The 229894-nt window shown below is 70.5% G+C and carries 202 protein-coding genes, 1 tRNA gene, 2 rRNA genes and 2 pseudogenes (2 of these 207 cut by a window edge); 91 read left to right on the top strand and 116 right to left on the bottom strand.

Annotated features, from left to right (window positions below; translation table 11 throughout):
* The 3 genes from OG504_RS41610 to OG504_RS41600 all read right to left on the bottom strand — a co-directional run.
* A protein-coding gene (locus OG504_RS41610) for a hypothetical protein (RefSeq protein ID WP_366495634.1) crosses the window boundary here: on the bottom strand, positions 1 to 128 show its beginning. It extends 454 nt beyond the left edge of the window; the window shows 128 of its 582 coding nt (coding positions 1–128); its start codon is at positions 126 to 128; its stop codon lies off the left edge, out of view.
* Between the two features lie 295 nt (positions 129 to 423).
* The gene (locus OG504_RS41605) at positions 424 to 1329 is read right to left on the bottom strand and encodes a tRNA (adenine-N1)-methyltransferase (protein ID WP_366436185.1); all 906 of its coding nucleotides are present in this window, start codon (positions 1327 to 1329) and stop codon (positions 424 to 426) included.
* Between the two features lie 50 nt (positions 1330 to 1379).
* A complete protein-coding gene (locus OG504_RS41600) occupies positions 1380 to 2879 on the bottom strand; it encodes a site-2 protease family protein (RefSeq protein ID WP_405996570.1) in 1500 nt (499 codons plus the stop codon).
* Between the two features lie 739 nt (positions 2880 to 3618).
* Here OG504_RS41600 and OG504_RS41595 point away from each other — a divergent pair.
* Positions 3619 to 4644 carry a RecB family exonuclease gene (locus OG504_RS41595; protein ID WP_405994408.1) on the top strand — a complete coding sequence of 342 codons (1026 nt, stop codon included), beginning with the start codon at positions 3619 to 3621 and terminating at the stop codon, positions 4642 to 4644.
* Between the two features lie 178 nt (positions 4645 to 4822).
* Positions 4823 to 5494 (top strand): response regulator transcription factor, encoded by a 672-nt coding sequence (locus tag OG504_RS41590; RefSeq protein WP_019066105.1) that lies wholly within the window; start codon positions 4823 to 4825, stop codon positions 5492 to 5494.
* Positions 5495 to 5653: 159 nt separating this feature from the next.
* Here the strand turns inward: OG504_RS41590 and OG504_RS41585 are convergent, their stop codons facing one another.
* The 3 genes from OG504_RS41585 to metH form a co-directional block, all read right to left on the bottom strand.
* The gene (locus OG504_RS41585) at positions 5654 to 7258 is read right to left on the bottom strand and encodes an ABC transporter substrate-binding protein (protein WP_405994407.1); all 1605 of its coding nucleotides are present in this window, start codon (positions 7256 to 7258) and stop codon (positions 5654 to 5656) included.
* Between the two features lie 427 nt (positions 7259 to 7685).
* Positions 7686 to 8381: an HAD family hydrolase gene (locus tag OG504_RS41580; protein ID WP_405994406.1), complete on the bottom strand. Its 696-nt coding sequence runs from the start codon at positions 8379 to 8381 to the stop codon at positions 7686 to 7688.
* 150 nt (positions 8382 to 8531) lie between these two features.
* Entirely contained in the window at positions 8532 to 12050 is a 3519-nt protein-coding gene (metH, locus tag OG504_RS41575; protein ID WP_405994405.1) for a methionine synthase, read from the bottom strand.
* A gap of 359 nt (positions 12051 to 12409) precedes the next feature.
* Between metH and OG504_RS41570 the strand changes: the two genes are divergently transcribed.
* From OG504_RS41570 to OG504_RS41550, 5 genes are all read left to right on the top strand, one after another.
* Positions 12410 to 13183 (top strand): IclR family transcriptional regulator, encoded by a 774-nt coding sequence (locus OG504_RS41570; protein ID WP_033283721.1) that lies wholly within the window; start codon positions 12410 to 12412, stop codon positions 13181 to 13183.
* 379 nt (positions 13184 to 13562) lie between these two features.
* Entirely contained in the window at positions 13563 to 14342 is a 780-nt protein-coding gene (locus OG504_RS41565; protein ID WP_405994404.1) for an MIP/aquaporin family protein, read from the top strand.
* A gap of 83 nt (positions 14343 to 14425) precedes the next feature.
* Positions 14426 to 15964, top strand: coding sequence for a glycerol kinase GlpK (gene glpK, locus OG504_RS41560; protein ID WP_405994403.1), 1539 nt, complete (start codon positions 14426 to 14428; stop codon positions 15962 to 15964).
* A gap of 9 nt (positions 15965 to 15973) precedes the next feature.
* The gene (locus OG504_RS41555; protein ID WP_405994402.1) at positions 15974 to 17590 is read left to right on the top strand and encodes an FAD-dependent oxidoreductase; all 1617 of its coding nucleotides are present in this window, start codon (positions 15974 to 15976) and stop codon (positions 17588 to 17590) included.
* Positions 17591 to 17677: 87 nt separating this feature from the next.
* Entirely contained in the window at positions 17678 to 18238 is a 561-nt protein-coding gene (locus tag OG504_RS41550) for an SMI1/KNR4 family protein (protein WP_405994401.1), read from the top strand.
* A gap of 24 nt (positions 18239 to 18262) precedes the next feature.
* Here OG504_RS41550 and mtnK read toward each other — a convergent pair whose 3' ends face one another.
* Genes mtnK through OG504_RS41530 form a run of 4 tightly spaced genes read right to left on the bottom strand, consistent with a single transcriptional unit; the run spans position 18263 to position 23131 of the window.
* A complete protein-coding gene (gene mtnK, locus OG504_RS41545; RefSeq protein ID WP_405994400.1) occupies positions 18263 to 19423 on the bottom strand; it encodes an S-methyl-5-thioribose kinase in 1161 nt (386 codons plus the stop codon).
* Between the two features lie 22 nt (positions 19424 to 19445).
* On the bottom strand, positions 19446 to 20492 hold the full coding sequence (locus OG504_RS41540; RefSeq protein ID WP_405994399.1) for an ABC transporter permease: 1047 nt from the start codon (positions 20490 to 20492) through the stop codon (positions 19446 to 19448).
* 25 nt (positions 20493 to 20517) lie between these two features.
* Complete coding sequence (locus tag OG504_RS41535) at positions 20518 to 22047, bottom strand: sugar ABC transporter ATP-binding protein (RefSeq protein ID WP_405994398.1); 1530 nt, start codon at positions 22045 to 22047, stop codon at positions 20518 to 20520.
* Positions 22034 to 23131, bottom strand: a complete 1098-nt coding sequence (locus tag OG504_RS41530) for a substrate-binding domain-containing protein (RefSeq protein WP_405994397.1) — start codon at positions 23129 to 23131, stop codon at positions 22034 to 22036. Before OG504_RS41530 ends, OG504_RS41535 begins: the two co-directional genes overlap by 14 nt.
* 562 nt (positions 23132 to 23693) lie before the next feature.
* On the opposite strand from OG504_RS41530, the gene OG504_RS41525 reads away from it, so the two are divergent.
* Genes OG504_RS41525 through mtnB form a run of 3 tightly spaced genes read left to right on the top strand, consistent with a single transcriptional unit; the run spans position 23694 to position 25632 of the window.
* Positions 23694 to 24293, top strand: a complete 600-nt coding sequence (locus OG504_RS41525; RefSeq protein ID WP_405994396.1) for a 1,2-dihydroxy-3-keto-5-methylthiopentene dioxygenase — start codon at positions 23694 to 23696, stop codon at positions 24291 to 24293.
* A complete protein-coding gene (gene mtnC / locus OG504_RS41520; protein ID WP_405994395.1) occupies positions 24290 to 25015 on the top strand; it encodes an acireductone synthase in 726 nt (241 codons plus the stop codon). Before OG504_RS41525 ends, mtnC begins: the two co-directional genes overlap by 4 nt.
* On the top strand, positions 25012 to 25632 hold the full coding sequence (gene mtnB, locus OG504_RS41515; protein ID WP_405994394.1) for a methylthioribulose 1-phosphate dehydratase: 621 nt from the start codon (positions 25012 to 25014) through the stop codon (positions 25630 to 25632). The genes mtnC and mtnB overlap by 4 nt, the downstream gene beginning before the upstream one ends.
* 98 nt (positions 25633 to 25730) lie before the next feature.
* Here mtnB and mtnA read toward each other — a convergent pair whose 3' ends face one another.
* The gene (gene mtnA, locus OG504_RS41510) at positions 25731 to 26762 is read right to left on the bottom strand and encodes an S-methyl-5-thioribose-1-phosphate isomerase (RefSeq protein ID WP_405994393.1); all 1032 of its coding nucleotides are present in this window, start codon (positions 26760 to 26762) and stop codon (positions 25731 to 25733) included.
* A 309-nt stretch (positions 26763 to 27071) separates the two neighbouring features.
* Here mtnA and OG504_RS41505 point away from each other — a divergent pair, with 309 nt between their 5' ends.
* From OG504_RS41505 to OG504_RS41470, 8 genes are all read left to right on the top strand, one after another.
* Positions 27072 to 28124 (top strand): BMP family ABC transporter substrate-binding protein, encoded by a 1053-nt coding sequence (locus OG504_RS41505; RefSeq protein WP_405994392.1) that lies wholly within the window; start codon positions 27072 to 27074, stop codon positions 28122 to 28124.
* Positions 28105 to 29628: an ABC transporter ATP-binding protein gene (locus tag OG504_RS41500; protein ID WP_405994391.1), complete on the top strand. Its 1524-nt coding sequence runs from the start codon at positions 28105 to 28107 to the stop codon at positions 29626 to 29628. The genes OG504_RS41505 and OG504_RS41500 overlap by 20 nt, the downstream gene beginning before the upstream one ends.
* A gap of 1 nt (position 29629) precedes the next feature.
* Complete coding sequence (locus OG504_RS41495) at positions 29630 to 30727, top strand: ABC transporter permease (protein WP_405994390.1); 1098 nt, start codon at positions 29630 to 29632, stop codon at positions 30725 to 30727.
* Positions 30727 to 31599 carry an ABC transporter permease gene (locus OG504_RS41490; RefSeq protein WP_399193025.1) on the top strand — a complete coding sequence of 291 codons (873 nt, stop codon included), beginning with the start codon at positions 30727 to 30729 and terminating at the stop codon, positions 31597 to 31599. The genes OG504_RS41495 and OG504_RS41490 overlap by 1 nt, the downstream gene beginning before the upstream one ends.
* Positions 31596 to 32354, top strand: coding sequence for a nucleoside phosphorylase (locus tag OG504_RS41485; RefSeq protein WP_405994389.1), 759 nt, complete (start codon positions 31596 to 31598; stop codon positions 32352 to 32354). The genes OG504_RS41490 and OG504_RS41485 overlap by 4 nt, the downstream gene beginning before the upstream one ends.
* A 5-nt stretch (positions 32355 to 32359) precedes the next feature.
* A complete protein-coding gene (locus OG504_RS41480) occupies positions 32360 to 33655 on the top strand; it encodes an amidohydrolase (protein ID WP_405996569.1) in 1296 nt (431 codons plus the stop codon).
* A gap of 85 nt (positions 33656 to 33740) precedes the next feature.
* Positions 33741 to 34412: a FadR/GntR family transcriptional regulator gene (locus OG504_RS41475; protein WP_366436166.1), complete on the top strand. Its 672-nt coding sequence runs from the start codon at positions 33741 to 33743 to the stop codon at positions 34410 to 34412.
* A gap of 198 nt (positions 34413 to 34610) precedes the next feature.
* Entirely contained in the window at positions 34611 to 35612 is a 1002-nt protein-coding gene (locus OG504_RS41470; protein ID WP_405994388.1) for a PAC2 family protein, read from the top strand.
* A 78-nt stretch (positions 35613 to 35690) separates the two neighbouring features.
* Here OG504_RS41470 and mshC read toward each other — a convergent pair whose 3' ends face one another.
* The 4 genes from mshC to OG504_RS41450 form a co-directional block, all read right to left on the bottom strand.
* Positions 35691 to 36920, bottom strand: a complete 1230-nt coding sequence (mshC, locus tag OG504_RS41465) for a cysteine--1-D-myo-inosityl 2-amino-2-deoxy-alpha-D-glucopyranoside ligase (protein WP_405994387.1) — start codon at positions 36918 to 36920, stop codon at positions 35691 to 35693.
* A gap of 95 nt (positions 36921 to 37015) precedes the next feature.
* The gene (locus OG504_RS41460; protein WP_405994386.1) at positions 37016 to 37834 is read right to left on the bottom strand and encodes an SCO1664 family protein; all 819 of its coding nucleotides are present in this window, start codon (positions 37832 to 37834) and stop codon (positions 37016 to 37018) included.
* Entirely contained in the window at positions 37798 to 38388 is a 591-nt protein-coding gene (locus OG504_RS41455) for a DUF3090 domain-containing protein (RefSeq protein WP_033283700.1), read from the bottom strand. Before OG504_RS41455 ends, OG504_RS41460 begins: the two co-directional genes overlap by 37 nt.
* A 75-nt stretch (positions 38389 to 38463) precedes the next feature.
* Entirely contained in the window at positions 38464 to 39150 is a 687-nt protein-coding gene (locus OG504_RS41450; protein WP_405994385.1) for a histidine phosphatase family protein, read from the bottom strand.
* 173 nt (positions 39151 to 39323) lie between these two features.
* On the opposite strand from OG504_RS41450, the gene corA reads away from it, so the two are divergent.
* Entirely contained in the window at positions 39324 to 40322 is a 999-nt protein-coding gene (gene corA / locus OG504_RS41445) for a magnesium/cobalt transporter CorA (protein WP_405994384.1), read from the top strand.
* Positions 40323 to 40336: 14 nt separating this feature from the next.
* On the opposite strand, the gene OG504_RS41440 is transcribed toward corA, so the two are convergent.
* The gene (locus OG504_RS41440) at positions 40337 to 41125 is read right to left on the bottom strand and encodes a ferritin-like domain-containing protein (RefSeq protein WP_405994383.1); all 789 of its coding nucleotides are present in this window, start codon (positions 41123 to 41125) and stop codon (positions 40337 to 40339) included.
* 236 nt (positions 41126 to 41361) lie between these two features.
* On the bottom strand, positions 41362 to 42417 hold the full coding sequence (locus OG504_RS41435) for an LLM class F420-dependent oxidoreductase (protein WP_327405246.1): 1056 nt from the start codon (positions 42415 to 42417) through the stop codon (positions 41362 to 41364).
* A gap of 186 nt (positions 42418 to 42603) precedes the next feature.
* Between OG504_RS41435 and OG504_RS41430 the strand changes: the two genes are divergently transcribed.
* Together OG504_RS41430 and OG504_RS41425 are read left to right on the top strand one after the other, a co-directional pair.
* Positions 42604 to 43587, top strand: coding sequence for an aldo/keto reductase (locus tag OG504_RS41430; protein ID WP_405994382.1), 984 nt, complete (start codon positions 42604 to 42606; stop codon positions 43585 to 43587).
* Entirely contained in the window at positions 43584 to 45950 is a 2367-nt protein-coding gene (locus OG504_RS41425) for a helix-hairpin-helix domain-containing protein (RefSeq protein WP_405994381.1), read from the top strand. Before OG504_RS41430 ends, OG504_RS41425 begins: the two co-directional genes overlap by 4 nt.
* Positions 45951 to 46045: 95 nt before the next feature.
* Here the strand turns inward: OG504_RS41425 and OG504_RS41420 are convergent, their stop codons facing one another.
* Positions 46046 to 46768 carry a hypothetical protein gene (locus tag OG504_RS41420; protein ID WP_405994380.1) on the bottom strand — a complete coding sequence of 241 codons (723 nt, stop codon included), beginning with the start codon at positions 46766 to 46768 and terminating at the stop codon, positions 46046 to 46048.
* Between the two features lie 47 nt (positions 46769 to 46815).
* On the opposite strand from OG504_RS41420, the gene OG504_RS41415 reads away from it, so the two are divergent.
* Positions 46816 to 47004, top strand: coding sequence for a DUF5703 family protein (locus OG504_RS41415; protein WP_005485166.1), 189 nt, complete (start codon positions 46816 to 46818; stop codon positions 47002 to 47004).
* 89 nt (positions 47005 to 47093) lie between these two features.
* Here OG504_RS41415 and OG504_RS41410 read toward each other — a convergent pair whose 3' ends face one another.
* The 3 genes from OG504_RS41410 to OG504_RS41400 form a co-directional block, all read right to left on the bottom strand.
* Entirely contained in the window at positions 47094 to 48200 is a 1107-nt protein-coding gene (locus OG504_RS41410) for a chaplin (protein WP_405994379.1), read from the bottom strand.
* A gap of 132 nt (positions 48201 to 48332) precedes the next feature.
* Positions 48333 to 48566 carry a chaplin ChpH gene (chpH, locus tag OG504_RS41405; protein WP_019059153.1) on the bottom strand — a complete coding sequence of 78 codons (234 nt, stop codon included), beginning with the start codon at positions 48564 to 48566 and terminating at the stop codon, positions 48333 to 48335.
* 185 nt (positions 48567 to 48751) lie between these two features.
* The gene (locus OG504_RS41400) at positions 48752 to 50077 is read right to left on the bottom strand and encodes a M20/M25/M40 family metallo-hydrolase (RefSeq protein WP_405994378.1); all 1326 of its coding nucleotides are present in this window, start codon (positions 50075 to 50077) and stop codon (positions 48752 to 48754) included.
* Positions 50078 to 50285: 208 nt separating this feature from the next.
* On the opposite strand from OG504_RS41400, the gene OG504_RS41395 reads away from it, so the two are divergent.
* The 5 genes from OG504_RS41395 to OG504_RS41375 all read left to right on the top strand — a co-directional run bounded on the left by OG504_RS41395 (position 50286) and on the right by OG504_RS41375 (position 57133).
* Positions 50286 to 50370 (top strand) — tRNA-Leu (locus OG504_RS41395).
* Positions 50371 to 50647: 277 nt separating this feature from the next.
* Positions 50648 to 54511: a Pls/PosA family non-ribosomal peptide synthetase gene (locus tag OG504_RS41390; RefSeq protein WP_405994377.1), complete on the top strand. Its 3864-nt coding sequence runs from the start codon at positions 50648 to 50650 to the stop codon at positions 54509 to 54511.
* Positions 54512 to 54591: 80 nt separating this feature from the next.
* Complete coding sequence (locus OG504_RS41385) at positions 54592 to 55935, top strand: M1 family metallopeptidase (RefSeq protein WP_366499310.1); 1344 nt, start codon at positions 54592 to 54594, stop codon at positions 55933 to 55935.
* A gap of 64 nt (positions 55936 to 55999) precedes the next feature.
* Positions 56000 to 56734 carry a hypothetical protein gene (locus OG504_RS41380; protein ID WP_405994376.1) on the top strand — a complete coding sequence of 245 codons (735 nt, stop codon included), beginning with the start codon at positions 56000 to 56002 and terminating at the stop codon, positions 56732 to 56734.
* A gap of 18 nt (positions 56735 to 56752) precedes the next feature.
* Complete coding sequence (locus OG504_RS41375) at positions 56753 to 57133, top strand: YchJ family protein (protein ID WP_405994375.1); 381 nt, start codon at positions 56753 to 56755, stop codon at positions 57131 to 57133.
* A 24-nt stretch (positions 57134 to 57157) separates the two neighbouring features.
* Here OG504_RS41375 and OG504_RS41370 read toward each other — a convergent pair whose 3' ends face one another.
* Positions 57158 to 57859, bottom strand: coding sequence for a FadR/GntR family transcriptional regulator (locus tag OG504_RS41370; RefSeq protein ID WP_405994374.1), 702 nt, complete (start codon positions 57857 to 57859; stop codon positions 57158 to 57160).
* Positions 57860 to 57989: 130 nt separating this feature from the next.
* On the opposite strand from OG504_RS41370, the gene OG504_RS41365 reads away from it, so the two are divergent.
* From OG504_RS41365 to OG504_RS41350, 4 genes are read left to right on the top strand one after another with little or no spacing between them, the layout of a single operon-like run.
* The gene (locus OG504_RS41365; protein WP_405994373.1) at positions 57990 to 58508 is read left to right on the top strand and encodes a gluconokinase; all 519 of its coding nucleotides are present in this window, start codon (positions 57990 to 57992) and stop codon (positions 58506 to 58508) included.
* A 45-nt stretch (positions 58509 to 58553) separates the two neighbouring features.
* On the top strand, positions 58554 to 59951 hold the full coding sequence (locus tag OG504_RS41360) for a gluconate:H+ symporter (RefSeq protein WP_405994372.1): 1398 nt from the start codon (positions 58554 to 58556) through the stop codon (positions 59949 to 59951).
* Between the two features lie 10 nt (positions 59952 to 59961).
* Positions 59962 to 60720, top strand: a complete 759-nt coding sequence (locus OG504_RS41355) for an SDR family oxidoreductase (RefSeq protein ID WP_033283683.1) — start codon at positions 59962 to 59964, stop codon at positions 60718 to 60720.
* 17 nt (positions 60721 to 60737) lie between these two features.
* Positions 60738 to 61763, top strand: a complete 1026-nt coding sequence (locus OG504_RS41350) for an L-idonate 5-dehydrogenase (RefSeq protein ID WP_405994371.1) — start codon at positions 60738 to 60740, stop codon at positions 61761 to 61763.
* 34 nt (positions 61764 to 61797) lie between these two features.
* Here OG504_RS41350 and OG504_RS41345 read toward each other — a convergent pair whose 3' ends face one another.
* The 4 genes from OG504_RS41345 to OG504_RS41330 form a co-directional block, all read right to left on the bottom strand.
* Positions 61798 to 62433, bottom strand: coding sequence for a cytochrome b/b6 domain-containing protein (locus OG504_RS41345; RefSeq protein ID WP_405994370.1), 636 nt, complete (start codon positions 62431 to 62433; stop codon positions 61798 to 61800).
* Entirely contained in the window at positions 62417 to 63163 is a 747-nt protein-coding gene (locus OG504_RS41340; RefSeq protein ID WP_405994369.1) for a molybdopterin-dependent oxidoreductase, read from the bottom strand. The genes OG504_RS41345 and OG504_RS41340 overlap by 17 nt, the downstream gene beginning before the upstream one ends.
* 115 nt (positions 63164 to 63278) lie before the next feature.
* Entirely contained in the window at positions 63279 to 64838 is a 1560-nt protein-coding gene (locus tag OG504_RS41335; RefSeq protein WP_405994368.1) for an APC family permease, read from the bottom strand.
* Between the two features lie 114 nt (positions 64839 to 64952).
* Positions 64953 to 65903: a hypothetical protein gene (locus tag OG504_RS41330; protein WP_405994367.1), complete on the bottom strand. Its 951-nt coding sequence runs from the start codon at positions 65901 to 65903 to the stop codon at positions 64953 to 64955.
* 411 nt (positions 65904 to 66314) lie between these two features.
* Here OG504_RS41330 and OG504_RS41325 point away from each other — a divergent pair, with 411 nt between their 5' ends.
* The 7 genes from OG504_RS41325 (at position 66315) to OG504_RS41295 (ending at position 71977) form a co-directional block, all read left to right on the top strand.
* Positions 66315 to 67208, top strand: coding sequence for a DMT family transporter (locus OG504_RS41325; protein ID WP_405994366.1), 894 nt, complete (start codon positions 66315 to 66317; stop codon positions 67206 to 67208).
* Between the two features lie 32 nt (positions 67209 to 67240).
* The gene (locus OG504_RS41320) at positions 67241 to 67762 is read left to right on the top strand and encodes an NUDIX hydrolase (RefSeq protein ID WP_405994365.1); all 522 of its coding nucleotides are present in this window, start codon (positions 67241 to 67243) and stop codon (positions 67760 to 67762) included.
* A 10-nt stretch (positions 67763 to 67772) separates the two neighbouring features.
* Complete coding sequence (locus OG504_RS41315) at positions 67773 to 68165, top strand: YidH family protein (RefSeq protein ID WP_033283675.1); 393 nt, start codon at positions 67773 to 67775, stop codon at positions 68163 to 68165.
* Complete coding sequence (locus OG504_RS41310; RefSeq protein WP_405994364.1) at positions 68162 to 68485, top strand: DUF202 domain-containing protein; 324 nt, start codon at positions 68162 to 68164, stop codon at positions 68483 to 68485. Before OG504_RS41315 ends, OG504_RS41310 begins: the two co-directional genes overlap by 4 nt.
* Before the next feature lie 737 nt (positions 68486 to 69222).
* The gene (locus OG504_RS41305) at positions 69223 to 69519 is read left to right on the top strand and encodes a hypothetical protein (protein ID WP_405994363.1); all 297 of its coding nucleotides are present in this window, start codon (positions 69223 to 69225) and stop codon (positions 69517 to 69519) included.
* Positions 69520 to 69733: 214 nt separating this feature from the next.
* Positions 69734 to 70756 (top strand): phosphotransferase family protein, encoded by a 1023-nt coding sequence (locus tag OG504_RS41300; RefSeq protein WP_405994362.1) that lies wholly within the window; start codon positions 69734 to 69736, stop codon positions 70754 to 70756.
* A gap of 6 nt (positions 70757 to 70762) precedes the next feature.
* Positions 70763 to 71977: an acyl-CoA dehydrogenase gene (locus OG504_RS41295; protein ID WP_405994361.1), complete on the top strand. Its 1215-nt coding sequence runs from the start codon at positions 70763 to 70765 to the stop codon at positions 71975 to 71977.
* A gap of 84 nt (positions 71978 to 72061) precedes the next feature.
* On the opposite strand, the gene OG504_RS41290 is transcribed toward OG504_RS41295, so the two are convergent.
* Complete coding sequence (locus OG504_RS41290) at positions 72062 to 72628, bottom strand: LGFP repeat-containing protein (RefSeq protein WP_405994360.1); 567 nt, start codon at positions 72626 to 72628, stop codon at positions 72062 to 72064.
* A 186-nt stretch (positions 72629 to 72814) separates the two neighbouring features.
* Between OG504_RS41290 and OG504_RS41285 the strand changes: the two genes are divergently transcribed.
* Entirely contained in the window at positions 72815 to 74809 is a 1995-nt protein-coding gene (locus OG504_RS41285) for a sensor histidine kinase (protein WP_405994359.1), read from the top strand.
* Complete coding sequence (locus tag OG504_RS41280) at positions 74809 to 75504, top strand: response regulator (RefSeq protein ID WP_405994358.1); 696 nt, start codon at positions 74809 to 74811, stop codon at positions 75502 to 75504. Before OG504_RS41285 ends, OG504_RS41280 begins: the two co-directional genes overlap by 1 nt.
* A 7-nt stretch (positions 75505 to 75511) precedes the next feature.
* On the opposite strand, the gene OG504_RS41275 is transcribed toward OG504_RS41280, so the two are convergent.
* Genes OG504_RS41275 through OG504_RS41265 form a run of 3 tightly spaced genes read right to left on the bottom strand, consistent with a single transcriptional unit; the run spans position 75512 to position 78575 of the window.
* Positions 75512 to 76105: a TetR/AcrR family transcriptional regulator gene (locus OG504_RS41275; protein ID WP_033283667.1), complete on the bottom strand. Its 594-nt coding sequence runs from the start codon at positions 76103 to 76105 to the stop codon at positions 75512 to 75514.
* A 26-nt stretch (positions 76106 to 76131) separates the two neighbouring features.
* Positions 76132 to 77814 (bottom strand): class I adenylate-forming enzyme family protein, encoded by a 1683-nt coding sequence (locus tag OG504_RS41270; protein WP_405994357.1) that lies wholly within the window; start codon positions 77812 to 77814, stop codon positions 76132 to 76134.
* Positions 77811 to 78575, bottom strand: coding sequence for an SDR family oxidoreductase (locus tag OG504_RS41265; RefSeq protein WP_405994356.1), 765 nt, complete (start codon positions 78573 to 78575; stop codon positions 77811 to 77813). The genes OG504_RS41270 and OG504_RS41265 overlap by 4 nt, the downstream gene beginning before the upstream one ends.
* 159 nt (positions 78576 to 78734) lie before the next feature.
* On the opposite strand from OG504_RS41265, the gene OG504_RS41260 reads away from it, so the two are divergent.
* A complete protein-coding gene (locus OG504_RS41260) occupies positions 78735 to 79955 on the top strand; it encodes an exo-beta-N-acetylmuramidase NamZ domain-containing protein (RefSeq protein WP_405994355.1) in 1221 nt (406 codons plus the stop codon).
* Between the two features lie 81 nt (positions 79956 to 80036).
* Positions 80037 to 81398 (top strand): serine-threonine protein kinase, encoded by a 1362-nt coding sequence (locus OG504_RS41255; protein WP_405994354.1) that lies wholly within the window; start codon positions 80037 to 80039, stop codon positions 81396 to 81398.
* Here OG504_RS41255 and OG504_RS41250 read toward each other — a convergent pair.
* Complete coding sequence (locus tag OG504_RS41250) at positions 81387 to 84170, bottom strand: penicillin acylase family protein (RefSeq protein ID WP_405994353.1); 2784 nt, start codon at positions 84168 to 84170, stop codon at positions 81387 to 81389. The two genes, OG504_RS41255 and OG504_RS41250, sit on opposite strands and share 12 nt — an antisense overlap.
* Before the next feature lie 222 nt (positions 84171 to 84392).
* Here OG504_RS41250 and OG504_RS41245 point away from each other — a divergent pair, with 222 nt between their 5' ends.
* Positions 84393 to 84995: a hypothetical protein gene (locus OG504_RS41245; RefSeq protein WP_405994352.1), complete on the top strand. Its 603-nt coding sequence runs from the start codon at positions 84393 to 84395 to the stop codon at positions 84993 to 84995.
* 144 nt (positions 84996 to 85139) lie between these two features.
* On the opposite strand, the gene OG504_RS41240 is transcribed toward OG504_RS41245, so the two are convergent.
* Positions 85140 to 85946 carry a G1 family glutamic endopeptidase gene (locus OG504_RS41240; protein ID WP_405994351.1) on the bottom strand — a complete coding sequence of 269 codons (807 nt, stop codon included), beginning with the start codon at positions 85944 to 85946 and terminating at the stop codon, positions 85140 to 85142.
* Between the two features lie 493 nt (positions 85947 to 86439).
* Here OG504_RS41240 and OG504_RS41235 point away from each other — a divergent pair, with 493 nt between their 5' ends.
* Positions 86440 to 87426, top strand: coding sequence for a hypothetical protein (locus OG504_RS41235; RefSeq protein ID WP_405994350.1), 987 nt, complete (start codon positions 86440 to 86442; stop codon positions 87424 to 87426).
* A 54-nt stretch (positions 87427 to 87480) separates the two neighbouring features.
* Entirely contained in the window at positions 87481 to 88209 is a 729-nt protein-coding gene (locus tag OG504_RS41230) for a 3-keto-5-aminohexanoate cleavage protein (RefSeq protein ID WP_405994349.1), read from the top strand.
* On the opposite strand, the gene OG504_RS41225 is transcribed toward OG504_RS41230, so the two are convergent.
* Positions 88155 to 88892 (bottom strand): hypothetical protein, encoded by a 738-nt coding sequence (locus OG504_RS41225; RefSeq protein ID WP_405994348.1) that lies wholly within the window; start codon positions 88890 to 88892, stop codon positions 88155 to 88157. The two genes, OG504_RS41230 and OG504_RS41225, sit on opposite strands and share 55 nt — an antisense overlap.
* 100 nt (positions 88893 to 88992) lie before the next feature.
* Here OG504_RS41225 and OG504_RS41220 point away from each other — a divergent pair, with 100 nt between their 5' ends.
* On the top strand, positions 88993 to 90087 hold the full coding sequence (locus tag OG504_RS41220) for an RNA ligase (ATP) (protein WP_405994347.1): 1095 nt from the start codon (positions 88993 to 88995) through the stop codon (positions 90085 to 90087).
* Between the two features lie 33 nt (positions 90088 to 90120).
* Here the strand turns inward: OG504_RS41220 and soxR are convergent, their stop codons facing one another.
* Entirely contained in the window at positions 90121 to 90612 is a 492-nt protein-coding gene (gene soxR, locus OG504_RS41215) for a redox-sensitive transcriptional activator SoxR (RefSeq protein ID WP_390165087.1), read from the bottom strand.
* A 125-nt stretch (positions 90613 to 90737) separates the two neighbouring features.
* On the opposite strand from soxR, the gene OG504_RS41210 reads away from it, so the two are divergent.
* Positions 90738 to 91199 carry a MaoC family dehydratase gene (locus tag OG504_RS41210; RefSeq protein WP_405994346.1) on the top strand — a complete coding sequence of 154 codons (462 nt, stop codon included), beginning with the start codon at positions 90738 to 90740 and terminating at the stop codon, positions 91197 to 91199.
* Positions 91200 to 91241: 42 nt separating this feature from the next.
* On the opposite strand, the gene OG504_RS41205 is transcribed toward OG504_RS41210, so the two are convergent.
* The 3 genes from OG504_RS41205 to OG504_RS41195 form a co-directional block, all read right to left on the bottom strand.
* A complete protein-coding gene (locus OG504_RS41205) occupies positions 91242 to 91865 on the bottom strand; it encodes a TetR/AcrR family transcriptional regulator (RefSeq protein WP_405994345.1) in 624 nt (207 codons plus the stop codon).
* A gap of 73 nt (positions 91866 to 91938) precedes the next feature.
* A complete protein-coding gene (locus tag OG504_RS41200) occupies positions 91939 to 92184 on the bottom strand; it encodes a YiaA/YiaB family inner membrane protein (RefSeq protein WP_019059193.1) in 246 nt (81 codons plus the stop codon).
* Between the two features lie 60 nt (positions 92185 to 92244).
* On the bottom strand, positions 92245 to 93396 hold the full coding sequence (locus OG504_RS41195) for an acyl-CoA dehydrogenase family protein (protein ID WP_405994344.1): 1152 nt from the start codon (positions 93394 to 93396) through the stop codon (positions 92245 to 92247).
* 93 nt (positions 93397 to 93489) lie between these two features.
* Here OG504_RS41195 and OG504_RS41190 point away from each other — a divergent pair, with 93 nt between their 5' ends.
* A complete protein-coding gene (locus tag OG504_RS41190) occupies positions 93490 to 94131 on the top strand; it encodes a TetR/AcrR family transcriptional regulator (RefSeq protein WP_405994343.1) in 642 nt (213 codons plus the stop codon).
* An 84-nt stretch (positions 94132 to 94215) separates the two neighbouring features.
* On the opposite strand, the gene OG504_RS41185 is transcribed toward OG504_RS41190, so the two are convergent.
* On the bottom strand, positions 94216 to 95148 hold the full coding sequence (locus tag OG504_RS41185; RefSeq protein ID WP_405994342.1) for an acetamidase/formamidase family protein: 933 nt from the start codon (positions 95146 to 95148) through the stop codon (positions 94216 to 94218).
* A 191-nt stretch (positions 95149 to 95339) separates the two neighbouring features.
* Here OG504_RS41185 and OG504_RS41180 point away from each other — a divergent pair, with 191 nt between their 5' ends.
* Positions 95340 to 96284 carry a DMT family transporter gene (locus OG504_RS41180; protein WP_405994341.1) on the top strand — a complete coding sequence of 315 codons (945 nt, stop codon included), beginning with the start codon at positions 95340 to 95342 and terminating at the stop codon, positions 96282 to 96284.
* Between the two features lie 47 nt (positions 96285 to 96331).
* On the opposite strand, the gene OG504_RS41175 is transcribed toward OG504_RS41180, so the two are convergent.
* From OG504_RS41175 to OG504_RS41125, 11 genes are all read right to left on the bottom strand, one after another.
* Positions 96332 to 97414: a Zn-dependent alcohol dehydrogenase gene (locus tag OG504_RS41175; RefSeq protein WP_405994340.1), complete on the bottom strand. Its 1083-nt coding sequence runs from the start codon at positions 97412 to 97414 to the stop codon at positions 96332 to 96334.
* Positions 97415 to 97433: 19 nt separating this feature from the next.
* Positions 97434 to 98822: an aldehyde dehydrogenase family protein gene (locus OG504_RS41170; protein ID WP_405994339.1), complete on the bottom strand. Its 1389-nt coding sequence runs from the start codon at positions 98820 to 98822 to the stop codon at positions 97434 to 97436.
* A gap of 121 nt (positions 98823 to 98943) precedes the next feature.
* Complete coding sequence (locus tag OG504_RS41165) at positions 98944 to 99408, bottom strand: DUF3574 domain-containing protein (RefSeq protein ID WP_405994338.1); 465 nt, start codon at positions 99406 to 99408, stop codon at positions 98944 to 98946.
* Between the two features lie 20 nt (positions 99409 to 99428).
* On the bottom strand, positions 99429 to 100763 hold the full coding sequence (locus tag OG504_RS41160; RefSeq protein ID WP_405994337.1) for an ABC transporter ATP-binding protein: 1335 nt from the start codon (positions 100761 to 100763) through the stop codon (positions 99429 to 99431).
* A gap of 174 nt (positions 100764 to 100937) precedes the next feature.
* A complete protein-coding gene (locus tag OG504_RS41155; protein ID WP_405994336.1) occupies positions 100938 to 101687 on the bottom strand; it encodes a class F sortase in 750 nt (249 codons plus the stop codon).
* 156 nt (positions 101688 to 101843) lie between these two features.
* On the bottom strand, positions 101844 to 102458 hold the full coding sequence (locus tag OG504_RS41150) for a hypothetical protein (protein WP_405994335.1): 615 nt from the start codon (positions 102456 to 102458) through the stop codon (positions 101844 to 101846).
* 112 nt (positions 102459 to 102570) lie between these two features.
* The gene (locus tag OG504_RS41145) at positions 102571 to 103809 is read right to left on the bottom strand and encodes an MFS transporter (RefSeq protein ID WP_405994334.1); all 1239 of its coding nucleotides are present in this window, start codon (positions 103807 to 103809) and stop codon (positions 102571 to 102573) included.
* A gap of 53 nt (positions 103810 to 103862) precedes the next feature.
* Positions 103863 to 105296, bottom strand: coding sequence for a CitMHS family transporter (locus OG504_RS41140; RefSeq protein WP_405994333.1), 1434 nt, complete (start codon positions 105294 to 105296; stop codon positions 103863 to 103865).
* A 122-nt stretch (positions 105297 to 105418) separates the two neighbouring features.
* The gene (locus OG504_RS41135) at positions 105419 to 107659 is read right to left on the bottom strand and encodes a molybdopterin oxidoreductase family protein (protein ID WP_405994332.1); all 2241 of its coding nucleotides are present in this window, start codon (positions 107657 to 107659) and stop codon (positions 105419 to 105421) included.
* A 1182-nt stretch (positions 107660 to 108841) separates the two neighbouring features.
* Complete coding sequence (locus OG504_RS41130) at positions 108842 to 109459, bottom strand: TetR family transcriptional regulator (RefSeq protein ID WP_405994331.1); 618 nt, start codon at positions 109457 to 109459, stop codon at positions 108842 to 108844.
* A gap of 64 nt (positions 109460 to 109523) precedes the next feature.
* Positions 109524 to 110087 (bottom strand): hypothetical protein, encoded by a 564-nt coding sequence (locus OG504_RS41125; RefSeq protein WP_405994330.1) that lies wholly within the window; start codon positions 110085 to 110087, stop codon positions 109524 to 109526.
* Positions 110088 to 110268: 181 nt separating this feature from the next.
* Here OG504_RS41125 and hmgA point away from each other — a divergent pair, with 181 nt between their 5' ends.
* The 3 genes from hmgA to OG504_RS41110 all read left to right on the top strand — a co-directional run bounded on the left by hmgA (position 110269) and on the right by OG504_RS41110 (position 113610).
* Complete coding sequence (hmgA, locus tag OG504_RS41120; protein WP_405994329.1) at positions 110269 to 111585, top strand: homogentisate 1,2-dioxygenase; 1317 nt, start codon at positions 110269 to 110271, stop codon at positions 111583 to 111585.
* A 93-nt stretch (positions 111586 to 111678) separates the two neighbouring features.
* A complete protein-coding gene (locus OG504_RS41115) occupies positions 111679 to 112431 on the top strand; it encodes a GntR family transcriptional regulator (protein ID WP_405994328.1) in 753 nt (250 codons plus the stop codon).
* A gap of 12 nt (positions 112432 to 112443) precedes the next feature.
* Positions 112444 to 113610 carry a type ISP restriction/modification enzyme gene (locus OG504_RS41110; RefSeq protein WP_405994327.1) on the top strand — a complete coding sequence of 389 codons (1167 nt, stop codon included), beginning with the start codon at positions 112444 to 112446 and terminating at the stop codon, positions 113608 to 113610.
* Between the two features lie 64 nt (positions 113611 to 113674).
* On the opposite strand, the gene OG504_RS41105 is transcribed toward OG504_RS41110, so the two are convergent.
* Positions 113675 to 114397: a TetR/AcrR family transcriptional regulator gene (locus OG504_RS41105; protein WP_405994326.1), complete on the bottom strand. Its 723-nt coding sequence runs from the start codon at positions 114395 to 114397 to the stop codon at positions 113675 to 113677.
* Between the two features lie 63 nt (positions 114398 to 114460).
* On the opposite strand from OG504_RS41105, the gene OG504_RS41100 reads away from it, so the two are divergent.
* Positions 114461 to 115417, top strand: a complete 957-nt coding sequence (locus OG504_RS41100; RefSeq protein ID WP_405994325.1) for an ATP-binding cassette domain-containing protein — start codon at positions 114461 to 114463, stop codon at positions 115415 to 115417.
* Entirely contained in the window at positions 115414 to 116196 is a 783-nt protein-coding gene (locus OG504_RS41095; protein ID WP_405994324.1) for an ABC transporter permease, read from the top strand. The genes OG504_RS41100 and OG504_RS41095 overlap by 4 nt, the downstream gene beginning before the upstream one ends.
* Positions 116197 to 116200: 4 nt before the next feature.
* On the opposite strand, the gene OG504_RS41090 is transcribed toward OG504_RS41095, so the two are convergent.
* Positions 116201 to 117847, bottom strand: a complete 1647-nt coding sequence (locus tag OG504_RS41090) for an amidohydrolase (protein ID WP_405994323.1) — start codon at positions 117845 to 117847, stop codon at positions 116201 to 116203.
* A gap of 83 nt (positions 117848 to 117930) precedes the next feature.
* Here OG504_RS41090 and OG504_RS41085 point away from each other — a divergent pair, with 83 nt between their 5' ends.
* A complete protein-coding gene (locus tag OG504_RS41085) occupies positions 117931 to 119139 on the top strand; it encodes a CaiB/BaiF CoA transferase family protein (RefSeq protein ID WP_405994322.1) in 1209 nt (402 codons plus the stop codon).
* 42 nt (positions 119140 to 119181) lie between these two features.
* On the opposite strand, the gene OG504_RS41080 is transcribed toward OG504_RS41085, so the two are convergent.
* The 3 genes from OG504_RS41080 to OG504_RS41070 form a co-directional block, all read right to left on the bottom strand.
* Positions 119182 to 119448 carry a hypothetical protein gene (locus OG504_RS41080; protein ID WP_266873831.1) on the bottom strand — a complete coding sequence of 89 codons (267 nt, stop codon included), beginning with the start codon at positions 119446 to 119448 and terminating at the stop codon, positions 119182 to 119184.
* Between the two features lie 128 nt (positions 119449 to 119576).
* Positions 119577 to 120416, bottom strand: a complete 840-nt coding sequence (locus OG504_RS41075; RefSeq protein ID WP_405994321.1) for an anti-sigma factor domain-containing protein — start codon at positions 120414 to 120416, stop codon at positions 119577 to 119579.
* Positions 120413 to 120955, bottom strand: coding sequence for a sigma-70 family RNA polymerase sigma factor (locus tag OG504_RS41070; RefSeq protein WP_019059221.1), 543 nt, complete (start codon positions 120953 to 120955; stop codon positions 120413 to 120415). Before OG504_RS41070 ends, OG504_RS41075 begins: the two co-directional genes overlap by 4 nt.
* Before the next feature lie 229 nt (positions 120956 to 121184).
* On the opposite strand from OG504_RS41070, the gene OG504_RS41065 reads away from it, so the two are divergent.
* From OG504_RS41065 to OG504_RS41050, 4 genes are all read left to right on the top strand, one after another.
* Positions 121185 to 122726, top strand: a complete 1542-nt coding sequence (locus OG504_RS41065) for a DUF4331 domain-containing protein (RefSeq protein ID WP_405994320.1) — start codon at positions 121185 to 121187, stop codon at positions 122724 to 122726.
* Positions 122727 to 122848: 122 nt separating this feature from the next.
* Entirely contained in the window at positions 122849 to 124573 is a 1725-nt protein-coding gene (locus OG504_RS41060; protein WP_405994319.1) for a tetratricopeptide repeat protein, read from the top strand.
* Positions 124570 to 126267 (top strand): sulfite exporter TauE/SafE family protein, encoded by a 1698-nt coding sequence (locus OG504_RS41055; RefSeq protein WP_405994318.1) that lies wholly within the window; start codon positions 124570 to 124572, stop codon positions 126265 to 126267. Before OG504_RS41060 ends, OG504_RS41055 begins: the two co-directional genes overlap by 4 nt.
* Positions 126268 to 126312: 45 nt before the next feature.
* Positions 126313 to 127938 (top strand): serine/threonine-protein kinase, encoded by a 1626-nt coding sequence (locus OG504_RS41050; protein ID WP_405994317.1) that lies wholly within the window; start codon positions 126313 to 126315, stop codon positions 127936 to 127938.
* A gap of 4 nt (positions 127939 to 127942) precedes the next feature.
* On the opposite strand, the gene OG504_RS41045 is transcribed toward OG504_RS41050, so the two are convergent.
* Positions 127943 to 128749: an SGNH/GDSL hydrolase family protein gene (locus OG504_RS41045; RefSeq protein WP_405994316.1), complete on the bottom strand. Its 807-nt coding sequence runs from the start codon at positions 128747 to 128749 to the stop codon at positions 127943 to 127945.
* Between the two features lie 139 nt (positions 128750 to 128888).
* Between OG504_RS41045 and OG504_RS41040 the strand changes: the two genes are divergently transcribed.
* The 5 genes from OG504_RS41040 to OG504_RS41020 all read left to right on the top strand — a co-directional run bounded on the left by OG504_RS41040 (position 128889) and on the right by OG504_RS41020 (position 136626).
* Positions 128889 to 129368, top strand: coding sequence for a hypothetical protein (locus OG504_RS41040; protein WP_405994315.1), 480 nt, complete (start codon positions 128889 to 128891; stop codon positions 129366 to 129368).
* Positions 129369 to 129750: 382 nt separating this feature from the next.
* Entirely contained in the window at positions 129751 to 130638 is an 888-nt protein-coding gene (locus OG504_RS41035; protein WP_405994314.1) for a glycosyltransferase family 2 protein, read from the top strand.
* Positions 130635 to 131708 (top strand): glycosyltransferase family 2 protein, encoded by a 1074-nt coding sequence (locus tag OG504_RS41030; RefSeq protein ID WP_405994313.1) that lies wholly within the window; start codon positions 130635 to 130637, stop codon positions 131706 to 131708. Before OG504_RS41035 ends, OG504_RS41030 begins: the two co-directional genes overlap by 4 nt.
* Positions 131709 to 131978: 270 nt before the next feature.
* Positions 131979 to 132779 (top strand): polysaccharide deacetylase family protein, encoded by an 801-nt coding sequence (locus OG504_RS41025; RefSeq protein ID WP_405994312.1) that lies wholly within the window; start codon positions 131979 to 131981, stop codon positions 132777 to 132779.
* A complete protein-coding gene (locus OG504_RS41020; protein ID WP_405994311.1) occupies positions 132772 to 136626 on the top strand; it encodes a lipopolysaccharide biosynthesis protein in 3855 nt (1284 codons plus the stop codon). The genes OG504_RS41025 and OG504_RS41020 overlap by 8 nt, the downstream gene beginning before the upstream one ends.
* Positions 136627 to 136646: 20 nt before the next feature.
* On the opposite strand, the gene OG504_RS41015 is transcribed toward OG504_RS41020, so the two are convergent.
* Positions 136647 to 138062 carry a GH39 family glycosyl hydrolase gene (locus OG504_RS41015; RefSeq protein ID WP_405994310.1) on the bottom strand — a complete coding sequence of 472 codons (1416 nt, stop codon included), beginning with the start codon at positions 138060 to 138062 and terminating at the stop codon, positions 136647 to 136649.
* Positions 138063 to 138279: 217 nt separating this feature from the next.
* Here OG504_RS41015 and OG504_RS41010 point away from each other — a divergent pair, with 217 nt between their 5' ends.
* Positions 138280 to 139374, top strand: a complete 1095-nt coding sequence (locus OG504_RS41010) for a DUF5925 domain-containing protein (protein ID WP_405994309.1) — start codon at positions 138280 to 138282, stop codon at positions 139372 to 139374.
* Positions 139375 to 139490: 116 nt separating this feature from the next.
* Here OG504_RS41010 and OG504_RS41005 read toward each other — a convergent pair whose 3' ends face one another.
* Positions 139491 to 139862: a GntR family transcriptional regulator gene (locus OG504_RS41005; RefSeq protein ID WP_405994308.1), complete on the bottom strand. Its 372-nt coding sequence runs from the start codon at positions 139860 to 139862 to the stop codon at positions 139491 to 139493.
* A gap of 71 nt (positions 139863 to 139933) precedes the next feature.
* Here OG504_RS41005 and OG504_RS41000 point away from each other — a divergent pair, with 71 nt between their 5' ends.
* Positions 139934 to 140863, top strand: coding sequence for a GNAT family N-acetyltransferase (locus tag OG504_RS41000; protein WP_405994307.1), 930 nt, complete (start codon positions 139934 to 139936; stop codon positions 140861 to 140863).
* Positions 140844 to 141344 (top strand): DUF402 domain-containing protein, encoded by a 501-nt coding sequence (locus OG504_RS40995; RefSeq protein WP_405994306.1) that lies wholly within the window; start codon positions 140844 to 140846, stop codon positions 141342 to 141344. Before OG504_RS41000 ends, OG504_RS40995 begins: the two co-directional genes overlap by 20 nt.
* A gap of 16 nt (positions 141345 to 141360) precedes the next feature.
* On the opposite strand, the gene OG504_RS40990 is transcribed toward OG504_RS40995, so the two are convergent.
* Positions 141361 to 141969: a class I SAM-dependent methyltransferase gene (locus tag OG504_RS40990; protein WP_405994305.1), complete on the bottom strand. Its 609-nt coding sequence runs from the start codon at positions 141967 to 141969 to the stop codon at positions 141361 to 141363.
* A 135-nt stretch (positions 141970 to 142104) separates the two neighbouring features.
* Here OG504_RS40990 and OG504_RS40985 point away from each other — a divergent pair, with 135 nt between their 5' ends.
* Positions 142105 to 142239 carry a hypothetical protein gene (locus OG504_RS40985; RefSeq protein ID WP_398853883.1) on the top strand — a complete coding sequence of 45 codons (135 nt, stop codon included), beginning with the start codon at positions 142105 to 142107 and terminating at the stop codon, positions 142237 to 142239.
* Between the two features lie 17 nt (positions 142240 to 142256).
* Here the strand turns inward: OG504_RS40985 and OG504_RS40980 are convergent, their stop codons facing one another.
* Positions 142257 to 142709 (bottom strand): GNAT family N-acetyltransferase, encoded by a 453-nt coding sequence (locus tag OG504_RS40980; RefSeq protein WP_405994304.1) that lies wholly within the window; start codon positions 142707 to 142709, stop codon positions 142257 to 142259.
* Positions 142710 to 142899: 190 nt separating this feature from the next.
* Here OG504_RS40980 and OG504_RS40975 point away from each other — a divergent pair, with 190 nt between their 5' ends.
* On the top strand, positions 142900 to 143934 hold the full coding sequence (locus tag OG504_RS40975; RefSeq protein ID WP_405994303.1) for a lytic polysaccharide monooxygenase: 1035 nt from the start codon (positions 142900 to 142902) through the stop codon (positions 143932 to 143934).
* A 68-nt stretch (positions 143935 to 144002) separates the two neighbouring features.
* Here OG504_RS40975 and OG504_RS40970 read toward each other — a convergent pair whose 3' ends face one another.
* Together OG504_RS40970 and OG504_RS40965 are read right to left on the bottom strand one after the other, a co-directional pair.
* Entirely contained in the window at positions 144003 to 144863 is an 861-nt protein-coding gene (locus tag OG504_RS40970; protein WP_405994302.1) for an esterase/lipase family protein, read from the bottom strand.
* 146 nt (positions 144864 to 145009) lie between these two features.
* A complete protein-coding gene (locus OG504_RS40965; RefSeq protein WP_405994301.1) occupies positions 145010 to 145453 on the bottom strand; it encodes a MarR family winged helix-turn-helix transcriptional regulator in 444 nt (147 codons plus the stop codon).
* 95 nt (positions 145454 to 145548) lie between these two features.
* Between OG504_RS40965 and OG504_RS40960 the strand changes: the two are divergent.
* Positions 145549 to 145924: pseudogene (locus tag OG504_RS40960) on the top strand (cupin domain-containing protein).
* Positions 145925 to 145945: 21 nt separating this feature from the next.
* Here OG504_RS40960 and OG504_RS40955 read toward each other — a convergent pair.
* Positions 145946 to 147469 (bottom strand): MFS transporter, encoded by a 1524-nt coding sequence (locus OG504_RS40955; protein WP_405994300.1) that lies wholly within the window; start codon positions 147467 to 147469, stop codon positions 145946 to 145948.
* A 157-nt stretch (positions 147470 to 147626) separates the two neighbouring features.
* Positions 147627 to 148223 (bottom strand): TetR/AcrR family transcriptional regulator, encoded by a 597-nt coding sequence (locus OG504_RS40950; protein WP_405994299.1) that lies wholly within the window; start codon positions 148221 to 148223, stop codon positions 147627 to 147629.
* 185 nt (positions 148224 to 148408) lie between these two features.
* Between OG504_RS40950 and OG504_RS40945 the strand changes: the two genes are divergently transcribed.
* Together OG504_RS40945 and OG504_RS40940 are read left to right on the top strand one after the other, a co-directional pair.
* Entirely contained in the window at positions 148409 to 149185 is a 777-nt protein-coding gene (locus OG504_RS40945; RefSeq protein WP_405994298.1) for an alpha/beta fold hydrolase, read from the top strand.
* 158 nt (positions 149186 to 149343) lie between these two features.
* Complete coding sequence (locus OG504_RS40940; RefSeq protein WP_403590432.1) at positions 149344 to 149547, top strand: hypothetical protein; 204 nt, start codon at positions 149344 to 149346, stop codon at positions 149545 to 149547.
* A 28-nt stretch (positions 149548 to 149575) separates the two neighbouring features.
* Here OG504_RS40940 and OG504_RS40935 read toward each other — a convergent pair whose 3' ends face one another.
* Both OG504_RS40935 and OG504_RS40930 read right to left on the bottom strand, forming a co-directional pair.
* Positions 149576 to 150556 (bottom strand): DNA polymerase thumb domain-containing protein, encoded by a 981-nt coding sequence (locus OG504_RS40935; RefSeq protein WP_405994297.1) that lies wholly within the window; start codon positions 150554 to 150556, stop codon positions 149576 to 149578.
* Complete coding sequence (locus OG504_RS40930) at positions 150553 to 154038, bottom strand: DNA polymerase III subunit alpha (protein ID WP_405994296.1); 3486 nt, start codon at positions 154036 to 154038, stop codon at positions 150553 to 150555. Before OG504_RS40930 ends, OG504_RS40935 begins: the two co-directional genes overlap by 4 nt.
* Before the next feature lie 279 nt (positions 154039 to 154317).
* On the opposite strand from OG504_RS40930, the gene OG504_RS40925 reads away from it, so the two are divergent.
* Both OG504_RS40925 and OG504_RS40920 read left to right on the top strand, forming a co-directional pair.
* Positions 154318 to 155400: a DUF3533 domain-containing protein gene (locus OG504_RS40925; RefSeq protein WP_405994295.1), complete on the top strand. Its 1083-nt coding sequence runs from the start codon at positions 154318 to 154320 to the stop codon at positions 155398 to 155400.
* Positions 155397 to 156596 (top strand): AAA family ATPase, encoded by a 1200-nt coding sequence (locus OG504_RS40920; protein WP_405994294.1) that lies wholly within the window; start codon positions 155397 to 155399, stop codon positions 156594 to 156596. Before OG504_RS40925 ends, OG504_RS40920 begins: the two co-directional genes overlap by 4 nt.
* A gap of 78 nt (positions 156597 to 156674) precedes the next feature.
* On the opposite strand, the gene OG504_RS40915 is transcribed toward OG504_RS40920, so the two are convergent.
* The 12 genes from OG504_RS40915 to OG504_RS40860 all read right to left on the bottom strand — a co-directional run bounded on the left by OG504_RS40915 (position 156675) and on the right by OG504_RS40860 (position 170785).
* Positions 156675 to 157757, bottom strand: a complete 1083-nt coding sequence (locus tag OG504_RS40915) for a S1 family peptidase (protein ID WP_405994293.1) — start codon at positions 157755 to 157757, stop codon at positions 156675 to 156677.
* A gap of 229 nt (positions 157758 to 157986) precedes the next feature.
* A complete protein-coding gene (locus OG504_RS40910) occupies positions 157987 to 158904 on the bottom strand; it encodes a slipin family protein (RefSeq protein WP_405996568.1) in 918 nt (305 codons plus the stop codon).
* A gap of 162 nt (positions 158905 to 159066) precedes the next feature.
* Positions 159067 to 159966: a S1 family peptidase gene (locus tag OG504_RS40905; RefSeq protein ID WP_405994292.1), complete on the bottom strand. Its 900-nt coding sequence runs from the start codon at positions 159964 to 159966 to the stop codon at positions 159067 to 159069.
* Between the two features lie 241 nt (positions 159967 to 160207).
* Positions 160208 to 161002, bottom strand: coding sequence for a DUF1684 domain-containing protein (locus OG504_RS40900; RefSeq protein ID WP_405994291.1), 795 nt, complete (start codon positions 161000 to 161002; stop codon positions 160208 to 160210).
* 24 nt (positions 161003 to 161026) lie between these two features.
* Positions 161027 to 162361 (bottom strand): NtaA/DmoA family FMN-dependent monooxygenase, encoded by a 1335-nt coding sequence (locus tag OG504_RS40895; RefSeq protein WP_405994290.1) that lies wholly within the window; start codon positions 162359 to 162361, stop codon positions 161027 to 161029.
* Positions 162358 to 163434 (bottom strand): LLM class flavin-dependent oxidoreductase, encoded by a 1077-nt coding sequence (locus OG504_RS40890; protein WP_405994289.1) that lies wholly within the window; start codon positions 163432 to 163434, stop codon positions 162358 to 162360. The genes OG504_RS40895 and OG504_RS40890 overlap by 4 nt, the downstream gene beginning before the upstream one ends.
* 88 nt (positions 163435 to 163522) lie before the next feature.
* The gene (locus tag OG504_RS40885) at positions 163523 to 165322 is read right to left on the bottom strand and encodes an FAD/NAD(P)-binding protein (protein ID WP_405994288.1); all 1800 of its coding nucleotides are present in this window, start codon (positions 165320 to 165322) and stop codon (positions 163523 to 163525) included.
* A 401-nt stretch (positions 165323 to 165723) separates the two neighbouring features.
* Positions 165724 to 166323 carry a GTP-binding protein gene (locus OG504_RS40880; RefSeq protein WP_405994287.1) on the bottom strand — a complete coding sequence of 200 codons (600 nt, stop codon included), beginning with the start codon at positions 166321 to 166323 and terminating at the stop codon, positions 165724 to 165726.
* Entirely contained in the window at positions 166307 to 166663 is a 357-nt protein-coding gene (locus OG504_RS40875) for a DUF742 domain-containing protein (protein ID WP_405994286.1), read from the bottom strand. The genes OG504_RS40880 and OG504_RS40875 overlap by 17 nt, the downstream gene beginning before the upstream one ends.
* Complete coding sequence (locus tag OG504_RS40870; protein WP_033286269.1) at positions 166660 to 167088, bottom strand: roadblock/LC7 domain-containing protein; 429 nt, start codon at positions 167086 to 167088, stop codon at positions 166660 to 166662. The genes OG504_RS40875 and OG504_RS40870 overlap by 4 nt, the downstream gene beginning before the upstream one ends.
* The gene (locus tag OG504_RS40865) at positions 167085 to 169346 is read right to left on the bottom strand and encodes a nitrate- and nitrite sensing domain-containing protein (protein ID WP_405994285.1); all 2262 of its coding nucleotides are present in this window, start codon (positions 169344 to 169346) and stop codon (positions 167085 to 167087) included. Before OG504_RS40865 ends, OG504_RS40870 begins: the two co-directional genes overlap by 4 nt.
* Before the next feature lie 251 nt (positions 169347 to 169597).
* Positions 169598 to 170785, bottom strand: coding sequence for a DUF5685 family protein (locus OG504_RS40860; protein ID WP_405994284.1), 1188 nt, complete (start codon positions 170783 to 170785; stop codon positions 169598 to 169600).
* Between the two features lie 333 nt (positions 170786 to 171118).
* On the opposite strand from OG504_RS40860, the gene OG504_RS40855 reads away from it, so the two are divergent.
* Entirely contained in the window at positions 171119 to 171559 is a 441-nt protein-coding gene (locus tag OG504_RS40855) for a cell division protein SepF (RefSeq protein WP_019059292.1), read from the top strand.
* 57 nt (positions 171560 to 171616) lie between these two features.
* On the opposite strand, the gene OG504_RS40850 is transcribed toward OG504_RS40855, so the two are convergent.
* Both OG504_RS40850 and OG504_RS40845 read right to left on the bottom strand, forming a co-directional pair.
* On the bottom strand, positions 171617 to 172807 hold the full coding sequence (locus OG504_RS40850) for an acyl-CoA dehydrogenase family protein (RefSeq protein WP_405994283.1): 1191 nt from the start codon (positions 172805 to 172807) through the stop codon (positions 171617 to 171619).
* A 452-nt stretch (positions 172808 to 173259) separates the two neighbouring features.
* The gene (locus OG504_RS40845; protein ID WP_405994282.1) at positions 173260 to 174861 is read right to left on the bottom strand and encodes an MFS transporter; all 1602 of its coding nucleotides are present in this window, start codon (positions 174859 to 174861) and stop codon (positions 173260 to 173262) included.
* A gap of 260 nt (positions 174862 to 175121) precedes the next feature.
* On the opposite strand from OG504_RS40845, the gene OG504_RS40840 reads away from it, so the two are divergent.
* A complete protein-coding gene (locus OG504_RS40840; protein WP_405994281.1) occupies positions 175122 to 176318 on the top strand; it encodes a hypothetical protein in 1197 nt (398 codons plus the stop codon).
* 259 nt (positions 176319 to 176577) lie between these two features.
* Positions 176578 to 177621 carry a phosphatase PAP2 family protein gene (locus OG504_RS40835; RefSeq protein WP_405994280.1) on the top strand — a complete coding sequence of 348 codons (1044 nt, stop codon included), beginning with the start codon at positions 176578 to 176580 and terminating at the stop codon, positions 177619 to 177621.
* A gap of 100 nt (positions 177622 to 177721) precedes the next feature.
* Here the strand turns inward: OG504_RS40835 and OG504_RS40830 are convergent, their stop codons facing one another.
* From OG504_RS40830 to OG504_RS40815, 4 genes are all read right to left on the bottom strand, one after another.
* Positions 177722 to 177937: an I78 family peptidase inhibitor gene (locus OG504_RS40830; RefSeq protein WP_266767229.1), complete on the bottom strand. Its 216-nt coding sequence runs from the start codon at positions 177935 to 177937 to the stop codon at positions 177722 to 177724.
* A gap of 261 nt (positions 177938 to 178198) precedes the next feature.
* Entirely contained in the window at positions 178199 to 179200 is a 1002-nt protein-coding gene (locus OG504_RS40825; RefSeq protein WP_405994279.1) for a helix-turn-helix transcriptional regulator, read from the bottom strand.
* Positions 179201 to 179214: 14 nt separating this feature from the next.
* Positions 179215 to 180510, bottom strand: coding sequence for an ABC transporter substrate-binding protein (locus OG504_RS40820; RefSeq protein WP_405994278.1), 1296 nt, complete (start codon positions 180508 to 180510; stop codon positions 179215 to 179217).
* Positions 180479 to 181036 (bottom strand): hypothetical protein, encoded by a 558-nt coding sequence (locus tag OG504_RS40815; RefSeq protein ID WP_405994277.1) that lies wholly within the window; start codon positions 181034 to 181036, stop codon positions 180479 to 180481. The genes OG504_RS40820 and OG504_RS40815 overlap by 32 nt, the downstream gene beginning before the upstream one ends.
* A 122-nt stretch (positions 181037 to 181158) precedes the next feature.
* Here OG504_RS40815 and OG504_RS40810 point away from each other — a divergent pair, with 122 nt between their 5' ends.
* Genes OG504_RS40810 through OG504_RS40800 form a run of 3 tightly spaced genes read left to right on the top strand, consistent with a single transcriptional unit; the run spans position 181159 to position 185221 of the window.
* Entirely contained in the window at positions 181159 to 181635 is a 477-nt protein-coding gene (locus OG504_RS40810; RefSeq protein WP_405994276.1) for a hypothetical protein, read from the top strand.
* An 8-nt stretch (positions 181636 to 181643) separates the two neighbouring features.
* A complete protein-coding gene (locus OG504_RS40805) occupies positions 181644 to 184589 on the top strand; it encodes an ABC transporter permease subunit (protein WP_405996567.1) in 2946 nt (981 codons plus the stop codon).
* Entirely contained in the window at positions 184586 to 185221 is a 636-nt protein-coding gene (locus OG504_RS40800) for an ATP-binding cassette domain-containing protein (RefSeq protein WP_405994275.1), read from the top strand. The genes OG504_RS40805 and OG504_RS40800 overlap by 4 nt, the downstream gene beginning before the upstream one ends.
* A 105-nt stretch (positions 185222 to 185326) precedes the next feature.
* Here OG504_RS40800 and OG504_RS40795 read toward each other — a convergent pair whose 3' ends face one another.
* Positions 185327 to 186034 (bottom strand): transglycosylase family protein, encoded by a 708-nt coding sequence (locus tag OG504_RS40795; protein ID WP_405994274.1) that lies wholly within the window; start codon positions 186032 to 186034, stop codon positions 185327 to 185329.
* Between the two features lie 504 nt (positions 186035 to 186538).
* Between OG504_RS40795 and OG504_RS40790 the strand changes: the two genes are divergently transcribed.
* Together OG504_RS40790 and OG504_RS40785 are read left to right on the top strand one after the other, a co-directional pair.
* On the top strand, positions 186539 to 187327 hold the full coding sequence (locus OG504_RS40790; RefSeq protein WP_405994273.1) for a hypothetical protein: 789 nt from the start codon (positions 186539 to 186541) through the stop codon (positions 187325 to 187327).
* A 37-nt stretch (positions 187328 to 187364) separates the two neighbouring features.
* The gene (locus tag OG504_RS40785) at positions 187365 to 187784 is read left to right on the top strand and encodes a hypothetical protein (RefSeq protein WP_405994272.1); all 420 of its coding nucleotides are present in this window, start codon (positions 187365 to 187367) and stop codon (positions 187782 to 187784) included.
* A gap of 101 nt (positions 187785 to 187885) precedes the next feature.
* Here OG504_RS40785 and der read toward each other — a convergent pair whose 3' ends face one another.
* The 6 genes from der to OG504_RS40755 all read right to left on the bottom strand — a co-directional run bounded on the left by der (position 187886) and on the right by OG504_RS40755 (position 193129).
* On the bottom strand, positions 187886 to 189361 hold the full coding sequence (der, locus tag OG504_RS40780) for a ribosome biogenesis GTPase Der (RefSeq protein ID WP_033286322.1): 1476 nt from the start codon (positions 189359 to 189361) through the stop codon (positions 187886 to 187888).
* 75 nt (positions 189362 to 189436) lie between these two features.
* Complete coding sequence (locus OG504_RS40775; RefSeq protein WP_405996566.1) at positions 189437 to 190024, bottom strand: lysophospholipid acyltransferase family protein; 588 nt, start codon at positions 190022 to 190024, stop codon at positions 189437 to 189439.
* Positions 190025 to 190077: 53 nt separating this feature from the next.
* Positions 190078 to 190773 carry a (d)CMP kinase gene (cmk, locus tag OG504_RS40770; protein WP_390165021.1) on the bottom strand — a complete coding sequence of 232 codons (696 nt, stop codon included), beginning with the start codon at positions 190771 to 190773 and terminating at the stop codon, positions 190078 to 190080.
* Positions 190774 to 191137: 364 nt separating this feature from the next.
* Positions 191138 to 192232: a prephenate dehydrogenase gene (locus OG504_RS40765; protein ID WP_318015439.1), complete on the bottom strand. Its 1095-nt coding sequence runs from the start codon at positions 192230 to 192232 to the stop codon at positions 191138 to 191140.
* A complete protein-coding gene (gene aroH, locus OG504_RS40760; protein WP_405994271.1) occupies positions 192229 to 192597 on the bottom strand; it encodes a chorismate mutase in 369 nt (122 codons plus the stop codon). The genes OG504_RS40765 and aroH overlap by 4 nt, the downstream gene beginning before the upstream one ends.
* Before the next feature lie 97 nt (positions 192598 to 192694).
* Positions 192695 to 193129 carry a YidB family protein gene (locus tag OG504_RS40755; RefSeq protein ID WP_405994270.1) on the bottom strand — a complete coding sequence of 145 codons (435 nt, stop codon included), beginning with the start codon at positions 193127 to 193129 and terminating at the stop codon, positions 192695 to 192697.
* 177 nt (positions 193130 to 193306) lie between these two features.
* On the opposite strand from OG504_RS40755, the gene OG504_RS40750 reads away from it, so the two are divergent.
* Genes OG504_RS40750 through OG504_RS40735 form a run of 4 tightly spaced genes read left to right on the top strand, consistent with a single transcriptional unit; the run spans position 193307 to position 195773 of the window.
* On the top strand, positions 193307 to 193984 hold the full coding sequence (locus OG504_RS40750; RefSeq protein ID WP_405994269.1) for a hypothetical protein: 678 nt from the start codon (positions 193307 to 193309) through the stop codon (positions 193982 to 193984).
* A 27-nt stretch (positions 193985 to 194011) separates the two neighbouring features.
* Positions 194012 to 194596, top strand: coding sequence for a DUF6529 family protein (locus OG504_RS40745; protein WP_405994268.1), 585 nt, complete (start codon positions 194012 to 194014; stop codon positions 194594 to 194596).
* Between the two features lie 49 nt (positions 194597 to 194645).
* Entirely contained in the window at positions 194646 to 195059 is a 414-nt protein-coding gene (locus OG504_RS40740) for a Rieske (2Fe-2S) protein (RefSeq protein ID WP_327405121.1), read from the top strand.
* 21 nt (positions 195060 to 195080) lie between these two features.
* Entirely contained in the window at positions 195081 to 195773 is a 693-nt protein-coding gene (locus tag OG504_RS40735) for a DNA polymerase beta superfamily protein (RefSeq protein ID WP_405994267.1), read from the top strand.
* Here the strand turns inward: OG504_RS40735 and OG504_RS40730 are convergent.
* The 13 genes from OG504_RS40730 to OG504_RS40670 all read right to left on the bottom strand — a co-directional run bounded on the left by OG504_RS40730 (position 195762) and on the right by OG504_RS40670 (position 209388).
* On the bottom strand, positions 195762 to 196172 hold the full coding sequence (locus OG504_RS40730) for a type II toxin-antitoxin system VapC family toxin (RefSeq protein WP_405994266.1): 411 nt from the start codon (positions 196170 to 196172) through the stop codon (positions 195762 to 195764). The two genes, OG504_RS40735 and OG504_RS40730, sit on opposite strands and share 12 nt — an antisense overlap.
* Positions 196169 to 196492, bottom strand: coding sequence for a type II toxin-antitoxin system Phd/YefM family antitoxin (locus OG504_RS40725; RefSeq protein ID WP_405994265.1), 324 nt, complete (start codon positions 196490 to 196492; stop codon positions 196169 to 196171). Before OG504_RS40725 ends, OG504_RS40730 begins: the two co-directional genes overlap by 4 nt.
* A 62-nt stretch (positions 196493 to 196554) precedes the next feature.
* On the bottom strand, positions 196555 to 197577 hold the full coding sequence (locus OG504_RS40720; protein ID WP_405994264.1) for an ADP-ribosylglycohydrolase family protein: 1023 nt from the start codon (positions 197575 to 197577) through the stop codon (positions 196555 to 196557).
* A complete protein-coding gene (locus tag OG504_RS40715) occupies positions 197574 to 198302 on the bottom strand; it encodes an NUDIX hydrolase (RefSeq protein WP_405994263.1) in 729 nt (242 codons plus the stop codon). Before OG504_RS40715 ends, OG504_RS40720 begins: the two co-directional genes overlap by 4 nt.
* 155 nt (positions 198303 to 198457) lie before the next feature.
* A complete protein-coding gene (locus OG504_RS40710) occupies positions 198458 to 199642 on the bottom strand; it encodes a pseudouridine synthase (protein ID WP_405994262.1) in 1185 nt (394 codons plus the stop codon).
* Positions 199642 to 200298: an SMC-Scp complex subunit ScpB gene (gene scpB, locus OG504_RS40705; RefSeq protein WP_033286240.1), complete on the bottom strand. Its 657-nt coding sequence runs from the start codon at positions 200296 to 200298 to the stop codon at positions 199642 to 199644. Before scpB ends, OG504_RS40710 begins: the two co-directional genes overlap by 1 nt.
* On the bottom strand, positions 200295 to 201320 hold the full coding sequence (locus OG504_RS40700) for a segregation and condensation protein A (RefSeq protein ID WP_405994261.1): 1026 nt from the start codon (positions 201318 to 201320) through the stop codon (positions 200295 to 200297). The genes scpB and OG504_RS40700 overlap by 4 nt, the downstream gene beginning before the upstream one ends.
* Before the next feature lie 18 nt (positions 201321 to 201338).
* Positions 201339 to 201887 carry a hypothetical protein gene (locus OG504_RS40695; protein ID WP_078652812.1) on the bottom strand — a complete coding sequence of 183 codons (549 nt, stop codon included), beginning with the start codon at positions 201885 to 201887 and terminating at the stop codon, positions 201339 to 201341.
* On the bottom strand, positions 201872 to 203008 hold the full coding sequence (locus tag OG504_RS40690) for a ParA family protein (RefSeq protein WP_405994260.1): 1137 nt from the start codon (positions 203006 to 203008) through the stop codon (positions 201872 to 201874). Before OG504_RS40690 ends, OG504_RS40695 begins: the two co-directional genes overlap by 16 nt.
* A gap of 402 nt (positions 203009 to 203410) precedes the next feature.
* Entirely contained in the window at positions 203411 to 204526 is a 1116-nt protein-coding gene (gene ald / locus OG504_RS40685) for an alanine dehydrogenase (RefSeq protein WP_033286319.1), read from the bottom strand.
* Positions 204527 to 204668: 142 nt separating this feature from the next.
* Entirely contained in the window at positions 204669 to 206756 is a 2088-nt protein-coding gene (locus OG504_RS40680) for a tetratricopeptide repeat protein (RefSeq protein WP_405994259.1), read from the bottom strand.
* A 215-nt stretch (positions 206757 to 206971) separates the two neighbouring features.
* Positions 206972 to 207598 carry an NUDIX domain-containing protein gene (locus tag OG504_RS40675; protein WP_405994258.1) on the bottom strand — a complete coding sequence of 209 codons (627 nt, stop codon included), beginning with the start codon at positions 207596 to 207598 and terminating at the stop codon, positions 206972 to 206974.
* Positions 207599 to 207720: 122 nt separating this feature from the next.
* Positions 207721 to 209388: a CTP synthase gene (locus OG504_RS40670; RefSeq protein ID WP_366436263.1), complete on the bottom strand. Its 1668-nt coding sequence runs from the start codon at positions 209386 to 209388 to the stop codon at positions 207721 to 207723.
* A gap of 533 nt (positions 209389 to 209921) precedes the next feature.
* On the opposite strand from OG504_RS40670, the gene OG504_RS40665 reads away from it, so the two are divergent.
* From OG504_RS40665 to OG504_RS40655, 3 genes are all read left to right on the top strand, one after another.
* Positions 209922 to 211724 carry a glycoside hydrolase family 15 protein gene (locus tag OG504_RS40665; protein WP_405996565.1) on the top strand — a complete coding sequence of 601 codons (1803 nt, stop codon included), beginning with the start codon at positions 209922 to 209924 and terminating at the stop codon, positions 211722 to 211724.
* 146 nt (positions 211725 to 211870) lie between these two features.
* Entirely contained in the window at positions 211871 to 212086 is a 216-nt protein-coding gene (locus tag OG504_RS40660) for a DUF6243 family protein (protein ID WP_363096175.1), read from the top strand.
* Positions 212087 to 212181: 95 nt separating this feature from the next.
* Positions 212182 to 213828 (top strand): PucR family transcriptional regulator, encoded by a 1647-nt coding sequence (locus OG504_RS40655; protein WP_405994257.1) that lies wholly within the window; start codon positions 212182 to 212184, stop codon positions 213826 to 213828.
* A 118-nt stretch (positions 213829 to 213946) separates the two neighbouring features.
* Here the strand turns inward: OG504_RS40655 and OG504_RS40650 are convergent, their stop codons facing one another.
* From OG504_RS40650 to OG504_RS40630, 5 genes are all read right to left on the bottom strand, one after another.
* On the bottom strand, positions 213947 to 215086 hold the full coding sequence (locus tag OG504_RS40650; protein WP_405994256.1) for a glycosyltransferase family 4 protein: 1140 nt from the start codon (positions 215084 to 215086) through the stop codon (positions 213947 to 213949).
* A gap of 387 nt (positions 215087 to 215473) precedes the next feature.
* Positions 215474 to 217192 (bottom strand): DNA repair protein RecN, encoded by a 1719-nt coding sequence (gene recN / locus OG504_RS40645; protein ID WP_405996564.1) that lies wholly within the window; start codon positions 217190 to 217192, stop codon positions 215474 to 215476.
* Between the two features lie 130 nt (positions 217193 to 217322).
* Positions 217323 to 218228: an NAD kinase gene (locus OG504_RS40640; protein ID WP_026179466.1), complete on the bottom strand. Its 906-nt coding sequence runs from the start codon at positions 218226 to 218228 to the stop codon at positions 217323 to 217325.
* Complete coding sequence (locus OG504_RS40635; protein ID WP_405994255.1) at positions 218225 to 219040, bottom strand: TlyA family RNA methyltransferase; 816 nt, start codon at positions 219038 to 219040, stop codon at positions 218225 to 218227. Before OG504_RS40635 ends, OG504_RS40640 begins: the two co-directional genes overlap by 4 nt.
* Before the next feature lie 7 nt (positions 219041 to 219047).
* Positions 219048 to 219365 (bottom strand): hypothetical protein, encoded by a 318-nt coding sequence (locus OG504_RS40630; RefSeq protein WP_405994254.1) that lies wholly within the window; start codon positions 219363 to 219365, stop codon positions 219048 to 219050.
* Positions 219366 to 219407: 42 nt separating this feature from the next.
* Between OG504_RS40630 and OG504_RS40625 the strand changes: the two genes are divergently transcribed.
* Positions 219408 to 219755, top strand: coding sequence for an SCP2 sterol-binding domain-containing protein (locus tag OG504_RS40625; protein WP_405994253.1), 348 nt, complete (start codon positions 219408 to 219410; stop codon positions 219753 to 219755).
* Between the two features lie 18 nt (positions 219756 to 219773).
* Here the strand turns inward: OG504_RS40625 and OG504_RS40620 are convergent, their stop codons facing one another.
* From OG504_RS40620 to OG504_RS40605, 4 genes are all read right to left on the bottom strand, one after another.
* The gene (locus OG504_RS40620; protein WP_405994252.1) at positions 219774 to 220691 is read right to left on the bottom strand and encodes an ABC transporter ATP-binding protein; all 918 of its coding nucleotides are present in this window, start codon (positions 220689 to 220691) and stop codon (positions 219774 to 219776) included.
* A complete protein-coding gene (locus OG504_RS40615) occupies positions 220688 to 221761 on the bottom strand; it encodes a FecCD family ABC transporter permease (protein WP_405996563.1) in 1074 nt (357 codons plus the stop codon). The genes OG504_RS40620 and OG504_RS40615 overlap by 4 nt, the downstream gene beginning before the upstream one ends.
* Positions 221762 to 221778: 17 nt before the next feature.
* Positions 221779 to 222822, bottom strand: coding sequence for a FecCD family ABC transporter permease (locus OG504_RS40610; protein WP_405994251.1), 1044 nt, complete (start codon positions 222820 to 222822; stop codon positions 221779 to 221781).
* A gap of 97 nt (positions 222823 to 222919) precedes the next feature.
* On the bottom strand, positions 222920 to 223948 hold the full coding sequence (locus OG504_RS40605; RefSeq protein ID WP_405994250.1) for an HAD hydrolase-like protein: 1029 nt from the start codon (positions 223946 to 223948) through the stop codon (positions 222920 to 222922).
* 72 nt (positions 223949 to 224020) lie between these two features.
* Here OG504_RS40605 and OG504_RS40600 point away from each other — a divergent pair, with 72 nt between their 5' ends.
* On the top strand, positions 224021 to 225313 hold the full coding sequence (locus OG504_RS40600; protein ID WP_405994249.1) for a DUF1015 domain-containing protein: 1293 nt from the start codon (positions 224021 to 224023) through the stop codon (positions 225311 to 225313).
* Positions 225314 to 225394: 81 nt separating this feature from the next.
* Here OG504_RS40600 and OG504_RS40595 read toward each other — a convergent pair whose 3' ends face one another.
* The 4 genes and pseudogenes from OG504_RS40595 to OG504_RS40580 form a co-directional block, all read right to left on the bottom strand.
* Positions 225395 to 226318 carry a hypothetical protein gene (locus OG504_RS40595; protein ID WP_405996562.1) on the bottom strand — a complete coding sequence of 308 codons (924 nt, stop codon included), beginning with the start codon at positions 226316 to 226318 and terminating at the stop codon, positions 225395 to 225397.
* Positions 226319 to 226339: 21 nt separating this feature from the next.
* Positions 226340 to 227779: pseudogene (locus tag OG504_RS40590) on the bottom strand (hypothetical protein); the annotation flags it as partial.
* A gap of 147 nt (positions 227780 to 227926) precedes the next feature.
* A 5S ribosomal RNA gene (rrf, locus tag OG504_RS40585) occupies positions 227927 to 228043 on the bottom strand.
* A 106-nt stretch (positions 228044 to 228149) separates the two neighbouring features.
* Positions 228150 to 229894 (bottom strand): 23S ribosomal RNA (locus OG504_RS40580) (it continues 1378 nt past the right edge of the window).

Below are 229894 nucleotides of genomic sequence, written 5' to 3'. Positions count from 1 at the left end.
GCGGAGTCGGGCTGCAGGCCCGAGGAGAGAGCCACGACGCCGGCGAGAGCCGTGGCGGTGGCGACCCAGTGGATGGGACGGGTGGTGGTGTGTGCCAGTTCCAGTTCCGGGACGGCGGAGTGCTGCACTAGGAGTGTCTCCTGTGAGGGCTGTGCCGGTGGGGGTGGCCTGCATGCTGCCACACGGCACGGTGCGGGGGAACGGCGGGGTCGACAGTTCGTTCGCCCGGTCACACGGGAGGGTCCGACGGGGTCGGTACGGCGGAAGTCGGCACGTCGGTCGGTGCGTCGGTCGGTGCGTCGGTCGGTGCGTCGGTCGGTGCGTCAGAAGAAAGACGCCGTGGCCGAGTTCCGGAGGATTTCCGGGAACTCGGCCACGGCGTTCGTGCGTTGAGTGCGGCACAGGGCCGCCCTTGTGTGCGGCTCAGCGGCCGGCGGCGCCACCGGCGGCATTGGGGCCGTCGTAGTCCTCGCCGTAGGCACCCTTGGCGGGGCGGCGGCGGCGCATGGGGGGCTCGACGCCGTCCGCGAGGCGGCGGGCGGTGAGGAGGAAGCCGGTGTGGCCGATCATCCGGTGGTCGGGGCGGACGGCCAGGCCCTCGACGTGCCAGTTGCGGAGCATCGTCTCCCAGGCGGTCGGCTCGTTGAAGGAGCCGATCTCGCGGATGGACTCGACGGTCCGCGCGAGCTGGGTGGTGGTCGCGACGTAGCAGCACAGGATGCCGCCGGGCACGAGCGCCTTGGAGACGGCCTCCAGGCACTCCCAGGGGGCGAGCATGTCGAGGATGACGCGGTCGACGTCCAGGTCGGACAGGTTGTCCTGGAGGTCGCCGACGGTGAGCTGCCAGGCGGGGTGCGGGCCGCCGAAGTAGCGCTCCACGTTCTGCTGGGCGATCTCGGCGAAGTCCTCGCGGCGCTCGTAGGAGTGCAGCATGCCCTGGTCGCCGATGGCGCGCAGCAGGAAGCTGCTGAGCGAGCCGGAGCCGACGCCGGCTTCCACGACGCGTGCGCCGGGGAAGATGTCGGCGAAGGCCAGGATCTGCCCCGCGTCCTTGGGGTAGACCACGGCGGCGCCGCGGGGCATGGACAGGACGTAGTCGGGGAGCAGGGGGCGCAGCGCGAGGTAGGCGACGTTGCCGGTGGTGCGGACAACGCTGCCCTCGGGAGCACCGATCAGTTCGTCGTGCGGGAAGGAACCCTTGTGGGTGTGGAAATTCTTCCCGGCTTCGAGCGTGAACGTGTAGTGGCGGCCCTTGGGGTCGGTCAGCTGAACCTGGTCCCCGACCTTGAAGGGCCCGCGCCTGCGGGCGGCACCGGTCGGTTCGGACATGTGACCAGCCTACCGGCGTTTACGGGGGCCGCCGACCACGCGCGCGTGCGTCAGTTGGGGCGGGCCATGGCCTTCACGAAGGCGCGCTCGACGTCGGCGGCGGACAGGACGCCGTAGATCTCGCCGGTCTCCTCGATGACGAGGTACTCGGTGGCGGGGGTCGCGCGCAGGGCGTCCAGGAGGTCCTCTCCGGCCAGTTCCGCGGAGACGCGCATGCCGTCCGTGAGGTCCTGGGCGAGGCCGCTGACGGAGACCCAGGGGCGGCGGTGTTCGGGGACGCCGACGATGGCGGCCTCGCGGACGAGGGAGAGGGGCTGGCCGTCGGCGTCGACGACGACCAGGGCGCGGGCGCCGGCGGCGTTGGCGCGGCGCAGGGCTTCGGAGAGCGGGGTGTTGGTCTCGACGGGGACCGCGCGGCGGGTGAGGTTGCGGGCACGGAGTTCCGGGAGGTGTTCACGGAGTCGGGCCATACGGAGGCTGTTGCCTGCGCCGGTCCAGATGATCGCGGCGAGGATCGCGGCGAGCAGCGCGTCCGTGACGGTGTCCATGCCGCTGATGTCCTCGGTGTTGGTGCCGAGGGCGCCGGTCTGGGTGAGCAGCGGCAGACCGATCAGGACGGAGACGGCGAGGGCGCGGCCGACCCAGGCGGCGGCGATCGTGCCGCTCATGGGCCTGCCGGTGATCTTCCAGACGACGGCGCGGAGCATGCGGCCGCCGTCGAGGGGCAGGCCGGGCAGCAGGTTGAAGGCGGCCACGATGAGGTTGGAGACCATCAGTCCGGCCAGCAGGACGCCGGGGACGGTGCCGGGTTCGGTGGGCAGCATGGCCAGGTAGAAGATGCCCGAGAGGATCAGCGAGAGCAGCGGGCCGACGAAGGCCAGCACGAACTCCCTGCCGGGGGTCTCGGCCTCCTTCTCGATCTCGGAGACTCCCCCGAAGAACTGCAACTGGATGCGGCGGACCGGGAGTTTGAAGCGGAGCGCGGCGACGGTGTGGGCGAGCTCGTGCACCAGGACCGAGCCGTAGAAGGCGACGGCGAAGAAGAGGGCCACGAGGTAGCGGGCGGCGCCCAGCTCGGGCAGCACGCGGTCGAGCTGCCCGCCGAACACCCAGGTGATGAGCGCGGCCACGAGGAACCAGCTGGGCGCGACGTAGACGGGCACACCGAAGGGCCGCCCCATCAGCAGCCCGCCACCGGGCTCCTTGGGGCGCTGTGGGGGGCGTCCCTTGGCGATCCGGGGGTCTGCGTGGGGTTGGGCGTTGGGGTCGGTGTGGGCGTAGGGGAGGTTCGGGTGGCTGGGGGTGCCGTCGTGGTCGCTGCCCGTGGACGCGCTGTCGCGCTTCGGCTCACCGTTCAGATGGGCGGGCGACGTGCGGTGGTTCGTGGTGGTCGCGGACGTAGCGTCCGTCTCCGTACGGCGGTGTGTGGCGGGGTCGGAGGAACCTGCGGGCGTCTCCGTCTCCGGGGCGCCGTTCGCGGCGGAGACGGACGGTGATCCCTGCTCCGTACGATCCTCTGCGGCAGGCCCGGACGATGCGCCCTGCTCCAAGTCGTCGTCACGCGTGCTGTGTTCGAGCGACGTGGTCGCCTCGTCGCGGCCCTGGGACGGCGCGTCTGTTGCCTCACGCTCCCCGGACGACGTGCTCGCGTCCCCGTGGTCCTGGGACGACGCGACCGTGGTTCCACGCTCTCCGGGTGAGGTGTTCCCGTCGCCGTGGACCTGGGAAGGCGTACTCGCGTCCTCGCGGTCCGCAGATGACGTACCCGTGTACCCGTGTTCTACGGACGACGTGCTCGCGTCCCGGCGGTCCTCGGGCGACGTACCCGTGGCCCCGCGCTCGCCGGACGGCCTGTTCACATCCCCGCGGTCCTCGGACGACGTACCCGTGGCCCCGTGCTCTCCGGACGACGTGCTCCCGTCCCTGCCCTCTCCGGACGGCGCGCTCGCGTCCCCGCGCGCCTGCGGGGAGGTCTCGGGCTTCTGGTCGGTGGAGTCGTCGGGTTTCGGTTCGGGGGTGCCGGGGGCGGTGGCCGGGGTCGTGGCACCCGGGGCGTGTTCGGTCGGCTCGTTGGTGCCGGACCGCGGCTGCCCGCTCCCGCCGCTCTCGTCCACGGTGTCCCCTCGTTCGAAGCATCCTCCGCACCAACCGGGCGGAGGGGTCTCGGGTCGATGGTATGCGGCGGTCGGGACGCGTTCCGCCCCGGCACCCCCCGCGTTTCCCCGGCCGTCGCGGGCTCGTCGGCCGGGATCGGGTCACTGTCAGTGGCGGGCCGTAAGGTCTGTGGGCATGGAGACCAGTGCGGAGGGCGTCGCGGGGACAGTCGGCGACGAGGGCGCGGCGGCGGAGCCGACCGCGGCGGTGACGGTGGAGACGGGGACGGCGGACGTGGTCGAGCGCGTCGCCATAGCGCCTGCCTCGTTGTCGCCCTCGCGTGCCAGTGACTTCATGCAGTGCCCGTTGCTGTACCGGTTCCGGGTGATCGACCGGCTCCCTCAGAAGCCCAGCGAGGCGGCGACCAAGGGGACCCTGGTGCACTCGGTGCTGGAGCGACTCTTCGACGCGCCGGCGGCCGAGCGTACGGCGCCGCGGGCCAAGTCGCTGATCCCCGGGCAGTGGGACCGGCTGCGGGAGTCCCGGCCGGAGGTCGTGGAGCTGTTCGCCGACGATCCGGAGGGCGAGCGGCTGGCGCGCTGGCTCGGGGAGGCGGAGCGGCTGGTCGAGCGGTGGTTCTCCCTTGAGGATCCGACGCGGCTGGAGCCCGCCGAGCGGGAGATGTTCGTCGAGGCCGAGCTGGATTCGGGGCTGAGGCTGCGCGGGATCATCGACCGGGTAGATGTGGCGCCCACAGGCGATGTGCGGATCGTCGACTACAAGACGGGCAAGGCGCCTCGGCCCGAGTATGCCGAGGGTGCGCTGTTCCAGATGAAGTTCTACGCCCTGGTGGTCTGGCGGCTGAAGCAGGTCGTCCCGCGGCGGCTTCAGCTGGTGTATCTGGGCAGTGGGGACGTGGTGACGTACGACCCCGTCATCGCCGACCTGGAGCGGGTGGAGCGCAAGCTGCTGGCCCTGTGGGAGGCGATCCGGCTGGCCACGGAGACGGGCGACTGGCGCCCGCGCCCGACCAAGCTGTGCGGCTGGTGCGACCACCAGGAGGTGTGCCCGGAGTTCGGCGGCACTCCCCCGCCGTATCCCTTGCCGGTACGGCGGGCCGACGGCGGTTCTGACGGGGATGTCGAGGCGGCTGGCGGGGTTTCCGCTGAAGGCGCCTCGGGTCCGGAGGCCGCGGACGGACTCTCCACCAAGGGGTCATAGGCGACGAACCGACCTTCCGCCAAAGGGGTCCCTGCGCCCCCCTCGCCACAAGCCCGGACACAGCGAACCGTGTCCCGACACCCGCTTCCACCAAGACCCGACAGCCGCCCCCAAGGCCGGTCGAGTCGCCCGGCGTCGCGCAGGGCAGAATGGGCCCGGGCTAGCGAAGGAGATTCACGTGGCCATCCGCGTCCTACTGGTTGATGACCAGCCGCTGCTGCGAACCGGGTTCCGGATGATTCTGGAGGCGGAGCAGGATCTCGCGGTCGTCGGGGAGGCCGGTGACGGTCTGCAGGCGCTCGACCAGGTGCGGGCTCTGCAGCCCGATGTGGTGCTGATGGACATCCGTATGCCGCGGATGGACGGGGTGGAGGCGACCCGGCAGATCACCGGTCCCGGTCGGGACGGTCCGGCGAAGGTGCTGGTGCTGACCACCTTCGATCTCGACGAGTACGTCGTGGAGGCGTTGCGGGCCGGTGCCAGTGGCTTCCTGCTCAAGGACGCTCCGGCGAACGAACTGGTGCAGGCGATCCGTGTGGTGGCCGCCGGTGAGGCCATGCTGGCGCCCAGCATCACGCGGCGGCTGCTCGACAAGTACGCCGGGCATCTGCCGTCCGGTGACGAGCCCGTCCCGGATGCTCTGCACACCTTGACCGAGCGTGAGGTCGAGGTGCTGAAGCTGGTGGCGCGCGGGCTGTCGAACGCGGAGATCGCCGCCGACCTGTTCGTCAGCGAGACCACCGTCAAGACGCATGTGGGGCACGTCCTCACCAAGTTGGGCCTGCGCGACCGGGTCCAGGCCGCGGTGTACGCGTACGAGAGCGGGCTGGTGCGCCCCGGCGCGCAGTAGGCACTAGGCACCGGGTACGTACGAAAGAGGGCGCCCCTTCCTGACGGGGGCGCCCTCTTCGTGTCTGCGGGTCCGGGCCGAAAGGCCAGTGGCCGGTCCCGCCGCGTTCGGCGGGACCGGCCACTTAGTCGAGCTTGTTCGGCGTGCGCGAGTGCGCGGTCAGTTGCCCACGCCTCGGCCCAGCTCCCAGAGCTGGAGGGTCGAGGAGGAGTTGAGCGCGTACGCGGTGCCCGTGACGTCGTCGCGGGCGGCGACGTACTGCTTGCCCTGCCACAGCGGGATCAGCGGGACGTCGGTGGCGACGATGTCCTGGATGGCCGTGAGGCTCTTGGAGGCGGCGAGCCGGTCGGCCTCGCGGCGGGACTCCGGGATCAGGGTGCTCCTGATCTTGGTGCTGACGTACGGCGAGCCGAGGGTGTTGTCCTTGTCGAGGAACGGCGCAAGGTAGTTGTCGGCGTCGGGGAAGTCCGGGAACCAGCCCATCCCGTAGACGTCGTACTTGCCCTTCTGCTCGGCCGGGCGGAACGTCGACCAGGGGGTGCCCTTGATGCTGACGTCGAACAGGCCGCTGTCGTTGAGCTGCTTCTGGAGCTGCTCGAACTCTTCCTTGGTGGCCGAACCGTAGTGGTCGGTCGTGTAGTTCAGGGTCAGCTTCACCGGAGTGGTGATGTTGGCCTGCTCCATCATCGTCTTGGCCTTGGAGACGCTCGGGTCGCCGTACTTGTTGAAGAACGAGTTCGAGTGACCCGTGATGGTCGCCGGGACCATGGAGTAGAGCGGCTCGGCCTCGGTGCCGTAGACCTTGGAGACGAGTTCGCCGCGGTCGATGATCTGGGCCATCGCCTCGCGTACGGCCTTCGTCTTCACGGTCGGGGCATTGGTGTTGAAGCCCAGGTAGCGGATTTCGAGGCCGGGCATCTCGACGAGGTCGACGTCGCCGTCCGTGTCGTCGCTGAGTTTCTGGATCTGCTCCGGCGACATGGTGCGCGTCATGACGTCGATGTCGCCCTTGCTGATCGCGGCGCCCATGGCGTCGGCGTCAGCGAAGGAACGCATCTCGACCTTGCTGTTGTTCACCTTCAAAGCACCCTTGTAATTGGGGTTCTTGGTGAACGTGGCCGTGGTGATCGCGTCGTCCTTCGTGGACGCCGAGAGGGTGTACGGGCCGGAGCCGTCGATGTCGAAGCCGTCGCGCAGCTTGTCCTTCTGGTAGTCGTCCGGATTCACGATTCCGGCGACGGGAGTGGACAGCTTGTACGGGAACGTGGCGTCGGCCGTCTTCAGGTGGAAGATGACGTCGCGGTCGCCCTGGGTCTCGATGGTGTCGACGGTCGACAGCAAGGCGAACACGCCGCTGTCGGCCTTGATGCGCATCGCGCGGTCGATGGAATACTTCACATCTTCCGCGGTGATCTTGTCGCCGTTGGCGAACTTCAGACCCTCGCGCAGGGTGCAGGCGTAGCGCTCGTTGCCGGTGTCGGTGAAGCCGCACTTCTCGGCGGCCTCGGGGACCGGGTCGCCCTCGCCCTTGGGCTGGATCATCAGCGTCTGAATGGTCTGGCGCAGGATGTTCCAGGTACCGACGTCGTAGGCGTAGGCGGGGTCGAGCGGCGCCGGAGCGTCCTTCGTCGCCTCGAACCGGTCCGTGGTGCCGACGATGATCGCATCGTCGCTGGAACTCCCGCTGCCGGAGCCGCCACACGCGGCGAGCACCGGCGCGAGCAGGCCGACGACGGCCGGCAGCACCAAAGTCTTGCGGTTCATGCGGGAGTTTCTCCAGAGCTGTTCGAGTCCGTGTACCCGACATACATGGGGTGGTGATGTCGATCACGGGGGTAAGGGCGATGTTCTCGCGTTGAGATTAGTCCGGACCCGCACGGGGGTTCACGGTCACCGTAGTTGAGTTCCCATCACGCAGCGGAACCGGCCGTGGACAGACCGAAAACCCGTCGAGGGAAGGATTAGTGCAGGGTTTCACCAATCGGGACACAAGGGTGCGCGATCGGCCTCAGAAATGGGGTGAACAGCACAGGGCGACGATATTGTCGACCCTCACGCACGTGGGGAACCTCACACGCTTCAACTCAGTTGGAGCGCAACGGAATTCGGCCGATCGACCGCGGCCGAATTCCTTTCCCGTTGATCCCATTGGACTTTGCACGCTCGGTGAACAGCTGACGCATTTCCGTCATCAGCCGGCCATCAGTCCGCGCAGAAATGCCAGGTCGACGACTTCCAGGGAGGTCACGACGGTGCGCCGGGCGGCCGGGGCGATGGGCGCCACGGACGGCACGGCCACCACCAGACAGCCCGCAGCCTCCGCCGCCGCGACACCGGTCGCGGTGTCCTCCACGACGGCACAGCGGGCCGGGTCCACACCGAGTCCGGCGGCGGCCAGCAGATACGGGTCGGGGTACGGCTTGGTGCGCGCGACCTCGTCACCGGCGACCGTCAGCGCGAAGTGCTGGGGGCCGAGCGCGGTCAGGACGCGGTCGATGATGCGCCGGTGCGAGGCGGAGACCAGGGCTGTGGGGATCTCGTACTCCGCCAGCTCGGCCAGGAGTCTGGCAGCGCCCGGCATCAGCGGCAGGGTGCGCCCGATGCGGTCCTCGAAGCCCGCGTTGAGCAGGACGGACAGCTCGGCGAGTGTGATGTCGGCGCCGGTGGCCTCGATCAGGAAGCCGGCGCTACGGGTCATGGGGCCGCCGACCACGACATGGCGCCAGGAGTCGTCGAGGGTGTGTCCGAGGGCGGCGAAGACCTCGACCTCGACCTCCCACCAGAAGCCCTCGGTGTCCACCAGGGTTCCGTCCATGTCGAGGAGTACGGCCTGGAGTGCTGAGCCTTCGGCCGTACGGGTTCCGAGCGCGGGGACCGTGCTGGTCATCCTGGCGCACCTCCTTGAGGGACGATCAGGCCGGCCGCCCCTGATACCAACAAGGGCGACCGGCCTGCGGTGGACCGACCAGTGTACGACTTATCCGATCAGTGTGCTCGTCCGTTCAGCGCGCCTGTGTATTCAGCGCTCCGAGGTCGCTCAGCGCGCGTTGAAGTACTTCGCCTCCGGGTGGTGGATGACGATCGCGTCCGTGGACTGCTCCGGGTGCAGCTGGAACTCCTCGGAGAGGTGGACGCCGATGCGCTCCGGCTCCAGCATGTCGGCGATCTTCGCGCGGTCCTCCAGGTCGGGGCAGGCGCCGTAGCCGAGGGAGAAGCGGGCGCCGCGGTACTTGAGGGCGAACATGTCCTCGACGTCCGTGGGGTCCTCGCCGGCGAAGCCGAGTTCGGAGCGCACGCGCGCGTGCCAGTACTCGGCGAGCGCCTCGGCCAACTGGACGGACAGGCCGTGCAGTTCGAGGTAGTCGCGGTAGGAGTTCGCCTCGAAGAGCTTGGCGGTCTCCTCGCCGATGCGGTTGCCCATGGTGACGATCTGGAAGCCGACCACATCGGTCTCACCGGACTCCTCCGGGCGGAAGAAGTCGGCCAGGCACAGGCGGCGGCCGCGGCGCTGGCGCGGGAAGGTGAAGCGGGTGCGCTCGTTGCCCTGCTCGTCCAGGATGATCAGGTCGTCGTCCTTGGACACACAGGGGAAGTAGCCGTAGACCACGGCCGCTTCGAGGAGGTTGTCGGTCTGGAGCCTGTCCAGGAGGCCGCGCAGACGCGGGCGGCCCTCGGTCTCGACGAGTTCCTCGTAGGTCGGGCCGTCGCCGGTGCGGGCCTGCTTGAGGCCCCACTGGCCCTTGAAGAGGGCGCCCTCGTCCAGCCAGGACGCGTACTCCTTGAGCTGGATGCCCTTGACGACCCGGGTGCCGCGGAACGGCGGAGTGGGGACCGGGTTGTCGACGGCGACGTCGGAGCGGACGTGGCCCTCCTCGGGACGCTCCTCGGCCTCTGTGACGGCCGCCGTCGCCCGCACCCGGCGCTGCTTCAGCTCGGGCAGCTTCGCGCCGGGCACGCCCCGCTTGACGCCGATCAGGGCGTCCATCAGGCGCAGCCCCTCGAACGCGTCGCGGGCGTAACGGACTTCGCCCTCGTAGATCTCGTGCAGGTCCTGCTCGACGTAGGCCCTCGTCAGCGCGGCGCCGCCCAGGATGACCGGGTAATCGGCGGCCATCCTGCGCTGGTTGAGCTCCTGGAGGTTCTCCTTCATGATCACCGTGGACTTGACCAGGAGGCCCGACATGCCGATGACATCGGCGCGGTGCTCCTCGGCGGCCTCCAGGATCGCGGAGACCGGCTGCTTGATGCCGAGGTTGACGACGGTGTAGCCGTTGTTGGACAGGATGATGTCGACGAGGTTCTTGCCGATGTCGTGGACGTCGCCGCGCACCGTGGCCAGCACGATGGTGCCCTTGCCCTCCGCGTCCGACTTCTCCATGTGCGGCTCCAGATAGGCGACCGCGGTCTTCATCACCTCGGCGGACTGGAGCACGAACGGCAGCTGCATCTGCCCGGAGCCGAACAGCTCGCCGACGACCTTCATGCCGTCCAGGAGCGTCGCGTTGACGATGTCCAGGGCCGGGCGGGTCTCCAGCGCGGCGGCGAGGTCGGCCTCCAGGCCGTTCTTCTCGCCGTCGATGATCCGCCGCTTGAGCCGCTCCTCCAGCGGGAGCGCGGCCAGCTCCTCGGCCCGGCCCGCCGTCCGGGACTTCGTGGTGGCGCCCTCGAAGAGGGCCATCAGCTTCTGCAGCGGGTCGTAGCCCTCCGCGCGGCGGTCGTAGACCAGGTCGAGGGCCGTCTTCACCTCCTCCTCGGTGAAGCGGGCGATCGGCAGGATCTTCGAGGCGTGCACGATCGCCGAGTCCAGGCCCGCCTTGACGCACTCGTCGAGGAAGACGGAGTTGAGCAGGACGCGGGCGGCCGGGTTGAGGCCGAAGGAGATGTTCGAGAGGCCCAGCGTGGTCTGGACGTCGGGGTGGGCGGCCTTGAGGCGGCGGATCGCCTCGATGGTGGCGATGCCGTCGCCGCGGGACTCCTCCTGGCCGGTGCAGATGGTGAAGGTCAGGGTGTCGATGAGGATGTCCGACTCGTGGATGCCCCAGTTCGCCGTCAGGTCCCCGATCAGCCGCTCGGCGATGGCGACCTTGTGCTCCGGGGTGCGCGCCTGGCCCTCCTCGTCGATGGTCAGCGCGATGAGCGCGGCGCCGTGCTCCTGGGCGAGCTTGGTGACCTTCGCGAAACGGGACTCGGGGCCGTCGCCGTCCTCGTAGTTGACGGAGTTGATGACCGCGCGGCCGCCGAGCTTCTCCAACCCGGCCCGGATGACCGGGACTTCGGTGGAGTCCAGGACGATGGGGAGGGTGGAGGCGGTGGCGAAGCGGCCGGCGAGTTCCTCCATGTCGGCGACGCCGTCGCGGCCGACGTAGTCCACGCAGAGGTCCAGCATGTGGGCGCCCTCGCGGATCTGGTCACGGGCCATCTCCACGCAGTCGTCCCAGCGGCCCTCCAGCATGGCCTCACGGAACTTCTTCGAACCGTTCGCGTTCGTACGCTCACCGATCGCCATATAGGCGGTGTCCTGCCGGAACGGCACCGTCTGGTAGAGCGAGGCGGCGCCGGGCTCGGGCTGGGGGTGACGCTCGGTCGGGGTGGCCTCACGGACCCGCTCAACGAGCCGGCGCAGGTGCTCGGGGGTCGTACCGCAGCAGCCGCCGACCAGGCTCAGGCCGTAGTCGCGGACGAAGTGGTCCTGCGCGTCGGCCAGGCCCTCGGGGTCGAGCGGGAAGTGGGCGCCGTCCTTGGTGAGGATGGGCAGGCCCGCGTTCGGCATGCAGAGCAGCGGGGTGCGGGAGTGTCGGGCCAGGTAGCGCAGGTGCTCGCTCATCTCGGCGGGCCCGGTCGAGCAGTTCAGGCCGATCATGTCGATGCCGAGGGGCTCCAGCGCGGTGAGCGCGGCGCCGATCTCGGAACCCAGGAGCATCGTGCCGGTGGTCTCGAAGGCCATCGAGACGAGCAGGGGTACGTCGACGCCGGTCGCCTCCATGGCGCGGCGGGCGCCCAGGATCGACGACTTGGTCTGGAGGAGGTCCTGGGTGGTCTCCACGATCAGGGCGTCGGCGCCGCCGGCGAGGAGACCCTCGGCGTTGGCCCGGAAGCCGTCGCGGAGGGTGGCGTAGCCGATGTGGCCGAGGGTCGGCAACTTGGTGCCGGGGCCGATGGAGCCGAGGACCCAGCGCTGGCGGCCGTCGCGGGCGGTGAAGTCGTCGGCGGTCTCGCGGGCGATGCGGGCGCCGGCCTCGGAGAGTTCGTGGACGCGCTCGGGGATGTCGTACTCGGCCATCGCGGAGTGGTTCGCGCCGAAGGTGTTCGTCTCGACGCAGTCCACGCCGACGCCGAAGTACTCCTCGTGGACCGAGCGGACGATGTCCGGGCGGGTGATGTTCAGGATCTCGTTGCAGCCCTCGAGGTTCTCGAAGTCCTCGAGTGTGGGGTCCTGCGCCTGGAGCATGGTGCCCATGGCTCCGTCGGCGACCACCACGCGGGTGGCGAGTGCCTCTCGGAGCGCGGACACACGGGTCCGGCTGTCGGCAGAAGGGGTCAGTGGCGACGAGGCCATGAAGGGGCTCCCTGGAGTGCGACGGCTGTCGGCTTTGCGGCTTCCCAGGGAACCTCTCACGGAACTCCCCGGGGAGCGTGCACGTCGCCAGGGTAACGGGGTCGGGCCGAGGGATGCTCGATGCGTCCATGGGGCGGACCGGGTGGCGTGGAGGCGGACCGGGGTGAAAGGGACGCGGACCGGGGTGACGGGCGGGTCAACGCCGTCTAGGTTCTCGCGACGAGTGACCTAACAGAGACGTGACCGGAATCGGCCGACCATTAGCGGGAGGTCGGCATGGACCGGTAGTGTTCGACATTGCCGAACGGCGGCAGCGACGTCGCGCGTCGACGGTCGAACGGGACGGAGGCAGTACGGCGATGGCACGGAACATCCAGTCGCTCGAACGGGCGGCCGCGATGCTGCGCCTGCTCGCGGGCGGCGAGCGACGGCTCGGCCTCTCGGACATCGCCTCGTCGCTCGGTCTCGCCAAGGGCACCGCCCACGGCATCCTGCGCACCCTCCAGCAGGAGGGCTTCGTCGAGCAGGACGACGTCTCCGGGCGCTATCAGCTCGGCGCCGAACTGCTGCGCCTGGGCACCACCTACCTCGACGTCCACGAACTACGGGCACGCGCCCTGGTCTGGACGGACGACCTGGCCCGCTCCAGCGGCGAAAGCGTGCACCTGGGAGTGCTGCATCAGCACGGTGTCCTGATCGTGCACCACGTCTTCCGCCCCGACGACAGCCGCCAGGTCCTGGAGATCGGGGCCATGCAGCCGCTGCACTCCACGGCCCTGGGCAAGGTCCTGTCGGCCTACGACCCGGTCGCGCACAGCGAGGCCCTGGAGGCCGACCGCAAGCCCTTCACCGACCGCACGGTGTCCGAGCTCGCCGACTTCGAGCACATCCTCGACGTGACACGCGCGCGTGGATACGCGGCCGACGTCGAGGAGACCTGGGAGGGCGTCGCGTCCATCGCCGCCCCCATCCACGACCGGCGGCGCATGCCCGTCGGCGCGGTCGGCATCACGGGCGCGGTGGAACGGCTGTGCCGGCCCGACGAGGACGGCGCGCTGCGCCCCGAGCTGATCGCCGCGGTACGGGACTGCGCCCGCGCGGTGTCGCGGGATCTCGGCGCCGGGCGGTTCTGAGCTCAGCGGATTCACAGCGGGAACTCACCGGAACGTCATGCCGACGTTCCGGTATCAGTCGTACTGTGGATGACAAAGTCGGCCAAAACGCCAAATCACCACACACGGTGTCCATCTGATAGCCGTCCGCATCGACCGTGAGATCGATAGCCCACAGCAATCAATAACGATCGTGTTTTCGATAACAGCACTCTTGACGCGCCTGTAACCCCGGAGCAAGACTCCCGTCCATCGGTCGGCATTGTCGAACACCTACCGGCAATACGCGCTAGAGTGTGGCAACGCCAAAGGCCGGCATCGCTCTCATCCCCGAGGGCGCACGAACCCCCGGCGGGACCCGGGGTTCGGCTTCCCTGGACGAAGGACAAAGGAGTCGCGGGTGTCCAGCTCCGACATCTTCATCGGCGAGACCATAGGTACCGCCGTGCTCATCCTGCTGGGCGGTGGCGTCTGCGCCGCCGTCACGCTGAAGGCCTCCAAGGCCCGTAACGCCGGCTGGCTCGCCATCGCCTTCGGGTGGGGTTTCGCCGTCATGACGGCCGTGTACATCTCGGCACCGCTCTCCGGCGCCCACCTCAACCCGGCCGTGACGCTCGCACTCGCGATCAAGGACGGTGGCTGGGACAACGTCCCGATCTACTGGGCCGGGCAGCTGCTCGGCGCCATGATCGGCGCGACCCTCGTCTGGGTGGCCTACTACGGCCAGTTCCAGGCCCACCTCACGGACAAGGAGATCGTCGGCGAACCGGCGGCCAAGGCCGTCGAGGCCGAGGAGAAGGGCGCCGGACCTGTCCTGGGCATCTTCTCCACCGGTCCTGAGGTCCGCAACGTGGTGCAGAACCTCGCCACGGAGATCATCGGCACCGTCGTCCTGATCCTCGCCATCCTGACGCAGGGTCTGAACGACAAGGGCAACGGTCTCGGCACCCTGGGCGCCCTGATCACCGCGTTCGTGGTCGTCTCCATCGGTCTGTCGCTCGGCGGCCCGACCGGTTACGCCATCAACCCGGCCCGTGACCTGGGCCCGCGCATCGTGCACGCGCTCCTGCCGCTGCCCAACAAGGGCGGCTCCGACTGGAGCTACGCCTGGATCCCGGTCGTCGGACCGCTGATCGGCGGCGCGATCGCTGCGGGTATCTACAACCTCGCCTTTGCTTAGAACCGGACGAGAACCGGAACTCCGAGCACTGAAGCAGCAGTAGAACCAGTCCTCATGACCACGGAACCCCTCAGGAGCACACAGTGACCGACGCGCACACCGCCGGACCGTTCATCGCGGCCATCGACCAGGGCACGACCTCCAGCCGTTGCATCGTCTTCGACCGGGACGGCCGTATCGTCTCCGTCGACCAGAAGGAGCACGAGCAGATCTTCCCGAAGCCGGGCTGGGTCGAGCACAACGCCACCGAGATCTGGACCAACGTCCAGGAGGTCGTCGCCTCCGCCATCGAGAAGGCCGGCATCACCCGCGACGACATCAAGGCCATCGGCATCACCAACCAGCGCGAGACGACCCTCCTCTGGGACAAGAACACCGGTGAGCCCGTCCACAACGCCATCGTCTGGCAGGACACCCGCACCGACGCGCTCTGCAAGGAGCTGGGGCGCAACGTCGGTCAGGACCGCTTCCGCCGCGAGACGGGTCTCCCCCTCGCGTCGTACTTCGCAGGACCCAAGGCCCGCTGGCTGCTCGACAACGTCGAGGGCCTGCGCGAGCGCGCCGAGGCGGGCGACATCCTCTTCGGCACCATGGACAGCTGGGTCATCTGGAACCTGACGGGCGGTGTCAACGGCGGCAAGCACTACACCGACGTCACCAACGCCTCCCGCACCATGCTGATGAACCTGCACACCCTGGAGTGGGACGAGAAGATCGCCGAGTCCATCGGCGTCCCGATGAACATGCTCCCGGAGATCCGCTCCTCCGCCGAGGTCTACGGCGAGGTCACCGGCGGCCGTCTCGGCGAGCTGCTCGGCGGCATCCCGGTCGCCTCCGCGCTCGGTGACCAGCAGGCGGCCCTGTTCGGCCAGACCTGTTTCGCCGAGGGCGAGGCCAAGTCCACGTACGGCACCGGCACGTTCATGCTGATGAACACCGGCGAGAAGATCATCAACTCCTACTCGGGGCTGCTGACCACGGTCGGCTACCGGATCGGCAATGACGCGCCGGTCTACGCCCTGGAGGGTTCGATCGCCGTCACCGGTTCGCTGGTGCAGTGGATGCGCGACCAGATGGGCCTCATCTCCACCGCCGCCGAGATCGAGACGCTCGCGCTCTCGGTCGAGGACAACGGCGGCGCCTACTTCGTGCCGGCCTTCTCCGGTCTGTTCGCCCCGTACTGGCGCTCCGACGCCCGCGGCGTGATCGCCGGTCTCACCCGGTACGTCACGAAGGCGCACCTCGCGCGTGCCGTCCTGGAGGCCACCGCCTGGCAGACCCGTGAGATCACGGACGCCATGACGAAGGACTCCGGTGTCGAGCTGACCGCGCTCAAGGTCGACGGCGGCATGACCTCCAACAACCTGCTGATGCAGACGCTCTCGGACTTCGTGGACGCCCCCGTGGTGCGCCCGATGGTCGCCGAGACCACCTGCCTCGGTGCCGCCTACGCCGCCGGCCTCGCCGTCGGCTTCTGGACCAGCACCGACGACCTGCGTGCCAACTGGCGCCGGGCCGCCGAGTGGACCCCCAACATGGCCGCGGAGAAGCGCGACCGTGAGTACAAGAGCTGGCTCAAGGCCGTCGAGCGGACCATGGGCTGGCTCGAGGACGAGGAGTAAGAACCCCACATGACCAGTCAGTCCACCCTGCAGTCCGTGCCTGCCCTCGGTACGCACCCGGCCTCCGGCTCGAACCCGAGCCGGGCCGAGACCCGGGAGCAGCTCTCCAAGGCGACGTACGACCTCCTCGTCATCGGCGGCGGCATCCTGGGCATCTCCACCGCCTGGCACGCCGCGCAGTCCGGGCTGCGGGTGGCCCTGGTCGACGCCGGCGACTTCGCCGGTGCCACCTCTTCCGCCTCCTCCAAGCTCCTCCACGGCGGTCTGCGCTACCTGCAGACCGGCGCGGTGAAGCTGGTGGCGGAGAACCACTTCGAACGCCGTGCGGTGTCCCGCCAGGTGGCCCCTCACCTGGCGAACCCGCTCACGTTCTACCTCCCCGTGTACAAGGGCGGTCCGCACGGTGCGGCGAAGCTCGGGGCGGGCGTCTTCGCCTACTCCGCGCTCTCCGCGTTCGGTGACGGCGTCGGCCACCTCCTGTCCCCCGCCAAGGCGGCGCAGGACGTGCCCGAGCTGCGCACCCAGAACCTCAAGGCCGTGGCCGTGTACGGCGACGACCAGATGAACGACGCCCGCATGGCGCTGATGACGGTCCGCGCGGCCGTCGAGGCGGGCGCGGTCGTCCTCAACCACGCCGAGGTCACCGGCCTGCGCTTCACCCAGGGCCGGGTGACCGGCGCGGAGCTGCGCGACACCACCTCCGGCGACGAGTTCGGCGTGAGCGCCCGCCTGGTGCTCAACGCGACCGGCCCGTGGGTCGACCACCTGCGCAAGATGGAGGACCCGAACGCGGCACCGTCCATCCGCCTGTCCAAGGGCGCGCACCTCGTCCTGAAGCGCACCTCCCCCTGGAAGGCCGCGCTCGCGACCCCCATCGACAAGTACCGCATCACCTTCGCCCTCCCCTGGGAGGACATGCTCCTGCTCGGCACGACCGACGAGGAGTACGAGGGCGACCCGGCGGATGTCTCGGTCACCGAGAAGGACATATCCCAGATCCTGGACGAGGCCGCGTTCTCGGTCCGCGACCAGCAGCTCTCCCGTGACCTGATCACGTACTCCTTCGCGGGCCTCCGCGTGCTGCCCGGCGGCCCCGGGAGCACGGCCAAGGCCAAGCGCGAGACGGTGGTGACCGAGGGCAAGGGCGGCATGCTGTCCGTCGCGGGCGGCAAGTGGACGACCTTCCGGCACATCGGCCGTACGGTCATGCAGAAGCTGGAGGCCCTCCCGGGCCGCCCGCTCGGCGAGGACTTCGAGCCGATCTCCTCCCTCCCCAAGAAGCTCCCGCTCCCGGGTGTGGCCAACCCGCGCGCGGTCGCCCACCGCCTCCTGGTCGACAACCCGGCCCCGGGCCCGCGCATGGCCGCCGACACGGCGAAGCACCTGGCCACGCACTACGGCTCGTTGGCCTTCGACATCGCCCGACTCGCCAACGAGAACCCGGAGTTGGGCCGGCGCGTCCACCCCGACGCCCCCGAGATCTGGGCCCAGGTCGTCTACGCCCGCGACCACGAGTGGGCCGAGACCCAGGACGACGTCCTCCGCCGCCGCACGACCCTGACGATCCGGGGTCTGGCCACGGACGAGGTGCGGAGCAAGGTCCAGGACCTGCTCGACAAGAAGTAGGCGCTACGGCATGACAGGGGCGGTTCCCGGACGGGAGCCGCCCCTTTGGCGTGCCCGGTTGTCAGTGCCGGGTGTTTTCATGGGCGTATGAACAACGATCAAGCCTCCGCCGATGAACTCGCCGCGCTGCGGGCGGCGTTCGGCGTGGACGACGACGGCGAGTCGGCGCTCGGCTGGGACGCGGTGCGTGCGTTCGAGGCGGAGCACGGGGTGGTGCTGCCGGAGCCGTACCGGACGTACGTGGCGGAGATGTCCGACGGGTCGTTCCAAGGTCCGCCGGAGTACGGGCTGGTGGGGCTGGCCGAGTTGCCGGACGACTGGGGCGACGGCGAGGAGGACCGGGACCTGGGCAAGCCGTTCCCGCTCACCGCGGGGTGGTTGTGGGAGGAGGACGACGGGCCCTACGAGGACCCCGACGCGGTCGTCGAGCAGGTCCTCAACCACGGTTCCATCGTGCTCGGGACCGACGGCTGCGCGATGAACTGGCACCTTGTCGTCACCGGCCCTCAGCGGGGTCACATCTGGCACGTCACCGATGTGGGCGCCATGCCGTTCGGCGCGGAGTTCGGGTTCACGACCTCCGCGCCGGGGTTCGCCGGCTGGGTGGCGCACTGGGCGGCCGGCAAGGAGTGGTTCGACGCGGAGTGACGCCCCTCAACGGAGTGAGGCCTCTCAGGCCAGCGCCCTGATGTGGTCCGGCGACGTCAACTCCTCGCGCCGCACGATCAGTTCACGCCCCAGCAGCAACGTCCGCCGGGACGCCGGAACCGGATCCGGCAACGTCGTCAGGTCGGTCAGGTGGGCGAAGCCGATGATGCGGCGGACGATCTCCGTCCCGGCGTAGCCGACCGAGTCGGTCCAGACGCGGGAGAGGAAGCGGTCGAGGAAGGCGTCGTCGAAGAAGGTGTCGACACGGGTCGGCCAGAGGCGGCGGAACTCGGTCTCGAACGCCGCCCAGGAGAGCCGGAGTTGGTCGCCGTGGTCGGTCAACGTGCCCAGCTCACGCGCCCGTTCCTCCGACACCAGCACGTTGGCCCAGTACAGGCCGAGGTCGTAGCCGATCGGGCCGACGAAGGAGAACTCGGGGTCGAAGACCCGTACCACCGGGGCGCCTTCGCGCTCGCCGACCATGACGCTGCCGGTGTGCAGGTCGCCGTGGAGGAGGGCCTGGGCGCTGGTCATGAAGGTGTACCGGAGGTCGGCGACCTCCGTACGCAGGCGAGTGTCGGCCCGGAAGGCGGCGGCCAGGTCCGTCAACTCCGGGAGCCAGTGGTTGTGTTCGTGCTCGATGTACGGCTCGGAGAGGACCACGTCCTCGGTGATCTTGCACAGCTCGGGGCTCACCGAGGTGGCGATCAGCGCCTTGCGCTCGGCGGAGGACATCCCGAAGTCGCTGGTCGCGAAGGCGAGTTGGGCGACGAACTCGCCGATCCGCGCCGAGGTGTCAGGGCCGTACGACGCACCCTCGTTGAGGACCGTGCGCAGGACCTCCAGGTCGGACATGTCCTCCATGACAAGGGCGTAGTTGTCGGCGTCGTAGCCGTGGATCGCCGGGATCTTGTCCGGGGCGACCCGCGCGACCTGCTCGTACGCCCGCGCCTCGGCGTCGGCGCGCTCGGGGCTCATCGGCCAGGAGGGGCCGGCGACCCGCACCCAGGGCAGCGCCTGCTTGACGGCGAGGCTGTGGCTGCCGTCGGCGTTCGACGCGAGGAACACCCGGTTCATGTTGCCGTCCGAGACCTCACGGACGTGGATGTCGGTCACGTCGTCCCAGTGGCCGCGCTCGTGCAGGTAGCCGGGGATGTCGTCGGTCTCCAGGATGCGGTAGCCCATCGTACGAACTCCTCGAACTTCCTTATGCGGTGCGGCGCTTGGACAGGGTGAAGCTGAAGACCAGGGCGAGGATGAGGACCGCGCCCTCGACGACGTCCTGGGTGTAGTACGGCAGGCCCTTGATGGTCAGACCGGTGGTGATGATGCCGATCAGTACCGCGCCGAGGGCTGTGCCCCAGACGTTCGGGCGCCCCCGGCCGAGGACCGACGTGCCGACCAGCGCGACGGCGACCGCTTCCAGCAACTGCGACGTACCGGCGGACACGTCACCCTGCCCGATGCGGGATGCCAGGATCAGGCCGCCGATGGAGGCGAGGACGCCGGAGAGGACGTAGGCGAGGGCCCGGTACGCGCCGACGCGGATGCCCGCCAGGCGGGAGGCCTCGGGGTTGGCGCCGATCGCGTACAGGATGCGGCCCCAGCGGGTGCGGGCCAGGAAGACCCACGCCACGACGGTCAGCGCGCCGAAGATCAGCACGGAGATGGGGATGCCGAGGAGCGTGCCCCGGTCGATGCGCAGGAAGCCGTCGGTGAACTTGCCGGGGGCGGTGCTGCCGTCCGACTCGGTCATGCCGGCGGAGATGGACTGACCGTCGACCAGGATGAGTTTGGTGCCCTGGATGACGAACATGGTGCCGAGCGTGGCGAGCATGTCCGGGATCTTCATCACGACGATGAGCAGGGCGTTCAGCAGTCCGGCGAGCGCGCCCGCCGCGATCACGGCGAGGATCGCGACCGTGCCGACCTGGTTGTACGTCACCATCGTCTTCGCGGCGACGGTGACCCCGAGCCCGGCGACCGCGCCGACGGACATGTCCATCCCGCCGACGGCCATGGTGAGGGTGACGCCGAGGCCGAGGATCGCGGCGACGGAGACGTACCGGAGGGTGTCGAGCATGGTCGCCGACTCCCGGAAGGAGCCCTCGCTCAGCGCGAAGTACAGGAAGAGCGCGACCGTGACGAAGATGAAGCCGTACTTGATGACGGCGTTCTGGACGAGCACGGCGGTGGAGACGGCGGGCGGGGCCAGTGCCTTCGGTGTGGCCTCGGAGCTCTGGGTGGTGGTCATCGGGTGCTTCCTGAAGGGGCCGGCATCACACGGACGCCGAGATGGTCTGGATCACGCGGTCGCGTTCCGCGTCTTCGCCGTACGCGTCGAGGTGGACCTCGCCGGCCGCCAGCACGACGACCCGGTCGGCGATCTCCAGGACCTCGTCCACGTCGGCGGAGAGGACGAGGACGGCGGCGCCCTCGGCGGCCAGCCCGCGCGCCCGGCGGCCGATGTCGCGTCGTGCGCCGATGTCCACACCTCGGAACGGTTCGTCCAGGATGAGGACACGGGGTGTCTCCGCGAGCCAGCGGCCGACGACGACCTTCTGCTGGTTGCCGCCGGAGAGCTCCTCGACCGTGCTGTGTTCGTCGCGGGCCACGACACCGAGGGCGTCGATCGTCTCGCGGCCGAGGGCGTCTTCCTTCGTCGTGTTCACCAGCCCCGCCCGGGACAGGGACTTGAGGAACGGCAGCGAGATGTTCTGGGCCACCGACCAGCCGGCGACGAGCGCGTCGGCATGACGGTCCTCGGGGACGAGGTGGACGCCGGCACGGATGGCGTCGGACGGGCGGCGGGGCGCGTACGGCTTGCCGTCGAGTTCGACCTTGCCGGTGGGGAAGGGCTCGGCGCCGAACAGGCCGCGGGCCAGTTCCGTCTTGCCGGCGCCCAACAGGCCTACGACGCCGGTGACTTCACCGGCGCGGAGGTCCAGGTCGAGGGGTGCGCGGCCCTCGAAGAGGTGGACGCCGTGCAGGGCGAGGACGACGTCGCCGTGGTCGCCGCTGCGCTGCGGGCGGGCGCTGGTCGCCTCGTGGGCCTGGGCGAGCATCGCGCGCAGGGCGCTGTCCCAGTCGAAGGGCTTGACCTGGTCGTCGGTGAGACCGCCGTCCCGAAGGACGACCAGGCGGTCGGCGAGGGCGTCGATCTCGCCGAGACGGTGGGAGACGTAGAGGACCGCGATGCCGTCGTCGCGCATCTTCTCGACGAGGGCGAAGAGCCGCTCGGCCTCGGCGGCGGAGAGCGCGGAGGTCGGTTCGTCGAGGATGAGCAGCCGGGGGCGGGTGGCGAGGGCGCGGGCCAGGATGAGCAACTGGCGGTCGGAAATGCCCAGTTCGGTGACGTCGCGGCGCAACACGGCGTCGCTCCAGTCGAGTCCGAGCGCATCCTGGATCTCGCGGGCGCGGGCCAGGATGCGGCGGCCGTTGAGGAACGGGTTGCCGCGGCGCTGGGCCAGCTCCTCGAAGACCAGGTTCTCGGCGACCGTGAGACCGGGCACGATGCCCTCGCCGATCCGCTGATGGACCGTCTGGATGCCCAACTGCCGGGCGGCCGACGGGGATTGGAGAGCTGCGGGTTCCCCTGCGACCCGCACCTCCCCGCCGTGGTCCGTGTGCACGCCCGACAGGATCTTGATCAGCGTGGACTTGCCCGCGCCGTTGGCGCCGAGCAGCGCGACCACGCTGCCCGGTGCGATGTCGAGGGAGACGGAGGCCAGTACCGTCTTGCCGGCGAAGGCCATGCTGACGTCGCGGAGCGAGACCGCCGCGTCAACTCCCGTATCAGTGGGCGACATTGGGGATCCAGTCCGCGGTGCTCACCTTGGAGAGGTTCAGGGCGGGCAGGGCCGCGCGCAGCTGGTCCATGTTCGCGATCTTGTTCTTGCGCAGGAAGTCCTGGGTGATGGCGACGGCCGGGAAGTCGACGGTGGTCTTGTTCAACTGGCCCGCGAGTTCAAGGGCCGCCGTACGGACGACGGCCGCGCCGACCGCCGACGGGTCGGTGCCGGCCGTGGCGACCCACGGGCTGTTCGCGGCGGTCATGTTCTGGATGTCGGCGTTGGAGACGTCCGCGCCGAAGACCTTCACCTTGCTCTGCAGCTTCTTGTTCTGCACGGCGAGGACGGTGCCCTTGGCGAGCTCGTCGTAGGGGGCGAACACGCCCGCCACGTCGGAGTGTTGGGTCAGCGCGGCGGAGACCAGGGGAACGTTGTCCGTGGCCGTGGAGTCGGTGACCTTGCCGACCTTGAACTGCTGCTTCCAGCCGTTGGCGTCGACCGCGGTCTTCCAGACGGAGTTGCGCTTGTCGAGAGCCGCGTAACCGGCGACGTTGACGTAACCGACCTTGGCGTTCTTGCCGACCGTCTTGGCCATCACGTCGAGGACGGCCTTCGCCATGCTCGCGTCGTCCTGCTCGGTGCTGACCACGGACTTGTTGGTCTGGTCGACGTCGTAGACGACGACCTTGATGCCCTTCTTCACGGCCTGGTCGATCTCGGGCTGGATCGTCGAGGGGAAGCCGTGGTCGACGATGATCGCCTGCGCGCCGGAGTTGATCGCCGAGGACAGGTCGGTGGCCTGCTTGGCGTTGTCGGCCTGCGCGTCGTACACGGTCAGGTCGATGCCGAGGGCCTTGGCCTGCGCCTTCGCGCCGTTGCCCCACTGCTCGAAGTAGTCGCCGGCGCCGCTCTGCCGCACCAGCGCCACCTTGACCGTGCCCTTGCTGAAGGGGGCCGGCTTCTTGCCCGTGGCGGCCGAGGCCGAGGCCGCGGTGTCGTCGCTGCTCTTCGAGGCGTCCGTGGACTGCGAGCAGCCCGCCAGGAGGAGGGCGGAGACGGAGGCCAGCGAGAGCGCGGCGAGGGGGACGCGGGTACGGGACATCAGGGGGCTCCAGGTGCGGGGAGGTGCAGGGTGGTGCAGAGGGAGTGAAGGAAGGGAGTGCTTGACCCGGAGCCGGGGATGGGAACGCGCCACCGTACGCATAGTGGACAGGCGGCGAGCACTCCGAGAGAGCGGGGCGCGTCGGGCTCCGGGTGTGGTCAGCGACAGCTGGCTGTGGTCGACCGGAGCAAGTCCACGTACAGCCGCCGCACGAGCAGCAGCGTCTTCATAGGGAGATCATGAGAATGTTTTCGGCCATTGGTCAAAGGCATGGAAGCGGTTTCTCAGCAGGTGAGACAACGACTACGTCACATCCGGCCCGTTCACCGACGGCGGTTACCATCACGGGACCGGCTCCCGACCCGGCACAGTGAGGCCCCGATGACGACACCCCGCGCGACGACACCGCCCATGAGCTGCACACGGTGCTGTCCCGACGCACGGTGTCCGGGCTGACCAGCTGTCCGCCGCCGTCGCTCGCCGCCCCCGACTTCTCCTCCCCCACCCGTCCGGTGCTCGTCCCAGCATCCGGACATCCCTCCCACTTTTCGGAGTTGTTCCCATGACGCTGCTCACCACCTGGTCCGAGTCCGGCCCGGAGACCCTCGTGCGCCGCACCGCCGACCCCGTCGAGATCGCCGCCGCGCTCGCCCCCATCGGCGTCCGCTACGAGCAGTGGCCGATCCGCGAGGACGTCCCGGCCGACGCCGACAGCGACACCGTCTTCGCCGCCTACGGCCCGGAGATCGACAAGCTGAACGCCGAGGAGGGCTTCACCACCGTCGACGTCCTGGGCCTGCACCCCAGCGACGACCCCGAGTACCCGGCGAAGGCGGCCGGCGCCCGCGCGAAGTTCCTCCAGGAGCACACGCACGACGACGATGACGAGGTCCGCTTCTTCGTCTCCGGCTCCGGCATCTTCTACCTGCACGTCAACGGCGAAGTGCACGCCGTCTACTGCGAGAAGGGCGACCTGCTGGGCGTGCCGCGCGGCACCACCCACTGGTTCGACATGGGCACGAAGCCCGCCTTCACCGCGATCCGCTTCTTCCACGAGGAGGACGGCTGGGTCGGCAACTTCACCGGCTCGACCATCGCCTCGCGCTTCCCCGACTACGACACGATCGACGCGGGCTTCCAGCAGGACAAGGCCGCCGCGTGACCTTGCAGTTCACCGTGGACGCCGTGGTGCTCGACATCGAGGGCACCACGAGCGCCACGGGTTTCGTCGTCGACGTCCTGTACCCGTACTCGCGCTCGCGCTTCGCCGCGCTGCTCGCCGAGCGGGCCGACGATCCCGCCGTGGCCCGGGCGATCGCCCAGGTCCGCGAGCTGACGGGCGACCCGGACGCCGACGCCGTACAGATCGAGAAAACGCTCAACACCTGGTTGGACGAGGACCGCAAGGCCACGCCGCTCAAGACCCTCCAGGGCATCATCTGGTCCGAGGGCTTCGCCCGCGGCGACCTCGTCTCGCACTTCTACGACGACGTCGTACCGGCCCTGCGCACCTGGCACACGACGGGCCTGCGGCTGTACGTCTACTCGTCCGGCTCGGTGGCCGCGCAGCGCGCGTGGTTCACGTCCAGCCCGGAGGGCGACCTCCTGCCGCTGGTCTCCGGTCTCTACGACACGGAGAACGCCGGCCCCAAGCAGGAGCCGGAGTCGTACCGCCGTATCGCGGAGGCGACCGGCGTCGAGCCGTCCCGGCTGCTCTTCCTCTCCGACCGGCCCGGCGAGTTGGACGCGGCCGTGGCCGCGGGGTGGCACGCGGTGGGTGTACGGCGGCCGGGCGAACCGTATTTCGAGCAAGGCGTCGGCGACCACGCGCAGGCGGGGGCGTTCGACGAGATCGGCATCACCAGTTCAAGGAGCACCACGTGACCACCGAGATCAGTGACCTCGACCTGAAGGAGGCGGGGGCTCAACTCGCCGCCGAGTCCGCGCGGTTCGCCTCGTTCGGCTGGATGAGGGGGACCTCCGGCAACCTGTCCGTCGTCGTGGGCCGGGATCCCCTGCGGCTGGCGGTGACGGCCAGCGGGCACGACAAGGGTGAACTAACCGCGGACGACGTGGTGTTGGTGGACGCCGAGGGTGCGGCCGTGCGGGGTGGGAAGCCGTCTGCCGAGGCCGAACTGCACGCCCGTGTTGCCGCGTTGACCGGAGCGGGTGCCGTCGTCCATGTGCATACCGTTGCGTCTGTTGCCATGGGGCGGCGGGAGCCGGGCGGGATCGTGTTCAAGGATGTCGAGATGCTCAAGGGTGTTGGGCAGCCTGCGCATGATGTCGAGGTGACGTTGCCTGTCATCGCCAACAGCCAGGACATGAAGGTGCTCGGGGATCGGCTGGAGGCGGCTCGGGATCCTCGGATGCCTGCCGTTGTTGTCGCCGGGCATGGGTTGTATGTGTGGGGTGCCGATGCGAGGCAGGCGCGGCATCACACCGAAGTGGTCGAGTGGTTGCTGGAGTTGGAGTTGAGCACTCCGCGGGAAGCTCGGTAGTCAAAGCGCGCGCCGGTGGGGGCTGGTCGCGCAGTTCCCCGCGCCCCTAAAAGACAAAAAACAGGGCGCGGGGGCTTGGCCGTGCTTCACACTCGCCGCTACTTCAGGCGATCGCCTGGGAGTTCGCCTGCCGAGACCTCCAACACGCCCCGTTCCGTGACCAGTCCGGTCACCAGGCGGCCCGGGGTCACGTCGAAGGCGGGGTTGTGGCCCCGTGATTCGGCGGGAGCCGTACGCACTCCCGACCACTCCAACACCTCGGCCTCGCCCCGGAGTTCGATGTGGATGTCGTCGCCGGTCTCCGTCGAGAGGTCGACCGTGGTCGTCGGGGCCGCCACCAGGAACGGGATGCCCGCGTCGGCGCAGGCCAGGGCGACGCCGACCGTGCCGACCTTGTTCGCCGTGTCGCCGTTCGCTGCGATGCGGTCCGCTCCGACGATGGCCGCGTCGACCTCTCCGCGCAGGATGGTGCCGGCGGCGGCGCCGTCGGCCTGGACGTAGTGCGGGATGCCTTCCTGGACCAACTCCCAGGCGGTCAGGCGTGATCCCTGGAGCAGGGGGCGCGTCTCGTCGGCGTAGACGACCTCCACCAGTCCGCGCGCGTGCAGTTCGCGGATGACGCCGAGTGCGGTGCCCCAGCCGGCCGTGGCCAGCGCGCCCGTGTTGCAGTGCGTCAGAAGCCTCAACGGCCGGTCCACGCCCACCTTTTGGACCAGCCAGTCGGCGCCGAACGCGCCCATCGCGCGGTTGGCGGCGACGTCCTCGCGCTGGACTGCGGCGGCTTCTTCCAACACCGCGTCCAGGCCCTCGTCGAAGCGGGTCATGACCCGGTCCACGCACACCATGAGGTTGACCGCGGTGGGGCGGGCCTCGCGGACGCGGGCGACGGCTGCGCGCGTCTCAGCCTCGGTCCAGCCCTTCCGCTCGCCCTCGATGAGCGCGATCGCCACGCCGTACGCGCCCGCCGCGCCGATCGCGGGTGCTCCGCGCACCACGAGGCGCTGGATCGCGTCGACCAGCGTGTCCACATCGTGGACAGCCACCGTCTCGTTGCGATGCGGGAGCAGGGTCTGGTCGATGAGTGCGAGACCGGTTCCGGTCCAGTCGACCGCGCGCAATTCCTGGGACATAACGGGACACTCCTGCTGTTCCGATGGTGTCGGTCACCGTACATGACCTGGAAGAACCACAGTTCGAGACAGTCGAGCGGGTGTCTCAAAACGAATGTTAAAGTCCAGCACCCGCAGCCCGAAGGCCGAGACGAAGGAGGACGTGTGCTGCTCACCGTGCGCCGTTTCCTCGATCACGGCCGCTGCGCGAGCGACTGCTGTCGACGCTGACCTGTCCCTCTCGCGTCCACCCCTCGTCTTGTCCCGTCTCACCATCTGGTCGCACGCGCTCCCGCCGGAGCGCGCCTTGCCGTACCCCGGAAGGTCCCCATGCTCCGCAGATCACGTCGCACCCTGCAGCTCGTCGCCGCCACCACGCTCATGGTCACCGCCGCCACCGCCTGCAACGCCGCCGCGAAGAGCGACGCCTCGGACAGCGCGAGCGGCGGCAGCGGGAAGTCGTTCACGCTGGTCACGCCGGACGCGGTCGGGCAGAACGAATTCCTGAAGCTCGCCGTCACGGGCGTCAAGGCCGCCGCGAAGACGCACGACGGGACCGAGAAGGTCTACGAGTCGACGGACACCGCGTCCCAGCAGCAGAACGTGCAGGCCGCCGTGGACGCGAGCCCGAGCGTGATCGTGCTGGTCGGCTTCGAGTTCGCGGACCTCGTGGCGCAGCAGGCGAAGGCGCACCCGAAGCAGCAGTTCCTGATGATCGACGCGTGCACGACGAAGACGTTCAAGAACGTGACGTGCGCGGTGTTCCGTGAGCACGAGGGTGTCTATCTCGCGGGCGCCGAGGCCGGGTTGCTCAGCAAGAGCGGCAAGGTCGGCGCGGTGGACGTGCTCGACACGCCCCAATTCCGGCGCTACAGCGACCCGTTCGCGGCCGGTGCCAAGAAGGTCGCCGCCAAGACGTCCGCGTCGACGCGCTTCGTCGGCGGCCAGTCCCCGTTCGACGACTCGGCGCGCGCCAAGGAGCAGGCCAACTCCCTTCTCTCCAAGGGCACCGACCAGATCATGGCGGCCGCGGCGGCCGGTAACTACGGCGTCTTCGAGGCCGCGAAGGCCAAGGGCGCGTTCGCGTACGGCGTCGACGTCAACCAGTGCGTCTCCTCCCCCGGCACGGTCGTCGACAACGTGATCAAGAAGACGGACGTCGCCGTGGAGAAGGGCGTCGAGCAGGTCCTCGCGGGCAAGACCGGCACCTCGGTGTCGTACGGCCTGAAGGAGGGCGGCATCAGCCTGACCGGCCTTGAGGCGGGCGTCGACTCGTCGAAGTGCGTGATCGCCGAGCACAAGGACGTCCTCACGAAGGTCAAGGCGCTGCGCGACCAGATCGTCTCCGGAAAGCTCAAGGTCGATGACCCGGCCGCCAGTTGAGCCGGCGGTCGAGCTCCGGGGCATCACCAAGCGGTTTCCCGGCACGCTCGCCAACGACTCCGTCGACCTGACCGTCCAGCGCGGCGAGATCCACGCCCTCATGGGCGAGAACGGCGCCGGCAAGTCCACCCTCATGTCGATCGTCTACGGCATGGAGCGCGCCGACGCCGGGTCCATCCGGATCGACGGACGCGAGGTCGCGTTCGGCGACCCGAGCGCGGCGATGGCCGCGGGGCTCGGCATGGTCCACCAGAGCTTCAAGCTGTTCGACTCGCTGACGGTCGCCGAGAACGTCGTCTACGCCGCCGAGCCGCGCCGCTTCGGCCTGGTGGACCGGGCCGCGGCCCGCCGCCGGGTGCGGGAGCTGGCGGAGGAGCACGGGCTCGCCGTCGACCCGGACGCCCGGGTCGGCGACCTGCCGGTCGGGCTGCGCCAGCGCGTGGAGATCCTGAAGCTGCTGCACCGAGGTGCCCGCACCCTCATCCTCGACGAGCCGACCGCCGTGCTCACCCCGGCCGAGGCGGACGCCCTGTTCGCCGTCCTCAAGTCGCTCGCCGCGCAAGGCCGTACGGTGATCCTTGTCACCCATAAGCTGCGCGAGGTCCTCGAAGGCAGCGACAACGTCACCGTCCTGCGGGACGGCCGGGTGGTCGCCCGCCTCGTCACCGCGGACACCTCCGCCGACGAGATCGCCGCCGCGATGACCGGCCGCGCGGTCGAGCTGGACCGCGTCCACGCGCCCGGGACACCCGGTGACGTGGTCCTGGACGTGAGAGACCTCACCACGGACGCCGTCCACGATGTGGGACTCACTGTCCACGCCGGAGAGATCGTCGGCATCGCGGGCGTCGCCGGCAACGGTCAGAGCGAGCTGATCGAGGCCCTGGCCGGGCTACGGCCGGTCATCTCCGGTCGGGTCGGTCTCAAGGGGCAGGACATCACGCACGCCTCGGCCACCGAGCGTCGTGCGCGGGGCCTCGCCTACGTCCCCGAGGACCGGCACGCGGTCGGTACGGCACCGGCGGCCTCCGTCGCTGACAACCTCGCGATGGGCCACCATCGAACGTCCCTGTCCACCAAGGGACTTCTGCCGCCCGCGGCCGTACGCGCCCACGCCGGGCGGCTGATCGAGCGCTTCGGCATCAAGGCGGCCACCCCCGAGGTGCCCGCCTCCGCGCTGTCCGGCGGCAATCTGCAGAAACTGCTGATCGGCCGCGAACTCGCCCACGAGGCACCGCTGTTGCTCGTCGAGCAGCCCACGCGCGGGGTCGACATCGGCGCCATCCAGAACATCCACGACCAGATCGTCGCCTACCGCGACGCCGGTCACGCCGTCCTCCTCGTCTCCGCCGAACTGAGCGAGATCCGGGGCCTCGCGGACCGGGTCCTGGTCATGTACGAGGGCCGGGTCACAGCGACGTACACGAAGGACGAGGCGGACGAACGGGCACTGGGACTCGCCATGGCGGGCGGGGCCGTAGCGCCGACGGAGGCCGTCGACTGACATGACGCACACTCAGATACCGCGCATATCAGGGGTGTTGCGCTCCCCCATCACCTTCTCCGTGCTCGCGGGCCTGGTCATCGGCGCCCTGTTCCTCGTCGGCACCGGCGCGGACCCGTTCACGGCGTACGGCGCCGTCCTCACCGGCTCGCTCGGCGCGGACGGCATCGGCTCCACGCTGAGCACCGGCACCAGCGTGCTCGGCATGGCGCTCGCGCTGGCGATCCCGTTGCGGGCCGGGCTGATCAACCTCGGCGGCGACGGACAGATGGTCCTCGGCGGCATCACGGCGGCCGTGACCGGTCTGTACTCCCCGCTACCCGCCCCGATCACCGTCGTACTCGCGCTGCTCGCGGGGATGGCGGCAGGCGCCGCATACGCCGCTCTGGCCGCCCTGTGCGAGAACCGCCTCGGCGTCCCGCTGCTGGTCAGCAGCCTGCTGCTGAGCTACCCGGCGGTGTCCCTGGCTTCCTACCTCGCGCGTTATCCACTCAAGGAACCCGGCTCCAGCCTCCCCCAGACCCGGGCGATGCCGGACGGCGTGGCACTGCCCGCGTTCGGCGACTCGACGGTCACCATCGGGCTCGTCCTCGTCGTCCTCGCGGCAGCCGCCTACTGGTTCACCGACAAGCGCACGGCGTTCGGCTACGAGATCCGCATGACCGGCCTCAACTCCCGCTTCGCCGCCTACGCGGGCGTCGAACGCCGGGGCCTCACCCTCAAGTTGATGTCCGTCTCGGGTGCGCTCGCCGGACTCGTGGGCGCCATAGGGGTGTTGAGCTTCCCGTACCGCTTCGTCGACGGCTCGCTCACCGCACCCGGCTACACCTGGACGGGACTTACGGCCGCCCTGCTCGCCGCCGCAGCACCCCTCGGCACAGTCATCGCTTCCTTCTTCTTCGCCGTCCTCGCGGTCGGCGGTCTGGCGATGGAGCGGACGACCGAGGTGCCGCGCGAGCTGACGCAGGTGCTGCAGGCCATCGTGATCGTGTTCCTGGCGGCCCGACTGCGCTTCCCCAGTGGGTGGTTCAGGAGACGTTCCCAGGAAAACCCGCACGAGGGCTCTCCGGAAACCTCTCAGAAGATCGGGGCCACGTGATGTTCTTCGACTCCGATCTGCTGATGTCGGCGCTGCGCGCGCTGACCCCGATCCTGCTGGCCGCACTCGGCGGTGCCCTGTGCGAGCGGGCGGGCGTCTTCAACATCGGCCTCGAAGGCATGATGCTGATGGGCTGCTTCACGTCGGTGGCCACGAGTTGGTTCACGGGCAGCGCCTGGCTCGGCGTACTCGCCGCCGCCCTCGCGGCAGCCGCGTACTCGCTCATCCTGGCCGTCGGCGCGGTAACTCTGCGCGGGGACGCGGTCGTTCTCGGAATCGCCATGAATCTCCTGGCAGTTGGCCTGACCAGCTTCCTGCTGCGTACGGTCTTCGGTGTGCAGGGCACTTTCGACGATCCGTCACTTGCCGGGCTCCCGTTGGTCGGTGGCTTCACCCCGCTCGCGTATCTGGCGTTCGTCGCGGTCGCGGTGGCCGCGCTGATGCTGTCCCGGCATGCGTGGGGGCTGCGGCTGCGCGGGGTCGGCGAGGCACCGGACGCGGCAGCCACGCTCGGGGTGAGCCCGGCGAAGTACAAGTACGCGGCCGTGCTGATCTCCGGTGTCCTGTGCGGGCTCGCGGGGGCCCAACTCGCGCTCGGCAACGTCACGTTGTTCTCCGAGAACATGACGGCCGGCCGGGGCTGGATCGCGGTCGTCGCGGTCATGCTCGGCCGCGCGGCACCCGTCGGTGTGCTGCTCGCCGCGCTGCTCTTCGGTCTCGCCGAGGCCGCCGGCTTCCGCCTCCAGGGCGTCGGCCTGCCCCAACAGGCCACCGACGCCGCGCCGTACGTCGTGACGCTCGTCGCCCTCTTCCTCTCGACGGCCCGCCGCCGTCGCCGTACCGCCAACTCCCCTTCCGGAGCCACCACATGACGCAGGACCTGCTGCCCATCTCCCGCATACCACGCACCGGACTTCCGGCGCGCGCGGTCGTCGTCGGCGACCCGGCGCGCGCCGCCGCCGTCGCCGCGCTGCTCGACGGTGCCGAGGAGGTGTCGTACCACCGCGAATACCGTGTGTTCAGCGGGAGTTGGAAGGGCCTGCCGGTCACCGTCGCCTCGCACGGAGTGGGCGGACCCGGCGCGATCCTGCTGTTCCAGGAACTGGCGGACGCGGGGGTCCGCACCTTCCTGCGCTTCGGCACGGCGGGCGCGATGAAGCCCGGCATCGGCGACGGCGACCTCGTGATCGCCGAAGCGGCCGTACGGGACGACGGCGTCACCCAGCAACTCCTCCCCCCGGAGTACCCGGCCGTCTCCTCCCCCGAGGCCGTCTTCGCCCTCCAGCGCGCGGCCCGCGAGGCCGACGCCCCGCACCACCGCGGCATCGTCTGGACCCGCGCGGCCTTCCAGCCCGGCCTCCTCCCCCTCTTCTCCTACGACGGCGCCGGGCTCTCGGCGATCGAGATGGAGCTGTCGGCGCTGCTGGTGACGGCCTCGCTGCGCGGTCTTGTCGCGGGCGGGGTGCTCGTCATCGACGGCGCCAACGCCGATGAACTCGTCGACGCGGAGACCACCGGCGGGTACGACCCGCACCGGGAGGTCGTCGCGGCGGGCGTCGAGCGGGGCGCGGTCGTCTCGCTGGAGGCGCTCCGGCTGCTCGCGGAGGCCGAGGAGTTGACGGCGTGAGCACCTTGAGCATCGACCTGTTGGTGTACGGCGGTGACGTCCTCACCGTCGACGAGGCCGGAACGGTCGTACGAGACGGGGCAGTTGCCGTCCACGAGGGCGAGATCGTCGCCGTAGGACCGGCCGAGGAGCTGACAACTCGGTTCACAGCGGCGGAGTCCATTGACGCGTCGGGCTGTCTCGTGCTGCCCGGGCTGATCAACACGCACACGCATCTCGCGATGACGCTGCTGCGCGGCCGGGCCGACGACGTGACTCTCCAGGGCTTCCTGGAGCGGGTGTTGAAGTGGGAGGCCGAGCTCCTGACGCCGAAGAACGTGGCGGCGGCGGTGCGGCTCGCGGTGGCCGAGAGCGTGCGGGCCGGGGTGACCTCGGCGCTCGACATGTACTGGTTCCACGAGGCGGCCGAGCAGGCGGCCCGCGAGACGGGCTGGCGGCTGCACACCGGGCCCACCTTCATGGACGTACCGGAACCGCCGGACCGTATCGCCTACGAGGACCGACTCGACTGGGCGCGGCGGGACTTGGCGGCGCGCGGCGAGGCACGCCCCGGTCTGCGGCCGGTCCTGTTCGCGCACTCGACCTACACCCTCGCGCCCGACCAGCTGGTCGAAATCGCCGCCCTGGCACGGGAGTTCGGGGCGCTGCTGCACATCCACGCGGCGGAGAACCCGACCGAGGTCGCCACCGTCGAGGTCAAGTACGGCAAGCGGCCGGTGGAGTTGCTCGACTCGCTCGGGCTGCTCGGTCCTGATCTGCTGCTCGCGCACGCCGTGGACCTGACCGGCCCGGAGATCGCGGCGCTGGCCCGCACCGGCACGTCGGTCGCCCACTGCCCGGTGTCCAACCTGAAGTTGGGCTGCGGGATCGCGCCGGTGCCAAGGCTGTTGAGCGCGGGCGTCACCGTCGGACTGGGCACGGACGGTGCCGTCAGCTCCAACACGCTGGACGTGCTGGGCGCCGTACGGCAGGCGGCTCTCGTGCACAAGGCGGGCGGCGACCCCACGGCGGTCGGCGCCGAACAGGCCGTACGGATGGCGACGATCGAGGGCGCGCGGGCGCTGGGTCTGGGTGATCGCCTGGGTTCATTGGAGGCCGGGAAGCGGGCCGATCTCGTCGTGCTCGATCTGGACGCGCCGCATCTGCGGCCGCTGCACGACCCGTGGTCGACGCTCGCGTACGCGGCGCACTCGGCGGACGTACGGGACACGGTGGTGGACGGGCGGGTGCTGATGCGGAACCGGACACTCGGCACGCTGGACGAGGAAGCCGTGCTCGCGGAGCTCGAAGCACTTGCCTGAGCTGTGGATTTCCCTCCCGTTCAGCCTGCTGAACCCGCATAATGCACCTGATACATCGGACGTCTGAGCAAGAGAGAGGCCGGCCATGGCAGTCACCGATGAGGCGATCGAGAAAATCAAGGGAATGATCGTCTCCGGCGCGCTGCGTCCCGGGGACCGGCTGCCCAAGGAGAGCGAACTCGCCGCCGAACTGGGCCTGTCCCGCAACTCCCTGCGGGAGGCCGTGCGCGCCCTGTCACTGATCCGCATCCTGGACGTGCGGCAGGGCGACGGCACGTACGTCACGAGCCTCGATCCCCAACTCCTGCTGGAGGCACTGAGTTTCGTCGTCGACTTCCACCGCGACGACACGGTCCTCGAATTCCTGTCCGTACGACGGATCCTGGAGCCGGCGGCCACGGGGATGGCGGCGCTGCGGATCAGCGAGCAGCAACTGGACGCGCTGAGCGCCCAGTTGGACGCGCTGGGCGGTGCCCCTTCGGTGGAGGAACTGGTCGCGTGCGACCTGGAGTTCCACCGGGGCATCGTGCAGAGTTCCGGCAACTCGGTGCTGTGCTCGCTCCTGGACGGTCTGTCCGGGCCGACCACACGGGCCCGGATCTGGCGCGGTCTGACGCAGGAAGATGCGGTCAGCCGGACGCTGCACGAGCACCGGGCGATCCTGGGCGCGCTGCGCGACCGGGACGCGGAGGCGGCGCGGTCGTGGGCGACGGTGCACATCGCGAGTGTGGAGCAGTGGCTGCGTTCGACCCTGTGATCGAGTGATGCGCCCCGCTGATCCATCGGAGGAGTGACCGGCCGGGACGGGTCTGCACAGGATGGCGATCTTGTGTGTTCGACCGTCCCGGACGGGGCAGGCATGGGTTCACTCCCCCGTGCAAGGGGGCTGCGGGCGCCCCCGTCGGACGCCGTAAGGTTGGGACGTACGCGAGGGCAGATCGGAAGGAGGCGCTGGGTGATCGAGCTGGAGGGGGTTCCCGAGCTGATCGACCCAGTGATGGTGGCCGCGTTCGAGGGCTGGAACGACGCCGGCGACGCCGCCTCCACCGCGGTCGCGCACTTGGACAGGGAGTGGAAGGGCGAGGTGTTCGCGGCGCTGGACGCCGAGGACTACTACGACTTCCAGGTCAACCGACCCACGGTGTGGATGGACGCCGGCGTGCGAAAGATCACATGGCCGACAACGCGCCTCTCGGTGGTCCGGGTCGGCGGCGAGAAGCCGCGTGACCTCGTACTCGTCCGAGGTATCGAACCGTCCATGCGCTGGCGCTCGTTCTGCAACGAACTGCTGGGCTTCGCCCATGAGTTGGGCGTGGAGCTGGTGGTGATCCTGGGCGCGCTGCTCGGTGACACCCCGCACACGCGTCCGGTGCCGATCAGCGGCACCACCTCGGACTCGGACCTGGCGCAGCGGATGGACCTGGAGGAGACCAAGTACGAGGGTCCCACCGGGATCGTCGGCATCCTCCAGGAGGCGTGCACGCACGCGGGCGTACCGGCCGTGTCGCTGTGGGCCGCGGTGCCGCACTATGTGTCGCAGCCGCCCAACCCGAAGGCCACCCTGGCGCTGCTCAACCGCTTGGAGGACCTGATCGACGTGCGCATCCCGCTGGGCGAGCTGCCCGAGGACGCGCGCGCCTGGCAGGTGGGCGTGGACCAGCTGGCCGCCGAGGACAGCGAGGTCGCCGAGTACGTGCAGACGCTGGAGGAGGCCCGCGACACCGCGGAGCTGCCGGAGGCGTCGGGCGAGGCGATCGCGCGCGAGTTCGAGCGCTATCTGCGGAGGCGTGACGGCGGTGGCAGCCCGCCGCCCGGTGGTCACGCGACGGCGGACGGCAGCGACAGCGCGTCGTATCTGCGGGACAACCCCGGCGGCCGTGCGAAGCCGACGAGACCCGCGAAGCCGGACACGGAGCCGGAGGCCGACGCGGACGACGAGGACTCCTCCGAGGAGTGAGTCCGCAGGCCAACAGGATGTGAGACAGGGGCGGTTCCTCCCGGGTGGGAGGAACCGCCCCTGTTCTGTGGGCTGTTGCTAGAGGGCCACGCCCAACAGGGCGTCCACGGCGCGGGACACGACGCCGGGGGCGCCCTCGTCGCTGCCGCCCCGGTCCCGCTGGAGCGCCGCCCACCGGTCGACCGCGGCGAGCGCGGCCGGGGCGTCCAGGTCGTTCGCGAGGGCTTCGCGCATCTCCTCGACGACCGTGACGGCGGAGGGGCCGTCGGGCCGCGAGACGGCGGCACGCCAGCGCCCGAGCCGGGCGACCGCGTCCGCGAGCACCTGGTCGGTCCACTCCCAGTCGGAGCGGTAGTGGTGGGCGAGCAGGGCGAGCCGGATGGCGGCCGGGTCGACGCCCTCGCGGCGCAGCGCGGAGACGAAGACGAGGTTGCCCCGGGACTTCGACATCTTCTCGCCGTCGAGGCCGACCATGCCGGCGTGGACGTACGCCTTGGCCATGGGGAACTCGCCGGTCAGCACCTGGGCGTGCGAGGCGCCCATCTCGTGGTGCGGGAAGGCGAGGTCGGAGCCGCCGCCCTGCACGTCGAAGCCCATGCCGAGGTGGTCCAGGGCGATGGCCACGCACTCGATGTGCCAGCCGGGGCGCCCGCGGCCCAACGAGCCGCCGTCCCAGCTCGGTTCGCCCTCGCGGGCGGCCATCCAGAGCATCGGGTCGAGCGGGTTCTTCTTGCCCGGGCGGTCCGGGTCGCCGCCGCGCTCGGCGGACAGCAGGCGCATGGCGGTCGCGTCGAGGTTGGAGACCTTGCCGAAGTTCGGGTCGGACCCGACGGAGAAGTAGGTGTCGCCCTCCAGTTCGTAGGCGGCACCTGCGTCCCTGAGGCGCTCGACGAGCGGCACGATGCCGGGTATGGCCTCGACCGCGCCGATGTAGTGCTTCGGGGGCAGCATGCGCAGGGCGGTCATGTCCTCGCGGAAGAGCGCGGTCTCCTGCTCGGCGAGGGCGACCCAGTCGACGCCGTCGCGCACGGCGCGCTCCAGGAGCGGGTCGTCGACGTCGGTCACGTTCTGGACGTAGTGGACCTGGCGCTTGGTGTCGAGCCACACGCGCTGCACGAGGTCGAACGCGTTGTAGGTCGCCGCGTGCCCCATGTGGGTGGCGTCGTACGGCGTGATGCCGCAGACATAGATACGGGCGACGGGACCGGTGTCAGGGGTGACCAGACCGCCGGTCGCGGTGTCGTGGATCCGGAGGTCGCGGCCCTTGCCGGGAAGGGCGGGGACCTCAGAAGCGGGCCAGGCATACATGTCATGAGCGTAACCGGACGGATAATCCGTTTACGAACCGGACCAGGCCGTATGGCCGGTGAGGCGGTCTTGCGCGCCCTCCCGTTCCCGTGCTGCTAGACCGGCGGCCACGGAATGGCCGGCCACTCCCCGCTCGGCTCGGGATGCTTCCCGTCCGCCAGCATCGCGTCGACCCGCGCGCGCGTGGCATCGAGTTCTGCGTCGGTGATCAGCTCGGCGAGCTTCGCGGCGAGCCCGCCGCCGTCCCTCAGCGCCTCCCTGAGCGCCTGGAGGACGTCGACAGCCTCCGGAGTGAGCGGCTCGCCCGCCCAGCCCCACAGGAGGGTGCGCAGCTTGTTCTCGGCGTTGAAGGTGACACCGTGGTCGATGCCGTAGAGGCGTCCCTCGTCGGCGGGCAGCAGATGGCCGCCCTTGCGGTCCGCGTTGTTGATGACGGCGTCCAGGACGGCGAGGCGGCGCAGCCGCTCGTCGTCTGCGTGTACCAGGAGGGCCGTTTCCCCCTCGCCGACCTCGGCGAAGCCGATGGCCTTCCAGCCCGGCTCGGGCTCCTCGGCGTCGACCAGGGCGAGCAGTTCGGACTCGGCCGCCGTCTCGATCCACAGCTGGCACATGCCCTCGCCGTGCGGCCCGTCGCGCAGCACGGTGGTCGGCACGAGGCCCCAGCCGGTGGCCTCGGAGACCTCGTAGGCGGCGACCTCGCGCCGGGCGAGGTTGCCGTCCGGGAAGTCCCACAGGGGGCGCTCCCCGGCCACGGGTTTGTATACGCAGGACGCCTCGCGGCCCTCGTAGGTCACGGAGCAGAACAGCACCGCGTTCGAGGCCTCGCGGATGCGTCCGCGTACCTTCAGCTCACCCTTGGACAACAGCTCGGCCGTGGTCACGCTCCGCGGCGGTATCCGTTCTGGCGCGGACATACGTGTCCTTCCGGGTCGAGCGGGAGGCTGCACAGCGGGCAGGGCGGACGGCCGGCGTTGACGACGTCCAGGGCCCTCTTGGCGAAGGCGCGGGCCTGGGCTCCGGTGAGGCGGACCCGCAGCATCGGGGGTCCGTTCTCCTCGTCCTGGAGGAGGCGTTCCTCGGCCTCGGCGAGGTCCTCGTCGGTGTCGGCGTCGAGTTCGACGAGGGCCTGCGCCTCGACGATCATGCGCTGCTCCTCACCGTCCCAGGCGAGCGCCATGGTGCCGACGCGGAACTCCTCCTCGACGGGGGTCTCCAGCGGGCGGGTGTCGGAGATCTCGGTGGGGGTGACGGCCGGGACGGCCGCGCTGCCGCCACTGCGCCGTACGACCTCGTCCAGAAGCTCGTCCATGCGCTCGGCGAGCGCGGCGACCTGCGTCTTCTCCAGGGCCACGCTGGTCACCCGAGGACCGGAGGCGGCCTGGAGGAAGAACGTACGGCGCCCGGGCAGTCCGACCGTGCCGGCTACGAAGCGGTCCGGCGGGTCATAGAGGAACACCTGACGGGACACGTCCTGTCTCCATTGGAATCGACTGCTGACAAGTGCGGCGCTACTGCGACCGCTTCACCCTACTGCGGCCGACGATCACGGTGCGCCCGCGCCGCCCCCGACCGTGGCGTCGTCGCCCGGGGGCTCCTCGCGCGGCGCCAGGGACGCGAGATCACCCGTGTCCCCGAGCCGTACGAGATAGGGCCTGAGACGGGTGTAACGGATCGCGGTGATGGAACACGGTTCTACGGAGATCCGCTGAAAGAGGTCCAGATGAAGTCCGAGTGCGTCCGCGACAAGGGACTTGATGATGTCGCCGTGCGAGCACATGAGGTAGACGGCGTCGGAGCCGTGATCGCGCTCCACGCGCGCGTTCCACTCGCGTACGGCCTCGGCCGCGCGGGTCTGCATCGCGCGCATCGACTCGCCGCCCGGGAACGCGGCCGACGAGGGATGCGACTGGACGACCTCCATCAGGGGCTCGTCCTTGAGCTCGGCGAGCTTGCGGCCGGACCAGTCGCCGTAGTGGCACTCCCCGATCCGCTCCTCGGTGTGCATCCGCAGGTCGGGGCGGGCGTCGAGGAGGGGCTGGAGGGTCTCCTGGCAGCGCTGCAGCGGGCTGGCGACGACCTCGGCGATCGGCAGCGCGGCGAGCCGTCCGGGGAGCGCGGCGGCCTGGGCGTTGCCGCGCTCGTCGAGGGCGACACCGGGTGTCCAGCCGGCGAGCACTCCGCCGGTGTTGGCGGTCGAACGTCCGTGCCGGACAAGGATCAACGTGGGCATGCCGCCAAGGGTAGGCGTACGCCACCCGCCGAAGGGCCGCGCCGGTGTCGAGGGGCCGAGCGCGCGGAGGCCCGAAGGGCCGATCACGGTCGGCCCCTCGACACCGGCATGGGCGGCCCGGAGGCGAAAATGTCAACGTGCGGCTTCGGGCGGACGGCGGGAGAATACGCACCGTGATCGTCGACTACGCCATCTACCGTGACGGACGCCGGACGGAAGGGCCCGGCGACTTCTCCGACGGCCTGGACCACTGCCGTCGCGTGGGCGACGCCTTCGTCTGGATCGGCCTCTACGAGCCCACGGAGAAGGAGTTCGACCGCGTCACCCAGGAGTTCGCCCTGCACCCCCTGGCCGTCGAGGACGCCCTCACCGCGCATCAACGCCCCAAGCTGGAGGTCTACGACGACTCGCTGTTCGTGGTCCTCAAACCCGTGGGCTACGAGGCCGACAGCGACGTGGTCACCTCCGGTGAGGTCATGGTCTTCGTGGGCGACTCCTTCGTAGTCACCGTCCGGCACGGCGAGGAGGCTCCCCTGGCGGCCGTACGGCACCGTCTTGAGGAGGAGCCGGAGATGCTGCGGCACGGGCCCACGGCGGTGCTGTACTCGATCGCGGACGCGGTGGTCGACCACTACGTGGACGTGGCGGGCGAGTTGCAGACCGACCTGGAGGAGCTGGAGGCGGCGGTGTTCTCGCCGACCGGCGGCGGCTCGCGGACCACGGCGTCGCGCATCTACACCTTCAAGCGGCAGATCCTGGAGTTCCGCCGGGCCACCGGGCCGCTGGCGATGCCACTGGCCCGGCTCGCGGGCGTCGGTCTCGCCGGGGACCGGGTGCCGTTCGTGAACGACAGGTCACGGCCGTTCTTCCGTGACGTCAACGACCACCTGATGAAGGTCAACGAGTCCGTCGAGGGCCTCGACAGGCTGGTCTCGGACGTCCTGTCGGCGCATCTCGCGCAGACCAGCGTCCGGCAGAACGACGACATGCGGAAGATCTCCGGCTGGGCCGCCATGGCCGCCGTCCCCACCATGATCGCGGGGATCTACGGCATGAACTTCGACCACATGCCGGAGCTGCACTGGCTGTGGGGATACCCGGGAGTGATCCTGCTGATGGCCGCCCTGGAGGTGCTGCTGTACCGGACGTTCAAGCGGCGAGGCTGGCTGTAGCGCGCTTCTTGGGCTTACGCGAACTCGGGGGCCGCGGTGGCCGGTCCGCCGAGGGCGTCGCGGCGTTCCGGCATCCTCAGGGACACCATCCGCCGCCAGCCGCCGAGCCGTTCGTACGCGTACACCGCGTGGATGCCGGCGGCGAGCGCGGCCGACTTGGCGCGCGGCCAGCCGAGGACGCGTCCCATGTGGGCCATCACCGCGAGGCTGACGTCCCGGTAGATGCGGATCTCCGCCAACGCGCACTCCCGGAGCGCCCGTTGGATGGCGCGGCCGTGTCCGGCGGCCGCGAAGCGCAGCAACTCCTCGTGGCAGTAGGCGAGATGGTTGTCCTCGTCGTTCGAGATCATCCGTACCGCGCGGCCGAGGTCGGGGTGGTCGGCGAAGTGTTTGCGCAGCAGGTCCATCTGCTCGGAGGCGCGCTGTTCGGTGACCCGGCTGTGCGCGAGGTAGGTGACGACGTCCTGGACGGTCAGCGCCGCCTCGCCCTTGAGCTTCTCGTGCGCGAGGCCGATGCCGTGCCGCTCCAGGAGCATCGTGTAGTCGGTGTCGGCGGGCACCCGGACGGGGTCGAGGCCGCGCTTCTTGAGAAGGGCGTTGAAAATGCGCCCGTGCTTGTCCTCGTCGGCGCCGTGCCGGCTGATCTTGGGGGCGAGGTCGCGTTCACTCGGCGGGACGAGGACGGCGATGCGCCCGTTCTCCCAGCCGCCCTGGGACTCGCCGCTGGCCGCGATGGAGCAGAACAGCCGGAACGACTCGTCGTTGTCGAGGATCTCCTGGAACAGACTCTTGGCCGACAGCATCTGAACGCACCTCCATGCAGGATTCCGCCGCATTCCGCAAAGAACGAGTCAAATGCGACGTCAGAGGTGCTGCAACAGCAGTGTCGGACAACTCCGCCAAAAGGAGGACTACGGATGTCCCGTCGGGGGCGTAACCGCACGGGCTGCCGCGCGTTGTTCCCCGTGACGGCCGTGGCGGGGAAGACCCCCCGAGCCCCCACCACGGCCGTAGAAAACTTCCGTACGACAGAGCCGCGTCACGCGAGACCCGCGCGCTCCAGTGCTTCCGTTCCGGCGCGGAGGGCGGCGATCCGCTCCTCCAGGGTCCAGCCCGCCGGGGAGAGCGTCAGGGTGGTGACACCGGCCGCCGCGTACTCCTTCATCCGGTCCGCGATGCGGTCCACGGAACCCAGCAGGGCCGTCTTGTCGATCAGGTCGTGCGGGATGGCGGCAGCGGCGCCCTCCTTGTCGCCAGCCAGGTACTTGTCCTGGATCTCGGCGGCGGCAGCCTCGAAGCCCATGCGCTGGGCCAGCTTGTTGTAGAAGTTCTGCTGCCGGCTGCCCATGCCGCCGACGTAGAGCGCGGTGTACGGGCGGAAGGTGTCGGCGAGCTTCTCGACGTCCTTGTCCTCGCCGAAGGCGAGCGGGACCGTCGGGACGATGTCGAAGCCCTCGAGGGTCTTGCCGGCCTTCTCGCGCCCGGCCCGGAGGTGCCTGATGGCGGTGTCCTCCAGGTGCTCGGCGGAGGGGAAGATGAGCAGCGCGCCGTCGGCGATCTCGCCGGTCTGCTCCAGGTTCTTCGGGCCGATCGCCGCGATGTAGAGCGGGATGTGCTCGCGCTCCGGGTGCACGGTCAGCTTGAGGGGCTTGCCCGGGCCGCCGGGCAGCGGCAGCGTCCAGTGCTCGCCGTCGTAGGACAGGCGCTCGCGGGTCATCGCCTTGCGGACGATCTCGACGTACTCACGCGTGCGTGCCAGCGGCTTGTCGAACTTGACGCCGTACCAGCCCTCGGAGACCTGCGGGCCCGAGACGCCGAGGCCGAGGCGGAAGCGGCCGCCGGAGAGCGAGTCGAGGGTCGCGGCGGTCATCGCGGTCATCGCGGGCTGGCGGGCCGGGATCTGGAAGATGGCCGAGCCGACGTCGATGCGCTCGGTCTGCGCGGCGACCCAGGTGAGCACCGTGGCCGCGTCGGAGCCGTAGGCCTCGGCGGCCCAGCACACCGAGTAGCCGAGGCGGTCGGCCTCCTGCGCCACGGCGAGGTTGTCGCCGTCCATTCCGGCACCCCAGTAGCCGAGGTTGATCCCGAGCTGCATGGCAGACCCCTTACCGATCAGTAACGTCGCTGTTGTGCCGACCCTAGCGCGCGGTGGTCCGGGCGGACAGGACGGGTGCCGGTGAGTGATCACGGAGCGTGCCGCGGGAGGGACTGTGGATCATCGTGGAAATCGGTTATCCACAGGCCACCACACCGCAGGTTCAGGCCAGTAATCTCGGCGTTCATGGAGCAGAGGCATCTCGGCCGTACCGGCCTTCGTGTGTCCCGGATCGGACTCGGCACCCTCACGTGGGGGCGCGACACCGACGAGCATGACGCCGCGGACCTCTTGAAGGCGTTCTGGGAGGCCGGCGGCACCCTCGTCGACACGGCGGACGTGTACGGCGACGGGGAGGCCGAGTACCTGCTCGGACAGCTCATAGAGGGGCTCGTGCCGCGCCGGGACCTGGTCATCTCGACGAAGGCGGGGAGCGTACCCGACCCCGACCGCCGCTTCGACGGCTCGCGCGGCCATCTCCTCGCCGCGCTGGACGCCTCGCTGGCCCGCCTCGGCACGGACTACGTCGACGTGTGGCACATCCACGGCTTCGACCCGTTCACGCCCCTGGAGGAGACCCTCCAGGCCCTCGACCTGGCGGTCAGCAGCGGCCGGGCGCGCTATGCGGGCGTCTCGAACTACTGCGGCTGGCAGCTGGCCAAGGCCGCGACCTGGCAGCTGGCGGCGCCGGGCACGCGCACACGGCTGGCGAGCACGCAGCTGGAGTACTCGCTTCTCCAGCGGGGCGTGGAGCGCGAGGTGCTGCCGGCCGCGCTCGACCTGGGCATCGGGCTGCTGCCCTCCTCACCGCTCGGGCGCGGGGTCCTCACCGGCAAGTACCGGCAGGCGACCCCGGCCGACTCGCGCGGCGCCTCGGAGCACATGGCGCCCTTCGTCGCGCCGTACCTCGACGACACGGCGACCCGCATCGTGGACGCGGTGACCATCGCCGCGGACGGGCTCGCCGTGACGCCCCTCCAGGTCGCCCTCGCCTGGGTCCGCGACCGGCCCGGGGTGGCCGCCCCGATCGTCGGCGCGCGCAACGCGCACCAGCTCACGGCCGCATTGTCAGTGGAGGCGCTTAGTCTTCCTGACGAGATCTGCCGAGCGCTCGACGACGTGTCGGCGCCTCTGCACCGCTATCCCGATCACGACTGGAGCACGCTGTGAGCACGGACCCGGAGACCACGGAGACCTCGCCGTCCGAGGACACGGGCACGGACGCCGCGGGGGGTGCCGAGGGCGCGGGGGCGGACGTGGCCCCGGGCGCCGAGGGCACGGCTCCTGAGGGCACCGACAGCACCGGGGAGGCCCCGGCCGCAGAAGGCACCGACGGCACCGGTGAGGCCAAGGCCGAGGCCGCCGCTCCCGAACTGTCCGAGGCCGCCGCCGAGTTGCTGGCGCAGCAGGTGGAGCGGGAGCGCATCGAGCGGCGGAAGGCGGAGAAGGCGGGGCCCATCGCGGCCGGGACCAAGCTCACCGGCACGGCCGCCGATCTGCTCGCGGCGGTACGGGCCGTGGAGAGCGGCGAGAAGCCCGTGACCACCCCCCTCGCCAAGCCGAAACCCGCCTCGCGCCGGTCCCCCGCCCCCGAAGCGGTGCGACCGCCACAGCCCGTGCCGACCGAGCCCGGCGCCCCCGCGACCGAGACCGTCGAGTCCGTACGGCGTGTGCTGGCGGAGGGCGGCGCGCCCGAGACGCTCGCGGCCCAGGTCGCGGCGGCGCTCGGCGAGGGCGGGGACGATCAACTCCGCGAGGATCCCTGGCAGTTGCTGCGTGTCCCGGGAGTACGGCCCGAGCAGGCCGACGGGTTCGCGCGGGCGCTGCTCGGCGCCGAGTGCGCGCCGGACGACGAGCGGCGGGGCCGCGCGGTCATCGGCTGGCTCCTGGAGCAGGCGGCCCTGGCCGGTCATACGGCCCTGGAGGCCTCGGCGTTGACGGCCGCGCTGGCCAAGCAAGGGGTGCCCGACCCGGACGCGGCGACGCAGAGCGCCATCGCCGAGGGTGAAGTGCTGGTCTTCCAGGACGCGTTGGACGAGCCCGCGGTCCCGGTGCAGCGCACGGACGACACGTCCGACGAGGACACGGAGGCCGAGGAGCGCCCGGTCCGCGTGCTGATCGGCCTGGAGCGGTACGCGCTCGCCGAGGAGAGCCTCGCCGACGGACTCGCCAAGCTGATCAACTCGGTGCCGAAGGAGGACGGTTCGGCGGCGGACTGGGAGCAGGCGGGTGCCGTAAAGGGCTCCACCGGCGAGCTGATCCGCGCGGTCGCGGGCCACGGCCTGGTGCTCCACACCGGCGGGGAGGCGTCCCTGGAGGAACCGGCGGCACTGCTCCGCGCGGCGGCGGGGTTCGGGCTGCGCGCCTGGGCCGCCGCCCACAGTCCGGTCGGGCGGGACCGGTTCGCCGCGTTGCTGGCAGGGTCGGCCGCGGTGGCCGGTGGCACGTCCGGCGGGCCGGGAGATCCCACGTCCGCCGCACCCGGTGGTGCCGGGTCCGGCGCGCCGGAGCACTCGGCGCCGGGCGACTCCACGCGGGAGGGCCTCGCGCCGGACAGCGCGGCCCCGGATGACGGCCCCCGTGCCGCCACCGTCGCCGGACTCCTGTCCGGTGCCGAGGGCCCCGGGCGGGACGCGGACGGTGCCCTCGACCTGGACCTGCTTGTCGTGCTCGACGCGCCTCAACTGGACGTCGAGACGGCGGCGTTGGTCAGTGAGTCGTTGCCGGACGGGGCCCGGCTGGTGCTGGCCGGGGACCCGGGGGTGTTGTGGTCTGCGGGTGCCGGGCGGGTCTTCGCGGATCTGCTCGCGTCGAAGGCCTGCCCCCAGGTCGTCTCGCGGCGACCGGATCTCGGTCCCGTGGGTGAACTCGTCTCGGGCATCGGCATCGGTGAGCTGAACCAGGTGGAGGCTCCCGGCAAGGAGGTCGTGATCGTGCCGGTGCGCGACGCCGGTGAGGCCGTGCACCGGACCGTGCAGCTCGTCGCCGACTCCGTGCCGCGCGTGATCGGCGTCCCGGCCGAGCAGACGGTGGTGATCACGCCGGGCCACGGCGGTGCGGCCGGCACCCGTGCCCTCAACGTGGCGCTGAAGGAGCGGCTCAACCCCGGCCCCGGCCGCTTCGGCGGCTTCGACCCCGGCGACCGGATCGCGTACTCCCCCACCCCGGGCCGCACGGTCCCGGGCCGGGTGGTGAACGCCGACGCCGAGGGGCTGCACCTGGCGTGCGCCGGCGGCCCCGTCGTCGTACCGAAGGAGCGGGTCGAGCAGTCCGTGCGGCACGGGTGGGCGCTGACCGCGCACCAGGCCGTGGGGGTGCGGTGGCCCGCGGTGGTCGTGGTGCTGCCCGGGGACGCGGCGCAGGCGCTCAGCCGGCCCTGGGTGTACACGGCGTTCAGCCGGGCCGACCGGCATCTGTCCGTGGTGCACGGTGTGGACCAGGCGCTGCCCCGGGCCGTCGCCGAGGTCCCGGCCAAGCCGCGTACGACCCGGCTGCCGGTGCTGCTGCGGCCACAGGTCCCGGCGCAGGTCTGAGCCCGGACGGCAGCGGACGACAGACGGCGGCGGCGGTCACCGAGGGAGCCCTCGGTGACCGCCGCCGCCGTCGTAACAGCTGGGCGCGGTGCGGATCAGCGGTCCGCTTCCAGCGCCTCCAGGTCCTCGTCCTCGTCGAGATCGGCGTCGAGGTCGGGATCGAGTTCGTCCTCGGCCTCGTCCACCTCGTCGATGTCGTCGATCTCGTCGTTGATCTCGTCGTCGAAGACCGCGCTGACGTCGAAGCGGCACACCACCCGCTGCGGGTCGACGCCCTCGAAGGGAGCCTCCAGCCAGGCGCCGGGTTCGGCCGTCTCGTCGGCGGCGGTCACCCAGAGCGTGGAGTCGCCTTCCTCGAGGCCGAACTCCTTGGGCCGGGAGGCGATCTCGTCCGCCTCGAACTCGTCGAAGAGGATGCCGAGCGCACCGTGGATCGTGCCGGAGGCCTCCGTGCCCATGCCGTCGCCGACCGCCGCCTCGACCCGCTGCGCCTGGGCCAGCAGCCGCTGCGGCTCCGCCACGGCGTAGTCACGGCGGATCAGCACGCTCACCGCGTTCGGCTCCTCCGGGCCGGTGTACGGCGGCAGGGAGTCCTCCGTACCGGGGATCTCGAACGGCGTGACCTCGTCATAACGGTCGTAGAGCAGCTCGTCGTAGACCTCGGCGGCCGCGGCGAGCTGGTTGAACGCCTCGTAGACGGCCGGGTCGTCCTCCCCCGACCGGCCTTCGACCGCGGCCAGGTGGCGGTCGAGCGCGGTCTTGACCGCCTCGGCGGCGGCGCGTACCTCGGCAGCGGTGGGCTGCGCAGCATCAGACATAGTGCAGACGCTATCCGTACCGGGGCTCTGCCCGCACAATAGATGCGATGCCGGAATACGAATTTGTCGACGTGTACGTACCGCGCGGGGTCTCCCGCAAGGACGCCACACGTCTCCTGACGGACCATGCCGAGTACGGACACTGGGAATTGGACCGACTGAGCCTGCTGCGCGACGGCAGTCGCAGGGTGCGGCTGCGCCGGCGGATCATCCGCCAGGTGCGCGCCACGTGGTGAGCTGAGCCGGGCGAAACGGAGCGGGCCCCGACAGTGCGGGGCCCCTCCGTTGCGCAGATCACATGTTCCGAGTCACATGTGCCCGGGGGTCACACCGAGGCCCGCGCCTTGCGGTACAGCACCGCGCCCGCGAGCAGTGCGCCCGCGCCGACCGGCAGGGCGAGGCCGAGCGGCAGTTCGCTGCCGGTGTGCGCGAGCTGCGCGCCTCCCGGGGACCGCACGCCGGACTGCGCGCCGGGCTGGTTCACGTGCACGGAACCGATCGGCGTCTGACCGCCCTTGATCGGCGAGGTGCCCGGTGAGGTGGGGTGGGTGGGCGTACCGGGAGTGCCCGGGTGGCTGGGCGTACCCGGCGGGGTGGTCCCGTGACCGCCGCCCGGGTGGGTGCCGTGGTGGCCGCCGTGGCCGGGAGGCGTGCCGTGGTGATGACCGCCGCCGGGGTGGTGACCCCCGGGGTTATGGCCCTCGCCCGGAGGCGTCCCGTGGTGACCGCCACCGTGGTGACCGCCGCCGCCCGGAGGGGTCCCGTGGTCATGGCCACCCCCGTGGTGACCGCCACCGTGATGTCCGCCCCCTCCCGGAGGCGTCCCGTGATGACCGCCACCGTGGTGACCGCCACCGCCGGGAGGCGTCCCGTGGTCATGGCCGCCGCCGTTCCAACTCCCGTTGTTGGCACAGTCGTTGCCGGTGACGCCGTTGCCGATACCGATGACGTCGACGCTGTTGCCGCAGACGTTCACCGGCACGTCGATCGGTACCTGGACGTGGTTGCCGGAGCCGACACCGGGCGAGTTCGAGGCGTGTCCGCCGGCGTGCGAGCCCCCTGAGCCGCCGTGCGCGCCGTGTCCGCCGGAGCCGCTGTGTCCGCCCGACGAGCCGTAGCCGCCGGAGTCGCCGTACCCGCCGGTCGAGCCGTGACCGCCACCACTGCCGTGGCCGCTTCCGCCGCCCCCGCCCGGATTGCCGCACTTGTTGCCGACCGCCGGGTTGAGGATCCCCACCACGTTCACGGTGTTGCCGCAGACGTTGACCGGCACATGCACCGGTGCCTGCACGGTGTTGCCGGACAGTACGCCGGCCGAGTCCGAACTGGAGCCCGTGGCGCCCGAGTCGGCGTGGGCGACACCGCCCGCGGCGGCGATCACCCCGGTCGCGGCCGCCACGGTCATCAAGCTTTTTCGAGTGACCTGTCGCATTGCTGAATTCCCCCCTGCCTTCAATCCTGACTGAATTCCTCGCGCGATTTCCCGCACGAAATCCCGTCGGCCCCGGAGCGCATGGCGCGCGCTCCGGGGCCGAGGACGTGATCACCCCCTAGAGGGGCGACGTCACTTGTTGACGCAGGTGTTGCCGAAGGCGGGGTTCAGCAGACCGATCACCGAGATCGTGTTGCCGCACACGTTCACCGGGACGTGCACGGGAACCTGGATGACGTTGCCGGAAACGACGCCCGGGGAGTGCACAGCGGCACCCTGAGCGCCCGAGTCGGCGACGGCCAGACCCGCACCCGCGAGAACCAGGCCACCGGTGGCAGCCGCAGCGGCGACGACCTTCTTGATCATTATTCCTCCTTGTTGGCAAAAGCGATCTCGTGTTGCCGATCGCATCACCTGTAACGAGGAGGGAGTAATGGAGCTACGAGCTTATGAGCACATTCACTCTTCCCGGTCGCCTCCGTACGCGCGGTCGAATTCCGGCGTCAACCGACGTCGACCGGTGTTTCAGGACACGACTTCAGGACACGGCCTCAGGACGCGTCGATGAACCGGTCCAGCACCCGCACCCCGAACTTCAGCCCCTCCACCGGCACCCGCTCGTCGACCCCGTGGAACATGCCCGCGAAGTCCAGCTCCGGCGGCAGCTTGAGCGGGGCGAAGCCGAAGCCGCGGATGCCCAGGTCGTCGAAGGACTTGGCGTCCGTACCGCCCGAGAGCATGTACGGGATCGCCTTCGCGGTCGGGTCCTCGGCGAGCAGCGAGGACTGCATGGCCTCGACCAGTGGCCCGTCGAAGGAGGTCTCCAGGGCCTTGTCGGAGTGCGTGCCCTCACGCTTCACGTTCGGCCCGAGGATCCGGTCGAGGTCGGCGAAGAACTCCTCCTTGTACCCGGGCAGGAACCGCCCGTCGACGTGCGCGGTGGCCTCGCCGGGGATGACGTTGACCTTGTAACCGGCGTTCAGCTGCGTCGGGTTGGCGGTGTTGCTCAGGGTCGCGCCGATGAGCTTGGCGATGCCGCCGAGCCGCTTGAGGGTGGACTCCATGTCCTCGGGGTCGAGCTGGGTGCCGAGCGCGTCACCCAGTTCGTCGAGGAAGGCGCGCGTCGTCTTCGTGACCCGTACCGGGAACTTGTGCCGGCCGATACGGGCGACCGCCTCCGACAACTCGGTGATCGCGTTGTCCCGGTGGATCATCGACCCGTGCCCGGCGGTGCCGGCCACGGTCAGCTTCATCCAGTGCATGCCCTTCTCGGCCGTCTGGATCAGATAGAGCCGCCGCTCCTCGCTCACCGTGAACGAGAACCCGCCGACCTCGCTGATGCCCTCGGTGACGCCGTCGAACAGCTCGCGATGGTTGTCCACGAGGTGCCGCGCACCGTACGTACCGCCCGCCTCCTCGTCCGCGAGGAAGGCGACCACGATGTCGCGCGGAGGCCTGCGTCCGCTGCGCAGCCGGTCGCGGACGACCGCCAGGGTCATCGCGTCCATGTCCTTCATGTCGACCGCGCCACGCCCCCACACGCACCCGTCCGCGACCTCGCCGGAGAAGGGGTGGTGGGTCCAGTCCGCCGCGTTCGCCGGTACGACGTCCAGGTGGCCGTGGATGAGGAGCGCGGGCCGGGAGGGGTCCGTGCCCTCGATCCGGGCCACCGTGGACGCGCGTCCCGGGTGCGACTCGAAGATCTTCGGTTCGAGGCCCACCTCGGCGAGCTGCTCGGCGACGTACTCGGCCGCCTTGCGCTCACCGGGGCCCGAGTGGTCGCCGTAGTTGCTGGTGTCGATCCGGATCAGCTCGCGGCAGAGGTCCACGACCTCGTCCTCGCCGGTGACGCCCTTGGCCGTGTCCGTGTCGCTCACGCTGCTTCCTCCCACTGTCACTGCTGGCGGTCCTCCCCCATCCTCTCTCTCCGTCGCACCTCACCCCAAGGGCGGTCCCGGCCCGTCACACGCCGTTCACGCGGGACGCGGGCGGGCAGGGCGGCAACAGGGGGTGATCGGCCACCCCTGGAAGCCTGGTAATGTTTCCTTCGTCGCCGCGGGGGAAACCACGCGCGACAGACACCTTGTCCGGGTGGCGGAATGGCAGACGCGCTAGCTTGAGGTGCTAGTGCCCTTTATCGGGCGTGGGGGTTCAAGTCCCCCCTCGGACACATCGCAGGCGAGGGCCGCGACCACCAAGGTCGCGGCCCTCGCCGCATTTGTGGGGGATGTCTCCTTCGCTTCGAAGATCACCAGGTCAGAGCGTTGCCGGACGCTCACGGAGCGCCTCCGTTCGGCTCCCCCGAGTGGCCGTCGGCAGGCCAGGAGCCTAGCGTCGTACTAAAATTTCCGGCTTGTTACGGAACGGAGCTGGAGCTGGACAACCCCAGGCATACCTGCGGGCCCGCCAGCACCCCGGAGATGTCCGGGTTCGAGACGCGAGGACCGATGGCAGCCATACACGAGAGCAGTGCTCTCGGGCTTGACGAAGAGATCCGCACACAGTTCGGCGATACGGCACGCTTCTCCGCGGCGCCGGCCGCCTCGGCCCGCACCCTTGTCGACGTTTTCGACGCGTCGGTGCGTTCGTATCCCGACGAGCTCGCCCTGGACGACGGCACCGTCCGTCTCACCTACCGTGCTCTGGCCGTCGAGGTCGAGACCCTGCGCCGCACCCTGGCCGCGGCCGGTGTCGGCCTCGGTGACCGGGTCGGCGTGCGGGTCCCGTCCGGGACCAACGACCTCTACATCGCGATCCTCGCCGTACTCGCCGCCGGTGCCGCCTACGTCCCCGTCGACGCCGAGGACCCGGACGAGCGGGCCGAGCTGGTGTTCGGTGAGGCCGACGTCCGCGCCGTCATCGGCGCCGAGCACGCGCTGACCGTCCTCGGGCACAGCGAGGTGCCGGCCGCCCGGCCCGGTGTCGAGCAGGACGCGTGGATCATCTTCACCTCCGGCTCCACCGGCAAGCCCAAGGGCGTCGCCGTCACCCACCGCAGCGCTGCGGCCTTCGTCGACGCCGAGGCGGCTCTGTTCCTCACCGAGGACCCCATCGGTCCGGGTGACAGGGTCATGGCGGGGCTGTCCGTCGCCTTCGACGCGTCCTGCGAGGAGATGTGGCTGGCCTGGCGCTACGGCGCCTGCCTGGTGCCCGTGCCGCGTTCCCAGGTCCGCAGCGGGGCCGACCTCGGCCCCTGGCTGGTCGACCAGGACATCAGCGTCGTCTCGACCGTGCCGACCCTGGCCTCCCTCTGGGAGCCGGAGGCGCTGAACGACGTACGCCTGCTGATCTTCGGCGGTGAGGCCTGCCCGCCCGAGCTGGTGCAGCGCCTGGTCACCGAGGGCCGCGAGGTCTGGAACACGTACGGGCCCACCGAGGCGACCGTCGTGGCCTGCGCCTCCCTGATGACCGGCGACGAGCCGATCCGCATCGGACTGCCGCTGAACGGCTGGGAGTTGGCCGTCGTCGACGAGGCCGGCGTGCCCGTACCGATGGGCGGCAGCGGCCAGTTGGTGATCGGCGGGGTCGGTCTCGCCCGCTACCTGGACCCCGAGAAGGACGCGGAGAAGTACGCGCCCCTCGAATCGCTCGGCTGGGAACGGGCGTACCGCAGCGGTGACTTGGTCAAGGCCGAGCCCGAGGGACTGATCTTCCTCGGCCGCGCCGACGAGCAGATCAAGCTCGGCGGACGCCGGATCGAACTCGGCGAGGTCGACGCGGCCCTCCAGGCACTCCCCGGAGTCGCCGGAGCAGCCGCCGCCGTACGCACCGCGCGCAGCGGCAACCAGCTCCTCGTCGGCTATGTCGTCACCCAGGAGGGCTGGGACCAGGCCGCCGCGGTCGAGAAGCTGCGGGCCGAACTCCCCGCCGCCCTCGTGCCGTTGATCGCCCCGGTCGAGGACCTCCCGACCCGCACCTCCGGCAAGGTCGACCGCAACGCGCTCCCCTGGCCGCTCGAGGGCCTGGAGACCGCCGGCGCCAAGGAGCAGCTCTACGGCACGGAGGCCTGGCTCGCGGAGCAGTGGGCCGAGGTGCTCGGCATCCCCGTGGGCAGCGCGGCCGACGACTTCTTCGCGATCGGCGGAAGCAGCCTGGGCGCCGCCCAGTTGACCACGCGGCTGCGCACCCGGTACCCGAGCGCGGCCGTCCTCGACATCTACCAGCAGCCGACGCTGCGCAAGTTGGCCCGGCACCTCGAAGACTCGGCGCAGGGCGACGGCACCGCGCGCGTGATCGCGCCGGTCCCGACCCGCGCCAAGGTGATCCAACTCCTCGCGCTGGTCCCCCTGTTCACCGTGGTCGGCCTGCGCTGGACGGTGGCACTGGCCGCGCTCGGCAACGTCCTGTCCGGCTACGGATGGCTGCCGACCGCCTCCTGGTGGCTGGTCGGCGCGGGTGCGCTCCTGCTCTTCAGCCCGCCCGGCCGGCTCGCGATCGCCGCGGGCGGTGCGCGCCTGCTGCTGCGTGGCGTGAAGCCCGGTCGCTACGACCGCGGTGGCAGCGTCCATCTGCGGCTGTGGGCGGCGGAACGGCTGGCCGAGTTCAGCGGAGCGACCGGGCTGACCGGGTCCTGGCTGGAGCGGTACGCGCGTGCCCTCGGCGCCAAGATCGGCCCGGACGTCGACCTGCACTCGCTCCCGCCGGTCACCGGCATGCTCAAGCTGGGCCGCGGTGCCGCGGTCGAGTCCGAGGTGGACCTGTCCGGGTACTGGCTGGACGGCGACCGCCTGGAGATCGGCCCGGTCAAGGTCGGCGCGCACGCCGTGGTCGGCACGCGCAGCATGCTCTTCCCCGGCGCCCGGGTGGGCAAGCGGGCCGAGGTGGCGCCGGGTTCGGCCGTCACCGGCACGGTCCCGACCGGCCAGCGCTGGGCGGGCGCGCCCGCGGTCAAGCTCGGCAAGGCCAAGCGCAACTGGCCCAAGGAGCGCCCGCAGCGTGGCACGTACTGGCGTGTGATGTACGGCGTGACGGGCTTCGCGCTCACCATGCTCCCGGTGGTCTCCGGCGCCGTGGCACTGCTGGTGGCGAGCGCGTTCATCGCGCCCGGTGACGGTCTCGGCGAGGCCCTGCGGGGCGCGGCGGTCGCGCTGGTCCCGGCGACGCTGGCCTTCGGTATGACGTACGCGCTGCTGATCCTGATCGGTGTACGACTGCTCAGCCTGGGGCTGCGCGAGGGTACGCACCCGACGCACAGCCGGATCGGCTGGCAGGCGTGGACCGTGACACAGCTGATGGACCTCTCCCGCGAGACCCTGTTCCCGCTGTACGCCGGGCTGGTCACGCCGGTGTGGCTGCGGCTGCTCGGGATGCGGATCGGGCGCGGCGCCGAGGTGTCGACCGTGCTCGCGCTGCCGAGCCTGACCACGGTCGGCGAGGGCGCGTTCCTGGCCGACGACACGTTGACCGCGCCGTACGAACTCGGTGGCGGCTGGGTGCACATCGGGCGGGCCGAGATCGGGCGGCGGGCGTTCCTCGGGAACTCCGGGATGACCGCGCCCGGGCGGAGCGTGCCGGACGGCGGGCTCGTCGGGGTGCTGTCGGCGACGCCGAAGAAGGCGAAGAAGGGCACGTCGTACCTGGGGCTGCCGCCGGTGAAGCTGCCGCGCAGCACGAGCGGCGGCGACCAGAGCCGGACGTACGACCCGCCGGCCAAGCTGCTGTGGGCGCGCGGGCTGGTGGAGCTGTGCCGGATCGTGCCGGTGTTCTGCTCGGCGGGTCTTGCCGTGCTGACGGTGGCCGCGCTGTGTGCGCTGGGGGCGTGGGCGCCGCTGCTGTCGGGGCTCGTGCTGCTGGCCGTCGGTGCGCTGGCCGGGCTGATCTCGATCGTGGCCAAGTGGACCCTCGTGGGGCGGCACCGCGGTGCCGAGCACCCCCTGTGGAGCGGTTACGTGTGGCGCAACGAGCTGGCGGACACCTTCGTCGAGGTCGTGGCGGTGCCGTGGCTGGCCGGTTCGGTGCCGGGTACTCCGGTGCTGACGGCCTTGCTGCGCGGGCTCGGGGCGCACATCGGCAAGGGTGTCTGGGTGGAGAGCTACTGGCTGCCGGAGACCGACCTGGTGACCCTGGAGGACGCGTCCACAGTGAACCGTGGTTGTGTGCTCCAGACCCACCTCTTCCACGACCGGATCTTGCGGACGGATACTGTGGTCCTCCGTGAGGGCGCGACGCTGGGTCCTGGCGGAATCGTCCTGCCCGGCAGCGAGGTCGGGGCCCGTACCACTCTGGGGCCCGCGTCGCTCGTGATGGCGGGGGAGTCCGTCCCGGACGACACCCGCTGGCTGGGCAATCCGATCGAGTCATGGCGATCCTGAACACAGGTCACGCGGCGTCGGCTTCGGAGGGCGGTGCACGGGTACGAGATACGAGCACAGCGCAGGGAGCAGACGCAGCAGTGACCGTTCAGCAGGCGGCGGGTCCGGACCCGTATTTCCCGGCAAACGGCGATGCCCGCTACCGGGTGCACCGCTATGAGCTCGCGCTGGACTACCGTCCCGGCCCCAACCGTCTCTCCGGCACGGCACGCATCAACGCCATAGCGGGCCGTGCGCCGCTGCCCGAATTCCAGCTGAACCTGGGCGACTTCAAGATCGGCCGGATCCGGGTGGACGGCCGCCAGCCGCACTACACACACCGCGGCGGCCGGCTCCGCGTCCGACCGGCGAAGCCGCTGCGGGCCGGTGCCGCGTTCACCGTGGAGGTCCACTGGTCGGGCAACCCCAAGCCGGTCGCCAGCCCCTGGGGCGGCCTCGGCTGGGAGGAGTTGACCGACGGCGCGCTGGTGGCGAGCCAGCCGATCGGGGCGCCGTCCTGGTACCCGTGCAACGACCGCCCCGCGGACAAGGCGTCGTACCAGATCTCGATCACGACGCCGTCGGCGTACGCGGTGGTGGCGGGCGGCCGACTCCTCACCCGAACGACCAAGGCTTCCACGACCACTTGGGTCTACGAGCAGTCGGCACCGACGTCGAGTTATCTGGTCGGTCTGTCGATCGGCAAGTACCAGACGGTGCTGCTGGGCGACCCGGGTCTGGGTGGTGTCCCGCAGCACGGGCACATCCCGTCGGATCTACTCCCGGAGTTCTCAAGGGACTTCGCGCGACAGCCCGCGATGATGGAGCTGTTCCAGGACCTGTTCGGGCCCTACCCCTTCGACGAGTACGCGGTCGTGGTCACGGAGGAAGAGCTCGATGTCCCCGTAGAGGCACAGGGGTTGTCGCTGTTCGGCGCCAACCACGTTGACGGGGCCCGTGGTTCGGAACGGCTCGTCGCGCACGAGCTGGCCCACCAGTGGTTCGGCAACAGCGTCTCCATCGCCGACTGGCGTCACATCTGGCTGAACGAGGGCTTCGCCAAGTACGCGGAGTGGCTGTGGTCCGAGCGCTCGGGCGGCCGCACGGCCCACCAACACGCCGCCGCCGCCCACCGGTTGCTCTCCACGCTCCCCCAGGACCTGCGGCTCGCCGACCCCGGCCGCAAGTCGATGTTCGACGACCGCCTCTACGAACGCGGCGGCGTCACCGTCCACGCGGTGCGCTGCGCGCTGGGCGACATCGCGTTCTTCCGCATGCTGCGGGGCTGGGCCAACCAGCACCGCAACGGCACGGTGACGACAGCGACGTTCACGTCTCACGCGTCCCGGTTCACCTCCGAGCCGTTGGACCAGCTCTTCGACGCGTGGGTGTATCGGGGGGCGTTGCCGCCGATGCCTTCGGCGGAGACGGGGATCGCGGTCTGAGGTGTCGGCTCCGTTGCGGATGGGGAACTGACGGAGTATCAAGTGGTTTCACGGGGGTGAGGTCATGGCAGCCGCATGGGGTCGAGGGCGCGCTGAGACGGGTGAGTGGCTGGAGGTCTACGGGGAGACTCAGCCGCGGTCCATCCCGCTGGAGCGGATCCTCGCCACGGACGCGGATGAGGCACACCCCTTCACGGCCTATCTGTACGTCTGGACGCTCGGATACTCGGGGGACGCCCGGCGCACGGAGGTCACCCTGCTGTTCCCGGCCGAGGACGACTGGCGGGTGAAGGATCTCCAGGCCGTCGTGTACCACCTGCCGCCGGTGCAGGAGGAGCGTGCGTGGCGGGACACGCTGGCCAAGGACTTACAGGTCGCCGGACCCTTGCTACAGGCCGTCGGCACCGTCACGGCCGGCCTGACCGGCTTTCCCGAACTCAACGCGGTGGCATCCGCGGTCGCCCACTTGAACGCGCGCAGCGCGCCCCAGATACAGAACGACGAGTGGTACGTCAGGAGGGTCCACGACACCGTCGACGAGACCCTGTACCAGGGAGTCGAGTGGATCCTCCCGCCGAGTTTCGTGAACCAGATCGGCACCCGGATCACCGGCGCCCTGCTCGTACAGTTCATCGGCGCCGCGCCCACGCACACAGCTCCTGCCGAACTCCCGACACCGCCCCTCCTGGCCCGCGCCATCCTCACGCACGGGAAGGAGAGCACCAAGCTGCCCGGCCCCGGGGCGGACGCCTACGTCGAGTTACCGCTCCGGGTCACCCCCGAGGAACCGCTCCCCTAGCCCCGGCACAATGTGCCCATGACCCCACGCACCAACTGCCCCTGCGGCCTCCCCCAGCCCTACGACAACTGCTGCGGCCGCTACCACTCAGGCCCCACCCCCGCCCCCACCGCCGAGGCCCTGATGCGCTCCCGCTACAGCGCCTTCGTACGGCTCGACGCGCCCTACCTGCTGCGCACCTGGCACCCTCGGACGCGTCCCGCCGCTCCCCTCGAACTCGATCCGGGGATGCGGTGGACGGGGTTGGAGATCATCGACACGGGTGGCGGGTCGGCGTTCCACTCCGCGGGGACCGTGACGTTCCGGGCCTCGTACCAGGGCGGTGCGATCCATGAACGGAGCCGGTTCGAGCGGGTCGACGGGGCGTGGGTGTACCTCGACGGGGAGTTCCTGGACTAGGGACAGCTACAGCCCCCAGAACAACTACGGCGCCAGGATGTCCAGTTCCTGAAGCGCGCCCACCGTGATCTCGCGGGTCAGGGTCTCCGCTCGGAGGGCGTCGCCCTCGCGGACCGCCTCCGCGACCTGTACGTGCAAGGTCACCGCCGCCGGGTCGGGGTCCTCGAACATGACCTCGTGGTGGGTGCGGCCGGCGAGGACCTCGGTGACGACGTCGCCGAGGCGGGCGAACATCTCGTTGCCCGAGGCGGTGAGGATCACGCGGTGGAAGGCCACGTCGTGGACGAGGTAGGCCTCCAGTTTGTGGCCACGTGAGTTCGCGACCATGCCGATCGCGCACTCGGTGAGTTCCGCGCACTGCTCCGCCGTGGCGAACTTGGCGGCGAGGCCCGCGGCGATCGGTTCCACGGCGGAGCGCAGGACCGTGAGTGAGCGCAGTTGCTGGGGGCGGTCGGCGCCGGCCAGGCGCCAGCGGATGACCTGTGGGTCGTAGACATTCCACTCGGCCTTGGGGCGGACCGTCACGCCCACGCGGCGGCGGGACTCGACCAGGTGCATGGATTCGAGGACGCGGACGGCCTCGCGCATCACGGAGCGGGAGACCTCGAAGTCCTTGGCGAGCTCGTCCGTGCGCAGGACACTGCCCGGCGGGTAGTCGCCCGCGGTGATGGCGGGGCCGAGGGAGTCGAGTACACGGCCGTGCAAGCCGCGGCCCGGAGTGGTCATGCACTCAGCGTACGGGTCGCATCACGGAACCAAAAAGTCAGACTTATATGTCACAGACTCTTGAATTCGTCGTACCTAATCGGTTTCAGTGGGATCGACATCAGGTGTCGACGGAGACAGTGAGGCAGCGATGCGTACCCCCCATGTCGTCGTCGTCATGGGCGTAGCGGGCACCGGGAAGACCACCATCGGTCCCCTGCTCGCGGCCCGGCTCGGCGTTCCGTACGCCGAGGGCGACGACTTCCACCCGCAGGCCAACATCGCCAAGATGTCGGCCGGGCACCCGCTGACCGACGAGGACAGGTGGCCGTGGCTGGACGCCATCGGCGACTGGGCACACGGGCGCGCGGGGCTCGGCGGGGTCGTCAGCAGCTCGGCCCTGAAGCGGTCGTACCGTGACCGGCTGCGCGCCGCCGCCCCCGGGGTCGTCTTCGTGCACCTCACCGGTGACCGCGCGCTCATCGAGGACCGGATGGCGCACCGGCACGGGCACTTCATGCCGACCGCGCTGCTCGACTCGCAGTTCGCCACGCTCCAGCCGCTGGAGGCGGACGAGGCGGGCGTCGCCGTGGACGTCACCGGCAGCCCGGAGCAGATCGCCGAGCGGGCCACGACCGCGCTCGAACAGGTCCCCGAGCCGACCTCCTAGTACCGCCTGTCACCCCCAACTCCCCGTATCCGCAAGGAATCCACCGTGACCAGACTCAGCGTCGAGATGCTGGCAGCGGACCCCGTCGAGCCCATCACCTCGGCCGGCCACGCTCAGCTGGGCATCGCCGTACTGGCGGGCATCGCCGTCATCGTCCTGCTCATCACCAAGTTCAAGATGCACGCCTTCCTGGCGCTGACCATCGGCTCGCTCGCGCTCGGCGCGTTCGCCGGGGCGCCGCTGGACAAGGTCATCACCAGCTTCAGCACCGGGCTCGGCTCCACCGTCGCCGGTGTGGGCGTGCTGATCGCGCTGGGCGCGATCCTCGGCAAGCTGCTCGCCGACTCGGGCGGCGCGGACCAGATCGTCGACACGATCCTCGCGAAGGCGAGTCCCCGGTCGATGCCGTGGGCGATGGTCCTGATCGCCTCCGTGATCGGGCTGCCGCTGTTCTTCGAGGTCGGCATCGTGCTGCTGATCCCGGTCGTGCTGATGGTCGCCAAGCGCGGCAACTACTCGCTCATGCGCATCGGCGTCCCGGCGCTGGCCGGCCTGTCGGTCATGCACGCGCTGATCCCGCCGCACCCCGGCCCGCTGGTCGCCGTCGACGCGGTCAAGGCCAACCTCGGTCTGACCCTCGCGCTGGGTGTCCTCGTCGCCATCCCGACCGTCATCATCGCGGGGCCGCTGTTCTCGAAGGTCGCCGCCCGCTGGGTGGACGTCCAGGCACCCGAGCGGATGCTCCCGGCCCGCCCGTCCGAGGACGTGAAGAACCGTCCCGGCTTCGGCGCGACCCTCGCCACGATCCTGCTGCCGGTCGTCCTGATGCTCTCCAAGGCGCTGGTCGACATCATCATCGACGACCCCGAGCACACCGTGCAGCGCGTCTTCGACGTGATCGGTTCGCCGCTGATCGCGCTGCTCGCGGCCGTCATCGTCGGCATGTTCACGCTGGGCCGGCCGGCCGGGTTCACCAAGGACCGCCTCTCCACGACCGTCGAGAAGGGCCTGATGCCGATCGCGGGCATCCTGCTCATCGTCGGCGCGGGTGGCGGCTTCAAGCAGACGCTGATCGACTCCGGTGTCGGCCAGATGATCCTGGACATCTCCAAGGACTGGTCGATCCCGGCGCTGCTGCTGGCCTGGCTGATCGCGGTGGCGATCCGGCTGGCGACCGGTTCGGCGACGGTGGCCACGATCTCGGCGGCCGGTCTGGTCGCCCCGCTGGCCGCCGACATGTCGACGGCCCACACCGCCCTGCTCGTGCTGGCGATCGGCGCGGGCTCGGTCTTCTTCAGCCATGTCAACGACGCCGGTTTCTGGCTGGTGAAGGAGTACTTCGGCCTGAGCGTCGGCCAGACCCTCAAGACCTGGTCCGTCATGGAGACGATCATCTCGGTCGTCGCCGGCGGACTGGTCCTCCTCCTCTCGCTGATCATCTAGGGGTACGGGAATGAGTCATCCTCTCTTCGACATCAGCGGCCGCACGGCCCTGGTCACCGGTTCCAGCCGGGGCATCGGACTCGCCCTCGCCCAGGGCCTGTTGGAGGCCGGCTGCACGGTCGTCCTGAACGGCCGGGACGGCGAACGCCTCACCAAGGCCGCCGCCGAACTCTCCGGCGACGTCCACACGGCGGCCTTCGACGTGACCGACGGTCCGTCAGTAGCCGCTGGAATCGCGGACGTTGAGGACCGGGTCGGCCCGCTCGACATCCTCGTCAACAACGCGGGCATGCAACTGCGCGCCCCGCTCCTGGAGTTCACCGACTCCGACTGGCACCGCATCATCGACACCAACCTCACCAGCGCGTTCCTGGTCGGCCGCGAGGCGGCCCGCCGGATGACGGAACGCGGCCACGGGAAGATCATCAACATCTGCTCGCTGCAGAGCGAGGTGGTCCGCCCCGGCATCGCGCCGTACGCGGCCACCAAGGGCGCCCTGAAGATGCTCACCAAGGGCATGTGCGCGGACTGGGGCCCGAGCGGCGTGCAGGTCAACGGCCTGGGCCCCGGCTACATCGAGACGGAACTCACCCAACCCCTCGTCCAGGACGAGGAGTTCAGCGCCTGGGTGCGCAAGCGGACCCCGGCCGGCCGCTGGGGTCGTACGGAGGACCTGGTGGGCGGGGTGCTGTTCCTGGCGTCGCCCGCCGCGGACTTCGTGAGCGGACAGATCCTTTACGTCGACGGCGGCATGACGAGCGTGCTGTAGAGAACGGGAGTCCAGACATGCTGGGTTGTGTGATTCATGGTCAGGACGACCTGCGGGTCGACGAGTTGACGGTCCCGGAGCCCGGCCCCGGCCAGGCCCTGGTCGCCGTCCGCTACGGCGGCGTCTGCGGCTCCGACCTCCACTACTGGCGCCACGGCGGAGTAGGCGACTTCCGCCTCAAGGAACCGATGCTCCTCGGCCACGAGGTCGTCGGCACGGTCGTCTCCTACGGCCCCGGAGCCACAGGTCCCGTCCCCGGTACGGCGGTTGCCGTGCACCCGGCCACTCCGTGCGGGGTGTGCCCCGAGTGCGTGGACGGTCGCCGCAACGTGTGCCGGGACACCGCGTACCTGGGCAGCGCGGCCCGCTTCCCGCACGTACAGGGCGGATTCGCGGCCCAAGTCACCGTCCCCGCCGAGCAGTTGAGGGCTGTCCCGGCGGGCCTGGAGCTGCGCCGGGCCGCCCTCGCCGAACCGCTCTCCGTCGCACTTCACGCCGTACGACGCGCCGGGGACGTACGGGGACGCCATGTGCTGGTCACCGGCGCGGGCCCGATCGGCTGCCTGGTCGTCGCGGCAGCGAAGGCGGCGGGCGCGGCCCACGTGACGGTAACGGACCTGCTCCCGGCGGCACTTCGATACGCCACGGCGGCCGGTGCCGACACCGTCGTACGGGCCGATGACCTGGACGATTCCGGGTGGCCCTCCGAGGTGGACGTCGCCGTCGAGGCGTCCGGGGTGGCGGCCGGGCTCGACACCTGTCTGCGGCTCGTGCGGCGGGGCGGGGTCGTCGTGCAGCTCGGGATGCTGCCGCCGGGGCAGAGTCCGTTCGCCGGGAACCTGGTCGTCAGCAGGGAGATCGAGCTGCGGGGTGCGTTCCGTTTCGACACGGAGTTCAACGACGCTCTTCAACTCCTGGCCGTGGAGCCCGCGTTCGACGCTCTGGTCAGTGCGGTGGTGCCGGTGCGGGAGGCGGAGTCGGCGTTCGCGCTGGCGGCCGACCGGAGCCGGTCGTGCAAGGTGCTGCTGGACTTCGGAGGCTGAGCAAGCCGACCGGCACGTCAGCCCAAGGCTTCGACTACGGCTTCCAGAGCGGGTGTTCGCGCTTGGCCCAGTCCCGGCTCACCGACCCGGTGCGCAGTCCCGCCCTGGCCTCCGGGTCGCCCAGCGCCATGCCGATGTGACCGCCGAGGACGATGCCCATCGTCAGGGCGAGCCAGTCGTGGACGAAGGTCGCGCTGGTGCGCCACATGATCGGGGTGAGGTGGGTGAACCACATCATCAGGCCGGTGCCGAGCATCACCAGGGTGGCGCCGGCGATCCAGTTGGCGTAGATCTTCTGGCCGGCGTTGAACTTGCCCGCCGGGCGCGCCGACCGGCGTTTGTCGCGCATCAGGGCGCCGCGCAGCCAGACCCGGTCGTGCGGGCCGAAGCGGTTGAGGAAGCCGAGGTTGACGCGGAAACCGCGGGAGACCAGGCCGATCAGGACGGGCACGGGGAGGGCGAGTCCGGCGCACTCGTGGATACGGACGACCAGGTCACGGCGGCCGACCAGCTCGGCGAACGTCGGAAGGTACAGGCAGGCCGCCGTGGCCACGCAGATGCCCATCAGCGCGGCCGTGGTCCGGTGCACCCAGCGTTCGGCGCGGCCGAAGCGGCGGACGCGGGCCGACGGCTCCGTCTGCGGGGCGTGGGCTTCAGCTCGTAGGGTCATCGTCGCGTCCGTTCGACTTGCCGACCCAGGCGTCGACGTCGTAGCCCCGATCCTCCCAGTAGCCGGGCTTCACATGCTCGGTGACCGTGATGCCGGAGAGCCACTTGGCGGACTTGTAGAAGTACATGGGGGCGACGTACAGCCGGACCGGGCCGCCGTGGTCGTGGCCCAGGGGCTTGTCCTGCATGCGCAGCGCAACCAGGATGTCCGAGCGCCGGGCCTGCTCGATGGTCAGGCTCTCCGTGTAGGCGCCGTCGAAGCAGGTGAAGCGCACCGCCCCGGCCTTTGCGCGCACTCCCGCCGCGTCCAGGAGCCGGGACAGGCGCACCCCCTCGAAGGGGGTCCCGGGGACCCGCCAGCCGGTGACGCACTGGACGTCCTTGACCAGCCTGGTCTGCGGCAGCGCGCGCAGGTCGGCCAGGGTGTAGGACGCCGGCTTGTCTACCAGGCCGTCGACGGTCAGCCGGTAGTTCTCGGCGTTCTTGTTCGGGACGGACGCGGTGACCGAGTAGTAGCGGAAGCCGCCGCCGTTCGGGAGCAGTCCGGTCAGCCCGGTGGGGTCCTTGCCGGAGACGGCACCGAGGAAGCCCTCCATGCCTTTCTGCAGCGCGGGCGCGGTGACGACGCCGAGGGCGCCCAGGCCGAGAGTGCCCAGGAGGACCCGGCGACCGAGCGGCCGGCCCGCCGCCTTCTCCTCGGGTGGATCAGGCTCGGTCGGTTCAGGTTTCACGCAGTCATTCGAACACCCGCGACCCCGGCGCGGCCAGGGATAGCGGGTGCCCGTCAGACTTCCGTAACCACTTCTTACGTGCTTCTCAGAGAGCCGCCCGAAGAACGTGGACGCGCTACGACGTCTCGCCCGCCGCCTTCTCCAGCTGGAACGCCTCGTTGCCGAGCCCGATGCGGGCGTGCGCCTCGGGGTTGCGGGCGCGCAGGAACAGACCCTGGGCCAGGCCGACGAGCATGGCCAGGACGACGATGCCGGGCAGGATCCAGCTCAGGGACGAGCCGGGGCCCGCGCCGACCAGGACGTCGAAGTCCTTGACCGTGTAGACGGCGATGACGACGAGGGCGATGCCCGCGAGCGCGGAGGTGACCAGCCGCCAGGCCTGGGCGCCGGCGGAGCCGCGGCGGGCGAAGAAGACGATCACCGAGAGGGAGGCGGCGGCCATCAGCAGGATCACGCCGAGGGCGCCGATGTTCCCGAACCAGGTGAACAGGTGCAGGACGGGTTCGGTGGGGTCGCCGGTGGGCTTGTCGTCGGCGATCGCGAAGGCGATCACGATCACCGCGGACACGGCGGTCTGGAGCAGCGAGCCGGTGCCGGGGGCGCCGCTCGAACCCGTCGTACGGCCGAACGCGGACGGCAGCAGACCCTCGCGGCCCATGGCGAAGGCGTAGCGGGCGACGACGTTGTGGAAGCTGAGCATCGCCGCGAACATGCCGGTGACGAACAGGACGTGGAGCACGTCGGTGAAGGTGCCGCCGAGCCGCGACTCGGTGAGATAGAAGAGCAGGCCGGCGCTCTGCTTCTGGGAGACGCCGACGATCTGCGAGGGCCCTGCGGCGACGGTGAGCGCCCAGCAGCTGAGCGCGAAGAACACGGCGACGCCGCCGACGGCGAGGAACATCACGCGCGGCACCAGGATGTGCGGGCGGCTGGTCTCCTCGGCGTAGACCGGGGCCTGTTCGAAGCCGAGGAACGCGGCGATGCAGAAGCACAGGGCGGTGCCGACGCCTGCGCCGCTGAGGGTGTCCGGGTTGAAGGCGTGCAGGGACAGGCCCTCCTTGGCGGGATCCGCTACGGCCGCGATGTCGAAGATGACGACGAGCGCGACCTCGATGATCAGCAGGACGCCGAGCACGCGCGCGTTGACGTCGATCTTCAGCCAGCCGAGCGCGCCCACGACGAGCACGGCCACCAACGCCGGTATCCACCAGGCCACTTGGAGATGGGCGTAGGTGGAGAACAGCCCGGAGACCTCGAAGCCGAAGATGCCGTAGATGCCGACCTGGAGGGCGTTGTACGCGACGAGGGCCACCAGGGCCGCGCTCGCGCCCGCGGTGCCGCCGAGGCCGCGGGAGATGTACGCGTAGAAGGCGCCCGCGTTGTGGACGTGCCGGCTCATCTCGGCGTAGCCGACGCTGAAGAGGACGAGGACGACACCGAGGAGCACGAAGAGCAGGGGCTGCCCTTCGATGCCCATCACTGCAAATGTGGTGGGCATGACACCCGCGACCACCATGAGGGGCGCGGTCGCGGCGAGCACCGAGAGCAGCAGCCCCCCGGTGCCGAGGCGGTCGGCGCGCAGGGCGCGCTCCTGCCCCCTGAAGGTGCTGATACCGCTGCTGCTACCTCCGCCGTCAGAGGTGGCGCTGCTCGTTCTGGAACTGCCCGTCGTCATGGCGGGAACGTCCTTTCGGGTCGCTACGGGGGCGTTGCTACGGTCGCGTTGCTTCGCTACGGCAGCGTTGCTACGGGTGCGTTTCATCGCTGCCGAATCGTTGGTACGGGGGCGTTACGACGTCCCGAGCGCGCTGTCGCGGGCGGCACGGAAGGCGGTGAGCGGGTCGCGGTCCGGGTAGGACCACGGGGCCGGGGTCGGGTGCTCCCCGATGCGGTGGAACAGGGCGGCGGCCTCGGCACTCCGGCCCTCGCAACACTTCGCGTGGGCAAGGAAGTTGAGGTCGACCAAGCGGCGCGGATGACCTTCGTGCTCCCACTCCAGCCACCAGTCGAAGGCGGCCTTCATGACCTGCCGGGCCCGGCGTCCGGTCCAGTGTCCGGAGGCGGCCGGGTCGGCGGGTTCCAGGCCGGCGGCGGCCAGTACGCGGTAGCGCTCGGCGTGCGCGACGACCGGCAGGATGGCGAGCGGGGAGTCGGCGGGGGCCTGTTCGGCGGCCCAGTAGGCGAAGTCGTAGACCTCGTGCAGCGGGTCGACACCCGCGTCGGCGCGGCGTTCCGCGAGCCGGGCCACCATCAGATGGTGCGCGTGGTGATGGTCGGGGTACCGGTGGCGGACCTCGTCGAAGAGCTCGACCACACCCTCGTCGGTGCCGAGGGTGTGCTCCAGAAGGAGCAGTCCGAGCCACGGTGTCGGATCGTCGGGCAGCCGGGCCGACGCCGTACGGCAGGCCTCGCGGGCACGGGCCGGCTTCTCCTTGCCCGCCAGCGTGCGCTGGACCAGGGCCAGGGCGAGCAGGACGGAGGCGTCACCGGACTCGGGTTCGGCCAGCAGCCAGTCGCGGGCCCAGGCGGCGGTGTAGGACTCCCGGGCGAGGACGGTGACCCGGTGGGCGCGGGCGTCCCAGTCGTCGCCCGTCTGGGCGAGCAGGCCGCGCGCCGCCTGCCAGCGCCCCTGGGCCAACGCGGCCCGCGCGGCGACGAGTTGAGCATCGTCGAGCGCGGCGTCGAAGGCCTGGGAGGCGCGCTTGTGACGGCGTCCGAGGGGTGGCGGGGGTGGGGACACCCGGGTATTCCTCACGATCCTCACGCGACGCTGCGGGACATCGGCCTGCCATCGGCCGATCACGCACAGCAAACCCTCCACCAATACTTCACGTCAAGTGCCGTACCGTTGTTACACCTGTCAACTTCCGTTACAGATGGGGCACTTGTGGCTCGATCCCCTACCCGGGACGGTACGCTGCCAACCGTTCGCGGGTCACCGGTGTGGCGTAGGCCATGGCGCTCGGGCGCGCGGCGGCGGACGATGGGAGCACGGTCCCGCCGCAGCCTCCGATCGTGCCCACGGTCGTCAGAGCATCGTGACCGGAGCAACCGCCCGCTTCCGGGTACTCCCAGGGGCAAGCCGGGCCCTGGGGCGCTACAGTCGCCCAAACGCATCCCGTAGCCCGGCCTGACGATCGAGGTACGCAGCGTGTCCCTTCTGGTTCTGATGCTCGCCGTGAGTGCGGCCTGTTGCCTCGGCTTCGGGTTCGTGCTCCAGCAGAACGTGGCCCAGCAGGCACCCCTGAGCGACTTCCTCTCCCCCAGACTGCTCCTCGACCTGATGCGGGTGCCGCGCTGGCTCGGCGGCATCGGCCTGATGATCGCGGGCATGGTCCTGGGCGCGATAGCGCTCAGCAAGGGCGAGGTCTCCCTCGTGGAACCCCTCCTCGCGACGAACCTCCTCTTCGCCCTGACCCTCTCCCGCAAGCAGACCCGACAACCCCTGGGCCGCCAGGGCTGGGCGGGCCTCGCGCTCCTCGCGGGCGGCGTCACGACGTTCATCGTCGCGGGCGAACCACGCAGCGGCACAGCCGTCACCGACCCGTTCCGCCACTGGCTGATCATCGGCGTCATGGTGGGCCTCGCCCTCCTCCTCACGACGTACGCCAAACGCTCCCGCCTCAGCTCGGGCCCGGTCCTCCTGGCCCTGGCCGCCGGCCTCCTCTACGGCGTCCAGGACGCGCTCACCCGCGTCAGCGGCCAGCGCTTCACCGAGGGCGGCCTCACCGAACTCCTCACGGGCTGGCAGCCGTACGGCGTGCTCGCGCTCGGCGTGACCGGCCTGGTCCTCGTACAGAGCGCCTTCGAGACGGCCCCCCTGCGCATGTCCCTGCCCGCCCTCACCGCGGCCCAGCCACTCGCCGGGATCATCTGCGGCGTGGGCTTCCTGGGCGACAGGCTCCGCGCCGACACCGGAGCACTGGCCTGGGAGGCGGTGGGCCTCGCCGGAATCGTCGTAGGCATCCTGCTCCTCGGCATGCACCCCGCGATGCCACGCGGCACGACAAAGCCGAAGCCGGCCCCGGCCCTACAGCCGCACTGACCACCACACCCGCCCCCTGTTTTGATGAGGGCATGAACCCAGCTGACGAAATCCTCGACATCGTCGACGAACACGACCGGGTCATCGGCCAGTCCCCCCGAGGCGAGGCATACGCACAGGGCCTACGCCACCGAGCGGTCTTCATCCAGACCCGCGACGCACACGACCGCATCTTCGTCCACCGCCGCACCCCCACCAAACTCGTCTTCCCCTCCCTCTACGACATGTTCGTCGGCGGAGTGGTCGGCGCGGGCGAGTCCTACGACGACGCGGCGCTGCGCGAGGCCGAGGAGGAACTAGGGGTATCGGGCTTGCCCCGCCCCACCTTCCTCTTCAAGTTCCTGTACGACGGCGGCGCCGGCCGGACCTGGTGGTCGGCGGTGTACGAGGTGCGCTGCGACGTGCCGGTCAGCCCACAAGTCGAGGAGGTCGCGTGGCACGACTTCCTGGCGGAGGCGGAGATCGAACGGCGGCTGAACGACTGGGAATGGGTGCCGGACGGCGTGGCGGCCTATGCCCGACTCAAGGGGCACCGGGAAGAAACGGCCGGATAGGGTCCTGCCCGTGATCGATTTTGCACGGAACGTCCGGCTGTGGTTCGCGCCTCAGGAGATCAGCGAGGAGGGCGCCACCCCCGACTACCGCTTCTCACTCGCCAACGAACGCACCTTCCTGGCCTGGCTGCGCACCGCGCTGGCGCTGATCGGCGGCGGCTTCGCGGTGGACCAGTTCCTGCCCCACCTGCGCTGGGCCTGGCGAGTCGGCCTGGCCCTCGCCCTCCTCGCGGCCGGCGTCCTGTGCTCCCTCCGCGCGGTCAACCACTGGGTGCGCTGCGAGCGGGCGATGCGCCGGGGCGAGGATCTGCCGGTCTCCCGCTTCCCTGCACTGCTGGGCATCGCCGTGGCGATCGTGGCCGTGGCGATGGTCGTCGTAGTCCTGGCGGGCTGGGCCGGATGACCCGCCCCCCGACCCCGGACCGCGACCCGGGCCTCCAGCCCGAACGCACCCGCCTGGCCTGGCGCCGCACGACCCTGTCGAGCACGGTGGCCGCCGTCCTGGCGGTGAAGGCCACCCTGCACGGCGGCGTCCGGACCGAGGGCGTCATCATCTGCGCCCTCTGCTGCACCCTGTGGCTCGGCTTCCTCACCGTGGCCCACCACCGCATCCGCACCCTCGCCTCCGGCGGCATCCCCCCGACCCTGGCCCCACGCCACGCCAGCGCGGCGGTGCTGTGCACGGTGGCCGTGGCGGTGTGCGCGGCGGTCCTTGTGTACTGAGGAGCGGAGCGGGAACTGTGCGAACGGGGCTCGTGTGCTGGGGCGTAGAGGCGAGTGGAACATGGGCGGCACCCGCCCAGGGCAACGCCTAGGCGGGTAACACCCGGACAGCACCCAGGCGAGAAGGCAGCACTCGCGCACTGAGACGCCTAGGGCCTGTCCGGCGGATCCTGTCGCAGACGCGGGGCGTGGCACGCACTCCCCCACTGCCTTAAAGACGTGGGGGACCCCCAGCGGCGTCGTCGTCGGTCGCCGACGCTCCGCGTCGCCTCCCTCCTCCCCCTTGCAGCTGCACGCACCACACCCCGCTCACCGGAACTGATCAGGCACCGCCGATTTCCTGCGACCTGATCCGCCGGACAGGCCCTGGCCAGAGGCCACGCGAGCCGCACCCGCGCCCGGAAGCCACCCGGCCGCATCACCCGAAACCGTCCGCATCGCCCCACCCGCCACCCCAGCAACCGCGCCTGGAATCGGCCGGATGGACCACGGCCGGCGGCCGCCGACGAGACGGGAGCGGGTCGTGGCGGTGCGGCGCAGCCCGCCGCGTACCCGGCACCAACCCGTTCAACTGTGGTGACGAACAGCGGGGCCCCACCAGCGGCGGGCTCGCCGTACCGCCACGACCCCGACCCCACAACACACCTGCGCCCGAACACACCCCGGATCACCCGATATGAGCGTTTCCCATGGCACCCTGTCCGACGTCACAGCCCGCACTTCCGAAGGTGAGCCCCATGACCACCCTTCACCTGGAGCACTCCTCCCACACCCACACGCACGGCCCGGACTGCGGCCACCCCGCGGTGCCGCACGAGGACCACGTCGACTACGCGCACGACGGCCACCTGCACCGCGAGCACGGCGGCCACTGGGACGAGTGCGAGCCCGGCGGCCACGTAGCCCACCAGGAGCACGCGCACCAGCACGGCCAGGACTGCGGACACGAGAGCGTGCTGCACGGCGACCACGTCGACTACGTCCACGACGGCCACCGCCACGCCCTGCACGACGGCCACTGGGACGACCACTGAGCTCATCCCCGCTCATCCCTACTCACCCCCACCCCCGCTCACCCCCCACGGCCGAGTACGGCCTGGAACGACCGACCCACAGCTCCCCGTCGCCCGGCGCGGGGAGCTGTCGGCATATCGTGGCCCCGATCACGTTTCGCTCGCCCACTGGACGACATACCGACCGGTCGGCATGATGGGTGGAGACCTGTTCCTCCGTTCGTAGGAGTGATGTATGAGCCCCGACCACCCGCCCGGACTCGATCTCGACCGGCTCCGCGGCCTGCTCGACCGCGAGCAGCCCGGCCTGGTGACCGGCGCCCTGTCCGGCCGGCTGATCGAGGGCGGACGGTCGAACCTCACCTACGCGGTCACCGACGGCACCGCGAAGTGGGTCGTACGACGGCCCCCGCTCGGCCATGTACTGGCCACCGCGCACGACATGAAGCGCGAGCACCGCGTGATCAGCGCCCTGCACCCGACAAACGTGCCGGTACCGAGACCCATCCTCCTCTGCGAGGACGACGAGGTGCTCGGAGCCCCGTTCTACGTCATGGAGTTCGTCGAGGGCACCCCGTACCGCACGGCGGACGACCTCGCCCCGCTCGGCCCCGACCGCACCCGTGGCGCGGTGCTCGAACTGGTCGACACCCTGGTCGAGTTGCACGCGGTGGACCCCGCCGAGGTGGGCCTCGCGGACTTCGGCCGCCCCGAGGGTTTCCTGGACCGCCAACTCCGCCGCTGGGGCAAGCAGTTGGACGCCTCCCGCAACCGCGAGCTGGCAGGCGTCGAGGAGTTGCACGCGGCCCTCGGCCACCGCCTCCCCACCTCCCCCGCCCCGGCCGTCGTACACGGCGACTACCGCCTCGACAACGTCCTGATCGGCGAGGACGACAAGATCAAGGCGATCCTCGACTGGGAGATGTCCACCCTCGGCGACCCGCTCACCGACCTCGGCCTGCTGGTGATGTACAGCATCCCGCTGGACCTCCCCAACTCCCCCATCTCCACGACCGCTTCGGCCCCCGGCCACCCGACACCCGCCGAGCTGATCGAGCGGTACGCCACCCGCTCGGGACGCGACGTCTCGGCGGTCTCCTGGTACACGGCGTTCGCGTGGTTCAAGCTCGCCGTGATCCTGGAGGGCATCCACTACCGCTACACCCTGGGCCAGACGGTCGGCCGCGGCTTCGACCGCATCGGCGAGCTGGTTCCCGTCTTCATCGAGCACGGCCTGACCACCCTTCAGGAGGGCTGATCCACCATGGACTTCGCGTACGACGCACACACCGAGGAACTGCGCGCCAAGCTCCTGGCCTTCATGGACGAGTACGTCTACCCGGCCGAGCCCGTAGCCGAGGAGCAGCGCGCCCAGCTCGCGTCCCCCTGGGACACCCCGGCCGTCGTAGGGGAGTTGAAGGCGGAAGCCCGCAGGCAGGGCCTGTGGAACCTCTTCCTCCCCGACTCCGAGTACGGCGCCGGCCTGACCAACCTCCAGTACGCCCCGCTCGCCGAAATCACCGGCCGCTCCCCGCACTTGGCGCCCACCGCGCTGAACTGCGCGGCGCCGGACACCGGCAACATGGAAGTCCTCCACCAGTTCGGAGACGAGCAGCAGAAGAAGCAGTGGCTGGAGCCACTGCTCGCCGGTGAGATCCGCTCGGCGTTCGCGATGACGGAGCCGGAGGTGGCCTCCTCGGACGCCACCAACATCACGACACTCATCGAGCGCGACGGCGACGACTACGTCATCACGGGCCGCAAGTGGTACATCTCCGGGGCGATGAACCCGGACTGCAAGATCTTCATCGTGATGGGCAAGACGGACCCGGACGGCGCCGACATCCGCCGCCAGCAGTCCATGATCCTGGTCCCGCGCGACACCCCGGGCGTCACGGTCAAGCGCGCGATGCAGGTCTTCGGCTACGAGGACCACTCGCACGGCGGCCACGCCGAGGTCGTCTTCGACCACGCGCGCGTGCCGGCGACAAACCTGATCGGCGAGGAGGGCGGCGGCTTCGCGATCGCCCAGGCGCGGCTCGGCCCGGGCCGTATCCACCACTGCATGCGGCTGATCGGCATGGCCGAGCGGGCGATCGAGCTGATGTGCCAACGCGCCGTCTCCCGCGTCGCGTTCGGCAAGGCGCTGGCCCAACAGGGCGTCGTCCACAACTGGATCGCGGACGCGCGCGTCGCCGTCGAGCAACTGCGGCTGCTGGTCCTGAAGACGGCCTGGATGATGGACACCGTCGGCAACAAAGGTGCCCACGCGGAGATCCAGGCCATCAAGATCGCCACGCCCCGTACGGTCGTCGGCATCCTCGACCGCGCGATCCAGCTGCACGGCGCGGGCGGTGTGAGCCAGGACTTCCCGCTGGCCGAGCTGTACGCGAGCGCCCGCACCCTGATGCTGGCCGACGGTCCGGACGAGGTGCACCAACGGTCACTGGCGCGCCGGGAGTTGAAGAAGTACCTGTAGTACGCGAGGAGTTGGAGGGGCGGGCACCCGGTAGGCGTATCCGGTGTGCGCACCCCTCCAGCCCCTTTTCCCCCGAGGTGACGGTCAGTTGGGCGTGCTCGCCTTCAGCGTCCAGCCCTGCCGGCAGGTGTGGCCGAAGGTGCCGATGTCGCAGCCCTCGACGGTGAAGACGTAGGCGCCGGTGTTCCGCTCCAGCACCCTGATCCGGCCGGACGTCCCGCCGCCGAACTCCCGCTGGGTCCCCCCGGGGTCGGAGGCGCTCGTCCAGCGGACCAGGAACGAGTCGTAGCGGTGCTCCGGGGCCGTCGTGCCCCAGTTGAAGTAGGCGTAGCCGCGGTCCTCCCACGCGGCGACGACCATGTTCGACCCCTGTCGCGGTGACCAGGTGGCGGTGCCGTAGGTGAAGTACTGGCGCTTCCCGGCGTACACGTTGTTCAGGTAGACGTCCCTGGTGCCGCTGGTCGGGCAGCCCAGCCAGCCGGAGGCTCCGCCGAGCGCGTTCCAACGCTGGTTGATGTGGGACTCGTTGACCGGGATGGAGCACGCGGCCCGAGCGGGTGTCTGCGCCGCGGCCGGCACCGCAGCCGTGCCGCCGAGCGCGAGCAGGGATCCCAGGACAACGCCGGTCAGGCGCCGCTTCGTTGACAGCATGGTGTTTCCCCCGTTGGTTCCTGTCGATCGGTCCGGCGATGGGTCCGCCGCCCCGCTGCCACGAGCATCACCCTTCCCGCGGCCGGGAGTTGAGGGGAAGCCCTCGGGCGACGCCGGGGACCTCTCCCGGGTGGACCGGGAAGCGTTCCCGGGACACCCGGGCGCCGCGCCCCCACGATGGGACGCATGGACGACCGCGACGGGCGCACCCGGCGACGCACGGCGACGGCGTACGGACTGCTGGGGCTGGCGGCACTCCAAGTGGCCGTCGGGGCGGTCGCGTTGGCGGCGGCCGGGGTCTCCGCCGCGGACGTGATCCGCTACGACATGGTCGTCGACCTCGCGGTCGGTCTCGCCTACCCGGTGTGCGGCACGGTGATCGCGCTGCACCGCCCGCGCAATCCCATCGGCTGGCTGCTGATCGCGTACGGGCTGGGTCACGCGTTCACCGGGATGTCGATCGGGCTGGCCGTCGAGGGCCTACGGCTGGGCTGGTCACCGGAGTTGCTGCACGCGCTCACGACCGCCGGCCGCCACACCTGGATCCTCGGCAGCTCCACCGCGTTCGTGCTCGTGTTCTTCCTGTTCCCCGACGGCCGGCTGCCCGACCGCCGCTGGCGCTGGGCCCTGGTGGCCCAACTCCTGTCCTCCCCGCTCGACTTCGCGATCTGGGCGCGGGACGACTGGGGGCTGTTCCGCGGTACTCCGGCCCAGCCGTCGTACCTCCCGGTGCCGGACGGCTGGATGCCCGCCCTGCGCGACATCGAGACCGCGAAGGCCTGCCTGGTGCTGGCCGCGGTGTTCGCGGTCATGGTCGTCCGCTACCGGCGCGGCGGCGAACAGGACCGCCGCCGACTCCTGTGGCTCATCGCGGGAATGCTGCCGCTGGCGGTGAGCGTGGCCCTGCAGATCCTGGGCTTCCCGGCGGTCTACACGTCGTGCTGCACCCTGTTCCTGCCGACCGCCATCATGATCGCCGTGGTCCGCGAGGAGCTGCTCGACATCCGCCTCGTCGTCTCCCGCAGCCTGCTCTACGGCGCGCTCACGGTCGGCGTGGCCATCACCTACGTCGGTCTGGTCACCTCCGTCCAGGCTCTCCTCAACCCCGACCCCGCGCTGCTCGGACCGGCGTTGATCGCCGTCACTCTCGCCGCCGCCTTCGAACCGGCCCGCCGCCTCCTCCAACACATGGTCGACCGCGCCCTGTACGGCGACCGGCACGACCCGGTGCGCGCGGTCTCCCGCATCGGCGAACGGCTGGCCGGCACCGGCGTCGGCGCGGTCCCCGAGGCGGTCGGCGAGGCACTGCGACTGCCGTACGTGTGCGTGGAGTCCAAGTCCGGGGTGACGGACGGGAGTTGGGGCGACCCGGGCGAACGCATCCACGCCATACCCCTCGACTACGACGGCCGCACCGTCGGCGCGCTGGTGATCGGCCTGCGCCCCGGCGAACAGCAGCCCGCACCAGCCGACCTGGCCGTCCTGGAGCTGCTCGCCGTACCCCTGGCCGCCGCCCTGCACGCCACCGACCTCACCCGCCAACTCCAGCACTCCCGCGAACGGATCGTCGCCGCCCGCGAGGAGGAACGCCGCCGGATCCGCCGCGACCTGCACGACGGACTCGGACCCACCCTCGCCGGGGCCGCCTTCCAGGCAGACGCCGTACGCAATCTGCTGACCTTCGATCCGGACCGGGCGGCGGCACTCCTCACCGAGTTGCGGTCCGAGGTCGGCGGCGCGGTCGCGGAGGTGCGTCGGCTCGTGGACGGTCTACGGCCGCCGGATCTGGACCAGTTGGGGCTGCTGGGCGCGTTGCGGGAGCGTGCGGTGCGGCTGTCCTGGCGGGCGGACGGCACCCCGATCGAGGTGCGGGTCCGGGCGCCGGAGCGGTTGCCCGCGCTGCCCGCCGCCGTAGAGGTGGCCGCGTACCGCATCGCGATCGAGGCACTGACCAACGCGGCCCGGCACGCCCGGGCCTCCCACGTGGACCTGCACATCGAGATCGGCGACGGGCTGCGTCTGGAGGTGCGCGACGACGGTTCGCCGGTGGACGAGGAGACCGCGTGGACACCGGGCGTGGGCATCACGTCGATGCAGGAGCGCGCGGCGGAGCTGGGCGGCCGGTGTGTGGCGGGGCAGGGGCGGGTGGTGGCGACGCTGCCGTTGGGAGAGGCGATGTGATGGGGCTGCAACCTGAGGGTCAGGACGACGGCGACGCGCTGCGGGTCGTGCTCGCCGACGACCATCCCGTGGTCCGTACCGGGCTGGCCGCGCTCCTGGAGTCCGTGCGGGACGGCACCCCGCGCGTGCGGGTGGTCGGGGTCGCAGCGAGCGGGCGGGAGGCGGTACGGGCGGCGGTGACCCTGCGCCCGCACGTGATGGTGATGGACATCCGGATGCCCGATCTCAACGGCATCGAGGCGACCCGGGAGATCGGCCGCGTGGCGCCCCGGGTGGCCGTACTGATGCTGACGATGGTCGAGGAGGACGACTCGGTGTTCGCCGCGATGCGGGCGGGCGCCCTGGGCTATGTCCTCAAGGGCGCGGGCCAGGACGAGATCGTCCGGGCGATCCGGGCGGTGGCCGCGGGTGAGGCCATCTTCGGCCCGGGTGTCGCGAGGCGCGTCCTCGGACACCTGAGCAGACCCCCGGACCGGCCCGACCCGTGCCCGGCGCTCACCCCGCGCGAACGGGACGTCCTCGCGCTGATCGCCGACGGCCGGCCGAACTCGGCGGTGGCCACGCGCCTGGGCCTGTCCCCGAAGACGGTCAGCAACCACATGTCGGCGGTCCTGGCCAAGCTGGGAGTCACCGACCGCGCGCAGGCGGCGGCCTGGGCCCGGGAGGCAGGACTCATCCACCCACCGGACGTGTGAGGGCGTACTACGGCCGCAGCGCCCGCATCAGCAGGTCCGCCAGATGGTCGGCGACCTCCTGGGGCGTGAGCGGGCCGCCCGGGCGGTACCAGGTCGACAGGTGGTGGACCGAGCCGAAGTGGTAGTCCACGACGAGGTCGGCCGGCGTCGCCGTGGAGAAGACGCCCGCGCGCTGGCCCTCCTCGACGAGCCCGCGGAACCGCTCGTGGTAGCGCCGGCGCTCGGCACGCACCTGCTTGTTCTTCTCCGGGCTGAGGTGGTGCATGGACCGGAAGAAGATCGACGCGTCGTCGAGGTTGTCGATCGTCGTCACGACGACGTCCGCGGCCGCGGCCCGCAGCCGCTTCTCGATCGGCTCGTCGGCGGTCGCGAACACCTCCAGACGCTCCTGCTGGACGCGCAGCACGCGCGCGTACACCTCGTGCAGGAGATCGTCCTTGGAGCCGAAGTAGTGGTACAGCGCCCCCTTGGTGACGCCCGCGGCCTCGACGATCTCCTGCACCGAGGTGCGGTCGTAGCCCTGCTCGGCGAAGAGTCGGGTGGCGGCGGCAAGGAGCCGCTGCGGGACAGGGGCCCCGTCTCCGTCGGTCGTCCTGGGCACTGCCGCCACCTGCCTTTTCTGACTGTTCACTCGCTGTCGCGCGACCGGGAACGCAGTTCCCGCCGGAGGATCTTCCCACTTGCCGTCTTCGGCAGGTCGGGGAGGATCTCCACCTGGCGGGGGTATTTGTAGGCGGCCAGTCTCTCCTTGCAGTACACGGCGAATTCATCGGGGTCGGTTTCGGCGCCCGGACGGAGACTGATGTACGCCTTCACGGTCTCGCCGCGATACCCGTCGGGGACGCCGACGACGGCCGCCTCGCGCACCGCCGGATGGGTGTACAGCACGTCCTCGACCTCGCGCGGCCACACCTTGAAGCCGGACGCGTTGATCATGTCCTTCTTGCGGTCGACGACGTACAGCCAGCCCTGCGGGTCCATGAACCCGATGTCCCCGGTGCGCAGTTCACCGTCCGGGAAGGTCTCGGCGGTGGCCTCGGGGCGCCGCCAGTACCCGGGCACGACCTGCGGCCCGCGCACGAGGATCTCGCCCTGCTCCCCGAAGGGCACCTCCTCGCCCTGGTCGTCGACGATCCGTACGACCGTGTTCGGCCCCGGCGCGCCGACGGCCAGCGTCCCGGAGACCGGGTCGACGGGGGCTTCCAGGTCCTGCGGCACGGACGCGCAGGGCGCGGTGCACTCGGTGAGGCCGTAGCCGTTGCGGATGTACGGCCCGAAGGCCGCCCGGAACTTCTCCACCAGGGCGGGCGGCAGGGGCGCGCCGCCGGAGGAGATGTTCACGAAGGACGAGAAGTGGTCGGGTGTGACCGCCGGGTGCGCGGCCAGCGCCATGAAGGCCGTCGAGGGGCCGACGGTGTAGGCGGGCCGGTGTTCGGCGAACGCGTCGAGGACGACGCCCGACTCGAAGCGGTACGCGAGGACGAGCAGACCCGCGCTGTTGAGGCACGCGGCGAGTTCGCAGACCATCCCGGTGATGTGGAACAGCGGGGCCATCGCGAAGTAGACGGGAGCTTCGGGCAGCCGCAGGCCCGTCCGCTGCCGTTCCGCGTTGGCCATGATGTTGCCGTGGGTGTTGGTGGCCCCCTTGGGGGCGCCACTGGTTCCCGAGGTGTAGCTGATGAGCGCGATGTCGGACGGACCGAAGTCGCGGCCCTCGGGCGCCGGATTCCCCTGCCGGGCGACGGCCACCAGGTCCTCGGCGTCGGCGGCCTGCGGGAGCCGCTCGAAGGTGAGCACGCGCGCGTCGTTGCGCGTTTGGAAATCCAACTCGCATGCCGTGAGCACGATCCGCACGGGAGACCCGCTCTTCTCAACCGCCGTGGCCGTGTCGCGCAGATACGACTCCCAGGCCCGGTCGGAGCAGATCAGCGCGGTCACCTCGCCGTCCCGCAGGACATGCGTGACCTCCCCCGACTTGTACATCGGGTTGACGGGGACGACGATCGCGCCGGCCTTCCAGGCACCGAGCAGCGCGAGCACGAAGTGCGGCGAGTTCTGCAGCAGGATCGCCACCCGGTCGCCGCGCTCCAGGCCCCGGGCGACGAGATGCCCGGCGACGGAGTCGCTCAGCTCGTCGACCTCGCGGTAGCCGAGCCGTCCGTCGAAGTAGGCGAGCGCGGCGCGGTCCGGGTGCTCCGCGGCGACCGCGCGGAACGCGTGCACCAGCGAGTCGGGAGGGCTGATCGGCGCCTTCTGCGCCTCGTTGAGCAGCCCCAGCCAGGGCTGAGCGGCATACAGGGAGTCGGTCATTCCCCGGCCTCCCACTTCTGCTGGATGTGGTTCATGGTGGTCAGCCAGCGATCGGGTTCGGTGGCCCGGGCCTGGTAGTACCCGGCGACCTCGGGATGCGGCAGGATCAGGAACCGATCCTCCTCGATCCCCTTCATCAGAGCATCAGCGACGACGTCAGGCTCGATGGCCGTCGGCTGAAGCACCAGGTCACCCGCGCTGCCGGTGGCGGCCAGCATGTCGGTACGCACACCTTGCGGACAGATCGCGTGGACCTTGATCCCCCGGTGCCGGTACGTCAGCGACAGCCACTCCGCGAAGGCGTACGCACCGTGCTTGGTGACGCTGTACGGCGCGGCCCCGATCATGGTGAGCAGCCCGGCCGCCGACACGGTCGACACGAACCGCCCGCCACCCCGCTCCAGCCACCCCGGGATCAACGCCTCCGCGGCCCGCACATGAGCCATGACGTTCACGTCCCAGGCCAGCGCCCAGACGTCCTCCCCGGCCGCTTCCGACCCACCGGAGCCGACCCCGGCGTTGGCGCAGTAGATGTCGACGCTCCCACCAAGGGCGTCCCGAGCATCACTGACGACGGCAGAGGCATCCCCCGGTACGGCAATGGCCCCGATCTCATCGGCGACGGCCTTGACCCGGTCGCCATCAAGGTCGTTCACCACGACCCGGGCCCCCTCGGCAGCGAACCGCCGCGCAAGCGCAGCCCCGATGCCACCCCCAGCCCCCGTGACGACTACCCCGGCACCCTGAACGGCTTCCACCATCGGTCTCCTTCGACTGCGGCTCCACTGCCCAGCCAGACTAACCGGTCGGTATGTGACACCGGAAGGGCAGTTTCCCTTAAGGGGCGCGGGGAACGGCGCGAGCAACCACAACGGACCCGCACCCTACGAACGACACACGGCAGCCCATACCGTGCCCGCATGCCCCTCACAAGACGAACCCTCCTGGCATCGGCACCGGCGGCAACCCTCACCCCAGCAACCACCAAACCCCGCACCCTCCGCAACGGCTTCGAACAACTAACCGCAAACGACTACACCCAGCTCAACGGCCAGCGCGTCGGAATCGTCACCAACCCCACCGGCATCACCAGAGACGCCCACCACATCGTCGACGTCATGCACGCCAGCCCCCACGTGAACCTCACCGCGGTCTTCGGCCCAGAACACGGCTTCCGAGGCACCGCCCAAGCAGGCGGCTCCGAGGGCCACTACACCGACCCGACGACCGAACTCCCGGTCTACGACACGTACTTGAAGAGCGGCCAACCACTCGCCGACATCTTCAGGACCGCCGCCGTGGACACCATCGTCTTCGACATCCAGGACGTAGGCGCCCGCTTCTACACCTACATCTGGACCCTGTACGACTGCATGGAGGCGGCCCAGCTGGCCGGCAAGCGCTTCGTAGTCCTGGACCGCCCCAACCCGGTGACCGGAAGATCGGCCCAAGGCCCGGTCCTGCACAGGGAGTTCGCGACCTTCGTAGGCAGACAGCCGATCGCCCAGGCACACGGCATGACGGTCGCCGAGCTGGCCCGGCTGTTCAACGGGGAGTTCCTGACAAAGCCCGTCCCCCTGGAGACCGTACTGATGACGGGCTGGAAGCGTTCGGAGTTCTACGACGCCTGGTCGCTTCCCTGGGTGCCGCCGAGCCCCAACATGCCGACACCGGACACGGCCCTCGTGTACTCGGGGACATGTCTCCTCGAGGGCACGAATCTGTCCGAGGGCCGCGGCACCACCCGCCCCTTCGAACTGCTCGGCGCGGAGGGGATCGACGGGCGCTGGGCCGCCGAGGTGAATCAACTCGCTCTGCCCGGCGTGCACTTCAGGGAGGCCTACTTCGCCCCCACCTTCTCCAAGTTCGAGGGCAGGACCGTCGGCGGGGTCCAGATCCACATCCACGACCGGGCCGCGTACGACCCCGTCCGCACCGGTATCGCGCTGCTGGTGACCGCCAAGAAGGTCTGGAGCGGCTTCGGTTGGCGTTCCGACAACTGGATCGACAAGCTCACCGGGTCCGCGCGGGTGCGGACGGCGATCGACGCGGGCGCGGGTACCGACGAGGTGGTGGCGGGCTGGCAGGAGGAGTTGAGGACCTTCCGGCGGGTTCGAACTGAATACCTCCTCTACAAGTGAGTCGTGACGTATGGCCAATCTTCACCGGTAGCGGGACGATGCGCCCACATCGCACCACTTCGGGGAACAAGGAGGCCGGTCATGGCGGATCCGGCGATGAGTGTGAGCCCCTACTGGGAGTTGACCTTCGACGCCGACGGTGACGTCGACCAGGGAGAACGGGACCGGCTGCTGAGCGAGGTGCGGCAGCGCGGGGTCGGTGACCTGATCGTCTTCTCGCACGGGTGGAACAACCAACGCGCCGGCGCGACCCGGCTCTACAGCCGCTTCTTCGCCCCGATTCCACGCCTCGCACCGAAGGCCACGATCGGGTACGTAGGCGTGATCTGGCCATCCATGGAGTTCCCGGACCAGCCGATTCCGGATTTCCCCCCGTCACCGTCGGCCGCACCCGAGTCGACGCGGCCCGCACTCGACGACGACACCCGGCACGCGCTCCTCGACGCCTTCCCCGGCAAGGCGCCGGTGATCGACCAGATCGCCCGGATGCTGGACCAACAGCCGCCCCAGGACACCGAGTTGGAGGAGTACGGGCGGCTGGTGCGGACGCTGGTGGAGGTGGTGCCCCCGGGGCCGCAGGCGATGTTCGGCGCGGACACGCTCGCGGAGGGGGTGCCGCAGTGCGAGCCGCGGATGTTCGCGGCCGGGTGTACGGCCGAGGTGTGCGAGCAGTTCGCGCAGGCGCTGGCCCAGCTCGCGGCCCCTCAATCCCCCGGCCCCGTAACGGAGTTCGCGCTGCCGAACCCGTGGAAGGGTGCGCGGGAGCTGCTGCGGCAGGCGGCGTACTACGCGATGAAGAGACGTGCGGGCACGGTCGGTGAGCGGGGTCTCGGCCCGGCGATCGGGCGGCTCGCGGCGGTGGCGCCGGAGGTGCGGGTGCATCTCGTGGGGCACAGTTTCGGCGGGCGCCTGGTGTCGTTCGCCCTACGGGGTCTGCCCGAGGGCGTGCACTCGGTGAAGTCGGTGACGCTGCTCCAAGGGGCCTTCTCCCACTACGCGTTCGCGGCCCGGCTGCCGGACGACCCGCGTACCGGAGGTGTCCTGCAGGGCCAGCAGAACCGTGTCGACGGACCCCTCGTGTGCTGCTACTCGCACTGCGACTCGGCGCTCGGCACGATCTATCCGCTGGCCTCGCGGATGGCGGACGACGACTGCTCGTTCGCCGCCGTCGACATCGTCCGGGTGCTGGGCGACAAGTGGGGCGCGATGGGTCACGACGGGGTGCAGGGGGTGCCGGGCACCCGTTCGCTGACCCTGGCCGAGGCCCTCAACTCCCCGCTTCCTGCGACGGGTTGCGTGAACGTCGACACCTGCGCGGTGGTGTGTCACGGCGAGCCGCCGACCGGGGCGCACGGCGACATCGTGCACCCCGAACTCGCGCGGGTGGTGCTGGCGGCGGGCCGGATCGGCCGGCCCGCCGCCGCTCAGGCGTCACCGGTGTGACGTGTACTCCACCACTTGCTGGAAGGTGGGCCGGTTCTGCCAACTGATGTTGTAGTGCTTGATGCCGCCGAGCGTCCGCTGGACGATCGAGTCGGCACACCACTGGTCGCCCGCCGAGCACAGGGTGTCCCCGGGGTAGACCGTGGCCGCGGTAGCACCGGCCGCTGTCTTCAGTGTGCTGATCAGGATGTCCCGGCAGGCGCTGAGGCTGCCGCCCCCGCAGTACTGCTGGGCCAGCGGACCGGACACGGTCTGCCCGAGCACCGACCGGAGGTCCTTGTCGACATAGCTCCACCAGCCGTACTGGAAGGAGCTTCCGGCATGCGACCCGGTCGGGCCGTGGGCGGCCGACGGGGTCTCGTCGATGTACAGGTTGTTGGTGAGCGCGGTGTACAGGGTGTCACCGAGGCCGGGTTGGAACTCGGCCTTCACCAGTGCGGGCCACCAGGCGTCCAGGATCCGGATGGCGTCGGCGTTGGCGTAGGTCTTGGAGCCTGCCGAGGTCTCGGTGCGTTTGCCGCCGGCGGTGAGCCAGGTCTGCAGCTTGGCGACGGCCGCGGCGGCGGTGGAGTCGGTGACCGTACTGCTGTTGATCACCTTCAGCATGTCGGGCAGGACGTCCTCGGCGCGCAGGTCGGTGAGCGAGGCGTCGGACATCGCCTTCACCAGCGAGGATCTGGTGATCCCGCCGGCCGCGACGAGTTTCTTCACCCGGTCGTCGAGGAGATTGCCGCGATGGACGGACCCGTCGCCCCAGCTCGCGGTCGTGTAGTTGAGTGCCTGTTTGTTGTTCCAGGAGATGTAGTAGTCCTGGTCGATGGAGTTGGGGTGCGCGGAGGCCGGGGTGTAGTCGGAGGTGTTGGTGGTGGGGTCCCAGTTCTGCCACTCGTAGGCGGCCTGGCCCCAGACCGGGAACTCGGGGTCGACACCGCTGGCCCGCACCGGGTTGTTGCCACTGTTGTAGTACGCGGTGTGCGAGGAGTCGGCGTAGAACCAGTTGAACGTGAAGTTGATGTGCTGCGCGGCGCTCTGGAAGGTCTGCGGACTCTTCACGTAGTCCGGGTCGTTGAGCATCTGGAAGCCGATGATCGAGTCGGCCTCGTGCATGTAGGAGGAGCGCAGGGTGGTGTAGGCGACCTTCTTCCCGCCCACGGTCGCCCGGTACTCGACGGGTCCGTACTCGGTCTTCCAGACCCGCATGGTGTACGACCCCGCGGCGGTGCCGTCGGCCGTGGTGGGCGTCCAGGAGTTCTTCTGCTCGATCTCCTCCATCGGCGTGCAGGTGCCGTGGAAGAGGTAGTGGTAGTCGTCCTGGCAGAGTTCGACGGCGTACGTGTCGATGATGTCCTGGCCGGAGGTCGTGGCGGACCACGAGTAGTCCTGGCCGCGGCCGAGTTCGACGTACATGCTCAGTCCCGCGAAGGAGGCGCCGCGGGCGCTGATGCCCGGGCCCTGGATCTCCTGGAGCATGAGCAACTGCGGTGCGAAGTAGCCCGTTTGGGGTCCGAAGACGGCGATCGGATGGCCGCTCGCGGTGTATTTGCCGCTCACCACAAGGGCGTTGGACATCCCGCGCTTGGCGGAGCTGAGGGCGGTCGCGGTCGCCGCGGCGGAGGCGGCGTCGGCGCTCTGGTTGGCGCCGGTGCCGGTGGCGTCGTAGACGAGTGGCTCGGTCGTCACCGAACCGGCGTCGGGGAGTGCCTCGCCCTGGGCGGTGGTGGGCTTGGTGCCGTACGGGAAGCTCTCGCCGTTGTGGACGGTGAGGACGGCCTCGGGGTCGTTGCGTTCGCGGAAGGACTCCCAGACCTTGGTGCCCTGCTCCACGCCGTACTTCTCCTGGGCGGCGAGCAGGGAGAGGGCGTTGTTGACCTCGCCGCCGCCGCCGGAGCCGAAGAGCGTGCCGATGACGGAGGCCAGCGCGACCAGGTCGGTGATCTTGAAGTGGTCGATCGTGCCGGCGTTGGTGATCGAGTCCTTGTGGCCGGTGAGGACGTACTCGCCGGGGAAGTAACGGCCGCTGTCCGAGGCGTCGATGTAGGCGTTGATGCCGGCCAGGTAGGCGTTGGCGTCGGAGAGCGCCTGCTGGCCGCGGGTGCCGTTGTTGTTCACGGCGTTGTCGATCTGGGACTGCAACTCGGCCTCGGTGTACGGGGCGTTGCGGTAGAACTCCTGCTCAAGTCCCTGGTTGGAGGCCGCGCCGCCGGCGAAGGTGGTCAACTGGCCGCGTCCGACGTGCCGGAAGACGTCCATCAGCCACAGCCGGTCCTCGGCCGCCGCGTAGCCGGCGCCGTACTCGGTGCCGTAGCGCGTGGTGCCTGTGATGTGCGGCACACCGGTCGCCTTGTCCCGGACGATCGTCACGTCGGTGCGGCCGCTGGGGTTCTCGGTCGAGGCGACGTTGGCGGCGGGGACCCCGAACGACGCGTCGTTGAAGAAGGTGTTGATCTTCGCGTCGGTCAGCGTGGAGGCGCCCGTGGCCAGGTTGGCATAGGGGCCGAGCTGGTCCTCGGCATGGCTGGGCTGGGTACCGAAGACCTGGTTGAGGAGGATCTGGGCGAGGGTGGCGTTGCCGTTCTCGCCGGCCGGGAGGATGTCCGAGCACTGGCCGCCGCAGTAGTCGTTCGAGGCGGTCGCCGCCACGGCCGTCCCCTGGGCAAGGGGGGACAAAAGGGCAGCAATGAGGGCGCATACGGATGCGGCCTTCAGGAACCCGGGGAATCCGCCGGGAGTTCTCAGTCTGTCGAGCAAGTTACGCGGGGTGCGCCGTGGCATCGCAGCTCCTACCGACCGGGGGTGGTGCGGGACGTTACCGCCGGTATCCCCGAGATTGAAGATGAACATGCGTCAAGTTTTGGATCCGGGCAAGTGGCTTATGGAGGCCATCGGAAATCGGATGGAGCCAAATCGCTTGTCGATACGTCTATTCGGCGACGTCCGTTCGACGACGCCGAGGTGACCGAAGTACAGGTGCAGGTGTGACGGAGGTGCAGGGCGATGGCCGGTTTCCGGAGTCTGGCGAGACAGGTGCGAGACCCTCGGTGCGATCTGGCGCTACGGCGCTACTCGCTGCGCAAGTGCCTTGAGCGGTTCGCCCCTTATGGGCACAGGGCGACCTGGGACCACTTGTGCTCCCGGGCCGGGTTCGGACCCGAGGACCGCTCCCCCGACCCGGCGCGGCTCGTGGCCGCACTGGACGAGCTGGAGGAAGCGCGCAAGGTCTGGCTCGCCTACGAGGTCGGGTTCGCCGAACGCCGCAAGAAGGAGAAGCACGACGGGCTCCGCCGCCCGGGCACCGTGGACGACTGGCACCGGCTGACCTGGGGCGGCTTCGGCGTCGCCTGGTGCGACGACCCACGACTCCACCCCCATGAACCACTGGCCGAGGTGCTGCGACGGCTGATCGCCGCCCTGGAGCGCGAACCGGGTTCCGTGTGCCCGGTGTGCGCCGGGGAGCGCCTCCTGTGGATGTACGACCTGGCCCACGAACCCTCCTCGGGCCCGGTCTGCACGGACTGCGGCATCGTCGTACCGCGTCCGGTGCTCACGCCCGAGGCCCTGGCGTACGCCAGGCGGGGACGGCTGTTGATGTCCGCCTGAACCGGGCGAACCGAAGAAGGGCGCCAGGGGTGCGCCGGGGATGCCGCACCCCCTTTTTGACCCAGCCGGTTTGCGCTTGCCGGTGCAACGGCGAAGGCTGCCGACGGCGTTCGTCGACAGCCCCCAAGTGGCGCGCCGCAGGCGTCAGCTGGCCTTCCAGACGTCGGCGAAGCTGCCGCCGGAGATCGAGCCCGGCTGGGCCCGTACGGCGGAGCTGCTGCTCTTCGTCATGACGATCTCGTTCGGCGAGTAGGTGTCCAGGTTGCTGCCGTTCGCCTTGGCACCGGTGAAGTTCACGGTGCCGAAGTTGGCCAGGCTCGCGACCGAGCCGCCGACCTCGGGGGCCTCGGCGATGACCTCGGCGGAGGCGTTCTTGAAGCCGGACGAGCCCGCGTGCGTGGTCGTCTTCGTCCAGCCCTCGGTGGAGTCGGCGAGGGTCATGGTGAAGGTCGAGCCGGTGTAGGTCACCGTCGCGGTGAACTTGTCGCCGCCCTTGACCGTGACGCCGGAGTACGCGCTCTCGGAGGCGGGCAGCACCTCCCACCAGGCGCCGTAGGTGGCCTTGCCGCCGATGCAGTCGGCTTCCGTACCGGTCTGCTCCAGCGCGGAGTTGCTGTACCCGTCGAGGCCGACCCAGAAGGAGGAGTACGTGGTGGCCGAGGAGCAGGTGACGCTCGGCTGGGTCCAGGACGAGGTGACCGAGGTGTACGCGCCGGTCGAGCCCGTGGCCGCGTAGCCGGACCAGTTGGTGGACGAGACGGTGGCGTTGACCTTGCCGGGCTTCGCGAGCCCGTGCAGCGTGTGACTCTCGTGGCTCGCTATGGCCTGGGTGAGCTGGGCCGGGGTGTGCGCGGCGGCGCTCGGGGCGGCCGCGAGCGCGGGTGTCGCGAGGGCGGCGGTGAGGGCGGCGGCGGTGACGAGAACGAACCCGGCGGAAGATCTCGGGGACATGACTCTCCGTCATTCGAGGGGGTGGGGGGCTGCCGTGACGGCAGTGCACAGCAGCTTCCGCGAGGCCTCATGCGCATGGCAAGACAGACAAGTTCCTTCAGTCTTGCGGGAATTGGCGCCGCAACACCCGGGAAATCTCACAGGTTCGTTCAAGGTTGATCAACCGCCGGGCAAGACTGACCAAACTTCAGGGCAACGCCCTTCCGCCCCGCGAGTGCCCTGACTTGAGCTGGAGTACGTGACTTCCAGACCGGGGTACGTGCCGTCCAGACCGGAGAGCGCGCCGCGTTCCAGAGCGGGGTACGCGCGTCCCGGACCGGAGCAAGTGCCGCCTCCCGGGCCGGAGTACGCGCCCTCCGGCCCCGAGAACGCACAGTCCGGAGCGGAGGACGCGGCGTCCAGGCCTGAGAACGTGGCGCCCAGACCGGAGCACGCGCCGCATCCCAGACCGGAGCTCGCGCCTTCCGGACCCGAGAACGCACCGTCCGGAGCCGTGAGCACGGCGTCCCGGCCGAAGAACGTGGCGTCCAAGCTGGAGAACGCGGCGTCCGGGCCGGAGAACTCAACGGCCGGCACCGGGGCGATGCCGTTCCACGAGGCGTTGCGCGCGGCCATCGCGGCCAGCGGCCTGAGCCTGGACCGGCTCCAGGACCGGCTGCTGCGCCGCGGCACCCCGGTGGCGTCGGCGACGCTCAGCTCCTGGCAGTCCGGCCGCTACCAGCCCGAACGGCAACGGTCGTTGGCGGCACTCGCCGTACTGGAGGACGTCCTACGGCTGCCGCCCGGCGCGCTGACCGGCCTGCTGGGCCCGCCCCGGCCGAGGGGGCGTTGGCTCCCGCCGGACGGCGACCACCCCGATCTCGCCCGGGCCTGGTCGGACCACCACGACCTCACCGCCGCCCTCGCCGCGCTCGACACCCGCTGGGACGACAGCCTGACCCGGCTCAGCTGCCACAACCGGGTGGACGTGGACGCCGACCGCCGCGTCCGCTCGATGACCAGCCGGCGCCTGCTGCGCGCCGAGGCGGACGGCGCGGACCGCTGGATCGCCCTGTACCGCCTGGACGCGCCCGGCCCGTTGCCGTACTTCCGCGTGGCGGTACCGGCGCGGCTCGGCACGGTTCTCGAACTGCCCGAAGAGGGCCTGGTCGCGGCCGAGTTGCTCTTCGACAGCCCCTTGGCGCGCGGCGAGACCGTGATCGTCGACTACACGGTCGAGCACCGGGACCCGCGCCCGTACTCCCAGCGCGCCGAGACCACGATCCACGTCCCGATGCGCGAACACCTCCTGGAGGTCCGCTTCGCCAAGGAGTGTCTGCCGCGCGCGTGTTACTCCTTCCGCACGAACGGCCTCGCCCCCCGTCCCCGTGCCGGGCGCCCCCGCGAACAACGGCTCCGGGTGGACGCGTCGGGGTCGGTGCACGCGGTGGCGTTGGGGGCGGGGCCCTGCCGGGTCGGGATCCGGTGGGTGTGGGGATGAGGGAGAGGCCGGGACGAGGGGGTGGTTGTCAGTGGCGGGTGGCACCATCGAGGCATGGTGCAGGTCTGTCTCAACGGGGCCCGTGGGGCCGCCGACGGCTGGATGGTGCCGGTCTCGCCAGGAGCGTTGGCCGATACCGCGGTGGAGGCCGTCGCGGCGGGGGCCACGGACGTCCACCTTCACCCCAAGTCCCCTTGCGGACGGGACACGTTGTCACCGCGCGTCCTCGCGGTGACGCTGGAGGCGATACGGGCGCGGGTGACCGTGCCGGTGGGTGTGACCACGGGCGCCTGGGCCGAACCGGACCCGGCGGCACGGGTGGAACGGGTGCGTGGGTGGACGGTCCTGCCCGACCACGCCTCGGTCAACTGGCATGAGCCGGGGGCCGAGGAGGTCGCGGCGGCGCTGCTGGACCGGGGCGTCGGCGTGGAGGCGGGCATCTGGTCGGGCACGGACGGGGCGTCCCGGTTCGCCGCCTCACCGCTCCGGTCGAAGGTGCTGCGGATCCTGGCGGAGGTGACGGACCCGGACGAGACCACGGCTGAGGCGACCGCACACGCACTGCTCGCCGACCTCGACACCGGCCACGGCCGCCCGGTGCTGCTGCACGGCGAGGACCGCAGCACCTGGCCGGTGCTCCGGCTCGCGGGACGCCTGGGGCTCGCGACCCGCATCGGCCTGGAGGACACGCTGCTCCTGCCGGACGGCGAACGGGCCTTGTCCAACGCTCAGTTGGTGGCTGAGGGGCTGGTCCAGTACGGGTGCGCCCAGCGCTCGTCGTAGGGCAGGGCGAGGAGTTCGGCGCGCATCGCGAGGTCGGACTCGCCCTGAGCCCGGAGGCGGGCGACACCGGGGCCGGCCAGCCAGGCGCGCAGGTCCGCGACGCCGACGTCCTCGGTGTCGTCGTACCACCAGGTGAACGGGGAGGCGTCGGACACCAGGTAGTAGAGCCAATGGTCGGCGCAGTGGACGAAGTGGGCGTCGGCGACCGGGCCTTGGGCCCACCCGTCCAGGAAGGGGGTCACGCTCCTGGCGATGGTGGCGCAGGTCTCGAAGACGTCCTGGACGCCGTACGGCGACTCGGGCTTCGCAAGGGCGTCCTGCCACCAGGCGTGGAGGAAGACCTCGATCGCGGCAGCCTGGTCGGCCGGCCAGGAACGCCAGTCGGTCCGGCTCAGCCCGTGCGCTCCCCAGCCGATCCCGTCCAGGCCGCCCTCCGCCATCGCCCGCGCGGTCTGCGGCAGCAGGCGTCGCAGTACGGCGGCGTGGTCCTCGAAGTGCGCGGGGTCCTTGAACACGAACCTGCTCACCAGCTCGCCGGGCACGCGTGTGTACGGCGTGCGCAGGAACGCGGTCTCCGTCGGTCCGAAGCACCGCTCGCAGCCGGTCTCCCCCGGGCTCGCGAAACCGTTGAAGACCGTCTCGATGTCCGCGAGGGCGGCGGTGAGCACTGGCGACAGGGGCATGGATCCCGAAGCTAGCAGCCGCATATTCGGTCGCTCCACCCCTTTCCGATCAGGACAGTTGGGGGCGATGAAACACAGCTGAGGAACCCGAGGAGTCCCGATGTCGACGCTGCGCGTCACCGCAGAAGTGCTGACCGTCCATGAACACCCGAACGCCGACGCCCTCGAACTGGCCCAGGTCGGGCTGTACCGGGCCGTCGTCGCCAAGGGCGCGTTCCGCACCGGTGAGACCGCCGTCTACATCCCCGAGCAGTCCGTGCTCCCGGCCGATCTGATCGAGGAGTTGGGGCTCACCGGGCGCCTCGCGGGGAGCAACTCCGACCGGGTCAGGGCGGTGCGGCTGCGCGGTGAGCTGTCGCAGGGCATCGTGTGCCGGCCGAAGGCCCTTGCCGACGTGGATCTGGCACAGGCCGCCCTGGACGGTACCGACTTCGCGGAACGGCTCGGCATCGTCAAATGGGTGCCGCCGATCCCGCCCACGATGGACGGTGACGTCGAGCACGCGCCCGATCTGCTGCCCTGGGTGGACATCGAGAACATCCAGCGGTTTCCGGGGATATTCGAACCGGGCGAGGCTGTGGTCCTGACCGAGAAACTCCACGGCTCCGCCTGCCTGTTGACCTACTCCACGGAGGAGGAGGGCACCGAGGAGGGCGGTCGCGTACAGGTCTCCTCGAAGGGCTTCGGCGCCAAGTCCCTTGCCCTGAAGGAGGATCCGCGCAATCTGTACTGGCGAGCCGTCCGCGGCCACGGCGTCCCCGAGGCCGCCGCCCGTCTCGCCGAACGGCTCGGCGCGCGCCGGGTCGGGATCTTCGGCGAGGTGTACGGCGCGGGCGTGCAGGACCTGACGTACGGCGCCGACGGGCGACGCGAGACGCTCGGGTACGCCGTGTTCGACGTGTCCGCGGAGATCGACGGTGCCGTCCGGTGGCTGGACGCGGGCGAACTGGCCCAACTCCTCGACGGGGAGCTGCCGTTGGTGCCCCGGCTGTACGAGGGGCCGTACGACATCGAGCGGGTGCTGGAGGTCGCGAGCGGGCGGGAGACCGTGTCCGGGCGGGGGCTGCATCTGCGCGAGGGGGTCGTGATCCGTCCGGCGGTGGAGCGGTACAGCGCGGTGACCGGTGGACGGGCGATCGCCAAGGCCGTCAGCCCGGCGTATCTGACGCGGAAGGGCGGCACCGAGTACGAGTGAGCGTCGTCCTCGGTCGCGCCCCTCGGGATCCGGTTACCGGTCCCGAGGGGTGCGGGCTTTTCGGCGCTCCGCCGGTTCCGTCATCAGACGTGAACCCGCGCCCCGTTCGCCGACCACGTCGTCCGGGTTGGACAGGACGCAGGACGACAGGGACAGGCAGCCGCAGCCGATGCAGTCGGTGAGGTGGTCGCGGAGGCGGTTGAGCTGCTTGATGCGTTCGTCGAGTTCGGAGCGCCAGGCCTCGGAGAGGCGGGCCCAGTCCTCGCGGGTCGGGGTGCGCTCCTCGGGGAGTTCGGCGAGCGCCTCGCGGATGGTGGCCAGCGGGATGCCGACGCGCTGGGCGGCCCGCACGAAGGCGACCCGGCGCAGGGTGTCACGGGTGTACCGGCGCTGGTTGCCCGTGGTGCGGCTGCTGCTGATCAGGCCTTTGGCCTCGTAGAAGTGCAGGGCGGAGACGGCGGCTCCGCTGCGTGCGGCGAGTTGGCCGACCGTCAGCTCGTGGATCTTCTCGGGGATCTGAGGCACCTGTCAGAGCCTACCCATCGCGTCCCACCCATGGTCCGTTGACAGGGGCCCCGCATCCGACCATGCTAAGCAGTTGCTTAGGTATGTGATGGCGTGCTGGATGACGTGAGAGGCCGGGACAGGACATGGCAGAGCCGAGGATCTTCACCTCCGTCGACGACCTGCGGGCGGCGGTCGGTGAGCAGTTGGGGCACACCGACTGGCTGGAGATCGACCAGAAGCGGATCGATCTGTTCGCGGACGCGACGGGCGACCACCAGTGGATCCACGTGGACCCGGAGAAGGCGGCGGCCGGCCCCTTCAGGACGACGATCGCGCACGGCTATCTCACCCTGTCGCTGCTCCCGCTCTTCGGCCCGCAGCTGATCAAGGTCGAGGGCGTGCAGATGGGCGTCAACTACGGGACGAACAAGGTCCGTTTCCCCGCCCCGGTGCCGGTCGACTCCCGGCTGCGCGCCACCGCGAAGATCACCGGCGTCGACGACGTACCGGGCGGCGTCCAGGTGACCGTCGCGTTCACCGTGGAGCGCGAGGGCGGCGACAAGCCGGTGTGCGTGGCCGAGTCGGTGTCCCGCTACTACCTCTGAGCGGACACCTCTGAGCAGCGCCCAACACCCGCGCCACGGCGGCTACTTGGACCCCACCATCCGCAGCACGAGGTCGGCGTAGAGCGCGCCGACCTCGTCGGGCGTCCGGGGGCCGTCGAGGCTGAACCAGCGGGCCACGTCGATGCACAGCGACAGGATCGCGAGGGTCGTGCCCTTCACGTCCGACACGTCGAAGGAGCCGTCCGCGACCCCGTCCTCGACGATCCCGCGCACCTCGGCGTCGACCTGGCGGCGCAGCGCGAGGATCTCGGCGCGGGCGTCCGGGCCGAGCGAGTCGAGTTCGTACTGCACGACCCGCGCGGTGGTACGGCCGCCCGCGTGCCAGCGCACGAAGGAGCTCACGGCGTCCGCGAGCCGCATGGCGGCGCTGCCCTCGCGCCCCGCCGCCGTACGCAGGATCTCCAGGGCCTTCTCGTGGCCGATCCTGCTGATGCGGTGGAGCAGTTCTTCCTTGGTCTTGTAGTGGATGTAGAGCGCGGCCGGGCTCATGCCGGCGCGGCCCGCGATGTCCCGGGTGGTCGTCGCGTGGTAGCCGCGCTCGGCGAAGGCCTCCACGGCGGCGATCAGCAGTCGCCTGGCCGCGTCGGGCGTGACCTCCGCCCAGGCCTGCGGGTCGCCCGCGGTGGTCTCCTCCGCCGTACTCATCGCTCGTGAACCCCTCTCGATGACAAGGGGACCACCATACCGCCGAACCTGAGCGAGCGCTTAGTCTGGCCGCTCAGAGCTTTTCGAACGGGTTGTAGGTGGTGCGTGCCGCGTCCTGCCGGTCCCTGATCACCTTGGCGAGGGTGAAGGAGGAGGTGACCAGGTACAGGACGGCGATCGCGAGGAAGGCCCGTACCCAGGCGTCGGCGTGCAGCTTGAAGATGCCGATGGCGGTCGCCGCGATGGCGACGGAGAAGGACGCGACGGCCTGGCCGTAGAAGGCGGCCGTGTTCTGCGGTTTGCCCGATGCTTCGCTCATGGGTCAAGCGTCGGCGACCACGGCCCCTGCGACATCCGCACAGATACTCAACTCACGTACTCAGAACGCCGAAACGCCCGTCAGCGCGCGCCCGATGAGCAGTTTCTGGATCTGGCTGGTGCCCTCGTACAGGGTCATCACGCGGGCGTCGCGCAGCAGCTTGCCCGCCGGGTACTCGTCGATGTAGCCGTAGCCGCCGAAGACCTGGAGCGCGTTGTTGGCGGCACGCACGGCCGCCTCCGAGGCGAAGAGCTTGGCCTTGGAGGACTCGGTCGCGAAGGGGAGCCCGCGGTCGACGAGGTCGGCGACCCGCCAGGTCAGCAGGCGGGCCGCGTCCACGTCGACGGCGATGTCGCTGATCAGTTCCTGGACGAGCTGGTGCTGCGCGATGGACTTGCCGAACTGCTCGCGCTCACCGGCGTAGCGGAGCGCCACGTCGAGCGCGGCCTGGGCGATGCCGACGCAGCCCGCCGCGACCGACATCCGGCCCTTGGCGAGCGCCGACATGGCGACGGAGAAGCCCTTGCCCTCGGGGCCGAGCATCGTCGACGCGGGGACGCGGACGTCTTCGAGGACGAGTTCGGCGGTGGCCTGGCCGCGCAGGCCGAGCTTGCCGTGGATGGTGCGGCGGGTCAGGCCGGGGGTGTCGGTCGGGACGAGGAAGGCGGAGACGCCCTTGTGTCCCGGGGCGTCGGTCGAACGCGCGAAGAGGAGCACCACGTCGGCCCAAGTCCCGTTCGTGATGAACATCTTGGTGCCGTTGATGACGTAGTCGTGGCCGTCGCGGACCGCGCGGGTGGTGAGGTTGCCGGCGTCGGAACCGGTGCCGGGTTCGGTGAGCCCGAAGCAGCCGACGTACTCGCCGGAGGTGAGCCCGGGCAGCCAGCGGCGCTTCTGCTCCTCGTCGCCCCAGGCCGCGATCGACTTGGCGACGAGGCCCAGTGACACGGAGACGATGCCGCGCACGGAGGAGTCCCCGCGGCCGAGTTCCTCGGTGACCAGGCAGTACGCGAGGTGGTCGCCGCCCGAACCGCCGTACTCCTCGTCGATCGTCAGGCCCAGGAAGCCGACGCCGCCGAGCTTCTTGACGATCGAGCGGTCGACCTCCTCCGCGCGGTCCCAGGCGATGACGTGCGGGGCGATCTCGCGGTCCACGAAGTCCTTGGCGAGCCGCCGTACGGCCTCCTGCTCCTCGCTGAGCTCCAGGTTCATTGCGCGTCACCCCAAGTGGAAGGCCGTACATCGACTGCTGCACATTTAAATTAGCACTGCTAGTTTGACTCTCGCAGCCCTACTATGTGCGGCATGGCCCGACCGCGCAAGCCCCTGCTCAGTACCGACCGGATCGTCGAGGCGGCGCGGGTGCTGGTGGACGCGGAGGGGCTGGCGGCGGTCTCCACGCGGCGGCTCGCCGCGCAGCTGGGGGTGAGCGGGCCCTCGCTGTACAACCACTTCCGCACGAAGGACCAGATTCTGGAGGCGGTCGCGGATTCGGTGAGTTCGCAGGTCGATCTGTCGATGTTCTCGGACGGCCGGGACTGGCGTACGGCGCTGCATGACTGGGCCGTGTCGTACCGGTCCGCGTTGCGCGACCATCCGAACATCGTGCCGGTGCTGGCCACCGGGCCCGGGCGGCGGCCGGCGGGGTTGCGGCTTGCGGATGCGGTGTACGGGGCGATGGTCGATGCGGGGTGGCCGCCGGCACAGGCCACGTCCATCGGGGCGTTGATGCGGTACTTCATCATGGGGTCCGCGTTGGGGTCGTTCGCCGGGGGATTCGTGGACGACGAGAGTGCGTACGATCCCGCCGACTATCCGCATCTCGGACAGGCACATCTTCTTGCCGAGCAGCAGGAGAAGGTGGATGAGCGGGCTTTTGAGGTGGGGCTCGCTGCGTTGCTGGATGGGTTGGCCGGGCAGTTCGAGGAGATACGGCGGGCCGGTTAGGTTCCCTCGTGTGTCGAGTGACGGTGCGTTGTGGCTGGTCGCGCAGTTCCCCGCGCCCCTGAGAAGGGAAACGTGCCCCTTGTTTCATCGTGCCCGGAGGATCGCCTTTGGCAGGTGGGCCGTGACGATCCAGTTGGGGGCGTCCACCACCTCTGTGATCCGCAGGTCTACGGCGACGCTGCACAGGACGTACGCGTCGATCGGGGCGAGGCCGTAGCGGGCGCCCAGGTGGTCGATCATGGCTCGCGTCGCGTCCTGGGCCGCTCGCATGAGGTCGGGGGCCACGCCCATCGTGGCGTAGTGGCCGGCTCGGTCGGTGTCCGGGTGGAGGGGGCCCGTCGTCTCGAATTGGGGGGCCAGGATGCGGCGCCCCTTGTGCAGGCGGATGCGGGCCGCGCCCGACAGGGACGCCTCGATCGCGCTCACGCACAACTCGCCGTCGCCCTGGGCCGCGTGGGGATCACCGAGGCTGAGGCGGGCGCCGGGAACCTGGACCGGGAGGTAGAGCTTGGTGCCGACGACCAGGTCCTTGCAGTCGACGTTGCCGCCGAAGTGGCCCGGCGGGAGGACGCTTTGGGGTTCGGTGACGTCCGGACAGACCCCAACTACCCCGCAGAACGGGCGGATTGGGATGTCGGCCACGTCGAGGAAGTTGGCCGTGTCTCCGGCGGTCAGGTCCCACAGGTGGAGATGCGCGTCGGGGAAGTCCTCGGTGAGCAGGCCGAGTCCGGGGAGTACGGCCGTCCAGCCCCAGTCGACCGACCTCAACTCCAGGAACTCCACTTCCAGGACGTCGCCCGGTTCGGCGTCCCTGACCACGATCGGTCCGGCGAGCGGATAGACGCGGTCCCAGTCGAAACCGGCTACCGCCTCGACCGTCGATGTCGGGGCGAACTGTCCGTCCGTGGCCTCGGTGAGGTCGAAGGACACGGTGTCGCCGTCCTCGACCTCCAGCACGGGCACGTGGTCCGGCGACCACAGGCGGTGCACTCGCTTCGGTACGGAGTGGTGGCTCATCGGACCCGTCCTCACCTGTCGGTACGTGGCGGTGCGTGGCGGCGCGTGTTTCGGACTCTGCCCGTCGGCCGGGCCCGCCGTCAAGCCTCGCAGGCAATAAAACTGACCCCATAGGCATCACATACGTTCCCCGACGATCGCGTCCGATTTCCGCCAGCGGTACGGTCCTGTCGCCGCCTAACCTCGGACGCATGACGAAATCCCTCCCCCGTACCGAACGGGCAGCCGCCGCAGCCGCTGTCGTCACCGTCGTGCTGTGGGCCTCCGCGTTCGTGTCCATCCGGAGCGCGGGGTCCGCCTACTCGCCGGGCGCGCTGGCGCTGGGGCGGCTGGCGAGCGGGGCGCTGGCGCTGGGCGTGCTCTCTCTCGTACGGCGGGAAGGGGTGCCGCCGCGGTCCGCCTGGCGGGGGATCGCGATCTCGGGCGTGCTGTGGTTCGGGTTCTACATGGTCGTCCTGAACTGGGGCGAGCAGCAGGTCGACGCCGGTACCGCCGCCCTTGTCGTGAACATCGGGCCGATCCTCATCGCCCTGCTCGGCTCGCGGCTGCCCGGTGACGCGATGCCGCCGCGGCTGCTGGCGGGGATGGCGGTGTCGTTCGCGGGTGCGGTGACCGTGGGTCTTTCGATGTCCGGCGACGGCGGTTCGTCGGTGCTCGGTGTGGCGCTGTGCCTGCTCGCGGCGGTCGCGTACGCCGGCGGGGTCGTCGCCCAGAAGCCGGCGCTCGCCCGGGCCGGCGCGCTCCAGGTGACGACGTTCGGGTGTCTCGTCGGGGCCGTGCTGTGCCTGCCGTTCGCCGGGCAGCTTGTCGAGCAGGCCGGCGACGCGCCTGTCTCCGCCACGCTCAACATGGTCTACCTGGGCGTCTTCCCGACCGCCCTCGCCTTCACCACCTGGGCGTACGCTCTCGCCCGGACGACCGCCAGCAAGATGGGCGCGACCACGTACGCGGTACCGGCCCTGGTCGTCCTGATGTCGTGGCTGGCGCTGGGTGAGGTACCGGGGTTGCTCACCCTCGGGGGTGGCGTGCTGTGTCTGGCGGGCGTGGCGGTGTCGCGGTCCCGGCCGGGCGCGAAGGCGAGGGCGAGGGCGAAGCAGGCTGCGGCGGAGGAGCCGCAGCCCGAACAGGTGCCGTAGGCAAGGGCGTTCAGCCTTGAACCGCCGGCGGCTGCGGACAAGGCCGTTCAGAACACGACGAGCGCCCGTCCGCCCTTCCCCGCCACCATGTTCTCGAACGCCCCCGGGATCCCGTCCAGCCCGATCCGTTCCGTCACCAGCGCTCCCAGGTCCAGCCGCCCGGCGCGGACGTGTTCGGCGAGCACCGGTACGTCCTTCGCCGGGTCGGAGTTGCCGTAGACACAGCCGCTCAACGTCCGTCCCCAGTGGAAGAGTTCGAGGGCGTTGAAGGTGACCTGCTGGTCCTTGCCGCCGATGCCGACGACCGTGGTGCGGCCGCCTCGGCGGGTGGATTCCCAGGCGGTGCGGATGGTGACCGCCCGGCCGACGCATTCGACGGCGACGTCGACTCCTTGTTTTCCGGTGAGGGCTCGGATCTCCCGCGCCGTGTTCTCGGAGGCGACCACGTAGTCCGTCGCCCCGGCCGCGCGCGCCAACTCCTCTTTCTCCGGGGAGACATCGACGGCGATGATCGTCGTGGCGCCCGCGATCCGAGCTGACTGGAGGGTGGCCAGACCTACTCCGCCGACGCCGAAGACCGCGACCGTCTCGCCCTCGCGGACCTGTGCCGAGTGGTGGATCGCGCCGTAGCCGGTGAGGACGGCGCAGCCGAGGAGGGCCGCGTCCGTCAGCGGGATTCCGTCCGGCAGGGGCAGGACACAGGACGCCGATACGACCGTCTCCTCGGCGAACGCGGCCACGTTCAGGCCGGGGTGGAGATCGCTCCCGTCGGAGGTGCGGTGGGCGTAGACGTCGGCGGCGCCGTTGAGCGCGTTGGCGCAGAGCCAGACCTCGCCCAGGGTGCAGGCGTGGCAAGTGCCGCAGGACGGGGCCCAGTTGAGGATGACGGGGTCGCCGGGTGAGACGTGGGTGACGCCTTCTCCTACGGTTACGACCGTGCCCGCGCCCTCGTGGCCCAGGACCGCCGGGACCGGCACGCGCATCGTGCCGTTGGTGAGGGACAGGTCGGAGTGGCAGACCCCGGCGGCGGCGAGGCGGATGCGGACCTGGCCGGGGCCGGGGTCCGGGAGGTCGATCTCGGCGATCTCCAACGGAGCGCCCACGGCGGGCAGTACGGCGGCGCGGACCATGTGAGGCCTCCTGACAGGGCTAGAACTGAAGGGACTTGGTCTGGAGGTACTCGGACAGCCCGTGCGCGCCGAGTTCCCGGCCGACACCCGACTGCTTGTAACCCCCGAACGGGGCACGGGGGTTGAACCGCCCGCCGTTGATGTCCACCTGCCCGGTCTCCAACCGCCGTGCGAACGCGACCGCTTCGGCCTCCTCGCCCGCCCACACCGCGCCCGCGAGGCCGTAGACCGTGCCGTTGGCGATGCGGACGGCGTCGTCCTCGTCGTCGTAGCGGAGGATCGAGAGGACCGGGCCGAAGATCTCCTCCTGCGCGATCGTCATGTCGGGCGTGACGTCGGCGAAGACCGTCGGGCTGATGAAGTAGCCCTGCCCGGACGGGGATTCGGGGCCGCCCGCCACCAGCCTCGCACCCTCCGCGACGCCCTTCTCGATGTAACTCCGCACCCTTGCCTGCTGTTTGGCGTTCACCACCGGGCCGATGCGGGTGCCGTACTTGGCGGCGGCCGTCGCGGCCAGTTCCACCGCCTCGTCGTACTGGTCGCGGTGGACGAGCATGCGGGTCCAAGCGCTGCACGTCTGGCCGGAGTTGGACATCACGTTGGCGACGCCGACGTTGACGGCCTTGGCGAGGTCGGCGCTCGGGAGGATGACGTTGGCCGACTTGCCGCCCAGTTCCAGGGCGACCTTCTTCACCGCGGCGCCCGCCGTCGCGCCGATCCGGCGGCCCACCGCCGTGGAGCCGGTGAAGGAGACCAGGTCGACGCCCGGGTGCTCGGCGAGGGCCTGGCCGGCTACCGGGCCCAGGCCCGTCACGAGGTTGAAGACGCCTGCCGGGATGCCCGCCTCGTCGACCGCCTCGGCGAACAACTGGGCGGTGAGCGGGGTGTCTTCGGCGGGCTTGAGCACCACCGTGCAGCCTGCCGCGAGGGCGGGGGCGACCTTGGCGACGATCTGGTGGAGGGGGTAGTTCCAGGGGGTGATCGCGCCGACCACGCCGATGGGTTCCTGGTAGACGGTCGAGTTGCCGACCTTCTCCTCGAAGGCGTGGGTCGCGGCGAGTTCGGCGTAGGAGCCCGCGACCGCGATCGGCACGCTCGCGTGGACGGCCTGCGAGAAGGCGAGCGGTGAGCCCAGTTCGGCGGTGACCGTCTCGGCGATCTCGTCCTTGCGGGCCGCCAACACGTCCCGCAGGGAGGCGAGTTGGGCGGCGCGTTCGGCGGGCGGGGTCGCGGCCCAGCTCGGGAGGGCGGCACGGGCGGCCCGTACGGCGGTGTCGACGTCCGCGGCGGTACCGGCCGGGACGCGGTCGATCACCTGCTCGTCGACCGGGTTCACCACGTCGATGGTGTCCCCGCTCGCGGCGGGGCGCCAGGCGCCGTCGATGTACATGCCGTCGTGTGCCTTCATCGTGCTGCCTCCCGGGCGTGACGTCGTCGTCCGCCTCACAAACTAGCGGTGTTAGTTTTGCGGCGCCAGAGACCCCGGGTCACAGACGCACGGAGACCGCGGAAGCCGGGGTGCGGGAACCTCAGAAATCGACCCGGGTCCGGTCGTCCACCCGGGCCACCGCCTCCTGCCCGAAGGCCTTCTCGTACGCTCGCCGGACCTCCTCGATCCTGCGGTCGTTCGCGGCCGCCGCCTTCACCGGATACAGCAGGATCAGCTCGTACGACCGCTCCTTCTCGATCTTCCCGTTCGCGTCCCGCCACTGCCCGCGCCCGTTCTGCACGGTCAGCCCGTCCGGGAAGTCCGGCGTGACCTCCTTGTCGACGAAGGCCGCGAACTGCCGGTCGGTGACGGCCGGTCCACCGTCCGGCCGCTCGGCGCCGAAGAAGAGCCGCGTCTCGATGTACGGCGTTCCGCGCGTCGGCGCGGGGGCGATTGCGGGAGCGGTTTCCGCGTCGAGGCTCGCGTAGGCGGTGGGGGCCGCGGCCGCCAGGAGGAGGCCGGCGGTCGCGAGGGCTGCCCGGTTTCGGGTGAAGTGCAGGGTCATGCGCCTATCCGTACCGGGCGTCACTCGTCCAGGTCGGGCAGCCGCGCCGGGGCCGGGGAGATCCGTTCGCCGTGCTGGTCGAAGACGAACAGGTGGGCGATGTCGACGAGGAGCGGGACATGCATGCCGTGCCGGAGTTCGATGTCGGGGGTGGTGCGGACGACGAGGTCGCCGGGGAGGCGGCCCTCGGGCGGTACGAGGTCGGATTCCGGGGCCGTCGAGGGGTCCAGGACCACCACCGGTCCGGCGCGCAGCGCCCCCGCGCGTCCCCGCAGCCGGTCCAGGACTCCGCCCTCGCGTCGGCGGCGGCGGACCGGGCGGGCGGTGCGCGGGGCCTCCAACTCCGGCACGACGGCGGGCCGGGAGCCGGTGTTGAAGTGGACGAGGACCTCGTGGCCCTGGAACTCCACGTGTTCGACCAGGCCGCTGATCGCCACCTCGCCGGGGCGGGCCGCGGCGGGCTTGGCGATGCGGATGGCCTCGGAGCGCAGGCCGACGATGACCTCGCGGCCCTGCTGGACACGGAGCAACTGGTGGTCCAGGCACAGGGGTTCGGGCAGCCGGAGGTACTGCTTGCCGAGGCTGATGGTCATCGCGCCGTCCAACGGGGCCCGGACCAGGCCGCGCAGGAGGTTGATGCGCGGGGTGCCGATGAAGGCGGCGACGAAGACGTTGCGGGGCAGGGCGTACACCGAGCGCGGGGTGCCGACCTGCTGGAGGACTCCGCCGCGCAGCACGGCGACCCGGTCGCCGAGCGACATGGCCTCGGCCTGGTCGTGGGTGACGTAGACCGTGGTGACGCCCAACTTGCGGGTGAGGGAGGAGATTTCGGCGCGAAGGTGGTTGCGGAGTTTGGCGTCGAGGTTGGAGAGCGGCTCGTCCATGAGGAACGCGGAGGGGTGACGGGCGATGGCCCGGCCCATGGCGACGCGCTGGCGTTCGCCGCCGGAGAGCTGGCTGGGGAAGCGTTCCAGGAGGTCCTCGATGCCCAGCATGCGGGCGGTGGCGTCGACGCGGGCGCGCGGGTCCTCGCCGGGGGTCTCGATGCGCAGCGGGAAGCCGATGTTGTCGCGACTGGTCATGCTCGGGTAGAGGGCGAAGTTCTGGAACACCATCGCCATGTCCCGTTCGGAGGGGGCGAGTTCGTTGGCGTACTCGCCGTCGAGCCTCAACTCGCCCTCGTCGATCTGCTCCAGGCCCGCGATCATCCGCAGCACGGTCGACTTGCCGCACCCGGACGGCCCGAGCAGGACGAGGAACTCCCCCGGCGCTATGTCCAGCGACAGCCGGTCCACCACGCGGACACCTCGCGCGTAGGCCTTGCTCACGTCGTGCAGGGAGATGGCGCGTGTCATGACGAGTGCCCCCGGGGGCTCACTTGGGCGACGGTGCTCCGCGATCCGGTCACCTCGCACGGGTCGTACGAGGCTTGTGAGTCACGGAAGCTAACGGAATGTGCGCACCCGGGGGAAGAGACCGGACGGGATCGGGCGTGTCGGTCCGGGTCGTGAGAAAACGGACGGTCATCTTCAGCCAGTTCGGGCGCGCTCGCGGGTCGCGACGAGATGGGCGAAGACGACGGTGTTGCCCGTGTAGCCGGTCCTGCGGTCGTAACCGCCGCCGCAGGTGATCAGGCGCAACTCCGGGCGCCCGCGGGCTCCGTAGACCTCCCGGTCGGGGAAGTGCGCCTTCTCGTACGTCCGTACAGCGTCGACCGTGTAGACGGCGGTGCGTCCGTCGGCGCGCCGGACCTCGATCAGGCGGTCGGGCTTGAGTTCGCCGAGGCCGGCGAAGACGGCGGGGCCGGTCATGGTGTCGAGGTGGCCGACGGCGACGGCGGTGCCCTGCTCGCCCGGAGCAGGCCCGTCGGCGTACCAGCCAACCCGCTTCGGGTCGTCGTCCGGCGGTGCGGACATCCGGTGGCCGCGGTCGAGCCGGAGGGGCATGACCGGGGCGTCGACGTCGAGATAGGGGATCGCGAGGGTGATCGCGCGGGAGTGCGGCAGGGGGCGGGGTGGAGGTGCCGGGCGGGCGGGGCGGACCACGGGATGCGCCGGGGTTGCCGGGCGGCCGGAGTGGGCCACGGGGTGCGCGGGGGGCGCCGGTCGGCCACCGCGCGCGTCCGTGCGCAGGTCCGTGGCCGGCGGAGCCGCCCGGACCGGGCGGGAGGTGTCCCCGCCGGCACACCGGGCACCGCCGACCATCATGACGACGGCCAGCACGAGGGTCCGCACGAGCCGAAAGGCGCGCGTCCGGTACCAGGGCCGGCCGTACCGCACCACGCCGAGGGTGGTGCGGCCGGGCGCCTCCCGGAAGGATCGACCAGGGGGCCGCCGACCGCCCACGGCCGGTCGCGGCCCGTGACGTGGGCGCATGGCGTCAGCGCCCCGCGCCCGTGCGGGGCGCGGGGCAGAGCCGGAGTTCATCGCATCCGCTCAGGACGCACCGTGGGGACGGCGACGCAGCCGGAACCAGACCGCCCCGCCGACCGCGGTCAGGCCCACCGCGGCGGCGCCCGCGAGCGGGGTCAGGGCCGCGTCCCGGGCCAGCCCGCCGCCACCGGCGGGCGGACCGCCGTTGGGACCGCCCGAGCCGCCACCCGTACCGCCCGTGCCGCCGCCGGTGGTGCCGGGCGGCGGCGACGGGCAGTCGACCTGGAAGACCTTGTGCTTGCCGTTGCCGTTCTCACCGACGAAGTTCCAGGTCAGCTTGTACATGCCGTTCGGCAGCTGCGCGATGGGCATGGTGTGGCCGGTGCCGGTCGTGAGCGTGATGGAGCCGGAACGGGTCGCGCCGCCCGGAACCGACGGCTGGGTCTCGATGGACCAGGTGACCTGCTGGACCGTGTCGAAGTTGAACGCGTCGAGGTAGAAGTCGCAGACCTTCGGCTGGTTGCGCTCGTCGGTGAAGGGCGTGCCCACCTCGTGGATCTTGACGTCTCCGTTGTCACCGGGGGCGGCGACGGCGACGGGCGCACCGAAGGCGACGGTTGCCGCGGCGGCGAGAACCGTCCAGGCGGAGGCTCGACGGGGCAGGAATGAGGTCGGCATGTACAGCCCTCCGAATCAGATGATTATCGTACGAATCACTCTTCAACCTGATTCCCTTTCACGTTCGGCCCGCCGAACGCGTGCGCAGCGCCGTACGCGCCGTCAAATACCGCTAGATATCGCCCTTCCGGCTCAAGGAAGGGCCCTCCCGCCGCACCCCGCGGGGTGCGGTACGCCCCTCCGCCGATCCGCCCGGTGAGCGCAGGGCGACCCCCGCCGACAGCACCAGCAGCGCGCCCAGCATCACGAACGGCGCGGCCACGCCCGCGACTCCGGCGACGAGACCCGCACCGGCGGGCGCGGCGACCTGGCCGAGGCGGTTGCCGGTGAGCCGTAGGGCGAGGGCGGTGGAGCGGGCGTCGTCGGGGGCGGCCTGTACGACCGTGGTCATGGAGAGGGGTTGGCCGACTCCGAGGCAGAAGCCCAGGATCGCGAGCATCAGGCCGATGACCCAGACCGGGAGCGGGAGCGCGATGCCCGCGCACAGGAGGCCCGCCAGGAGGCAGGTCGCGGTCAACAGCGCGGCTCTGCCGAGGAGTTGGAGCAGTGGGGTCAGGACCAGGCGGCAGGCGATGGTGGCCGCCGCGCGGATGCTGAGCAGGACGCCGATGACGGAGGGCGCGATGCCCCGGTGCTCGCCGACCACCGGGAGGTAGGCGGTGAGGATGTCGGTCGCGGACAGTACGGAGAGGCTGATGAAGATGCCGGCGGGTACGCCCCGGGCGCCCAGGATGCTCCGCATGGGCACGCGATCGCCCTGCTCCGTACGGGACTTGACGGCCGTACGGTCCTCGATGCGCCACAGCGACGTGAACGACACGGCGGCGCCCGCGCCCGCGACGAGGAGGGCGAGCGCGCTGGTGCCGGCCATGTCGGAGCCGCCGATCAGGGCGCCCGCGGCGATGGGGCCGATGAGCTGGCCGAGGGAGGCGCCGATGGTGAAGTGGCCGAAGTTGCGGTCCTGTTCGTGCGGGGCGGACTGGCGCGCGACGAGCGACTGGGCGCCGATCACGAAGCAGAGGTGGCCGAGGCCCATCACGCCGCTCCACATCGCCATCGCCCAGAGGGAGTTGGCGAGGCCGCTCAGTGCGCAGCCGCCGGAGATGAGGACCACGCCGACGGGCAGCAGGGGTGCGCAGCGGCCGTGGTCGGTGCGGCGGCCGAGCGGTACGGCGGCGAACAGCGGGAGCAGCGCGTACACGCCCGCGATCACGCCGATCGCCCGCTCGTCGGCGCCGAGCGCGAGGGCCCGGTAGGAGACGGCGGGGCGGGCCATCGACACCGCCCCCTGCGTGAAGCTGAAGGCGATGACGAGGCGGAGCAGCCAGCCGCGGTCCCTGCCGGGCGCCATGGTGAAGTCCCTTGTGCCGTGGGTCAGATGAGGCCGGGTCAGATGCTGCCGGGTCAGATGATTCCGAAGAGAATTCCTGCCCCGAGGACGACGAGCGATGTCAGGGCGGCCCACTTGACCACGAACCTGGTGTGGTCGCCGAACTCGACCTTGGCCATACCGACGAGGACGTACACGGCGGGCACCAACGGGCTGGACATGTGCAGCGGTTGGCCGACGAGGGAGGCACGGGCGATCTCCAGGGTCGAGACGCCGTGGGCGTTTCCGGCCTCGGCGAGCACCGGGACGATGCCGAAGTAGAAGCCGTCGTTCGACATGAAGTACGTGAGCGGGATGCTGAGCACACCGGTGACGAAGGCCATGTGCGGGCCCATGCCGTCGGGGATGTTGTCAACCAGCCAGGTCGCCATGTGATCGACCATGCCCGTGCCCTGGAGGACGCCGGTGAAGACGGCGGCGGCGAAGACCATGCCGGAGACGTTGAGGACGTTCTCCGCGTGGGCGCCGAGGCGTGCCTTCTGATCGGGCATGTGGGGGAAGTTGACGGTCAGGGCGAGGGCGGCGCCGAGCAGGAACAGGACCGGGATCGGCAGCCACTCCATGATCATGGCGGTGAGCAGGGTGACCGTGAGCAGCGCGTTGAACCAGTACAGCTTGGGGCGCAGGGTGGGGCGGTCGGGGTCGAGGCCCTGGAAGCCGTCGTCCTCGTCGGGGAGTTCGGCGTCCGCTTCGGTGCCGGAGCCCGAACTGCCGGTCGGCGCCTGCTTGTTGTCGCCCTTGCCTGCCGCCAGGCCCTTCTTGTCGCCGCCGGCGCCCACGAGGACCGTCTCCGACTCGGCGGGCTCCTCGACGAGGACCTCGTCCAGCGTCAGCACGCCGAGCCGCTTGCGCTCGCGGCGGCCGAGGACGTAGGAGAGGACGAGGACCGCGAGCATGCCCACGGCGAGGGCCGGGGTCATCGGGACGAAGATGTCGCTGGCGCTGACCTTGAGGGCGGTCGCGGCGCGGGCGGTGGGGCCACCCCAAGGGAGCGTGTTCATCACGCCGTTGGCCATCGCGGCGACGCCGGTCATCACGACCAGGCTCATCTTCAGGCGTTTGTACAGCGGGTACATCGCCGAGACCGTGATCATGAAGGTGGTCGAGCCGTCGCCGTCCAGGGAGACGATCGCCGCGAGGACCGCCGTACCGACGACGATGCGCAGGGGATCCGCCTTGCAGAACTTGAGGATCCCTCGCACGATCGGGTCGAAGAGACCCACGTCGATCATCACGCCGAAGTAGACGATCGCGAACATGAGCATCGCCGCGGTGGGCGCGAGGCTGGTGACGCCGTCGATGACGTAGTCGCCGAGCTCGGCGCCCTTTCCGACGAAGACGCAGAACAGCGCGGGTATCAGCACGAGCGCCGCGATCGGCGACATCTTCTTCAGCATGATCAGGACCAGGAAGGTCGCGATCATGGTGAAGCCGAGGATGGTCAGCATGAGTGGAACACCTAACGTTCGCCTTTGAACTCCCACCAGGGGCGGCGGTCCGACGACGTTAGGTCGCGCAAAGCTCCGTTAACAAGATGTTGACGCGCGAGCAATAAGCGCAAAAGTCCAGGTCACAGCGGTGCGGTGAGTGCGGCGACCTCCACGGGCACGCCGTTGAGCACCGCGTTGCCCGACAGCGGGTCGAGCTGACTGCCGTCGAGCAGCTGGTTCACGTTGACGCCCGGATCGGTGGCGGCGTGGGTGAGCCGGGTGCCGGGACGGTCGTGTCCCCAGCCGTGCGGGAGGCTCACGACGCCGCGCCGCAGCCCGTCCGTGATCTCAGCGGGGGCGGTCACCTCTCCCCCGGCGCCCTTGACGCGGACCGGCGCCCCGTCGACCACGCCGAGGCGCTCCGCGTCGTCGGGGTGGATGTGCAGGGTGCAGCGGTTGGTGCCGCCGGTGAGGGCGGGCACGTTGTGCATCCAGCTGTTGTTGGAGCGCAGATGCCGGCGGCCGACGAGCACGAGCCCGTCGGCGCGGTCGCTCATGGCCTGCCGGAGCCGGGGCAGGTCGTCGACGATCGGCTGCGGCAGCAGTTCGACCTTCCCGCTGCGGGTCTTGAGCGGTTGCGGAAGGCGGGAGGTGAGCGGGCCGAGGTCGATGCCGTGCGGGTGCGCGAGGAGTTTCTCCAACGACAGCCCGTCCGGTCGTACGCCGAAGCCGTCGCCGTAGGGACCGAGGCGCAGCATCATGTCCAGCCGTCGCTCGGGGCCGGTGTCGCCGGTGAGGAGGGCGGCCACTTCGCGCGAATCACGGCCGTGGACGGGCGAGTTGGGATCCTTGACGGCCTTGCCGAGGGTCTGGTCGATGACCATCGCGTCCACGGCCGCCGGGTCGGTGCCGTGCATGCCGCTCGCGGCGAGGACCAGTCGGGCCAGGATCTCGGTCTCGGCCATCCGGCCGGGCTCCAGCGGGATCGCGGGGCGGGTGTAGCGGACCTGGTTGCGGACGGCGAGGGTGTTGAACGCGAAGTCGTGGTGCGGGCTTTGGGACGGCGGGGGCGGCGGCAGCACCACGTCGGCATGGCGCGCGGTCTCGTTGAGGTACGGGTCGACGCTGACCATGAAGTCCAGCGAGTCGAGGGCCTTGTCGAGGCGGGCGCCGTCCGGGGCGGAGAGCACGGGGTTGGCCGCGACGGCGATCAGCGCGCGGATCGGCTCGCCCTCGGCGGTCGCGGTGTCGATCTCCTCGGCGAGCGCGGAGAGCGGCAACTCGCCCTTGGCCTCCGGGTATTGGCTCACCCGTGAGCGCCAGCGCCCGAGCGCGAACCCGCGGCCTGGTCCGGCGGGCCGGGGTGTCCGGTCGGTGGCGGCCTGCGGGAAGAGGGCACCACCGGGCCGGTCGAGGTTGCCGGTGAGGATGTTCAGCACGTCGACGAGCCAGCTGGCCAGGGTGCCGTGCGGGACGGTGCAGCTGCCGATACGGCCGTAGACGGCGGCAGTTGGGGCGGCGGCGAGTTCGCGGGCGAGGGTACGGATCTCGTCGGCGTCGACGTCACAGGCACCGCTCACAGCCTCGGGGGTGAAGTCCCGTACGGCCGCGCAGAGTTCATCAACCCCTTCCACATGCGGGGCCAACTCCCCCAGCTCCACGAGGTGTTCGTCGAAGAGGACGTGGGTCATCGCGGCGAGCAGCAGGGCGTCGCCGCCGGGGCGGACCGCGATGTGGCGGTCGGCGAGTTTGGCGGTGCGGGTGCGGCGCGGGTCGATGACGGTGAGGGTGCCGCCGCGGGCCTTGAGGGCCTTGAGCTTGCCGGGGAAGTCGGGGGCCGTGCACAGACTCCCGTTGGACTCAAGGGGGTTGGCGCCGATCAGGAGGAGGTGGTCGGTGTGGTCGAGGTCGGGTACCGGGATCGCGTTGGCGTCGCCGTAGAGCAGACCGCAGGAGACGTGCTTGGGCATCTGGTCGACCGTGGAGGCCGTGAAGACGCTGCGGGTGCCGAGGGCGCCGAGCAGGACCTGCGGGTAGAGGGCACCGGCCATGGTGTGCACGTTGGGGTTGCCGAGGACGACACCGACGGCGTGCGGGCCGTACCGCTCGACGACCGGGCGCAGGCCGGCGGCGACGGCGTCGAACGCCTCCTCCCAGGTGGCCTCGCGCAGCTCGCCGTCCCGGCGCACGAGGGGGCTGCGCAGGCGGTCGGGGTCGCTGTCGACGGCGCCGAAGGAGGCGCCCTTGGGGCAGATGAACCCCCGGCTGAACACGTCGTCGCGATCGCCTCGGGCGCCGGTGACCCGGGTCCCCTCGATGGTGAGCGTCAGCCCGCAGGTGGCTTCGCACAGGGGGCAGATACGCGGGGCGGTGCGGGACACGGGGCCTCCAAGGGCGTCGTTGCCTCTTGGCCGCGAGCATACCGAGCGGTATGGGAGGTGGCGAGGGGGTGACGGGGGTGAGGTCGGAAACGTGCGGGAGCGGGGTGGGTGGGGCGGGCTTGGGCGGAGGGGCGGAGGGGTGCTTGGCCGGGGGCAGGTGAATGCTCGGCCGGGCGGGCGCTTGGCCTGGGGCGGGCGGATGCTTGGCCGGAGGGCCGGGCGGGTTCTTGGCCGGGGCGGGTGAATGCTTGGCCGGAGGGCCGGGCGGGTTCTTGGCCGGGGCGGGTGAATGCTTGGCCCGGGGGCGGAGGGGTGCTTGGCCGGGGGCGGGCGGATGCTTGGCGGCAGGGGCGGGCCGACGTTCAGCCGTGAGACGGGCGAGCCTTCGGGCCTTCGGGCTTTCGGCCAGAGGTCGATCCGGCTGCCCGCGCCCGACCCGGGACCGTCCGGCACCCACGGCAGGACAAGCACGCGCCCCGAGGCCCATCCGGTACCCGCTGAGCGCCAGCCGCCCGACCGGAGGTCAGTCCGACACCCGCCCATGCGGGGCAAGCGCGCGACTCGAGGTCCGCCCAGTAGCCGCCGCAAGCCGGCCGCCCAACCGGAGGTCAGCCCAACACCCGCCGTACGAGGCAAGCACACGGCCCGAAGCCCATCCGGTCACCGCCCAGAGCCGACCGCCCGACCGCAGGTCAGGCCCAGCACCCGCCGTACGAGGCAAGCTCGCGACCCGAAGCCCGTCCAGTCGCCGCCCAGGGCCAGCCGCCCGGAGCGGAAGGTGAATCCCACACCCGCTACGGGACAAGCGCACGATCCAAGGCCCATCCAGTAGCCGCCCGACCGGAAGTCATCCAACACCCGCCATACGAGGCAAGCACACGGCCCGAAGCCCGCCCGGTCGCCGCCCAGGGCCAGCCGCCCCACCGGAGGTCAGCCCAACACCCGCCGTACGAGGCAAGCTCGCGCGACCCGAAGCCCGCCCGGTCACCGCCCAGAGCCAGCCGCCCGGACCGGGAGGTCAATCCAACACCCGCCGCGGGACAAGCGCGCGGCCCAGGGCCCTTCCAGTAGCCGCCCAGAGCCAGCCGCCCGACCGGAGGTCAGTCCGACACCCGCCGCGAAAGCGCGCGACCCGATGCCCCCCGGTACCCGCGGAGCGCCACGTGGCGCCCCGACCGCAGGTCAGTCCAGTACCCGTGCCAGATACGCCCGCAGCATCTGCCTGGTCTCCCCGATGACCTTCTCGTCGCCCTCCGGGGCGACCCGGAACGCCAGGTGGACGAGGGCGTCGGCGGTCTCCACGGCGACCAGGAAGGTGCGGCGGAGGTCCTCGTCGGGCTCGCGGGCGAGGTAGCCGGAGAGGAGGTCGGTGAGGCGGTCGGCGACCCGGATGTTGGGTTCCGCGTGGCCCGAGCCGATGGGGATCTGGTTGCCGAAGTCGACGAGGGAGAAGCCGGGCGCGGTGCGCTTCATCGCGAGGTACTCGTCCAGGACGGCGTCCACCGCCGTCCGCCAGCCCTCCGCGCCGCTCTCCTTGAGGCGCTCGGTGACCCGCTCCGTGTAGCGCTCCAGGTTGCGCTGGGCCAGCGCGTCGGCCATCGCACGCTTGTTCCCGAAGAAACGGTAGACCGAGCCGATGGGCACACCGGCGCGCAGGGCCACCGCCCTGGTGCTCAGCGCGTCGTAGCCGACCTCGTCGAGCAGGTCGGCGCAGGCGTCGAGAATCCTGGTCAGCCGTTCGGCGCTCCGCCGCTGCACGGGCGCACGCCGGAGCGATGTCGTGTGGGGCACGGGCTTCATGATGCCTTTCCGCCGCGGTCACGTGAAGCTCGTACCTGAGTACGGAATTGGGTGTCCGTAGCACTCATTTCGACCCCTGCGCCGGTGTGGAGCTGGGGACCTTGCTGCCGTCGGGGGTCGCCTGGGCCTCCGACGCCGTGATGTCCGCCGTGCTCTGCACCGGTTTGCCGTGGACGGCCCACACCGTGCCGTCGTCGGCGTAGAGGCGCGCGGTGACGTGGTGGGTGCCGTGCGGGACGAGGTCGGCCGCGAGGTGGTACTCGGGGATGCGGAGGCGGGCGACGGTGCGGCCGTCCACGAGGAGGTGGACGGTGCCGCGCCCCGCGACGGCCTGCGGCTTCACACCCGCGGGCGAGAAGCGGAAGTCGTGCACGGTCAGCGTGACGTCCCAGCTGTCGTCCGCGGCGTCGGGCTCCACCTCGACACCGACCCCCGGCGCGCCCTTCTTGTCCACCTCGCGGTAGTGCCGGCCCTGCTCGTCGGTGTCGTCGAGGACCTTGCCCACCGGCGACGGCGACACCCGGTCGCCCTTCCGGGCATGGGCGTCACCGGAGCCGCAGCCCGCCGATCCGGCCAGCAGCAGGGCACAGACCGCGAGCGCGGTGAGAACAGCGCGCGACCACGACATGCGGGGGAGAGTAGAACACCGGTCCGACAGCCGGATCCCCCTGGAGGCTGGTTCTTGGTCTCCGTGAGTCGGATTTTCCGGCCGTACCCTCAACTTTCCGGCCGACCCCTCCCCGTCCCCTTGCGCCCGCGAAACCGCAATCCTACGGTGATACATAGGAATCAGACGGCAGGGAGCAGGGATGAGCGGGGACGCACGCAAGACCGCCGAGGGACTGACCTACCTCACCGGTTTCGGCAACGAACACAGCTCGGAGGCGGTGCCGGGCGCCCTGCCCGAGGGCCGCAACGCCCCGCAGCGCGCACCGCTCGGCCTCTACGCCGAGCAGCTCAGCGGTACGGCGTTCACCGAGCCGAGGGCGCACAACCGGCGCTCGTGGCTCTACCGCGTCCGCCCCTCGGCCGCGCACCCCGCGTTCACCCGCGCCGACCACGGCTCCCTCCGTACGGCGCCCTTCACGGAGGCGGTGCCCGACCCCAACCGCCTGCGCTGGAACCCGCTCCCCGACCCCGCGCCCGGCACCGACTTCCTGGCCGGCCTGTGGACCCTGGGCGGCAACGGCGACGCGACCCAGCGCACCGGCATGGCCGTGCACCTCTACCACGCCGACGCCTCCATGGACCGGGTCTTCAGCGACGCGGACGGCGAGCTGCTGATCGTCCCGGAGCGCGGCGGACTGCTGCTGCGCACGGAGTTCGGGCTCCTCCATGTGGAGCCGGGACACGTGGCGTTGATCCCTCGTGGGGTGCGCTTCCGTGTGGAGCTACTGGATGCTTCAGCCCGCGGATATGTGTGCGAGAACTATGGGGCGCCCTTCCAACTCCCCGACCTCGGCCCGATCGGCGCCAACGGCCTCGCCAACGCCCGGGACTTCCGCGCCCCGGTCGCCGCGTACGAGGACATCGAGGGCCCGGTCGAGGTGGTCAACAAGTTCTGCGGCAACCTCTGGACGGCGACCTACGACCACTCCCCCCTCGATGTCGTCGCCTGGCACGGCAACCATGTGCCGTACGCCTATGACCTGCGCCGGTTCAATGTGCTCGGCTCCATCTCGTACGACCACCCCGACCCGTCGATCTTCACGGTGCTGACCTCCCCGTCGGACACCCCGGGCCTGGCCGGTGTGGATTTCGTGGTCTTCGCGCCGCGCTGGCTGGTGGGCGAGGACACGTTCCGGCCGCCGTACTTCCACCGGAACGTGATGAGTGAGTACATGGGCCTCATCGAGGGCGCCTACGACGCGAAGGCCGAGGGGTTCGTGCCGGGCGGCGGCTCGCTGCACAACATGATGTCGGCGCACGGCCCCGACCGGGAGACCTTCGACCGCGCCAGCTCCGCCGAACTGCGCCCGCAGAAGATCGACGACGGCCTGGCGTTCATGTTCGAGACCCGGTGGCCGGTGACCGCGACGGCCCAGGCGGCGCGGGCCGATCACCTCCAGCGGGGCTACGACGAGGTGTGGCAGGGCCTGCAACGCCACTTCCGCCCCTCACACTGACCCCTCGCCTCCGACCGACACCTCGCACGCCGACAATTCCCCACCGGTTTACGGCCCTTGCACTGATCCCTCCCTACCGGTACGGATGGCCCCGTGACCTCCTTCGCCCCGGACTCGATCGTCCTGAACCGCAAGCTGCCGCTCTGGTACCAGGTGTCGCAGTCGCTGCGCGCCTCGATACTCGGCCGCTCGCCCCGGGACCCGCTGCGGCTGCCCACGGAGGAGCAACTCGCGGGGCACTACGGCGTCAGCGTGCTCACCATGCGGCAGGCGCTGAAGGAGTTGGAGGACGAGGGGCTGATCACCCGGCACCGCCGCCGGGGCACGTTCATCGAGCCGGACGTCCAGCGGGCCACGCCGGTACGGCTGTTGGGCTCGGTGGACGCGATCGTCGCCCAGCAGTCCGGCATGACGACCGAACTCCTGGACCACGGCAAGGCATCCGTACCATCCGAACTCACCGACCACTTCCCGGACTTGACCGAGGTGGCGACGTACCACCGCCTCCGCAGCGACGAGAAGACCGGCGAGCCGACGAACCACGCCCGCAACCACATCCGCCCCGAACTGGCCGACCGCCTCGACCTGGACGACCTCATCCGCTGGCCGATGACCAAGGTGCTGCGGGACGTCGTCGGCGCGGACATCAGCCGCATCACGGACACGGTGGAGGCCCGTCTCGCCGACCCGGAGACCGCGCGCCTCCTCCAGGTCCCGCTCCTCAGCCCGATCCTGCACTACACGGGCATCACCTACGACACAGAGGGCAGAGTCCTGGACGTGGCAGTCATCCACTACCGAGGCGACCGTTTCTCCTTCTCGGTCACCCTCGACGCCGCGAACTGACGTCGTCGTACGATGCCCAGCGTGACGCACGACGACGCTCCGCTGCTCGCGGACCTCATGCCGTGGTCCGTCGCACCGATCCGGCTCGGCCGGGGGTGGCCGACGGCACCCGACGCGGCAACCCTGAAAGCGCGCTGGGACGCCCTGGTGAAAGCCGAAGTCCCCGACCGGGAAACCCTGTTCGAGCCGACGCGCTCACGCACCCTGCACTCGGCGGTGTCCCAACTCCCCGGCCAGCCAAGCGGCACGGAGAAGCTGATCCGCGCCACGGGCCCCTGCCCGGACCCCATCCGCGTCCTGCACGCCCCCTTCGACGAGCAGTGGCTGATCCCCGACCACCGCCTGATCGACGTGGCCCGCCCGGAGTTGTGGCGGGTGGCGGACGAACGCCAGATCTTCGTGGTGGAGACACCGGGTGTCCCCGGCACCTCCGGCCCCATCCTCTTCGCGTCCACGATCCTCCCCCTGGTCCGCCCCGGCCGCGTCCGCCCCCTCTACCGACGCCCCGGCGCCGAGGAACCGAACCTGGCCCCAGGCCTGTTGGAGCACCTCGCCGGCCACCTCGGCCACTCCCCAACCCCGGCGGACGTCCTGGCCTGGACAGTGGCGACGGCCCGCCCCGGACCAGCGGTACCCCTGACGACGGACTCCGAACTGTGGTCACGCGGAGTCGAGTTGGGCCACCGCCTCCTCTGGCTGATGCGCCGCAACGGCGACCGCCCCAAACTCCCCGGCGGCCGCCGCCCCTACGTCCGCGCCCCGCTGCCACCCCTCCCCCTCACCCTCCACTACGACCGCGACGAGGAGACCCTCCACCTCGACGAGGGCCGCATCTCCCCGGTGCCACCCGAGTCCTGGGACTTCGAGGTGAGCGGCGTACGGGTACTGGAGCAGTGGTTCAACTCCCGTACGGCGGAAGCCGATCCGGGCACGCTGGCGGCGATCCGCCCGAGCACCTGGCAACAGACGTGGACGTCGGAGTTGCTGGAGCTGATCACGGTATTGGCGCTACTGGCCGAACTGCGTCCGCAACAGGAGGAGTTGGAGGTGACGGACCAGATCACGGCAACAGAGCTACGCAAGGCGGGCGTCCTACCGCCCCCGGAGTGGACCCGCCACCCAGCATCGGTCCTGGACCACCACGAGGAGGGCCCGGAAGGCCAGTTCGCTTTGATCTGAGGGCACCTGTAACTCCCAGGGGCGCGGGGAACTGCGCGCCCAGCCACAACGGCCCCGCACCCGCCTACGAACCATCCCCCCGCAGCGCAAACGCATCCAAAACCTTCTCCAGCGCCATATCAAACACCGCGTCCAGATCAATAGGCCCCGGATCCTCCATGAACGCCGCAGCCATCCGCGGATAAGCCCCACCGGCGATCTGACTCCCGAGGTACGCGATCCGCACCGCGTTCTCCTGCTCCTCGGACCAAGGCAACGCCCGAGACCGCTCAGCAGTCGCCAACTCATTGCTCACGTACATCGTCACGACCCCATTGAGCAGCCCGACGAGCTGCATCTTCATCCCGTACGTCGACTCCACCGGGTCCAGACAGGCCAGGCAATGCTCCAGATACCGCAGCGCGTTGGGGCTGAACCCGTACACCGGTGACATCAACCGCGGCAGCCAGGGATGCCGATGCATCAGCGTCCGCGTCTGATGGGCGACCCGGATCATGTCCGCCCGCCAGTCCCCCGACGGCTCCCACTCCTCGTGCTCGCCGCTGACCGCGTCGACCATCAGCTCGTACAGGTCCTCCTTGCGGGGGACGTAGTTGTACAGCGACATCGTCCCGCACCCCAGCTCGGCCGCGACATGCCGCATGGACACCGCGTCCAGTCCCCCACCATCGGCGATCCGCACGGCCGCCGCCGCGATGTCCGCGCGGCGGAACGCCGGCTTCGGCCCCCGCCCCGCGCGCTCGGGGCGCGCCCAGATCACTTCGGGTACGGCCGCTCGGTCCGCCATTGATCATCACCTCGACCACCATCCTAGTTACGTACACCGTACGTAGTGCGCTATGGTCGACCCATGACTACTACGTACGCTGTACTTAGTGAAGGTCTGGAGAAGCGCTTCGGCGCTGTGCACGCCCTGCGCGGGCTGGACCTGGCGGTGGCACAGGGCACGGTCTGCGGGGTCCTCGGGCCGAACGGCGCGGGCAAGACCACGGCCGTACGGCTGCTCACCACACTGCTGCGGCCCGACGCGGGCTCCGCGCGGATCGCCGGGCACGATCTCGTCCGGGAGGCTTCGGCCGTACGGCGTCGGATCGGCGTCACCGGGCAGTACGCGTCGGTCGACGGCGACCTCACCGGCCGGCAGAACCTGCGCCTGTTCGCGCGGCTGCACCGGGTGCGGGGTCCGGCGGAGCGGGCCGGTGAGCTGCTGGACCGCTTCGGCCTGACCGAGTCCGCCGACCGGCCCGCGTCCACCTACTCGGGCGGAATGCGCCGCCGCCTCGACCTCGCGGCGAGTCTCATACGACGCCCCGACGTGCTGTTCCTCGACGAACCGACGACCGGGCTCGACCCGGCCAGCCGGAACCGGATCCGGGACGCCGTACGGGACCTGAAGACGGAGGGTACGACCGTGCTGCTGACCACGCAGTACCTGGAGGAGGCCGACCAACTCGCCGACGACATCGCCCTGGTGGACCAGGGACGGGTCGCGCACAGCGGTTCACCGGCTCAGCTGAAGGCGCTCATCGGGACGTATGCCGAGGTCGTCGTCGCGCACCCGGACGCCCTGGCGAAGGCGGCCGGCGTCCTCGACCAACTCACCGGCACCGAGCCGTCGTTCGACCATGAGCGCAACGCCGTCGGCGCCGTCACCGGCGACCCGACACTCACCCTTCCCCGGCTCGTCCGCGAACTCGACGCGGCGGGTGTGCCGTTGCTCGACGCGAGTCTGCGCCCGCCCACTCTCGACGACGTGTTTCTCCGGCTCACCGACACGGACATGGACCCCAAGGAGCGTGCGGCATGAGCATGTTGGCGTACGACGGCGGCGCGATGGTCGGCCGGCAACTGCGCCGGGTGCGGAGCAGCCCGGGGCTCGTGATCCTCACCCAGACCATGCCGATCACGATGCTGCTGTTCTTCGGGTACGTCTTCGGCAGCGCGCTCGCGATGCCGGGCGACGCCTACCGGACCTACCTGGTACCGGGGTTGATGGTGGCGACCGCCGCCAACGGCATCATGACGGGCATGTTCCAGGCCGCCCAGGACTCGCACCGGGGCGTGACGGACCGCTTCCGCACGCTGCCGATGAGCAGGACGGCCGTGCCCCTCGGGCAGGCGACCGCCGACCTGGTCGTCACGGCGGCCGGTACCGTGCCGTTTCTGCTGGTCGGCCTCGCGGTGGGCTGGCGGATCGAGGGGTCGGCGCTCCAAGCCGCCGCTGCCGTGGGTCTGTTGCTGCTCTTCCGGTTCGCCTGCGCCTGGGTCGGCATCCTGCTCGGGCTGGCCTCCCGCAGCGAGGAGGCGGCCGGTCAGCTCGGCAGCGCGACCTTCATGCTGCCGCTGCTGTCCAACGCGTACATCCCGACCGACCGGCTGCCGGGCTGGCTGCGCACGCTGGCCGAATGGAACCCGATCAGCGCGGTGACAACGGCCCTGCGGTACCTGTTCGGCAACTCCCCCATCCCCGAGGGCGCCGCCTGGCCGGTGGCCCATCCCGTCGCCGGGTCGCTGGCGTGGTGCGCCGCGCTGATCGCGGTGTTCGCCCCGCTCGCCGTGCACCGGTACGCGCACGGCGAGCGCTGAATCGCTACCGCTGAGGCGGCAGTTCGGGGCCCAAGGACGAGAACTTCTCCTGGGACACCACCCGTTGGGGCGGCCAGGTGATGTTGTCCGGTGGCCAGGTCTGGCCGGTCCGTTCCAGGAACCACTCCGGGGGTTCGTACATGGGCGGTTCGTAGCCGTCGGGCAGCGCCGTCCGCCATTCGACGCCCTCCGTGCGTTCCTCGAACTCGGCCTTGATCGCCCTGAGTTGCTCCGGCTGGGTGAGGAGGTCGATCGCCGTCGCCGTGAGGTAGCGGGCGGCGGCGATGACGGTTGCCCGGCCGGGTGCCGACGCCGCGCAGGCGGTGAGGGCCCAGGTGTGGAGTTTGCTGCCGATGGGGGCGAGGGCGGCGCCCATGGAGACGGTCGGGACGTTCCAGCTGATGTCGGCGACGTCCGTCGAGCCGCCGCCGAGGAACACCGGGTTGGGCGGGGCGAGTTCGGCGATCTCGGTGTGCAGGCCCTTCTGCGGAAGGCCCAGTGACTCCTGCAGCTCCCGCGCCAGCTGCTGCGCCTCCTCGGTGAATTCAGGTGGGCCGAGCTGTCGCATGTTGTCGTACATCAGCTCCGCGAAGGCCCGGGAGGGGAGTTGGTTCCAGCAGGCGGCGGTGATGCGGTGCCGTACCGACGTCTGTGAGGCCTTCGCCGCCGCTTCGGAGACGGCGATCACCTTGTCGAGGAGGACCTGGACGCGGGCGGGGCTGCCCTCGCGGACGTAGTAACTGATCTCCGCGATCTCGGGGGTGACGTTCGGGATGTCACCGCCGTTGTTGATCACCCAGTGGAGACGTCCGCTCGGCGCGACGCTCTCCTCGCGGAGGAACTCGGAGAGGGTCGCCATCATCACGGCCGCGTCCAACGCGCTCTTGTTTCCCAGGGGATGACCGCCGTGACCGGCCACGCCCAGGAAGGTGAAGGTCACCGCCGTCATCGCGGTGCTGCTTTTCCAGCCGGTGGCGTTGGAGGTCGAGGGGTGCCAGTCGAGGAAGGCGTCGAGGCCGTCGTAGACGCCCTGGCTGACCGCGTACGTCTTGCCGATCAGGTTCTCCTCGGCGGTCGAGCCGAAGAAGCGGACGGTGACCGGGAGTTGGTGTCGTTGCGCCGCCTGCGCCACGGCTGCCGCGGCCGAGGCGGCCGCCGTACCGAGGGCGCAGTGACCGCAGCCGTGTCCGGGGCCGTAGCCCGGTGCGAACGGGTCGTGGACGTACTCGCGCGGGTCGTGGTGGCCGACGCCGCTGTGCTGGGAGAGGCCGGGGAGCGCGTCGTACTCGCCGCTGAAGCCGAGGACGGGGCCGCCGGTGCCGTAGGTGTAGGTCGCGGTGAACGCCGTGGGGAAGCCGGCCGTGCCGAACTCGACCTGGAATCCGGCCTGTTCGAGGAACGCGGCCTCGGCGAGGGAGGACTTCCACTCGCGCAGGCTGAGTTCGGCGTGCTCCCAGATCTCGGCGTTGAGGCCGGTGATGCGGTCGGTGTGCTCCGCGATCCAGTCCAGCGCGGTCGTCTTGGCGGGGCTGTCCCGGGCGAGGCCGGTGGGCGGGACATAGGTGTGCGCGGTGGTGTGGGCGGAGGCCGCCATCACCGGGTCGTCGGCGGTCGTCGTCTCGTGTTCGTGCTGGTCGTGGGGGTCACACACGTGCGCCTCCGGGAGCGGCGAGGATCGGTGCATCAGCCATACGCATCATGCTCCCCACATGACAAAGGTGTCAGACGCGGGACATGATCCCCGGCATGGAGCCCTTGCCGCTGCCCCTGGAGGGCATCACCGTCGTCGCCGTCGAACAGGCCGTCGCCGCCCCCTTCGCCACCCGCCAGCTCGCCGATCTCGGCGCCCGGGTGATCAAGGTCGAGCGGATCGACGGAGGTGACTTCGCACGCGACTACGACAGCGCGGCCGGCGGTCTGGCCTCGCACTTCGTGTGGTGCAACCGGGGGAAGGAGTCCATCGCCCTGGATCTGAAGGACCCGCGCGGGGTCGACGTCATACGTCAACTCATCGCCGGCGCCGACGTGTTCGTGCAGAACCTCGCGCATGGAGCCGCCGCCCGGCTCGGGCTCGACGCCGCCACGTTGTGCGCGGCGCATCCGCGGCTGGTCGCCGTGGACATCTCCGGATACGGACCGAGCGGCCCGTACGCCGGCAAGCGGGCCTACGACATGCTCGTGCAGTGCGAGGCAGGGCTGGTGTCGGTGACCGGGACGCCGGAGCAGCCGGTGAAGGCGGGGATTCCGGCCGCCGACATCGCGGCGGCGATGTATGCCTTCTCTGGTGTGCTCGCGGCGCTGGTGCGCCGGGGTGCGACCGGGCGCGGTGGGCCGGTGGAGGTGTCGATGCTGGACGCGCTCGCGGAGTGGATGGGGCATCCCCTGCATCACGCGATGCACGGCGGAACTCCCCCGGCGCGCACGGGACTTGCGCACGCCGTCATCGCGCCGTACGACGCATATCCCACGGCGGACGGCGGGCGGGTGCTGCTGTCGGTGCAGAACGACAGGGAGTGGCGGCGGCTGGCCGAACAGGTCATCCGGCGGCCGGAGTTGGGGACCGATCCCGACTTCGCCACGAACGCGGCCCGGGTCGTGAACCGGGAGCGCACCGACGCCCTCGTCGGTGCGGCGCTGGGTGGGCTCGGCACCGACGAGGCCGTGGGGCTGCTGGAGCGCGCGGGGGTGGCCTGCGCGCGGCTCAGGGACGTACAACAGCTGGCGGAGCACCCGCAGTTGGCGGCCCGGGAGCGGTGGCGGGAGGTGGGTTCGCCGGTCGGGCCGCTGCGGGCGCTGCTGCCGCCCATCACCTTGCCGGGCGGGGGCGAGGCGCGGATGGGCGACGTGCCCGCGCTCGGGGAGCACACCGAGGCGCTGCTGCGTGCCGTGGGGATGGCGGACCTGGAGATCGCAGCACTGCGCCGGGACGGTGTGGCGGCCTGAGCGCGGGCCCCCGGGAACTCCCCGGGGGCGCCGAGGAGTTGCTCAGCGCCCGCCGAACAGCGAACGGCGCAGCCTGCGCAGTGGCGCGAAGAGCTTGACGCGGCTCACTCGGGTACCTGTGGCACTGCGCTCCTGCGTGGTGTCACGCGAGGTCAGCTCACGCATCAGCAAGGTCGCCTCCGCCGTCTCGCGTTGCGGGACGACAGGGCCGCCCAGCACCGAGAGATGGCGGTCGAGACGCGAACTGGTCGCGCTGCTCCCGCACGTGATCGCAGGGACCCTTGCCCTGCTGCGCACTATCTGTTCCATGTCACTCCCCACCCGCGTACGACTCCACCCGGCCCGGGCAGGGTAACCCTATCGCCCCAACCGAGCACTCGTGTATCGAGGTCTCAGGATTCACCTTCCCCGTAAGGGTGTTGACGACCCCTCCTTGATTACTCTCCGAATCCAACCGATTTCAGGGCGAGTTGGACAACTGGCTGAGTTGTGGGCTGCGCTGAGCCGCCGTCGGGCTCGACGGTCACTGCGAGTGATGTTGCAGTTTTGTCGAGTCCGGTGGCGACCAAGGGCGTGTCGTCCTTGAAGAGCCCGAGGGAGCGCGGTTGCACATCGGGGCGCATCAGCCACAGTTGATGCACGCGCCCGCTCGGCAGCGCGCCGTATCCGCTCAGGGTGACGACCGCGCGCCCCTCCGACGCGGAGGCGATCACGCCGATGCTCCGGCCCGCGGTGTCCGCGCCGGTGGTCGCACGGGCGTCGGGAGCTGCGAGAACGTGTGCGATGTCACGTGACTGCGCCTGCGCGGCGTCCAGCTTGTCCTGTGTCTTGTTCGCCTGCACGGCGAAGAGCGAGGCCACGACGAGGGCGGCGGTGGCCGTCGCGGTGGCGAACGGCACGAAGAACGGGCGCCGTTGGGGCACTCGGGCGCGCGACGCCTGCGGCTGTGTGCCCCACACATGGGCCGGCAACCGGGGCGTGTACTCCCGCGCCTGTGGTTCCCGCACATGTTCCCGGAGCGGTCCGGGTTCCTGCGGAGTCTGCCGTACGGCGGCCAGCACGCGGTCGCGCATGGCGAGCGGTGGCTGGGCGGCCGTGGACCAGGCCAGCCGGACCGCGTCCTCGGTCAGCGCGCGGACCTCCTCGGCGCAGCGGTCGCAGCCCCTGAGGTGTTTCTCGAACTGGCGGCGCTCACCGGGTTCCAGGGCGTCGAGGGCGTAGGGGGCCGCGAGCGAGTGGACGTCCCCCCGGCCGAACAGTCGGGCGAGAACGCTCATGCGACACCTCCCAGGCAGTCGCGCAGCCGGGTGAGTCCGTCACGCATGCGGGTCTTGACCGTGCCGAGCGGCAGCGAGAGCCGCTCGGCCACTTCACGGTACGTATAGCCGTCGTAATAGGCGAGGGTGACGGACTGCCGTTGCAGGGCCGTGAGGCGGTCCAGGCAGCGGCGCACCAACTGCCGTTCCAGGCCTGCCTCGACCTCCTCGGTCACCTGGTCGAAGGCGGGGTGGTGGGAGCGGCGGGCCTCGCGCTGTTCGCGTTCGCCGGCCGCGCGGGCGCTGCGCACCCGGTCGACGGCGCGGCGGTGGGCGAGGGTGAGGACCCAGGACAGGGCGCTGCCCCGGCCGGGGTCGAAGCGGGCGGCGGACCGCCACATCTCCAGGAGCACCTCCTGGGACACCTCCTCGGACTGTGCCGGGTCGCGCACCACGCGGCGCACCAGTCCGAACACCGGCCCGGACACCAGTCCGTACAGCTCCTCGAAGGCCCGTTGATCACCTGCCGCCACCTGCACCAGGAGCTCGTCGGCCTCCACCCGTCCCCCACTCTTCGACCGCACGCGGCCCATCCCCTCATCACATCCCGTCACACGAGGCGTTCGTAGCGAACACCTCTACGGATGGGTTACGGATCAGGAAGCCCAAAACGCGGGTCAAGGGACGGATTGGAAGGCGCCAAAAAAACTTTTCAGGTTTGACCAATCCGCCCCGGCACCTGCTCCGAATCCTCGTGCGTCAGGCAAGTTGGCACTGAGGACGGACGGCATGACACCTATCTCCAGGAGCGGTGCGGGACGCAGGAAGCTCGCGGCCCTCGTATGTGGCGCGCTGGCCGCCGGGGGGCTCGCAGCCGCCGGTACGGCCGCGCTGGAACCGGGAGTGGCCGCGGCCTCCTCCCACCGGGAGGCTCCCCTGATCTCGGGGACCCCGCAGTACGACAACACGGACCTGTACGCGTTCGTCAGCCCGGACAAGCCGGACACGACGACGATCGTGGCGAACTGGATACCGTTCGAGGAGCCCGCCGGCGGCCCGAACTTCTACCAGTTCGCGGACGACGCCCAGTACGACGTGCACATCGACAACAACGGTGACGCGCTGGACGACTTCATCTTCCGCTACACCTTCAGCACGCAGATCAAGAACAAGAAGACGTTCCTCTACAACACGGGTCCGGTCACCAGCCTCACCGACCCCGACCTCAACATCACGCAGTCGTACGACATCGAGCTCATCAAGCTGAAGAAGGGCAAGGCGGTCTCCGAGACGAAGGTCGCCGACGACATCCCGGCGGCGCCCTCGGACGTCGGCGACGCGTCGATGCCGGACTACGCCAAGCTGCGCTCGCAGGCGATCTACAAGACGACCAACGGCGGCGCGACCTTCGCGGGCCAGGCCGACGACCCGTTCTTCGCGGACCTGCGCGTCTTCGACCTGCTCTACGGCGGCAACCTGAGCGAGGTCGGCAACGACACCCTCAAGGGCTACAACGTCAACACGATCGCCCTCCAGGTGCCGAACGACCTGATCCGGCAGTCCAAGTCCCGTCCGACCGTGGGTATTTACTCCACGACCCAGCGCAAGAACGCCAAGGGCTACTACACGCAGGTCTCGCGTCTGGGCAACCCGTTGGTCAACGAGGTCGTCAACCCGCAGAAGGACAAGGACAAGTTCAACGCGTCCGAGCCCAAGGACGACGCGCAGTTCCTGAAGAACGTGACCGAGCCCGAGATCCCGAAGCTCATCGAGTCGATCTACAAGATCAAGGCGCCGAGCGAGCCGCGCAACGACCTCGTCAGCGTGTTCCTCACGGGCGTCAAGGGCCTCAACACCGAGCAGCCGTACGCGAAGCCGTCGGAGATGCTGCGCCTGAACACGTCGATCGCGCCGGCCGCGCACCCCAAGCGCCTCGGTGTTCTCGACGGCGACAACGCGGGCTTCCCGAACGGGCGTCGGCTCACCGACGACGTGATCGACTCCGCGCTCCAGGTCATGGAGGGTGAACTGGTCGGTTCCAAGAACGACTTGGGCGACGCGGTCGACAAGAACGACAAGGGCTTCGAGAAGTACTTCCCGTACGTCGCCGAGCCCACCTCGGGTTCCCGCGGCCCGCTCGCCAAGGGCACGACCAGCGGCAGCGACGTCAAGAACCAGCTGGGCGACGCGTTGCAGCCGGCGGGATCCTCCTCCGACAGCAACAACATGATGCTGATGGTCGCCTCGGCGGCCTCCGGTGTCGCCGGCGTCCTGCTGATCGGTGCGGCCGTCGCGTGGTGGCGCCGCCGGATGACCCACCGCCCGTACTAGACCCCCCGACTGGCGCGGCCCGCACTTCACCTTCCCCCACGGTGCGGGCCGCGCCACCCCCACGCACCGACACCCCCCCGGCACCACAGCACTTGAACCACCCCAGGCGATGGAGGAACGGCATGGCCCCGCGCGAGAACGACGACAAGCCGACGGAGGACAAGCAGCCGGCGGCTACCCAGCGGGAGTGGGAGCGACTGTGGGAACAGGGCGACGACTCGGGGGGCGAGGACGAGGGCAGTACGAAGGAGGACGCCGGGCCGGAGGGTGAGCGGGACGCGGACGCGGACACCGAGGCCTCCGACGCCGCGGTCGACGACGCGGACCAGGGCCCAACTCCCGTGCACGGCAACGCCGATGTGCCGGGCCACTCTCACAACGACGATCACGACCATCACCACGAGCACGATCACGAGCACGATCACGCCGATGGATCCGCTGCCCCCCACAGTCACACACCCCCCGCGCTCCCCCACCTCGACGACGAACGCATCGCCGCCGTACGTCGGGTGGCCGCCGCGGGCCGCCGCTGGAGGACCGTTCAACTCGCCGGGTGTGCCGCCCTGTTGGCCGTCGCCATGACCGCCGGGGCCATCGCCATCGGGGCCGCCAAGGACAGCGGGGCCACCGGTGTCGCCGCCTCCAGTGCCGTGTCGCCGGAGTTGCTCGCCAGCGGGAGTCTGGACGCGAGTATCGCCTCGTTGCAGGCTCATCTGCGGACGCAGCCCAAGGACTTCGACGGGTGGGCGACCCTCGGGCTGGCGTATGTGGAGCAGGCGAGGACGAAGGGTGACCCGTCCCGGTACCCGCAGGCGCAGGCCGCGTTGCAGCGGTCGTTGAAGATATCGCCCAATAACGAGAACGCCCTCGAGGGCCGCGCCGCGCTCGCCGCCGCCCGGCACGAGTTCGCGGAGGCGCTGACCTACGCGGACCAGGTGCTGAAGGAGAACCCGTACAGCGAGCGCGCCCTGTGCTCGCGGATCGACGCGCTCGTCGAACTCGGCCGCTACGCCGACGCGGAGAAGGCCGCCGACCTCGCCGACGCCCGCAAGCCCGGAGTCCCGGTCTTCACCCGGTACGCGTACGTGCACGAGCTGCGCGGTGACGTGACCACGGCCCGCAAGGTCCTGGAGCAGGCCCTCGCCGCCGCCACCTCCCCCGGCGACATCTCGTACGTGGCCGGCACGCTCGGCCAACTCGCCTGGAACCAGGGCGACTACAAGACCGCCCTGAACGACTACGGCCGCGCCCTCGCCGCCGACGAGAACTACCTCCCCGCCCTGGAGGGCCGCGCCCGCGCCCAGGCCGCCCTGGGCGACCGCGCCGAGGCCATCAAGGGCATGGAGCTGGTCGTCTCCCGCTACCCGCTGCCCCAACCCCTCGTGGAACTCGGCGAGTTGTACGAGAGCCGGGGCGCCGCGGGCGACAGGGCCAAGGCCGACGACCAGTACGCCCTCGTCGACGCCTGGATCGCGCTGGCCCGCGCCAACGGCGTCAACGCCGACCTGGACACCGCGCTCGCCGCCGCCGACCACGGCAACATCAAGTCGGCCCTGAAGGCCGCCCGCGCCGAATGGGCCCGCCGCCACACCGTGCACACCGCGGACGCCCTCGCCTGGGCCCTGCACGTCAACGGCCGCGACAAGGAGGCCCTCCCCTACGCCCGCCGGGCCACGGCCACGAACTACCACAACGCCTCGTTCATCTACCACCTCGGCATGATCGAACTGGCCACGGGCCACAAAGCGGACGGCCGCGCGCATCTGACCAAGGCCCTGAAACTGAACCCGGGCTTCTCGCCGCTGGGCGCGAGCAAGGCCCGTAAGGCGTTGGAGGCGACCAAGTGACGCCGGTCCGCCGCCTGTTGGCCTCCGCGGCGGCCGTCCTCACGGCCGCCGGCGCGCTCCTGCTGGTCCCCACGGCCGCCGCGAGCGCGCACCCCCTCGGCAACTTCACCGTCAACCGCTACGACGGTCTCGTCGTCGCCCCCGGCCGGCTGCGCGTCACGCACATCGAGGACCTCGCCGAGATCCCGGCGACCCAAGTGAAGCCGGAGATCAAGCAGTTGGGCATGACCGAGTGGGCCCGGCAGCGCTGCGACAAGGCCGCCGAGGGCAGCAAGGTCACCGTCGACGGCCGTACGGTCGCTCTCACGCCCGGCAGCAGTACCGCACGGCTGCGGCCGGGGCAGGCCGGGCTCAACACCCTGCGGGTGGAGTGCAGTTCGACGGCCGCGCTGCCCAAGGGCAGGACAGTCACCCTCGGCTTCCACAGCGCGGGGCTGACCACCGGGCCCGGCTGGCGGGAGATCACCGCGCGCGCCGACCGGATGACGCTCACGAAGTCGGACGTGGCGACGAAGTCGAACTCGCACGAACTCACCAGCTATCCCAAGGACTTGCTCTCCTCCCCCGACGACACCACGACCGCGTCCCTGCACGCGCGCCCCGGCGGCCCGGCGCTCACCGACGCCGACCGGTCCACGTCGGAACCGCCCGCCGCCTCCGTGCTGCCACGTGGTGCCGACCGCTGGACGGAGGCCCTGAACAACCTGGTGGCCCGCCACCACCTCACCGTCGGCTTCGCCGCCCTCGCCCTGCTCATCGCGATCGCCCTGGGCGCGATGCACGCGCTCGCGCCCGGTCACGGCAAGACCCTGATGGCGGCCACGGCGGCCGCGCGGGGCGGGCGCGCCCGCCTCAAGGACGTCCTCCCGCTCGCCGCCTCGGTCACCGTCACCCACACCCTCGGCGTGGTCGCCCTGGGCCTGTTGGTCACGGCCGGCTCCGCCGCGACGCCCTCGGTGATCGCCTGGCTCGGCATCGCGAGCGGCGTCCTGGTCCTCTTCGCCGGCGCCAACCTCGTACGCCGCGCCTGGCGCAACCGCCCACGCCCACAAGCCACTTCACACCCCCACCCACACCCGCATCCCCACGACCACGACCACGCCAAGGCCCCCGAGCGCGCCCGGGTCCTCGTCTCCGCGCACGCCGAAGCCGGGTCCACCCACACCCAGGCACACCCGCACCCGCACCCGCACAGCCACGACGACGACCACGCCCACAGTCACGATCACGGCGACACTCACGACCACGGCCATGACCACCCGCATCCCCACGACCACGGCCACACGCACGACCACGACCACGCCGTAGAACACACGCACGGCGGCTTCACCCACACGCATGAGACCGCCCCCACCGTCCGCGGCACGATCCTGCTCGGCTTCGCCGGCGGGCTCGTGCCGAGTCCGTCCGCCGTGGTCGTCCTCGTGGGGGCCGCGGCGCTGGGGCAGGCGTGGTTCGGGCTGCTGCTCGTCGTCGCGTACGGCGTCGGTCTCGCCCTCACCCTCACCGCCGCCGGATTCGCGGTCGTCAAGCTGGGTACAGGGATGAACCGAGTGCTGGACCGGCGCCCCCGCTGGACCACCAGCCCCATGGCGTCCCTGGTCCGCCGGACCTTGCCGCTGGGATCGGCGCTCGTCGTCGTGGCCCTCGGGGTCGGACTGGTGCTCAAGGGGGCGGCATCAGCGCTCGGCTGAGTTACGTTTGGCGAGAATTCGCCCGGCTGCGAATGGGGGGAGCCCATGTCCGAAGATCCGGGCACTGAACGTGTGATCGCGGGCCGCTACCGGCTCCTGTCCCCCCTCGGTGAGGGCGGGATGGGCACGGTGTGGCGGGCCCGCGACGAGGTGCTGCAACGCGAGGTCGCCGTCAAGGAGGTGCGCGCGCCGGGCGGACTGGCGTCCGACGACGTGGAGCGGATGTACGCCCGCCTTGAGCGCGAGGCGTGGGCGGCGGCCCGGGTCGCCAACCGCAATGTGGTGACGGTGTACGACGTGGCGACGGAGGACGGCCGCCCCTGGATCGTCATGGAGCTGGTGCGGGGCGTGTCCCTGGCCGATCTCCTGGACGCCGAGGGGCCGTTGACGCCGCAGCGGACCGCGCACATCGGTGCCGAGGTGCTGGCCGCGCTGCGGGCCGCGCACGACGCCGGGGTGCTGCACCGGGACGTGAAACCGGCCAACGTGCTGATGTCGAACGACGGCCGGGTCGTCCTGACCGACTTCGGTATCGCGATGGTCGAGGGCAGTTCGGCGCTGACCATGACGGGCGAGGTCATCGGTTCGCCCGAATTCCTCGCCCCGGAGCGGGCGTTGGGCCGTACGCCCGGCCCCGAGTCCGATCTGTGGGCGCTCGGCGTGCTGCTGTACGCGGCGGTCGAAGGGCACTCGCCGTTCCGCCAGAACACCCCGCTGAGCACCCTGCGGGCCATCGTCGACGAGGAGTTGCCGACCCCGCAGCTGGCGGGACCGCTCACCCCGGTCATCGAAGGGCTGCTGCGCAAGGACCCGGCCGAGCGGATGTCCGCGGAGCAGGCGGAGCAGGATCTGCGGCTGGTCGCGGCGGGCGGTACGCCTCACGCGTACACCGCGCCGACGACGCCGTACTCTCCGGCGATGGCGGGGTATCCGCAGGACGGCTACTCCGCGCAGGACTCACGGACGCCGCCGCAGCCGGTGCAGGGCTTCGGGCCGCCGCCCGACTCCTACTCGACGCCGACGGCCGCGGACGAACCGCACCGCAACCGGCGTGCGGCCGTCGTGCTGGTCGCGGGGCTGGTCGCGCTGGCGCTGGCGATCGGCGGGCTGACGTACACGCTGATCAACCGGAACAACGACGACGACGCGAACGCGGGCCAGGGGGCGAGCACGCCCAAGAGCCAGCCCTCGGACGGGACTTCGCCCAGTGCGAGCAGCAAGACCACGGCGCCGAGCGACACTCCGAGCCCGAGCAGCAGCAAGTCCTCGTCGGCGCCGCAGTCGGTGAAGGCGACGGTGGAGGGCGCCAACACCGAGTACTCCGGCAGCTGTCCGCCGCCGAACGCGAAGGCGCCGACCTTCACGGCCAGCATCACGGTGGGGAAGCTGCCCGCGGAGGTGTCCTACCGGTGGGTGACGAAGACCGGTTCGGTCTCCGACCCCGGCTGGAAGACGCTGTCGTTCCCGTCGGGCGGCGGGAAGACCAAGCAGGACCGGGTGTTCCTCACGACGTACTCGAACAGCGGGACGTTCAAGAACGAGATCAGCGTCGAGATCCGCAGCCCGGTGAACGGGGAGTCCAACTCCGTGCCGTTCTCGGTGACTTGCGTGGCGGAGACCCCGTCGGACGGGGCCTCCGCGTCGGACTCGGCAACGCCTTCTGACGGCTAGAGCGTCAGGCCGCGCTGGTCAGGACCGGCAGATAGCCGCCGGACTGGCCGGCCGCGGTCGGGTGGTACGACTCGCTGATGCTCAGCAGGTTGAGGCTGTGCAGCCAGGAGCTGCCGGAGCAGATCTCGTGGCCGGTGAACGGGGTGCGTACGTCGCCGTAGGTGAAGCCGTGGTCGGCGGCGCGCTTGGCGAGGGCGGCGTCGAGGTAGTCGGCCGCGCCGTTGATGGCGGAGCGCTTGGTCGCGGAGAGGCCGAGGCAGGTGGTGCCGAGTCTGTAGAAGCGCGGGTAGCCGAGCACGACCACGTGCGCGGCGGGGGCCTTGGCGCTGATCGTCGAGTAGACCTTGTCGAGGAGGCCGGGGAGCGTCGAGTCGACGTACGCCTTCGCGGTGGCGATCCGGGTCAGGCAGGAGCTGTCGGACTGCAGGACGCAGGTCGTCATGACGTCGGTGAAGCCGGCGTCGTTGCCGCCGATGCTGATCGAGACGAGGGACGTCGAGGTGCTGAGGGTGCCGAGCTGGTTGGCGAGAACATCACCCGTACGAGCACCCGAGCAGGCCATGAAGTCGAACGTCGAGGGTGAATGCGCGGCCGCCCAGAGGTAGGGGTAGGCCTTGGTGCTGCGGTCGCAGGACCCGCTGGAACTGATCTTGCTGCCCGAGCCGACCCCGGAGGAGTAGGAGTCGCCGAGGGCCACATAGCCGCCGGTGGCGGCGAGTTGGGACGCCTGCGCCGTCATCGCCCCGGTGAGGGCGAGGCCGGCGGCCAGGAGGAGCGAGGTCACGTATGCCGTAAATCGGGAACGTCTCATGGAACCTCCCTTAGCAGGATCTCTGCCACAACTGTCGTAGCAGTGACGCGCATTGACGGGAAGTGTGCATGCCAATGGTTTGCCGGTGGGAACAGGTGTTCACCTGTGCATCCGAACCGGGATGCGTGCCCTGCGCACCTTGACGATCGCGGTCGGGCTGCGCGACATTGAAGTCCGGCATCCGGCGCGCTGGGGGGCAAAGTCGCCAATGCAGACCTTCCGTATCAAGAGACCATCCATCGCCGACACCGAGCGGGCACGGCCAGGACCGGGGAGGGACCTGGCACCGCTGCTCGCGGGCGCGGCAGTTGCCGTTGGAGGGGTCGGGGCGCTGCTTGCGCTCATCGACTCGGGATCACCCTTGCGTGGTCCGTTCGCACTGTTCTTCCTGTTCGCGGCGCCGGCTTCGGCAATCGCCGCGGTATTGCGCGGACTTGATCCCTTCGGCCGTGTTCTCACCTCGGTGGCGGGTGCGGTGGTCGTCGACATGCTGGTGGCCCAGGGAATGCTGGCCGTTCACCGATGGTCGGTCGACGGTGGAATCGTCGCGGTGGCGGTGATCAGTGGCTTGATTTCGCTATCGGTATTCATTCGGCATATGCCGCCGCACAACGGCTGACAAAGTTGTGTAACGGTCAAACCAACAAAAAGGTGAGGTCTCGTTCCGGGTCTTGCCATACAGGTTCAATTGTCAATACCGTCGTACATCTCACCCGCACTGGTTCATCATCGAGCGGCTCCAGGGGAGGGCTCAGGGACCGCGATGGATCCGGGGCGGGGCGCGGTAGGGGGGTGCCGTGCTCGGTGACCGCTTTTGTGACCGAGTCGTCCGCGCGGCCGGCTTTCATGTTTTTCGGGGGTCGACCAGTTTTGCCAGCTCACCACGCGTGCACGGAGATCCGTATTCTCCGTGGCGACCGTGAGAACCCCCCTTTCGAACCGGAGCACAGAGCCGGGCCGCCCAGGGGCGGGCGGTCCGCCGGACGAGAGGGACCAGACTCGTGAGTTCTGTTCTGCGCCCAGCTGCATCGGGCCAAGATCCGTTAATGTCGGCCAAATACCGGCCGATCTCCTCTCACCTGGCGATCACACCGCCGGTGAGTGTGGTGATTCCCGCCATGAATGAGGCGGAGAATCTCCCCTACGTCTTCAAGACACTTCCCGCGTGGATACACGAAGTGGTTCTCGTGGACGGCAATTCCACCGACAACACCGTCGAGGTGGCCCGCGAGCTGTGGCCCGGGGTCAAGGTCGTCGAACAGCAGGGCAAGGGCAAAGGGGATGCCCTGATCACCGGGTTCGAGGCCTGCAGCGGCGACATCATCGTCATGGTCGACGCGGACGGCTCGGCCGACGGGCACGAGATCGTCAGCTACGTCTCCGCCCTCGTCTCGGGCGCGGACTTCGCCAAGGGATCACGCTTCGCCAACGGCGGCGGCACGGACGACATGACGTTCATCCGCAAACTCGGCAACTGGGCGCTGTGCACGATCGTCAACCGCAAGTTCGGCGCCCGCTACACCGATCTCTGCTACGGATACAACGCGTTCTGGCGGCACTGCCTCGACAAGATCGACCTCGACTGCACCGGCTTCGAGATCGAGACGCTCATCAACATCCGGGTGGTCAAGGCCGGTCTCAAGGTGCAGGAGATCCCCAGCCACGAGTACCTCCGTATCCACGGCACGAGCAATCTGCGCGCCGTGCGGGACGGGATCCGGGTGCTCAAGGTGATTCTCAAGGAGCGCTCCAACCGGCGTGCGCTGCGCCGCCGTTCGCACTCCACGATGATCGACACCCTCGAACCGCAGCGCGATCCTCAACTCGACCAGCAACTCGACCCGCAACTCGACCCGCAACTCGACTCGGTCCGGGGAGAGGTGTCTTGAGCAGTCACGACATCTCCGTCGTGATCTGCGTCTACACCGAGGACCGCTGGGAGGACATCCTCGCGGCGGTCTCCTCGGTGCGGGCGCAGTCACGGCCCGCGCTGGAGACGTTGCTGGTCGTCGACCACAACCCCGCTCTCCTGGACCGACTCACCAGGGAGTACAAGGACGTTGAGGAAACGGGCGAGGTCCGCGTGCTGGCGAACGCGGGCCCGCGCGGTCTGTCCGCGGGCCGCAACACCGGCATCGCCGCATCCCGTGGCGAGGTCATCGCCTTCCTCGACGACGACGCCGTGGCCGAGCGGGAGTGGCTGCGGTACTTCGCCGAGGCGTACACCGACCCGAAGGTGATGGCCGTCGGCGGCCGCACGATGCCGATCTGGGCGTCCGGGCGCCGACCGGCCTGGTTCCCCGAGGAGTTCGACTGGGTGGTGGGCTGCACGTACAAGGGCCTACCGCCGGGCCGGGTCCGGGTGCGCAACGTGCTGGGCGGCAACGCCTCGTTCCGGCGTACGGCGTTCGACGCGGCCGGCGGCTTCGCGACCGGCATCGGGCGCGACGGCGACAAGCGTCCGCTGGGCGGCGAGGAGACGGAGCTCTGCATCCGGCTCACCCGGGCCAGGCCGGACGCGGTACTGCTGATCGACGACCGCGCGGTGATCCACCACCGGGTGCCCGCGGTCCGCGAGCACTTCGGGTACTTCCGCACGCGCACGTACGCCGAAGGTCTCTCCAAGGCCCTGGTGGCCCGAAGTGTCGGCACCGACAAGGGACTTGAGTCCGAGCGCCGGTACACGACCCGGGTCCTCCCGGCCGGGGTCGCACGCGGCCTGCGCGACGCCGTGCTCGCCCGACCGGGCGGCGCGGGCCGGGCAGCCGCGATCGTCGCCGGGGTGTTCACGGCGGCGGGCGGGTATGCCGTCGGGAGCGTCCGGGCCCGGCGCGGCGGGGTCACCTTCTCGGTGGTGGAGATCGAGGGGGACGCACGCGAGCGCGGGGGCGGGCGCGGGCGCGGGCGCGGAGGCGGGCGCGGGCGCGGAGGCGGTAATGAGCGCGGGGGGCGGACATGAGCAAGGGGAGGCACGCGGGCGTGGGGAAGCACCCGGGCGTGGGGAAGCGCACGGACTCAGGGAGGCACCCGGGCATGGGGACGCGCACGAGCGCGGGAGCGGACATGGGCGCGAGGACACACCCGAACGCGGGGAGGCGCCCAGACGCGGGGAAGCACCCGGGCATGGCGACGCACCCGAACGCGGGAGCGGACACGGACACGGGGAGGCACCCAGGCACGGGGACGCACCCGAACGCGGTGGCCGCAACGAGCGCGGCGGGGGGCGACCATGAGTGAATCACCAGTGCCGATCCTGATGTACCACTCCATCGCCGCCGCCCCGAACGACGCCACCCGTGCCCTGTCCGTCGCGCCCGAGGCGTTCGCCGAGCAGCTGGCGCTCCTCGGTGATCTGCGCTTCACGCCGATCAACACGGCTGATCTGGCCGCGAGTTGGCGCTCCGGCAAACCGCTGCCCGAGCGACCGGTGCTGATCACCTTCGACGACGGCTACGAGGGCGTGCACCGGCACGCGCTGCCCGCGCTGGCCCGACACGGCTTCGCGTCCACCCTGTTCGTCTCCACCGGCTGGATCCGGGGCGCCCACGACACCGGCGGCGGCCTGGACACCATGCTCGACTGGGACCAGGTGCGCGAACTCGCGGGCGCGGAGGTCGAGATCGGCGGCCACAGCCACACCCACCCGCAGCTCGACCAGCTCGACGACGACACCCTGCGCACGGAGCTGGTCCGCTGCAGGGAGATCGTCGCCGACGAACTCGGCTCCGTACCCGTCTCGTTCGCGTATCCCTACGGCTACTCCAGCCGCCGGGTGCGCGGCGCGGTGCGCGAGGCGGGGTTCGCACAGGCGCTCGCCGTCGGCAACGACCTCGCCCGGCGCCGACAGGGACCGTACGCGCTGCGGCGGGTGACTGTGCGCCGCAGTACGGGAGTCGAGGAGTTCGAGCGGCTCGTCGAGGGCCGTGCGATCGCCCGCACCTTCGCCAGGGACCGTGCCCTCACCCAGGGCTACGCCATGGTCCGCAGAGCTCGACAGGTCCGCCGGAAGGCCAGCCGTTCCCGTGTCTGACACGACGACCACCACCCAGGACGCGGCGCCCGAGACCGAGGCGCCCCAGCAGACGGGGCGCCGACTGCGCCTGCCGGGAAGGAGCAGGTCTCCCGGCGGCAGCCCGCTGTTCCGCAACGCCTACGCCCTGATGCTCAACACCGGGATCTCCGCGGTGCTCGGGCTCGGCTACTGGCTGATCGCCGCCCACTACTACTCCCCCACCGCGGTCGGCCAGGGCTCGGCGGCCATCGCCGCGATGAAGCTCCTCGCCGGGCTCACGGCGGTCACGCTTACCGGTGCCCTGGCCCGCTTCATCCCGGTCGCCGGACGCGCCACCGGGCGCCTCATCTTCCGTACGTACGCGGGAAGTTCGATCGTCGTCGCGCTCGGGGCCGGGATCTTCCTGCTGACGCTGAACGACTGGGGACCCTCGTACCGCTTCCTGCACGGGCCGGTCCCCGCGCTCGGCTTCGTCGTCGCGGTCGTCGCCTGGAACCTGCTCACGCTGCAGGACGGGGTGCTGACCGGGCTGCGCAGCGCGCCCTGGGTGCCGGTGGGCAACACGGTGTTCTCCGCGGTGAAGCTGGCGCTGCTCGTGGGGCTGGCGTCGGTGTTCGCCGCGAGCGGTGTCTTCGTGTCGTGGGTCGCCGCGATCGCGTTCTCCGTGGTGCCGCTCGGCTGGCTGGTGTTCAGGCGGCTGGTGCCCCGGCACATCAAGGCGACCGAGGAGCACGCGAGGCCGCCGACACTGCGGGAGATCGGCAGGTTCCTCGCCGGGGACTACACCGGCTCGCTGTTCTCGCTCGCCGTGGTCTACCTCGTGCCGGTGATCATCGCCTCGCAGGTCAGCTCCGAGGACAACGCGTACTTCTACATCACCACGACGATAGGCGGCACGATCAACCTGCTCGCCATCAACATGGGCGCCTCGCTGACCGTCGAGGGCTCCCACGACCCGGCACGCATCGCCGCCAACACCCGGGCCGCGCTCAAGCGGATGGCCCGGATCATGCTGCCGATCTGCGGGCTGCTGTTCATCGGGGCGCCCTACATCCTGGGCGTGTTCGGCGCGGGTTACGCGGACGCGGCGACGCCGTTGCTGCGCTGGTTCGCGGTGGGCGCGCTGCTGCGGGTCCTCATGGAGACGTACTTCGCGGTGCTGCGCGCGCAGAGCCGCACGAGCGGACTCGCCTTGCTGCAGGGCCTGTTGTGCGTCCTGGTGCTCAGTCTGACGCTGCTGCTGCTCCCCCGCATGGGGCTGACCGGCGCGGGCGTCGCCGAGATCTCCAGCCTCGCGGTGATCGTGGCGATCGCCGCGCCCAGACTCTTCAAGACGCTACGGGCCGCACCGGCCCCGGAGTTGCCCGAGGACGCGGCACCGGACGGCGACCTCGCCGACCTGGGGGCCCGCGAGGTCCCGGCCGCCGCACCGCACCGTCGCGGCCCGGCCTGGGCGCTCGACTCCGACACCCTCGCGCTCGGCATACACGTCGACTTCGACCACCTGGAGCGCCGGCCGGACGTACGGCCGGGCCCCGGCACCCCGCCCACCGGCACCCCGATCGTGTCCGGCGAGCAGCGGCCGATCTGGGCGCTCGACATCAAGCGGTCCGAGATCGTCGGACTCCCCGTCGAGGAGCGGGAACCCGGCGCGGAGTCCTCGCTGAGCCCGTCCGCCCGGCCGGAGGTGGACGCGCCGTTCGAGCCCGCCAACGGCTCCGACCGAGTGGTCGTACCGGAGGAGTCGCTCGTACGGGAACAGGCCCGGGAGGACGCGGCGGAGCAGGAGCGGAAGGCACGGGAGTCCGAAGTCCCGCCGCCCGCCCGCCCGTTGTCCCTGCGCGAGCGTCTCGTGCCCACGCGCCCCGGTGTCGTCCTCGGCTGTCTGCTGGTCGCCGCGCTGCTCCTGTACTGGGTGCCCGCGGCGCGGCTCGGCGAGTCCGACCTGGACCGCATGGGCGGGCTCGGCCTGATCTCGATGCTGCCGCTGCCCACGCTGGTCGGTGCCGCGCTGCTGATCACGGTGTTCGCGTCGCTGCTGTGGTTGGGCCGCGAACACAAGGCACTGCTGCTGATCACCCTGCTCGCGACGGTGATCTCGCTGCACGCGCTGCCCGCGGTGATCGAGTCCGAGCCGCGCTTCCCGACGGCCTGGCAGCACCTCGGGTTCATCGACTACATCGACCGCACCGGGTCGGCCGTACCCGACCTGGACGCGCGCTGGAGCTGGCCGGGCTTCTTCGCGGTGGCCGCGTTCGTCGGCAAGGCGTGCGGGATCACCGACTGGACCGAGGTGATCCGCTGGTGGCCGACGGCCATCCAACTCGCCTACCTGGCACCGATGTTCCTGCTGGTGCGCTCGCTGCGGGCGAGCTGGCGGGCGAAGTGGACCGGCATCTGGATCTTCGTGCTCAGCGGCTGGGTCGGCCAGGACTACTTCTCCCCGCAGGGCTTCACCTTCCTCCTCTACCTGGCCTTCGTGGCGATCCTCCTGGTCTGGTTCCGGGCACCCCACGTCCTGTGGACGAGGATGCGTCCCGGCGAGGCGGAGGTGGAACCCACCGACCGGCGTCAACAGGCCGTCCTGCTCCTGGTGTTGATCGGTCTGTTCGCGGCGAGCGTCCCGGCCCACCAGCTCACGCCGTTCGTGATGCTGGGCGTGCTCACGGTCCTCGTCCTGCTCGGCCGCTCCGAACTCCGGGGCCTGCCCATCCTGTTCGGGGTACTGGTCGCGGTCTGGCTCGGCTTCATGGCCGAGCCGTACTGGTCCGGGCACTTCAACGACCTCTTCGGCGGGGTCGGCGGCGTCGGCAGCAACGTCTCGACGTCCGTCTCCGGCCGTATCCAGGGCGGCAGTTCGACCCACAAGCTGGTCCTCTACACCCGCGTCCTGCTGGCCGGCGGCGTCATGGCCTTCGCCTGCTGGGGCTGGTGGCGCCGCCGCGCCCACAAATACCGCGAACGCTCCCTGCTCGTCCTCACCTTCGTCCCGTTCCTGGGCTTCGGCATGCAGTCCTACGGCGGCGAGATGGCGCTGCGCGTCTTCATGTTCGCCGTTCCCGGCGCGGCCCTGCTCGCGGGCCTCGCCCTCTTCCCGCGCACCGGTACCACCGCCAAGGAGCGCGAGAAGGACCGCGTGAGCCTCGCCCCGCTGGCCGCGCTGCTCGCCGGTCTGCTGCTCATGGGCGGCTTCCTGGTGGCCCGTTGGGGCAACGAGGGCTTCGAACGGGTGCGACCCGGCGAGGTCGCCGCCATGAACTACGTGTACGCCCACGACAAGCCGACGGTACGGCTGCTGTGGCTGAGCGACGACACGGTCAACGACGTGACGCCGGCGATGCCGTGGGGCGCGAAGGACATGGAGCGTGTCAACTACGTTCCCACGCTGGCCCCTTCGGACCCGGTGCTGGTGTCCGGTCTGGTCAAGGCGCTCAAGGACGCGGGCCCGAACTCGTATCTGATGCTCAACAAGAGCCAGGTCGTCTCGCTCCAGCTGGACGCGGGCTACTCGGCGACCTGGGAGTCCCGGCTCATCCAGAACCTGGACAACCGGCAGGAGGTGAAGAAGGTCCTCGTCAACGCCGACGTGACCATGTACTCCCTGCGCGAGCAGCCGGCCGGTGCGGTCCCGAAGCCCGATCCCGGGCCGATCGGACCGCGGATCACCTGGACGCCGTGGTCGGTGGTCGGCGCGCTCGCCGCGCTCGCCCTGATCCTGATGCTGACGGCCCGCGAGGTCGTCCGGGTCGCGGTCCGGCCGAGCGTGCGTCAACTGCGGTGGATGCAGAGCAGTTTCTGGTTCTCGCTGCCTCTGCTGGCGGTGGTGCTGGCCTCGCTGGTGCAGCGGTTCCTGACGATGAAATAAGCGTCATGGGGTCAAGTGGCTCAGCGCGTCAGCCACTTGACCCCGTAGGCCGCCAGGTCGAACTGCTTCCCATCGACCTTCGCGCTGATCTGCCGGTCCAGGGTGTTCACGACCAGGACCGCCTTGTCGGTGGCGAGGACCCGTACGTTGGGCACGTCGTCGGCGGCGACCGACACGGTCTCGTACGTGGTGCCGGGCCCGAAGGCCGCGTCGAAGCGGGACACCAGGTCGTACACGGGGAGTTGCCGCCCGCCGTCGGAGCTGTCGGTCGGGGTCCACAGGCAGCCCGCGCAGTCCGTGCCCTTCTCCTCCTCCGGGTTCCAGTAGAAGCCGGAGGTGGCGCCGCCCTTGGCCATGGCGATCATGCCGGTGGCCTGGACGGCGACACGGTGGGTCTCGGACCAGCCCTTGCGGTCGTCGTTGCCGTCGGCGGGCTCGACGTAGTACTCGGCCCACCACAGCGGCAGATCGTGCGTCTGCTCACGGACCCACTTGCTGACGGCCGTCAGCTTGTCGGTGGCCCCGAACTCGTTCGGCAGGAGGTCGTCGTCGTTGGTGTAGCTGGAGCCGTCGACGACCACGAAGTCCGCGCCGACCTTGTGCTCGTTCCAGTAGTCGAAGGCGTCGATGATCCGCTGGTCCATCGCGCCCCAACTGCCCCTGAACGTACTGGAGGCGTTCGCGTCACGCGGGTCCACGCTGTCCATCACCAGATACGGACCGCCGACCATGATCTTCGGGTTGACCTTCTTCAGCGCCTTGTAGACGAGGTTGTAGAGCCGGGTGTAACCCTCGTAGTCCCAGCGTTGTTCGGCGTTGTTCCAGAAGCCCTTGAACTCGTTCCACACGATGAAGTGGGTGACGTCCGGATACCGCTTGGCGACCGTCGCGGCGAGCGCCGCGTAGTCCGCGTAGTGGTCCGGCTTCGGCGCCGTCTCCAGCGAGGCCTGGCTCCAATTGGTGTTGTCCACACCGGACTTGCCGCCCTTCATCCAGTCCGGCGAGCAGCACAGCGTGATGACCGGGGTGCCGCCCGACTTGCGCATGAAGTCGATACGGCGGTCCAGGGCGCCGAAGTCGTAACGCCCCTTCACCGGCTCGGGGTTGTCGGCGCCCCAGCCCATGATGGCCTGGTCCTGCGGGAGTTGGGACTTGGCGAGCAGTCCCTCGACGCGTTCGGTGGCGGCGCTGCTGCCCTCGTCGGCGCTGTACTGGGTGTGGGTGAAGCCCCAGCCGACCTCGGGCCGGTCCTCGTCGGGCGGGGTCGCCGGGGTGCCGTGCACCTTGTCGCCGTCGCGCGAGGTGCCGGCGGTGCTTCCGCCGCCGGGAAGCGTGTTGATCAGGGTCACGATCAGCGCCAGTGCGGCCACACCCACGCCGAGCAGCGCGGTGAGCCGCCACCGCAGTGCCCCCGAATTCCACCCATGACGTCCCATCAAGGACAACAGTAACGTCGGCGCCGGGCGGAGGGGCAGGCCTCCGCGTGCACAGCCTGGTAACAGGGCGGAGGGGATACATGACGGACACACTCAGGAGACGGCGGACACAGTCAGGACACATCGGATGCATCGGAAGCATCGGACGGAGGCGACACTCGGGGGCGCACTGCGGAAAGCGGGTGCACACGGCGTCCGTGTGCCGGATCATGGCCCCATGTCCGCTAACCCACACGACGCTCTGCCGATCCGGCTCAACGTCGACGACTCCGACTCCCCGTCCGACGTCGTCGACGCGCTGTTCCTCGGCCGCTTCGCGACGGGCGAGCAGCCGTACTCGCACGCGGCGAACATCGACCGTGTCCGGACCGGGGCGACCCTGCTCCCGCCGGGCGCCCGCGTGCTGCGCGCCGCCCGCGACGACGACCGCAGCGCGACCCTCGCCGAGGGCGACGGCTGGACCCTGCTGATCTCCCGCTGGAACCGCGGCGCCGACGTCACGGTCACGGCGACCAGCGAGGAGCTCGCCGAGAAGGTCCTCGACCAGGCGACCGACGGCGCGGCGGACGAACCCGAACCGCAGCCGGAGAACGTGACGATGGGGTTCTGGTACGTCTCCCCCAGGCGCGGCCCGCACCGGACGACCCGGCAGATCTCGGCGGGCACGTGGGACGAGGTGCGCCCCAACTACACGCGTCCGGTGGCCGATGCGATGGACACCCTGATGAAGACGACCCCGGAGGACATCGCGGGCCGCCTGCTGTTGCTGCACGGCCCGCCGGGCACCGGCAAGACCTCGGCGCTGCGCACGCTGGCCCGTTCCTGGCGGGACTGGTGCCAGGTGGACTGCGTGCTGGACCCGGAGCGGCTGTTCAGCGACGTCGGCTATCTGATGGACATCGCGATCGGCGAGGACGACACGACGGGCAAGGGCCGTTGGCGGCTCCTCCTCCTGGAGGACTGCGACGAGCTGATCCGCGGCGAGGCGAAGCACACGGCGGGCCAGGCCCTTTCCCGGCTCCTCAACCTCACGGACGGCCTCCTCGGCCAGGGCCGCAACGTCCTGGTCGGCGTCACCACGAACGAGGACCTGGAGCGCCTCCACCCCGCCGTCGTCCGCCCCGGCCGCTGCCTCGCCCGTATCGAGGTCGGCCCCCTCACCCGCAAGGAGTCGATCGACTGGCTCGGCACGGAGGAGGGCGTCGGCCGCGAGGGCGCGACCCTGGCAGAGCTGTACGCCCTGCGCCGCGGCACCCAGCCGACCTCGGTACCGGACCAACGGGAGGGCGCGGACGCGGGGTTGTACTTGTAGGCACCGGCCCCGCTTCTGCCGGTCGTTTGTCTCCGCCGCAACGGCGCCCAGTCACAGCGGCGTATCTGGGGGTCCCCCCACGCCCTTAAGGCTGTGGGGGAGGTGCCGAACTCACCTCACCCTTCCCCATAAGCCGCCCGCAGGGCATCCCGCACAGCCGCCACCGCATCGCCCTCCGTAAGACCCAGCCGCCGAACCTTCTCGGCATAGACCTGCGCGGCCAACGAAGCCTCACGCTCCGCCGCCGATCCCGCAGCCGCGACGAACGTCCCGTTGCGCCCGCGTGTCTCGATCACCCCGTCCGTCTCCAGGGCCCGGTACGCCTTGGCGACGGTGTTGGCGGCGAGGCCGAGCGACTCGGCCAGTCCTCGTACCGTGGGCAGCTTGTAGCCGACCGGCAGTGCTCCGGACCGGGCCTGCTCCGAGATATGGGCGCGGATCTGTTCGTAGGGCGCCGCACTGTCATCGATGTGGATCTTCAAGGTCACCGCCCGATTGTCCCGCACCCACCGGAAAATAAGAGGCACTCCCGCGCGGCTCCGCCGTAGCGTGCGGCCCCATGACCGTGATCGCACGCGACCTGCGCCCCGACGTCCGGGCCGACCTGGACGGTTTCGTCGAGGTACGCCGACTCGCGCTCCCCTACATGCTGTTCACCCCGGAGTCCGTCGCCCACGACATCGCCCACGCCCACCCGGAGGCCGCACTGCGCAGGCTGGTCGCGGAGGAGGACGGCGAGATCATCGGCACGGCCCAGGTGGGCATCGCCTACGACAGCCCGGAGCCCGACCGGGGCTTCGTCAACGTGTACGTGCACCCGGAGCGCACACACCGGGGCGCGGGCTCGCTCCTGGCCCGCGCCGCCGAGGAGCACCTGGCCGCCCAGGGCGCGACCGTGCTCTACGCCTGGGTCCTGGACGAGCCGGCCAACCACGCCTTCGCCGAACAGTTCGGCTATACGGCGAGCCGTTCCGCGTACTTCCTCCGCCTGGACCTGGCGCACGGCACCCTGCCCCCGCTCCGGACCCCGCCGCCGGACGTGGAGATCCGCCCGGGTTCGGACTTCGCCGAGGACCCGCGCCCCCTGTTCGAGCTGGACGCGGAGACGATGGCCGACGAACCCAGCGACATCGGCGTCGAGTTCACGGACTACCAGACCTGGCTGGACGGGACCTGGCAACACCCCTTGTTCAGCCAGGAGTTGACATCCGTGGCCCTCGTCGACGGACGCCCCGCGGCCTTCAGCGCGGCCCGCACGGACGACGACGGCCGCTACGGCACGGTGATGACCGGCACCGCCCGCGCCCACCGCGGCCGCGGCCTCGCCAAGCTCGCCAAGAACGACTCCCTGCACCGCGCCCGCGCCGCCGGCTGCACCGAGGCGTTCACGGGCAACGACACCGGCAACGACCCGATGCTCGCGATCAACACCTGGTTCGGCTACGAAACCTGCGCCACGGAGGTGCGCTATGTCCGCGAACTCACCTGATCCCGCACGCCGGTTGGACGTCGTCCTCGTCAAGGCGGGCCGCACGAAGATCCGTTACGCGGCCGAGCTGCTCTTCGACGACGGCACCCACCTCGCCGTCCGTGCCCCCTGGGCCGGCAACGGCGTCCGCGACTTCGGCTTCGTGCGCTTCGAGCGCGGTGACGTGTTCACCGAGTACTACTGGCGCGACCGCTGGTACGCGGTGAAGGAAGTCCGGGACGGCGCAGGGCAGTTGAAGGGCTGGTACTGCGACATCACCCGCCCCGCCACCCTCTCCGGCACCGAACTCGTCGTCGAGGACCTCGATCTGGACCTGTGGATCTCCGCCGACGGGACGGACGTACGGCGGCTGGACGAGGACGAGTTCGAGGAGAGCGGGCTGGCCGACTCGGACCCCGCAGCCGCGGCGGCGGCCGTGGCTGCGCTCGACGAGCTGGAGAGGCTGGCCCGTGAGGGCGGGTTCGACGCGCTGGTGGCGTGACGGCGGGCGGGCTCGCTCAGGGGACGGCGGGGATGGCCACCACCGCGTACCGCTCGTCGTCCACGTCCTTCCCCCACAGCAGCAGATCGTCCGACAGCCGCTCCATGTGCACATACCCGGCCAGGGGCGCCAGGAGTTCGGTGAGACGGTCGGCGGGTATCCCGACCGGGCTGACCGTCCCCCAACGTCCCTCGATCAGCACGAGCCGCCCGCCGGGGCGCAGCAGCCCGCGCCAGTGCCGCAGGACCCGGCCGGGGTCGGGCAGCGCCCACAGCACATGCCGTACGAGGACGACGTCGAAGCGCTGCTCGCCCACCGGAGGTGCCGTCGCGTCACCGACCAGGAACGCCGCGTCACGGCCGGCCAGCTTCGCACGGGCCAGGTCCACCATCGCCGGGGAGAGGTCGACGCCGGTGACGTGGTGCCCCTGCTCGGACGCGAGGAGCGACAGGCTGCCGGTGCCGCAGCCCAGGTCGAGGATGTCGGCGGCGCTGTCGGGCAGCCAGCCGCGCAGCCGATCGGCCCAGGCCAGGCGGATCTCCGGGTCGCGCAGGCCGTGATCGGGCTCTTCGTCGAAGGTGGCCGCCTCCGCGTCCCAGTCGAAGTTCGCTACAGGTTCACTCATGCGCCAAGCGTGACACCCACCACTGACAGTCGAATCGTGACAGCCGCCACAGACAGACCCGCGCCGATGAGTCACCCTCCCGGGAACGGTCCACCTCGTGAGAACACGAACCCGGGTGGACACAAGGAGGCAGCCATGCGCCGCGTAACCGTGCAGAAGCCCCTGAAGAAGTCGGACACCCGTCGGGTACGGGACGAGGCCGACGAGCGCCCTGTCGAGCGCCCCGAGGTCCGAAAGGACATCGCCCGCACATGGTGGCCGGACGGCTGACCCCGGTCAGCCCCCGGTCAGGCCAGCTGCTTCCGGTAGTGGACGCGGTCGTACGGCCCGTCCACGCGCCGCTCCACGACCTCGTACCCGAACCTCGGGTAGATCTCCTGGTTCTCCCACATCAGCGCGTTCGTGTAGAGCCTGACTTCGGGCAGCCCGAGCGCACGCGCGCGTGCCTCCACGAACTCCAGCAGCCGCCGTCCCACCCCCGTGCCGTGCGCGTCGGGGTGGACGGCGATGCTGTCGAGGAACAGGTGATCGCCGCGCTCCTCGATCACCACCAGCCCGGTCACGGGCTCCCCCGTCACGAACACCCGCCCTGCGGCCACATTCGCCATGTGGTCCGCCTCCATGGGCTGCGGCACCACACCGATGCGCGGAATGTAGTGGCGGTACGCCATGTCGGTCACGGCCTTCACGGCCGGCACATCGGCGACGACGGCGACACGAACCCCGTCCGCTCCACTCATCCGCGGCACCTCTCCACTCACGGAACCGTCACTCCCTGAGCCCTCGGTTAGCCCTGCCTTAACGCGACCATAAGGATCTCCCCTCCCCGTCTCCAGCAGGCGATTTCGCGGTTTCCAGGGGCTAGTTTCTGATCACCCCCACGGGATCCGTCCCCCGCGCCGAGCACCGTCCGAGGAGTTGGAGTTCCCTATGCCCGCACGCCGCAAGGTCGCCGCTGTCGCCGTCCTCGGGATGACCCCGCTCGCCCTGACCGCGCTCGCCGCGGCGCCCGCGGCGGCGCACGGTTCGATGGGCGACCCGGTCAGCCGGGTCGCGCAGTGCTACGCGGAGGGGCCGGAGAGCCCGAAGTCGGACGCGTGCAAGGCGGCGGTCGCGGCCGGTGGCACGCAGGCGCTCTACGACTGGAACGGCATCCGGATCGGCGACGCGAACGGGCAGCACCAGACGCTGATCCCGGACGGCAAGCTGTGCAGCGCGAACAACGAGGAGTTCAAGGGACTCGACCTGGCCCGCGCCGACTGGCCGGCGACGAGCGTGAGCAGCGGCTCGTACACCTTCAAGTACCGCGTGACCGCCCCGCACAAGGGCACCTTCAAGGTGTACATCACCAAGTCCGGCTACGACCCCGCCCAGCCGCTCGCCTGGGCGGACCTGGACCTGGAGCACCCGGTCGCGACGTCCACCGACCCGGTCGCGACGGGCGGTTTCTACACCTTCTCCGGCAGCCTCCCGCAACGCTCGGGCAAGCAGCTCCTGTACGCGATCTGGCAGCGCTCGGACAGCCCGGAGGCGTTCTACTCCTGCTCGGACGTCAGCTTCGGCGGAAGCGGAAGCGGAAGCAGTACGGGTGCCAACGGCGGTAGTGCGGCCGGTAGTTCGACACCGACCCCCGTCGCCCCCACGACTCCGGCGCCCACCGCCTCCGCCCCTTCCAGCCAGCAGATCGCAGCCGGTGCCGACAAGTCGACCGTCGAGCACAACGGCCACGGCGACGCGGACGCGAGCACCTCGGCGGAGCCGGTCGCCGCGACGAACCAGGCGACCACCGAGGCCAACGAGCCGCAGGCGGCGGGGAGTTCGAAGAACCTCGCCGAGACCGGTGCCAGCAACAGCTCGCCGTATCTCATCGTGGGCGGCGCCGCCTCCCTCGCGCTCGGCGCCGCGGCCCTGTTCGCCTCGGTCCGCCGCCGCGCGACCAACGGCGGTGGACGGCACGGTCGTTAGTACGGCTGTGCAGGGGGCGGGGCCTGTCCGGCGGCTCAGGTCGGACAGGCCCCGCGGTGTGCCTACGGTCAACTGAGCGCCGACAGGCAGGTGGTGGCGGTGGCGCGTGCCGGGTCGAGGGCGTTGGCGACCTCGTGGAAGGCGATCCGGTCGGTGAGCCCGAGCAGGGCGTGCTCGGAGAGATCCACTGAACACAGGTTCTGGATCAGCACGTTGTGCACGTCGGACCCGCTCAGGAATTGACTCGTGTAGGGCGTGACGACCTCGTCGTACTTGGTGGCGATGACCGTGTAGTGGACGCCGGGGACGGTGTCGCCGCCCGCGTTCAGCTTGGCGAGGAAGGCCGAGCCGGCGACCTGGTCGGCGAGGCCGGGGGCGGCCGCGGAGATCACGTCCTCGGCACCCGGGAAGTACGGCAGGAGTTTGGTGAGGCCGTTCAGGGTGGTGCCGTGGTTGTCGGGCGCGATGCCGACGAAGGTGTTCACCTTGGCGGCTCCGCCGAGGAACTTGAGGTAGTAGCGGGGCATCATCCCGCCCTGCGAGTGCCCGACCAGGTCGGCCTTGGCGGCGCCGGTGGCGGCGAGCACCTTGTCGACGTAGACCTGGAGTTGCTCTGCCGACTTGTCGATGGGGCCGAGGCCGTAGACGAGCGGGACGCCGGGGAGTTGGCCGTAGTCGAGGGAGAAGACGCAGTAGCCGCGGGCTTCGAGGTACGGCGCGAGGGTCAGCCAGTTGTCGGTGGCGTTGGCGAAGGTGCCGTGGACGAGGACGACGGGGCGGGGGTGGGCGGTGGAGGGCCGGCAGCTGTAGTCGTTCCAACCGCTGCTCGTGGCGGTCGAGGCATGCGCGGCGGCGGTGGGAACGGCGGCGACCGCGGCGGTCAGCAGCAGCGCGGTCAGGGGTCTGAGCAGTCGTTTCCAGGGCAGCATCGTGTGATCTCCTTGCGGCTCAAGGGAGTTGCGACGGCCTTACGCCCTGTGATCCGGATCACAAGAATGCTGTTCACTCGTCAAGTTACGAGCGAGTAGGTGAAGTGTGAAGTTACGCGTCAGTAAAAACTTCCAGTGATAACCAGTCACCAGGTGGGCCTGATGGGACCGTAGGGCGCAATACGCCGCAAACGGTCACACAACACGCGCACTTCACTCTCCCCCAGCAGTTCGACCCAGGGCCGCACCGCCTCCAGGGCCGCCTCCTCCGCGGCTCGCGTACAGGCCCAGCCCAACTCGGTGAGCACGACGAGCCGGGCGCGGGCGTCGACGGGATGCGGGCGCCGCTCCGCGTATCCCTTGCGCACGAGTTCGTCGACGAGCTGACTCGCCGCCTGCTTGGTGACTCCGAGATGGGCGGCGAGGTCGGTGACCGTCGCCCCGTCCGGCGCGAGCCGCGTGAAGGCGAAACCGAACGCCGGGCGCCCCTCGAATCCACGGGCCACGACCCCGTCGTTGATGCGCTTCGTCAGGTCGCCCGCGGCGGCGAGCAGGGCGGCGGTCAGGGCCATGGCCTCGGAGTTCTCCACGGGGGCATTGAAACACCCTTGACGGATTGGTCAAGCTGCTTGACCATGTTGGAGATACGGTCAAGTAGCTTGACTATCCACTTCCGGAGGCAGTCGTGCCCGTCGTCCACCCGTCCGACGCCGTCGTCCACGAGATCCACGGCGCCCGCTTCGTCTCGTACGCCCATCCCCGCACCGGCAGCAAGGAGCTGTGCGCGTGGCGGGGCGAGATCCCCGCCGGCACCAAGGCCCCCCCTGCACACCGTCGACCACGAGGAGATCCTGCACATCCTCGAAGGCGAGCTGGTGATCACGCTCGACGGTCGTACCGAACGGGTCGGCGCGGGCGACACGTTGATCATCAACCCGGGGGCGGCCTTCGGCGCCGAGAACCCCACCGACCGGACCGTGATCACCTGGGTCACGACCTCCATCGGCCTGGAGGCGGAGCTGGCGGACGGTACGCGCATTGTCGCGCCGTGGGCCAACTGACGTACGAACAGGGGGCCTTGGTCACATGTGGACGATCGGGCCGCTCGGTTCACCGCTCTCGGGGCGACCTTTGCGGAACATGAGGGCCGCGATCACAGCGCCGGCGACGAAGAGGCCGGCCGACCACCAGTAGGCGGTCGAGTAGCTGTGCAGCTGAGCCTGGGCCACGGTGGCCCGGGTGGGTGTCCTGCCGACGAGGTAGGCGGTCGCGGCGCTCGCGGCGAGGGTGTTGAGCAGAGCGGTGCCGATGGCACCCCCGACCTGCTGCATCGTGTTGACCGCCGCGGAGCCGACGCCCGCGTCCTCGACCCTGATCCCGTGGATGGACAGGCTCATCGCCGGCGGCAGCGACAGGCCGATACCGGAACCGATCAGGAGCAGTCCGGGCAGCACACCGGTGGCGTAGCCGCTGTTCAGGTCGAGCGCGGTCAGCAGGGCCAGGCCGGTGGCCGACGTCAACAGGCCGAGGGGCACGAGGATCTTGGGGCCGACCTTGGGCAGCAGCACGCTGATGGACAGCTGGGCGACGACCATCAGGCTGCCCATCATCGGCAGGAACGCGAGCCCCGTCCTGACGGGAGTGAAGCCCCGCGAGGACTGCAGGTAGTACGTCAGGAAGAGGGAGACACCGAAGAGCCCGGCGCTGGCGATGGCCATCACCAGGAAGGACGCGCCCCGGGTGCGATCGGCCAGGACCCGCAGGGGCAGCAGCGGATGCGGGGCGCGGGTCTGCCACCAGGCGAAGGCGGCCAGCAGTATCACGGCGGCGCTCAGGGTCGCCCAGGTCATCGGCGAGGACCAGTCGTACGTCTCGGCGTTCGCGAAGCCGTAGACCAGACCGAAGAGGCCGGCCGAGCCCAGGACGGTGCCGGGGAGGTCGAGCTTGGGCCGTACGGCAGGGGCGCCCTTGCGCATCAGGACGAGTCCGCCGGCGAACGCGATGACGGCGAAGACCAGATTGACGTAGAGGGTCCAGCGCCAGTTCAGGTGCTCGGTGAGCAGTCCGCCCAGCAGTAGTCCGAAGGCGCCTCCCGCACCGCCGATGGCCCCGAAGACGCCGAAGGCGCGGGCCCGGTCCTTGGCCGTGGTGAAGGTGACGTTGAGGACGGCGAGCGCGGCCGGGGCGAGCAGGGCGCCGAAGAGCCCCTGCAGGACACGCCCGGTCACCAGCACCTCGAAGTTCGGCGCCGCACCGGCCAGCGCGGAGGAGCCGGCGAAGCCCGCGATGCCGACCAGGAAGGCGATCTTCCGGCCGAAGAGGTCGGCGAGCCTGCCACCGAGGAGCAGCAGACTGCCGAAGGCCAGGGCGTAGGCCGTGACGATCCACTGCCGGTTTCCGTCACTGAAACCCAGGTCGCGCTGCGCGGACGGCATGGCGATGTTCACGATCGTGACATCCAGCACGACCATCAGCTGGGCGATCGCGATCACGATCAGAACCCACCAGCGGCGACGGTCGGACGCGTCGTCGACCGCGATGGGGACCGGGGGCGGGGGCGCTGCCGCTTCCTCTTCGTCGGTCAGGGGCTTGGGCGATGTGGACATGGGAATCTCCGGGGCGAAGAAAGCAAGCGAAACGAAGCCGTTTCGGTACGCCAGTGTACCCATGTTGTGGCAGTAGCTGCCACTATGCTTTACCTGCCGTGGGGCAGTGACTGCCACATCCTCGAGATCGATGCCGTAGGCCGCGTCGGCGAACGGGTCACTCCGCGTCCGGCCCACCCGGGCCGGGCGCCGGAACGGGGACATCGCCGGTGCGGAGAAGTTCGAGGGCCTGCTCGATGGCCACGCCCAGGGCGGAGGGCTCCTCGCTACGCGCCCACTCCGCGACCGCGATCTCGACGACGGCCGCGACGTTCGCGGCGGCGAGGGCCGCGACCATTTCGGCGGTACGGCCTCCGGCGCGTCGGCTGATCTCCTCCGCGAGGCTCTCGCGCCACAGCCAGTTCACGGCACGCAGCTCCGCATGGAGGGACCGGGTCCGGACGATGATCCGGTAGACGACCTTGCGCCGTTCCGAGTCGCCGTCGACGGTGCGCCGGACGCTCTCGACCACCTGGTACAGGGCCTGCGGCAGCGGTGTCTCCTCGGGCAGGCCGCGGAGTTCCTCCAGCGCGGTGTTCAGGGTGTCCTCGGTGAAGCGGACGACGAGCGCTTCCTTGGTCGGGTAGTAGCGGTACACCGTCCGTGGACCGACCTCCGCCGCGGCGGCGATCTGATCGACCGTCGTGGCGTCGAACCCCTGCTCACTGAAGAGCGCGATGGCCGTGTCCGCGATGAGCTGACGGGTCCGCTCCATCTTGATCTCCCGAAGTCCCACTCCACACCCTCCGCACGCCGGCCCACTGTCCTTTTCGGTGCACATTTTGCCACGTGGCGGACGCCGCCATATGGCAGTAAGAGCCAGTATGGTCGGAGCGAAACCTCGACGTCCGAGACCCCGACGTCCCCGATGCCCTTGATGTGAAGAGAAAGCAGACAGTCATGGCATTCAGCCGTCGTCAGTTCTCCGCGCTCGGCGCGGGAGTCGCAGCAGCCACGGTTTCCGGAGCCCCGGCAGCCAGGGCGGCAACCCGTGGCCCCCGGCCCGCGGTGCGCAATGTCGTACTCGTGCACGGCGCCTACGCGGACGGCTCCTCCTGGGCGAAGGTCGTCCCCCTGCTACAGGCGGCGGGCATGAACGTCACCGCCGTACAGAACCCCTTGACGTCCCTCGCCGACGACGTCGCCGCCACGAACTTCGCGCTGGCCCGGCAGGACGGCCCCACGATCCTGGTCGCGCACTCCTACGGCGGCACCGTCATCTCCGAGACCGGGCTCGCGCCGAACGTCGCCGGGCTCGTCTACGTCGCCGCCCGCGCCCCGGAGGCAGGCGAGGACTACGCCGCGCTCGCCGCGAAGTTCCCCACCTCGCCGGTCACCGCCGGGATCGTCGGCTCGGGCGGATTCAAGTGGATCGGCCAGGAGGCGTTCCTCAAGGACTTCGCCAACGGCGTGCCCAGGAAGGAGGCCCTCGTGCTCTACGCGGCCCAAGGTCTGCTCTCGACCGCCCCGCCCACCACCAGCGTCGCCGCCTGGCACCGGAAGCCGTCCTGGTACGCGGTCTCGAAGAACGACCGCACCATCGACCCCGACCTGGAGCGCTTCATGGCCCGGCGCATGAACGCCACGACCATCGAGGTCGACTCCGGCCACCTGTCGCTCGTGACGCACCCGGAAGTCATCACCAGGCTCATTCTGCGAGCCGCGGCGAACAGCTGACGCCTCCGCACCCATGGCTTCCAACACCCCGGCCGGTACGACGTTCCCGTTCCGTAAGGTTTTCGACCGCCCCGGGCGCACCGAACAGGACGAAGCTGAGCGGTGGACGTGGGCGGCCACCGCCCGCGTGACGTACCGGTGCGGGGAATGGAGTGATCATGGTGGTCCGTGGTGTCGGCGGGATCATCCTCGTCGTGCTCGGCGCGGTCTGGATCGCGCAGGGCGTCGGCGCGATGAACGGTTCGGCCATGTCCGGCCACGGCCAGTACGCGGTGCTGGGCGTGGTGGTCGCACTGGTCGGGCTCTTCCTGCTGGTGCGGGCCTGGCAGGTGCGTAACCGCGACCTCCACCAACGCCCTTGAACGCAGGGGCAGTTCTCGGCGACAGAGGTCAGTCGGCCAGTGCCGCCGGGCGTACCGCCTCCTGCCCGAAGCGCAGCCGGGCACGGTCCGCGGCGACTTCGACCGCGCGGGCGCGGGCGTCCGCCGGGTCCATGGAGAGCTGACGGTAGGCACTGCCCGCCGGCCGCAGGTCGTCGGCGCGGAGCACGAAGGCACGCACACGGGCGCGTTGCAGTCCGAGGGAGGTCAACAGGCCCAGGGCGGTGGCGGCGACGGCGGGTGAGTGGTCGGTGGGTTCCGGCAGCGCACGCGTACGCGTGGTGGAGCTGCGGTCGGCATATCTCACCGTGAGGGTCAGCCGGCCCGCGAACTTCCTTTCTCGGCGCAGGCGTTGGCCGATCCGCTCGGCAAGTCCCAGGACGGCTCGGTGGTGTTGGGCCGGGTCCAGGCAGTCCCGGCCCAGGGCCAGGTCGGCGGTCAGATGCGCCGCCGGTTCCGCGGGGACGACCGGGCGGGGGTCGTGACCGCGGGCGCGCTCGGCCAACAGCCGTGCCTGGCCCGCGCCGAGCAGCCGTTGCAGGGTCGCCGACGGCAGGTCGGTGAGCTGGCCGATGGTGTGCAGGCCGTATCGGTGCAGCGTGTCCGCCGTGGCACGGCCGATCCCGGGCAGTGCGGTGACCGGCCGGGGGTACAGCCAGTCGGCCGCCTGCCCGGTGGGCACCCAGGTGGTGTCCCCCGGGGCGGACGCGTCGGCCGCCATCGCCGCCAGCATGCGGTTGCCCGCGAGGCCCGCGCTGCAGTCGATGCCGTAGAGGCCCTTCAGCCTCAGCATCGCCGTCTGGACCATGTCGTAAGGGGACAGGTCGAAGTATCTGAGTGCCGAAGTCAGGTCCAGCTGAAGGGCGTTGGGCGGGACGGCCTGGACGTGGGGCGTGATGCCGGACATCAGCTCGATCGCGTCGCCGTACTGGGTCTCCGTCAGTTCGGCGTGCAGGTGGAGGTGGGCGATGTGCCGCCGACGCGCGGTCATCCCGCACTTCCCGGGCTGCGGTGGCCGAACTTCTTCAGGTCGGCCGAGCGGGTGCCCGCGGGCTGGAGGTCGGCGTACGGATGCAGCCGTGCGCCGGCGGTGCCGTCGGCCAGGGTGCGCCGCGGCCGGGCGGGGGCGGGTTGCGACTCTCCCGGAGCGGGCTGGGCGGGCGTCGGATGCGGGCGGTCGGCGCCCAGGAGGGCGAGCGCCGCCTCGGGACCGTCGTCCCGGCGGGCGTTGGCGATCTCGTCCAGGTCCCAGGCCATGGAACCGACGACGGTACGACGGGTGCCGCGCACCTGGACCGTGCCGCGCACCAGCAGCAGCCCGCTGTGGAAGACGGTGTACGCGCAGGCCGGATGGGAGTCCTCGAAGAACGCGAGATCGACCAGACCTGAACCGTCCTCCAATGTCACGAAGATGATCCGCTTGCCGCTCGCGATCGGCGGGGTCTGCGTCGAGGCCCGCACCCCGGCGACCAACACCTGCTGCCCCGCGCGCAGTTCGGCCAGATGGGCCGCGTCCGTCGCGCCGATCTCGCGCAGCAGCCGATGGTGATGCTCCATCAGATGCCGGGAGACGTCGATGCCGAGCGTGCCCAACTCGGCGCTCAGCGCCTCGCGTCCGGTCATCTCCGGCAACCCGCTCGGCTCCACTCCCCCAACAGCACCTGCATCCATGGGCAGTTGACCGGCCCCCGCGGTCCGGTTGCGGGACTGCCGGTGCAACTCGGCGATCTGGAGCAGCAGATCACGCCGGGTGAGACGGCCGTCGTGCAGAGAGGTCAACGCACCGATCTCGGCGAGGCGTTCGGCGACCGGCCTGCTGGGACGGGCCCGCTGCCAGAAGTCCGACAGCGATCCGTACGGCTGTCCCTCCTCGATCCGCGCGCACTCCTCCTCGCTGATGCCGCGCACCCCGGACAGCGCGAGCCGCACGCCCCACTCCTCCTTCTCGGTCATCTCCACGGTGTGCTTCACCCGGGAGCGGTTGATGTCGACGGACAGGACCGGCACACCGCGCCGACGGGCGTCGGAGACCAGGACACGCTTGGGCCACATCCCGGGGTCGTGTTCGAGCAACCCGGCCAGCAGGAACGCCGGATGGTGCGCCTTGAGCCAGGCGCTCTGCAGAGCCGGTACGGCGAAGGCGACCGCGTGGGCGCGGCAGAAGCCGTACGCCCCGAAGGCCTCGACGGTCTTCCAGACCTCGTCCCGGACGGCCGGACTGTAGCCACGCGCGCGTGCCTTCTGGTGGAACCAGTCCTTGATCCGGGGCAGTTGCTCCTTGTCGCCGAGGGCCCGCCGGGTGATCTCCGCGAAGGCTCGGTCGCAGCCGGTCAGTACATGCAAGGTGTCGATGATCTGCTCGTGCCAGATGGTCACGCCGTAGGTGTCGGCGAGCACGGGTTCGAGATCCCGGTGCGCATACACCGGCGTACCGCCATGACGCGCGGCGATGTACCGCTCGGGCATACCCCCGGCGACCGGGCCCGGGCGGAAGAGGCTGATGTCGGCGATGACGTCCTGCACGTCACGCGGTTGCAACCGGGACAACAGGTCCTGCTGACCGGGGGATTCCAGTTGGAACAGGCCCAGCGTCTGGCTCTCCTGGATGAGCTTGAAGGCGAACACGTCGTCGAGCGGCACCTGTTGGGGGTCGTCGAGGTCGATGTGGTTGCCGGTGGCGCGTTCGATCTCGGTGAGGGCGTGGGCCATCGCGGACTGCATCCGTACGCCCAGGACGTCGAGTTTGATGTTGCCCAGCGCCTCGATCTCCTCCTTCGCGGCCATCGCCATCGGGTAGTCGCCCTGCGGAGTGGGCTGCACCGGCAGCCGGTCCAGGAGAGTGGCGTCGCTGATGACCACTCCGCAGGGGTGCATGGCCATGCCGTGGACCAGGGAGTCGAGGCCTTCGGCGAGTTCCCACAGAGGGCCGAACCGGTGCGCCTCAGCGGCCAGTTGACGTAGTTCGGGCAGTTCGGCGAGCGCGCTCGTGATGTCGGAGGCGCGCAGGTGCGGGAAGCTCTTGGCGATCCGGTCGACGTCGGCCGGGGCGATCCCCAGCGCGAGGCCGGTGTCGCGCAGCGCCCTGCGCGCGCGGTAGGTCTCGGGCATCGCTGTGACCGCCACCCGCTCCTTGCCGAAGCGTTCGAAGATCGTGTCGTAGCACTCCAGGCGGCGGGCGGACTCCACGTCGATGTCGATGTCGGGCAGTGACTCCCGGCGGGTGCTCAGGAAGCGTTCGAACAGCAGGCTGTGGTCGAGCGGGTTGGCGGTGGCGATGTCCAGCGCGTGGCAGACCAGCGAACCGGCGCCGGAGCCGCGGGCGGCGACGCGGATGCCCTTGGCCCGGATGTCGGCGACGACCTGGCCGACGGCGAGGAAGTACGCGTCGTAGTTCCAGTGGGAAATCACCTTGAGCTCTTCGTCCAGCCGGTCGCGTGCCGCGCGGTCGTGGTCGAGGCCGCGTCGGGCCAGGCCCTCCTCCGACCTCAGGCGCAGCAGCCCGGCCGCGCCGCCCGTCTCCGGTCCGGCGCCGAAGAGCGACGGTTCCGGGAAGTGCCGCCTGCCGAGGCCGAGGTCCACGGGGTCTACGACACAGGCCTCCGCCGTGTTCGCGGTGTCCGTCATCAGCCGGCGGGCCCGGCGGACGTCCGCTCCGGCGCACTCGGCGATCATCCGTGCCACGACCGTCATCTCCCTCTCGTCCTTGAGCCAGCGCTGCCCGCTGTCCAGGCGGCGCCGGTCGATCGGGCGCAGCAGGCGTGCCGCGTCCAGGACATCGGCGAGGCGGTGCTGGTCGGGGTCGGCGTAGCGGACGGCGTTGGAGAGCACGGCGGTGGTGCGGGTGCGGTCGGCCAGGGCGAGGGTGCGGGCGGCCAGACGGAGGGAGCCCGGAGCCGTGCCGAAACGATTCTGCGCTACGGCCTCCAACCGCACTCCCCTCCCGAAGACCTCCCGCCAGGGCGCCAGCAGCTTCGTCGCGACATCCTCCCGGCCCACCGACAGCGCCCGCACCGGCTCCGAGAGGGGGCCGAGCAGCACGGTCAGTCCGGGGCCGCCGTACTCGCGCAGCGCCTCCCACGGCACCACCGGCGCCGTACCGGACAGGGCACCCTCGTGCGCCGCCGACGTGATGCGGCACAGCCGGGCCCAGCCCGCCCGGTCCTGGGCGAGCAGGACGAACCGCAGGGGCGGCTCGACCACGTGCGCGCCGCCGCGGGCGGGGGTGCGCGGGCGCTGTGCGGGCGGCGGGGGTGCGAGGGCCTCCACCGCGAGGTCGACGCCGAAGATCGGCCGGACCTCCATTCCGGCGCACGCCTGCGCGAAGCGGACGGCGCCGGTGACCGTGTCCCGGTCGGTGAGCGCGAGCGCCGTCACGCCCCGTTCGGCCGCCCGCTGGGCGAGCTGTTCGGGGTGGGAGGCGCCGTAGCGGGCGGAGTAACCGGACGCGACGTGCAGATGGGCGAAGCCCGCCATGCCGCACCTCCATCGCTCCACCCCTTTTCGGCCATCCGTCCGATATATCCATCGCACGCCCGTTCGATTACTCTAGCCCCATCAGCCCCGGTCAGCGACCTCATTCGAACATACAAACGATTCTTTGGGGAGGTGCGCGATGGCCGAAACAGACACCACTCCGTCAGCCCCCCACCCAGGCCGGGCAGTTGGCGGAGAAATGTTTTCCGAACACACGTACGACATCCGTTCGGCCCCTTCCCGCCTGCGTGGAGACCCGGCCACCGAGACCGTGGGGACATGACAGAGACCCCGGGTGCCGGTACGTCCCGTACGTCCTTCTTCGGTGAGGTGAAGGACGCGGTCACCCTGCGGGCCGGCCTGCTCGTCGTCGGTGTGGTCGCTCTTCAGCTGCTCTTCATCGCCTCCTACGTAGGGGCGCTGCACAACCCGAAGCCCCGGGACGTGTCTTTCGGGGTCGTCGCTCCTCAGGTCACGGCCGAGCAGACGGTGGCCCGGCTGAAGCAACTGCCCGGCTCACCGCTCGCCCCACGCGCGGTGTCCGACGCGGCGACCGCGCGGAGGCAGATCCTGGACCGGGACATCGACGGCGCCCTCGTCATCGACCCGCGCGGCACCAAGGACACGCTCCTGGTCGCCACCGGCGGCGGCACCGTCCTCGCGACCACTCTGGAGACCATCACCGCCACCCTGGAGAGGACCGAGCAGCGCACGGTCCGGACGGTGGACGTGGCGCCGGCCTCGTCCCAGGACTTCGACGGGCTGTCGTCCTTCTACCTGGTCGTCGGCTGGTGCGTCGGCGGCTATCTGTGCGCCTCGATCCTGGCGATCAGCACCGGCGCGCGGCCCGCCAACCCGCGCCGCGCGGTGATCCGGCTGATCGTGATGGCGCTGGTCGCGATCGTCGGCGGTCTCGGTGGCGCGGTGATCATCGGACCGATCCTGGGGGCGCTGCCGGGCAGCGTCATGGCCTTCTGGGGGCTCGGCGCGCTGATCACGTTCGCCGTGGGGGCGGCGACCCTCGCGCTGCAGGGGGTCTTCGGGGTCGTGGGCATCGGTCTCGCGATCCTGCTGGTGGTGATCGCGGGCAACCCGAGCGCGGGCGGTGCCTTCCCGCTGCCGCTGCTGCCGCCGTTCTGGAACGCGATCGGGCCCGCGCTGCCACCGGGCGCCGGGACCTGGGTGGCGCGCTCGATCGCCTACTTCAAGGGCAACGCCGTCACCGGCCCGCTGCTGGTCCTGTCGGCCTGGGCGCTCGCCGGGATCGTGGTCACCCTGCTGGCGGCGACACTGCGCCGGAAGCACGAGGACCTGCTGGGCCGACCGGGATTGTCAGACCCGTCTGCAACGCTGGACGCATGATCAGCACCCTCGCCGTCGAGAACTACCGCTCCCTGCGCCGCCTGATCGTCCCGCTGACGCGACTGAACGTGATCACGGGGGCGAACGGCACGGGCAAGTCGAGTCTCTACCGCTCGCTGCGCCTGCTCGCCGCGTCCGCGCGCGGCGGTGCCGTCGCCGCGCTCGCGCAGGAGGGCGGGCTGCCGTCGGTCCTGTGGGCGGGCCCGGAGAAGATCGGCCGCGCGGTGCGCGAGGGCAGACACCCCGTGCAGGGCACGGTCCGCTCGGGCCCGGTCAGTCTGCAACTGGGCTTCGCGGGCGACGAGTTCGGGTACGCGATCGACTTCGGGCACCCCAGCCCGTCCCCGGGGACCGACCGCGTGGCGTCCATGTTCAACCTCGACCCGGAGATCAAACGCGAGTCCATCTGGAGCGGCCCCGTCCTGCGCCCGGCCTCGGTGCTCTCCGACCGCGCGGGATCCGCCGTCAAACTCCGCGGCGCGGGCGGCGGTTGGTCCCGCGCCCACGGCACCCTGCGCCCGTACGACAGCATGCTCGGCGAACTGGCCGACCCCCAGCACGCCCCCGACGTCCTGGCGGTACGGGAGTTCATCAGGTCCTGGCGGTTCTACGACCATGTCCGCACCGACGCGGACGCGCCGGCCCGGGCCGCCCAGATCGGCACGCGCACGCCCGTGCTCAGCGGTGACGGCTCCGATCTGGCCGCCGCCCTGCAGACGATCCGCGAGGTCGGTGACGCCGATGCGCTGGACGCTGCCGTGGACGCAGCCTTCCCCGGCAGCCAGGTCCACATCGCCGACCTCGGTGGGCGCTTCCAACTCGCCCTGCGCCAGCACGGGTTGCTGCGCGCACTCACCGCCGCCGAGCTGTCGGACGGCACCCTGCGCTATCTCCTGTGGGCGGCGGCCCTGTTGACGCCCCGGCCCCCGTCGCTGCTGGTGCTGAACGAGCCGGAGACGAGCCTCCACCCGGACCTGATCCCGCCACTCGCCGATCTGATCCTCACCGCCACCAAGGACACCCAGATCGTCGTGGTCACCCACGCCCGACCGCTCGCGGACGCCCTCCAGAAGGGCGCGATACGACACCGTCTCGACGTCAACTCCATAGAGCTGGTGAAGGAGTTCGGGCAGACGACGGTGGCGGGCCGCGAGGGCCCGCTCGACGAACCGCAGTGGTACTGGCCCACGCGCTGAGCTCAACCCCCGGTCCGTACGCGAAGATCCCGCCCCCTCGCGCGCGGGGACGGGACTTCACGGTGTCGTACGGGCAGATCAGCCGATCTGCGCCCCGAACGTCGACAGTGCCTCGGTGACCGGCTGGAAGAAGGTCTCGCCGCCCGAGGTGCAGTCGCCGCTGCCGCCGGAGGTGAGGCCGATCGCCGCGTCGCCGTCGAAGAGCGAGCCGCCGCTGTCACCGGGCTCGGCGCAGACGTCGGTCTGGATCAGGCCGTTGACGATGTCGCCGTTGCCGTAGTTCACGGTGGCGTCCAGGCCGGTGACCGTGCCGGTGTGCACCTGGGTCGTCGAGCCGCTGCGGGTCACCTTCTCGCCGACCGTGGCGGCGGCGGCGTGGGTGATGGCCTGCGAGGAGCCGTCGTAGAGGTCGACCGCGCTCGGGTGGGCGACGTCCGAGGTGTACTTGACCAGGCCGAAGTCGTTGTCCGGGAAGCTGGACTGCTCGTTCGTGCCGATCTCGTTGCCGCTGGAGTCGGACCAGGTGGAGATGGCCTCGGTGCAGTGCCCGGCGGTGATGAAGTACGGCGCGCCGCCCTTGACGACGTTGAAGCCGAGCGAACAGCGGCCGCCCGAGCCGGAGATGGCGTCGCCACCTGCGATGAAGGGCTTGAACTCCCCCTTGGTGCGCTGGAGTTCGGCCTTGGTGCCGAGTCCGTCGACGACCTTGGTGAGCTTGGTCCACTCGGCGTCGGAGACCGTGCGGTCCGCGGTGACGACGACCTTGTTGGTGGTGGGGTCGGTCGCCCACGAGGTGCCGGGGATGGTGGCGTCCTGCTTGAGGGTCGTCCGGGCGCCCGCCAGTTCGGCGAGGGAGTTCTCGACGATTCTCGCCTTGGCGCCGGCCGCCTCGACGGTGTCGGCGGCGTTCTCGTCGAGCACGTTGACAACGAGGCTCTTGGTCTTCGCGTCGTAGAACGTGCCGGCCGCGTCGGTGCCGAGGTTCTCGCCGAGCGTCGAGGCGAGCTTTCCGGCCGCGAGGGCCGAGAGGGTGTGGGGTGCGGCCGCCGGTGTGGTCTCGCTGGCGTTCGCACTCTGCAAGGTGACTCCCGCGACGACCAGTGCGGCTACGCCCGCGCCTGCCACGGCCACCCGTCGCCCGGGTATGCGTCGGTGCTTCAACTCGTGTCCTCCTGTGGGGGGTCGGCCCGCCAGGTTATGGGGACCCGACCGGCCGAAAGGTAGGTTGACGAGCGCCTACTCTTCCTAATCGCACAGGGAGCGCACAAGGTCGACTTCAGGTCGTGCGCGGAACGCGGTTGCACGCCCCCCCCTTTGACTGTTCACGGTCACCCCAGGCCATTCGCACTGCAAACACTCGGTGCGAGTGACGCTCATCAGCCGGTGAGGTCTAGTCCTGTCTTGAAATCGCCCCATCGGAGGCCGGATCCGACTGAGGCTCGGCGGGCGGAAGTTGCTCCTGCACCGGTTGCGGCGCCACAGCGGCAACCGGCGTCACGGGTGCCGCGGGCACTGCGGGCGCGGCGGGAGCGGCCGGGGCGGCCGGAGCCGGGGCCGCTCGCTCCAGGAACCGCAGCAGCTCGACCGGGAAGGGGAGCACCAGCGTCGAGTTCTTCTCGGCCGCGACCGCCACCACCGTTTGCAGCAGCCGGAGTTGGAGCGCGGCGGGCTGTTCGGACATCTGCTCGGCGGCCTCGGCGAGTTTCTTCGAGGCCTGCAACTCGGCGTCCGCGTTGATGATCCGGGCCCGGCGCTCACGGTCGGCCTCGGCCTGCCGGGCCATCGACCGCTTCATCGTCTCGGGCAACGACACGTCCTTGATCTCGACGCGGTCGATCTGCACACCCCACCCGATGGACGGGCTGTCGATCATCAACTCCAGCCCCTGGTTGAGCTTTTCGCGGTTGGAGAGCAGGTCGTCGAGATCGCTCTTGCCGATGATCGACCGCAGCGAGGTCTGCGCCATCTGCGAGACGGCGAACCGGTAGTCCTCGACCTGCACCAGCGCGTCCGCCGCGTCGACGACCTTGAAGTAGACGACCGCGTCCACCCGGACCGTCACGTTGTCGCGCGTGATGCCCTCCTGCGCGGGCACGGGCATCGTCACGATCTGCATGTTGACCTTGCGGAGCTTGTCCACGAACGGGACGACCATCGTGAAGCCGGCCCCGCGCACCTCGGGCCGCAGCCTGCCGAGCCGGAACACCACGCCCCGCTCGTACTGTTTGACGACCCGCGCGGCCGCCATCGCGTACACCACTCCGACGGACGCGAGCGTCACTCCCGCCGTCACCAGCTCCTCGACCATCACGGCCCCCCAGGGTCCGACGTGGCGCATCAGGTGCCTGCTTCGATACAACGACGGTAACTCCAGCCGACACACAAGAGCGAGCCCCCGCACGCCAGTTGCGTACGGGGACTCGCTTCGCCACCGGCTGCAGTCCGGGAGCGGAAGTGATTCAGGCGGACGTCAGCCGACGCTCACGCCGTAGTAGCTCAGCGCCTCGGTGACCGGCTGGAAGAAGGTCGTGCCGCCGGAGGTGCAGTTGCCGCTGCCGCCCGAGGTCAGACCGTAGGCCACGGTGCCGCCGTAGAGCGGACCGCCGCTGTCGCCGCCCTCGGCGCAGACCGTGGTCTGGATCATGCCGTAGACGACGTCGCCGCTGCCGTAGTTGACGGTGGCGTTCAGGGCGGTGACCCGGCCGCTGTGCGTGCCGGTGGTGGAGCCGCGCCGGTAGACAGTGGTGCCCACGCTCGGCGTGGCCGCGCTGGAGATGGTCTGGCTGCCGACCGCGCTCGGGTGGGCGATCGACGTGTTGGTGTACTTCACCAGCGCGAAGTCGTTGGTCGGGAAGCTGTAGCCGACGTTCGTGCCCAGCGTCGTGGTGTGCCCCGAGTTGGAGTACCAGGTCGAGGCGACCTCACCGCAGTGGCCGGCGGTCAGGAAGTAGTACGTGCTCCCGCTGTGCACGTTGAAGCCGAGCGAGCAGCGGTACGCGCCGCCGTAGATGGCGTCGCCACCGGTGATCAGCTTCTTGAACTGACCGGCCGTGTGCTTGATGGTGATCGCGTCGGCGGTGCTGCCCGCCTGCGACTTGATCTTCGCGATCTCGGCCTGGGAGACCGTGCTGTCGACGGTGACGACGACACGGTTCGTCGAGCTGTCGACCGCCCAGGCGGTGCCCGGGACATCGGCCTTGAGCACGGACGAGTTGGCCGCGGAGAGCTGGGTGGCGCTGAACGTGTGGGCGTCGCTGGCGCTCGCGGTGGGGACGGCGAACGCGGCAGCGGCGACGAATCCGGTGGCCACGGCGATCAGCCTGGTCCGTCTCGCGATTCCGCTGCGCGGGGTGGTGCGCTTGATCCTCACGTTTCGTTCCCTCCTAGGGGAATTCGGGGGCCCGCGTGGGGTCGGGGCCCGTGAGGCGCAGTCGGGGTCGGGCGTCCGGTTTCCGAACACGCCGTGCTCCTGACAAGCGCTGTGGGGGAGTATTCGGCCGCCCGGCCGATGGGCGCAAGGGCGCCTTTCGGCCGTACGACCTTCAACTGGCCCACGGTCTACGCGAGTTGATCACCCGGACGCAGTGGGCCGAAACACAGCCCGCCGCAGGTCAACGCCCCACCTGCCGAAGGGTGCGCTCCCCCGCCTCGACCGCAAGGCCCAGCGTATTCCCGGGCGGCGGGAAAGGGCAGATGAAATGGTCGGCGAACGCGCACGGCGGGAGCACGGCCCGGTTGAAGTCGACCGTCGTGCGCCCCTCCGCGTCGGGCGCCGCCGGATACAGGAACCGGAACCGGTAACTGCCGTCCCCGCTCGTGGAGTCGGCGAACACCGCCCACAACTTGCCGTCGTCCTGCACCGCCACCTGCAAGGTCACCTCCAACCCGGCGAGCCGGAAGGCGAGTTCACCCGCGAGCCCGAGCCCGCGTTCGACACCGTCCGCCGTAGCGACCGGTACGGTGCGCCGCGCGTCGTACGGCGTGAAGCGCCCCGGCACCGACCAGCGCGGCTGGTACGGCGTGACCTCGACGCCCCGGAACGCGTGCCGTGCCGCCGAGCCGGGGTCGTAGTCGCGCACGCACCACAGGCCTTCGCGGATCAGGACGACCAGCCGGCGCTCGCCGAGGCCGACGCGGGCCGTGCTCACCGGGCCGGTGTCCGCGCCGAGGCGGATCTCGCCGGTGAAGGGTTCCCCGTCGACGGTCAGTCCGTCGTCAGCCGTGGCGGTGAGGACCACCGTGTCACCGTCGAGGACCCATCCGCCGGGAATACCCGGAAGGTGACCGTCCGGATGGTCCTCCAGCCAGTGCGTGCCGGTCAGAGCGAGGGGGCCGTAGGGACCCGACGCCGTCTCCATGCGGTGCTCGTGCCACTGCCTCCACTCGTCGGCCGCGTCCGAAGTCATGCCGTCAGCTCCATCGTCGTGCGCTCAGTCCTGTCGTCGCGTGGTCACCCCTTCCCTGCCTTCCGGGTCGGGGAGCCCGAGATGTGAGCGCAGGGTCGTGCCCCGGTATTCCGTGCGGAACACGCCACGTTCCTGGAGGAGCGGCACCACCCGGTCCACGAACTCGTCGAGCCCGCCGGGGGTGAGGTGCGGGACGAGGACGAAGCCGTCGGCGGCGTCCTGTCGTACGAAGGTCTCCAGTTCGGCGGCGACCGCCTCCGGAGTGCCGATGAAGGACTGCCGGCCGCTCGCCTCGATCACGGTCTGCCGGATGGACAGCCCCTTCTCGCGGGACAGCGCCCGCCACTTTTCGGCCATCGCTACGGTGTCGCCGCGCCGGGTCCGCCCCTGGGTGATCGACGATTCCGGCACCGGGTCGATGTCGGGGAACGGGCCGTCGGGGTCGTAGGCGGAGAGGTCCGTGCCCCAGATCTGTTCCAGGGCGAGGATCGCGTTCTGCGGGGAGACCTGCTGCCGCCGGATCTCGGCGGCCCGCTCCTGTGCCTCGGCCGCGGTGTCGCCGAGGACGACGCTGACGCCGGGCATGATCTTGAGATCGTCCGCGCCGCGGCCGTACTTGGCGAGGCGTCCCTTCACGTCGGCGTAGAAGGCGCGGCCGTCCTCCAGCGTGCCGTGCCGCGTGAAGATGACGTCGGCGGTCCGGGCCGCGAACTCCCGCCCCTCCCCCGAGTCCCCGGCCTGGATGACGACCGGGTGCCCCTGGGGTGAGCGCGGGACGGTGAACTCGCCCGCGATGTCGAAGTGTTGGCCCCGGTGGGCGAAGGGGCGGGACACTCCGTCGGGGGTCCAGGAGTCCCACAGCTCCCGTGCCACGTCAACGAATTCGGCCGCCCGGGTGTAGCGGTCCGCACGGTCGAGGTATCCCCCGCGCCGGAAGTTCTCCCCGGTGAAGGCGTCGGACGAGGTCACCACGTTCCAGGCGGCGCGACCTCCGCTCAGGTGGTCCAACGTGGCGAGTCTGCGGGCGAGTTCGTACGGTTCGTTGAAGGTCGCGTTGACCGTGGCGGCCAGTCCGATCCGTGAGGTGACGGCGGCGAGCGCGTTGAGGACGGTGAGGGACTCGGGGCGGCCGACGACGTCCAAGTCGTGGATACGGCCCTTGTGTTCACGCAGCCGCAGCCCCTCGGCGAGGAAGAAGAAGTCGAAGCGGCCGCGTTCGGCGGTGCGGGCGAGATGCTCGAAGGAGGAGAACCCGATCTGGGACTTCGACCGCGGATCGGCCCACACGGTGGTGCTGTTGACGCCGGGGAAGTGCGCCGCCAGATGGATCTGCCGGCGCGAAGGCCTCCGTACGGTCATGACGCTCCCCCGGTCACGGCGTACTGGTTGGCGGGCCGGGCCAGGCCCAGGTGCTCCCTGAGGGTGCTGCCCGGGTAGAACGTGCGGAACCGGCCCCGGTGTTGGAGCAGCGCGACCGTCCCGTTGACCAGTCGCTCCAGGTCGCGGCGGGGTTCGACGGGCGTGAGGTGGAAGCCGTCGACGGTACGGTCGCCGTGCCAAGTGGCGATCAACTCCGCGAGGTCGACCGGGCCGCCCCGGTACAGCGGGCCGTGCGCGGTCTGCCGGGGGCCGCCCCCGCCGTGGCCCGGTTCGGCCGCGTGCTCGCCGTCGCCGAGGTCGACGACGAGGCTCACCAGGACCCGCAGGGTGTCGGGATCCCGGCCCAACTTCTGCGCGGATGACCGCAGTTCGGACCGTACGGCCCCGGCCTGCGCGGAATTCGCCGCGCGGACGAGGGCCACATCGGCGTACCGGGCGGCCGTCCGCCGGGCCTGGCCCTCGGTGGCGTCGACCACGCGGACGGGGTGGCCCTGCGGTGGTCTGGGCACGATCGAGGGGCCCTTGACGGCGAACTCGGAGCCCTCGAAGTCGACGTGGTGCAGCTTGTCGCGGTCGACGAAACGGCCGGTGGCCGTGTCCCGTATCTCGGCGTCGTCCTCCCAGCTGTCCCACAACCGGGCGGCCACCTCGGCGACTTCACCGGCCTCCGTCCACAGCGCGTCGGCGGGTGCGGCGTGCCGGCGGCCGAAGAGGCGGGCCTCGCCCTCGGTGGTCGACACGTCGAGCCGCCAGCCGGCCCGGCCCCGGCTGACCCAGTCGAGGGTCGCGACCGCGGCCTGCACGTGGAAGGGCTCGGTGTGCGTGGTGGTCACGGTCGGCACCAGGCCGATCCGGTTGGTGGCCGGGGCGACGCGGGACAGGACGGCGAGGGCGTCGGGTCCGGGGCGCGCGAAGGTGTCGTCGAGCGTCACGAAGTCGAGCCCGCCGCTCTCGGCGAGCCGCGCCAACGCGACGTAGGAGTCGGCGTCGTAGGCCGACCGCTGGTCGACGGCGGCGGCCAGATGCAGGCCCCGGCCGTGCGAGGAGGTCATGGGAGGAAAGCCTTCCTGTCGTTCGGGAGCGCCTCGGAGAGGGCCAAGTCCTTGATGAGGCCCGGGACTTCACCGCCCTGATCGGGCGTTACGCGGCAGCCCGACACGCGAGGTCGCGCAGGAACGCCAGCACGGCCCGCGCGGTGGCGTCGTTCTGCCGGAAGGCCGGGCCGCCGGTGCGCGGCCGGGTGAAGGCGCCGGGCGTCCGTACGTCGGTGTAGGGCCCGAGCGCGAACCGCCGGGGGTGCGGCCGCCCGTCCCCGTCGAGCAGCCGCCCGTCGGTGCGGTCCACCCGCAGCAGCCCCTCGGGACTCTCCATCACGGCCCCGTCGGCGTGCAGTTGACGCAGCAGCGGATCGACGGACCGCCCGACCGTGGGCTCCGGCAGCCGCGCCTCGACCAGCGCCCGCGCCTCGGTCGTCGCACCAGGCACGGTCGCGCTCGACGCGCGGAACACCCCGTCCTCGGCGGCTACGGCCATGTCCGCGCCGACGAACCGGACGACGCCGGCCCGGGACAGCGCGAGGAGTTGGCGCAGCCGGGGTCCCGGCGGCCCGGAGGCGAGGTAGCTGAAGAAGCCGTGCCACCAGGGCCCGACGTCACCGAGCCGGATCAACTGCCCGTAGACGGAGAGCAGTCCGAGGAAGACCGACAGGTCCTGGCTGTTGGACGGATCGTGACGGCGACTCAGATCGCCCTCCACATAAGCCCGTAGCCCCTCCTGGAACTGCTCGTGCGACGCGTACCGCACCCCGTCCAGCGGGTGGTCGAGGGCCGCGAGGTCGAGCCGGTCGGCGGGGTCGGGCACCGCGGACGCGACGAGGGCCTCGCGGTCCGCCGCCTCCCCGGCCGCGTACTTCTCCTCGAAGTCGGTCCAGGCGATGCTCGTCCGCTCGGGGTGCACACCGAACAGCCGGTGGTAGTGCGCGAACCCCAACTCCTTCTCGATCAGCGGCCATACGTCCCGCCGGAAGTCGAAGCCCCCCGGCAGCGCGAGTATCGCGTCGACCTCGGCGGGCCCGAAGAACCGTGGCAGCGGCGGCCGTTCACCGCTCCACTCGTAACCGATCTTCGAGTGGTACGGCACGCCGCGCCGCGACCCGACGTACAGCACGGGCTCCTGCCCCGAGGGGACGTAGGTGTCGCCGTCGTGGCGTCCGCCCCTCCCCTCCGTGAGCAGGACCATCAGGTCGACGAAGGCGAGGCCGAAGCCGCGGACGAGCACGGGTTCGCCGGGGGCGAGGGAGGAGAGGTCGCTGTCGGCGGTGAAGTCGGGCGGCAGATGGACCAGGTCGTGGGCGCGGGCGTAGGCCGCCAACTCGCGCTGGTCCTCGTCCAGTTCGGCGTCGAGGTGGCCCAGGGCGAGGACGACGAGGTCGGCGAGGAGCGGGTTCGGGCTGTCCTCCAGCCAGACCTGCTGGCGTCCGTCGCGCGGGCCGCTGATCCTGAGGGCCCGGTGCGGGTGGTGGTGGACGGTGACGCCCGGCGGCAGCGCGGCCACGGACTGTTCGTGCACCCAGCGCAGGTAGGAGCCCTGGAGCTGGCGGTCGGCGAAGGTGCTGCCCTCGATGTCGGCCCATTCGTGCAGGGTGGGGCCGGGGCGGACCGGACCCTCCATGACCACCGTCTCGTCGGTGAACATGGTGACGTCCTCGGCGTGCGAGTTCATCCACAGCAGCGGCGACTGGGCGGCGCGCCAGATGCGTCCGGCGCCCGGCGGGTGGGGGTCGACGAGATGGATGTCGAGACCCGAACCGTCGTACAGGTCGACGGCGTTGGCCGCCATGCGCTCGATGAGACCGGTCCCCCGCGGCCCGGCCCCGACGATCACGAGTGAGAGCCCGGTGCTCGGGACGGCGGATACGGGGGTGGGAATGTCGGAAGACATGCGAAGACTCCGTGACGTGAGCAACACGGGCGAATGCCTTCACACAGGGCGCCTGGCGGCACCGTACGGCCGAGCCCCTCAGCAGGACCGTCTACCGACTGTACGGCGCCGTTTCCCCTCGGTGTCAAGGAAGTCCACACTGTGAGCAGTACGTCTCATCTTGGTTGACGCCCCACCGGATGCCTGTTCCACTTGTCCCATGCATCCGCAGCAGTGGCTGGTCAAGCGCTCCCACATCGACCTCGGTCGAGTGTGGTCCTCTTCCTGTTGAGCTGACCCACTGCGCGTCCCGGTCGCCCGAGTCCTCCTCTGACCGTGCGCTTCACGTGTTCTCCCGCTCCACCCGTTCCGCCTTCACACACCCCTCCCCTCGGGTTCCGTCCGCACTTCCTCCACCGCGCCTACCGCGTCAGGGCGGCCGTACGCCGTCGTGGTGCCGCCCGGACCCCGATCACCCGGTCCATCAGCGCTCCCAGCACATCCCGTACGGAATCGCGGTTCCGCGCGTCGCACTCCAGCACCGGCACGTCCGCACCCAGCCCCAGCGCCTCCCGGACCTCGTCCACGTCGAACCGGTCCGCGCCGTCGAAGCGGTTCACCGCGAGGACGAAGGGCGCGCCCTGCGACTCGAAGTAGTCGACCGCCGGGAAGCAGTCCTCGATCCGCCGGGTGTCCACGAGGACGACCGTGCCGAGCGCGCCCTCCACCAGGTCGTCCCAGAGGAAGGAGAACCGGTCCTGCCCGGGCGTCCCGAACAGGTACAGCGCGATCGTCGGGTCGAGCGTGATCCGCCCGAAGTCGAGGGCGACGGTCGTGGTGGTCTTCGCCTCGACGCCCTCCAACGAGTCGACGCCGACGGAGACTTCGGTGATCGCCGCCTCCGTGTCGAGGGGTTCGATCTCCGAAATGGCCCCGATGAAGGTGGTCTTGCCGACCCCGAGGCCGCCGCTGACCACGATCTTCACGGCCAGCGGCACGATCTTGTCAGAGCGCCCGGACATGGTCCCTGATCCTTTCGAGCATCGGGAGCGGCAGCTCCGCGGGTTGTCGGCAGGCGAGTTGCCCGGCGACGACGAGGTCGGAGATCAGCACCTTGGCCACTCCGAGGGGTACGCCGACCCGGTGCGCCACCTCGGCGACGGTCGTCGGCTGTTCGCACACCGCGACGATGTGGCGCCGCTCGAAGGTGAGCGACGGATCCGGCACGCCGACGGCGACGACCAGCGTCTCCAGCCGCAGATCGGCCTGGAGAGGCTCGGACCGGCCGCCGGTGATGATGAACGGCCGGACGAACGTCGCGTCCTCGTCAGGTTCTACGTTCCTGGGCTGTTCACCGTTCACCGTGGCAACGCCTGCCGCAGATCGGCGATGAGCGTCGGGGTGAGCAGATCACCCGCCCGCTCCGCGAGCACCGCCATCTCGTAACCGACGAGGCCCAGTTCACCGCTGCTGTCGGCGAGGACACCGAGACAGCTGCCGTCCCTGATCGCCGAGACGAGCAGGAAACCCCGGCCCATCTCGATCATGATCAGCTTGACCCCGTCGAAGCTGTACCGCTTGGACGCGCTGCGGGCCAGACTGCTCAACCCCGAGACGATCGCGGCGAGATGGTCGGCCTCGGTGCGGCCGAGCCCGTCCGACACGGCGATCAGCAGCCCGTCGGAGGAGACGGCGACCGCGTCGCGTACGCCGTCGGTGCTCTTGACGAAGTTGGCGAGCAGCCAGTTGAAGGTCTGTGAGTCGTGCGGGGTGTCGACGGTGGTCACTTGGCGGCACCTTCATTCGTCTCGGCGTTCTTCGCCGCACTCTTCTCGGTCTTCTGCTGCTTCTCCTTCTCGACACTGATGCCGCCCCGCATGTGGGCGCTGCGCAGGGTGGAGAGCATCCCGGAGACCTGTTCAGGGGTCCGTTCCGGGTTGGGCGGTGTGGTGGGAGCGGGTCGGCCACTCCGGTCGGTCTCGCTCACCGCTGCCGCGATACCGCTGCGCTGCGGCCGCTTGACCAGGCCGTTGCGGGTGCGCGCGGCGGACGAACCGCCCTTGGCGGCGACCGGGGCGGCCACCGCTTCGGTCTCCTCGCTCTTCATCTCCTCCGTCTCCGCCTTCCTGGGTGCGGGAACCGCCGGCCCCGTCTCGACCGCCTTCTCCGTCAGCAGCCCCGCGGGGATCAGCACCCGGGCGACCACACCGGCCGCCGGTGCCTCGCCGAGCCGTACCTCGATGCCGCACTTGCGGGCGAGGGCGCCGACCACGAAGTGGCCCAGGAACCGGGTGGGTTCGGCCATGAAGCTGGCGGTGCCGGAGAGTCGTACGTTGGCCTCGGCGAGGGCCTGGTTGTCCATGCCGAAGCCGTGGTCGACGATCGCGACCAGATACCCGGCGCTGGTGCGCCGTCCCTCGATCTCCACGTCGGAGTCCGGCGGCGAGAAGCTCAGCGCGTTCTCCACCAACTCGGCCAGCAGATGGGCGATTTCGACGACCACGGAGCCGGTGACGAACGCGGGCTCGATGCGGCGCAGGGTGACCCGGCGGTACTCCTCGACCTCGGACAGCGCGGCGCGCAGCACGTCGTTGACGGCCAGCGGCGTGGACCAGGGGCGGGGGCTGGACTCTCCGGCGAGCACGAGGAGGCTTTCGGCGTTGCGGCGCATACGGGTGGCCAGGTGGTCGAGTTCGAAGAGGTTGGCGAGGGTCGCGGGGTCGGCGTCCTCGTGCTCCAGCTTGTTGATGAAGCTGATCTGACGGCGCACCAGGTTCTGGTTGCGACGCCCCAGGCTCACCAGGGAGTCGGTGGCGTTGCGCCGCAACACGGCCTGCTCGGTGGCGAGTTCGAAGGCGGACCGCTGCACCCGGTCGAACGCCTCGGCCACCTCCCGCACTTCGGCCCCCGCCTTGCCGGCGACGGCGAGCGGAGCGGGCGGCGTCGGCGCCGCCCCGGACGACCCGTCCTGTACGGCGGCCACGGCCTGCGGCAGCCGGCTGCCGGCCACCTCCCGTGCCTGCCGGGCGAGTTCGACGAGCGGTGTGGAGACGGACCGTACGCAGTCGAGGGCCAGCGCGGCGAGCGCGGCGACCGTGCCGAGGGCGAGCAGCAGGAACAGCAGCAGGTCGCGCTGGGCCGAACTCTCCAACTGGGCGGCCCTGTTCTCGACATCGGTGCCGAGGGAGATCTGTACGTTCCGCATCCCGTTGATGGTGGCGGTCGTCGAGTCCCACCAGGCCATGGGCGGGATCGCGCTCGACTTCAGCTTCCCGGTGCCGTGCACCGCCTTGCTCTCGTACGCCAGCGTGCGCTCGGCGTCGGGTGTGGTCAGGGCGGTGTTCAGCCGCCGCTCCTGCACGGCGGTGGCCGACCGCGGGAAGGCGTCGAGGGCGGCGAGGCGTCCGGCGCGGATCTCCATGAACCGGCTGTAGTCGTCGCCGCGGAACTTACCGGCGCGCACCGAGCCGAGCACGATGGCGCGCTCCTCGCCTGTGAACTCCTTGGCGTTGCCGAGGACTTGGAGCGCCTGGTAGGCGTCGCGCAGATTGCCGTCGTGGACGTCTTCGAGGCCGAGGTCGAGCCGGTCGAGGACGGTGATCGTGGTGGTGAAGTAGTCGAAGGTGTCCTTCACCACGCCGGTGCCGTCGTCGGCGTCCTTGCGGATGCCGGCGAGTCCGTCGAGCCGGCCGAGGGACTCGCGCACGGAACCGGCGGCCGAGTCCTCACGCCCCTTCAGGGCCACGTCCAACTGCTCGCGCGCGGCGTCGGTCGCCTTGCGCTGCGTGGGCAGCTTGGCGCTGAACTGCCGTACGCCACCGACGTATCCGGTGGTGAGCCCGCGCTCCTTCTGCAGCTCGTGCACGAGTCCCTGGAGGGTGATTTCCAGGCGGGCGTTGTCGGCGGTCGCGGAGGCGTTGCGATAGGCGGAGATCTGTTCGGCGGCCGCGATACCGAGCAGGGCGAGCAGGACCGCGAGGGCGAGGATCAGAATCCTCAGCAGCCTGGTGCGGATGCTGGTGGTCGCTTTTGTTGTGACGTCCACTGAAGTGCCTTAAGTGGGTGGCGAGTTGATCGGGTTCGATCAGGCTCGATCAGGGATCGAACCCGGGGCAGAAATGGTTCTGCTCCCGCCCAACGACACGCACGGCACACCGGTCACCGGATCATGTTTTTGTTTTACCACGCTGAAACAGGGAAGGCCCGACCTCGCAGGTCATCCATGATCCCCAAGTGCCGCGTATACAACGGCGGTGACGACCCGTCACAGTCAACTGGTCACGGCATCCGGCATATTCAGCAGTCGCAGCACGACAGACATTCACAACATTCGCAGCATTCGCACGCGTCACAGCACGAGCAGTCGCAACTGGAGCAGCATCCCTCGCGCCGCCGCCCCGACCACGGCCCCTCGAACTCGTCGGCGCAGCACACCTTGCAGGTGCAGCAGAGCCCGAGGGCTACGGCGCATCCGGCCCAGAAACCGCGCCTGTCGGGCCGCGGGGGCTCACCGCCGTAGGGATTGCCGTCGTGCCGCGGATCGCCCGGCAGGTACGGGGTCCGCGGCGGCCCGAAGGCACCCTGCGGCTCCGGCACGTGCCCATACCCGGCCCCGTGCCCGCACGACTGCGTGCCGAAGGCCCAGTCCACCGAGCGCCCCAGTTCGTGCGCGAGCAGCAGATGCGCGAGCTTGCCGTCCGTGAACTCCGCCTCGCGCAGCGCGAGCCGTATCCCGTGCAGCGCGTCGTCGGCGAGTCTCCGCGCCTCGGTGAGCGGGGTGCCGGTCGCCGTAAGGGGGTTCCAGGCGCCCGACGCGGCGTCGGACTCCTTGTCCTCCACGGCGTCCAGGAGATGCGCGAGCCGGCCGAAGAGGCGCCCGGCCTCGGCGAGCGGTACGGCGTTGCCGGACCGTCCGGCCAGGATCGCGGTGTGCGCGAAGGCGGCCGCCGTGGCGGTCTCGGTCGGTTCGGTGACGGTCAGGATCGGCGTGCCGAGTCCGGCCAGGGACTCGATGCCGAACTGCCGCTCCACGGCCTCGACGAGTACGGCGGCGTCGAACCCGACCGCCGAACCGGTGCGCGCCCCGGCCCGCCCCCAGCTCCCGGCGACCCGCCGCGCGGCCAGCGCCACCGGCCTGCGGGCCAGCAGCCCGTCCCCGTCGGCGACATGGTCACGCACCTTGGCCGAGGCGAGCACCAGCGAGACGGCCGCCGCGAGCCGCGCGCCCTCGCCCTGCGCGACGGACGCGGTCCGCATCCCGCGCAGCGGGCAGGGCCCGGCCGTACGACGCCATCCGCCGCCCGCGCGCTCGACCTGAGCCTCCGTCAAAACCGAGAGGATCAAACCGTCATAGTTCGTGACAACCCTCGCGAACTGCCCGTGGTCCCCGCGCAGCGCGAGACACAGCCCGCACAAATGCGCCATCCACTGGGTCTTGAGGTTCTCACCGAGTCTGTGACTGCAGGGCCGGACCATTCCGAACACGACAACCCCCCGTGGCGTGAACGACAACTGACTGGGCATCCGGAGATCGATATGGCATCTGACCGGGCGTTGAGCAGCCGCTTCGTATCGACCACCTCGTTCACCCGTACGCACCAGCCGTCACCCGGACGCCGAGAAGAATCATATTTCACTCTCAGTCAGCAGCCTTGTCCAGCAACACCCTTGATACACGGGGGCCCTCGACGTATTGGCTGTGCACCAGTAGCGTCACAAACCCCCCGCGCGGCGTCTATCCACTTGGCGCGCGATCCGCATCATGGATGACCATAGGGATGCGGAAAGCAAGTAAGACCGCTGTGAGAGGAGGCGTCCATGGGATCGGTACGCAAGGCGAGTGCTTGGCTTGGACTCGTTGACGACAACGATGACGAGCGCTACTACGACGACGACTACTCCGAAGGGACCGAGCAGCCCGGGGATGCCTGGGTCACGGATCCGCGGGTGAAGGTGGCGGAGGACGTCGCCGAGGTGAAGGGCCGACGGATCGGCACGGTCACCCCGGACAGCTTCCGCGACGCCCGCGCGATCGGCGAACTGTTCCGGGAAGGGGTTCCGGTGATCGTGAACCTCACGGCGATGGAGGCGACCGACGCCAAGCGCGTGGTCGACTTCGCGGCCGGCCTCACCTTCGGCCTGCGCGGCACGATCGAGCGGGTCGCGAACCGTGTCTTCCTGCTGACCCCCGCCAACACGGAGATCGTCAGCGGCGACCCCGCCGTGCGCCGTGAGGACGGGTTCTTCAACCAGAGCTGAGGCAGGGCCGCTCATCGGCCCTGCCTCCCGCAGGGTTGAACAGGGCTTCGGGTCTTCCTAGCGGAAGGCGTCGAGTCCGGTGAGCGCCTTGCCCAGCACGAGCTGGTGCATCTCGACGGTGCCCTCGTACGTGAGCACCGACTCCAGGTTCGTCGCGTGCCGCATCACCGGGTACTCCAGTGAGATCCCGTTGGCACCGAGGATCGTCCGTGCCGTACGACAGATCTCGATGGCCTCTCGTACGTTGTTCAGCTTGCCGAAGCTGACCTGCTCGGGACGCAGACGCCCGGCGTCCATGCGCCGCCCCAGGTGATGGGCGAGCAGAATCCCCTTGTGCAGTTCGACCGCCATGTCGGCGAGCTTGGCCTGGGTGAGCTGGAAGCCGCCGATGGGCCGCCCGAACTGCTCACGCGTCTTCGCGTACGCGAGCGCGGACTCGAAGGAAGCGCGCGCCGCGCCCATCGCACCCCACACGATTCCGTAACGAGCGTGCGACAGACAGCTGAGCGGACCCTTCAGTCCTACGACCTCCGGAAGCACGGCGTCGGCGGGCAACCGGACGTCGTCGAGGACGAGTTCGCTGGTGACGGATGCGCGGAGTGACCATTTGTGCTTGATCTCGGGCGCGGAGAAGCCGGCCGCGTCGGTCGGCACGACGAACCCGCGAATGCCGTCGTCGGTCTGCGCCCATACGACGGCGACGCCGGCCACCGACCCGTTGGTGATCCACATCTTGCGGCCGTTGAGGACCCAGTCGCCGCCGTCGCGCTTGGCGTAGGTGCGCATGCCGGCGGGGTCGGAACCGTGGTCGGGTTCGGTGAGCCCGAAGCAGCCGATGACGTCGCCGGAGGCCATGCGGGGCAGCCATGCCTGCTTCTGCTCTTCGCTCCCGAAGCGGTGGATGGCGTACATCGCGAGGGATCCCTGCACCGACACGAGCGACCTGATCCCGGAGTCCGCGGCCTCCAACTCCAGGCAGGCGAGCCCGTATTGGACGGCGGAGGCTCCGGCACAGCCGTATCCGCTGAGCGACATCCCGAGCGCCCCGATGCCACCGAGTTCGCGGGCGAGCTCCCTGATCCCGGGCAACTCCCCCTGCTCGTACCACTCCGCGACGTACGGCAGTACCCGGTCCGCGGCCCACGCCCGGACGGTGTCCCGGATCGCGAGGTCCTCGGGGTCGAGCAGGTCGTCGATGCCGAGGGGGTCGGCGGGGTCGAAGGGGGGCAACTTCGGGGACGCAGCCATGACACAGCCTCCGGCACTAAAACTATCACCGCTAGTTAGACCAACGGCCCCGACGTTACGACCCCCGGTGTCACGAGTCCAGCGCGCCGAGCCTTACCAGACTTTTCCCACCCGCCCACCCGTGCAAGGCGCCAACACGTGACCGTCTGCCGCGGGGGCTGAGCACCGCGGGCGGCAACCGCGCCATCCCCCGACCCGCCGACCCGCCGACCCGCCGACCCGCCGACCCGCCGACCCGCCGACCCGCCGACCCGCCGACCCGCCGACCCGCCGACCCGCCGACCCGCCGACCCGCCGACCCGCCGACCCGCCGACCCGCCGACCCGCACCCGCACCCGCACCCGCACCCGCACCCGCACCCGCACCCGCCAACGGTGGGGCGGTCCCACAGGACACGTTCACCTCTTGGTTGCCCGTAAACGGGTGGTGCGTGGGTGGGAGAGCGTCTTGGGTCAGGCGGAGACGCGGGAGTCTGCTACTTCCCTGGGGGCGGGGACCGTGGCCAGAGGTGCCTCGCACTGCATCACTCGGGGCAGGCGCAATGCCATCACCGCGCCCAGCAGCAGCAACCCCGCACTGACGAGCAACGTGACATGCAGGCCGTGGACGAAGGCGTGCCGGGCCACGTCGCGCAGGGCGGCGCCACGCGCCCCGCCGAGACGCCCGGCGACGTCGTAGGCCTCGCCCAGCGAATGCCCCGCGGACGCCGACGCGGACGCCGGTACACCGGGAACGGACGACAGCCCGGGCGCGTACGCCGCGTTCATCACGCTGCCGAGGAGCGCGATGCCGATGCCCGCGCCGAGTTGGTAGGAGGTCTCGCCTATGGCCGCCGCGCCACCCGCCTGGGCCGGCGGCGCCTCGCTCAGCATCGACTCGTACGCCCCGAAGAGCGTCATCTCCAGTCCGAACCCCAGCAGCAGGAACCCGAAGAGCAACAACCCCGTGTTGTCCCGCTCGCCCATCGCGGTCAGCGTCAGCACCGAGAACGCGGTCAGACAGAACCCGAAGCACACCATCCGGCGCGGGCCGAATCGCCTTAGCATCCGCGCCCCGAACAACCCCGCAGCCATCGCCGCGAACGTCAGCGGCAGCAGCCGTAGACCCGTCTGGAGGGGGGACAACCCCAACACCAGTTGCAGGTATTGCGCCGCGATCAGCTCCAGGCCCACCAGTGCCAGCATCGCCAGCACGATGCAGCCGACCGACGTGCTGAACGCCGGCCTGCGGAACATCTTCAGGTCCACCAGCGGATGCGTACGGCGCCGTTGCCGTCGTACGAAAAGAACCAGCAGCACCGCGCCCACGAGCAGCGGAGCCACCGTCCAGCCGCTCTCCACGGGCTCCCCGCCACCGAGCCGCTTCACGCCGAAGACGACGCCGAAGAGACCGCCCGCGGCCATGAGCGCGCCGACGACGTCCCACGGGCCGTTGCGATCACCCCGGGACTCGGGGAGCAGGAGCCGGCCGATCGGGAGGCTGATCAGCATCAGGGGGATGTTGACGAGGAAGACCGAGCCCCACCAGAAGTGTTCGAGAAGGAAGCCGCCGAGCAGCGGGCCGACCGCCGCGCCCACCGCCGCCACCGCGCTCCACACGCCGATCGCCACCGCCCGCTCACGCCGGTCGGGGAAGACCTGGCGGAGGATCGACAGCGTGGCCGGCATGATCATCGCGCCGCCGACGCCGAGCAGGGCGCGCGCGAGGATCAGGACCTGGGCGTCATGCGCGAGGGCGGCCAGCCCGGAGGCGACGCCGAAGAGGCCGTAGCCGAGAAGGAGGATCCGCCTGCGGCCCACTCTGTCGCCGAGCGTGCCGAAGAGGATGAGGAGCGAGGCGCAGACCAGCGGATAGACGTCGACGATCCAGAGCAGCTCTATCGCACCGGGCTTGAGGTCCTCGGTGACGGCGGGCACCGCGACATGGAGGACGGTGGCGTCGAGCGCGACGAGAAGCAGGCTGACGCAGAGGACGACGAGGACGACCCAGCGGTTGGCACCGGCCCCGGCCGCCCGACGGCGCAGCGCTGCGGCAGCCATGGTCGTCCCGGACATGTACTACCTCCCAGATGTTCCCTCGCGTTCGGCGGGGCTCACGGGGTGGGGACTCCCCGTGACTGCGGCCGGAGAGGAGCGGTGTCTCCGACCCGCGCAACGAAGGCGAGTGAGCCGTCAGCGTACGCGAGTTCACGCCAATGCCACGTGGCGGACCTCTCACACTCCCCGGAGAACACGTGTGGCGTACACCACTCGCCCTTCTGTGGACCACGCCCCGCCGGGCCTGCCGGTTCCGCGCCCCCTCGATAATCGGGTCCGTGAACGATCTCGCAGCACCTCTGCGCCGGGCGGCCCCGGCCCTCATCGGGTACGCCGCCGTCCGCACCCTGAGCCTGGTGGTGCTCGCGGTGTGGAGCGCGGCGCGCGGCAAGAGCGCCCACACCTTGCTGACGGCGCGGTGGGACGCCCTCTGGTACACGCGGGTCGCCGACCTCGGTTACGGCTACGAGGTCCGCCTCCCGAACGGCGACGTCCACTCGAACCTCGCCTTCTTCCCGCTGTTGCCCTGGCTGGAAAGGTTCATGCACGCGGTGTCCCCGCTGTCGTACGCGGACGGCGGTCTCGTGGTGAGCCTCGTTGCCTCGCTCGCGGCGGCCTGGGGGATCTTCGCGGTCACGGAACACGTCTACGGCCGTCGCGTGGGCGTGTGTGCCGTACTGCTGTGGGCTGTACTCCCGGTCGGGATCGTGCAGTCGATGGCGTACAGCGAGTCGCTCTTCACCGCACTCGCCGCGTGGTCCCTGTACGCCGTGCTGACGGGCCGCTGGCTGACGGCGGGCACGCTGGCGCTGCTGGCCGGGCTGACGCGGCCCGTGGGGCTCGCGGTCGTCGCGGCGGTGTGGGTCGCGGGCATCACGTCGTTCACCGGATTCGCCTCGCGGTTCACCGGATTCGCCTCGCGCGCGGGGTCCTCTTCCGTGCACGACCGCAGCACGGCGCCCGCGCCCGGCGCGCGGGTCTGGTCGCGCGCCCTCGGGATGGTGCTCGCGCCCCTGGGCGCCGCCGGGTACGTCCTGTGGGTCGGCCATCGCACCGGCAAGGGTCCGCTGGGCTATCTCGACGTGCAGGCGGGCTGGCGCAACGGTTTCGACGGGGGTGCGGCCTTCGCCCGTTTCGTCGGCGAGAAGTTCACGTCGTTCCCCTCGGCCCTGGCCGGGGTGGGACTGATCGTCGGAGTCGGGCTGGTGCTCTGGCTGTACGTCGTGGGCGTCCGGCAGGGCCAGCCGCTTCCGCTCCTGGTGTACACAGGCGTCGTCACCGCGCTCGCGCTGTGCGCGTCGAGCTACTTCGGCTCGAAACCGCGCCTGCTGATGCCCGCCTTCCCCCTGCTGCTCCCCCTCGCGCTCGCCCTGGCCCGGCTGCGTACATCCAGGTCAGCGTGGGTGGTGGGCGGTGTCGCGGTGGCATCGGCGGTGTACGGGGCGTTCTGGCTGAACGGCTCCGGTCCGCCATGATCCACTCATCTCGGCCCATGATCCACTCGTCACGCTCCATGAGCGCCCGGCCAATTCCCCCCCATCATTTGGTGAACTAATTCATAAGGGCCATAAAACTCGACCCCGGCATGATCAAAGGAATTGAAGGACGGAGCCGTCCGGGATTGCGGAATCCTCGGAAATAAACCTGCTCCTGAGAGCTTTCCCACATCACATCGTCATCACAAAGCCGCTGATTCGCCGGGGATCCACACTCACTCGCTGTAACGTCGATTGAGTGCGTACCGAACGAAACCTCACCCGTCTGGACCGGGTGTTCGCGAGGCTGGACCGTGAACCCGAACGGCCGGCCAACATCGATGTGCCGAAGATGAGCCGGCACAGGGTCGTGCTCTTCGCGGCGACCCTGGCCTTCTATCTGGCGATCGTGTGGCTCGTCGTGACCACGTCCTGGCTGGTCCGGTTCGACTGGCAGGTCATGTTCTTCCGGCCGTACCAGCAGTGGGCCGGCATCCACTGGTTCGTCGACTACTACGTGGTCCTCGGCCAGCGCGGCCCCACCGCGGTGATGGTCGCGGCCTGGCTGGGCTGGCGCTCCTGGCGGCAGCACACGCTGCGCCCGCTGCTGACCCTGGGCACCCTGCTGCTGCTGCTGAACATCACGGTCGGCGCGGCCAAGCTCGGCATGGGCCGTCTCGGCCCGCACTACGCCACCGTCATCGGCTCGAACGAGATGGGTCTGGGCGGCGATATATTTCCCAGCGGCCACACCGCCAACGCGGTCGTGACCTGGGGAATCCTGGCGTATCTGGCCTCCACGCCGGCCGCCCGCCGCTGGCTGTCCGCCGCGTCCGCGGTGACCTCGCTCGGCGTCGGTCTCGCCACGGTCTACCTCGGCACGCACTGGCTGAGCGATGTGCTGCTCGGCTGGGCCGCCGGTCTGCTGGTCCTGCTCGCCCTCCCGTGGTGCGAGCCGCTGATCGCCCTGGCGGAGACCCGGATCTTCGACCTGCGCGACCGCTGGCGTGCCCGTCGCGGCGATACGGCACCCGCGCCCGCACCCGCCTCCCCGGTCACCGCGCCGGTGCTGCTCAAGCCGCGCGCCTCCTCCTCGGGCGACGAGGTCCCCGCGGCCCGCGAGACGGTCACCGCGAGCCGTACGGCCCGGCCACCCGCCCATCTAGCCCCGGGCCCGCACACGACCCGCTCGGAGCGCACCCCGGTCACCCCGATCGGCAGCCGCCGCCCGCCGCACCCCGACCGCGTGGCTCGCGGCACCGCCCCGGCCACGGCCACGGCCCGTCCGGCGACAGGCGGCTGACCCCCGTCCCAGGCCGCGGGGCCGGTACGCACAACCATCCCCGCGCATCAAGAAGGCCCCGGTTCCGCCAGCGGAACCGGGGCCTTCGTCACGTCCGCGCTCAGCCCTTCCAGGCGCGCGCCACCGTGCCGTCCTTGACCTCGAAGTTGAGCCGTCCCACGCGGAACTCCATGGTGATGATCGCCCCCGGCGGCAGCGACCGCACGGTCGGCCAGCCGCGCTCCCGCGCGAGCCGCTCGGCCTCTGTGGCGTCGAGGCCCACATAGCTGTTCGGACTGTCCTGGGGCTCTGCCGGTGGAGTCGGAATGGATGCCATGCCCGCCACGCTAGCCCCTCTTGCGCTCTCTCCGTCCCTCTCCGGTCACACTTCTGTCACAGGATCAGGACGTGTGTTTTGTTCTGCATCCCTCACACGTATGAGCGGTTCCGTACGCCTTCCGCAGGCATTCGAACGTAATTCCCGCATGTCGGTCCGGCTCCCCGAATAGCCCCGCGGAAAGTGGCGCGAGAACCGGCCGGGTGCCCCTTTCCATTCCGATTCCGTGCGCTACGGCGGGAGCTGACGCCGCATAAGAGTTCACCGTTTCAGCACAGAATCGCCGTCGGCTCCCGGGCCGTGCCGGTCCAGCGCGCGGGACAGCCGGTCCCGGGCCGTCCTGATCCTCTCGGTCAGCTCGACGGGCTCCAGGACCTCGAAGTCGAAGCCCATCATCATCACGTGGATCACCATCAGGTCGAGGTTCGGGGCCCCGGTCCGCAGCAGACAGGCGTCCGGTCCGTCGGCCTCCAGCGTCCCGCCGGACGGTGAGATCCGTTCGGCCGCCTCCTGGAGGGGCACGAGCAGCCGGACGACGGCGTGCGAGGCGTACGCGCGCGTGGAGACCCCTTTCGACACGTGCGCGGCGAGGTCCTCGGCCGGTGGCTCGCGCGGGGTGAAGCGCGGCCCGTGCGGCGGCCTGGGCGTGATGCGGTCGACGCGGAAGGTGCGCCAGTCCTCGCGGTCCAGGTCCCAGGCGACGAGGTACCAGCGCCGCTCGGTGCACACCAGGCGGTGCGGTTCGACACTGCGGCGGGTCGGGGTGCCGTCGTGGCTCTCGTAGTCGAAGCGCAGCCGCTCGGCGTCCCGACACAGGGCGGCCAGCTCGGTCAGCACGGCCGGGTCGACGGCGGACGGCAGCGTGTTGTGCAGCATCGGCACGGTGAACGCGTTGAGGGCGCCCACCCGGCGGCGCAACCGGCTCGGCAGCACCTGTTCGAGCTTCGTGAGGGCGCGTACGGAGGTCTCACCGATGCCCTCGATGCCCTGCCCGGCGGCGGTACGCAGCCCGACCGCCACGGCGACCGCCTCGTCGTCGTCCAGCAGCAACGGCGGCAACTCGGCGCCCGCGCCCAGCTGGTAGCCGCCGCCCGTGCCAGGACTGGCGTTGACCGGATACCCCAGCTCCCGCAGCCGGTCCACATCCCGGCGCACCGTACGTGGGGTGACCCCGAGCCGGTCGGCCAGGTCGGCGCCGGACCACTCGCGGTGGGCCTGGAGCAGCGAGAGCAGACGCAGGAGTCGTGCCGAGGTCTCCAACATGGTCGAAGTCTCTATCAAGGGCGGTACGCCAGTTGCGGCACGTCGAAACAGGTGCTGTTCATGTCCCCTTGCGGGACCCACCCCCTGCCGTCCTGCCAGCGGGCCACGGACAGACAGGTCCTACGCGTCTTCGGCGGTTCGGCGAGCCGCTCGAAGGAGACCGGAACCAACAGCCCGCCTGCGGTGTAGTTCTCGCTCCGGTTCATGAAGCCGTCGACGCACGCGCGCGTGACGCCCGTTTTCGTGCACGCCCGCGCCGCGTCCGTGAACCACATCGCCGCCGCCCACCCCTCCAACTGCCACTGGGAATGCGTCTTCAGCCCCTTCGTCGCATCCCTGAAGTCCCGTACGGCCGCCTGCGAGGTGTCGTCGAAGTCGCGGCTGGACCCGGTCGCCCACAGGGCGTTGCGGCAGCGCGGGGAGTTCTTGTAGTCCTCCGGGACGGTGGATGTCCAGTTCTGGACGTTCGTCACCTTGGCGATGACCTTGACGCCGACCTGGTCCATCGCCTCGCACAGTTGGGCGTTCCCGTGCGTGTCGATGGCGTCGAAGACCAGGTCGGCACCCTGCTGCTTCAAGTCGGCCGCCACGGCACGGAAGTTGGGCAGCGCGAAGTCGACCTGCTCGGTGACGACCTTGTACCCCTCGGCCTTCAGCCCCTGCTCGACGAGCCGGGCGTAGGCGGCGGACGCGGCCTGGTTGTACGACACGACGGCGGCGGTACGGGCGCCCCGCTCGCGCTTGAAGTACCGGTAGACCTCCGTACCGCCGTACGACTGCCCGCCCCAGCCCGGTGTCCCGGCGCGGGGCGCGAGGCTGCCGTAGATGCCGTACAGGTGCGGGTACGTGTCGTAGGCGGACCCGATGGGCTGGCCGCCGATGTCGGGCACACGCGCGTGGGAGACGCGAGAGGCGCCCGCGTAGTCGAGGGCGGTGGTGGCGACCAGGGCGACGACCTTGTCCTCGTCGATGAGTCGGTGCACGCACGCGTTGTTGCCGACCCCGCTGCCGCCGTCGTCGCACAGCCGCACCTCGACCGGGTGCCCGTCGATGCCCCCGCGCGCGTCGAGGCGGTCGAAGTACGCCTTGGCGCCGTCGCGGGGGCCGGTGAAGGTGTCGCCGCCGACCGGGCTGGTCGCGCTGGTGATGATGCCGACCCGGATCGGAGTGCCGTTACCGGGCGCGGGCGTACGGGAGTTGCCGTGCTCGAAGTCGCTCTCCGGGAGGCGGCTGCCGCAGGCCGTGCCCCCGAGGAGCAGCAGCACCGCGACAGCGGCCTCAGCAGCCCGCCCCGGGCGACTGCGAGGCATCGCCGCTCAACGCCACCAGCGCGCACAGGGTGTTGACGGACACCTTCCAGGTGCCGCCCTGTTGGACGCTCGTCCCGGAGGCGTTCGGGAGAGCGGTGGCGCCGTTCAGGGTGAGGCTGTAGGTCACGGTCGCCTGGGTCGCCGACGTGAACTCGACCTTCTGGACGACTGCTTGGACCTGGCCGCCGCGCTTGTCGCCGCTGAAGGCCTTCAGGACCGGGCCCATCCTGTCGCCGTTCTCCAGGACGGCCTGTTTGTCCGCGCTGGAGCCGGCCGGGTCGAAGAACTTCTTCCAGTTGGCCTTGATCTGCGTCGTCGCGGCGGCCGGGTCGGCGGGCGCGGTCGCCGGTGCGCTCGTCGTCTGCTCGACGGACGGTGTGGGCGGTGAGGCGCTGTCGCTCCCGCCGCCGCTGTCGTCGCTGCAGGCCGCGAGTACCGGACCGAGCACGAGCACCATGGCCGCCGTGACCACCGTGCCCCGCACGCGCCTTGTGTTCCTTCGCCTGAGGTCGCTCCCGAGAACCATGTGGCTCACCGCCGGGTGTCGTTCCGGGCCGTGCTCGCCCGGTGTTTTCAGGTCAGGTGTCAGAAGGCATAGTGCAAGCCATTGGCCGGCATGGACAGACACACGACATGTGGGGGCCGTAAATGCGGACAGCCCGACTGCGGACCGTGCACCCCGCCCTGTGGGCCGGCTGGGCCGCGCTCGCCGCGGGCGCGGTCCTGTGCGTGATCGGCTGGTACGGCATCTCCGGCGAGCGCTACGCGGAACGCCAACTCCCCTACCTGGCCTCCTGCACGATCCCCGGCGCCGCCCTGATCGTCGCCGCCGCGATCCTGCTCACCCACGGCCGCAGCGCCCTCGCCGCCGCCCGCGTGGAGGAGCTGTACGCCCTTCTCGTGGCCGCCGAACCCGCCGACGCCGAGGAGTCCGCGCGGGCCGCCGCAGCGCCCGTGGCGGTCAGCGGGGACCTGCTGATGGTGCCGGGCGGCACGCTCTGGCACCGCGCGGACTGCCCGTTGGTCGCCGGGAAGCCGGAGGCGGTGCCGGTGGACTCGAAGCTCGTGGCGAACGGCGAGTTGAGCCCCTGCCCGATCTGCGAACCCGCCGAAGCCGACGACTGATGGCCTTGATGTCGGCCTTCACCTACGACCTCACCCTCGCCGGCCTGTCCATCGGCAGCGCCGCCGCGCTCACCGGGATCGGCCTGATCGTGACGTACCGGGCGACCGGCGTCCTCAACTTCGCGCACGGTGCGATCGCGATGGTGTGCGCGTATGTGCTGCGGCAGTGCGTGGTCGGGTGGGGCTGGCCGCTGTGGCTCGGTTCGATGGTGACCCTGCTCTTCCTGGCGCCGGGCATCGGAGTGGCCCTGGAACGGTTCGTCTTCCGCCCGTTGGCGGTCCTCGGCGGCGATCCGGCGCAGACCCTGGTCGCGTCCATCGGGGTGTTCGTGCTGCTGGTCGGCGGGGCCGCGCTGGTGTGGGGGCAGGGGGCGCGGGACGACGCGCCGGAACTGGTGTCGGCCGATCCCTGGGGGCAGTTGGCGGTGGTGCTCGTACTGGCCACCGGAGTTGGGGCGGTCATCCGGTGGACGCGGTTCGGGCGGGAGCTGCGGGCTGTCGTGGACGACCGCCAACTCGCGGTACTGGGTGGGGTGGACGCGGACCGGGTGGCTTCGGCGGGCTGGGCGTTCGGGTCCTTCACGGCAGGCCTGACGGGCGTGCTCCTCGCGCCGTCCGTGCGCCTGGACCCGTACGGTCTGCCGCTGCTCGTCATGGAGGTGGTGGCGGTCGCGGTGGCCGCGCGGATGCGGAGTCTGCCGGTCGCCGTGGTGGTGGCGTTGGGGATCGGGGTCGGGCAGAGCCAGTTGACGCGGTTTCATCTGCCGGGCTGGGAGGGCGAGTTGCTGCAGGCGGCGGACGCGAACCTGTTCGTGGTCGCCCTGTTGGTCGCGGCGCTGGCGCTGCCCGGTCTCGGCTCCCGGGACGCCCTCCCGCGTACGGCGACGGCCCGCGTGGCGACACCTCCCGGTGCCTGGATCGTGGCCGGGGTGCTGTTCCTCCTCCCCCTCGGCTTCGCGGGCTCGGACCTGCACACCTCGGTCCAAGTCCCGGCACTGGGCGTGGTGTTGCTGTCCCTGGTGGTGGTCACCGGACGCGGCGGCCAACTCGCGCTGGGACAGGCGGCGTACGCGGGCCTGGGTGCCCTGTTCACGGCCCTGCTGGCGGCGGGCCGCTTCCCGCTCCTCCCCCGCCTCCCGGAACTGGCCGCGCTCGCGGTGGCCGTCCTCCTCGTCGCTCCCCTGGGCCTGTTGACCGGCTGGCCCGCGATCAGCCGCCACGGCCTGTCCCTCGCCCTCGCGACCTTCGCGGTCGGCGTCGGGGTGAGCCGCTTCGTCTTCGCCCAGCCGTACGCCACGTCGGGCCTGTCACTGACCCGCCCGTCGGGCTTCGACGGCGACCGCGCGTACTACGTCCTCGAACTCGCGCTCCTGGCAACCGCGTTACTGACCGCCCACGCCCTGCGCCGAGGCCGCACGGGCCGCGCCCTCGCCGCCCTCCGCGACCACGAACAGGGCGCGTCCGCATCGGGCGTCCAGGTCCCGTCCCTGAAACTCCTGGCCTTCGTCGCGGGTGCCGCCCTGGCCGCCCTGGGCGGCGGCATGCTCGGCATGGGCGTCCGCGCCTTCGACCCCTCGGCCTACGACCCCGTCCGGGGGTTGTTGTGGTTCGCCGCGGTGGTCGTCCTGGGCGCCGACAGCACACTGGGCGCGCTGGCGGCCGCTGCCCTGCTGGTCGGGCTGGACGCGGGGGCGCGCGGCGGGGTGGCGGCGGCACTGATCGGCGTGTTGGCGGTGTGCGTAGGACGGTTTCCCGGGGGGCCGTACGAGGCGTTGCGGACGGTGGCGGGGCGTCTGCGACCTCAACGACGGGCACGGCTCACGGCGTTGGGGGTGAGGGCACGGCGGAAGCTGCGGGCGGTGAGCGTGCCGGGGCCAGCGGTACAGACAGTACGGGCGGGCTCAACGGCGGGTGTGCGCGCGGGTGTTGCGCGCCAGGCGGAGCCCGATGCCGGGCGAACGTCTGGAGCACGGAGTCTGCGGGGGCGCGCGCCCGGGTCCGGACAGCGTGGCGAATCGGGAGCAAATACACCTGCCCACAAGGGTGTTGAACGCCCAGCCCAGCCCGACGCCGGGTCAGGACACGCCACCGAACCCGGGCAGCGGAGCAACCCGGCGGAACCAACACCCCGGGACCCCGCACCCGCCACACCCATCGAAAACGCGCACCCGCCCCACAAGGCGCCCCCACCCAGGCCCACTCCCACGTCCGGACCGGCCCTCCTCCCCCGACCACGCACCACCTCCCCCCTCCTCACCGCCCACACCCTGCACGCCCGCTACGGTGGCTTCACCGCGCTGGACGGGGTCGATCTCGTCGTGCGGGCCGGGCAGGTCACCGCCGTCGTGGGGCCCAACGGGGCCGGAAAAAGCACCCTGTTCCACTGTCTGGCCGGGACCGTGCGGCCCGCGCGGGGGCAGGTCCGGCTCGGGGGGCGGGACATCACGAGGCTGGCCGCGCACGCCCGCACCCGGCTCGGGATCGCCCGGACCTTTCAACAGCTCGCCGTGTTCCCCTCGTTGACCGTCGCGGAGAACGTGCGCGTGGGTGCCGAACAGGGCCGGGTCACCGAACCCGGCGCCGTGGAGCGGGCGTTGCGGCTGTTCGGGCTGGACGGGGACGTACGGTCGCTGCCCGCCGCCGACCTGCCCACCGGGACGTTGCGCCGGGTCGAGTTGGCGCGGGCGTTCGCCGGCGGCCCCCGCGTGCTGCTGCTCGACGAGCCCGCCGCCGGACTCGACACCGCCGAAGTGACCGCGCTGACCCTGGTGTTGAGGGCGCTGGCCGCCGAGGGCATCGCCCTCCTCGTCGTCGAGCACGACCTCGACCTGGTCGCCGACCTCGCCGACGTGGTCCATGTGATGGCCGCGGGCCGCATCGTCTCCTCCGGCCCGCCCGATCGCGTTCTCGACGCACCCGGCACACACGAGGCCACCCGGGAGACCCCCGCATGACCATCGCCCTGCGCCACGCGCGCGTGCGCTACGGCCCCCTCGAAGCCCTGCACGGCGTCACCCTCGCGGCCCCCGCCCACGGACTCACCGTCCTGCTGGGCCGCAACGGCTCCGGCCGTACAACTGCCCTGCGCGCCCTAGCCGGTACGGTCGCGCTGTCGGGCGGCGCGGTGGTGTGGGACGGCGCCGAGGTGACCCGTATGCCCGCGTACGAACGGGCCCGCCGGGGACTGTGCCTGGTGCCGGAACGGCGGGCCGTGTTCGGGTCCCTCACCGTCCACGAGAACCTCGAACTCGCCTCGCGGGACTACGCTGTTGCCCTCGACGCGTATCCGCAACTGGGCCCCCTGCTCCCCCGCCGGGCCGGCACCCTCTCCGGCGGCGAGCAGCGGATGCTGGCGCTCTCCCGGGCCCTGCTGGCACGCGCGCGTGTCGTGCTCGTCGACGAACCGGCGCAGGGCATGTCGCCCGCGGTCGCGGCGCACACGTACGAACTGCTGGGCGGGCTGGACGCGTGCGTGGTCGTGGCCGAGCAACGGCTGCCGCCGGTGCTGCGCGGCCGGGCGGCGATCGTGTACGAACTGCGGCGCGGGACCGTCGTGTTCAGCGGCGAGGCGGCCGAACTGGAGTGACGGGCGCGCCCCCGCCCGGTCGGAGGACCGGACGGGGGCGGCGTGCGAGCGGTTCGGCCCAGAGGTCGTTCATCTCAAAGACCGTCCGCCCAGAGGCCGTTCGGCTCAGAGGTCGAGCTGCTGGCCGGGGACGATCAGATCGGGGTCGGCGCCGATGACGGACTTGTTGGCGGCGTAGACCTTCCGCCAAGTGGTCCCGTGCTGGGCGGCGATGGCGCTGAGCGTGTCGCCCTCGCGGACGGTGTAGTCGCCGCGGGACGTGCCGCGCGAGGCGTTGTTCGTCCCGCGGGCCGGCGTGTTCGCGGGCTTCGACGGGGTCGCCTTCTTGGTCGACTTCTTCGTCGTCGACTCGGACGTCGACTTCTTCGTCTTCGTCGTCGACTTCTCGCTCACCGTGCCGGAGGAGGCCGCGGGTGCGCTGCCGCTCGCTCCGGCCTTCGCCGAGCAGACCGGCCAGGCGCCCCAGCCCTGGGCCCGCTGGACCTTGCCGGCGACGGCGATCTGCGCGGACTTGGAGGCCTGGTCCGCAGTGGCCGCGTAGGCCGAACCGCCGTAGGCGCGCCAGGTTCCGGCGGAGAACTGGAGTCCTCCGTAGTAGCCGTTGCCGGTGTTGATGTGCCAGTTGCCGCCGCTCTCGCACCGGGCGATGCGGTCCCACACCCCGCTGTCGGCCGCCGCGGCGTTGCCGCTTGCGGCCAGCAGTCCGAGGGGGGCGAGCAGGGCCGCCCCGGCGAGGACCGCCGTCGTACGCACTTGACCCTTGCGGTGGGTCTCAGGAGCGTTCTCGCGAGTGGTATCGGCACATTCGGACATGTAGTTCCCTCTCCAACAACCCGGGGTCCCCCAAGGCGGTTCGCGGCTCCCGCGCATCGACGCGGTCCTCGCGCTCCTCCCCGTCCGCCGGAAGTGGTGCTGCTTGCTGGCTTGTTCGGCCGGCGGACGTGTCCCGAGCGGTGCTCGTTGCACACGGCGGAGGAATGTACGGAGGTGGACGAGCCGATGTCGACCAACTCCCCGTCGCCGCAGGCCAGTTCACTGTTACCGTGGGTATCGTCACTTTTCGGCCACCCACTACATTCGCTGATTTCACGATTTTTCGACCAGTTGCCGACACGTGCTGTGACTCGGTTCACGCGACCAACTCCCTTGACCTTTCACAGAGTTGACGTGGAGTGTCCGATTCCGTACCGACCGTGACCGTCCGCTTCGGTTGGTTCGATTCGGTTCGCTCTGGAGCGTGACTCCCGCCACAGATCCTCCGTTGTCTCCTTCATGAGCCCGGGACCCACCGGGCACCGCATTCCGAGGGAGCCACCCGTGCCGCGCATGCTCGACGTCAGCGACGACGTACGCGCCGAGATCGGCGACGAAGAAGCCGACCGGCTGCTCGCCGGAGACAACGCCCCGGGCAGTTACGACTGCACGTCGTGCCGCACCCAGGGCGACTCCGATCAGGAGCGCACCAGCACCGTCCTGTTCATCGGCGACGAGACCGCCGTCCTCGCCTTCGCCCACGCCACCTGCCTGCCCTCCCAGATCGTCCAGGTCACCGAGGAGCAGTTGCAGGGCGCCGTCCGCTCCATCAGCGGCAACACGCACGCCCCGGCCGGCGCACCGGAGAAGGCCGTACCCGAGCAGGCCGTCCTCGGGGTGACCAGCGGACTCGTCCTGATCTCAGGGGAGTTGCACCCCGCCCTGGTGGTCGAGCCGACCGCGCCCATCGTGCGGCCCGGCTCGACCGACACCGGGGACGACTTCCTGCCGCTGCTGATCGAGCAGGGCTTCATGCCGCTCAGCGAGATCACCACCGTGCCGCCCGTGCTGCACGGCTGGTCGGTGCTGCTCGCGGCGGGCCAGCTGCACGCGGTGCTGCAGCCGAGCAGCAACGGCGGTTCCCCGGTGGCCTGGTGGCAGGCGCACCAACCGCTCCAGGTCACCGACAGCTGGCGAGCCGCCGCCAACAAGCACCAGCAGGTGCTGATGTTCGCGGCACCGGTCGGCTCGATCGGCCGCCAGCCCCGCGAGGACCTGCTCCGCAGCGCGCTCGACAAGGCCGCGGCGAACGGCCAGTTGGTCGGCTCCGCGCTGCCGCTCGCGGGCACCTGAGCCGCATCCCTTCAGGTCACGCGTCGTTTGGACATACGTGCACGCATATGACGTTCCCCGCAGCCGGCCCTACCAGTCGATCCCGTCCTCGCGATCGGACCGGGACAGCCCCGGCGGTCCATCGGCCACGCCGATCTACGACCGGCTCTACTCGGAGTGGGTCAAGACCTTCCGCTCGCTGCCGGGTGACCGCAGCGGCGAGGAGGAGCTGGGCTTCACCGCCTTCGGGCACAGCCCGCACAGCACGGGCTCGTTCAGCGGCGGTTCGTTCGGCGGGGGTTCCATCGGCGGGGGCTCGTACAGCGCGTACAGCGCGGGGGCCTACAGCGCCCGGCAGCAGTCGCAGTGGCAGCGCGTCGGGCAGCTCGGTCACTCCGGGCAGCAGCAACAGCACGGCCACACCGGGATGCACCACATCCCGGCGGCCCTGCCGCCCGGCCCGCGCCGAGGCATCTGACCCGGCACGGCACGCACACGAAGAGGGCGGCCCCTGTATCGACAGGGGCCGCCCTCTTCGTCGTAGAACAACCGGCCGTGAGAACAGCCGTACGGCTGCGGCTACTTCTTCTTGCCGCGCTTCTCGCGGACCCGGACCGAGATGTGGATCGGGGTGCCCTCGAAGGCGAACTCCTCGCGGAGGCGGCGCTCGATGAAACGGCGGTAGCCGGCCTCGATGAAGCCGGAGGCGAAGAGCACGAAGCGCGGGGGCTTGGTGCCGGCCTGGGTGCCGAAGAGGATGCGGGGCTGCTTGCCGCCGCGGACCGGGTGCGGGTGGGCGGCGACCAACTCGCCGAGGAACGCGTTCAGTCGGCCCGTCGGGACCCGCGTCTCCCAGCCGGCCAGCGCGGTCTCGATGCCCGGGACCAGCTTCTCCATGTGGCGGCCGGTGCGCGCCGAGACGTTCACCCGGGGCGCCCACGAGACCTGGGCGAGCTCGGTCTCGATCTCGCGCTCCAGGTAGTAGCGGCGCTCCTCGTCGAGGGTGTCCCACTTGTTGAAGGCGAGGACGATCGCGCGGCCCGCCTCGACGGCCATGGTGACGATGCGCTGGTCCTGCACCGAGATGGACTCGGAGGCGTCGATCAGGATGACCGCGACCTCCGCCTTCTCGACGGCGGCGGCGGTGCGCAGCGAGGCGTAGTAGTCGGCGCCCTGCTGGAGGTGGACGCGCTTGCGGATGCCCGCCGTGTCGACGAACTTCCAGGTGATACCGCCGAGTTCGATCAGTTCGTCGACCGGGTCGCGCGTCGTACCCGCGATCTCGTTGACGACGACGCGCTCCTCGCCGGCCACCCGGTTCAGCAGCGAGGACTTGCCGACGTTCGGCCGCCCGATCAGCGCGATCCGGCGAGGCCCGCCCACGGCGGTGCCGAAGGTCTGCTCGGGCGCCTCCGGCAGGGCCTCCAGGACGGCGTCCAGCATGTCGCCGGTACCGCGCCCGTGCAGCGCGGAGACGGGGTGCGGCTCACCGAGCCCCAGGGACCACAGATACGAAGCGTCGGACTCGCCGCTCAGGCCGTCGACCTTGTTGGCCGCCAGCACGACGGGCTTCCCGGCCTTGCGCAGCAGTCGTACGACCGCCTCGTCGGTGTCGGTGGCGCCGACCTTGGCGTCGACGACGAAGACGACCGCGTCGGCGGCCTCGATCGCGTACTCGGCCTGCGCGGCCACGGAGGCGTCGATCCCGAGGACGTCCTGCTCCCAGCCACCGGTGTCGACGACCTTGAACCTGCGCCCGGCCCATTCGGCCTCGTACGTCACACGGTCACGCGTGACACCGGGCTTGTCCTCTACGACGGCCTCGCGGCGGCCGATGATGCGGTTGACGAGAGTCGACTTGCCGACGTTCGGCCGGCCGACGACGGCGAGGACGGGCAGCGGCCCGTGTCCCGCCTCGCCGATGGCGCCCTCGACGTCCTCGATGTCGAAGCCCTCTACGGCGGCGAGCTCCATGAACTCCGCGTACTCGGCGTCGCCGAGAGCCCCGTGCTCGTGCTCCTCGCCGGAGCCGTCGGGCTGGATCTGGTCGTTCATGAAGATCGGTACCTCGTTCATCGTGGTGATCGGTGGAACCCCCGGATTTCGGGTGATCCACTACTCAAGTGTCTCTTAGCGCCCGGTGAGGCGCCTGGCATCGTCCAGGTGGGCGGCCAGCTGCTTCTGGATGCGCTCGGTGGCCTCGTCCAGTGCCTTGCGCGTACGGCGGCCGGAGCCGTCGCCCGCGTCGAACGGGTCGCCGAAGACGACGTCGACGCGGGAGCGCAGCGGGGGCAGCGCCTTTATCAGTCGTCCGCTCTTCTCTGCGCTGCCCAGCACGGCCACCGGCACGATCGGGGCGCCGCCGCGGACCGCGAAGTAGGCGAGCCCGGCGCGCAGCGCGGCGAAGTCGCCCTCACCGCGGCTGCCCTCGGGGAAGATCCCGAGGACTCCGCCGCCCTTCAGGACGTCGAGCGCGCGGGTGACGGCGGTACGGTCGGCGGTCGACCGGTCCACCTCCAGCTGCCCGACGGCGCGCATGAAGGGCCCGAGCGGCCCCACGAACGCCTCTTTCTTGACCAGGAAGTGCGAAGCGCGGGGCGCCACACCGATGACCATCGGGCCGTCGATGTTGTGCGAGTGGTTGACGGCGAGGATCACCGGGCCGGTGGCGGGAACCTTCCAGGAACCCAGCACACGCGGCTTCCACAGCCCGTACATCAGGCCGACGCCGATGCGCCGCCCGATCTCGGCCCCGCGCTCCGTAGGTGCAGTCACTTCGCTGCCCGCTTCTCCCCGACGAGGGTGACGACGCACTCGATGACCTGCTGGAGCGTGAGGTCGGAGGTGTCCACCTCGACCGCGTCGTCCGCCTTCGCGAGCGGCGAGGTCTTGCGCGAGGAGTCGGCCGCGTCCCGCTTCAGCAGCGCCTCGCGCGTGGCCTGTACGTCGGCGCCCTTCAGCTCACCACTCCGCCGGGCGGCGCGCGCCTCGGGGGATGCGGTGAGGAAGATCTTCAGATCGGCGTCGGGCAGCACGGTCGTACCGATGTCCCGCCCTTCGACGACGATCCCCCGCTCCGCGCCGGCGGCCAACGACCGCTGCAACTCGGTGATCTTCGCCCGCACCTCGGGCACGGCACTGACCGCGCTGACCTTGGAGGTGACCTCCTGGGTCCGGATCGGCCCGGCCACGTCCACGCCGTCGACGCTGATCGTCGGGTTCGCCGGGTCCGTCCCGGAGATGATCTCCGCCTTGTCGGCAACGGCGGCGATGGCGGTGGGGTCGGTGAGATCGATCCCGTTGTTCACCATCCACCAGGTGATCGCCCGGTACTGCGCCCCGGTGTCCAGGTAGCTCAGCCCGAGCTGCGCGGCCACGGCCTTCGACGTGCTCGACTTGCCCGTGCCGGAGGGGCCGTCGATGGCGACAATCACTGCCGGAGCGGTCCGGGCGGCGCCGTTTTCCACGGGAGGACACCTTCCTGGTGCGGGGTGGTGAGCGGGGCGGGGTCGCGAGTGCGCCCCGCACAAGGTTACTGGGTGCGCGTCACTCGTCCGGCCGCCCCTTGTCGACACTGGTCCGGCGAGATCGGGCTGGGGGGTCGGAGGGTTGCTGATTGACACGGGGTGGGGTTCTTCGGGCTGCCTGGAGCCTGGGCGGTTGGACGGTTGCTGCTGGACGCGGGCCGCGCACACCCAGCCCGCCCGGCACCCTCTCGACGCAGGCCCGCATTGTTCAGCCCGTCCGGCGTTTGAGGAGGAGGCCCCTTCAGGGCCGATGGGGGTCTGGGGGCGGAGCCCCCAGAAGACGCCCGCCCCCACACCCCCGCACCTACTGCCGGATCGCCCAGCCCCGTTCCCGCAACGCCGCAGTCAACACCGGCGCGGCCTTCGGCTCGACCCACAACTGCACAAGCCCCGCCTGTTGCCCGGTCGCGTGCTCGATCCGTACGTCCTCGATGTTGACCCCCGCCATCCCCGCATCCGCGAAGATCCGAGCCAACTGCCCCGGCTGGTCGTCGATCAGCACAGCCACAACCTCGTAGACCCGCGGAGCGGACCCGTGCTTGCCGGGCACCCGGACCTGCCCCGCGTTCCCGCGCCGCAGCACGTCCTCGATCCCGCCCGCACCCTCCCGCCGCTTACCGTCATCGGCGGACTGCAGCGCGCGCAAGGCCCGAACCGTCTCCTCCAGATCCCCGGCGACATCGGTGAGCAGATCGGCGACGGGCCCCGGGTTCGCGGAGAGGATGTCGATCCACATCCGGGGATCTGACGCGGCGATCCGGGTCACGTCCCGAATCCCCTGCCCACACAGCCGTACGGCAGCCTCCTCCGCGTTCTCCAGCCGCGCGGCGACCATGCTGGACACCAGATGAGGCATATGGGAGACGAGCGCGACGGCCCGGTCATGGGCATCGGCATCCATGACGACCGGCACCGCACGGCAGTGCGACACCAGCTCCAACGCGAGGTTCAACACCTCGGTGTCGGTGTCACGCGTAGGCGTCAACACCCACGGGCGGCCCTCGAAAAGATCGCCGGTCGCCGCCAGCGGACCCGACTTCTCGCGCCCGGACATGGGATGCGAACCGATGTACCTGGACATCACCGCCGGGTCGAGCCCCAGCGACTCCAACTCCCGCCGCGGACCACCCTTCACGCTGGCCACGTCGAGGTAACCCCGGGCCACCCCCCGCCGCATCGCGTCGGCCAGTACCCCGGCCACCAACGCGGGCGGCGCGGCGACGATCGCGAGGTCGACGGGCCCGTCCGGCGCCTCGTCGGTACCGGCACCGAGCGCGGCCGCCGTACGGGCCTGCTCGGGGTCGTGGTCGGCGAGGTGGACCACGACCCCGCGTGAGGCAAGGGCGAGCGCGGCGGACGTACCGATGAGCCCGGTACCGATGACGAGGGCGGTCCTCACTGCGCGATGTCCTTGCGCAGGGCGGCCGCCGCGCCGAGGTACACGTGCGCGATGTCGGCACGGGGCCGGTCGGACTCGATGTGCGCGAGGATGCGGACCACGCGGGGCATCGCACCCTCGATGTCGAGTTCCTGCGCGCAGATCAGCGGCACGTCGGCGAACCCGCTTCCGAGCTTGCGGGCGGCGGCCGCCGGGAAGTCGCTGTGCAGATCGGGCGTGGCCGTGAACCAGACGCTGATCAGATCGTCGGCGGTGAGGCCGTTCCGCTCCAGGACGGCGGTGAGCAGCGCTCCGACCTGCTCGTCCATGTGCCCGGCGTCGTCCCTTTCCAGTTGGACGGCGCCCCGGACCGCTCGTACCGCCACGACTTGACTCCTCGCTGATGTACAACCCGGCTCTTTGTACAACCAGCCTAGTCAGCCCCTCCCGTACCAGTGCTCGGCGCCCGCCCACCGAGACGGGTCACAGGGACTGCTGCCGGACCAGTTCCTCCAGCGAGGCGGCCTGCGGCACCTGCCCCTCCGGGGTGAGCTTGTCGACGGCCTGGGGCAGCGTCCGCGCGAGGTCGCTCGCGGCCTGCTGCGGGGTGACACCGGCCTGCTCGGCGACCTTCTGCAACGTCTCGTCGGGCAGCGCCTGCTGGATCTGCTCGCCGGTGACGGACTGGTTCTGCCCGGTGCCGACCCAGGAGTCCTTCTGCTCGGCGAGCCCGGACTTGGTGAGCATCTCCAGAAGCCCGCCCAGCGGATTGCCTCCGCTACTGGCACCGCCCTGACTCCCGCCGAGAGCGGAGAGCAGCGCACCCAGGATGTTGCCGCTACCGGAGCCGCCCTGACCCCCTCCGCCCACTCCCCCCAGAAGACCACCGAGAAGGCTGCCGAGATCGTTGCCCGCCATGGCTCGCACCTTTCGAGAGCGGCCGGCCGCTGGTCGGGGCCCGGCCTCGAACCCTGCCAATGTCACCCGAACCGTCCCGTTCCGCTACTTGGGGTGAGATCATCCCGGTATGCCTCTTTACCCACGGCCCCGAGTCCGCTCTCATGGGCTGGAAGCACGCCTCGGGGGAGGGCCACAGTGAAGCGTCCTGGACCATTGCTCACACTTCTGGCGGGCCTGGTGCTGGGCCTGTTCATGCTGACGCTCAACGCGACGTCGGGAACGAAGACCGCGTCGTCCTCGTACAGCGAGGCATCGCCGTCCGCGTCACCGAAATCGCCGGCGAAGACGTCACCGACACCATCCGTCACACCCAGCCCAACGCCGTCGAAGCCATCCGTGCCGCCCGTCGCGAACGCCAACTACGCCGGCCGCACCGACGACGACGCCGCCTCGGTCGCCGTCTCCGTCCGTGACGGCAAGGCGGTCGCCTACTTCTGCGACGGCCGCTACAAGGAGGCCTGGCTCAGGGGCCGCGTCAACAACAACGGCAGCATGAAACTCACCGCCCCGAACGGCGCCGTACTCGACGGCAGGATCGAGCAGGGCAAGAAGATCACCGGCACCGTCAAGGACGAGGGCCGCCCGTACACGTTCACCGCCGACAAGGCCGTCAAGCCGTCCGGGCTGTGGCGCGCGACCGCCAAGGTGCGCGGTGCCAAGATCGACGGCGGCTGGATCGTGCTGCCGAACGGCCGCCAGACCGGCATCGTCACCCGCGACGGCAAGGCCGCCTCCGCACCCCGCATCGACCCGGAGACCGGCGCGGTCACGGTCGACGGCCAACAGCTCACGGCACGACCCGTCACCCCCTGACCCACCATCCGCCTCAGGGAGCCGATCATGACCGCCGACCCGAACGCCGCCACCCAGTCCTACCCCCCGCGACCGCCCGCCCGCCCCCACGACAGCCCCGCCCGCTACCTGGTCCCGGCCCTGGTCGCCGCCGCCGTAGCGGTCGGCCTCGGTGTCTACGGCAAGGTCCACGACCCGGCGGGCACCGCCTTCAACCTCGCCGGCTTCAGCAGCACGGGCGCGGTGAAGTCCTGGCTCGCGACGACCGCGTTCTTCTTCGCCCTCGTCCAGGTCGTCTCGGCCTTCATGGTCTACGGCAGGCTGCCGGGCCCGAGTTGGTCGGCGACGCTGCACCGCTGGTCGGGGCGGATCGCGTTCCTGGTGGCGGTGCCGGTCGCGGTGCACTGCCTCTACGCGTTCGGCTACCAGACGTACTCGACACGCGTGATGTGGCATTCCCTCCTGGGGTGCGCGTTCTTCGGCGCCTTCAGTGCCAAGATGCTGCTGCTCCGCTCGGAGCGGCTGCCCGGCTGGCTGCTGCCGGTCGTCGGCGGACTGGTCTTCACCGCCCTCACGCTGATCTGGCTGACATCCGCGCTCTGGTTCTTCCGCACGGTCGGAGTGACGACATGACCACGGTCGTAGCGACCAAGCGACCACACACCTCCCTCGGAGTGACTACATGACCGACAGCTCGACGCGCCGCACGGTCCTCGCGACGGGTGCGGCCGCCGCGCTCACCGCGGGCTGCAGCAAGTACGGCGACAGCAACGACTCCTCGGGCTCGTCGTCCGTGAAGGCCACCGGCGGCCAGGAGCTGGCGAAGACCTCCGACATCCCCGTCGGCGGCGGCAAGATCTTCAAGGACCAGAAGATCGTGGTGACGCAGCCGAAGAAGGACGAGTTCAAGGCCTTCTCGGCGATCTGCACCCACCAGGGCTGCACGGTCGGCACCGTAGCGAACGGCACCATCGACTGCCCGTGCCACGGCAGCAAGTACCGCATCGCGGACGGTTCCGTGGAGGCAGGACCGGCGCCGAAGCCGCTGCCCGCCGAGCAGATCAAGGTGGAGGGAAATTCGATCCGCCTGGCGTGAGTTGCCACGTACGCTCCGGGAATGCCGTTCGAGAACCTGGTCCGTGACCACACGATCTACGCCTGCGTGATGGGTTCACGCGCCTTCGGCCTGGCGACGGACGGCAGCGACACGGATCGCCGGGGCGTGTTCGTGGCCCCCACTCCCCTCTTCTGGCGCTTCGAGAAACCGCCGACGCACATCGAGGGCCCGGCGGAGGAACAGTTCAGCTGGGAGCTGGAGCGCTTCTGCGAACTGGCCCTGCGTGCCAACCCGAACATCCTGGAGTGCCTCCACTCCCCCCTCGTCGAGCACATCGACGACACGGGCCGCGAACTCCTCGCCCTGCGCGGCGCGTTCCTCTCCCGCCAGGTCCACGAGACGTTCACGCGCTACGCGTTGGGCCAGCGGAAGAAGCTGGAGGTCGACATCCGCACGCACGGCGCCCCGCGCTGGAAGCACGCGATGCACCTCCTCCGCCTCCTCACCAGCGCCCGCGACCTGCTCCGCACGGGCACCCTGAAGATCGACGTCGGAGACCAACGCGCCCCGCTCCTCGCGGTGAAGCGCGGCGAAGTCCCCTGGCCGGAGGTCGAGTCCTGGATGACCCGCCTGGCAACGGAGACGGACGAGGCGGCGACCCACACCCCGCTCCCGGCTGAGCCGGACCGACGCCGGGTGGAGGACTTCCTGATCGGGGTCCGCCGCGCGTCCGCCGACGCCCTAGCGGGGTGACGCCACCGGCAACCCCGCCTCGGCAGCGGCCTCACCCTGACGCTTGTCGTACGTCACGAACCAGCTGACCCCATGACCGAGCTTGAGGGCCGCCACAGTGTGGATCGCGTCGAGGCTGCGCAACGAGGTGTTCGGCGCCAAGTCCCCGGCCTCCGCCATCAGTTCGGGCGTGAGGCGAACGCGGGCGACGGAGTTCAGCAGCGCCTCGGCCGCTGAGCGCTCGACCTCGTCCGCACCGAGCCGATGTAGCAGCCGCCGCACCTCGGTCTGCGCCAGGTCGCAGGTGACGACACGGCGCATTCCGCCGTGCTGTCCGATCCACTGCTCCAGCGCCGTCGTCTCCGCCTCGGCCCGCAGCAGCTTGGCGATCGCCGACGCATCGAGGTAGAGCAGCGTCACCGCGTCTCCTCCTCGCGCTGAGCGAGCAGTTCCGCGGTGGGACCACGCCCCTCCGCGTCCCGCCTGACCGCGCGCAGCCGCTCCAGCGCGTCCGTGGCCTCGACGCCGTGTCCCTCGTCCATGACCGAGGCGTCGAGCAGGCCGATGGCGATCGCGGCACGGATGTCCCGCTCGGCCGGCTCCAGCGGAGAAAGTATGGCGACCGGCACCCCGTCCCGCGTGACCTCGATCGACTCGCCCGCCGCCACAGCGTCCAACAGAGCCGCAGTGTGCCGGGAGAGCTCCCGGACCGGCACACGCCTGCGCTTCGTCTTACTCATGCCTGCCACGATACGCCCACCGTCTGACACCTTCCACCGGCGTCAGACACGGCACCGATGCGTCAGGCATCCCAAAGTGCCCCCAGCCCCAACAACTCCTCCCGGTACTCGATCCGCCCCGCCCACTCCTCGGGCCAGGCATCCGCCCCGAGATGCGCCCCCGCGAACGCCCCCGCGAGACAAGCGATCGAGTCCGAGTCACCGGACGTACAGGCCGCTCGCCGCAACGCGGTCACCGGCTCCTCGACGAAGAGCAGGAAGCACAACAGCCCGGTGGCCAGCGCCTCTTCGGCGATCCAGCCCGCGCCGGTGGCCAGGCACGGGTCGGTCTCCGGGGAGACGGCGCGTAAGGCTTCGTCGAGCCGGCCGAGTATCTCCAGGCACTCGTCCCAGCCGCGCGCGATGAAGTGCTCGGGCGTGGGGTCCTGGCTGCGCGTCCACAGGTCACCCAGCCAACGGTGGTTGTACCGGGTGCGGTTCTCGACGGCGTACGACCGCAGCAGCCCGACCAGCCCGGTCGGTTCCGCACCCTGCGCGAGCAGCCGTACGGCATGCGCGGTGAGGTCGGACGCGGCGAGGGCGGTCGGGTGGCCGTGGGTCAGCGCGGACTGCAACTGGGCGGCACCGGACCGCTGGTCGTCGTCCAGCCCGGGGATCAGCCCGACCGGCGCGACGCGCATGTTGGCGCCGCAGCCCTTCGAGCCGATCTGGCTGGCGTCCTGCCACACCCGCCCCTCGCCCTTCAGCAGGTTGCAGGCGACGAGGCAAGTCCGGCCCGGGGCACGGTTGTTGTCCGGCGACTGGTACCAGTCCACGAACTCCTCACGCACCGGCCGTTCCATGCGCTTGGGCCCAAGCAGCCCCCGTTCCATGGCAGTTCGCAGCCCCCGCCCCAAGGCCAGCGTCATCTGCGTGTCGTCGGTGACGAAGGCAGGCTTCGGCAACTCCATCTCCCGCCAAGGACCGCACTTGGCAAGGATGCCGGGCACGTCGTTGAACTCGGTCGGGAAGCCCAGCGCGTCCCCGAGCGCGAGGCCGATCAACGCCCCGGTGGCAGCACCTTTGTTGACGGTGGTCGAGGTCATGCGAGACGTCCTTCCCGGGTCGGCCGGAGCAGCGGTGGATACAGGGCGGTGGCGGTCCCGGCGCGGTACAGCGCCGCCGGTTTGCCGCGACCGCCGGTCAACTTGGCCCCGCCCAGCACCGGTTCGACGAAACCCGGCGTCGCGAGCACCTTGCGGCGGAAGTTCGGGCGGTCCAACTCCGCGCCCCACACGGTCTCGTAGACCTGTTGCAGCTCCCCGAGCGTGAACTCCGGCGAGCAGAAGGCGGTGGCGAGGGAGCTGTACTCCAGCTTGGCGCCCACCCGTTCGTGCGCGTCGGCCAGGATCCGGTCGTGGTCGAAGGCGAGCGGCCCGATCGCGTCGTACGGCAGCCAGCGGGCCTGCGCCGCGTCGCTGCCCGCGTGCGGCTCGGGCGGGTCGGGCAGCAGCGCGGCGAAGGCGACGGTGACGACCCGCATCCGGGGGTCGCGGTCGGGCTCGCTGTAGGTGCGCAGCTGCTCCAGGTGCAGCCCGGAGACGTCCGACAGGCCGGTCTCCTCGGCGAGTTCACGCCGGGCGGCCGTCTCCGCGGACTCGTCCGGCGCCACGAAGCCACCCGGCAACGCCCAGTGCCCGGCGTACGGCTCCTGCCCGCGCTCGACGAGCAGCACGTGCAGGGCGCCGGCGCGGATCGTGAGGACGGCGAGGTCGGCGGTGACGGCGAAAGGTTCGAAGGCGTACTTGTCGTAGCCCGGTGTTGTGGTCATGAGCAACCACCCCCCCTTAATGGTCAGTTCGACCATAAAGAGTGACCGCGGTCCGGCACAACCCCCAGCGCCCGAGGAAAACGACGAAAACGAAACGGCCGGCCCCGGAGAAACCCGGAACCGGCCGTCACAAGCGAGCCCTAAGCAGGCAGGATCTACAGATCGACTTCCTGCATCAGCATGCCGACCTCGGTGTTCGACAGCCGTCGCAGCCAGCCCGACTTCTGGTCGCCCAGGGTGATCGGGCCGAAGGAGACCCGCACGAGCTTGTCGACCGGGAAGCCGGCCTCCGCGAGCATGCGCCGCACGATGTGCTTGCGGCCCTCGTGGAGGGTCACCTCGACCAGGTAGTTCTTGCCGGTCTGCTCGACGACACGGAAGTGGTCCGCACGCGCGTACCCGTCCTCCAGCTGGATGCCGTCCTTGAGCTGCTTGCCCAGGTCGCGCGGGATCGGGCCCACGATGTGCGCGAGGTAGGTCTTCTTCACGCCGTACTTGGGGTGGGTCAGCCGGTGCGCCAGCTCGCCGTGGTTGGTGAGCAGAATCACACCCTCGGTCTCGGTGTCGAGCCGCCCGACGTGGAAAAGACGCGTCTCACGGTTCGTGACGTAGTCGCCGAGGCACTGCCGGCCCTCGGGGTCCTCCATCGTCGCGACGACACCGGCGGGCTTGTTCAGCGAGAAGAACTGGTACGACTGCGTCGCCACCGTCAGCCCGTCGACCTTGATCTCGTCGTGCTCCGGGTCGACCCGCAGACCCTGCTCGACCACGATCTCGCCGTTGACCTCGACCCTGGACTGCTCGATCAGCTCCTCGCAGGAGCGCCGGGAGCCGTAGCCCGCGCGCGCGAGGACCTTCTGCAGCCGCTCGCCCTCCTGCTCGGCGCCCGGGAAGGTCTTGGGCGGCTTGATGTCCTTCTTGCCCGCGTACCGCTCCCGGTTGCGCTCCTCGGCCCGCGCGTCGTACTCCCGCGAGGTCGCCGGCGCCCAGCGCCCGCGTCCGGTGTCCTGGCTCTGCTTGGGGCCGCCCTTGGCACCACCGCGCGCGGAGGCACCCCGCCCTGACTTGGGACCTTCATGGGATCCCGTGGGGCCTACGTCGTAGCGCCGCTCCTCGGGACGCGGCTTCCCGGCGCGCTTCGGCTTGTCGTCGCGGCCTCCCGCGCCCCTCGGCTGGGAGCCGCCCCCACCGGCACCCCGGGAGTTGCCCGCGCCGGAGCCACGGCCGCCGCCGCCCCCACCGGAACCCCGGGGACTGCCGCCCCCGCCGGTCCCGCGGGGGTTGCCGCGCCCGCCGCTCCTACCGCCGCCGCCACTGCTGCCACTGCCACTGCTTCGCATCAAAGTTCCGTCGTCGTCGTTTCGTCTGCATCTGCATCCGGTGCATCCGGATCGAACGACGGGACCCCTTCCAGCGTCTCCGCCTCGATCGCCTCAGCCTCAGGGAGGAAGGGCGCGAGCTCCGGGAGCTCGTCCAGGCCGCGCAGGCCCATCCGCTCCAGAAAGTAGTTCGTCGTCACGTACAGGATCGCACCTGTTTCGGGTTCCGTGCCCGCCTCCTCGACCAGACCCCGCTGCAGGAGGGTGCGCATCACACCGTCGCAGTTGACTCCGCGGACCATCGAGACCCTGCTGCGGCTGACCGGCTGGCGGTACGCGACGACCGCCAGGGTCTCCAGCGCCGCCTGGGTGAGCCGGGCCTGCTGCCCGTCCAGGACGAAGCCCTCGACGGCCGGCGCGTACTCCGGCCGGGAGTAGAAACGCCAGCCCCCGGCGATCAGCCGCAGCTCGAAACCGCGCCCCTGGACGGTGTACTCGTCGGCCAGCTCACGCAACGCGTCCGCGATCCGCCGTTTGGGCCGCTGGAGTATTTTCGCGAGGTGTTCCACGGTCGCGGGCTCGTCCACGACCATCAGGACGGCCTCCAGGGCGGGCTTGAGGTCGAGCTCCGCGACGCCGGACGGGCTCGCCGGTACGCCCGTGGTCTCCTCGCTCACGCCGACTCCTCCTTGGTCTCCTTGGGCGGCTCGGGCGGCCGGTCGAACTCGTCCGTCACCACCGGCTCGCCTTCCCCCTCCCCACCGGTCCAGCGCACGATCAGATCCCCGAGCGCGGTCTCCTGGTCCAGCGCGACGGCCTTCTCCCGGTACAGCTCCAGAAGGGCCAGGAACCTCGCTACGACGGTCAGGGTGTCGTCGGTGTCGTCCACGAGCACGCTGAAGCTGGCCTCGCCGAGCTCCCGCAGCCGCGCGACCACGATCCCGGCCTGCTCCTGCACGCTGACGAGCGGCGCGTGGATGTGATCGACGTACACCTGCGGCTTGGGCCGGGGCTGCATCGCCTTCACGGCCAGCTTGGCGAAGCCCTCGGGCCCGATCCGGATGACGACCTCGGGCAGCAGCTCGGCGTGGTGCGGTTCGAGCCCGACGGTCCGGGGATAGCGCCGGGCCTCGTCGTCGAGCCGCCGGTTGAAGATGTCGGCGATCTGTTTGTACGCCCGGTATTGCAACAACCGCGCGAACAGCAGATCCCGCGCCTCCAGCAACGCGAGATCGGCCTCGTCCTCGACCTCTGCGGAGGGCAGCAACCGCGCCGCCTTCAGATCCAGCAGGGTCGCCGCGACGACGAGGAACTCGGTCGTCTGATCCAGGTCCCAGTCGGGCCCCATCGCCCTGATGTGCACCATGAACTCATCGGTGACCTTGGACAGCGCCACCTCGGTCACATCGAGCTTGTGCTTCGAGATCAGCTGGAGGAGCAGATCGAACGGCCCCTCGAAGTTCACGAGCCGAACCTTGAAGACCCCGTCATCGGCCTCTTCGGCCGCTTCGGGTTCCGCAACAGCCGCCACAGGCTCTTCTACGACGGCCTCAGGCACCCGCTCCGCTACGACGACCTCGGGTTCCGGCTCCGCCACGGCGACCTGCGCCTCGGGCTCAGGCGCCGCACCCGGCCCCTTGCCCAGGGCACGCCGACGGCCGGCGGGGGCGCCGGATGCGGGAGCGTCGTTCGAGGTCATGGCCCCCGCAGGCTACCGCTACCGCCCGCGAAGCCGACGTACGAGAATGCTCGCGTCCCCGCGGGACTCCAGATCGGCCAGGACGACGGCGACCGCCTCGCGCACGATCCGACCGCGGTCGACCGCAAGGCCGTGCTCGCCGCGGAGCATCAGACGCGCGTGCTCCAGGTCGATGAGTTCCTCGGCGGAGACGTACACGGTGATCTTCTCGTCGTGCCGCTCCCGCCCGCTGGGCCGACGGTTGGCCTGCGCCCGCTGACGCTGCTTCCGAGGCTGGGCAGAACCTTCCTGCGCCTCCTGACGTCGTCCTGAGCCGTCCGCGGACCGGCTGCGGGACTCACCGCCGTCCGAGTCCGCCGCGACGTGCTCGGCACCCTCTCCGTCACCGCCCTGGGCGGGTACGGACTGCGGGGCGTCCTCCCCGGCGGTGGGATCGCTCTCCCCCGCCGGAGCCGGCACCCGGGCCTCGCCGTTGGCCCGGCTCCTGGGGGTGGACGACTGAAGCGCCATCCCCCCTGTCGTACGGAACAGTTCGTCGGCCCCCGGCAGACTCACTCGGCGTGACACCGGGCGAGCACCTCCCTGGCGAGCTGGCGATAGGCGGCGGCACCGACGGAGTTGGAGGCGTACGTGGTGATCGGCTCACCGGCGACCGTGGTCTCCGGGAAGCGCACCGTGCGCCCGATGACCGTGTGGTAGACGTGATCGTCGAACGCCTCGACCACGCGCGCGAGCACCTCACGACTGTGCACGGTGCGGGAGTCGTACATCGTGGCGAGGATCCCGTCGAGCTCCAACTCGGGGTTGAGGCGCTCCTGGACCTTCTCGATGGTCTCCGTCAGCAACGCGACTCCGCGCAGCGCGAAGAACTCGCACTCCAGCGGCACGATCACCTTGTGAGCCGCCGTCAGGGCGTTCACGGTGAGCAGGCCGAGGGAGGGCTGACAGTCGATCACGATGTAGTCGTAGTCGGCCATCAGCGGCTTCAACGCCCGCTGCAGGGTGGACTCGCGCGCGACCTCGCTCACCAACTGCACTTCGGCGGCCGACAAGTCGATGTTGCTGGGCAGCAAGTCCATGTTCGGGACAGCTGTCTTGAGGAGTACCTCGTCGGCCGACATGCCCCGCTCCATGAGCAGGTTGTAGACGGTGAGGTCCAACTCCATCGGGTTGACGCCCAGTCCGACCGACAGCGCGCCCTGCGGGTCGAAGTCGACGAGCAGTACGCGTCGGCCGTACTCCGCGAGCGCGGCACCCAGGTTGATGGTCGACGTGGTCTTGCCGACGCCGCCCTTCTGGTTGCACATCGCGATGATCGTCGCGGGGCCGTGACTGGTCAGCGGACCCGGGATCGGGAAGTAGGGCAGCGGGCGTCCGGTCGGGCCCACGCGCTCACGGCGCTGGCGGGCAGCGTCGGGCGCGAGTGTGGCCGCGTACTCGGGATCGGGCTCGTACTCGGCGTCGGGGTCGTAGAAGTGCCCGTCGGGCAGTTCGTCGTAGTCGGCGAATTGGTTGCGGGGCGCGCCCCTTCCGTCGCCGGCCATGGCGTTCACGTGATGGCCATCCATGCTCTGGTGTGCTGGCTGAGTCACCCCTGGCTTGTGGTGACCCTGGTGGGCTGCGAAGGTACGCACCGCGACGGAGCCGACAGCCTCGAACCCCGCGGGCTCCTGGCCCTTTGCAGGCATTCCTGGTTGACCACCCCCGGGAGAAAATGTCGACTCATTCACAAGTCGTCTTACCTCCTTGGTGACCAGGGAATTTCTCGATAGGTCAGCGTGGCACCATGCCGACGTTCGGCGACTCTATGGCGTGTCGGGTGTCCGCAGCAACACAATCCGCCGGACCCGGCCCGATGTGTCGGCAATGAAACATCCCTCTGTCAAGGGCGTACGGCAGTCGCACGGCAGGTTCCACCGGTGCACGAATCGGTTCAAGGGTTACGTTCGGGGCGAGTTGACCGAGTGCCGCAAAGTGACCATACACACACTTCCGGCCGGACCTGTCGAGCAAGGTCCGGCCGGGCGTGCGGTGTTGACGACCTGTGTTGACGTATCGCCTTTTGCCGAACGGTGACTTAGTCGACAGAGTCAGCCGAGCAGCGATTCCAGCTCGACGTGCTCCAGTCCGTGCGCCTCGGCGACCTCGCGGTAAATCACCTTGCCGTCATGGGTGTTGAGACCCTTGGCGAGAGCAGGATCACGTCGCAGCGCGTCGGCCCAGCCGCGGTTCGCGAGCTCCACGATGTACGGGAGCGTCGCGTTGGTGAGCGCGTAGGTCGACGTGTTGGGCACCGCGCCGGGCATGTTGGCGACGCAGTAGAAGACCGAGTTGTGGACCGGGAAGGTCGGCTCGGCGTGGGTCGTCGGGCGCGAGTCCTCGAAGCAGCCGCCCTGATCGATCGCGATGTCGACAAGAACACTTCCGGGCTTCATCCGCGACACGAGTTCGTTGGTGACCAACTTCGGTGCCTTCGCGCCCGGGATGAGCACCGCGCCGATGACGAGGTCGGCGTCCAGGACGGCCTTCTCCAGCTCGAAGGCGTTGGACATGATCGCCCGGACCTTGGTGCCGAAGACCTTGTCGGCCTCGCGGAGCTTGTTGATGTCGCGGTCGAGCAGCGTGACGTGGAAGCCCATGCCGACGGCGATCTGCGTGGCGTTCCAGCCGGAGACCCCGCCGCCGATGACGACGGCGCGCGCGGGCTGCGTGCCGGGGACACCGCCGGGAAGGACACCGCGGCCGCCGACCGAGCGCATCAGGTGGTAGGCGCCGACCTGTGGGGCCAGCCGGCCCGCGACCTCGGACATCGGGGCGAGCAACGGCAGGGCGCGGCCCGGCAGTTCGACGGTCTCGTAGGCGATCGCCGTGGTGCCGGACTCGACGAGCGCGTCGGTGCACTCCTTCGAGGCGGCCAGGTGCAAGTACGTGAAGAGCGTCTGGTCCTTGCGGAGGCGGTGGTACTCCTCGGCGATGGGCTCCTTGACCTTGAGCAGCAGGTCGGTGGTGGCCCAGACCTCGTCGGCCGTGGCCAGGATCTGCGCGCCGGCCGAGACGTACTCGTCGTCCGTGATCGAGGAGCCGACGCCGGCGTTCTGCTCGATGAAGACCTGGTGGCCGTGGCGCACCAGCTCGTGCACGCCGGCGGGGGTGATGGCCACCCGGAACTCGTTGTTCTTGACCTCGCGGGGGATGCCGACCTTCACGTCGATCACGGTCCTTGGCTCAGAGGGTGTGGGGCAATACATCTCATACCCGGACATGCATGAGCGCACCGGGAGACCGCAGGAGAAGGTGCGGCAGAGCCAGTCTAATGAAGGTGTTCTCCGTGTCTAGCCTTTCAATGCATCAATCTTCTGCGGATGTACTACGGATTTCGCAGGCGTTAGCGTCTTGTTCCAGAGGTTCGGAGGTGGATTCCGGGGTTTCGGGGGCGGAATCGCCCTCCAGAAGCTCCTCGCCCAGCATCCGCTCGGCCGTCCCCCGGTGCAGCGCGGCGGACGCCGGATCGCCGAGCCGGTCGAGGGTGTCGGCCAGCCGCAGCTGGAGCGCCGCCTGCAGCCGTACGTCCTCCGCGCGGCGCGCCCACTCGACGGCCTCGTGGCAGGTGGCGAGCGACTCCTCGGGGCGGCCCGCGTACTCCTGGACCCGCGCCAGCTCGCTCAACGCCCTTGCCTGGGCGGCCACATCGCCGTTCTTGCGATGTCCGGCGACGGCGGCCCGCCAGTTCCTGAGCGCCTCGCCGTAGCGGCCCGCATACGTGTGCGCGGCGCCGATCCGGCCGTAGAGCCGGGCGGCGTCCACGCGCTCGTCCCGGGCCTGCCGCTGGGCCAGCGCGCGGCCGAACCAGTCGGCGGCCCGGTCGTGGTCGCCGAGCTCCTGGTGCGCGCCGCCTACGGATTCCATCGCGCGGCCGGTCGCATACGGGTCGTTCGCCTCGCGTCCGGCGTCCAGCGCGGCCCGGTAGCGCGCCAGCGCCTCGGTCGTACGGCCGGTCTGCGCGTCCAGATCGGCGAGGTTGAGCAGCGCGGCGGCCTTCTCGCGGGGCAGGTTCCGCCGCTCGGCCACGTCGAGGACGAGGCGGTGGATGCCGTAGAGCTCGGGGGCGGCGGCCTGGGTGCCGAAGTGGGCGACCATCGCCCGCACCAGCTGGGACATCAACCGGCGGGCCAGCGTGTCGAGTTCGCCGTCGGCGACCGCGAGGCGGGCGGAGGCGAGCAGGGCGGGCTGGCGGACGCTCAGCCAGTCGGCGGCGGCGCGGGGGGTCGGGAAGCGCAGAGCGCGGGGCGTGCCGAGGAGTTTCTCGCGGGCCTGGGGGCTGTCGGTCTCGGTGATGGCACGGCAGGACTGGAGCAGCCGTACGGTGCGCTCCAGCATGCGGGCGCGGGCCAGCTGGAGTTCCGCCGGGCGGTCGTGGGTCTCGGCGAGGGCGTGCAGGAGCGGCTGGAGGCAGCCGGGGACCTCGTACTGCGGCAGCGGCGAGTCCAGGGCCCGCAGCAGGCCGGCAGAGACGAAGTCGTCCATGGTGGTGCGGGCGCCGTTGACGGAGCAGCCGGCGAGCGCGGAGGCGGTCTGCGGGTCGACCAGGCCGGCCGGGGCGAGGGAGAGCAGTCGCAGTATCCGGGCGGCGGGGCTGGGCAGCGAGCCGTAGACGAGCCGGAAGACGCGGCTCAGGGGGGTGCCCTCGTCGCTCTCGGCGTGCAGGTGCTTGGCGAGGTCGGCGACGGCGGCCTGCGGGCGGGCGGCGAGCCAGCCGCCGGCCAGGGTCAGCGCGGCGGGCTGGGCGCGGCACACCTCGACGAGGCCCTCGGCGGCGACCGGGTCGACGGTGATCCGGACCGCGCCGGTGTAGCGGGTGAGGAGTTCCAGTGCGGACTTGGTGTCGAGGCCGCCCAGGGTGCAGGGGCGGACGTCGGCGATGCCGGTGAGCGGGCCGCCGGAGACGGCGACGACCAGGCAGTCCGGGGAGTCCGGCAGCAGCGCGTCGACCTGCTCGGCATCGGCCGCGTCGTCGAGCAGGAGCAGCGCCCGGCGGTCGGTGAGGGCCTCGCGCAGGACGTCCGAGAGGTCGTCCTCGGAGGCGCCGGCCGGGGTCGGCAGCTCCAGGGCGGTGAGGAGTTCGCGGGCGGTGCGCTCGGTGGGGACGGGGGTGCCGTCGGGCTCGCTCAGCCGCGCCCGGAACACACCGGCGTCGTAACGGTCAGCGACCTGTCGGACGAGTTCCTCCGCAAGGGCGCTGCGGCCGGAGCCGGGCTTGCCCGCGATGAGGAGGACCCGCGCGCGAGGGGCCTTGCGGCCCGCGATGGTGTCCAGGCCCGCGCGCTCGATGTCGGCGCGGAGCTCCTTCAACTCTCTTGCGCGGCCCAGGAATTGGCCCTCGGGAGAAGTGTCCTCGGACAGCCTCACGCCGCCGGTGTCCACCGCCTGATCCGTCACGGGCCACACTCCCGTCCCACTGCACGCGCATAGCCCGCCGGGACTCCGGATCGGGTGATTCCAGAGCCTAGTTCACGCTCTGCGACCAACCGTGCGGAGCGCGGCGGGCACGTCCCCCGATCGGATCAGCCGATCGTCACACCGGAGGACGCCGAAAGAGGCGGAAAGGATGAGAGGTGGGTGAGGGGTGGGCGGGGTGTGGGTGAGGGGTGGGTTCAGGACTCGAAGGGACGCGCGGGCCACGGCGCCTCGGCGGGGCGCAGCGCGGCGAGGCCGTCGCCGTGCCGGGCGGCGACCAGGGCGAGGACGCCGACGGCCAGGCAGTTGTTGTGCAGCTCGCCGGCGAGGACCCCGCGGACCAGGTCGTCGACGGGCACACGCGCGTGCTCCATGTCGGCCTCCTCGTCCTCGACCTCGAAGCGCTGTCCCTCGGCCTCGGAGAGATCGCGGGCCAGGAAGATGCGGATGGCCTCGTCGCAGCCGCCGGGCGTGGTGTAGACGTCGGTCAGCACCCGCCAGTCCTCGGCCTTGACGTGCGCCTCCTCGTACAACTCGCGCTGGGCGGCGTGCAGCGGGTTCTCACCGGGGATGTCGAGCAGTCCGGCCGGGATCTCCCACAGCTTCTGCCGTACGGGGTGGCGGTACTGCTTGATGACCAGGACCCGGTCTTCCTCGTCCAGGGCGAGGATCGCCACGGAGCCGGGGTGGACCTGGTAGTCGCGGTGCACGACCGTGCCGTCGGGCATGACCACGTCGTCGGTGCGCACGGAGGTCTTGTTGCCCACGAAGGGGGTCACGGTCGCCCTGATCTCCCACTCCTCCGGGGTGTCCTTGATCGTCATGCGCTGTCCCTCCACACGTACCCGAACCACACGTACAGGAATGTCACGGACCGGCCGTCCACATACGGCCGGGGTGCACACCTCTTGAAGGCGCGCACCCCGGTCACCGTACAACCCTCGTACTACTTGCCCGTCTTGCGTGCCACGGCCGCCTTGACCAGGCCCGCGAAGAGCGGGTGCGGCCGGGTCGGGCGGGAGCGCAGCTCGGGGTGGGCCTGGGTCGCGACGAGGTAAGGGTGGGCCTCGCGCGGGTACTCCACGTACTCCACGAGCTTGCCGTCCGGGGACGTGCCGGAGAACTGCAGGCCGGCCTTCTTCTCCAGTTCGGCGCGGTAGGCGTTGTTGACCTCGTAGCGGTGGCGGTGGCGCTCCTCGACGTACTCCTTGCCGTCGTAGACCTCGCGCACGATGGAGCCCTCGGCGAGCTTGGCCGGGTACATGCCCAGGCGCATGGTGCCGCCCATGTCGCCCTCGCCGGCGACGATGTCGAGCTGCTCGGCCATGGTGGAGATGACCGGGTGGCCGGTGGCCGCGTCGAACTCGGTGGAGTTGGCGTCCGCGATGCCGGCCAGGTTGCGCGCGGCCTCGATCACGATGCACTGGAGGCCCAGGCACAGGCCGAGCAGCGGGATCTTGTGCTCGCGGGCGTACTGGATGGCGCCGACCTTGCCGGACACACCGCGGTCGCCGAAGCCGCCGGGGATGCAGATCGCGTCCACGTCGGCGAGTTGCTTGGCGGCGCCCGCCGGGGTCTTGCAGTCGTCCGAGGTGACCCACTTGATCTTCACGCGGGCCTTGTTGGCGAACCCGCCGGCGCGCAGCGCCTCGGTGACCGAGAGGTAGGCGTCGGGCAGGTCGATGTACTTGCCGACCAGCGCGAGGTTGATCTCGTGCAGTGGGTTGTGGACGCGGTCGAGCAGGTCGTCCCAGGTCCGCCAGTCCACATCACGGAACGGCAGGTCCAGCTTGCGGACGACATAGGCGTCCAGGCCCTCGCTGTGCACGGTCTTCGGGATGTCGTAGATCGAGCGGGCGTCGGGGCAGGCCACCACGGCGGCCTCGTCGACGTCGCACATCAGCGAGATCTTGCGCTTGATCGCGGTCGGCACCTCGCGGTCGGAGCGCAGCACGATGGCGTCGGGCTGGATGCCGATGTTGCGCAGGGCCGCGACCGAGTGCTGGGTCGGCTTGGTCTTCAGCTCGCCCGAGGGGCCGATGTACGGCAGGAGCGAGATGTGGACGACGAACACGTTGTCGCGGCCGACCTCGTGGCGGACCTGGCGGACCGTCTCCAGGAAGGGCAGCGACTCGATGTCGCCGACCGTGCCGCCGACCTCGGTGATGACGACGTCGACCTCGTCGGTCGCCATGCGCCGGATGCGGTGCTTGATCTCGTTGGTGATGTGCGGGATGACCTGCACGGTGTCGCCCAGGTACTCGCCGCGCCGCTCCTTGGCGATCACCGTCGAGTAGACCTGGCCGGTGGTGACGTTGGCGCTGCCGTCCAGGTCGCGGTCGAGGAAGCGCTCGTAGTGGCCGATGTCGAGGTCGGTCTCCGCGCCGTCGTTGGTGACGAACACCTCACCGTGCTGGAAGGGGTTCATCGTGCCGGGGTCGACGTTCAGGTACGGGTCGAGCTTCTGCATCACGACGCGCAGGCCCCGCGCCTTGAGGAGCATGCCGAGGCTGGAGGCGGTGAGGCCCTTGCCGAGTGAGGAGGCGACACCCCCGGTGACGAAGATGTGCTTGGTCGTCGTGGTGTTGCTGTTTCGGAAAGCAGCGGGCGGCATGGCCAAGAGGGGGCTCCCGTGGTCGCGGTCTGGGGTGCGGTGCGGCTGCCCGCCCGGTGAACCCGGGTTTTTCCGGAGGCGCCGTCGCTGCGGTTCGGGGGTTTCTTGCCCACCGGTCCACGGGCTACCAGGGTATCAGCGCCCGGAGGGGATGGCTTCCGGCCACGCTCCGCGCCCGCCTCGACACGGACGCGACCTGCATCGACATGAACACGCCTCCCGTCGACACAGACGCGCCCTGGTTACCTGCTTCTCACCGGGTGCTCACCCGTTCGGCCCAGGTCCGTTGGCGAGAGCGGCACACAGATCATCTACGTGCGTCGTATCCTGCTCGGACACTCGCTGCCGAGCCGGTCCGGAACACGGCACCACCCCCGCCCGTATCTCCCGGAACAACGAGAGCTCGTCAGTTCGTTGAGCAACGACCGTCATTTGCTTCATGCCTCAACGACGCACTACAAACGATCCCTTGACCGCACACAGCGACCGCCCCTTTTCCATGGGGCGACGTGGCCGTTCGACTGGAGTTGCACGTGGCCGGGCGCATCGAAGATTACGCACTCATCGGAGACATGCAGACCGCTGCCCTGGTCTGCCGGGACGGCACGGTGGACTGGCTCTGCCTGCCCCGATTCGACTCCCATGCCATCTTCGCCGGTCTGTTGGGAACCGAGGAACACGGCTTCTGGCGGCTGGGCCCGGCTCACGCCTCCGACACGCCGCCGCCCATGGCGGCCCGGCGCGGCTACCGCGGCGACTCGCTGATCCTGGAATCCGAGTGGGACACCCCGCGAGGCACGGTCCGCGTGACCGATTTCATGCCCCCTCGCGACGGCGCCCCCCAGCTGATCCGCATCGTCGAGGGCATCTCCGGCCGCGTCCCGATGCGCTCGGCCCTCCGGATGCGTTTCTCCTACGGCCGGGTCGTCCCCTGGGTGCACAAGCACGAGGGCCGCACGGTCGCCGTCGCGGGCCCCGACTCCGTGTGGTTCGACACATCGGCGGAGACCTACGGCAAGCAGCTCACGACGTACGCGGACTTCACGGTCGCCCCGGGTGACCGCATCGCGTTCACCATCTCCTGGGAGCCCTCGCACAAGCAGCCGCCGCCGCTCCCCGAGCCGGAGCAGTCGCTGGAGGCCACGGAGGACTTCTGGCGCGACTGGGTCGAGCAGTGCACGTACCACGGCCCGTACCGCGAGGCCGTGGTCCGCTCCCTGATCACGCTCAAGGCCCTCACCTACGCCCCCACGGGCGGCATCGTGGCCGCGCCCACCACCTCCCTCCCGGAGGAGATCGGCGGCGTCCGCAACTGGGACTACCGCTACACCTGGCTCCGCGACGCGGCCATCACCCTCTCCTCGCTCCTGCGCACCGGCTACCGCGAGGAGGCCCGCGCCTGGCGCGAGTGGCTCCTGCGGGCGGTCGCCGGCGACCCGGAGAACCTGCAGATCATGTACGGCATCGCCGGCGAGCGCGAGCTCGGCGAGGCGGAGCTGGACTGGCTGCCGGGCTACGAGAACTCCGGCCCGGTCCGGGTCGGGAACGGCGCCGCGCACCAGCTCCAGCTGGACGTCTACGGCGAGGTCACCGAGGCCCTGCACCTGGCCCACATGACGGGCCTGGCCCGCAACGACTACGCCTCCCTGCTCCAACTGAAGCTGATCCGCTACCTGGAGAAGCACTGGGACGAGCCCGACGAGGGCATCTGGGAGGTGCGCGGCCCGCGCCGCCACTTCGTGCACTCGAAGGTGATGGCCTGGGTCGCGGTCGACCGCACGATCAAGCTGATCGAGTCGGGCGACGCGGACGGCCCGCTGGAGAAGTGGCGCGAACTGCGCGACGACATCCACCGGGACGTGTGCGAGCGCGGCTACGACAAGGAGCGCAACACCTTCACGCAGTCGTACGGCTCGAAGGAGCTGGACGCCTCGCTGCTCCTGATCCCGCAGATGGGCTTCCTGCCCCCGGACGACAAGCGCGTGATCGGCACGATCGAGGCGATCCAGCGCGAGCTGTCCACCCCGGACGGCTTCATCCTCCGCTACCCGACCTCGGGCACGGACGAGGGCGTCGACGGTCTCCCCGGCGACGAGGGCGCGTTCCTGGCCTGCTCGTTCTGGATGGCGGACGACCTCGCGATGATCGGCCGCGTGGACGAGGCCCGCAAGCTCTTCGAGAAGCTCCTGTCGCTCCGCAACGACCTGGGCCTCCTCGCCGAGGAGTGGGACCCGCGCCTGCAACGCCAGGTCGGCAACTTCCCGCAGGCCTTCAGCCACGTCCCCCTGATCGACACGGCCCTGCGCCTGACGGCGTCGGGGGCCTACGGCGGCTGACACCCGCTGAGCGCAAACCCCGGGCCCGAGATGTGCCCGGGGGCAGCGGCACCGCCGTACCCGCGGCTCAGCGGAACCGGGTAACGTCCTTGTCGTGTTCTTCCGATGAATCCGTAGATCACTCCACATCACTACCGGGAGAACCCGTGACCGTGAGCAAGAACATCAACAACCCCGTGGGCATGGGCGGCGGCCAGCGCAAGAAGCAGTCCCGCGCCGAACGGCAGAACCACGGTCCGCACCGCAATCTCGACCGCCAGGGCGCGGCCGACCAGAAGGCGGAGCTGGTACGCAAGATGCGCGAGAAGGCCCGCGCGGCCGAGGGCGCCGAGCAGGCGGGCGACGACACCGCACAGAGCTGACACACCGCCGCGGCGGAAGAGCTGGACACCGCCGCTGAGTACACGCCCTGGGCTCGAGATGTGCCCGGGGCGTTCCCGCAGGTACCGTCCGCTGCATGGACAGCCGTACGGACAGCACATTCGACAGCCAGGGCGCCGGCATCACCGTTCAGCGGGCGCTGGAGCTGCCCGGGCTGCGCAGCGGGCTGCCGGAGATCCTGGCGGGCGCCGACCGCCTCCAGCGGACCGTGCGCTGGGTGCACGCGGGCGAGGTCCCGAACATCGCCTCCCTCCTCAAGGGCGGCGAACTCCTCCTGACCACGGGCTACGGCCTCGGCACGCGCCCGGCGGAACAACGGGCCTTCGTCCGCACCCTGGCCGAGCGCGGCATCGCGGCCCTGGTCGTCGAACTCGGCCCGCGCTTCGACCGTCTCCCCGCCACCCTCGTCGAGACGGCCAGGGCGACCGGCCTCCCCCTCGTCCAGCTGCACCGCGAGGTGCCGTTCGTCGCGGTCACCGAGGAGATCCACACCGAGATCGTCAACGGCCACTACGCGCTGCTGCAACAGGCCGAGGAGGTCCACCGCCGCTGCACGGAGGCCCTGCTCGGCGGCGGCGGAATCCCCCAAGTCCTGGGCATCCTGGCCGACTTCAGCGGCAACCCGGTCTTCCTGGAGACTCCGGACGGCCAACTCCTCTACGCGGCGGGGTCCGGACCCGAGGGCGCCGACCCGCTCCAGGTGTGGGAGGGCCTGCGCGGCCAGCACAAGGACGCCTCGCCGCCCGCCGGTTCGGTGGTGGTGGACGTGCCCGGCGGCGGTCCCGGTACGGGTTCGGTGCGCGCGCGGATCGTCCTCCTCCCGGTCCGCGCTCCCCTGGCGCCCGTGCACCGCATCGCCGCCGAACGGGCCGCCGACATCCTCGCCGTGGTCCTGATGCAGGCCCGGCAGGAGGAGGAACTGGCGGCACGCGGACGCGGGGACTTCCTCACCGACCTCGCCGAGGGTCGCATCGCCGCGGAGGACGCCCCGGCGCAGGCCCGGGTGCTGGGCTTCAAGCCGGGCACCAGCCCGCTGCTGCCCGTGGTGATGCGCCTGGGCGACGCACTCTCCGCACCGGGCGGCGGCTGGGCGGTCCTGGCCCGCGCGGTCGCCGAGGAGCTGGCCTCGGTGGGCGTCCCGGTCCTGCTGGGCGTACGACCGGTCGAGGGTCGCGTCCCCCTCCTCCTCGGCCTGCGCTCGGAGTCGGAGCGCTCGGCGGTCGCGGACCGGGTGGCGGCCGCGCTGCGCGCGGGAGTTGAGCGCGCCGGCATGCAACGCCCGGGCGCACAGCCGCCGATCGTGGTCGTCGGCGTGGCCGGCGGCTGGGCGGCCGCGTCGGCGGGTCTACGGCACGCGGCCGAGACGGCGACGGCGGCACAGGGCCTGACCGACCAACCCTGGTACGACGCCCGGCGCCTGGACATCGAGCTCCTCCTCTGGCGCCTCCGCGACCACCCGGACCTCGCGGCCTTCGTGGACCGGGCGATCGGCCCGCTCCGCGACCACGACAACCGCTCCAAGCCGCCGCTACTGCCCACCCTGGAAACGTACTTGGCGCACGCGGGCCGCAAGGCGGAGACGGCCCGCGAACTCCACCTCAACCGGCAGACCCTCTACAACAGGCTCGCCCGCATCGGGGAGTTGCTCGGCACGGATCTCGAAGACCCGCAGACGGTACTGGCGTTGAGCCTGGCGCTGCGGGCACGCAGGCTCGTGCCGTAGATCGGTCAACTCGCCGCAGACGCTCAGCATTTGGGCGGCAGTCTCGTCCTCGGTCCGCCAACTGGCCGCCTGCCGGGCACCCTGGCCCCGCAGGCGCCGGCATGGAGAGGCGCCGCCCTCAGGTGAACGGCAGCGGCTGGGTCAACTCGTCGTAGACGCTCAGCACTTGGGCGACCGTCTCGTCCTCCGTGGGCCAAGTGGCCGCCTGCCGGGCGCCCTTCTCCCGGAGCAGTTCCCGGCGTTCGGGATCGCGCAGCAGTCCGGTGACCGCGTCGGCGAGGGCCTTGGCGTCGCCGTAGGGCACGAGTTCGGCGGCGTCGCCGACGAGTTCGGGGATGCCGCCGACGGCGGTCGCGACGAGCGGTACGCAGGCGTGGAGGGCCTCCTGGGCGATCACCGAGCGGGACTCCCACCTGCTGGGCAGGAGTGCGAGATCGGCGGCGGCGAGGAGTTCGCCGACGTCGTCGCGTGGCCCGATGAGCCGCACCGGCAGCTCCTCGTCCTCGATCCGCCGCTGCAACTCGCCCCGCAGCGGCCCCTCCCCCGCGATCACGAGCAACGGCGTCGGATCGAGACGGCACCATCCGCGCGAGGCGTCCAGGAGCGTGTCGTAGCCCCGCTGCCGGTCGAGCGAACCGACGGCGACGAGCAACGGCCGGTCGGTGGCCCCGAGTTCGGCCCGGAGCTTGGGGCTGAGCCGATCGGGATCGTCATGGTCCACGGCGGCTCGACGCGGCCCGGGCAGCGCGACGGCGGCGAGGCGGGCGTCCCGGGCGCCGGTCCGCCGGGCCCGGTCGACGAGATCGGAGGTGGTCCCGAGGACGACCACGGCGGCCTTCACGACCCGCCGCTCCAGCAGCCGCAGCAGGTGCGCCCGCGCGCCTTCGGCATGGGCGCGGTTGTGCCACGTCACGACGAGCGGGGTGCGGCGGCCACTGAGGGCCAGGACGGCGCGGAAGGAGGCGTGCAGCCCGTGCGCGTGCACCAGGTCGGCGTCCGCGCAGGCCGCCCGCAGCGCGGCCACGGAGGCGGGGTCGCTGCCGCGCGGCACGTGCACGTGTTCGGCACCGGCGCCCGTGAAGTCGTAGGTGTGATCGGCCTCGACGGGGGCGCACACCGTGACCCGCACGCCCCGCGCGACGAGCCCGGAGGCCAGGGAGCGCACATGCGCGCTACTGGCGGCGTTGCCTCCGCCGAGCACCTGCACGGTGCGCAGCGGCGACTGGCCGTGCGGTGAGTGGCTGCTCACGGGGGTCACGTGGCCGGGGCTCCTGGTTCGGCGACGGGCGGTCACGAAGAAAGTACAGAAGGATCGGGCGGAGGGGGTGTACCGCACGCTTCCTACGCGTTCCGTCTCAAGGATGCCAGCACGTACGGGTGTTCCGGCAACGCCGGAAGGTGTGGAGGCTGTGCGGAAGGGCAACAGGGGGGCGGGGATCACCCGTACGAGTGAGGGCGCGGGGGGTTCGGTGGTGGGTGGGGCGCGGGGTTGGCGAGGTCGGGCGCTGGAGCTGGGGCAGGCCGGGGCGGAGAGGGCACGCTCGCAAACTGCCCTGACTCGCCCTGTCCGAGAGGGCACGCTCAGAAACCGCCCGTGCCCGCCTTGTCCGAGGGAGCACACACCCGGCCGCCCGAGCCCTCCCCGCTAACCGTCCGCCCGAGCCGTCGCCAGCAACTCCTCCGCATGCGCCCGGGCCGTCTCCGAGTCCTCCTGGCCGGCCAGCATCCGGGACAACTCCCGTACGCGGTCCTCCCCTTCGAGGACCTTCACACCGGAACGGGTCACCGACCCGTCGTTCGTCTTCTCGACCAGCAACTGCCGGTCGGCGAACGCGGCGACCTGGGGCAGGTGGGTCACGACGACGACCTGCGCGGTCTTCGCAAGTTTGGCGAGCCGCCGCCCGATCTCGACCGCCGCCTTGCCGCCGACGCCGGCGTCGACCTCGTCGAAGAGGTAGGTCGGCACGGGGTCGGTCCCGGCGAACACGACCTCCACGGCGAGCATCACGCGCGACAACTCACCGCCGGACGCGCCCTTGGCGATGGGACGCGGCGGAGCACCCGGATGCGGAGCGAGGAGCAGTTCGACCTCGTCGACGCCCGACGGCCCGTAGGCGACCGCACGGCCCCCGACCTCGACGCCCTCCGGATCCTCGGTCTGCCGGATCTCGAACGACACACGCGCGTGCGGCATCGCAAGGGAAGCCAGCTCGGCGGTGACGGCCGCGGCGAACCGCTCGGCGGCCTCGGTCCGCGCATCGGTCAACGCCTGCGCGAGACCGCCCAGTTCACCGCGCAGCGCGTCCCGCTCGGCGGTCAGTTCGTCGATGCGCTCGTCGTCGCCGTCGAGTTCGGTCAGCCGTGAAGCCCCCTGCTCGGCGTACGCGAGCACGGCGGTGATGTCCTCGCCGTACTTCCGGGTGAGCGCGTTGAGGGCGGCCCGGCGTTCCTCGACGGCGGCCAGCCGCAGCGGATCGGCGTCCAGGTCGTCGGCGTAGCCCGCCAACTCCCCCGCCACATCGCCGAGAAGGATGCCGATCTCACCGATCCGGTCGGTGAGCGAGGCCAGTTCGGAGTCGTGCGACCGTACGGCCTCCAGGGCCCGCTGCGCACCCGCGACGAGAGTCGCCGCGTCGATGCCCTCGGGGTCCTCGGGATTACCGGCGAGCGCGGCATGAGCGACCGTAGCAGCGGACGCCAACGCCTCGGCGTGCCCGAGCCGTTCGGCCTCGGCGGCCAGCTCCACATCCTCACCGGCGCGCGGCTCGACGCCCGCGATCTCGTCGAGGCCGTAGCGCAGCATGTCGGCTTCCTGGGCCCGTTCACGCGCGCGCGTGGTGATCTCGTCCAGCTCGACGGCGACGGCACGCAACCGCCGATACGCCTCCGCGTACTTGGCGAGCGGCCCGGTGACGGCGTCACCGGCGTACCGGTCGAGCGCCTGCCGCTGCCGGGACTGCTTCAGCAGCCCCTGCTGGTCGGTCTGCCCGTGCACGGCGACAAGCTCGTCGGCCAGCTCGGCGAGCACCCCCACCGGCACGGAACGCCCGCCCAGATGCGCCCGGGACCGCCCTTCGGCGGAAACGGTACGGCTGATGAGCAGCGTCCCGTCCTCGAGCTCGGCACCCGCCTCCTCGGCCCGCAGGACGGCGGACGCTCCCGGAGGCACGGAGATCCGCCCCTCCACGACCGCGTTCTTCGCCCCGATCCGCACCAGCGCCGGGTCAGCCCGCCCACCCAGCAACAACCCAAGGCTGGTGACGACCATGGTCTTACCTGCACCGGTCTCACCCGTGACAGCGGTGAACCCCGGCGACAGTTCGACGACAGCATCGTCGATGACTCCGAGCGACCGTATCCGCATCTCTTCCAGCACGGTGAAGACCTTACGAGGTAGGGAGGGAGAAGCGCGAGGCGCCCTGTCACTCGGGCGAGTGGCCCCACCTGTTTTTAGGGGCGCGGGGAACTGCGCGACCAGCCCCCACGCACCCGCACTAGTGAGGAGCCCCCCGCCACCCCGAAACAGGCAACGCGAACTTGGCAACAAGCCGATCCGTGAACGACGCATGATGCAGCCGAGCCAGCCGCACAGGCACAGCCCCCCGCCGAACCTCGACCCGAGCCCCGGCAGGCAGCTCAACAGTCCGCCGCCCGTCACACCACAAAACCCCCGGAGGGATGTGCGGCAACACCTCAACGGCAAGCACAGAATCCGGCGACGTAACCAACGGCTTCGCGAACAACGCATGCGCACTGATAGGCACCATCAGCAACGCCTCAACCTCGGGCCACACCACAGGCCCACCAGCGGAGAACGCATACGCCGTAGACCCCGTAGGAGTCGCACAAACGATCCCGTCACACCCGAACCCGGTCACCGGGCGCCCATCAATCTCAAGGACGACTTCCAGCAGCTTCTCGGCTCCGGCCTTCTGCACCGCCGCCTCGTTGAGCGCCCAGTCCGTATGCACGATGTTCCCGTTCTTGTGAACGACGACATCGACGGTCATCCGCTCCTCGACCTCGTACGCCCGCGTGACCACCCGGTCCACGACCTTGTCGAGATCGTCCCGCTCCGCCTCCGCGAGGAACCCCACGCTGCCGAGGTTGACGCCGAGCATCGGCACCCCGGACGCCCGCGCGAACTCCGCCCCCCGGAGCAGCGTGCCGTCGCCCCCGAGGACGATGAGCAGCTCGCAGCCCTCAAGGCACTGCGGGGTGGCCTCGGTGACCGTCTCCACCTCGTCCGGGAGCGGCAGGTCGCGTGCCTCGTACTCCAGGACGCGCACTCCGATGCCGGACTGGAGCAGCCCCTTCACGACCAGTTCGGCACTCCGGATCGCCGCGGGGCGACCCGTGTGCGCGAGCAGGAAAACAGTACGAGCTCGGTTCTGTGTCAACGCGGCCCCTCCGCCACTGCACGGTCAACATCGGCCGGGTCCAGTTCGGGTGCGCCGGCCCGCAGCCACAGAAAGTACTCGACATTCCCGGAGGGCCCGGGCAGCGGGCTGGCGGTGACCCCCTGCACCCCGAGCCCCAGTTCCGCGGCCCGCCGGGCGACACCGCGCACGGCCTCGGCCCGGAGTTCCGGGCTGCGTACGACACCGCCGCTCCCCAGCCGTTCCTTCCCCACCTCGAACTGCGGCTTGACCATCATCACCAGGTCCGCGTCCGGCTTCGTGCACCGCGCCAGGGCGGGCAGCACCAGCCCGAGCGGGATGAAGGACAGATCCCCCACGACTAGATCCACAGGCTCCCCATCGATCGCTTCAAGCGTCAACTCGCGTACGTTCGTACGGTCCTTGACGGTGACGCGTTCATCGCTCTGAAGAGACCACGCGAGTTGTCCGTACCCGACGTCGACCGCCACGACCTGCGTGGCACCGGCGCGCAGCAGCACATCGGTGAAGCCTCCGGTGGACGCGCCGGCGTCCAGCGCCCGCCGCCCCTCGACCACGAGCCCCTGCGGTACGAAGACCGCCAGCGCGCCCGCGAGCTTGTGGCCGCCCCGCGAGACGTAGTCGGGGTCGTCGTCATCCGCTACGACCACGATGGCGGCCGCCGTCTCCACCTGGGTGGCGGGCTTGGTCGCGACGGCCTTGCCCACGGTGACCCGGCCGGCGGCGATCAGCTGGCTCGCGTGCTCCCGCGAGCGCGCGAGCTTCCGTCGGACCAGCTCGGCGTCGAGACGTCGGCGTGCCACTCCTGCCACGTTCGGTTCAGCTCCTGTTGTCGTACGGCCTTGGGGGCACCGGGGGTCCCGGGCGGGCGTCGAGCGCGGTGAGCGCGTCGCGCAGCCCCCGGTGTACATCCTCGTACACCTCGACATGTCCGTCCGTGGCGAGGTGGTCGGTGTCGGCAAGCCGCCCGAGCTGGGCGTCCACGTCGGCGTTGCCGCTCGGGGCACGGTCCACGTTCAGGGGCGCGGGGGCGGCCGGGTCGTACGCGGGCTCCGCCTCCACGACGGCCTCCGGAACGCCGGCCGGAACACCCTCCGCCACGGCCCCGACCTCGGCCTCGGGCAATGAGTCGCTCATGCCCAGACGCTACCCCGAAGGCCTGGGGTACCGTCGATCACGATGGCAACGATCGAAGAGTGCCGCGTCGCACTCGAGAAGCTCTCGGACAACATGCAGAAGGCCGATGGGAACGTCCGCGCCGCCGCGGCCATGGACCGTTCGGTCAGCTGTCGGATCACCGACCTCGACGTCACGTTCGTCGGCCGGCTCTCCGGCGGCCGGATCGTGGTGGACGAGACCGTGCAGGGCCTTCCGGCGGAGAAGGCCCAGATCAGGCTGACCATGGCAGGCGACGACCTCGTCGCCATGGTCGACGGCGGCCTGAACTTCGCGAAGGCCTGGGGCTCGGGCCGGGTGAAGCTGGAGGCCAACGTGTTCGACCTGTTCCGCCTCAGGAAGCTTCTGTAGCGACCTCGGAAGGCCGTCTCAGGAAGCTTCTGTAGCGGCGACTTTGTCGCGGTCGGTACGCGCGCGTGCCTTGCGCGCCGCCGGTACCACCAGCGGCGTCCCCGTCTCCGGGTCGTCGATGACCTGGCAGCGCAGCCCGAAGACCTCCTCGACCAGCTCGGCCGTGACGATGTCGCCCGGGGCGCCCTCCGCGATGACCGCGCCCTCCCGCAGCGCGATGAGGTGGGTGGCGTACCGGGCCGCGTGGTTGAGGTCGTGCAACACCGCGACCAGCGTGCGGCCCTGCTCCTCGTGCAGCTCGGCGCACAGGTCCAGGACGTCTATCTGGTGCTGGATGTCCAGGTAGGTGGTCGGCTCGTCGAGCAGCAGCAAGGGTGTCTGCTGGGCGAGCGCCATCGCGATCCACACGCGCTGCCGCTGCCCGCCGGACAGTTCGTCGACATAGCGATCGGCGAGCTCGGCGACACCGGTCTGCGCCATCGACTCCTGTACGACCCGCTCGTCCTCGGTGGACCACTGGCGCAGGATGCCCTGGTGCGGGTACCGGCCGCGGCCCACGAGGTCGCCGACGGTGATGCCGTCGGGCGCGATGGACGACTGCGGGAGCAGCCCGAGCGTCCGCGCGACCTTCTTCGCCGGCATCGACTGAATGACCTGCCCGTCGAGCAGCACCCGGCCCTCGTTCGGCTTCAGCATCCGGGACAGGGCGCGCAGGAGCGTGGACTTGCCGCACGCGTTCGGGCCGACGATCACCGTGAAGGAGTTGTCGGGTATCTCCACGGACAACTCGCGTGCGATGACGCGCTGGTCGTAGGCGAGGGTGACGTTCTCGGCGGACAGACGATTCACGGTGCTCCTTCGGTGGTTCTCGTTCGCCGAGGCGTTCGTAGAGGTGCTCACTGGGATGTTCGTGGTGCTGTTGGTGGCGGTGCTCATATCCGCCCCGCCTTCCGCTCGGTGACCAGCAGCCACAGCAGGTAGACCCCGCCGAGGACTCCGGTGACCACGCCCACGGGCAACTGGTCGGCGCCGAACGCCCGTTGGGAGGCCCAGTCGGCGGTGACCAGCAGGGTGGCGCCCATGCACAGCGAGGGCACCAGGTTGGGACCCGGCGAGCGGGTCAGGCGCCGGGCGAGCTGCGGTGCCGTAAGAGCGACGAAGCCTACGGGTCCGGCGGCGGCGGTCGCGGCCGAGGTGAGCAGCACGGCGGCCACCATCAGCAGCAGCCGTACGCGCTCGACGCGCACTCCGAGGGCGTACGACACGTCGTCGCCCATCTCCATCATCCGCAGCCCGCGCCCGTTCCCGAGGACGAACGGCACCAGGACGGCGCACAGTGCGAGCAGGGGCCAGACCTGGGTCCAGTCACGGCCGTTGAGGGAACCGGTCATCCAGACGACCGCGCGGGCCGCGTCGACAAGGTTGGCCTTGGTGAGCAGATAGCCGTTGACCGCGGTGACCACGGCGGAGACGCCGATGCCGACGAGGACGAGCCGGTACCCGTGCACCCCCTGCTTCCAGGCGAGCAGATAGATCGCGAGCCCGGTCACCAGACCGCCGACGAGCGCCCCGAGGGTGACCGCGGTCGCGCTGCCGGAGAACAGCACGATGACGACGAGCGCCCCGGCCGTCGACCCCTGCGAGAGGCCGAGCACGTCCGGACTGCCCAGCGGATTACGGGAGATGGACTGGAACAGCGCACCGCCGAGCCCGAGCGAGGCACCGACCAGGAGCCCGACGAGGACTCGCGGCAGCCGCAGTTCGTTGACGATGAACTCCTGACCCGCGTCACCGCCCCCGAACAGCGTCTTGAGGACGTCACCGGCCGGGATCGGGAAGTCCCCGGTACCGATCAGCACGACACTCGCGGCGAGCGCGCAGAGCAGGAGCAGGACGACGACCGTGAAGGCGCGGGGGTCGAAGCGGAGGGAGAAGCCACCGGTCCGGACAGCCCGCGTACGGAGAGCCCGGGTCTGGGCGGCCTTCGCAACTGGGCCGTCCTGCACCGTCGTTGGAGAGGGATTCACAGCTGAGTCGTCCTTCGGCGCCGCACGAGATAGATGAAGACCGGCCCGCCGATGATCGCGGTGACGATCCCGACCTGGAGCTCCGCGGGCCGCGCGATCAACCGGCCCAGGACGTCCGCGCCGAGCAACAGCACGGGCGACAGGATCGTGGCGTACGGCAGGATCCAGCGCAGGTCGGGGCCGGTAAAGGAACGCACCACATGCGGCACCATCAGGCCGACGAACACGATCGGGCCGCAGGCGGCGGTCGCCGCACCGCACAGCACGGTCGCGGAGAGCATGGCGAGCGCGCGGGTGCGGTTGAGGTTGGCGCCGAGGGCGCGAGCGGTGTCGTCGCCCATCGCGACCGCGTTCAGGGGGCGGGCGAGCAGCAGCGCGACGACCGTGCCGACCGCGAAGAACGGGGCGACCTGCGTGATCGTCGAGCCGGTGGCCGAGGCCAGTGAACCGACCGTCCAGAAGCGCATCTTGGAGAGCGCCGCGTCGTCCATGATCATGACGGCCTGGAGATAGCCGTAGAGCGCGGCGCTGATCGCGGTGCCGGCGAGCGCGAGGCGCACGGGGGTGGCGCCCCGGCTGCCGCCCAGGAACCAGACCAGCGCACCGACGACGGCCGCACCCGCGAAGGCGAACCAGACGTAGCCGCTCAGACTCGTCACACCGAAGTACGTGATCGCGGTGACGACGGCGGCCGAGGCGCCCGCGTTGATGCCGAGGAGGCCGGGGTCCGCGAGGGGGTTGCGGGTGAGCGCCTGGAGGACGGCACCGGACAGGCCCAGCGCGGCACCGGCGAGCAGCCCGAGGACCGTACGGGAGATCCGGTCGTCGACCACGACGTCCGCGTACGTCCCCGTGTCATGGAACAGGCCGTGCCACACATCCCCCAACGGCAGCGATTTCGCGCCGATCGCGATGCTCGCCAGGGCCACGAGGACCAGGAGCGCCACGGAGGCGAAGAGCCCAAGGACACGTATCGCCCGGCGGGTTGGGGGCGCGGGGGCGGTCTCCGCGCGCTGTTCTGGGGGACTGTCGACCAACACGAGGTTAGGTTAGCCTACCCTCGCATTCGAGCCGAAGGGCGCGTCCCGCTTCACCGCCGCTCAGCGCCCTGGATGCCGAGCCCCCCGCCTCCCCATGTCACAGCCCCAGCCGCGCCAGCGCCTTCTCCCCGTCCAGCGCGCAGGAACCGTCGCCCGCCGCCGTCCAGGCCGCCGCACAGAGCGCCCGGAGCCCGTCCATGGGCTCGCCCTCACCGTCGAGTTCCAGCCGGTCACGGCCCGCCGTCGCCGTCCAGCCACCGCACCGGAAGCCGTCTCCCGCCCCGGTGACCTCGGGCTGCCCGGTGAGCATGCCCCGCAGATCGGCGTCGACGTACGTCGGCCGGTGCTGCGGCGGCGCGGCGAGGAGCTGCGCGCCGTCGGTCACACCGGTCAGGACGAGCAGCGAATCGACCTCCCCGTTGAACGCCCCCTCGATGTCCGTGTCCAGCCGGTCCCCGACCACCAACGGCCGCTCGGCGCCCGTCCGCAGGATCGTCTCCTTGTGCATGGGCGGCAGCGGCTTGCCCGCCACCTGCGGCTCGGCCCCGGTCGCTATCCGTACGACCTCCACCGCCGCGCCGTTGCCCGGCGCGATGCCGCGCGCGCTCGGGATCGTCAGGTCGGTGTTGGAGGCAAACCACGGCACCCCGCGCGCGATGGCGTAACTGGCCTCCGCGAACCTCCCCCAGGCCAGGTCGGGGCCGCCGTAACCCTGTACGACCGCGACCGGCTCGTCGTCCGCCGAGTCGACGGGCTCGAGCCCGCGCTCGCGCAGCGCGACCCGCAGCCCCTCTCCGCCGATCACCAGCACGCGGGAGCCCGCCGGCACCTGCTCGCTGATCAGCCGGGCGACGGCCTGCGCGGAGGTGATGACGTCGTCGGCCCCCGTCGGTATCCCCAGCTCGGTGAGATGCTCGGCCACGGCATCCGGCGTCCGCAGAGCGTTGTTCGTGACGTAGGCGAGACGCATCCCGCCCGCGCGGGCGGTGGCGAGCGAGTCGACCGCGTGGGCGATCGCGTTGCCCCCCGCGTACACCACCCCGTCGAGGTCGAGCAGCGCCGTGTCGTACGCCTCGCTCAGGGCCCGGGCACTGCCCTCGGGGCTCGTCCTGACGCTCTGGCTCATTCCACATCGCTCCTCGTTCGATCGCTTTCACCCGATCATCCCGCATGCCACTGACACACGTACGATGCCGGGATGAACACCGCAGGTCACTCGGAAGCAACGGAGCGCCGAGGCCTGGAACTCACCCCGTTCCGAGGCCTTCGCTACGACCCCGACCTGGTCGGCAGTCTGGCCGCCGTGACGTCCCCACCGTACGACGTGGTCGTACGCCCCGACGGCCTGCACCACCTCCAGGACTCCGACCCGCACAACATCGTCCGGCTGATCCTCCCGCAGGCCACCACCGCCGGCGCTCGCAACGAACAGGCCGCGGACACCCTGCACCGCTGGCTCTCCGAGGGAGTCCTCACCACGGACCCCGAGCCCGGCCTGTACGTCTACGAACAGCACGACGGCAACGGCCTGCTGCAACGCGGCGTCATCGGCGCCCTGCGCCTGTCCGACCCGTCGGAGGGTGTGGTCCTGCCACACGAGGACGTCATGCCGCATGTGGTCGCCGACCGCGCGGCCCTCATGCGCGCCACCTCGGCGAACTTCGAACCCCTGCTCCTGACGTACCGCGGCAACGGCACGCCGTCCGACACGACGACGGTGGTCGAGCGCATCGCCGAGGACCCCGCGCTCCTGTCGACGACCACGGAGGACGGCTACAGCCACCGCCTCTGGTCGGTCACCGACCCCACCGACCTGGCCCGCATCCAGACGGACCTCGCCAACCACCAGGCCCTGATCGCCGACGGCCACCATCGCTGGGCGACCTATCGACGTCTACGCGCGGAGCATCCCTCCCCCAGCCCCTGGGACTACGGCCTCGTCCTCCTCGTCGACACGGCCCGCTACCCGCTCCGCGTCCGCGCGATCCACCGCCTCCTGCACGGCGTCCCGGTCGCCGACGCCCTCGCCGCCCTGGAGGGCCTGTTCCGCGTACAGCACCTGGACATGCCCCTCCCGGAAGCCCTGGAGGTGCTCGCCGACGCGGCCTGCGCGGGCAACGCCTTCCTCCTCGCCGGCGACGGCGCCTTCCACCTGGTCGACCACCCGGACCCGGACCTCCTGGCCCGTACGATCCCGGCCGACCGCCCCACGGCCTGGCGCACCCTGGACGCGACAGTCCTGCACGCCACCCTCCTGGACCACGTCTGGCACATCCCTGAGGACGACCCGGCCCACATCGCCTACATCCACGACACCGCCGCCACCGTCCGCAAGGCCGAACGAGACGGCGGTACGGCCGTGTTGATGCACCCCGTCCGCGAGGAGGTCGTCCGCGACCTGGCCCGCCAGGGCGTCACGATGCCCCGCAAGTCGACGTCCTTCGGCCCTAAGCCAGCCTCGGGGCTGGTGCTGCGCGCGCTGGACACCTGAGACGCGGCCATCGACACCGGAGACGCGAAAGGGCGGGACCCCAGGTGCTGGGTCCCGCCCTTGTCACTTCACTGACGTAGGTCAGCTCTTGTCGTCGTCCTCGTCGTCCTTGTCGTCTTCTTTAAGAAGGACATCTTCCTTGACGACGTCTTCCTTGGTCTCGGCCGCGGCTTCGACCTCGTCGTCGTCCTCGATGTCGTCGTCCTCGTCCTCGTCCTCGTCGTCCAACTCGTCAACTACGGAGACGTCGTCCTGAGACTCGACCTCGTCGTCGACCTCAGTCTCAGCGGCGATCACGGTGTCGCTGTCGTCCTCGTCATCGTCCTCGACGAACGCGTCGACGAACTCGACCCCGTCCATCGCGGCGAGCCGGTCCGACGCGTCCGTGCTGCCGTCCTTGTCGGACTCCAAGGCCTTGGCGAACCACTCCCGCGCCTCGCCCTCACGCCCGGCGGCGAGCAGGGCGTCGGCGTAGGCGTACCGCAGTCGCGCGGTCCACGGCTGCACGGTGTTCGAGGCCAGCTCCGGGCTCTGCAACGTGACGATGGCCGCGTCGAGCTGGTCCATGTCACGCCGGGCACCGGCCGCGACGAGCCGCATCTCGACCTGCCCGGCCTTGTCGAGCTTGTGCACCTCGGCGGCGCCGGCCATCTCCAGCGCCTTCTCGGGCCGCCCGAGCCCACGCTCGCAGTCGGCCATCACGGGCCACAGGTCCACGCTGCCGGTCATCCGCCGCGCCGCCCGGAACTCGGCCAGCGCCTCGCTGTACTTCTGGTTCGCATACGCGGCGAACCCGGCCGCCTCACGTACGGCGGCGACGCGCGACGCCAGTCGCAGGGCGATCTTGGAGTAGGCGTAGGCGGCCTCGGGGTCCTCGTCGATGAGCCGGGCGACCATCACCAGGTTCTTCGACACGTCCTCCGCGAGCCCCTTCGGCAGACTCATCAGCTCCTGCCGTACGTCCTTGTCGATCTCCTCGCCCGTGACGTCCTCCGGGATCGGCAGCCGCTTGATCGGCTCGCGGTCGCGCTCCCGCTCATCACGGAACCGGCTGCCTCCACCACGGCGGTCGTCGCCCCGACGGTCGTCACGCCGGTCGTCGCGGCGGTCATCACGCCGGAACGCCGGTCGCTCACCACGGCTGTCATCCCGACGGAACCCTCCGCGATCGCCGCCGCGGTCATCACGGCGGGGGCCTGACGGACGGTCGTCGCGACGCGGACCGGCGGGCCGGTCATCACGACGCGGGCCGGCGGAACGGTCGTCGCGGCGGGGGTAGCTGCCACGGTCACCACGGTCGTCGTCACGCCGGAAGGCAGGACGCTCGCCACCCCGGTTGTCACTGCGGTCATCACGACGGAACGGCGGACGCTCACCACGGCTGTCATCCCGGCGGAAGGCCGGACGATCCCCACCGCGGTCATCGCGACGCGGCCCGGACGGACGGTCGTCGCGGCGGGGGTAGCTGCCACGGTCACCACGGTTGTCGTCACGCCGGAAAGCGGGACGGTCGCCGTCACGGCGGTCGTCCCTACGGTCATCACGACGGAAGGGCGGACGCTCGCCACCCCGGTTGTCACTGCGGTCATCACGACGGAACGGCGGACGCTCACCACGGCTGTCGTCACGACGGAAGGCCGGACGATCGCCGCCGCGGTCATCGCGACGGGGGCCGGAGGGCCGGTCGTCACGGCGCGGAGCCGCCGAACGGTCGTCGCGGCCACGGTAGCCACCGCGATCGTCACTGCCACGGTCGTCGCTACGGCGGTCATCGCGCCGGTCGTCACGACGGGGGTAGCTGCCACGGTCACCGCGGTCGTCATCACGCCGGAAGGCAGGACGCTCGCCCCGGTTGTCGCCGCGGTCATCACGACGGAACGGCGGACGCTCACCACGACTGTCGTCACGACGGAAGCCGCCACCGCCACCGCGGTTGTCGTCCCGACGGAACGGCGGACGCTCGCCCCGGCTGTCATCGCGCCGGAACCCACCGCCGCCACCGCGGTTGTCGTCACGACGCTCACCGCCACGGTTGTCGCTGCGGTCGTCACGCCGGAATGCGGGCCGCTCACCACGGTTGTCGTCCCGACGGAAACCACCGGGACGCCCTCCTCGCTCGCCGCCGCGGTCATCACGCCGGGGACCGGACGGACGGTCGTCACGACGCGGACCTGCGGGACGGTCATCGCGACGCGGGCCGGCGGAACGGTCGTCACGACCACGGTAGCCACCGCGATCGCCACCGCCCCCGCTGCCGGCGCCGCCACGGTCGTCGCGGCGAGGGGCACCACCGCGGTTGTCGTCGCGACGGCCGTAGCCACCGCGATCGCTGCTGCCGCCGCGGTCGTTCCCACGGTCGTTGCTACGGCTCGGGCCTCCGCGGTACCCACCACGGTCGCCGCGGTCACCACTGTCCCGTCGCCGCTCCTCGCGCTCGGGTCGGTCCTCGGGAGAGTTGGTGGACATCGGTGACTCCTGTCTTCGGTACCGCAAGTCATTCTCGCGCAGCCAGCGACTCGGCGCGCTCCGGACTGTGTTTCTGAAAGTTTCTGAAAAAACAAAAGGACCCCTGGTCCCAGCGTGAACGCTGGGACCAGGGGTCCTCCAAATATTGTTCGGCGGCGTCCTACTCTCCCACAGGGTCCCCCCTGCAGTACCATCGGCGCTGTAAGGCTTAGCTTCCGGGTTCGAAATGTAACCGGGCGTTTCCCTCACGCTATGACCACCGAAACCCTAATGGTTTCGAGCGAACAAGCACACTTTTCTGTTGTGTGGTTCAAGCTCTAGCCGACAACTGTTCGTTGTCTCAGAACTAACACAGTGGACGCGAGCAACTGAGGACAAGCCCTCGGCCTATTAGTACCGGTCACCTCCAGCGGTTACCCGCCTTCCAGATCCGGCCTATCAACCCAGTCGTCTACTGGGAGCCTTAACCCCTCAAGGGGGTGGGAACACTCATCTCGAAGCAGGCTTCCCGCTTAGATGCTTTCAGCGGTTATCCCTCCCGAACGTAGCCAACCAGCCATGCCCTTGGCAGAACAACTGGCACACCAGAGGTTCGTCCGTCCCGGTCCTCTCGTACTAGGGACAGCCCTTCTCAATGTTCCTGCGCGCGCAGCGGATAGGGACCGAACTGTCTCACGACGTTCTAAACCCAGCTCGCGTACCGCTTTAATGGGCGAACAGCCCAACCCTTGGGACCGACTCCAGCCCCAGGATGCGACGAGCCGACATCGAGGTGCCAAACCATCCCGTCGATATGGACTCTTGGGGAAGATCAGCCTGTTATCCCCGGGGTACCTTTTATCCGTTGAGCGACGGCGCTTCCACAAGCCACCGCCGGATCACTAGTCCCGACTTTCGTCCCTGCTCGACCCGTCGGTCTCACAGTCAAGCTCCCTTGTGCACTTACACTCAACACCTGATTGCCAACCAGGCTGAGGGAACCTTTGGGCGCCTCCGTTACTCTTTAGGAGGCAACCGCCCCAGTTAAACTACCCATCAGACACTGTCCCTGATCCGGATCACGGACCCAGGTTAGACATCCAGCACGACCAGACTGGTATTTCAACGACGACTCCCACCGAACTGGCGTCCGATGCTCAAAGTCTCCCAGCTATCCTACACAAGCCGAACCGAACACCAATATCAAACTGTAGTAAAGGTCCCGGGGTCTTTCCGTCCTGCTGCGCGAAACGAGCATCTTTACTCGTAGTGCAATTTCACCGGGCCTATGGTTGAGACAGTCGAGAAGTCGTTACGCCATTCGTGCAGGTCGGAACTTACCCGACAAGGAATTTCGCTACCTTAGGATGGTTATAGTTACCACCGCCGTTTACTGGCGCTTAAGTTCTCAGCTTCGCCCAACCGAAGTTGGACTAACCGGTCCCCTTAACGTTCCAGCACCGGGCAGGCGTCAGTCCGTATACATCGCCTTACGGCTTCGCACGGACCTGTGTTTTTAGTAAACAGTCGCTTCTCGCTGGTCTCTGCGGCCACCCCCAGCTCAAGGAGCAAGTCCTCTCACCGGTGATGGCCCCCCTTCTCCCGAAGTTACGGGGGCATTTTGCCGAGTTCCTTAACCATAGTTCACCCGAACGCCTCAGTATTCTCTACCTGACCACCTGAGTCGGTTTAGGGTACGGGCCGCCATGAAACTCGCTAGAGGCTTTTCTCGACAGCATAGGATCATCCACTTCACCACAATCGGCTCGGCATCAGGTCTCAGACTATGTGTGATCCGGATTTGCCTAGACCACGTCCTACACCCTTACCCCGGGACAACCACCGCCCGGGATGGACTACCTTCCTGCGTCACCCCATCACTCACCTACTAACCGCTTGGGCCGGCGGCTCCACCACTTTCCATTCCCCGAAGGGTCCGGAACGGCTTCACGGCCTTAGCATCACGATGCTCGATGTTTGACGCTTCACAGCGGGTACCGGAATATCAACCGGTTATCCATCGACTACGCCTGTCGGCCTCGCCTTAGGTCCCGACTTACCCTGGGCAGATCAGCTTGACCCAGGAACCCTTAGTCAATCGGCGCACACGTTTCTCACGTGTGTATCGCTACTCAT

It is taken from the genome of Streptomyces sp. NBC_00986, from assembly GCF_045162565.1.
GTDB lineage: Bacteria > Actinomycetota > Actinomycetes > Streptomycetales > Streptomycetaceae > Streptomyces.
The sequence above is the reverse complement of the archived record's forward strand: the minus strand, read 5'-3'. Positions and strand labels throughout refer to the sequence as shown.

Coding starts and splice junctions, on each gene's coding strand:
- OG504_RS41270 (WP_405994357.1), bottom strand. CDS start 77,814: ATGACCGACTCCCTGTATGCCGCTCAGCCCTGGCTGGGGCTGCTCAAC.
- OG504_RS41530 (WP_405994397.1), bottom strand. CDS start 23,131: ATGTCCCGTACCCGCGTCCCCCTCGCCGCGCTCTCGCTGGCCTCCGTC.
- OG504_RS41170 (WP_405994339.1), bottom strand. CDS start 98,822: ATGAAGGCACACGACGGCATGTACATCGACGGCGCCTGGCGCCCCGCC.
- OG504_RS41165 (WP_405994338.1), bottom strand. CDS start 99,408: ATGACCCTGCACTTCACCCGAAACCGGGCAGCCCTCGCGACCGCCGGC.
- OG504_RS41300 (WP_405994362.1), top strand. CDS start 69,734: ATGAGCCCCGACCACCCGCCCGGACTCGATCTCGACCGGCTCCGCGGC.
- der (WP_033286322.1), bottom strand. CDS start 189,361: ATGAACGACCAGATCCAGCCCGACGGCTCCGGCGAGGAGCACGAGCAC.
- OG504_RS41045 (WP_405994316.1), bottom strand. CDS start 128,749: ATGAGACGTTCCCGATTTACGGCATACGTGACCTCGCTCCTCCTGGCC.
- OG504_RS41225 (WP_405994348.1), bottom strand. CDS start 88,892: ATGCCCCTGTCGCCAGTGCTCACCGCCGCCCTCGCGGACATCGAGACG.
- OG504_RS41075 (WP_405994321.1), bottom strand. CDS start 120,416: ATGAGCGTTCTCGCCCGACTGTTCGGCCGGGGGGACGTCCACTCGCTC.
- OG504_RS40690 (WP_405994260.1), bottom strand. CDS start 203,008: ATGCCTGCAAAGGGCCAGGAGCCCGCGGGGTTCGAGGCTGTCGGCTCC.
- OG504_RS41585 (WP_405994407.1), bottom strand. CDS start 7,258: ATGAACCGCAAGACTTTGGTGCTGCCGGCCGTCGTCGGCCTGCTCGCG.
- OG504_RS41555 (WP_405994402.1), top strand. CDS start 15,974: ATGACCAGTCAGTCCACCCTGCAGTCCGTGCCTGCCCTCGGTACGCAC.
- OG504_RS41050 (WP_405994317.1), top strand. CDS start 126,313: ATGTCCGAAGATCCGGGCACTGAACGTGTGATCGCGGGCCGCTACCGG.
- OG504_RS41345 (WP_405994370.1), bottom strand. CDS start 62,433: ATGACCCTACGAGCTGAAGCCCACGCCCCGCAGACGGAGCCGTCGGCC.
- OG504_RS40820 (WP_405994278.1), bottom strand. CDS start 180,510: ATGCCTCGCAGTCGCCCGGGGCGGGCTGCTGAGGCCGCTGTCGCGGTG.
- OG504_RS40940 (WP_403590432.1), top strand. CDS start 149,344: ATGGTGGTCCGTGGTGTCGGCGGGATCATCCTCGTCGTGCTCGGCGCG.
- OG504_RS40855 (WP_019059292.1), top strand. CDS start 171,119: ATGGGATCGGTACGCAAGGCGAGTGCTTGGCTTGGACTCGTTGACGAC.
- OG504_RS41195 (WP_405994344.1), bottom strand. CDS start 93,396: ATGAACCTGGAGCTCAGCGAGGAGCAGGAGGCCGTACGGCGGCTCGCC.
- OG504_RS40910 (WP_405996568.1), bottom strand. CDS start 158,904: ATGGTCGAGGAGCTGGTGACGGCGGGAGTGACGCTCGCGTCCGTCGGA.
- OG504_RS41440 (WP_405994383.1), bottom strand. CDS start 41,125: ATGCTGTCGGCCAAGAGTCTGTTCCAGGAGATCCTCGACAACGACGAG.
- OG504_RS41375 (WP_405994375.1), top strand. CDS start 56,753: ATGACCCCACGCACCAACTGCCCCTGCGGCCTCCCCCAGCCCTACGAC.
- OG504_RS41320 (WP_405994365.1), top strand. CDS start 67,241: ATGAACCCAGCTGACGAAATCCTCGACATCGTCGACGAACACGACCGG.
- OG504_RS41190 (WP_405994343.1), top strand. CDS start 93,490: ATGGCCCGACCGCGCAAGCCCCTGCTCAGTACCGACCGGATCGTCGAG.
- OG504_RS41060 (WP_405994319.1), top strand. CDS start 122,849: ATGGCCCCGCGCGAGAACGACGACAAGCCGACGGAGGACAAGCAGCCG.
- OG504_RS41160 (WP_405994337.1), bottom strand. CDS start 100,763: ATGACACGCGCCATCTCCCTGCACGACGTGAGCAAGGCCTACGCGCGA.
- OG504_RS41290 (WP_405994360.1), bottom strand. CDS start 72,628: ATGCTGTCAACGAAGCGGCGCCTGACCGGCGTTGTCCTGGGATCCCTG.
- OG504_RS41410 (WP_405994379.1), bottom strand. CDS start 48,200: ATGCGACAGGTCACTCGAAAAAGCTTGATGACCGTGGCGGCCGCGACC.
- OG504_RS40625 (WP_405994253.1), top strand. CDS start 219,408: ATGGCAACGATCGAAGAGTGCCGCGTCGCACTCGAGAAGCTCTCGGAC.
- OG504_RS41125 (WP_405994330.1), bottom strand. CDS start 110,087: ATGTCGTGGTCGCGCGCTGTTCTCACCGCGCTCGCGGTCTGTGCCCTG.
- OG504_RS41080 (WP_266873831.1), bottom strand. CDS start 119,448: ATGGAACAGATAGTGCGCAGCAGGGCAAGGGTCCCTGCGATCACGTGC.
- OG504_RS40975 (WP_405994303.1), top strand. CDS start 142,900: ATGCCCGCACGCCGCAAGGTCGCCGCTGTCGCCGTCCTCGGGATGACC.
- OG504_RS41335 (WP_405994368.1), bottom strand. CDS start 64,838: ATGACGACGGGCAGTTCCAGAACGAGCAGCGCCACCTCTGACGGCGGA.
- OG504_RS41200 (WP_019059193.1), bottom strand. CDS start 92,184: ATGAGCGAAGCATCGGGCAAACCGCAGAACACGGCCGCCTTCTACGGC.
- OG504_RS40810 (WP_405994276.1), top strand. CDS start 181,159: ATGCGGACAGCCCGACTGCGGACCGTGCACCCCGCCCTGTGGGCCGGC.
- OG504_RS40710 (WP_405994262.1), bottom strand. CDS start 199,642: ATGCGAAGCAGTGGCAGTGGCAGCAGTGGCGGCGGCGGTAGGAGCGGC.
- OG504_RS40715 (WP_405994263.1), bottom strand. CDS start 198,302: ATGACCACAACACCGGGCTACGACAAGTACGCCTTCGAACCTTTCGCC.
- OG504_RS40845 (WP_405994282.1), bottom strand. CDS start 174,861: ATGTCCGGGACGACCATGGCTGCCGCAGCGCTGCGCCGTCGGGCGGCC.
- OG504_RS40605 (WP_405994250.1), bottom strand. CDS start 223,948: ATGAGCCAGAGCGTCAGGACGAGCCCCGAGGGCAGTGCCCGGGCCCTG.
- OG504_RS41015 (WP_405994310.1), bottom strand. CDS start 138,062: ATGGGACGTCATGGGTGGAATTCGGGGGCACTGCGGTGGCGGCTCACC.
- OG504_RS40675 (WP_405994258.1), bottom strand. CDS start 207,598: ATGACGATCAAGGACACCCCGGAGGAGTGGGAGATCAGGGCGACCGTG.
- OG504_RS41110 (WP_405994327.1), top strand. CDS start 112,444: ATGCCCAGCGTGACGCACGACGACGCTCCGCTGCTCGCGGACCTCATG.
- recN (WP_405996564.1), bottom strand. CDS start 217,192: ATGCGGATACGGTCGCTCGGAGTCATCGACGATGCTGTCGTCGAACTG.
- OG504_RS41175 (WP_405994340.1), bottom strand. CDS start 97,414: ATGGTCCGCGCCGCCGTACTGCCCGCCGTGGGCGCTCCGTTGGAGATC.
- OG504_RS40620 (WP_405994252.1), bottom strand. CDS start 220,691: ATGAGCACCGCCACCAACAGCACCACGAACATCCCAGTGAGCACCTCT.
- OG504_RS40935 (WP_405994297.1), bottom strand. CDS start 150,556: ATGACCGCGCGTCGGCGGCACATCGCCCACCTCCACCTGCACGCCGAA.
- chpH (WP_019059153.1), bottom strand. CDS start 48,566: ATGATCAAGAAGGTCGTCGCCGCTGCGGCTGCCACCGGTGGCCTGGTT.
- OG504_RS41500 (WP_405994391.1), top strand. CDS start 28,105: ATGACCCGGCCGCCAGTTGAGCCGGCGGTCGAGCTCCGGGGCATCACC.
- OG504_RS40900 (WP_405994291.1), bottom strand. CDS start 161,002: ATGACTTCGGACGCGGCCGACGAGTGGAGGCAGTGGCACGAGCACCGC.
- OG504_RS41240 (WP_405994351.1), bottom strand. CDS start 85,946: ATGTCCCCGAGATCTTCCGCCGGGTTCGTTCTCGTCACCGCCGCCGCC.
- OG504_RS41435 (WP_327405246.1), bottom strand. CDS start 42,417: ATGCAGCTCGGGATCAACCTCGGCTACTGGGGTGCCGGAATGGACGGC.
- OG504_RS40745 (WP_405994268.1), top strand. CDS start 194,012: ATGACCGCCGACCCGAACGCCGCCACCCAGTCCTACCCCCCGCGACCG.
- OG504_RS41000 (WP_405994307.1), top strand. CDS start 139,934: ATGACCGTGATCGCACGCGACCTGCGCCCCGACGTCCGGGCCGACCTG.
- OG504_RS40805 (WP_405996567.1), top strand. CDS start 181,644: ATGTCGGCCTTCACCTACGACCTCACCCTCGCCGGCCTGTCCATCGGC.
- OG504_RS41485 (WP_405994389.1), top strand. CDS start 31,596: ATGACGCAGGACCTGCTGCCCATCTCCCGCATACCACGCACCGGACTT.
- OG504_RS41355 (WP_033283683.1), top strand. CDS start 59,962: ATGAGTCATCCTCTCTTCGACATCAGCGGCCGCACGGCCCTGGTCACC.
- OG504_RS41495 (WP_405994390.1), top strand. CDS start 29,630: ATGACGCACACTCAGATACCGCGCATATCAGGGGTGTTGCGCTCCCCC.
- OG504_RS41245 (WP_405994352.1), top strand. CDS start 84,393: ATGGCCGGTTTCCGGAGTCTGGCGAGACAGGTGCGAGACCCTCGGTGC.
- OG504_RS40825 (WP_405994279.1), bottom strand. CDS start 179,200: ATGTTGGAGACCTCGGCACGACTCCTGCGTCTGCTCTCGCTGCTCCAG.
- OG504_RS40850 (WP_405994283.1), bottom strand. CDS start 172,807: ATGGCTGCGTCCCCGAAGTTGCCCCCCTTCGACCCCGCCGACCCCCTC.
- OG504_RS40990 (WP_405994305.1), bottom strand. CDS start 141,969: ATGAGTGAACCTGTAGCGAACTTCGACTGGGACGCGGAGGCGGCCACC.
- OG504_RS41430 (WP_405994382.1), top strand. CDS start 42,604: ATGGAGCAGAGGCATCTCGGCCGTACCGGCCTTCGTGTGTCCCGGATC.
- OG504_RS40830 (WP_266767229.1), bottom strand. CDS start 177,937: ATGGCATCCATTCCGACTCCACCGGCAGAGCCCCAGGACAGTCCGAAC.
- OG504_RS40630 (WP_405994254.1), bottom strand. CDS start 219,365: ATGAGCGACTCATTGCCCGAGGCCGAGGTCGGGGCCGTGGCGGAGGGT.
- OG504_RS40795 (WP_405994274.1), bottom strand. CDS start 186,034: ATGTCCGAATGTGCCGATACCACTCGCGAGAACGCTCCTGAGACCCAC.
- OG504_RS40700 (WP_405994261.1), bottom strand. CDS start 201,320: ATGACCTCGAACGACGCTCCCGCATCCGGCGCCCCCGCCGGCCGTCGG.
- OG504_RS41310 (WP_405994364.1), top strand. CDS start 68,162: ATGACCCGCCCCCCGACCCCGGACCGCGACCCGGGCCTCCAGCCCGAA.
- OG504_RS40735 (WP_405994267.1), top strand. CDS start 195,081: ATGCCGTTCGAGAACCTGGTCCGTGACCACACGATCTACGCCTGCGTG.
- OG504_RS41295 (WP_405994361.1), top strand. CDS start 70,763: ATGGACTTCGCGTACGACGCACACACCGAGGAACTGCGCGCCAAGCTC.
- OG504_RS41065 (WP_405994320.1), top strand. CDS start 121,185: ATGACACCTATCTCCAGGAGCGGTGCGGGACGCAGGAAGCTCGCGGCC.
- OG504_RS41085 (WP_405994322.1), top strand. CDS start 117,931: ATGATCCCCGGCATGGAGCCCTTGCCGCTGCCCCTGGAGGGCATCACC.
- OG504_RS41460 (WP_405994386.1), bottom strand. CDS start 37,834: ATGTCCGCGCCAGAACGGATACCGCCGCGGAGCGTGACCACGGCCGAG.
- OG504_RS41540 (WP_405994399.1), bottom strand. CDS start 20,492: ATGACCACCACCCAGAGCTCCGAGGCCACACCGAAGGCACTGGCCCCG.
- OG504_RS41220 (WP_405994347.1), top strand. CDS start 88,993: ATGTCGACGCTGCGCGTCACCGCAGAAGTGCTGACCGTCCATGAACAC.
- OG504_RS41150 (WP_405994335.1), bottom strand. CDS start 102,458: ATGCCGACCTCATTCCTGCCCCGTCGAGCCTCCGCCTGGACGGTTCTC.
- OG504_RS40880 (WP_405994287.1), bottom strand. CDS start 166,323: ATGTCCGGGCGCTCTGACAAGATCGTGCCGCTGGCCGTGAAGATCGTG.
- OG504_RS40925 (WP_405994295.1), top strand. CDS start 154,318: ATGACAGAGACCCCGGGTGCCGGTACGTCCCGTACGTCCTTCTTCGGT.
- OG504_RS41305 (WP_405994363.1), top strand. CDS start 69,223: ATGACCACCCTTCACCTGGAGCACTCCTCCCACACCCACACGCACGGC.
- hmgA (WP_405994329.1), top strand. CDS start 110,269: ATGAGCGGGGACGCACGCAAGACCGCCGAGGGACTGACCTACCTCACC.
- OG504_RS41505 (WP_405994392.1), top strand. CDS start 27,072: ATGCTCCGCAGATCACGTCGCACCCTGCAGCTCGTCGCCGCCACCACG.
- OG504_RS41205 (WP_405994345.1), bottom strand. CDS start 91,865: ATGAGTACGGCGGAGGAGACCACCGCGGGCGACCCGCAGGCCTGGGCG.
- OG504_RS41580 (WP_405994406.1), bottom strand. CDS start 8,381: ATGACCAGCACGGTCCCCGCGCTCGGAACCCGTACGGCCGAAGGCTCA.
- OG504_RS41415 (WP_005485166.1), top strand. CDS start 46,816: ATGCCGGAATACGAATTTGTCGACGTGTACGTACCGCGCGGGGTCTCC.
- OG504_RS41260 (WP_405994355.1), top strand. CDS start 78,735: ATGCCCCTCACAAGACGAACCCTCCTGGCATCGGCACCGGCGGCAACC.
- OG504_RS41595 (WP_405994408.1), top strand. CDS start 3,619: ATGGAGACCAGTGCGGAGGGCGTCGCGGGGACAGTCGGCGACGAGGGC.
- OG504_RS40920 (WP_405994294.1), top strand. CDS start 155,397: ATGATCAGCACCCTCGCCGTCGAGAACTACCGCTCCCTGCGCCGCCTG.
- OG504_RS40670 (WP_366436263.1), bottom strand. CDS start 209,388: ATGCCGCCCGCTGCTTTCCGAAACAGCAACACCACGACGACCAAGCAC.
- OG504_RS41490 (WP_399193025.1), top strand. CDS start 30,727: ATGTTCTTCGACTCCGATCTGCTGATGTCGGCGCTGCGCGCGCTGACC.
- OG504_RS40995 (WP_405994306.1), top strand. CDS start 140,844: ATGTCCGCGAACTCACCTGATCCCGCACGCCGGTTGGACGTCGTCCTC.
- OG504_RS41365 (WP_405994373.1), top strand. CDS start 57,990: ATGCGTACCCCCCATGTCGTCGTCGTCATGGGCGTAGCGGGCACCGGG.
- OG504_RS40890 (WP_405994289.1), bottom strand. CDS start 163,434: ATGACCTCCTCGCACGGCCGGGGCCTGCATCTGGCCGCCGCCGTCGAC.
- OG504_RS40740 (WP_327405121.1), top strand. CDS start 194,646: ATGACCGACAGCTCGACGCGCCGCACGGTCCTCGCGACGGGTGCGGCC.
- OG504_RS41265 (WP_405994356.1), bottom strand. CDS start 78,575: ATGGTGGAAGCCGTTCAGGGTGCCGGGGTAGTCGTCACGGGGGCTGGG.
- OG504_RS40985 (WP_398853883.1), top strand. CDS start 142,105: ATGCGCCGCGTAACCGTGCAGAAGCCCCTGAAGAAGTCGGACACCCGT.
- OG504_RS41250 (WP_405994353.1), bottom strand. CDS start 84,170: ATGCCACGGCGCACCCCGCGTAACTTGCTCGACAGACTGAGAACTCCC.
- OG504_RS41130 (WP_405994331.1), bottom strand. CDS start 109,459: ATGAAGCCCGTGCCCCACACGACATCGCTCCGGCGTGCGCCCGTGCAG.
- OG504_RS41140 (WP_405994333.1), bottom strand. CDS start 105,296: ATGCTGACCATCCTCGGCTTCACCATGATCGCGACCTTCCTGGTCCTG.
- OG504_RS40655 (WP_405994257.1), top strand. CDS start 212,182: ATGGACAGCCGTACGGACAGCACATTCGACAGCCAGGGCGCCGGCATC.
- OG504_RS41450 (WP_405994385.1), bottom strand. CDS start 39,150: ATGCCCACGTTGATCCTTGTCCGGCACGGACGTTCGACCGCCAACACC.
- OG504_RS41525 (WP_405994396.1), top strand. CDS start 23,694: ATGACGCTGCTCACCACCTGGTCCGAGTCCGGCCCGGAGACCCTCGTG.
- OG504_RS40895 (WP_405994290.1), bottom strand. CDS start 162,361: ATGACCGTACGGAGGCCTTCGCGCCGGCAGATCCATCTGGCGGCGCAC.
- OG504_RS41255 (WP_405994354.1), top strand. CDS start 80,037: ATGGCGGATCCGGCGATGAGTGTGAGCCCCTACTGGGAGTTGACCTTC.
- mshC (WP_405994387.1), bottom strand. CDS start 36,920: ATGTATGCCTGGCCCGCTTCTGAGGTCCCCGCCCTTCCCGGCAAGGGC.
- OG504_RS41280 (WP_405994358.1), top strand. CDS start 74,809: ATGGGGCTGCAACCTGAGGGTCAGGACGACGGCGACGCGCTGCGGGTC.
- OG504_RS41370 (WP_405994374.1), bottom strand. CDS start 57,859: ATGACCACTCCGGGCCGCGGCTTGCACGGCCGTGTACTCGACTCCCTC.
- OG504_RS41475 (WP_366436166.1), top strand. CDS start 33,741: ATGGCAGTCACCGATGAGGCGATCGAGAAAATCAAGGGAATGATCGTC.
- OG504_RS41185 (WP_405994342.1), bottom strand. CDS start 95,148: ATGAGCCACCACTCCGTACCGAAGCGAGTGCACCGCCTGTGGTCGCCG.
- OG504_RS40720 (WP_405994264.1), bottom strand. CDS start 197,577: ATGACCTCGACCACCGTCAACAAAGGTGCTGCCACCGGGGCGTTGATC.
- mtnK (WP_405994400.1), bottom strand. CDS start 19,423: ATGGGCTACCGCATCCTGGAGACCGACGACATCCCCGGCTACCTGCAC.
- OG504_RS41535 (WP_405994398.1), bottom strand. CDS start 22,047: ATGTCGCCCACTGATACGGGAGTTGACGCGGCGGTCTCGCTCCGCGAC.
- OG504_RS40980 (WP_405994304.1), bottom strand. CDS start 142,709: ATGAGTGGAGCGGACGGGGTTCGTGTCGCCGTCGTCGCCGATGTGCCG.
- OG504_RS41180 (WP_405994341.1), top strand. CDS start 95,340: ATGACGAAATCCCTCCCCCGTACCGAACGGGCAGCCGCCGCAGCCGCT.
- OG504_RS41390 (WP_405994377.1), top strand. CDS start 50,648: ATGGCAGCCATACACGAGAGCAGTGCTCTCGGGCTTGACGAAGAGATC.
- OG504_RS41605 (WP_366436185.1), bottom strand. CDS start 1,329: ATGTCCGAACCGACCGGTGCCGCCCGCAGGCGCGGGCCCTTCAAGGTC.
- mtnA (WP_405994393.1), bottom strand. CDS start 26,762: ATGTCCCAGGAATTGCGCGCGGTCGACTGGACCGGAACCGGTCTCGCA.
- OG504_RS40945 (WP_405994298.1), top strand. CDS start 148,409: ATGGCATTCAGCCGTCGTCAGTTCTCCGCGCTCGGCGCGGGAGTCGCA.
- OG504_RS41380 (WP_405994376.1), top strand. CDS start 56,000: ATGGCAGCCGCATGGGGTCGAGGGCGCGCTGAGACGGGTGAGTGGCTG.
- OG504_RS40950 (WP_405994299.1), bottom strand. CDS start 148,223: ATGGAGCGGACCCGTCAGCTCATCGCGGACACGGCCATCGCGCTCTTC.
- OG504_RS41210 (WP_405994346.1), top strand. CDS start 90,738: ATGGCAGAGCCGAGGATCTTCACCTCCGTCGACGACCTGCGGGCGGCG.
- OG504_RS41420 (WP_405994380.1), bottom strand. CDS start 46,768: ATGTCTGATGCTGCGCAGCCCACCGCTGCCGAGGTACGCGCCGCCGCC.
- OG504_RS40755 (WP_405994270.1), bottom strand. CDS start 193,129: ATGGCGGGCAACGATCTCGGCAGCCTTCTCGGTGGTCTTCTGGGGGGA.
- OG504_RS41285 (WP_405994359.1), top strand. CDS start 72,815: ATGGACGACCGCGACGGGCGCACCCGGCGACGCACGGCGACGGCGTAC.
- OG504_RS40775 (WP_405996566.1), bottom strand. CDS start 190,024: ATGTACGGGCTGTGGAAGCCGCGTGTGCTGGGTTCCTGGAAGGTTCCC.
- OG504_RS41550 (WP_405994401.1), top strand. CDS start 17,678: ATGAACAACGATCAAGCCTCCGCCGATGAACTCGCCGCGCTGCGGGCG.
- OG504_RS40970 (WP_405994302.1), bottom strand. CDS start 144,863: ATGCTGCCCTGGAAACGACTGCTCAGACCCCTGACCGCGCTGCTGCTG.
- OG504_RS41230 (WP_405994349.1), top strand. CDS start 87,481: ATGGTGCAGGTCTGTCTCAACGGGGCCCGTGGGGCCGCCGACGGCTGG.
- OG504_RS40725 (WP_405994265.1), bottom strand. CDS start 196,492: ATGAGTAAGACGAAGCGCAGGCGTGTGCCGGTCCGGGAGCTCTCCCGG.
- OG504_RS40800 (WP_405994275.1), top strand. CDS start 184,586: ATGACCATCGCCCTGCGCCACGCGCGCGTGCGCTACGGCCCCCTCGAA.
- OG504_RS40815 (WP_405994277.1), bottom strand. CDS start 181,036: ATGGTTCTCGGGAGCGACCTCAGGCGAAGGAACACAAGGCGCGTGCGG.
- OG504_RS40600 (WP_405994249.1), top strand. CDS start 224,021: ATGAACACCGCAGGTCACTCGGAAGCAACGGAGCGCCGAGGCCTGGAA.
- OG504_RS41570 (WP_033283721.1), top strand. CDS start 12,410: ATGGCACGGAACATCCAGTCGCTCGAACGGGCGGCCGCGATGCTGCGC.
- OG504_RS40955 (WP_405994300.1), bottom strand. CDS start 147,469: ATGTCCACATCGCCCAAGCCCCTGACCGACGAAGAGGAAGCGGCAGCG.
- OG504_RS40885 (WP_405994288.1), bottom strand. CDS start 165,322: ATGTCTTCCGACATTCCCACCCCCGTATCCGCCGTCCCGAGCACCGGG.
- OG504_RS41145 (WP_405994334.1), bottom strand. CDS start 103,809: ATGGCGCCCGGCAGGGACCGCGGCTGGCTGCTCCGCCTCGTCATCGCC.
- OG504_RS40930 (WP_405994296.1), bottom strand. CDS start 154,038: ATGGCGGGCTTCGCCCATCTGCACGTCGCGTCCGGTTACTCCGCCCGC.
- OG504_RS41350 (WP_405994371.1), top strand. CDS start 60,738: ATGCTGGGTTGTGTGATTCATGGTCAGGACGACCTGCGGGTCGACGAG.
- OG504_RS41100 (WP_405994325.1), top strand. CDS start 114,461: ATGACTACTACGTACGCTGTACTTAGTGAAGGTCTGGAGAAGCGCTTC.
- OG504_RS41095 (WP_405994324.1), top strand. CDS start 115,414: ATGAGCATGTTGGCGTACGACGGCGGCGCGATGGTCGGCCGGCAACTG.
- OG504_RS41105 (WP_405994326.1), bottom strand. CDS start 114,397: ATGGCGGACCGAGCGGCCGTACCCGAAGTGATCTGGGCGCGCCCCGAG.
- OG504_RS41010 (WP_405994309.1), top strand. CDS start 138,280: ATGTCCGCTAACCCACACGACGCTCTGCCGATCCGGCTCAACGTCGAC.
- metH (WP_405994405.1), bottom strand. CDS start 12,050: ATGGCCTCGTCGCCACTGACCCCTTCTGCCGACAGCCGGACCCGTGTG.
- OG504_RS41025 (WP_405994312.1), top strand. CDS start 131,979: ATGAGTGAATCACCAGTGCCGATCCTGATGTACCACTCCATCGCCGCC.